Here is a 181,128-nt window from a genome sequence, read left to right as displayed (position 1 = left end):
TGGGGAAGGGAGAGGGGGCTGATAAGCAAAAGCTAAGCGGCATGGACGCCGCTTCGCAGCCCCCAGGGAGGGGTTCACGGCGTTTTTGTGTTCAGCCCCCTCTCCCTGACCTGGCTACATATCCCTCAGACAACGTGCCTTTAAAACAAGCCACATAACTCCCATCAACACGAACCATGCCACCAGTCCATCCAGACAACGTGTCTTTAAAACAAGCTATAGCAAGACCCCATCATCCCGAACCGTGTCGCCACACCTGGCGCCCTCCGCCACTTATTCGCTACCCCATCAAGGGGTCCACGCCAGCCTGACGTAACATTTCGCACAGCGCAATCAGCGGAAGCCCAACCAGCGTATTGGGGTCGCGTCCTGAAAGCCGTTCAAACAGCGTAATGCCCAACCCTTCGCTTTTGAAACTGCCTGCACAATTAAGCGGCTGCTCCTTAGCCACATAATTAACGATCTCTTTCTCAGTAAGCGTTCTGAAATCGACGCTGAAGGGCTCACACACAACCTGTAGTTGGTTCCGTTTACTGTCAAAAAGCGCCAGCCCGGTATAAAAAATAACGCTATGCCCGCTCGCCAGCCTTAACTGCTGGTGGGCGTTCTCTTCAGTGTGCGGTTTTCCGGTTATTTTGCCATCAATCACACAAACCTGATCGGAACCAATAATCAGATGCGCGGGATAGTTTTTCGCCACTGCTTTCGCCTTCTCAGCAGCCAGCCGCATAACAAGATCGGTAGCAGATTCATCAAGTTGCGCTGCTTCATCAACCTGCGGAGCAGCAGTGAAAAAGGGCAGGCCCAGCTTTTCAAGCAGAGACTTCCTGTAGGAAGAGGTTGAAGCAAGTACCAGTTGAGTCATATTTTTTTCCAGAATAGATAGCGAATCACTTCAAGGCATTTTAAACTGTGCGCCGCACCGGATGCGAATATTGGGTGAAAGATGCTGTAAAACGGCCTTTTTCTTTGACTCTATCTCGTTACAAAGTTAATATGCGCGCCCTATGCAAAAGGTAAAATTACCCCTGACTCTCGATCCGGTTCGTACCGCTCAAAAACGCCTTGATTATCAGGGCGTCTACACCCCTGAACAGGTGGAGCGTATTGCCGAATCGGTAGTGAGTGTGGACAGTGATGTAGAATGCTCTATGTCGTTCGCTATCGACAACCAGCGTTTAGCGGTACTTAACGGTACTGCGGCGGTTTCCGTCACGCTTTGTTGTCAGCGCTGCAACCAGACATTCCCGCATCAGGTCCACGTGACGTATTGTTTCAGCCCGGTCGTTACTGACGAACAGGCTGAGGCGTTGCCGGAAGCGTACGAGCCGGTCGAGGTCAACGAGTTTGGCGAAATCGATCTGCTGGCAGTGGTTGAAGATGAAATTATCCTCGCCCTGCCTGTCGTTCCGGTGCATGATTCTGAACACTGTGAAGTGTCCGAGGCGGACATGGTCTTTGGAAAATTGCCTGCAGAGGCAGAAAAACCAAACCCATTTGCCGTATTAGCCAGTTTAAAGCGTAAGTAATAGGAGTAAGGTCCATGGCCGTACAACAGAATAAACCAACCCGTTCCAAACGTGGCATGCGTCGTTCACACGATGCTCTGACCACTGCCTCTCTTTCCGTAGATAAAGTTTCTGGCGAAACGCATCTGCGTCACCACATCACTGCGGATGGTTACTACCGCGGTCGCAAGGTCATCGTTAAGTAATTCTTGCGGATTCGCAAGGCGATACTTTGCCACGTCTGACCCTGGCGATAGATGCCATGGGCGGGGACTTCGGTCCCTGCGTGACAGTGCCTGCTGCAATGCAGGCACTGGCCTCTAACTCGCAACTGCATCTTCTTCTGGTCGGCGATCCCGACAACATCTCGTCATTACTCGCAAAAGCTGATTCAGCGCTGTTGGCACGTCTGCAGATTATTGCTGCCGAGTCGGTTATTGCCAGTGATGCCAAACCCTCCCAGGCGATCCGCCAAAGTCGCGGCTCCTCTATGCGTATGGCGCTTGAGCTGGTTAAAGAGGGGAAAGCGCAGGCTTGTGTCAGTGCCGGCAATACGGGGGCGCTGATGGGGCTGGCAAAACTGCTGCTCAAGCCGCTCGACGGTATTGAGCGCCCCGCGCTGATGACAGTTTTGCCGAATCAGCAGCAGGGGAAAACAGTGATACTGGATCTGGGTGCTAACGTTGATTCAGACAGTACGATGCTGGTGCAGTTTGCGATTATGGGCGCGGTGATGGCAGAGGAAATCCTGTCAGTTCCTCATCCCCGCGTGGCATTATTAAATATTGGTCAGGAAGAGACCAAAGGTTTAAGCAGTATCCGCGATGCCGCAGCTATACTGCGTGCATTGCCAGATATTAATTATATTGGATACCTCGAAGGCAACGACCTTCTTACCGGTGCAACGGATGTGCTTGTCTGTGATGGTTTCGTGGGCAATGTCACCCTGAAAACCATGGAAGGTGTGGTAAGAATGTTTCTTTCGCTGTTGAAATCGCAGGGCGAAGGTAAAAAAAGGGCCTGGTGGATGACGCTGTTGGGACGTGTTCTGAAAAAACGTCTGGCGAAGCGCTTCGGCCACCTCAACCCCGACCAGTACAATGGCGCCTGCCTGTTAGGATTACGCGGTTCCGTGATTAAAAGTCACGGCGGAGCGAATCAACGCGCATTCACTGCGGCGATAGAACAGGCAGAGCAGGCGGTGCGGCGGCAAGTTCCCGAGCGAATTGCTGCGCGCCTTCAGGCTGTATTACCTAAGAGTGACTGACGTACATGTATACGAAAATTATCGGTACGGGCAGCTATTTGCCCGAACAGGTGCGGACTAACGCCGATCTGGAAAAAATGGTGGATACTTCGGACGAGTGGATTGTCACCCGTACCGGTATCCGTGAGCGTCGCATAGCAGCACCTGATGAAACCGTTGCGACAATGGGCTATCAGGCTGCGCTGCGTGCGCTGGAAATGGCCGGTGTTGATAAAAATGACATCGGATTGATTGTGGTTGCAACCACCTCTTCCAGCCACGCCTTCCCAAGTTCAGCCTGCATGATCCAGCAGATGCTGGAAATTGAGGATGCCGCAGCTTTTGACCTTGCAGCAGCCTGCGCTGGCTTTACCTATGCCCTGAGCGTTGCCGATCAGTATATCAAAAACGGCGCGGTGAAAAATGCGCTGGTGATTGGTGCAGACGTGCTGGCTCGCATGCTGGACCCGGCCGATCGCGGCACTATCATTTTGTTTGGCGATGGTGCCGGAGCTGCGGTACTGGGTGCCAGCGAAGAGCAGGGCATTATCTCCACGCATCTGCACGCGGATGGCCGCTACGGGCATCTGTTAACGCTTTCCAACCAGGATCGTGAGCGTCAGGATCAACCTTCTTACGTCACCATGGCGGGTAACGAAGTGTTCAAGGTGGCCGTAACGGAGCTGGCGCACATCGTTGAAGAGACCCTGCAGGCTAATAACCTGGAGCGTGAGTCTATCGACTGGCTGGTGCCGCATCAGGCTAACCTGCGTATTATCAGCGCCACCGCCCGCAAACTCGGCATGGGTATGGAAAAGGTAGTGGTCACGCTTGACCGCCACGGGAATACTTCCGCCGCCTCGGTGCCTTGTGCATTAGACGAGGCCGTGCGTGATGGCCGCATACAGCGCGGTCAGCTTATTCTGCTGGAAGCCTTCGGGGGTGGATTCACCTGGGGCTCGGCGCTGGTTCGCTTTTGATTAACAGGACATAACAATGACGCAATTTGCTATGGTTTTCCCGGGACAGGGATCGCAAACGGTAGGCATGCTGGCTGAACTGGCCGCAGAAAATCCCACCGTTGAACAAACTTTCCGTGAAGCTTCCACGGCTTTGGGCTATGACCTGTGGTCACTCGTCCAGCAGGGTCCTGCTGAAGAGTTGAACAAAACCTGGCAAACTCAGCCGGCACTGCTGGCCGCATCTGTTGCTATTTTCCGCGTTTGGCAGGAAAAAGGCGGTTCAAAGCCCGCAATGCTGGCGGGACACAGCCTGGGCGAGTATAGTGCGCTGGTTTGCGCAGGCGTGATCGATTTTCAACAGGCGATCAAACTGGTTGAATTGCGTGGCAAACTGATGCAGGAAGCGGTTCCGGAAGGCACCGGCGCCATGCAGGCTATTATTGGTCTGGATGATGCGGCTATTGCTAAAGCCTGTGAAGAGTCTGCACAGGGTCAGGTGGTATCACCTGTTAACTTTAACTCGCCTGGTCAGGTTGTTATTGCCGGAAATAAAGAAGCGGTAGAGCGTGCCGGTGCAGCCTGTAAAGCTGCCGGCGCGAAACGTGCTCTGCCGTTGCCTGTGAGCGTACCTTCTCACTGTGCATTGATGAAACCTGCCGCCGACAAACTGGCGGAGGCGCTGGAAAAACTGACCTTCAACGCCCCGGAACTGCCGGTGGTTAACAACGTTGATGTGAAGTGCGAAACCTCGCCTGAGGCCATTCGTAGTGCGCTGGTGCGTCAGTTGTACAATCCTGTCCGCTGGACGGGCTGTGTAGAGTTTATGGCGCAGGAAGGCGTAACGTCATTGCTGGAAGTCGGCCCTGGAAAAGTGCTGACTGGCCTGACGAAACGTATTGTTGACACCCTGACCGCGGCACCGGTGAACGATCCGGCCAGCCTGTCAGCGGCGCTTTAACAGTCAGACGAGGATGAACATGAGCTTTGAAGGAAAAATCGCACTGGTTACCGGTGCAAGTCGCGGTATTGGCCGCGCCATTGCAGAAACACTGGTAGCCCGGGGCGCAAAAGTGGTCGGTACAGCGACCAGCCAAAATGGCGCAGATGCCATCAGTGCCTATCTGGGCAGCAATGGCCGTGGCCTGCTGCTGAATGTGACCGACAGCGCTTCTATCGACAGCGTGTTGGAAAATATTCGTGCTGAATTTGGCGAAGTGGACATTTTAGTCAATAATGCAGGCATTACACGTGATAATCTTCTGATGCGTATGAAGGATGATGAGTGGCAGGATATCCTGGACACCAATCTGACTTCCGTATTCCGCCTGTCAAAAGCGGTAATGCGCGCTATGATGAAAAAACGCGTAGGCCGAATCATTACCATCGGCTCCGTTGTTGGAACGATGGGTAATGCGGGCCAGGCAAACTACGCGGCAGCAAAAGCGGGTTTGATCGGCTTCAGCAAATCACTGGCGCGTGAAATCGCGTCACGTGGTATCACCGTTAACGTTGTGGCTCCCGGTTTCATTGAAACCGACATGACGCGTGCGCTGACTGAAGATCAGCGTGCGGGCATTCTGGCGGAAGTGCCAGCGGGTCGCCTTGGCGACGCGCAGGAAATCGCCAATGCCGTTGCATTTTTAGCTTCTGACGAGGCTGCGTACATCACTGGTGAGACGCTGCACGTCAATGGCGGAATGTATATGGTCTGATAATCACGAAACTATTTGCGTTATTTGCGGTAATGCCCGCAAAATAGCGTAAAATCGTGGTTGGACCAGCCGGGATTTAGTTGCATCTTTTTCAACATTTTATACACTACGAAAACCATCGCGAAAGCGAGTTTTGATAGGAAATTTAATAGTATGAGCACTATCGAAGAACGCGTTAAGAAAATCATTGGCGAGCAGCTTGGCGTTAAGCAGGAAGAAGTTGTTAATACTGCCTCTTTTGTAGAAGATCTGGGCGCTGATTCTCTTGATACCGTTGAGCTGGTAATGGCTCTGGAAGAAGAGTTTGATACCGAGATTCCGGACGAAGAAGCTGAGAAAATCACCACCGTTCAGGCTGCTATTGATTACATCAATGGTCACCAGGCGTAAGTGAGCCTCTCCAGGCGGTCATTCGACCGCCTGAGTTTTTTCTGAAAGTCCCACATAGTGTCATTGTCATTTTTTCCCTCCCTGGAGGACGAACGTGTCTAAGCGTCGTGTAGTTGTGACCGGTCTTGGCATGTTGTCTCCTGTCGGCAATACCGTAGAGTCTACCTGGAATGCTCTTGTTGCCGGTCAGAGTGGCATCAGCCCGATCGACCATTTTGATACTAGTGCCTACGCAACGCGTTTTGCTGGCTTAGTAAAGAATTTTAACTGTGAAGAATTTATCTCGCGCAAAGATCAGCGCAAGATGGATGCCTTCATTCAGTACGGCGTAGTTGCTGGCATTCAGGCCATGCAGGACTCCGGTCTCTCTATTACGGATGAGAATGCCGATCGTATTGGTGCTGCTATCGGCTCCGGTATCGGTGGTCTCGGTCTGATTGAAGAAAATCACGCCTCGCTGGTTAACGGCGGCCCGCGTAAAATTAGTCCTTTCTTCGTTCCCTCCACGATTGTAAACATGATAGCGGGTCATCTGACTATTATGTATGGCATGAAAGGTCCAAGCATCGCTATCTCTACAGCCTGTACTACCGGTGTGCATAACATTGGTCAGGCGGCGCGCATTATTGCTTACAATGATGCCGACGTGATGCTGGCAGGCGGTGCCGAAAAGGGCAGTACCCCGCTGGGTATTGGCGGTTTTGGCGCAGCACGTGCCCTCTCAACTCGTAATGATAGTCCACAGACGGCAAGCCGTCCCTGGGACCGCGATCGTGACGGCTTTGTGCTGGGCGATGGCGCAGGACTGGTGGTGCTGGAAGAGTACGAGCACGCCAAAAAACGTGGCGCAAAAATTTATGCCGAACTGGTTGGTTTTGGCATGAGCAGCGATGCCTACCACATGACCTCGCCACCGGAAGATGGGGCAGGTGCTGCGCTGGCGATGAAAAACGCTCTGAACGATGCGCATTTATCGCCTGAACAGATTGGTTATATCAACGCGCACGGCACCTCGACGCCAGCCGGTGATAAAGCAGAGACACGGGCGGTGAAGACCATCTTTGGCGCCAGTGCAAACACCGTAATGGTCAGCTCAACCAAATCCATGACCGGTCACCTTTTAGGCGCAGCGGGCGCGGTAGAGTCAATCTTCTCTATTCTTGCCCTGCGTGATCAGGTGATCCCGCCAACCATCAATCTGGATAACCCGGATGAAGGTTGCGATCTGGATTTTGTGCCGCACACTGCACGTCAGGTAAAAGGACTGGAGTATGCCCTGTGTAACTCCTTCGGCTTTGGTGGAACCAACGGTTCGTTGATTTTCCGCAAAATCTGATTGCTGCCTTAACCTTCTGAAGGCCCGCTTAGCGGGCCTTTTTTGTGGGTTTTTTCGGCAGCCGCCGCACTTTTTCATCCCGGTACAATTCTCTGGAGACAAGCAGATGAATCTGCCGCCTCATCGGGGTAATCTTTACCGCTGTGAAACGATCGCTCAGGGGAACTTATGGTCTGGATAAACGGAGAGCCGCAGGAGAGGGTAGAGGCTCGCGATCGTGCCGTGCAGTTTGGTGACGGCTGCTTTACTACAGCCAGGATACTGGAGGGAAAAGTTGTCTCGCTAAAAGCGCATCTCTCACGGCTGAAGGCTGGTTGCGAACGGTTAATGATCCGCAACGTGGACTGGGATGCGCTGGCTGCTGAAATGCAGAACGCCGCCGCAACGCGGTCGGACGGGGTGCTGAAAGCGATTGTATCAAGAGGAGCGGGCGGACGCGGATACAGCGCTCTGGGCTGTGAACAGCCCTCGCGGATGATTTTTCTCTCAGACTATCCGGCCCATTACCAGCGGCTTCGGCAGACGGGCGCCAGGCTGGCGCTGAGCACCGTGCGGCTGGGGAAAAATCCGCTGCTGGCCGGGATCAAGCATCTCAACAGGCTTGAGCAGGTGCTGATCCGTACAGAGCTTGACCAGACCGCAGCCGACGAGGCGCTGGTGCTTGACAGTGACGGCAGCCTGGTGGAATGCTGTGCGGCAAATTTATTCTGGCGCAAGGGAGATCAGATTTTTACGCCCGATCTCAGCCAGTGTGGCGTCAACGGCATCCAGCGGCAAAAGGTGATCCAACAGCTGCACAGGCTGGGGATGCCGGTGCAGGAAGTCAGCCTGCCGGTAGAGACGCTGGCAGAGGCAGAAGAGGTGTTTATCACCAATGCGCTGATGCCGGTGCTGCCGGTGAGTCAGATCGATTGCTGGCATTATGCCTCGCGCGCTATTTTTAACCTGCTACGCCTGCATGACGATTAACAGGGAAATTTCATGACTGTTGTAAAAAAAGTAGTAACCGGGATGGTCGTCATTATTGTGGCCCTCCTGGCGTTCAGCTACTGGCAGATCCGCCAGTTCGCTGATTCATCGCTGACCATCAATAAAGAGACGATTTTCACGTTGCCGGCAGGTTCCGGGCGGGTAGTGCTGGAAGCTGAGCTCAATCAGCAGCATATTGTGCCGCAAACGTTGTGGTTTGGCTGGCTGCTGAAGCTGGAGCCGGAGCTGGCTAACTTCAAGGCTGGCACCTATCGCTTTTCGCAGGGTATGACGGTACGCCAGATGCTGGAGCTGCTGAGCAGTGGCAAAGAAGCACAGTTCCTGGTGCGTTTTGTTGAAGGCACCCGTATGCAGGAGTGGCTGGCTGAACTCCGTGCGGCCCCCTATATCAAACACACGCTGAAAGATGACAAGCTGGCAACGGTTGCCACAGCGATGGATCTGCCTGAGCAGGATGTGGAAGGGTGGTTCTATCCTGAGACCTATGCTTATACCGCCAATACCACTGATGTGGCGCTGCTTAAGCGCGCGCATGAGCGGATGGTAAAGCTGGTGGAGGCGCAGTGGCAGGATAAAATCGACGGCCTGCCTTACAAAGATAAAAATGATTTAGTCACCATGGCCTCTATTATCGAAAAAGAGACGGCGGTGAGTGAGGAGCGCAGCAAAGTAGCCTCGGTCTTTATCAATCGTCTGCGCATTGGCATGCGTCTGCAAACCGATCCAACCGTCATTTATGGAATGGGGGAGAACTATACAGGCTCGCTGACGCGTAAAGACCTGGAGACGCCAACGCCTTACAATACCTACACCATTGCCGGGATGCCGCCAGGACCGATTGCGATGCCCGGCAAGGCTTCTCTTGAAGCGGCCGCGCATCCGCTGAAAACGGATTACCTCTATTTTGTTGCTGACGGCAAAGGCGGACATACGTTCACCACCAATCTTGCCAGCCATAATCGTGCGGTTCAGGCGTGGCGTCTTGCCGTGAAGGAAAAAAATGGACAGTAAATTTATCGTTATTGAAGGTCTTGAAGGCGCAGGGAAAACCACGGCCCGTGAGGTTGTGGTGGAGACATTGCGCGAGCAGGGCATCAGCGACATTCTCTTCACACGTGAGCCGGGCGGTACGCCGCTGGCGGAAAAACTCCGCGATCTGATCAAACAGGGCGTTGAGGGCGAACAGGTGACCGATCGTGCAGAGCTGCTGATGCTCTACGCGGCGCGGGTTCAGCTGGTTGAGAATGTTATCAAGCCAGCTCTGGCCAGAGGTGCCTGGGTGGTAGGTGACCGTCACGATCTCTCTTCCCAGGCGTACCAGGGCGGCGGACGTGGCATGGATACGCTGCTGATGGCGCAGCTTAAGCAGAGCGTACTGGGCGATTTTGCGCCGGATTTAACGCTCTATCTTGACGTGACGCCTGAGATTGGGTTGCAGCGTGCGAGAGCGCGTGGCGCGCTTGACCGTATTGAGCAGGAGTCGCTGAATTTTTTCACCCGCACCCGTGAGCGCTATCAGGCGCTGGCGGCGGCCGATGCCAGTATCAGAACCGTCGATGCGACCCAGTCAATTGAGCAGGTCTCCGCTGCCATTCGCCAGACTCTGTTAGCCTGGTTCAGGGAACAGGCATGAACTGGTACCCCTGGCTGAACCAGCCTTACCGACAAATTATCAGCCAGCATCAGGCAGGGCGTGGTCATCATGCGCTGCTGCTGCATTCACTGACCGGGATGGGAGAGGCCTCGCTGGTCTGGGGGATCAGCCGCTGGCTGATGTGCCAACGGCGTGACGGCCTGAAAAGCTGCGGAGCGTGCCACGCCTGCCAGCTGATGCAGGCCAACACCCATCCGGACTGGTACAGGCTGGAGGCGGAAAAGGGTAAAAGCGCGTTGGGGATTGATGCAGTACGCAGCGTGACGGAAAAGCTCTACCACCATGCGCAGCAGGGCGGCGCAAAGGTAGTCTGGATCCCTGATGCGGCTCAACTGACCGAAGCGGCGGCCAATGCGCTGCTTAAAACGCTGGAAGAGCCGCCGAAAAATACCTGGTTTCTGCTTAACAGCCAGCAGCCTGCCCAACTGCTGGCTACGCTTCGCAGCCGCTGCTTTACCTTCCATCTTGCCCCGCCAGATGAGGCGCCAGGCCTGCAATGGCTGCTGAAGCAGCGCCCGATCTCTGAGCAGGATGCGCTGACGGCCTTACGGCTCAGCGGCGGCGCACCCGCAGCGGCCCTGGACTTACTCAGTGAAAAGCGCTGGGCCGCCAGAGAGGCATTGTGTCAGGCGCTGCCTGAGGCGCTCAGGGGAGATATGCTAAGCTTGCTACCCGTTCTGAACCACGATGATGCTGTCCAGCGCACCGGCTGGCTCTGTTCTTTACTGGTTGATGCACTGAAGTGGCAGCAGGGCGGAGGGCAGTTTATCGCTAATGTCGATCGGCAGGCGTTAATTGCTGAGCTGGCGATGCAGCTTCCTGCCAGCGCGCTGGATGAAAGCGTGCGGCAGTGGATGATTGCCCGTGACCGTTTGCTTAACGTGGTCGCCCTGAATCGTGAATTATTGTTGACTGACCAGCTGCTGGGCTGGGAGCAGATGCTCCATCCTGTAGCGGGCCGGTCTGACTAGCCTGAAAAGAGAGTATTTATGTTTTTAGTAGATTCGCATTGTCATCTGGATGGGCTGAATTATGAGACGCTGCATCAGGATGTCAGTGATGTGCTGGCGAAAGCGGCAGCCCGTGACGTAAAGTTTATGCTGGCCGTTGCCACCACGCTGCCCGGCTATAAAGCGATGACCACGCTGATTGGCGATCGTCCCAACGTCGCTTACTCCTGCGGTGTGCATCCGCTGAATCAGGCAGAGCCTTATGACTTTGCTGAACTGCGTCAGCTTGCCGCTGATGAACGTGTTGTGGCGATGGGGGAAACGGGGCTGGATTACCATTATCAGCCTGAAACCCGCGCGCAGCAGCAGCTCTCCTTTCGTGAGCATATCCGCATCGGACGCGATCTTAACAAGCCGGTCATTGTCCATACCCGAGATGCCCGCGACGATACGCTGGCCATTTTGAAAGAAGAGAAGGTGGAAGGGTGCGGCGGCGTGCTGCACTGCTTCACGGAAGATCGTGAAACCGCAGAAAAACTGCTGGATATGGGGTTCTATATCTCCTTCTCCGGGATTGTGACCTTCCGTAACGCGGAAACCATTCGCGAAGCGGCGCGTTATGTGCCGCTGGACAGAATGCTGGTTGAAACGGATTCTCCCTACCTGGCGCCGGTACCTTACCGTGGCAAAGAGAATCAGCCCGCCTATACGCGCGATGTGGCAGAGTACATGGCGGTCGTAAAAGGGGTCACTATTGAGCAGATGGCTGAAGCCACAACGCAAAACTTCTCGGATCTGTTTCACGTTCCGCTTTCCCGTCTCACCGATCGGTAACCAAATCTGGCCTTTCATGGCCTGAGCGGCCCCTCTCTCCGCATCGCCCTCTGGACGGTGCGGTTTTTTATGGCCTCTGACTGGCGCTTTTCCGCGCTATAAGCGGGCAATACGCTCCAGGTTAAGGGAAACGTGATGCTCATCAAACATTAAATTAGCGATTTATTTTACTCTTCGTAATAAATAGCGAGCGCGCACAGACGCTCACTTTAAAACGGGAACCTCCCTCCCGTTAATACGCGTAACACACCCTACTCAGGAGCTTCACATTATGTTTAAGAACGCTTTTGCTAACCTGCAAAAGGTTGGCAAATCGCTGATGCTGCCGGTATCTGTTTTGCCGATAGCCGGGATATTGTTAGGCGTTGGCTCGGCCAACTTTAGCTGGTTGCCTCTCGTGGTGTCCCACGTTATGGCAGAAGCGGGCGGCTCGGTCTTCGCCAATATGCCGCTGATTTTTGCCATTGGCGTGGCGTTGGGTTTTACCAATAACGATGGTGTCTCCGCCCTGGCTGCGGTCGTGGCTTACGGCATTATGGTGAAAACCATGGCGGTGGTCGCGCCGCTGGTCCTGCATTTGCCAGCCGCAGAGATAGAAGCCAAACATCTTGCCGATACCGGCGTGCTGGGCGGGATCATCGCGGGGTCGATTGCAGCCTGGATGTTCAACCGCTTTTACCGCATCAAGCTGCCTGAATATCTGGGCTTCTTTGCCGGTAAACGCTTTGTTCCTATCATCTCTGGCTTTACCGCTATTTTCCTGGGCGTGGTGCTCTCCTTTGTCTGGCCGCCAATTGGTACCGCCATTCAGGATTTCTCCCAGTGGGCAGCCTATCAGAACCCGGTGGTGGCGTTCGGCCTGTATGGTCTGATTGAGCGTACGCTGGTACCGTTCGGCCTGCATCATATCTGGAACGTTCCTTTCCAGATGCAGATTGGCGAGTTTACTAATGCGGCAGGTCAGGTATTCCACGGCGACATTCCGCGTTATATGGCAGGCGATCCAACAGCAGGCAAATTGTCCGGTGGCTTCCTGTTTAAAATGTACGGTCTGCCCGCCGCAGCAATCGCTATCTGGCACTCCGCTAAGCCTGAAAACCGCGCTAAAGTGGGCGGCATCATGATCTCTGCCGCGCTGACATCTTTCCTGACGGGTATCACAGAACCAATTGAGTTCTCCTTTATGTTTGTGGCCCCGGTGCTCTATGGCATCCATATTCTGTTAGCTGGCCTGGCGTTCCCTATCTGTATCCTGTTGGGGATGCGTGACGGTACCAGCTTCTCCCATGGTCTGATCGACTTTGTGGTGCTGAGCGGCAACAGCAGCAACATCTGGCTGTTCCCGGTGGTTGGCGTCATTTACGGCCTGATCTACTACACGGTATTCCGTCTGGTCATCACTAAATTCAACCTGAAAACGCCGGGCCGTGAAGAGACGACCGCTGAGCAGACCGTTGGCACCGCCAATGAGATGGCGGGTAACCTGGTGGCGGCGTTTGGCGGTAAAGAGAACATCACTAATCTGGATGCCTGCATCACTCGTCTGCGCGTCAGCGTAGCGGATGTGGCTAAGGTCGATCAGTTGGGCCTGAAGAAACTGGGCGCGGCTGGCGTGGTGATTGCTGGTTCCGGCGTTCAGGCTATTTTTGGTACTAAATCGGATAACCTTAAAACTGATATGGATGACTTTATCCGTAACAGCTAACAGATTTGCCGCAGAAAAGGGGCGCGAAAGCGCCCCTTTTTTTATGCCAGTTAAGGCCAAATGGTGCAAAGGCAGACGATTAACGTAAGAAAAATCACGGGAAGGTTGAAAGAAAACAAATATCTCGCTCATACTGCCTGAACTCTCCTCATCGTTCAGGGATTTGCTCATGGTCGAAGAAACGATTTTCAGTAAAATTATCCGCCGCGAAATTCCGGCAGACATCGTCTATCAGGATGAGCTGGTAACAGCATTTCGTGATATCTCCCCCAAAGCGCCTACGCACATTCTGGTTGTGCCAAATATTCTTATTCCCACAGCCAATGATGCCGTACCCGGTCATGAAGCGGCACTGGGCCGCATGATCACCATTGCGGCAAAAATTGCCAAACAGGAAGGGATTGCTGAAGATGGCTACCGTCTGATCATGAACTGCAATTCGCATGGCGGACAGGAGGTCTATCATATCCATCTGCATCTGCTTGGCGGCCGGCCTCTCGGGCCGATGCTGGCTAACTAATCGCTTTCTGATGCGGACACACTCTATGATGCGGGCAATGGTCACAGGCTTGACGCTACTGGCACTCCTCAGCGGATGCAGCAGCGATCGCACCACTATCAATACCTCACAGTCGCTGGTGATGGAGTCTTCCGTGCTCTCCGCCGGGATCACTACCGATGAGCCGGTGATGTCTGTGCATGAAGGGCAGCAGCGCGCTTCCTCTGTTCTCTATAACCAGCAGGTCACGCCGGTAACGGTGCATTATCGCTTCTACTGGTATGATGATAAGGGCCTGGAAATCACCCCCTTTGAGCGTCCGCGCACGGCCACCGTGGCCGCCGACGGTAAAGTTGAAATATCATCGCAAACGGGTAACCTGACGGCGAGTAAAGTCAGGCTCTATCTGTATCTTTAGGAGATTATTGCGTGGAAAGGAACATAACTAAACTCTCTGGCGTGATGCTGTTGGCACTGGTTCTGAGTGGCTGTATCAGCCAACAGCAGCAGCCTCAGCAACCCGCGCCAGTTGAACCCGTTCAGCCGACTCAGCCCGCGCCGCCGCCGGTTCAGCCGCCGCCGGTTGAAACTGTGCCCCAGCCACCCAAGTTCCAGTCGATTAACTGGGATGCCAGCGTAACGCCGCTGGTTGCGCAAATGCTGAAGGCCGATGGCGTTACGCCAGGCAGCGTTCTGCTGGTAGATGGCATGAAAAACAGCACCAACGGCAGCCTGCAGACTTCTAAAGCTACTGCGGCGCTGCATTCAGCACTGGAGAATAATACCCAGTTTACGCTGGTCACGCCGCAGCAGCTGACCACTGCCAAACAAACGCTGGGCCTCTCTGCTGAAGACAGCCTGGGCTCGCGCAGCAAAGCTGTCGGGCTGGCACGTTACGTTGGCGCGCAGTATGTGCTCTACAGCAACGCGCAGGGTGACGTGAAATCTCCCGCCTTGCAGATGCAGCTGATGCTGGTGCAAACCGGGGAAATTATCTGGTCAGGCAACGGTGTCGTACAGCATTGATCCGGCGCTCGGCAGAGTCATTACCCAACAGTTTCCGGCGGCAAAGTCCGCCGGTTCTTTTTTTCCGCTCAGCGGCCTGACTGGCCAGACAGGCAAAGTTGTTATCGGCGAGAAAGTGCTGCTGGCACGCCATCAGCATCCAGTAAACGTTATTCCTGGTGTTGATCGCCGCCGTGAATACCATATTCTTCGTAAGCTGTCTGGCAGCGGGCTGGGGCCAGCGGTTTATGGTTTCGCTGACAGATGGTTACTGCTCGGCTGGCAGCCTGGTGAGGTGCTCAGCCCGCAACAGTTTCTGCAGCAGCTGGATGCGCTGGTGCCATTGATAGCCCGGTTGCACAGCCAGTCACTGAGCGGGTATCGCCTCTCTCTGCTGCGGCTGCTGGAGCAGTACTGGCTGCTAAGCCATCCGGCCAGGCGACACTGTGGCTGGCTGCGCGCGCTGAGGCGATTGCAGCAGCAAGGTGAACCGAAACCCCTACGGCTGGCACTGCTGCATATGGATATTCATGCGGGCAATGTTATCAGCAGCCAGCAGCTGAGCGGGCGGGAAACTGCCTGTAAGGGCGACGAAACGCTGACGGATAATGACACTATCACCGGCAGCCAGACGCTGCGGCTGATCGACTGGGAGTATGCCAGTGATGGCGATGTGGCGCTGGAGCTGGCGGCAATCGTGGCGGGTAACGGATTACATGGGCAGCAGCAGGCTCAGCTGACGGCAGCTTACGCCGCCGCTCAGCGGCTCGACCCTGCGGTGCTGGCCCGCCAGATGCAACGCTGGCAGCCGTGGCTGAAGCTGTTGATGGCAAGCTGGTATGAACTGCGCTGGCAACAGACGCAGGAAGAGACGTTTTTCACGCTGGCAGCACAGGCCTGGCAGCGGCTGTTATCAGAGTAAGAGGTGAAGTGTGGGACCGGTAATGTTAGACGTGCTCGGCTACGAGCTGGATGCAGAAGAGCGAGAAATTTTACAGCATCCGCTGGTGGGAGGGCTGATCCTGTTCAGCCGCAATTATCACGACCCGCAGCAGCTTGCGGAACTGGTCCGCCAGATCCGGGCCGCTTCCCGTCATCGGCTGGTGGTGGCCGTCGATCAGGAAGGGGGGCGCGTTCAGCGCTTCCGCGAAGGGTTTACACGCCTTCCCGCCATGCAGGCTTTTGCCGGGCTGAACGGTGAAGAAAAAGCGCTTGAGCTGGCACAGGAAGCGGGCTGGCTGATGGCGTCGGAGATGATAGCGCTGGATATCGATATCAGCTTTGCGCCGGTGCTGGATATTGGCCATGGCAGCGCGGCGATTGGTGAACGTAGCTTCCATGAAGATCCGGTTATTGCGCTCAACATGGCCCGGCAGTTTATTCGCGGCATGCACAGCGCAGGCATGAAAACGACCGGTAAACATTTTCCCGGCCACGGTGCGGTGAGTGCAGATTCCCACAAAGAGACGCCGCGCGATCACCGCAGCGAGCAGGAGATCCGCCAGCACGATATGCAGATCTTCAAACAGCTGATAGAAGAACAGGCGCTGGATGCCATTATGCCTGCGCATGTTATCTATACTCAAATCGATCCGCGTCCTGCCAGCGGCTCCTCACACTGGCTGCAAACGGTGCTGCGTGGCGAGCTGGGATACGACGGCGTGATCTTCTCAGACGACCTCTCGATGGAGGGCGCTGCGATTATGGGCAGCTATGCTGAACGTGGACAAGCTTCTCTGGATGCAGGGTGCGACATGATTTTGGTCTGCAATAATCGCGCAGGAGCGATCAGCGTGCTGGATAATCTGTCACCGATCAATGCTGAGCGCGTCAGCAGGTTGTACCATCGGGGAACATTTACGCGTCAGCAACTGCTGGCTTCGCCTCGCTGGAAAGAGGCGAGTCAGGCGCTCTCCACGCTGCAAACGCGCTGGCTGGAGCAGAAAAACCGCTGACGACCACTCAGGAGGAAGGCGATGATCATCTATCTTCACGGCTTCGATTCCACCAGCCCGGGGAACCATGAAAAAGTTCTTCAGCTGCAGTTTATCGACCCCGACGTTCGTTTACTCAGTTACAGCACGCTGCATCCGAAACATGACATGCAGTATTTGTTAAAGGAGACGGATAAAATAGTGCGCAGCGGTGACGATGAGAGGCCACTGATTTGCGGCGTGGGGTTAGGCGGTTTTTGGGCCGAGCGAATCGGTTTTCTGAGCGATATCCGCCAGGTCATGGTGAATCCGAACCTCTGGCCGCAGGAGAACATGGCGGGGAAAATTAACCGCCCGGAAGAGTACATCGACATCGCCACCAAATGCGTCAGCAATTTCCGTGAAAAGAACCGTGACCGCTGTCTGGTGCTCCTTTCACGTAGCGATGAAGCGCTCGACAGCCAGCGTTCAGCAGAAGAGCTGCATAATTTCTATGAGATTATCTGGGATGAAGTGCAGAGCCACAAATTCAAAAACATCGCCCCTCATTTGCAACGGATAAAGGCGTTTAAAACCCTCGGTTGACCTTTTCCGGGGCCGTGACCAGGTGATGGCCCCGCACTTTGCTTCGTATTAATCTGAGTTTCTCTGGATAAAATTGACCTGCGTCAATTTTAAGAGATCTCATCTTCACGCCCGTGCTATCCTGCCTTCAGATAGCGAATAAACTCGCCAACCCTATGTTAACTAAGGATATTAATTTAACCTTTGGTTAACGATTGGTTCACATTTTTAAGGGGGTCAATTGACTACACCACTCAAGAAAATTGTTATTGTCGGCGGGGGGGCCGGTGGGCTGGAGCTTGCCACTCAGCTGGGTCACAAACTGGGGCGTAAGAAAAAGGCGGAAATTATCCTGGTGGACCGTAATCACAGTCACCTGTGGAAGCCGCTGCTGCATGAAGTGGCCACCGGCTCGCTGGATGAAGGCATTGACGGACTGAGCTACCTGGCGCATGCCCGGAATCATCACTTCCAGTTCCAGTTAGGCACGCTGACCACCATTGAGCGCGAGAGCAAACGTCTGCACCTGGCGGAAATCCGTGACGCCCAGGGCGAACTGCTGGTTCCGGAGCGCGAGCTGGCTTACGACACGCTGGTGATGGCGCTGGGCAGTACCTCCAACGACTTCGGTACGCCAGGCGTTAAGGACTACGCTATCTTCCTTGATAACCCGCATCAGGCGCGCCGTTTCCATAATGAAATGCTGAACCTGTTCCTGAAATTCTCTTCCAGCGAAGCGGTTGAGGAAAAAGTAAATATCGCTATTGTGGGCGGCGGCGCTACGGGCGTGGAGCTTTCCGCAGAGTTGCACAATGCGGTAAAACAGCTGCACAGCTATGGCTATAAAGGGCTGGATAACCAGGCGCTGAACGTGACGCTGGTGGAAGCTGGCGAGCGCATTTTGCCTGCGCTGCCGCCGCGCATCTCCACTGCCGCTCATCAGGAGCTTACCAAGCTGGGCGTACGTGTGCTGACGCAGACCATGGTCACCAGCGCAGATAAGCATGGCCTGAACACCAAATCTGGCGAATTTATTGAAGCGGATTTGATGGTCTGGGCTGCCGGAATCAAAGCGCCGGACTTTATGAAAGAGATTGGCGGTCTGGAAACTAACCGCATCAACCAGCTGGTGGTGAAGCCAACGCTGCAGACTACGCTGGATGAGAATATTTATGCCATTGGCGACTGTGCTTCCTGCGCATTGCCATCAGGCGGTTTTGTGCCGCCACGGGCGCAGTCGGCTCACCAGATGGCTTCGCTGGTGCTGGATAACATCCTGGCGCAGATGAAAGGCAAAGAGCTGAAGAACTATGTCTATAAAGATCATGGTTCGCTGGTGTCGCTCTCCCGCTTCAGTACGGTAGGCAGCCTGATGGGGAACCTGATGCGAGGGTCAATGATGGTGGAAGGGCGCATTGCCCGTTTCGTCTATATTTCTCTCTACCGCATGCACCAGGTCGCCCTGCATGGCTACTTCAAAACTGGCCTGATGATGCTGGTAGGCAGTATTAACCGGGTGATCCGCCCGCGCCTGAAACTGCACTGATCGCACTTTTTGCCAAATAGTACCACTCAGTAAGTCAGTCCGGGGCTTATAGTAACGCCGTTACTATAAGCCTTTCTTCTTCTAAAGCGCCCTCAGCCGCCGTTCGGAACACTCTTAAAAGCTTTCTCTTATAGTAAGCGAGCCTCATTTCGTCCTGTTTTCTTATTGTCACAATTGGTCCTGATGCGCAAAATTTACCTCAAGACTACACGGCGCGTCGCGCACGTCGGGTAACTGTCTCTGCCAGGGAGCAGGCAGGAGGCAAAAATGCGCGGTAACAGTTTCAGGAGGATGTCCTGTGAATAAATCAATGTTGGCGGGTATTGGAATTGGCGTGGCGGCAGCCCTGGGTGTGGCTACTGTTGCTGGCATGAATGTTTTCGATCGTAGCCCGCAGTATGCGCAGGTCCTATCGGCAACGCCTATTAAAGACACCATCAAAAACCCGCGTAAGGAATGTCGCAACGTCACTCTGACGCATCGCCGGGCCGTACAGGATGAACACCGTATTGCCGGTTCGGTACTGGGTGCTGTCGCCGGTGGCGTGCTGGGCCATCAGTTTGGCGGCGGTCGTGGCCGCGATGTGGCAACGGTGGCGGGTGCCGTCGCCGGTGGCTATGGCGGTAACCAGGTGCAGGGCGCAATGCAGGATCGAGATACCTACACCACGACCGAGCAGCGCTGCAAAACGGTTTACGACAAGCAGGAAAAAATGATGGGCTACGACGTTACCTATAAAATTGGTAACGAACAGGGCAAAATCCGTATGGACAACGATCCCGGTACGCGTATTCCGTTAGACAGCAACGGTCAGCTGGTGCTGAATGACCGCGCGTGAGCCACTCCACGAGTGAATGCTGACAGATCGGTATTCGTGCAAAACAATGCTGGTCACCTTAAGTGACCGGCATTAGCTGTACAGGCCCTCTTCTTTATTTATACTCTTTTGGTTTCTCTTCATCTTTCGGTTCCCTCCGCCAGGCATCATCATATTTGATGACCCCCGGAATATAGAACCACTCGATACTATTGTATCTCAGAGCAATAACCTCAAGCATATTAGGTGAACGAGAGCCTTGCACATAGGCATGGGAGAAGTCTGTAGAAGTAATAACAACCCTTCCCATTGTTACTCGATAAACCTCCGTTTCAACCCCAGCCTCCGATATTTCATAATATTTTATAACTGCCTGTTTGAATATTTTTCCAGTACAAACAGCATCATTGAGCAATGGGGAGTTTTTATCTAACTGTTTATGTAATATGTAGGAATGATGTTGACGAGTACCGCTCAAACGTCCCGTTGCGCCATCAGCAGGTTGATATATACCATGCTGGCTACTCATAATTTCAATACCACCCCGGTGACCTTCTAATAACTCACTAACAATTTCTCCAGCTCCATTATTAGCGTTGCTAATTAATATCCCATTTCCATCATACAGAAATAGATATGCGGGCAATGATATCTTTAGCTCCTTTTTTTAGTTTTGGCTATTGTTCCATTTTTATTCACATCAAACTCATATCGATACTTAATGTCATTCATTATATATAAAATCCCGTATTTACTTCCGGGCTTAAGTTTTATTTTGAAGCAATTGTCAGGAAAATAAAGCTTCAACATTACATCCCCTGAGTTAAGTAATGGCTTATTTATCCCCTGCACTATCTCCTCAAGATAGTAGTAGTTCAACGCGTCAGCTTCACCTGATTTACCAATACAAAGAGAATCACTATTAGTAAATACTGTGCCAGTCTCAATAAATACCAATCTGTCAGCATCACTCTGACATGCAGAAAGAACCAGACCAACAATTACAGCAAATGCCAATCTTCTCACGATGGGAAGCCTCTTAATATTCTCTGATATTTAGCCATAAGCTCCTTTACAGGCTCCGATGGATTGTAATTTTTCAGACGATAAAGATTATTATGCCCATAAAATCCATAATGAATTAATAACCTATAATCTGATACGATACAGGCTTGCTATTCCATCGGGTAATCTGAAAGGTTATCCTCATCTAAGGTATAGTGATAATCTACAGCCCATGAAAATGCACCTCTGGTTCTTACCCACATACCTCGTTGATGTTGGTAGACATGCATCATCTCGTGTAAAAATAAATGTTGTGAGTCAATCAGAGCCATTGAGAAATCGTCTTTATAAGTGCCTTCCTGAAAATATAACTCTCCATTAGGGGTCATAGCGTAATTTTCAGCTTGTAGATTAAATGGGAGATAACTTTCTCTGTGTACCCAAACTTCATTATATCGGATGCTGAATCCGTAGACTGCTGTTGCAAGATGAACCTCACCTAAGGTTAAACGCCTTAATCCGCCTCTTTTTATCGGGTTAAATACTGTTACCATACGCAACTCCTTCTGAACGAAAGTTGCATTGTACAACTTTCATACAAGGATTGAAGATCTCTTTATAACTATTCAATAAAAGTTTTAGTTTTAATCTGTCGTATTAATTCTGGAATATCTGACCATTTCTTTCTGATTTAATTTTTCTGTATAGTGTTACCGCGAAGTGAAACAGGGAATGCTGGACAGCCGCTGGACCCTGCGCAGCCGTCTGCCTGAACTGGCTCGGCAGGAGCTGTGGGGGATCCTGATGGCGTATAACCTGGTGAGATATCAGGGGGTGATGATGGCAACGCATCTGAAAGGGGATTATCTGTCGTGTCAGCTGAGCTTTAGTGGGGCAATCAGTGAGATATCGTGCCTTGATGACCTTACAAGGGGCTTCGCCAAAAACGGTACCCGGCGAGTTGAGAACGCAGTATGAAAAGGCGAAATGGCTGATATTACCGGGCCGCAGAGAGTGAAGTTAACCGCGAGAACTGCAGATTAGAACCCGAAAATATCCTGATAAAAAAATGCCGGTCACCTTAAGTGACCAGCATTAGACGTAAGCCGCTTTTTTACTGGGTGCTAACTCAGGCGGCGTTCGCCAGAATCTGCGCCATAAAGTCCCGCACCCATTTCATCCGTACCTTCCGCTCTGCCAGATCCCGGATAAATTTGATTTTGGTCGGCCCATCCAGGCGCCAGTGTTGTGGCTCTTTCTGCAACAACCCAATCAGCCAGCCAGGGTCCGCGGCATTCTTCTCGGCAAACTCAATGAATCCGCCTTTATCGCTTGCCTCGACGCGACGAATACCGATTTTCTTCGCCACCAGACGCAGGGCAGCAATGTCCAGCAGGTTGCGTGCAGCATCTGGCAGATTGCCAAAGCGGTCAATCAGCTCCACCTTCAGGTCGTCCAGCTCACCCTCTTCCTGAGCGCTGGCAATGCGCTTATAGAACGACAACCGCGTGTTGACGTCAGGAATAAAGTCATCGGGCAGCAGGGCAGGCATACGCAGCTCGATATCGGTCTGACTGTTGGTCAGATCTTCCAGCGAAGGCTCGCGTCCCTCTTTCAGCGCATCCACCGCGTTCTCCAGCAGCTCCATATAGAGCGAGAAGCCAATGGTTTCCATCTGTCCGCTCTGATCTTCACCCAGCAGCTCACCGGCGCCACGGATCTCAAGATCGTGTGTTGCCAGAGCAAATCCGGCGCCCAAATCTTCCAGAGAGGCGATCGCTTCCAGACGTTTATGGGCATCGGTGGTCATGGCTTTGGGATGTGGCGTCAGCAGCCAGGCATAGGCCTGATGATGCGAACGACCTACGCGGCCACGTAACTGATGAAGCTGCGCCAGACCAAAGTGGTCTGCCCGCTCAATAATGATGGTATTGGCTGTGGGAATATCGATGCCGGTTTCAATAATCGTAGTGCATACCAGTACGTTAAAGCGCTGATGGTGGAAATCGTTCATCACCCGCTCCAGCTCGCGTTCGCGCATCTGGCCGTGACCCACGGTGACCCGCGCCTCAGGAATGAGTTCAGAAAGGCGGTGAGCCGCTTTCTCAATGTTTTCCACATCATTGTAGAGGTAGTAAACCTGGCCGCCGCGCAGAACTTCACGCAGGATAGCTTCGCGCACCACCAGATTATCGTATTCACGCACAAAGGTTTTTACCGCCAGACGGCGAGCCGGCGGCGTGGCGATAATCGACAGGTCGCGCATGCCGCTCATCGCCATATTCAGCGTACGGGGGATTGGCGTGGCGGTCAGCGTCAGGATATCCACATCGGCGCGCATCGCTTTGATGCGTTCCTTATGGCGTACGCCGAAGCGGTGCTCTTCATCGACAATCAACAAGCCTAAATCACGCCATTTAATCTCCGTGCCCAGCAACTTGTGCGTACCGATAAGAATATCGATTTTGCCTTCGCGAGCCTGCTCAAGGATTTGCGACTGCTCTTTTGCGGTACGGAAGCGGGAGATCATTTCAATGCGTACCGGCCAGTTGGCGAAGCGGTCGCGGAAATTGTCATAATGCTGCTGAGCAAGCAGGGTAGTAGGCACCAGCACCGCCACCTGCTTGTTGTTCTCCACCGCCAGGAACGCGGCACGCATAGCCACTTCAGTTTTACCGAAGCCCACGTCGCCACAAACCAGCCGGTCCATCGCCAGCGGCTGGCACATATCGCTCAGCACTGCATTGATAGCCTGCGCCTGGTCTGGAGTGGTTTCGAACGGGAAACTTTCGCAGAAAAGCTGGTACTGCTCTTTATCATGCTTAAAGGCGAAGCCGGCTTTCGCCTCGCGCTGGGCATAGATATCCAGCAGTTCGGCTGCCACGTCACGCACTTTTTCAGCCGCTTTCTGGCGCGCGCGTGACCAGGCATCGCTGCCTAATTTATGCAGCGGCGCATTATCATCCGCGCCGCCTGCGTAGCGGCTAATCAGATGCAGGGAAGAGACCGGGACATAGAGTTTGGCGTCACCGGCATAGGTCAGCATCAGATATTCGGCGGTGATACCCCCCGTTTCTAATGTGGTCAGGCCCATGTAGCGGCCCACGCCATGCTCCAGGTGCACCACCGGCTGGCCGGGATGCAGTTCCGCCAGGTTGCGGATCAGGACATCAGGATTAATGGTGCGGCGGTTATCCTGGCGGCGACGGCTGACGCGCTCGCCCAGCAGGTCACCTTCACAAATCAACGCGCGCTGACGCAGACCATCCACAAACCCTTTTTCACTGGCACCAATCATCAGATAGTGACCGGCGACCGCGGCGGCGGAGAGAGCATGAACAGATTTGGGCAGAATTTTAATCCGTGCCAACAGCTCCTGTAACGCCTCACGACGGCCTTCACTCTCGACAGAAAATACCACCGGACCCGCGAACTCTTCCAGGAAACGACGCAGTGCATCCAGTGGCGCTTTGGCCTGAGCCTGCACCGCCAGGTCTGGCAGCGTCTGATAATTGAGGTTGGTATTGGCCGCTTTCTCCGGCAGCGCTTCACTTTTCAGCTGCACGCGCGGCCATTTTTTCAGCTCGCTAAACAGCTCGTCGGTGCGTAACCACAACTTTTCCGGCGGCAGAAGGGGACGCATCGGATCAACCCGGCGGCTTTCATAGCGCGAGGTGACGTCCAGCAGGAAACGATCGGCACTGCTTTCCAGCTCGCCGGTATTCACCAACAGGGTGTTGTCTGGCAGATAGCTGAACAGCGCAGGCAGCGGCTGTTCAAAAAAGAGCGGCTGCCAGTATTCGATACCGGTCGGCAGCGTACCTTTACTCACCTGCTGATAGATGTGCTCGGACTCGCGCCTGACGTCGAAATGTTCCCGCCACTGCGTGCGGAATAGCTCAATGGCCGTTTTATCGGTCGGGAACTCATGGGCGGGCAGCAGATTAACGGCTGGTACCTCTTCCAGCGTGCGCTGCGTATCGACGTCAAACAGCCGCAGGCTGTCAATCTCATCATCAAAGAAGTCGATGCGGTAGGGCTGGTCGCTGCCCATCGGATAGAGATCGAGCAGCGCGCCGCGTGTGGCGTATTCACCATGCTCCATCACCTGATCAACGTGACGATAACCGGCCTGTTCGAGCTGCGAGCGAAGCGTGTCGCGGGAGAGCCGCTGGCCTTTTTTCATCACCAGCGCGTGGCCATGCAGGAAACTGTGCGGGCAGACACGCTGCATCAGCGTATTCACCGGCACAATCAGCACGCCGCGTTCCATCATCGGCAATTGATAGAGGGTGGAAAGGCGGGAGGAGATGATATCCTGGTGCGGAGAAAAGCTGTCGAAGGGCAGCGTTTCCCAGTCGGCCAGACTCAGCACCGGCTCATCGGTAAACTGTTTAATTTCATCATGCAGACGGAGCGCGTTTTGCATGTCAGGGGCAATTAGCATCACCGGGCCAGAATGGCGCTCAACGATCTCGGCGCATTCTACCGCGCAGGCGGCACCGGTCAGTTGCCCTAACTGGCGCTGGTCACCTGCTTTGACGGGCAGGGTGTATCGATAGTGTTCAGGCATAATCAGTCAGACGGTCTCTTCGCGAAATGGAGAGCAGGGAACGGCTGTTCCCCTTTAGCTAACAGGAGTATACCTCTATTTCGGCGATTGTTGGGTGTAGTGCATTCTGGGGCGGTCAATGTTTGCCCAAATCAGCTCTTTTTCACCGTGATAACTGTGGTTGCCATCGTCCCATTTCACGTAATACCCTGCCGCGCCATCACCCTGTTCGAACACATTGACAACCATTCCTTTAATGTCGCCCGTTTTATGTCTGACAATGCTGCCTTTGGGATATTTAGACATTTTTACCACTCCTGCGCTTACTCGCTCTGGCACCAACAGTACACCCTCTTTCAAAGAGGGATTAATCTCAGTCTATGCTGATTTGCGTCCAACAATTAAGCAATTAAAGGGTGTTTTTTAAACGATGGCGGCGCGATAAACGCGCTTGTTGCCTTTGCTGACAAAACAAAGCAGCAGAGTCAGCAGCTTAGAGGTTCCATAACGACCGCCTGTCCTTTATTATCTTCGATCACTTTTTGCTAACGCTTTGCCAGAAGACGGATTCTATGTATCAACCTGTCGCGTTATTTATCGGTCTGCGCTATATGCGTGGACGAGCTTCAGACCGCTTCGGCCGGTTTGTTTCCTGGCTCTCTGCTATCGGCATCACGCTCGGAGTGCTGGCGCTGGTCACCGTGCTGTCGGTGATGAATGGTTTTGAGCACGAGCTGGAAAAGAGCACGCTGAGTCTGATGCCTCAGGCGCTGATCGCCAGCCAAAAAGGCTCTTTCAACCCTCAACAGGTCCCGGCCAGTTCACTGGCGCTTACAGGCGTGAAGAAAATCACCCCTTTAACCACTGGTGACGTGGTGCTGCAAAGCGCGCGCAGCGTGGGGGTGGGTGTGATGCTGGGCATCAATCCGGATGAGCCGGACCCGTTGACGCCCTATCTGGTTAATGTGAAGCAGAGCATCCTGCAAGCGGGGCAGTACAACGTTATTATTGGCGAACAGCTTGCCAGCCAGCTTGGCGTTAAGCGGGGCGAGCAGCTGCGCCTGATGGTGCCTTCTGCCAGCCAGTTCACCCCAATGGGACGCTTGCCAAGCCAGCGACTGTTCACGGTAGCCGGTACTTTTGCGGCAAACAGTGAAGTGGACGGTTATCAGATTCTGGTCAATCAGCAGGATGCTTCCCGCCTGATGCGCTATCCGGCAGGCAATATTACCGGCTGGCGTCTGTGGCTCGATAAACCTCTGCAGGTAGACAAGCTAAGCCAACAGAAACTGCCGGACGGGCTGGTGTGGAAAGACTGGCGTGAGCGCAAAGGCGAACTGTTCCAGGCCGTACGCATGGAGAAAAACATGATGGGGCTGCTGCTGAGTCTGATCGTGGCGGTGGCGGCATTCAATATTATTACTTCTCTTGGCCTGCTGATCATGGAAAAGCAGGGGGAAGTGGCGATCCTGCAAACTCAGGGCCTGACCCGCCGACAAATCGTGATGGTATTTATGGTGCAGGGTGCAACCGCCGGTATTGTCGGTTCCCTGGTCGGCGCGCTGCTTGGCGTGTTGCTGGCCAGCCAACTGAATAACCTGATGCCGCTTATCGGCGCCTTCCTGGATGGTGCGGCGCTGCCGGTCGATATTTCAGTTCCACAGGTGATAACTATCGTGGTGACCGCAATGGTTGTGGCGCTGCTTTCCACGCTTTATCCTTCCTGGCGCGCGGCCGCCGTTCAACCCGCAGAGGCTTTACGTTATGAGTAACCCGATTTTGTTGCAGTGCAGTAACCTGTGCAAACGCTATCAGGAAGGCAGCGTCCAGACGGATGTGCTGCGCGATGTCTCTTTCAGCGTAGCGCCGGGCGAGATGATGGCGATTGTGGGCAGCTCCGGCTCCGGCAAAAGTACCCTGATGCATCTGTTGGGCGGGCTGGATACGCCAACATCTGGTGACGTGGTATTCAACGGTAAATCTCTGAACGGCATGAGCTCGGCAGCAAAAGCTGAGCTGCGTAACCGCGAACTGGGCTTTATCTACCAGTTTCACCACCTGCTTCCGGACTTCAGCGCGATGGAAAATGTGGCGATGCCGCTGCTGATTGGCAAAGTCGCCAAAGCAGAAGCTGAAGCAAAAGCGATGCAGATGCTAAGCGCGGTAGGCCTGGATAAACGAGCTAAACATCGTCCCTCAGAACTTTCCGGCGGCGAGCGGCAGCGTGTGGCGATCGCCCGCGCACTGGTTAACAATCCCCGCCTGGTATTAGCCGATGAGCCGACGGGTAATTTGGATGCCCGCAACGCAGACGCCATTTTTGACCTGCTGGGCGAACTAAACGTGCGTCAGGGCACCGCATTTTTGGTGGTAACCCACGATCTGCACCTGGCGAAGCGTCTTAACCGTCAGATGGAGATGCGTGACGGACAGCTCACTGGCGATGTGACGCTGGCAGGGATGGCGTAATGGCAGGCAATCTCTCCCTTCTTTTAGGCCTGCGTTTCAGCCGTGGGCGCCGCCGCAGCGGCATGGTTTCACTGATTTCGGTGATTTCAACCGTGGGCATTGCGCTGGGCGTGGCGGTGCTGATTGTCGGCCTGAGCGCCATGAACGGTTTTGAGCGTGAACTCAACAATCGCATCCTTGCCGTGGTACCCCATGGGGAAATCGAGCCGGTTAATCAGCCTTTTACCGGCTGGCAGGCATTACTGCCGAAGGTGGAACAGGTGAAAGGCATTGCCGCTGCGGCACCTTATATCAACTTCACCGGCCTGATTGAGAGCGGCGCGAAGCTACAGGCGATTCAGGTTAAAGGGGTGGATCCTCAGCAGGAAACCAGGCTCAGTGCTCTGCCAGCTTACGTGCAGAACAATGCCTGGCAGAGCTTTAGCGCCGGTAAACAGCAGATCATCCTGGGAAAAGGGGTGGCTGACAGCCTGAAGCTCAAGCAGGGCGACTGGCTGACTATTATGATCCCCAACAGCGATCCTGAGCATAAGCTGCTGCAACCGAAACGCGTGCGGCTGCAGGTAAGCGGCATCCTGGCGCTGAGCGGCATGCTGGACCACAGTCTGGCGCTGGTTCCCCTGGGTGATGCGCAGAATTATCTGGCAATGGGTGACAACGTCACGGGTATCGCGCTGAAAATGAGTAACCCCTTTGCCGCGCAAAAACTGGTGAGGGATGCGGGCGAAGTAACGCACTCTTATGTCTACATTCGCAGCTGGATCGGCACCTATGGCTATATGTACCGCGATATCCAGATGATCCGTGCCATCATGTATCTGGCGATGGTGCTGGTGATTGGCGTCGCCTGCTTTAACATCGTCTCCACGCTGGTGATGGCGGTGAAGGACAAGAGTGGTGATATCGCCGTATTGCGTACGCTGGGCGCGAAGGATGGGCTGATCCGCGCTATCTTTGTCTGGTACGGCCTGATGGCCGGGCTGGTGGGCAGCGTTAGTGGCGTGGTGGTCGGCGTGCTGGCGGCATTTAATCTCACGCCGATTATTCGCGGCCTTGAAACCTTAACGGGCTACCATTTTCTTTCAGGCGATATCTACTTTATCGATTTTCTGCCTTCGGAAGTGCACTGGCTGGACGTGGTCATTGTGCTTGTCACCTCGCTGGTGCTCAGCCTGATTGCCAGCTGGTATCCAGCCCGACGCGCCAGCCGAATCGACCCGGCTCGCGTTCTTAGCGGACAATAGCATCATGTATTACGGCTTCGACGTCGGCGGCAGCAAAATCGCGCTGGGTATTTACAATCTTCAGCGTCAGCAGCTCTGGAGCAAGCGGGTTGCCACGCCAAAGAACGACTATCCGGCGCTGCTGGATCTGCTGGTTTCGCTCACGGAAGAGGCGGATCGGTTTTGTGGCGAAAGGGGCAGTATCGGCCTCGGCGTACCGGGTATTCCGGTACCGGATAATGGCACTCTTTTCTCAGCTAACCTCCCGGCTGCAACAGGCCGGACGTTAGGAGCCGACCTGACCGCCAGAACCGGTCGTCAGGTACTTATCGATAACGACGCCAACTGTTTTGCGCTCTCCGAGGCCTGGGATGAGGAGTTCCGCGCTTATCCGGTGGTGATGGGACTGATCCTCGGTACCGGTGTCGGCGGTGGGCTGATTGTAGAGGGTAAACCGCTGACCGGGCGCAATTATGTTGTTGGCGAATTTGGCCACATGCGCCTGCCGATAGATGCCCTCGAAGTACTGGGGCAGCAGACAGAACAGCCGCTTTGTGGTTGTGGTAAGAGAGGGTGCATCGATTCCTGGCTCTCCGGCCCCGGCTTCTCCCGCCTCTGGCAGCTGCATTATCAGCAGGCTCTCAGTGCACCTGAGATTATCACCCGCTATTATCAGGGGGATGCGCAGGCTATCGCCCATACGGAGCGTTACCGGGAGCTGTTAGCGGTATGTCTGGGTAATTTGCTGACGCTGGCAGACCCTCACCTGGTGGTTCTGGGTGGTGGACTGTCCAATTTCGACGCGCTTTATCAAGGGTTGAGCGATCGGGTCAGTCACTATTTGCTGCCGGTGGCTAAACCGCCAAGATTTGCAAAAGCGCGTCACGGAGACGCAGGAGGAATGCGCGGTGCCGCATTCCTGCACGTTAAGGAAGAGAGGAATTATGTTGCGTACACCCCGTCGCCGACTTAGGCTGGCACGTTACAAGAAGACCCGACGCCAGGTGCATCAGCGTTTTCGTCAGCGTATTTTTGAGCGTGACCGGAATTTAGAGATTGCCCAACATCCTTTGCCGCGTGTCGTGGTGCTGACAGGCGCGGGGATCTCCGCTGAATCGGGTATACGCACCTTTCGGGCTGCGGATGGGCTGTGGGAAGAGCATAAGGTTGAGGATGTCGCCACGCCTGAAGGGTTTGCGCGCGATCCGCAGAAAGTGCAGGCGTTTTATAATGCCCGCCGCCGACAGCTGCAGCAGCCCGATATTCACCCTAACGCCGCGCATAAGGCGCTGGCCGAGCTGGAAGCGGTGCTTGGCGATCGATTTCTGCTGGTAACGCAAAATATCGATAATCTGCATGAGCGGGCCGGTAACCGTAATGTAATCCATATGCACGGCGAGCTGCTGAAGGTTCGTTGCGCGACGAGTGGTCAGATCCTGCACTGGAGCGACGACGTGAAGCCGGACGATCGTTGTCACTGCTGTCAGTTTCCCTCAGTGCTGCGTCCGCATGTGGTCTGGTTTGGCGAGATGCCGCTGCAAATGGATGAGATCTATGCCGCGCTAAGCGAAGCGGACTATTTTATCTCCATCGGTACCTCCGGGCACGTTTATCCGGCGGCTGGCTTTGTGCACGAAGCGAAACTGCAGGGCGCCCATACTGTGGAGCTGAACCTTGAACCCAGCCAGACTGGCAGTGAGTTTGAAGAGAAAGAGTATGGTCTGGCCAGCGAAGTGGTTCCTTTGTTCGTGCATAACCTGCTGGCGAAGATTGGCAGATAAGCTCCCCTGGTATCTACAGAGCGGGTTGCCTGGATAACCCCGCTCTGATTCAGCTCAATAAAAAGAGATTAGATATCGTGCTGTTTTGCCTAATCTTTTCTGGCTCTTAAGTCGGGTCACTCTTTTTCCCTGACGGCAGAGACAAGATCAGGTGCGCGAGCGCGCCGCCGAGCAGTCCCCAGAAAGCTGCGCCCACGCCAAGTAAACTCACGCCTGAAGCGGTGATCAGAAACGTTATCACCGCCGCCTCCCGCTGTTTCTCCCCGGCTAAGGCGCGTTGCAGGCTGCCTGCAATCGTGCCCAACAGCGCAAGCCCCGCAATAGTGTGGATCAGCGCGGGCGGAAGGGCGCTGAAGAGCTGGCCGATGGCCCCACCAAATATCCCCGCCAGCAGATAGAAAAAGCCTGCACAAGCCGCCGCCCAGTAACGTTTTTTCGGGTCCGGATCGACCTCCGATCCCATACATATCGCCGCTGTTATGGCGGCGATACAGACGGAAAAGCCGCCAAATGGAGAGAGCAGCAGCGAGACAAACCCTGTCCAGCTCATCAGCGGCGAAACCGGTATCTGATAACCTGCTGCCTTTAATGTGGCTATCCCCGGCGCATTCTGCGAAGCCATCGTTACCACAAAAAATGGAATACCAATGCCCATCAGCGTCGAAAGCGTAAAATGCGGAGCGATAAATTGCGGCAGGGTAAAGGTGACGGGTTGCGGGGAAAAATGGATCTCTCCGCACACGCCAGCAACCAGTAATCCTGTTATCAGCGTCAGCACAATCGCGTAGCGGGGCAGATAGCGTTTGGTCAGCAGATAAGCCAGACACATGCTGCCAGCAAGAGGGAAATCAAGTTGTAGTGCGCCAAAGGCATCCAGGCCAAATCGCAACAGGATCCCTGCCAGCATCGCGGCGGAGAGCGCCTGAGGAATGTAGTGCATCAGACGCGCAAACAGCCCGGTCACCCCGCAAAGGAAAATCAGACCCGAGGCGAAAATAAATACGCCAATGGCCTCGGCTATAGGTGTGCCCGGCAGGCTGGTTACCAGCAAAGCTGCGCCAGGGGTGGACCAGGCAGTGAGAATGGGCGCGCGATAATACAACGACAGGCTCAACGAGGTCAGCCCCATCGCTATGCCTAACATGCTGAGCCAGCCGCCGGTTTGCAGTTCAGAAGCGCCTGCCGCATGCGCCGCCTGAAAGATGATCGCGGCTGAGCTGGTATAGCCCACCAGCACCGCCACAAAGCCCGCCGTCAGGGCGGGGAAAGTCAGATGTCGGAAGGAAAACGGTGGGCGCATAATGGCTCCGGGAATGTACGTTATAACGCACAAGCTACCACTGTGCGTTATAACGTACAAGTGGTAGACTGCATTGAGATAAAAGGAGAAGGTCATGATCCCCGATATTGGTGCAGTGTTGAAAGCTCAGCGAAGCTCCCGTGAATGGAGTCTGACGCAGGCCGCAGAAAAAACGGGCGTCAGTAAAGCCATGCTTGGTCAGATCGAGCGCGGCGAGTCCAGCCCTACGGTCGCCACGCTGTGGAAAATTGCCACGGGCTTTAACATCCCTTTTTCACTCTTTCTCTCTGATCCTGCGGCTCCCGCTACCGCTCAGGTACAGAGCAGCAAGGCAGCGCATCCCTGGCAACAGAATCCCAGCATGCAGGTGACGCCGCTCTTTCCCTTTGATGCCGAGCTGGGCTTTGACATGCTGGAGATTGCACTGGCGGCGGGCGCGCGCAGCGACTCCTCTGCTCACGATTCAGGCGTGGTCGAACATGTATTAGTGACGTCAGGCTCACTGCTGCTGACGGTAAAAGAGGAGCTTTACCGCCTCCATAGCGGAGAAGGGCTGCGGTTTCAGGCAGACTGTCCGCACAGCTATTATAACGACACCATATCGCCGGTACGTTTTCAGAGCCTGATCCACTATCCCAAAAGCCGCTAAAGTTAACTCATGTCATCATCTCTACCGGATAACAAGTCACGGTAATGACCTGACGCAATATTTCAACCTGCCGGGTTTACCATACTGGGTATCCGGACTCAGAAGGAACGCAGATGAATAATTTACTCGACCGCTTCTTACGCTATGTCTCACTGGATACGCAGTCTAAGAGCCATGTTCGTCAGGTGCCCAGTACAGAAGGGCAATGGCGACTGGCGCGAGAGTTACAGCAGGAGCTGCATACATTGGGGCTGAGCGATATCACCCTCAGCGACCACGCTATTGTGATGGCAACGCTGCCCTCGAACGTTGACTGGCCGGTACCCACCATCGGCTTTATCTCTCATATGGATACTTCACCCGATTTCACCGCAAAAAATGTCAATCCGCAGATTGTGGAGAATTACCGGGGTGGCGATATCGCGCTGGGCGCGGGTGAGGAGAGCCTCTCACCGGTGATGTTCCCCGTGCTGCACACCCTGACAGGCCATACATTGATTACCACCGATGGAAAGACATTGCTGGGAGCGGATGATAAGGCAGGGATAGCCGAAATAATGACGGCTGTAGCGCAGCTGAAAGCGGACAACACTCCCCATGGCGATATCCGTATAGCCTTCACCCCTGACGAAGAGATAGGCAAAGGCACCAGCTGCTTTGACGTGGCAGCCTTCGGCGCAGAGTGGGCCTATACCGTGGATGGCGGTGGAATGGGGGAGTTCGAATATGAGAACTTCAACGCCGCTTCCGCCACAGTAAAAATTACCGGAAACAACGTCCATCCCGGCACGGCGAAAGGGGTGATGGTCAACGCGCTGGATCTGGCCGTGCGCTTTCATGCGGCGATGCCGGAGAATGAGGTGCCGGAAAAAACCGAGGGTTACGAAGGCTTCTACCATTTGCACAACATCAAGGGCAGCGTGGACAAAGCCGAGCTGCATTACATTATCCGTGATTTTGACTTCGCCAGCTTTACCGACAGAAAACGCAGGCTGGAGGCGCTGGCCGCCGCGCACAGCGAAGGTTTGCAGCCGGGCTGTGCCATTGAGGTCCAAATTGAAGAGAGCTATCTCAATATGCGGGAGAAGGTGGAAGCGCAGCCGCATATTGTTGAACTTGCGTTGCAGGCAATGCGTGAATGCGATATCGAACCCGAGGTGAAGCCCATTCGCGGCGGCACCGATGGCGCGGCCTTATCCTATATGGGGTTGCCTTGTCCGAATTTGTTTACCGGCGGCTATAACTATCACGGCAAGCATGAGTTCGCTTCACTGAATAATATGGAAAAAGCGGTTATGGTCATCAAGCGCATTGCGACGCTGACCGCTGAAAAAGCCAGACGCTAGCCACAAAAAAGGCCGGTTAAACCGGCCTTTTCACCTTTTGCCCGGCCCTGTATATGCCGGGCACAGCACTACTCTTCGTCGCTGAAATACCAGTATCCGCAGTTCACCAGCGCGGCAAGCTGCGCCAGGAAGGAAGGATCGTCCAGCGCTTCCGCCAGATCGTCCGCACCCAGGGAGTGCAGATTAGCCAGCGCCGTCAAAGCAGCATGATGCGGTGATGACATCTGTTCACCGTTAACGAAAACGGCTGGGCCAATCGTCAGCACGCGCAGGCCACCCAGGCGGGTAAGCTTATCGCCCTGTTGCAGCGCGTCGTAGATCTCATCAGGCTGATAAGGCGGCTCCGGCGGCGCCACATCCAGTTCATGGCGTGACTGGGAGATAAATTCGCCAAACCACTGGTTAAACTGCTCCGGCTGATTGATCATCTCAATCATCATGGCGCGTATGCCCTCCAGCTCCTGCGGCAGGATCTCCGCTTTATGCGTGCGTGAAGGAACATCCGGGTCGCTGAAGCGGTAGCTGCCTAATTCCCGGGCAATGGCGAAATCGGCAAAACCGCTGATCAGCTCACGGCCGCTGGGCGCGCGGAAACCAACGGAATAGTTGATGGCACTCTCCAGCGAATAGCCTTCGTGCGGGAATCCTGGCGGAATATAGAGAATATCGCCAGGCTCCATCTCTTCATCGATGATCGCATCAAAAGCTTCAACCTGTAGCAGATCCGGGTGAGGGCAGTGCTGTTTCATTGGCACTTTATCACCCACGCGCCAGCGACGACGGCCGGTGCCCTGAATGATAAACACATCGTACTGATCTAAATGCGGGCCAACGCCGCCGCCAGGCACCGAGAAAGAGATCATTAAATCATCAGTACGCCAGTCAGGCAGGAAGCTGAACGGGCGCATCAGCGCAGCAGAAGGCTCATGCCAGTGATCGACCGCCTGCACCAGCAATGACCAGTTGTTTTCACCCAGGTGATCGTAGCTCTCAAACGGACCGTGGCTGACCTGCCATTTCCCGTCCTGATGGCTGACCAGGCGGCTGTCGACTTCATTTTCCATTGCCAGACCGGCGAGTTCATCGGGCGAAATGGGATCAACAAAATTTTTAAATCCGCGCTTGAGCACTACCGGACGTTTCTGCCAGTAGCGCTGAATAAAGTCGGGCCAGTCGAGGTCGAGCTGATAATCCATGATGAGGTTTCCTGAGACATAATTTCTTTAATTATAACAGTGCCGGGAGGAGTGAGGGTAATGCATTTGGCATGGAGCTGGCGTCCGGCCCTATTCGTCAGCGTGGATCCCCTCCTGATGTTTAAATATCACCTCCATCCGCGCACCGCCCAGTGCGCTGGTGGTGGCGATAATATCTCCGGCGTACTGCTCCAGGATATCTCTGGCCACCGCCAGCCCAAGCCCCTGGCCTGGCCGTAGCGTATCGGCTCGCTGACCTCGAATAAAAATCAGGTCCCGTTTGCTGACCGGGATCCCAGGCCCGTCATCTTCCACAATCAGATGCAGTTCATCCTCGGTCTGGCGGGCGCTGATTTCCACAAACTCCAGGCAATACTTGCAGGCATTGTCCAGCACGTTGCCCATCACTTCCATCAGGTCATTGTGTTCGCCAACAAAGGTCAGCTCCGGGGAGATATCCAGCGTCAGCACCACCCCTTTACGCTGATAAACTTTATTCAGCGCCGAACAGAGGCTGTCGAGCAGGGCAGGAACAGAGTGCAGCTCCCGCTTCAGCACGCTGTGATCGGAACGCATGCTGGCGCGGTGCAGATAATATCCCGTCTGCTGAGAGATGCGGCTGATTTGCTCAAGCATGATCGGCTCCGCCTGTTCAACAGAGAGGTTTTTCCCGCCTCTCAGCGAACGTAACGTGGATTGCAGCACGGCCAGCGGCGTTTTCAGGCTGTGGGTTAAATCGCTCAGTGTGGTGCGGTAGCGGGTATAGCGCTGCCGTTCGTTATCCAGCAGCAGATTCAGGTTGCGTACCAGGCTCTGCAGCTCCTGCGGCGGATGCGGGTCAAGCGTCTCGCGCGCACCGCTCTCCAGTTCCCTGACCTGTGCCGCCAGCGCGCCAATTGGCCGCAGGCTCCAGTGTGCAGCCAGCCACAGCAGCGGAATAACCAGCAGCAGGTTGACCAGCAGCACATAGCTGAACCAGGACCAGACCACATCCGAATGCTGCAATTCCTGCGGAATAGTATCGACCACCACAATCGTCAGCGCGGGCAAGGTAGGCGTGGCTTCATAGCGATTTACCGCCACCGAGTGGGTAAAGGTATCGTTGTTGTCATCATCGTAAGCGGTGAGTTTATTCTGCGCTTCCGGATTGTTCCCTAACGCCTGCCGACTGGTGCTGTTGGAGGTGTCGATCTCATAAAAATCAGAGTGCTTCAGCCATTCTCGTTTAATTTTATTACGAATTTCCGGCACGTCGCGCAGTTGCCACAGTAGTTGGCCCTGTTCGTTATAGATATAAACCAGCGTGGGGAAATTCAGCGAGACCCTCTCGGGTTTGGCGATGGTTAACGTATTGTTTTGCCATTGTGCCAGGGTAAAGAACAGGTTGCTTTCGCCCCGCATCACCCGGTAGGTATTTTTATCAAAGCTGACGACATAACCCACCACGGCAACCATGCCGTAGGAGAGCGACATAATCAGCACTACGGCAGCCGTAGCAAGTAAAAAGCGGGCGCGGAGTGAGAAGGGCGTTTTAGGGCGTAAACCTGGCATAAATTACAGGTCGAACCTGTAGCCCTGACCGCGAACGGTGGTGATCACCTCCTGCGGATGCTCTGCCTGCATTTTTTTACGCAGGCGCCCCATCAGGACGTCAATGGTATGGCTTTCCCGCAGTTCAGCATCCGGATAGAGTTGCAGCATCAGGGAGTCTTTGCTGACCACTTTACCCGCGTTACGGATCAGCGTTTCAATGATGGTGTATTCAAACGCGGTCAGTTTAATCTGCTGCTCGTTGATAGTGAGTTCACGGCGGGAAAGATCAATCTGGAACGGCGGCAAGGAGATGATTTGCGAGGCCAGCCCGCTGTTGCGGCGCATCAGCGCCTGCATGCGTGCCACCACCTCTTCAATATGGAACGGCTTGGTGACATAGTCATCTGCACCAGCTTCAAGCGCTTCAACCTTGGCCTGCCACCCTTCACGGGCAGTCAGCACCAGAATAGGTTGCTTTATATCCTGACCACGCCAGCGGCGGATCAGTGACATACCATCTTCATCCGGCAGCCCCAGATCAACCAGCGTGATATCCGGTGTATGTTCGTTGAGAAAATAGTCAGCTTCCCTGGCATCTTCTGCCGCATCAACCTGATGTCCCATGTCGCGTAGCTGCACGGCGAGATGATGGCGAAGCAATTGATTATCTTCAACAACCAGTACACGCATAATTTATCCTTTCTGTCTTTCAGAATCGTGGCGTTAAGTCTTGCAGAGGTTGAGACAAAGTATAGGTGAAAGCAGATAAACAGCAGGTTAACGCGAGCCGACTTCTGCCGGCCCGCATGACAATATTTACTTCAGATCATCAACCATTTGTACCGCGCGGCCGATGTAGTTTGCCGGGGTCATCAGTTTCAGACGATCTTTCTCTTCTTCAGGCAGCGCCAGGCTGTCGATAAAGGCTTTCATGCCAGCGGCATCCACACGTTTGCCCCTGGTCAGCTCTTTCAGCTTCTCGTAAGGCTTTTCGATGCCGTAGCGACGCATCACGGTCTGAACAGGCTCGGCCAGCACTTCCCAGTTGTGATCCAACTCATCCAGCAAACGGTCACGGTTCACTTCCAGCTTGGAGATGCCTTTCAGCGTGGACTGATAGGCAATCAGGGCATAGCCCACACCCACGCCCAGGTTACGCAGAACCGTCGAGTCGGTCAGATCGCGCTGCCAGCGGGAAACCGGCAGTTTGCTCGCCAGATGCTGCATTACCGCGTTGGCCAGTCCCAGGTTACCTTCTGAGTTTTCGAAGTCGATAGGGTTAACTTTATGCGGCATGGTGGAAGAACCAATTTCGCCCGCAATCGTTTTCTGTTTGAAATGGTTCAGCGCGATATAGCCCCAGACATCGCGATCGAAATCGATCAGGATAGTGTTGAAGCGCGCCATACAGTCAAACAGCTCTGCGATGTAGTCATGCGGCTCGATCTGCGTGGTGTAAGGGTTCCAGGTGATGCCCAGCGAGGTCACAAAGCTTTCGCTCAGCTGGTGCCAGTCCACTTCCGGGTAAGCGGCAATGTGCGCATTGTAGTTGCCGACCGCGCCGTTGATTTTCCCCAGCATCTCGATGCGCTCCAGCTGACGCAGCTGGCGTTCAAAGCGATAGGCCACGTTAGCCATCTCTTTACCCAGCGTCGAGGGTGTTGCGGGCTGACCATGAGTGCGGGAAAGCAGCGGAATATCACGGTACTGAACGGCCAGATCTTTCACTGCGGCGATGATCTTCGTCCAGTAAGGCACGATCACTTCGCGGCGGGCCGTTTCCAGCATCAGCGCGTGTGACAGGTTGTTGATATCTTCAGAGGTACAGGCGAAGTGAATAAATTCAGATACCGCATGCAGCGCGGCATTGGGTTCAACTTTCTCTTTCAGAAAGTACTCAACCGCTTTCACATCGTGGTTAGTAGTGCGTTCAATGGTTTTGATACGGGCCGCATCTTCTTCATTGAAGTTGGCGACAATCGCCTCAAGGAAAGCGTTTGCGTCGGCATCAAATGCAGGAACTTCCTTGATCTCTGCGCAGGCAGCCAGTTTTTGTAACCAGCGAACTTCCACTTCAACGCGGAACTTCAGCAAGCCGTATTCGCTGAAAATGCCACGCAATGGGCTGACTTTGTCGCCATAGCGGCCATCAACGGGTGAGACGGCGGTCAGAGAGGATAATTCCATCAGTGCAACTCCTGGAGAGGTTAACAAATTAGAGTGAAGACTCAGGGATACGGGACAGCATTTGCTTCACCTCACTGGCGAGGCGATTGCGGGAAAACATCAGTTGCAGGCGGCCACCGCCAACCTGCTGCCACAGCACCGCAGAGCGGATACCGGCTAACAGCGTAGCGCGAACCTTGCTCTGGATCTGCGCATTCTGCAATACAGCGGGCGAGCCGGTTACCTGGATACGCGGTCCAAGCGGGCTGATCACATCCACATAGATGGCGGCCATGGCACTCAACAGCGTTTCAGATTCCAGGTCATAATGTGCCAGCTGGCGATCGAGCTGGCTGATACGTTGGGATAATTCATTCAGCGCGCTTTTGTTGGCGCTGAGCTTGCGCTCCAGTACCATCATGCTGAGGGTGTAACGGGTCAGTTCAGCGCCAGCCCCGTGGCGGCTGCTGCTGTTCAGTACGCCCAGCAGTGACTCCAGACCAAAACGCAGGTTAGCTTCATCATTGCCATAAATAGCAAGCGTAGAGGCGGGATTAAGATCCACTACGCTTTGCAACGAAATTTTCAGCGGCTCAGCCGGGCAGTGGCCCTGATGAGCAAGCTGTTGCACCAGGTGCGCAGACTGGCAGATGCCCGCCAGGGCCAGCGTAATATCGTAATAATTCTTCGCCACGGTCGCTCCAGTCATCGCCTGCGCTGACTACAGCAGGCGCTACGAAATTGTCTGTTGTTGCTATCCAGTGCGCGGCAGCGGGCCGCGCGGACACTGCTTAAAGCAGCGGCAGTCGCGCTTCAATAACGCCGCCGCCCAGGCAAACCTCACCAAGATAAAATACCGCAGACTGACCCGGCGTCACGGCAGCTACCGGCTCGTCAAAGCGAACCTCAAGGCGATCTTCGCCCAGCGGCATTACCGTGCAGGGAATATCGGCCTGACGATAACGCGTTTTAACGGCGCAACGCAGCGGAGCCTGCAGAGTTTCCCGGTCAACCCAGTGCAGCTGTTGGGCTATCAGCCCCACGGACATAAGGCGCGGATGGTCATGTCCCTGCGCCACTACCAGTACGTTGTTAGCGACATCTTTATCCACCACGTACCACGGCTCTTCGCTGCCTTCTTTGGTACCGCCAATGCCCAGCCCTTTACGCTGGCCGAGGGTATGATACATCAGCCCCTGGTGTTCACCGACCACCTCGCCTTCAGGATTGAGGATGGCGCCTGGCTGAGCAGGCAGATAGCGGCCAAGGAAATCACGGAATTTACGCTCGCCAATAAAGCAGATACCGGTTGAATCTTTTTTCTTCGCCGTCACCAGCTCCAGCTCTTCCGCAATACGGCGGACCTCTGGTTTCGCCAGTTCTCCCACCGGAAACAGGCTTTGTGCAATTTGCTCATGACCGAGCGTATAGAGGAAGTAGCTCTGATCTTTATTGTCGTCCAGACCACGGAGCAGGCGGCTTTTGCCCGCCAAATCCTGGCGACGAACATAGTGCCCGGTGGCGATGAAATCTGCGCCTAAGTCTTCAGCCGCAAACTCCAGAAACGCTTTGAATTTGATCTCTTTGTTGCACAGGATATCGGGATTGGGGGTGCGGCCCGCTTTGTACTCTTCCAGGAAGTGCTCAAAGACATTGTCCCAGTACTCGGCGGCAAAGTTCACTGTGTGCAGGTGAATGCCTAATTTGTCGCAGACCGCCTGCGCATCGGCCAGATCTTCCGCCGCGGTACAGTATTCTTCACCGTCATCCTCCTCCCAGTTTTTCATAAACAGGCCTTCAACCTGGTAACCTTGCTGCTGGAGCAGCCAGGCGGAAACGGAGGAGTCAACACCGCCGGACATACCGACGATCACTTTTTTCTGGCTGGACATGAGAAGTACCCGACTTTGAGTTGCAGTTAAAGGCTGCACTTTAAAATTGCGGCATATTCTACCACGCGTCCGCGGCGGGCGCATCCTCGCTATAGGGCCATTGAAAGGCACTAAGGACTTCCAGTGGATAACGGGGACCCTGCTGATAAACCCGAATGCTCTCTGCAACCAGCGGAGAACGCAGCTTTTTCGCCGTCATGATCTCTTCCGGCGGCAGCCACCAGCAGCGATCGATATCGCGATCCTGCGGATAAGTGGGCACCACTTTTGCTAAATCCAGCGCAAACAGAAAGCGTAAAAACGGGGTGTTATCCGGCGCTAACCACTGATGCAGCCGTAAAAAAGCCTGCGGGACGCCTTCAATGCCTGTCTCTTCATACAATTCACGCGCTGCCGCCTGAAGTAAGGTTTCATTGGCTTCAAGATGACCGGCTGGCTGATTCCATGTGGCGCGGCCGCGGACCATCTCTTCCACGACTAAAAATTGTCCTTCGGCCTGGACAACGGTTGCGACGGTAACGTGGGGCTTAAACATGGCTGACTCCTTAACTGAAAGGCTTAAAGGGGGAATTCACCGGTAACGTCTCGCCATTCACCTGGCGCTAAATCTTGCAACAGCTGGTTTCCCAGCGCAAAACGGATTAAACGCAGGGTGGGAAAGCCGGCCTGGGCCGTCATGCGTCTTACCTGGCGATTGCGCCCCTCATAGAGGGTGATTTTCAGCCAACTGGTTGGAATCGTTTTACGCTCCCGTACTGGCGGGTTACGGGGCCATAACCACGCCGGTTCAGCGACCCTTTCCACACCAGCGGGCAGGGTAGGACCATCTTTCAGATTAATGCCAGACCGGAGCGGCTGAATATCGCTCTCTTCAGGTTCGCCTTCTACCTGAACATAATAGATTTTACCGGTCCTTTGGCCTGGCTGCGTGAGCTTCGCCTGCAGCGCACCATCGTTGGTAAGCACCATCAATCCTTCGCTGTCGCGGTCCAGCCGACCGGCAGCATACACACCCGCAACCGGAATAAAATCCTTCAGCGTACTGCGTCCCGCTTCGTCGGTGAACTGCGGCAGTACGTCGAATGGTTTGTTAAAAATAATGACACGCCTTGGCTCCTTCTCTGCCCTGACGGCAGCAGCGGGCGGGCTGAATCGTTTAACGCGGTGATTCTTAACGGAAGATTTACGCATAATCTTTGCACTTGAAAACAATAAGCGCATTATACCGCAAACCCGAGATGATTGGCGCGGGGTGAATATTCAAGTAGTATTGACCCGCATCTTACAAATCATTAACAAAAAAAGCGCTCGAAGGAGAGGTTAATGGAAAGCAAAGTAGTTGTTCCGGCGGAAGGTCAGAAAATCACCCTGGATCAGGGAAAACTGAACGTACCAAACAACCCAATCATCCCTTTTATTGAAGGTGACGGGATTGGTGTGGACGTTTCTCCAGTGATGATCAAAGTTGTCGATGCCGCTGTACAGAAAGCTTATAACGGTGAGCGTAAAATTTCCTGGATGGAAATTTACACCGGTGAAAAATCGGTAGAGCTCTACGGCCAGGATGTCTGGCTGCCAGAAGAAACTCTCGACCTGATTAAAGAGTATCGCGTCGCTATCAAAGGCCCGCTGACTACACCAGTTGGCGGCGGTATTCGCTCCCTGAACGTGGCGCTGCGTCAGCAGCTTGATCTCTACATCTGTCTGCGTCCTGTGCGTTATTACACCGGCACGCCAAGCCCGGTTAAACGTCCTGAAGAGACCGATATGGTGATCTTCCGTGAGAACTCCGAAGATATCTATGCTGGTATCGAGTGGAAAGCGGGTTCTGCAGAAGCGGATAAAGTGATCAAGTTCCTGCGTGATGAGATGGGCGTGAAGAAAATTCGCTTCCCTGAGCAGTGCGGTATTGGCGTTAAGCCATGTTCAGAAGCGGGCACCAAACGCCTGGTTCGTGCGGCTGTGGAATACGCTATCACCAACGACCGTGACTCGCTGACTCTGGTTCACAAAGGCAACATCATGAAGTTCACCGAAGGCGCTTTCAAAGACTGGGGATACCAGTTAGTGAAAGAAGAGTTCGGCGGTGAGCTGATCGACGGCGGCCCGTGGATGAAGATCAAGAACCCAAACACCGGTAAAGAGATCGTTGTGAAAGACGTGATTGCCGATGCGTTCCTGCAGCAGATCCTGCTGCGTCCAGCGGAATATGACGTTATCGCTTGTATGAACCTGAACGGTGACTACATCTCCGACGCCCTGGCGGCGCAGGTTGGCGGTATCGGTATCGCCCCTGGCGCAAACATCGGTGATGAATGCGCGCTGTTCGAAGCTACCCACGGTACGGCACCTAAGTATGCTGGTCAGGATAAAGTGAACCCAGGTTCAGTGATCCTTTCCGCAGAAATGATGCTGCGTCATATGGAATGGTTCGAAGCCGCAGACCTGATTGTTAAAGGTATGGAAGGCGCAATTGCTGCCAAAACCGTGACCTATGACTTTGAGCGTCTGATGGATGGCGCTACTCTGCTGAAATCGTCAGAGTTTGGCGACGCTATGATTAAGCACATGTAATCAGCTCTTCGCAACATATAGCCAACATAGATGTAGAATTTATGTTGGCTTTTTTCTTCTCTTATCCTTTCCCCAAAACTCTTCCGCAAAACTGGTTATAAAATATGCTGTTCAAACGGCTACGACCGTCCAGTCTTTCCCCGGTCATCATGGTATTTTGCCGTCTGTTGAGGTGATTTGTGACCGAGTAATTTTTGCGTATCAATACCCTGAGCCTCATACAGTCTTTCTGACAGCGAACGTTGTTCGTGAAATGTCGGAGCCTTTGCTTCAGGCCATGAAAGCCCGGAGCGGTTTCTGGCTTTTTTGAACTTAGTTGTTATCGAACTGGCTGAAACTCTGTCACCCCTCGTTGCCTGTGATGTGCTGTGCCGGAAATGTACCAGGTATTTACTGACTACAGCATCACGGCATTTAGCCACAACTTCACGCAGGGAAATATCCAGCGCCTCACAGCGCAGTGACAGCGGCAACGCTACTTTAGCGCCAGTCTTTTCATGCTCGACGTGGAGCATGTCATCCCAGATGTCGGAGAACTTCATCCAGGAAATATCCCCGATGCGCTGTCCGGTGACGACGGCCAGCAGCATCGCGCACTGAAGGTAGGGTGGATAATGTTCAGCTGCGGCGTAAATCGCTTTCCACTCTTCAAGGGAAAGGCATTCGCGTTTTACCCGGTTACGCGGCTGGCGGGGGGCCAGCGCCGGATTGTAGCTAGGGGGAACATGGCCCACGTGCTGGGCCTCTTTGAAAACGTCGATCAGCCTCGTCCGGACCACTTGCGCCATACGGTTAAAGCCCTGTGCTTTTACCTCATCCACGACTTCAGCTATTTCCAGTGCGGTAATGTCTTTCAGATACATCATCCCTGAGTGCTGGCGCAGCAACTCGACAGGTTTTTTCTTCTGCTTCACCCAGGTTAACTTTATATCACCCGAATCAAGCCGATCCTGCTGGATAGCGAGATAGCGATCCAGCCAGGTGGTAACGGTGATGAACTCTCTGGATTCCCGCATCTGGGCGATTTTTTTCGTTTACGCTGTGGATCTGCCGGGTGCGCTGCTCAGGATGCTTATAGCATCTGGTTATATAGTTACTAAAAAAGATAACCTGTTGGAGTATATCAATTCTCTCTGACATTAAGCCGGGTTTTTGCCGTTCCGCGTGAACACGTTCGATTATGTAACTACTGTTTTACATTCTCCCCGCCCTGAAGGACGGGGTTTTACGGCGCACTGGATAATTTTAGGGGACTATTAACTTTGATTGGAGAGCATAGCTGATGTGGCGTTTTTATTCGTCCGTGATTTTATTTAACTTAGTAAACAAGATAATAATTCGCCTGATTTTAATGGTCGCTGATTCTGAGTCACTTCCTACAATTTCACCTGACATGTTTGACTTGAATGTCACGTCTTCTTGTGATGTGTTATAGTTTATACCAGTAAAAAATTCATTAGCGAAATCTTCTATATCGCTGTAAAGATAACCTACTCCTTGATCTTCATTTTCGCTGCGGCGGATCTCTACGACTTTTTCTTTTTCATCGCATTGCGCGCTCATAACATAGAATGCCCCTGCAGCAGTATGTTCGGTTTCAGAGCCTGGCTGATTGAACTCTAATGTCATAATTTTTTTCGGTGAGGAAAGCGTTTTTGCTGGTAATGATGTTGCATTGATGCTCAGTTCGCCATTATTAACCTCATACTCAAAATCTTCATTAATAGTAATGAACTCTTTCCAGGAATCATCATTAAAAGATATCTCTTTATAAATCGGTGTTTGGTATACTTCAACATTACTAACATAGCTAATTGCGGGTAAGGGCCCCAACGGGTTAGGTAACGTGGATAAATCTAGTTTAAATGGTAAACCTGATGCTGTAATTGGCTTGCAAGGCGTTAAAGTAGTTAAGTTTAAACATTTTCCAGTACCGGAACCAGACCCAGCATAAGGGTAGACTAAGTCAATGCTAATTGTTGGTGTTCTAATAGTTATAGCGAACGTGCTGTCTTCTGAAACTAATAAAACAGGGGATTTAGTTTTTATGAAACAATATTCGTCTGGGGTGTTTTTGAAAACTTTATGAAGCTGACCTTGTTCTGATAGAATGAGCACGTCTACTCCATTATACTCTGTAATCGCTGCAGGAAGGGTCACATTATCCCACTTATCGAGACCTGAACTAAAGTCATCACTGAACAGCAAGGTGCTATCATTGGTTTCAATAATTTTATTTGAACTGTTGGTATTTTCATTTTCCATGTTGCATAACTCCTTTATCTAACATTGAATAATAATTCAGTATATTTTTTCATTTTTTATTAAAAAATGCAGTGATTTATATAAAAAATGACACTCAGATCGCAAATTTTAATATCTATATATTTTTTTGTTTTTATTTGACTTGGGTTTAAGTTTTCACGAGAATGCCAAGCCAGATAAGTTCCATTTTAACGATGATATCTTTTCAAAATTTCAAAAGTGATACCGAAATGTGAATATTCCATGCTGCGATGCTCTATATCATTGGCGAAATTATTTTCTATTTCCCGCAGCCATTGCTAATCACGGTTTCCGGACGACTGTTCCTCACCGTAAAGGGCGAGGTTTTTCCGGAAGGCTCGTAAGCTGGCTAAAGCTTAATTTTGCAGTTCTGCAAAATATCCTTTGAACATTTTAGAGCGACGACTTAAACTAACGCTATCATCAACTGGGTTGTACAATTCAGTTGATATAATCAGTAACAGTTTAAGGAACATCTCATGTTAACTCTGACTTTCTCTGATGTTCGTCAGAAATTTGCCAGTGTATTGGACACTGCAACCAAGCAGCCGGTGATCATTACTCGTCGTTCAGCGCCGGACATGGTGGTCATTACTGCGGAGCAGTTTGCTGACTTACAGCAGGCTAAGTTTGAAGCTTCCCTTGCCAAAGTGATGAGCAAACCAAAAAACCAGGCTCTCTTCAAAGAACTTGCTGGTAAATGATTTTCTTTCTAACTGTTGAGCAAGTTATAGCTATTCATAATAGTCAGCTGGAAGCTTATGGCGGCTTGGCAGGATTTAGAGATATAGGCCTGGTAGAGGGCATGGTAGCCAGAGTTGAGAATTTGCATGTTTACCAGGATGAAGATGATCTGTTCGTGCTTGCTGCCTCACTGCTGCTTTCGATAGCGAGGGGCCATGGCTTTAACGATGCAAATAAAAGAACGTCAGTTGCATCAGCTATGATTTTTCTTGATATCAATGGAAAGCCAATCACTCCTTCAGATGGATTTGCTGACTATGTAGTGGAGGCTGCGCAAGGCCTTCACGATGTACAAAATGTAGCTGAAGAGCTTAAAAAACTTGCAGATTGACTGCTCCCCGCCGTAAAGGGCGAGGTTTACCGCTTCTCAGGCCACAACCGTCGTTGTAACGGATTTACGCTGACTTCGATGGGTGGAAACGACTAGTCCCGCCGCCTGTAATTCCATTATGCCCTTGCGCTGAACACTAACCGCTACGCCTGCTGCTCATAATTTTCCAGAACCCGGTAGACTGATGTCCTCCCTAATCCAGGCTGACGGTTAATGGCCAGCAATCCCATTTTCTCAATTGTATACAGGTGCTAAACTGACCTGCTCTGACCTGCTCTGACCTGCTCTGACCTGCTCTGACCTGCTCTGACCTGCTCTGACCTGCTCTGACCTGCTCTGACCCTGACCTGACCCTGACCCTGACCCGAAATCCTGCTCCATTCAGAAACAGAATTCCGGCATGATAATGACTCCCCTGAACGGAGGATGTGCCGATGAAAAAGTCACGATTCACCGAAGAGCAGATTGTTTTTGCCCTGAAGCAGGCTGAACTGGGTACGTCAGTGCCGGACGTCTGTCGCAAGCTGGGCATTTCGGATGCCACTTTCTATACGTGGCGTAAAAAATACGGCGGCATTTCTCCTTCGGAGCTGAAGCATATGCGGCAACTGGAAGAGGAAAATCTGCGGCTGAAGAGGCTGGTTGCCGATCTGAGCCTCGACAAGGCCATGTTGCAGGACGTGCTGGCAAAAAAGAGCTGACGCTGGCACGCCTGCGCGAATGGGTCAGGGATTTACAGGCCCGGTACGGTGCCAGCGAAAGACAGATCTGTTTTGCGCTGCGACTCAGCCGCAGCTCGTTCAGGTATCGTTCAGTTGCTGCCGATGACAGCGCGCTGCGCCTGCGAATCCGTGAGATCACCGAAACGCGAATTCATTACGGATACCGCCGGGTATACGTGATGCTCCGGCGTGAGGGCTGGCGCGATAATCACAAACGGATCTACCGCCTCTACTGTGAACAGGGTCTGTCGCTGCGCCTCAAACGACCACGCCGCAATAAATCCGCACAGCGCCGGCAACCGCAGCCTCAGGGTCTGTATCCGAATCACGTCTGGGGCATGGATTTTGTCTCTGATGCGTTGTTTGACGGGCGACGACTGCGCCTGCTGACGGTTATCGACCTGTACACCCGCGAATGCCTGGCGATCTGCGTGGGGCAGAATCTGCGTTCAACAGAAGTGGCAGAAATGCTGAACAGCATAGAACTCAGACGTCCTTTACCTCAGTTGCTGAAAACCGATAATGGTTCTGAATTTGCAGGGAAAATGCTGGACAGATGGGTGTACGAAAGAGGCATCAGAATCGACTTCTCACGCCCGGGAACACCGACGGACAATGCGACGGTGGAGTCCTTCAACGGCAGGTTACGGCAGGAATGTCTGAACGAGAACTGGTTTATGTCTCTGGAGGATGCACGGTGCAAAATCGAGGCCTGGCGCATACTCTATAACCAGAGGCGTCCCCATTCTGCGCTGGGCTGGATGACCCCGTCAGAATTTGCTGAGAAGTCTGCCGGTTGCCAGAATACACAACCAACATGAAGCCGGTTATTCCTGATTATGACTGGTTCATATTCGGGGTCAGGGTCAAAGCCGGTTATTCCTGATTATGACTGGATCATATTCGGGGTCAGGGTCATCATTAGCTGCCGGTCATGCCAATTTAAGAAAAGGACTTACCGTAGAGTATTGTTCCATTTTCTTGGCAGCCCCTGAACTGTCTTTAACATGCACTGTATTTAAAAACAGCAGAAAGAGGGGGGATGGGACGATGAGAAGACGTTGCAGCAGCGTTTATGCATCCATTATTTGTGCGAAGATGGATAACTTCCCATCCACTCTTTGTCTCTTTACGGTCATGAGTGGAGCATGGCTGAAGCCAACCGCTGCGTGAAACACTACCAGTCAACGTTCAGGGACGTTTCTGCAGAACCAAGTGAGCCCCGCAAATTTCTGCTTTATAACCCAAACAACGGAGGGCGCTAACATAAGATTTCCCTCACCCGCCACGGATTATGTTGAGAGGTGCCTGTGCCTGAATGAGCTTTTCATCCATCATCCGCTGGCCACATCACTGCTTGAACATGAGGAACAGTCGTATCTGGTAGATGCGGCCATAACGCCGGTCAGTGGTGATTATATTGCCTATGAATTATTTGGTGAGGTCAAGGTAGGTCGAATAATGGTTCGCGCTATTATTACGCCGGATGGTGAGGCCCTGGAGGGCGAGGTGCTGAATCAAACCACTATTCTCGGATGTATCACGCTGACGATCACGACGCTGTACGATTTCACCGGACCGGTAATTTAATAAAATTAAATGGCATCAAAGGGACGTGTATTTTAATTCATCCATGTAGTCATAAACTGGTTATCAAAACTCGACATAAAATCCTGAAAATCAAGTTGTTACAGTGAAGATAAAAGTGGTGAATATAGATGCTAAAAGCCGATTAAATCCCTTAAATACAATCAACTAAATCAAATTAATGAACTACTGCTGAGTCATATGGAATGGTTCGAAGCCGCAGACCTGATTGTTAAAGGAATGGAAGGCGCAATTGCTGCCAAAACCGTGACCTATGACTTTGAGCGTCTGATGGATGGCGCTACTCTGCTGAAAACGTCAGAGTTTGGCGACGCAATGATTAAGCACATGTAATCAGCTCTTCGCAACATATAGCCAACATAGATGTAGAATTTATGTTGGCTTTTTTCTTCTCTTATCCTTTCCCCAAAACTTCCCCAAAACACTGGATAGAAACCGTACAGTTTCAAGCTGCTATTACCATCCATCTCTTCCCCGGTCATCATGCTGTTTATCTGTCTGAACCTGATTTTAATGACCTGATAACTGCTACATATTAATGCCTTGTTCACGACAGAGACTACGGCCAGTGAACGTTGCTCATGAAATGCAGGTGCAGTAGCTTTTCCCATTTCAGGATCTGTTTCTTTCTGGCAATAAAAGCGCCTTCAGATTACCTCTTTTTACGCCTCTTCAGCGCATTTGCGAAAGCGTTTGATGAGATCGAGAGAGAAGGACAAAGGCTCGTACAACCTGGTAGTAAGTAAACAGTAATCTTTGTGTGGCTTATCATCTTGTTACTCACCGGAAATGAGCGGATCATAGGTTTACCCCAGTTGAACACAGCAGGTTCCATGTTAATCAGCACTGAGAATTCTCGTAGTAACATTGCAGATACGCGACTCGCTTGCACTCTTGCTGCCGTTGCGGGAGCCTTGAACACAGCAGCCTTTGAAGCGGTAGGTTTTTTCTCTGCCAACATGACTGGTAACGTCTCTTCACTGTCAGATCATCTTGCCAAGGCTAACCTTGCGCCAGCCATTTTTTTTCTGTCGATTGTGAGCATTTTCATTGCCGGTTCCGCATTCTCGACGATTATTATCAATTCAGGTCGCAGGAGAAACATGCGTACGGTATACGCCATCAATATTATTATTGAGGGGGTGGGGCTTGTGGTGTTGGGTATTGTTGAGAGTTGGCTGACTCCACTTTCGCCAGGCGTATTACTTATCTTGTGCCTGAGCTTTTTAATGGGTTTACAGAATGCCGTGGTGACCCGCATATCTAACGCGCGGGTAAGAACAACACATGTATCAGGAACATCTACGGATATTGGTATTGAGCTGGCCATGCTCTTCGATGTGCTAAGGCGAAAGGAGTCTCCAAAGGATGCTCCGCTTTACCTTGAGAGACTTAGGCTACACTCTTTTACCTTACTCTCATTTCTGGCTGGCGGGATGGCAGGGATATGGCTGTTTCATTTACTTGGATATGCATTCCTGATTTTTATAGGTGTCGGAGTGATTTTTCTGGCATTGCATAACATGCTAAAAAAACATAAAAATTAATAATAATTATCACCGCCTGCGGGCGGTTTTTTATTATAGTGAAGAGAGTCATAATGCTACGCACTTTGATGGCTTGAACAACAGTCGGTAAACTTTCGCTGCTCTCTCAACCGGTTATTGGTAACCAGAATAAAACGTAAATCCCCGCCAACTACGTGTTCATCCATAACGATCCCTATATCAATTCTTTTTCAGTCTGGTACGTTTAACAAACTTTTTATGTTGTATAATTAAAAAAAAACCCACTAAACCTGTTAGTTTGATAATATCAACCCAATTTCTATTTTATCTTTAATTTATATGTTTGTTTTTTTAAATGGAAGTTATTATAGTATCTTTCAATGCGCACGTTTATGGGCAATAGTATGATTGACCTTATAATATTTTACTGATAATTTAAATTTTAAAATTCCAGGGGAAATGCCTTATCATGCAAAATGAAAATTCAAACTTTACTCAGGAAGAAGTAGAGGAAAGAATAGAGCGTGCCAGGCTACTTTATGATTACTCTAAAGAGCAATATGAGCAATACCTGGAGAGGCTCAGGCTGTTAGAAGAAAAAGGACTGAAAGTCTTCGGTTCGATCAGTGTCATCGTCACTGCGTTAGTTCTTATCGCCCGGTTTGGGGCCGACTCAATCTTAAGCTCTATAAAAATTCATCCTTATCCTGGCGTGGCAGCCCTGGTCTGCGGTGCGCTGACATTTATCGGGTTATGCTCAAGTTGGTCATTTGTCTTCAGGGCGGTGGTACTGATCAACAAGCCCACCATGCCCGTTGAAGGAATTGACCGGGTATTTTTTCTGAACACACGAGATGATTCGTTATATAGCATGGCTCAACTCTACATTGATGCATCAAAGAAAATAGAAGAAATACATGATGATAAGGCGTTTCTCATTGGAAAGTCTTTTGAGGATATGGAATTTACTGGTTGGTGCTTCGTGGTTTTTGTTATAATTATTACTTACATCAGGATGGGTTAGGAGAGAAAAGATGGTTCAGAAAAATAACCAGGGTTCTACCCCAACATCGCAGAGTTTTTCAGCGGGAATACGTAAGCCCGTAAACGCTCAGGCATCGGTGGGGATGCCTAAATTAGTGCAAACTCCCTCGTTGGGTGTCTCACTGGAAAGCCTTGAATCGCTGATCGAAAAGCGCAGAATGGCGCAAAATCAGTAACAGCGTTATCACTGAAAAAGAGAAAAGGGAGCTGAACGCTCCTTTTTCTCAACTCAACTCAACTCCATTCAATTCACGCAATCAACCCTGAAGAAACTGAGCAAATCCTGATTGATCTGATCTTTATGGGTGCTGCAAAGTCCGTGCGAAGCACCGTGATAGACTTTCACGGTTGGGTTCGGCAGCAGTTTAATCGCAGCCTCACTCGATGAAGCAGGCGGCACGATCTGATCGTCATCACCATAAATAACCAGCGTTGGAATGGTCATCTTTTTCAGGTCTTCTCGCTGATCCGTTTCCGAGAACGCTTTCACGCAGTCATACAGCGCTTTAATCGATCCCTGCATCCCCTGTAGCCAGAAGCTATCCTTTAATCCTTGTGAAGCCTGAGCCCCTTCCCGGTTAAAACCATAAAACGCCGTAGGCAGGTCTTTGAAGAACGAGGAACGATCTTTCAGTACGCCTTCGCGAATACCATCAAACACCGTTTTAGGCAGTCCATCCGGGTTGAAATCCGTTTTTATCATTATCGGTGGCACAGCGCCAATAAGAGAGGCTTTGGCTACCCGATCAGTGCCATGGCGAGCTATATATCGTGCGACCTCACCGCCACCTGTAGAGTGTCCAACGTGAACGGCATCCCGCAAATCCAGCGCAGCGGTAAGCTCCGCCAAATCGTCAGCATACTGGTCCATATTATGCCCGTCCCAGGGCTGGGAAGAGCGGCCATGTCCACGACGGTCATGAGCAATCACTCTGTATCCATGGGAAGCCAGAAAAAACATTTGATCTTCAAAAGCATCGCCAGACAAAGGCCAGCCGTGGCTAAAGACTACCGGCTGACCCGCACCCCAGTCTTTATAATAAAGAGTTGTCCCATCTTTGAGTTGCAGATAGCTACCTGATGACATTATTAGGTTCCTTACACAATTAACTGATTGATTGGAAATGACATTAGATGTGGCTTAACGGGCAGTTAAAGGCTAGTTCATTGCCGCAGGGTTGTCGCCCGGCGCAGTCTCATAAATATTCTCTTCAGGCAGGGAGGTCTACCATACAGCACCAAAAATAGATCGTTAAAACGCTCACGCGTACGCATTAAACGATCTAAGGTAATAACATCAATAGCAGCAACGACTACAGATATATATGCAAAACCCTGGCTCCGGCCGGGGTTTTTTATTGCTCAAATTTCTTGTAAAGACGCTGTAGCAAAGGGGGCATTATGTTTGAGCATTTACTCGCTGTAAGCGCAGGCGCAGCATCTTCAGCAGAAGCAGTGATGGCTGGTCCTATGGCTGGCATCAATTATAGCGTGCTGTTCGGTGCATTTGCTGGTGCTGTGTACTATGTTGCCAGCGCCGCAGATTTGAGATTAATAGTGCGGGCTGCCTATTTTCTGGTTTCGTGGATAGTGGGTGTATTTGGTTCAGGTTTAGCAGGTTCGAAACTCGAACAGTTATTAGGTTATACGGACAGACCACTCGATGGGCTGGGAGCAGTCCTGCTCTCTGCCCTGGCAATAAAAACCTTAACATTTTTCACCGAGCAGGATCCGGGCGCCTGGCTCGCTCGCCTGAAGGGAGGTTTCCATGGTCACAAATGATCCTATGGTGATAGCGAACGTTATTACCTGTACTGCCATTGCACTTCGGCTGATGTTCTTTCGTAAAGCAGGCGCGCATCACCAACGTTGGGCCTCGTGGCTGGCTTACCTGTTTGTACTGGCTTACGGCTCCATTCCCTTTCGCTATTTTTTCGACCACTACGACCACACCTCCTGGTCGGCCCTGCTGATAAACATGATTTTTTGTGCAGCAATCTACCGGGCTAAAGGGAATGTAGCCCAGGTACTGGCCGTACTGCGACCACAAAAGTAGAGAGACGTCTTATTCTTTTACACCTGATGGCATAACCAGCGCTTTATTTACCCTGCGATTGCTGCCGGTCAGGGCCTGTGTCAGCTGCCGATCGAATTTTTTACAGGCTTCGCGATAGCGTAAAGCTCTGCGTTGACGTGAGTTCATAGACGGCATCCTCTGACGTTTGATGTTAATAAACGTTAGATAAATTTTTAATATGCGTCAAACGCAAATTTTGTTGACACGATCAACCCGCGTCAAGCGGGTTGATCTTTCAACCGTGACGCCCGAACTGCTGCGACTGACTTAACATCACGCGTCCTGCCACGTGCAGCATCGGCATTTCATCAGCCGAAATAGTCCACTCCCGGTAGCGCGGGTTATCAGAGATAACAAACAGCTCTGTTTTAACTTTCTGCAGTCGTTTTACAAACGTATCTCCATTGAAGTCAAAAACATAAATGCCATCTCCGTCGAAGTAGGGCACGCTGACGTCGACAAATATCAGATCGCCGGGTTCAATGGTGCCTTCCATGCTGTCCCCACGCACGTTTATCAACTTAACAATGGCCTCAGGTTTATTGCCAAAGATAACCCCCGCCTCCTTACGGACATATTCAATCGATCTAATAACCTGAACCACTTCTTTTGCCGGTGACCCTTCGTTAGCGCTGGCAGATACGTAAGAAAATCAAGATGCTATACATCATCTTTCCCCATTTCAGTTAACAACTGAATGCTATATGTATCTCCAGTATTGATATGCTCCCCTGATGAGATTAGCGTCGAGATAGGCACCTTGAGTGCATCCGCAATTTTTTAAAGTAGTGTGTCGTTATATTTGTCTTTCCAAAGGTTAACCAGCAATGGACGCTGGAGTTTATCAGCAAACTTTCAACGGCAAATCCTTCCGGCACAGCGACTAACCCCTTACAGGCTGTTTCATCCGGCGTGACCTGGCTCAATTTACAGCGCTGCGTCAGCTCAGTATGGGCCGATATGTTTCATCGGGGACTGACTGCGGTGCTGGACGTTAAGTATCAGCGAAGTTACCAAAATATCGTCGAGGTGTGGGTAAAACTAAAAGCGGGTAGCGGCGATACGATGTTTAATCTCCGCTCAACAGGGCCTACGCGATTCGAGTCGGGGGAGTGTTCCTTGTTTACGCCGGATCTGAGTGAGGTCGTGGATTTGACAACCCTGGGAACGGCTACGCCAAGCGCACGCCTCAGTATTCACAATGGGCTTGCGGGAATAGGAGCGAATGAAAATGGTGTGGTCACCATAGCAACAGCTGAGGCGGCAACGCCCGCTACCAGTGCGCCGGTAGGGTATATCACTCTTAACGTTAACGGTGTGGATCGCAAAATTCCTTACTATGGCTGAAAATTCGCAGATGATTTAAAACCGCCTCCACAGGGCGGTTTTTTTTTAGGTGCAATTTTTTTACTTTTTTATCGGCAAAAGGGCTGGCAGTAGGGTAGAAACGGTGAAATAGTGATGCTGCATCTCCAGGACTAATCTGTTTTTTTCAGCCGATTTTTCCAATGTGGTCAGATAAAACGCCTTTTTGGGCAAAAAAGCAGAAAAACAGGCCAAAAAGCGATCCCGCCAAAAATCAAGACTTGAGATGGCGGAGCGTTGGTCCGTAAAATAGGGCCAAAACTCAAATCAGGAGAATTCTGTGTCAGAAGCTGCCACTTTCAAAGACGATCTCAACCGGCTTGAAGAAGCAAAAAATATCGCGCTCGGCTGGCGTATCGTGGGCCAGATGGAGCCACATACTCTGGAGGATGCTATCCAGATGCTGCGTGACAGTTCTGCCCATGCGGCAAAGGTGTACGAGCTGCTCTATGCAGAAATTGCACACCGCTCTAAATAGTCCGCATTTTCTTCGGCTGTCAGGCCAGCCGTGTATTACCGGCTAAGCGATGATCTCTCCAGGCTTCCCAACATTTTGTGGGATCGATATCCTGGTAGCCACGTAGTGGGTCCATGGAGCGCAAGAGTTCGTCCGGCACTGAAATGCAGGTCGCGCCATCACGAAGCGTTTCAACTTCATGCTGCGTTAACGGGTAGCCTTTTTGCGCTTCTGCCTTTTCCAGCAGGGCAGCCAGGGAAGGGATAAAAAGTATTGCCATGCCTGACGTTCTCATGAGATTTATGCTGTACAGATTTTCGGCATTGCGGGGCAAAACTTTAGCAATTCTCAGATAATAAGGCAGGAATGCGAGGCAGAAAAAGCAGAGGATCAAAAGCTGAAGCGGTGGCAAATCATCAGCAGAGTTAAGATATAAAGAAAAAAATGCCCGCAGAGCGAATCATAACGGGCCAACACCAGGGAAACTTTATACGTTAAGCCTGGCATGTTGTGGCGGGAATGCAACGCGAAAATTGGTCGCAGCGCCCATAACATTAAAATATTTCAACGAATTGTTCTGTTAAGGTTCAAAATTCTTCAGAGATCAGCCACTGGTCCGCTTCATCGAACATTTCTTCAATAATTCTCAACATTACCGACTTATCACTTTTACTGGCATCGGTTTTTACACCGTTGGCCTGCATTGGTTTAACCTTCACTTCTGCGTCAGGAAAAACGCGCTGAATACGTTTGGTCAGCTCAGTCAAAATTAGCTCCTGAGCATTGGGCAGTCCGGCAACGTTGCGCTTATCGTAAATCAGTTCAACAAACATGGCTTCTTCCTGGTTATAAATGCTGTATAAAAATACAGTTATTGTCCGCAATCTTCAATGAAAATTTAGCAAATATTCGTCAACTAAAAGCCATGCAGCCCGCTAAATGGGTGAAATAAAGCCACTTCTCCGCAACTATCATCAAATTCCCAAAATCGCCTGGGTTACACTGCCTCTTCCTGATCAAAATAGTGGAGCAAATGATGAAAAAATTTTCTTATATCGCAGGGATTCTGGCAGGAGGTTTGTTGCTTGCGGGCTGTAGTAGCGATCATATATTACAAATGAAAGATGGCTCTACCGTGGTAGTACAGGGCAAACCCAAAGTAGACAGCGCCACCGGCATGGTGATTTACACCGATGAACAGGGCCAGCAGCAGGCTGTGAACCAGGATCAAATTAAAGAGATGAGCTCGCTGAATAAGTAGATCCCGGCTGGCAATTCGTAACACTTAAGTCAAACATGGGCAGCATCCTGTGGTACGCTTTCTGCTAATTACTGAATTAAATCAGAGAGTACTGTCCGGAGAACCTGCCCATGTTCCGCATTATCGCCGCTGGATGTCTTATTGCCTGTGCCTCCTTTACCGTCGGGGCAACCAGTGATTCGCCCAGGCTGAATACTGAATTTCAAATTACCTGTCCGGGTCGTCCGACCATGACCGTTACCAAAGCGCAATATGGTTTGACCACGCTGATGTGGCCTGGCGATCATTTCCAGATAGCGGCCGGCAACCAGCGTTCAGAAACCGAAAATGGCGATAAAGTGTCGATTGTGCTGTTCCGTAATGGCGATCAGATGGTGGTGAACCAGTCTGATGACAATATTTTCTTCTCCTACGATGGTGCAAACAAGCTGGTTTCCTGTTCGCGCAGCAGCGAAAGGGATAACAGTGCGGTGGAACTCCAACGCACCGACGCTTCTGGTCATCTGGAGTCCTGATCGCATCTCTCACATACTTAGGAAAAGAGCATGGAACTAACCGTTACGCCTACCCCTACGCCAGAAGATTTAGCCGAAATCCGTGCAGCGCTGATCGCCTTTAACGCCGGTCATATCAATATCGATGAGATGAAAGATATTGGGGTATTTATCACTGGCCCCGACGGGAAAAAACTGGGCGGCCTTACGGGAACCACCATTGGAAACTGGCTTCGGATTGATATGCTGTGGGTCAGTGAAGCCCTGCGCGGGCAGGGCGCAGGCACCAGATTAATTCGGGCAGCAGAAGAAGAGGCCCGCCAGCGTGGGTGTCAGTATGCACAGGTAGACACAGCAAGTTTTCAGGCCAGGCCCTTTTATGAAAAAATGGGTTTCACCGTTCAGTTTATGCTTGAGAACTACCCGCGCGTGCATCAACGAATTTACCTGACCAAAATGTTGTAAGCGTTACTCGCTCAGCCGCTGGCGCAGGTCCAGCGGCGAATTTTCTGCCTCATCCAGCAGCGCCAACCACTGCCGCATATTGACTTCCTGCCAGGCAAGGTGTCCTGCGGTAGTGCCCATCAGCACCACATCCGGTCTTAACGCCCGGTAAAACTCTATCGACTTCTTTAAATCGGCCTCGTTGCTTTCAGGAACCAATACCGTTATCCAGCGATCGTGAGAGAGGGTGATGGTGTCGCCTACAAAGAGATAGGTTTTGCCATAAGGGGAAGCGTAAAGGTAGCTGGTGCTGCCAGGCGTGTGTCCGGGCGTGGGAACAACATGAAAGCTGCCGCAGTGAAGCTCAGCCTGATTAAAGGTGTCATCAGGCTCCGCAAAAGGGCTCACCGGCCCCAGCGCGCGCGTATGGCAATAGAGCGCGGAGTTAAAGCGTGCCTGCAAAATGCGCGCGCCCGGACCTGCCTCATGCCAGTGGGTAAGATAGTGGCGGATAATGCCGCCTAAATCCTCAATCGCCTGATGGTCGCTCAGATTTTCCACGCGGGAAATCAGTAAATTGCCACGCATATGCTGCAGCAAAAAACCGTGCATCATCAGTTCCGGTTCGTTTTCACTGGCCGGAAACTCCGGTGTGGAAACCCAGAGATCCTCGTACAACTGCTTCATAGGCGCTCCAGGAGTTAGCGAAGCGTCGGATGCCCTGATATCGTCAGCGTACTGTCTCTACCTTTGACCTGCAAATGACCCTGCGCACCTAAAGGCAGCGTTACGGTATTCCAGTGATGGCCAAATTCAAGACCGGTGACCAGCGGTACGCCTGTCACCTGACGAATCAGCGTCCAGACGCTGTCGAAGTCATAGCCATTGTCATAATCTGTCAGGGTTGCCCCGGTAAAACTCCCCAGCACGATCGCTTTCTGACGTGCCAGAATGCCGCTTTGTGCCAGTTGCAGCAGCATTCTTTCCACGCGGAAAGGGTGCTCGTTGACATCTTCAATCACCAGAATGCCCTCTTCGATCTCAGGCAGCCAGGGCGTTCCTATCAGGGAGGCGATCATCGCCAGATTGCCGCCCCAGATTTTTCCGGTGACGTTGACCTCTTGCGGCTGCGTTTGCCAGCTAAGGATTAATCTAGGCGAAGTCAGAGCGCGCCAGAAGTGCTCCACCGTGAATTCAGATAAAACCGTAGCGCCAAAGTTACCTGCCAGCATCGGGCCGCTGAAAGAGACAGCGCCATGGTCAAGCAGAGCAAGCTGGATCACCGTGAAGTCACTGTGACCACACAGCACTACCGGATTATCCCGCAGCCAGCCAGCCAGAGATGCGCGCGCTAACTGAGGAAGCAGCCTGGTGGCCCCATAGCCGCCACGTACGGCGAGTACAATATCCGGGCATGTTTTCAGATCAGGCAGGCCGTTGAGATCCTGTAAACGGTCGGACTCATTTCCGGCAAAACGCTGGTCACGACGGGCAATCACTTCACTGTTTAAAACCTGATGCCCCTGCGCACGCAAACGCTCAACAGCCAGCTGCGCGGCCTGTTGATTATGACAATAGCCAGAAGGAGCGATCAGATGAAAAGTGCGGGGAGTAATGGACATAATATTCACTTTTATCCTCACTGCGGTTAAAGAGTCATCGCAAATCAACGGCATTACGTTTACTGGCAGCCGGAAAAGTCGCTTTTAAAGGCTAAGCGGGTAATTTTTATGCAGTGAAAAAAGGATTTTTTACGCCACTTAGGGTCCAATACCTCTGATGATGACGAAAAGCGTGAATGAAGTCACTCGCAAGCGTAGAAATTTCAGAGTTTCGGTAATTTTATCCTGTCTGGCGCAGGCTATTATAAAAGCGCGAGGCTAAGGCTCAGAGGATGAATATAGCGTGAGAAATATAAAAACGGTGGCGATAGTGAGCGTGTTATTGCTGGCAGGTTGTGCCAGCAAACCGCATAAACGGGCCATAACGCAGCAGCAAACGCCGTTAACGCAGGCACCGCCTGAAAAAGTTGCTCAGGCTTGGTCGATGTTCACGGAGAGTGCGGCTAACAACTACGGCGTTGACCAGAAGCTGGTTGAGGCGATCATTTCAGTCGAGTCGGGCGGCAATCCAACGGTAGTCAGCAAGTCGAATGCCATTGGATTGATGCAGATTAAAGCCTCCACAGCAGGACGTGAGGTTTACCGGGTTCAGGGACGGCGCGGACAGCCAAGTAGTAAAGAGCTGCGCGATCCGGTAAAGAACATCGATATCGGCACGGCTTATCTGAAGATTTTGCAGGATCAGTCGCTGGCAGGGATCCGCGATCCGAAAACACTGCGCTATGCCACTATCGTCTCCTATGCCAACGGCGCAGGGGCGTTGCTGAGAACCTTCTCACACGATCGCGATCGTGCAATAGCGATGATCAATGCCATGTCGCCGGAAGAGTTTTACCAGCACGTGCAGAATAAACACCCTGCTGCGCAGGCTCCCCGCTATTTATGGAAAGTGACCACCGCTTACCGCACCATCTGATGCCAGCCGGTGTGCTTTTCTAAGCACACCGGAGCTTTTAAACGGTTGCGGAGCAGGGTTGTACCTCTTCGAGTGAGGGGAAAGAGCTTTGCCCACCATACTTTTGAATGGAATGAGCGCTGACCTTTGCCGCAAAAGTCATGGCCTCAGCCAGTGTCATTCCCCTGACGATTTTACAGGCTAGTGCCCCGATAAAAGAGTCTCCGGCTCCGGTAGTATCAACCACCTTAGGGCAGGAAACAGCAGGGAAGTGCTCTGAAAGAGCCGGTGATTTTACGACCGCGCCTTTTTCGCCCAGCGTCACTATTATCGTGGCGTGTGTCTTGTCAAAAAGCTGATCGGCGGCCTGGCGTGCTGAAGCAATATCGGTCACCGGTTTACCCGTCATGTATTGCGCTTCGGTTTCATTGACCACCAGGTAATCAACCTTACGCAGAATATCGGGACGAACCTCCCGAGCAGGCGCATTGTTAAGAAGGATACGGCAACCCAACCCGGCGGCACGCTCGATTACATAATTAACCACGCTTTCAGGAATTTCAGACTGCATCACGACCAGCGGTTTGTCCTGAAAAAGTTTTTCGCTGATATCGTTAATGCTGAGGTGATAATTAGCGCCTTTGATAATGGTGCTGCAATAATCACCTTCACTTAATATTTGCACTATGCCCACGCCGGACGTTCCGCTTCGCTTGATATTGTCCGTCTGGATATTATATTTTTCCAGCGACTGCAAAAGTTCCTGGCCATAAATATCCTGTCCGACGCAACCCACCATGTTTACCTTTAAGCCCAGACGTGCGCACTGAACAGCCTGATTTGCCCCTTTCCCGCCCGGCATCATCATTAATGCGTTACCGGTAAAGGTTTCACCTAAATGAGGTAAACGATCCTGTTGAATAAGGATGTCATAATTCAGGCTACCGATGACTACTACATCATATTTCATCTTCTTTCTCCTGGTTAATTTTTTACTCTTTTAGATAAAACAGAATTGCGTGTTTTTTGCAGACTGGTCTGGCTCACCGAACTACGCTTACTGGCCACTACCGTAAATAGCGCATCCAGGATCGTTAAGTGAACGATACGTGTGGAGGCATTCTCGCCAGTTATAGGGTTGTTTCTCACGCCTGAAACCATAGCAAAATCGGCCAGATGGCTCAGAGGGCTGTTTAAATAATTGGTCAGGCAAATAGTGTGGGCGTGATTTTCCTGAGCGGTTTTTATCATATTAATAATATCGCTGGTTTTTCCGGAGTGGGAGACGCCTAAAAGTATATCGCCCGGCTTCATTAATGAGGCCGCCATTTGCTGTAAATGTGCATCGTGATAGACGTTAGAGAACATCCCAATTTTTAATAGTTTATGATGAAAATCATCGCAGATAGCACCTGACCCCCCGCAACCTGCAAGGATCAGTTTATTATCACCGTTCAGGTTAGCCAGTATCTCTGCGACCTGATTAAAAACTTCCCGATTAACCGTGGATAATGAATCCTGCAACGCCAGGATAGCGCTCAGAAAGGACTCTTCAAGCAATCTTCCATTATTGTCTTCACTGCCTGAAAAAGAGTGAAAGTCATCCTCTTCGCTGTTGAGTTCAATGCCGATATTATTCTTTAATTCATGAAAGCCACTAAACCCTAATTTCTTTGAGACTTTAGTAATGCTGGAAACGCTGACTTTAAGGAAGCGGGACATATCTGAAATACACATTGTAGAGAGCGTATCAGGATTATTCTCAATAAATCTGGCAATCGATCGCTCTTTTTTACCCAGCGAAGGGGCCAGAGTCCGTGCGAGCAACACGATCTCATTTCCCTGCAATTTCTGTTGAATCATGGCACTTTCCCTTTCCCTTACTCTCTTGCACAGGACAGTAGCACAGGCGATACCGGCAAAAGTGTTAACCAGATCACAATGGGAGTGTTAATTTTACTTTCGTATTTTACTCATTTTACTAAGAGTAAAATTTTATTAAGTTTAATCCATCCATAATTAAACTTTCAGTAACCTCTTCATTTTCTTCTTCCTTTTTTTTAGATTCGATTTATAAAATGATGCCATCACCTTAACACTGAGGAAGTATCATGAAGTTTTCATCCCGAATCAATTCATTCAAATCGCGTCCGGACTTATACCAGGGTAAGGAAAAGCTTGATACCATCGATTTGATAAAAAGAATGGCGACCGTTAAAGGCTTAACGCATATTGAACTTAATTACCCTGAGCATTTTATTAATCAGGATGTTGAGGTAATCAAACAAACCATCGAATCACAGGGATTACAGGTTGGGGGCATCGCACTTCGTTATCAGAAAGATTTTAGCGAAGGCGAATTCAGTAATCCCGACGCGGCGATCAGGGAAAAAGCGGTGCAGATTACGCTTGAAGCGGTCAATGTTTGTAAAACATTAGGCGGTAATACTGTAACATTGTGGTTTGCTAATGATGGTTTCGACTATCCTTTCCAGCTGGATTACAACCGTGCTTATAACTACGTTGTGGAAGCATTGCAAAGAGTGACGTCTGAACATCCTGATATGATGTTCAGTTTTGAATATAAACCTTATGAGCCGCGTACCTATTCCCTTATCGGCGACGTTTCTTCAACATTAATGTTAATTGAAGATGTGGGTGCTGCTAATCTGGGGATAACGCTTGATTTTTGCCATATGATAATGAAAAAAGAGAATCCGGCATTTTCTCTTTTCCTCTCTGCGCGTCGAAACAGGCTGGTTGGTTTCCATTTAAACGACGGCTATGGTCATTTTGATGACGGGCTGATGTTAGGATCCGTTCACCTTCTGCAGACGCTTGAGTACATCTATTATGCTAAAAAAGTGAATTTTGATGGCCTGGTTTATTTCGATACTTTCCCAAGCCGGGAAGATCCTGTTGCCGAATGCGAACAGAATATCCGCATGTATCAACTGCTCGCAGGCTTTATTGATAAACTTTCGATCAATGAAATCGAAACGATTATTCAGTCGCAGGATGCTATAAAAGTACAAAAAATGCTGCTGTCACTGATTTCTGGCAATAACGAATAAACTGACCTGCCAGCCACTCTACAAAAACATCTTACCTTTCCAACATCTTTCCGCCGGCGTAACCCAGGGTTACGCGCGAGGAGGCGCAATGTTAGATAAAATTGGATTACCCGCTAATTTGATCTGGGGATATATAGGCCTGACGCTGTTTATGGTTGGGGACGGTGTCGAACAGGCATGGATCTCGATGTATCTGGTGAGTAAGGGAATGAGCGTCTCTTCAGCTTCATTTTTACTCACCTTTTATGGGGTGACGGTCACGCTTGCTGCCTGGTTCACCGGCGTGCTGGTGCAGACGCTGGGGCCAAGAAAAATCATGGCCTGGGGGCTGATAGCATTCTTTATCGGCAGTATTGGCTTTATTGGATATGGCCTGCCCGGGATGAACATAGCCATTATGTTACCTTTCTATGCTATCCGGGGAATTGGTTATCCTCTTTTTGCCTACTCGTTCCTTATCTGGATTAACTACAGCTCTCCCCTCGAAAAAAGAGCGACGGCAGTGGGCTGGTTTTGGTTCACTTTTTCGCTGGGATTAAGCGTTGTGGGTCCGTGGTTCTCCTCGGTAGCGCTGCCGGTAATGGGCGAAATGAAAGTGCTGTGGGCGGGCGTTGTTTTTGTAGTCGCAGGCTCGTTCCTGGCCATCCTGGTTAATCGCGACAGGATCCCGGCAGATGAGATCCATCCTTTCAATCTGCAGGAGCTGTTAAGCGGCATTACTATTCTTCAGCGCCCCCGTATCGCCATCGGGCTGGTGGTAAAATCGATCAATGGCATTGCGCAATATGGGTTAGCCGTCTTCCTGCCGCTCTACCTGATGGATTTTGGCTACAGTAAAACGGAATGGCTGCATATGTGGTCAGCGGTGTTTGTGGTCGCCATCTTTGCTAACCTGTTTTTCGGTTTCTTTGGCGACAAATTTGGCTGGCGCAACACCATTATGTGGGTAGGGGGCGTCTGCTATGCCATTGTGCTGATGCTGGTCTGGCTCGTTCCGCAACTGGCCGGCCATAATTTCTGGCTGATGACTTTTGTCCTCTGTTTGTGCGGCGTCACCATGGCGGGTTACGTCCCACTCTCTGCACTCTTTCCGCTGCTGGCACCCGATAATAAAGGCGCAGCAATGTCCGTGCTGAATCTGGGCGCGGGACTGGGCGCATTTCTGGCACCTGCTATAGCGGGAGGGTTTTATGGCGTGTGGGGAGCGGGGGGCGTGCTCGCTATTTATGCGGGCCTGTATATTCTTAGCGCCATACTCACGCCGTTCCTGAAAACTCCGGAAGAGTTGCAGGGGGAAATGGTACTTAAAAATAAAACTATCTGATCTTCACTGACTCAGAAAGGCCGCAGAGACGGCCTTTCTGTTTTTATTAGCCTTCAGCACCCTGCCAGGCTGGCGTCGTTACTGAAAGCGTGTCGCTTTATCGCGGGCAAGCCGTTCCAGAGAGAAGATTACCTGTTGCAGCGAGCGCTCCTCGCCTGCATTCAGTGAACTGAAGCGAAAGCTGAGGCGAGGCGTCACCACAGTTTCATTTTTATTGCCAACGACGCTGCGCTGGCCGACGTTAATCAACCAGGCGTCTACTTCAAAACGGCCATAGTCGCCAAGCTCCACGCGAAGTTTTTTGAACGCTTCTCCGCCCTGCAAAGAGTCAGGGATCGGCGAGTCACCAAGCACGGCAAAGCCGCCCAGCGAGAGGTCCTGCAGGCGCATCCGGCCTTCACCGCTGCCGTCCGGCCACTGCACATAGCAGTAAAAAATGGGGTCAAGCGGAGCAGAAACGCGGAAAAACTCGCGGCGCTGGATCATCCATAACAGATCGGGCAGAGCTGCGCTAAAAGCAGGCAACCCCTCAAACTTATCTTCCTGCAGGGCACCCAGTACAAATTCAACCTTTGCGCCATGCGTTTCGGCTGTGAAATGCAGCTCTTCTGCGGCAACAGCCCTCTGGTTTTCATAATCATTACTGCCAAGGTCGAGGATCATGCGATCCTGATCGGCATCAAGCAAGCGGGTAATAAACTGGCCGCGACCGTGCGAGACCAGGATAGGCGTCTGATTTTTTAACAGATTCTTAAGTACCCCAAGCACAGCCAGCGGGCCGCGTTTCAGATACTGTTCTTTATCTTCTTCTTTCACATCCCACTCCAGTTGAATGTAAGAAAACGCTCTTTCAGCGGTATACGTCGAATTATCGGCAGTAAAAGATGACGCTTTAGCCCGGTAAGAAAAAAAATTCTGAAAAACTTTAGATTTAAATCACAGAGTTAGAATCCTGTCCTATACTTATCCCGTCTAATCAGTAAGCCACAAGGAGCAGTAAATGGGTATTTTGTCATGGATCATTTTTGGATTGATCGCAGGGATTATCGCTAAATGGATTATGCCGGGTAAAGATGGCGGTGGAATTATCATCACCGTGATCCTCGGTGTTATTGGTGCTGTAGTTGGGGGCTGGATCAGCACCCTGTTTGGCTTCGGCAGAGTAGATGGTTTCAACTTCGGCAGCTTTGTCGTCGCGGTAATTGGTGCGATTGTCGTGCTGTGGATTTACCGCAAAGTGAGAAGCTGACGTACTGGCTGCAAAGAAAAGGGAGACGATTATCGTCTCCCTTTTTTTGTGCGCCCGATCCGGGCCTCAGCTTTATCCGGTGAAAAAAGCCGTGGGTCCCGGTTCAGTATGCACTGATAACCGATTAAAAATCATAGCCTACAGTAGCGACAACGGTACGCTCAGCGCCCCAGTAGCAGTAACCGGTGCCGTAACAGGCAGAAACGTAATCACGGTCGGTCACGTTATTGGCGTTCACCTGTACAAAGGCTCCTTTCAGGCTGCTGTTCCATGCGCCCAGATCGGCGCGTACTGAAGCGTCGAACAAGGTAGTGGAGGGCAGGCGAGTAGTGTTTTCATTGTCAGCCCACTGTTTGCCAATGTAGCGCACGCCAGCGCCCACGCTGATACCCCAGTCGAACTGATATTTCGCCCAGGCCGACGCCATGGAGTTTGGCGTTACGTAAGGCGTGTGCCCGTCGTTACCATCCACTGAGTCTTTGAAGCGAACATGGCTCAGGGTATAGTTAGCGATCGTGCTCAGGCGTGGCGTGATCTGGTTATGCGCTTCCAGCTCAATGCCCTGCGAATGCACTTTTCCTGCCGGTTCATAGTAAGAACCTACCACCACCCGGTTGCCCACATCTTTCTGCGTCAGGTCGTAGAGGGCAACGGAGTAGAGATCGGAAGTACCGTTCGGCTGATATTTTACCCCGGCCTCATACTGCTCTGATGTCGTGGGCTTGAGCAGATTACCATTGGCATCGGAGAGTGACTGCGGCGTAATGGCCTGGCTGTAGCTGGCGTAAGGTGAGATGCCATTATCAAAGGCATACAGCAGGGCGGCACGGCCACTGATGTGATCATCCTGACGACGATGTTTAGTGCTGGTGGAGTAAGTTTCGTTTTCCGACACGATGCGATCGTAGCGGCCAGAGAGATCCAGATGCCATTTCTGCCAGGTCATCTCGTCCTGCAGATAGACGCCGGTCTGGTAATAACGGCGCTGTGAATTAACAAAGTCGTAGTTCTGAAGGCTGCCCACAGCCTCGCCTGTTACCGCATTAAGCTGATTTGCCAGGCCGCTGGCATCGCTTAAATCATTTTTGTACTGATGGTATTCGCCACCCAGCACCACTTTATGTTCCACTTCGCCTGTGGCGAAATCTGCTTCCAGCTGGTTATCGATAGCAAAGGCATCAAGCGATGAACGAGAACCGGAATAGTAGCGGTTTAACAGATCCGGATTGGCGCTGTCCCAGCCAATTTGATAAACCTGATCCAAATCGACGTTAGAGTGGGAATAGCTGGCATTGGAACGGAACGCCCAGGTGTCATTGAAGCGATGCGAGAATTCGTAACTGTAAATCTGTTCATTACGCTTGAACTGATCCAGAGAGCTGTCGCCATCGTAAAAGCCATTACTGAGCTTACGACCATTATGTTCCGTGATGCTGCCGTCGCCCGGCACGGCACTGTGATAGCCGCCTGAGGGATCTTTTTGCAGATAAGCGCGCAACAGCAGCGAGGTATCTTCATCCGGCTGCCAAAGCAGAGAAGGAGAAATAGCATACTTCTCTTCGCGAGTGTGATCGTACTGCGTATCGCTGTTACGGGTGATGCCCGTCAGGCGAAACGCCCACTGATCGTTAATCGCATTGGTGTAATCAAAGGCGGCGCTGTTAGTGGCATTAGTGCCGGTCGAGGCGCGAAAATGGCCTTCCTGAGTAAACTGCGGTCGTTTAGAGGTTTCCATTACCAGGCCGCCGGGCACGGTCTGCCCATAAAGGGCAGAAGAGGGGCCTTTGATCACATCGATACGTTCCAGGAACCACGGGTCCACCTGCAAAACGTTATAGCTGCCCGGGTCGCTCATCAGCCTTAACCCGTCCAGGAAGACGTTATCAACATCGCCGCCGTGGAAGCCACGCAGGGAAACGGTGTCATAGCGAGTCGCGGCGCCCGCGAAGTTGGTAAATGCGCCAGCGGTATAGCTGAGCGCCTGGTTTACGTTCATCGCACCCTGATCTTCCATCTGCTGGCGGGTCACTACGGAAACAGACTGGGCCGTGGTGATCAGTGGACGATCCGTTTTTGTCGCGCCTGTAGAGGTTTTAGCCGTATAACCCTCTGTTGGCGTGGTTGCCGTTTCAGCAGGCTGGGCGGTGACCACCAGCGTTTCTGCAGCAAAGGTAAAAGCTGGTGCAGCCAGCGCGATCGAGCACAGCAGAGCAGAACGCTTTAAGCTAAAAGCCATTCTCATTGTCAATTCCCTTACAAAGTGCGGAATAAGAACCGTCGGCGCAACGCAGAGAGGTAAGGCGCACATAACGGTAATATAAAGATGTATGATAATCTCAATGAGAATTATTATCTTTCCGTTAAAGCGTTTCAAGCATTGATTTTGCTTATATTTTCCCATGCTAAAATCAGGGGAATAGACTTTATACGCAGAGTGGACCTGCCAGAGACTGAGAAATCTACAGGAGAGAAGGTAATCAGCGCTTGAGTATTACTGATGTTGAGCAACGGCCAGGTAAGGCAGCGTGGCGGCCCACGGGAAAATCAGGGCCGCCAGAAGAGAGATTATTGACCGGAAGTAATATCCCCTACGTTGTTACAGGTTTTGTTTTTCGGACAGTAGAGGTCCATCAGCTTGAGGGTAACGCCGTTAGTCCAGCCAAACCCATCCTGTAGCGGATATTCGCCGCCGCCGCCGCCGCCCAGGCCTTTGCCTTCCACGACATATTTCTCAACCAGCTTATGCTCCTTATCATAGGTGTTCTGAACATTTTTCAGGAAGCGCATGCCGATATCTTTTGCCAGCGTCTGCTTACCATAATTGTTCAGCCCCTGCACCGCAGCCCACTGCAGCGGAGCCCAGCCGTTTGGTGCATCCCACTGCTGGCCATTATTGACGTTAGTGGTAACCAGACCCCCTTCCTTAACAAGTTGCGCCTGCACCGCAGAGGCCGTACGGGTCGCTTTCTCTTCGGTAGCGGCCTGCAGGTAAAGAGGGAAGAGCGCAGCTGCCGTCAGCTGAGGGCGGACTGAGGCTTTTTTCCAGTCATAATCGGCATACCATCCCTGTTTATCATCCCAGAGATAACGGTTAATCGCCGCCTGGCGCGTTTCCGCCAGTTGACTGAAGTGTTCAGCCGCCTGGTCGTTTTTCGCTACCTTATTAGCCCTGGCCAGGGTTTTTTCCAGATGGAAAATCAGCGCATTCAGATCGACCGGAATAATACGGGTTGTGTGGATAGTTGACAGGTCATCCGCTTTATCAAACCAGCGAGAACTGAAGTCCCAGCCGGAGGCCGCACCAGAGCGTAAATCACGGTACAGCTCTGCTTTATTACGGTTATCGGCTTTCTCTGCGGTGGCGATATCATCCATATAGGATTCCGTTCTCGGAACGTCACGGGCATCCCAGTAACGGTTCAGCAATGTGCCATCTTTAAGCTTAACCACGCGTTTAGTGGCTTCTCCAGCTTTGACGCTGTCGGCATCGGCCATCCAGTAGTCGTACTCTTTTTGCAGCTGTGGCAGGTATTTACTGTATACGCTGTCGCCCTGATGCTGAGCCAGTAAATCGACCATCATGCTGAAGAAAGGAGGCTGAGAGCGGCTGAGATAATAGCTGCGGTTACCATTCGGGATATGACCGTAGGTATCCAGTTCGTGGGCAAAGTTGTCTGCCATATCCTGCACGCGATCCCAGTGCCCGCTTTCAGCCAGGCCGAGCATGGTGAAATAACTGTCCCAGTAATAGACCTCACGGAAGCGTCCGCCAGGTACAACATAAGGTTTTGGTAGCGGTAGCAATGAATCCCACTGGTTAGCCTGCTGGGCTGAACGGGTCAGCACCGGCCACAGGCCATCTATATGCTCGCGCAGGCTCTGCCCGGCGGGAGGCACATATTTCTCACCTTCAGCCGGAAGCGTGAAGTTGGCGTTCACGAAGCGCTTGAGATCAAAATTGCGCTGGGATTTCTGCATCTGCCAGTCGGCCAGAATCGAGGAGGGATTGCTTTTAGGCACCGCGTCAGCAAAGGTTTTTTGATCGGGGAAAAGTTTGGCCGCCTGGACAGCATGGAACAGCGGCCCCAGGCGGATATCTGGCGGCTGAGGAACCTGACTTAAAAGATGCTGTTCGCTGTCGCTTTGCGCCGCATAACCCGTTTGTGTCAGTGCGGCCACCATAAACGGCAGCACCAGCACCGCTTTCCATTGACGCTTCTCGACTCTTTGCATTGATAGTTCTCCATGTCCGGACGGTAAGTAGTTGAGCCTGAACCAAACTTTAGACGAAATTTTGGTTAACCACCTTGTTGCAACCGGGAAATGTGAACTGGTCTGGATTTTCAGTTAGCTGAAACCGGGAAATTAACGGACTTTACTGGCCCTGGAGACCTGCGGGAACGGCCCTGTACTCACCGAATCTCTGATAATCAGCTCAGAAACAAAGCCATTCTCTTTAACCAGCGTCCCGCCATCCAGCATCGAAATAATCTGGGCAATTACCTCATTCACCATTTCGCTAACCGGATCTTTTACGCTGGCAAGCGCAGGATTCAGCCAGGGAGCGGTGGGGATATTATCAAACCCGATCACCGAAACCTCTTCCGGCACCCGCAGAGCGGCCAGATTAAGGGCTTTTATCGCACCAATCGCCATCTCATCATTACTGGCTAACAGGGCGCTGAAAGAGATACCCGTCTGCAGTAAGGTTTCAACAGCCTGCGCGCCGCTGGCCGGAGACCATTTTCCCTGCACTATCAGCGCCTCCTCTACGGGCAACTTATAGGCTGTCAGCGCTGCTTTGTAGCCGGCAAGGCGTTCAGTGGCGGTTGGAGAATCAAGTGAACCGGTGATAAACGCGATCTGTTGATGGCCCTGATGAATCAGGTATTCCGTGGCGTGAAAACTGGAGCCTTTGTGGTCGCAGAAAATGCAGTGGCTCTGATGCTTGCGCAGTTTCCGGTTTACTACCATCACCGGCTTTTTATCACTGTCGATGATGTTGTCCAGCTCATCGCCTGATAAAAAACGAGGATAGATAATGATGCCATCGCAACGAAGATCCCGCAGAAATTCGATGGCGGCGCGCTCTTCATCAGCGCTGTTTTTGCCATCCACCAGCAACAGCTGGCGGCCACAGGCGTCGAGCTTTTTGGCGGCCTGAGAGATCAGTTCATTGAAATAGGGGCCGTTATAGAGGGTATTGGTGACCACCAGACCGATGCACATCGATTTACTGGTAGCCAGGTTTCTGGCCAGCAGGTTAGGCCGGTAACCCGCCTCTTCAATGGCTTTAAAAACCTGATCTTTAGTCTGCTGGCTGACGTAGCCTTTGCCCGAAAGCACGCGAGAAACCGTGGCTTTAGACACGCCCGCTTTAGTTGCCACTTCCTGCATTGTTGACACAGGCCCCTCCTGGAAGAGTAACGTTGATGCGCCATTCTACACATTCTGCCCGCAATGCGGCGAATTCCCCGTTAACCCGATCGCTATCACAAATTTCAAACGCCATTTTAAGTAACTGTTGAAGTCTGGCGAGGAAATGAACATTCTCGTGTGAAACCGGTTACCTATTGTTTCAGCCTGAACGCTCTTTTGCTCTGCTGGCATCACGAAACTTCACTGAAATTCGCTTAACCTTATGATTCTGGAGTAGTTTGATGGCAAAGAACTTTGCACAACTGGCGGAGTCAATCGTCGATGCGCTGGGCGGTGCTGATAATGTCGCGGCGGTGACACACTGCATGACGCGGCTGCGATTTGTGCTGCATGATGAGTCGATAGTGGATGCTGCGGTCCTGAAGTCACTATCAGGAGTGATGGGCGTGGTGCGCAGTGACACGCAGTGTCAGGTGATCATCGGCAACAATGTCTCCCAGGCCTATGCGGAAGTACAAAAGCTGCTGCCGGAAGGGGTGAGCGCTAAAGAGGCCGCGCCAGGCAAAAGCCGCCTCACGCTGCGGCGCATCGGCGCCGGTATTCTTGATGCGCTGATTGGCACGATGTCCCCGCTGATCCCCGCTATTATCGGCGGCTCGATGGTCAAACTGCTGGCGATGATCCTGGAGATGTCCGGCGTGTTCAGCAAAACCGATCCGACGCTGGTGATCCTCACCGTTATCGGCGATGGCGCCTTCTTCTTCCTGCCAGTGATGGTGGCGGCCTCGGCGGCGGTGAAGTTCAAAACCAATCTGTCGCTGGCCATCGCTATTGCTGGGGTGCTGGTGCATCCGGCGTTTATTGACCTGATGGCCAAAGCGGCGCAGGGGCAGAAAGTGGAGTTCGTGGGCCTTTCGGTCACGGCGGTAAAATATACCTATACGGTAATCCCCGCGCTCTGCATGACCTGGCTGCTCTCTTACATCGAAAAATGGGTAGACCGCATCACGCCTGTGGTTACCAAAAACTTCCTGAAACCGATGCTGATCATGCTGATTGCTGCGCCAATTGCTATCGTGCTGATCGGTCCTCTGGGGATCTGGATCGGCACCGGCATTTCTGCGGTGGTCTACACCGTGCACAGCTATCTTGGCTGGCTTTCGGTAGCGATGATGGGGGCGGCCTGGCCGCTGCTGGTGATGACCGGAATGCACCGCGTCTTCACCCCAACCATTATTCAGACCATCGCGGAAACCGGCAAGGAGGGCATGGTCATGCCGTCTGAAATCGGCGCTAATCTGTCGCTGGGCGGCTCCTCCCTGGCGGTGGCCTGGCGGACCAAAAACCCGGAACTGCGCCAGACCGCGCTGGCTGCGGCCGCTTCTGCCATCATTGCCGGCATATCAGAGCCTGCGTTGTATGGCGTGGCGCTGCGGTTAAAACGGCCATTAATCGCCTGCCTGATCAGCGGATTCATCTGTGGTGCCGTGGCGGGGATTGGCGGACTGGCCAGCCATTCGATGGCCTCACCCGGACTATTCACCAGCGTACAGTTTTTTGATCCTGCCAATCCGATGAGCATTGTCTGGGTGGCAGGGGTAATGCTCCTGGCGGTAGTGATCTCCTTTATCACCACCTTACTGCTCGGTTTTGAAGATATTCCGGTTGAAGCGCCACGCGCTGCCGCGCGCAAAAGCAGTGAGGCTGTACCTTCAGCCGCGCTTACTGCTTCATCCGCAGTAAAAACACATTGATAAAGAGGGCTGATATGCAAGCATCACCATTTCCTGAAGGCTTTTTATGGGGCGGCGCCTTAGCCGCCAACCAGGCTGAAGGGGCAAGTTTTACAGGGGGAAAGGGGCTGACCACGGTAGATGTCATTCCGCATGGCGCTCACCGGCTGGCGGTAAAGGTCGGGCTGGAAAAGCGCTTTACGCTACAGGAAGGGGAATTTTATCCCAGTCACCAGGCCATTGATTTCTATCACCGCTACAAAGAAGATATCGCTCTGATGGCAGAAATGGGCTTCACCGTGTTCAGAACCTCCATCGCCTGGAGCCGGATTTACCCCAATGGCGATGAGTTGGTGCCGAATGAGGCGGGGATCGCCTTTTACCGTGATCTCTTCAACGAGTGCAAAAAGTATAATATTGAGCCGCTGGTCACGCTGTGCCACTTTGACGTGCCGATGCACCTGGTGCGGGAGTATGGCTCCTGGCGCAGCCGGAAAATGGTGGAGTTCTTTACCCGCTATGCCCGCACCTGTTTTGAAGCTTTTGACGGGCTGGTGAAATACTGGCTCACCTTCAACGAGATCAATATCCTGCTGCACAGCCCTTTTTCCGGTGCCGGGCTGGTCTTTGAAAAGGGCGAGGATCAGGCGCAGGTGAAATATCAGGCGGCGCATCATGAGCTGGTGGCCAGCGCGCTGGCGACGAAAATAGCGCATGAAATCAATCCTGAAAATCAGGTCGGTTGTATGCTGGCAGGCGGTAATTTCTACCCAAGAACCTGCAAGCCTGAGGATGTCTGGGCCGCGCTGGAAAAAGACCGCGAAAACCTGTTCTTTATAGATGTTCAGGCGCGTGGCGCTTATCCCTCCTATACCCGCCGCCTGTTTGCAGAAAAGGGCATAACGGTAGAAATGGAGGCGGGCGACGCTGAAATCCTGAGAAATAGCGTCGATTTCGTCTCCTTCAGCTATTACGCTTCGCGCTGCGCCTCGGCAGAAATGAATGAGAGCAACAGCAGCGCCGCCAACGTCGTTAAATCCCTGAAAAACCCACATATCGAACTCAGCGAGTGGGGCTGGGGCATCGATCCGTTAGGGCTGCGGATCACCATGAACATGATGTACGACCGCTATCAGAAACCGCTGTTCCTGGTGGAAAATGGACTGGGTGCCAGGGATGAGATCGACGAGCGGGGGGAAATTGTAGACGATTACCGTATCAGCTATCTGCGTGAGCATATCAGGGCGATGGGCGAAGCGATTGCAGATGGCATTCCGGTGATCGGTTACACCTCCTGGGGCTGCATCGATTTGGTTTCGGCCTCCACCGGCGAAATGAGCAAGCGCTACGGCTTTGTCTATGTGGATCGTGATGACAGCGGGAAAGGGACGCTGGCGCGCAAACGAAAGAAATCCTTCTTCTGGTATCAAAAGGTGATAGCCAGCAACGGCGCAGACCTGAGTTAAAATCGGGGCTTGGCCCAAGTGGTGGCGAGCTGCCGTTTTAGCAGCAACAAAATCCCGGCCTCTGCCGGGATTTTTGCTGCTACTCAGAAGCCTGTCAGGCCATTACTTCACGCATTTAGCGCACTGCTCCTGACTGATTTTCTGGAAGAAATCGTTGCCTTTGTCATCCACCAGAATAAAGGCCGGGAAGTTTTCCACCTCAATTTTCCAGATAGCTTCCATTCCCAGTTCCGGGTACTCCACGCATTCCAGACTCTTGATGCTTTGCTGAGCGAGCACCGCTGCCGGGCCGCCGATGCTGCCAAGGTAGAAGCCACCATGCTTCTGACAGGCATCCGTCACCTGCTGGCTGCGGTTACCCTTCGCCAGCATAATCAGGCTGCCGCCCGCTTCCTGTAGCTGATCGACATAGGAATCCATGCGGCCTGCGGTGGTCGGGCCGAGAGAGCCGGAAGCGTAGCCTTCAGGCGTCTTGGCCGGTCCTGCGTAATAGATGGGGTGATCCTTCACGTACTGCGGCAGACCTTCACCCTTATCCAGGCGCTCTTTCAGCTTCGCATGGGCGATATCACGCGCCACGATGATAGTGCCGCTCAGAGAGAGACGAGTGGAAACCGGATGCTGAGAAAGCTGCTCCAGGATCTCCTTCATCGGGCGATTCAGGTCGATATGCAGCACTTCACCTTCACCCTGCTGGCGCAGCTCAGCCGGAATATAGCGGCCTGGGTTGTCTTCCAGCTTCTCAATCCAGATCCCTTCACGGTTAATCTTCGCCTTGATATTGCGGTCCGCAGAGCAGGAAACACCCATCCCGACCGGACAGGAGGCGCCGTGACGCGGCAGGCGGATTACGCGGATATCGTGCGCAAAGTATTTGCCGCCAAACTGTGCGCCCAGCCCCAACTGTTGTGCCGCCAGCAGCAGCTCCTCTTCCAGCTGCACGTCGCGGAATGCCTGACCATGTTCGTTGCCTTCGGTTGGCAGGCCGTCGTAATAGTGGGTTGATGCCAGCTTCACCGTCTTCAGCGTGCTTTCAGCGGAAGTCCCGCCAATCACAAAGGCGATATGGTAGGGCGGGCAGGCAGCAGTGCCAAGCGTCAGCATTTTGCCAATCAGGTAATCCTTCAGCTTAGCCGGGCTGAGCAGCGCCTTGGTTTCCTGATAAAGATAGGTTTTGTTGGCTGAGCCACCGCCTTTGGCGATGCAGAGGAATTTGTATTCCTCGCCATCCACGCTGTAAAGATCGATCTGTGCCGGCAGGTTGGTGCCGGTATTCACTTCTTTATACATATCCAGCGCAACGGTCTGCGAGTAGCGCAGGTTATCTTCGATATAGGTGTTATAAACGCCCTGTGACAAGGCTGCTTCATCGCCGCCGCCGGTCCAGACGCGCTGGCCTTTTTTACCACTGATAATTGCCGTGCCGGTATCCTGACAGGTCGGCAGCACGCCCCTGGCGGCAATTTCAGAATTCCTGAGGAACTGTAGCGCCACATAGCGATCGTTCTGGCTGGCTTCAGGATCTGCCAGAATTGCCGCAACCTGTTGCTGATGAGCGGGGCGGAGCATAAATGAGGCATCATGGAATGCCTGTTGCGCCAGCAGCGTCAGCGCCTGCGGCTCCACCTTCAGCACTTCCTGCCCGTCGAATTCTGCAACAGAAACATAATCGGAAGTCAGCAGATAATAGTCAGTATCGTCTGGGGCAAGAGGGAAGGGGTTCTGATAATAGAAAGGTTTATTCGACATTGTTTTCTCACTTCATGACGCCCTGAGCCGGAGCGATAGGCCCACGGGCGACTAAGAGTTATGATTTTAATCCGGCCGGCCAGCACCTCTGGCCGGGGGAAGATGATATAACAATATTTCAACATCTGCATGCTTCTGCAGCGGAGCCGGGGGCATCAGAACATCATTACCATCCACGGATAGGCAATCAGCATCATGCCGCCGAGGAAGATGGCTCCAAAGATGGTGCCAAGGCGCCAGTAATCTTTGGTTGGCAGATAACCGCTACCGTAATAGATGGGGCTTGGGCCGGTACCGTAAGGGGTAATGATCCCCATCACGCCCAGAGAGGTCACCATCATCAGGCAGTAGACCGGCATATTTATGCCCGGAATAGCGGCAGCGATGGTCAGCATGGCTGGCAGCAGGGCAGTGGTGTGCGCGGTGGTACTGGCAAACAGGTAGTGCAGCAGGAAGAAGGCGATCAGCAGCATCACTGCCGCAACCTGTGGGTCAAAGCCGTTTAGCAGCTGGCCTCCCTCTTTACCCAGCCAGGCGATAAAGCCGACGCGGGCCAGACCATCCGCCAGAGCAACCAGCGTGGCGAACCAGGCAAAGGTATTCCAGGCTGGCTTGTTGCTGGTGATATCATTCCAGCTTAATACGCCGGTCCACAGCATCAGTACCACCACCAGCAGCGCAGCCATCGCCGGTTCAATCCATGAGGTGGCGAAGATCCACATCAGCAGCGCGCTACAGACAAACACCAGCAGCAGGATTTCATTCCGGGTCAGCTTGCCGAGTTTTTCCAGCTCGCTTTTCGCCCAGCGCGGCACTTCATCATTAATTTTCACTTCCGGCGGGTAGAACCAGTAGGCCAGCAGCGGCATGGTCAGAATCAGCAGCACGCCCAGCGGCAGGAAGGCCAGGAACCAGGTTCCCCAGGAAATTTCAAAACCAACGATGCTTTTAACCAGCGCCAGTGCCAGCAGGTTTGGTGCCAGAGCCGACAGAAACATAGAGCTGGTGATACAAGCGGCGGTGATAGCCACCCACATCAGATAAGAGCCGATCTTACGGGCGCTGGGGTCGTTGGGTTTAGAGCCATATAAAGGAGGAAGGTTGGCGATAATCGGATAGATGGTGCCGCCGCTTCGCGCGGTATTCGAAGGCGTAAACGGTGCCAGCAGCAGATCCGCGAAGGTAATCGCATACCCCAGCGTCAGGCTGCGGCGGCCAAGATACTTCACCAGTATCAGCGCCAGACGACGGCCAAACTGCGTTTTATCGTAGCCAGCGGCAAACATAAAGGCACCGAAAATCAGCCAGACGGTAGAGTTGCCGAAGCCGCTCACCGCCCATTTGAACGATTCGCTGGCCATTTTAAATTTCGGGTTAGCCAGTTCTGCCGGACTGAACAGCAGCCACTGGCTGAACAGGGCTATCACCACCACCCCGGTCAGGCCAATCACCGCACCAGGCAGCGGTTCGAAGATCAACCCTACAATGACACCGACGAAGATGGCAAAGAAGTGCCAGGCATGCGGTTCCAGCCCTTCCGGCACCGGAACCAGCAGCAGGATCACCGCCACCAGTACCGGTAAGAACATCATGATCAGGCGTTTTTTGGTTCCCTGGGCAGCTGGTGCAGCTTTGGGAGGTTCACTGACTGTCGCAAGTGGTTTCATAGTTTTTGTCTGCAAGTTAAGGAGAATGCTTTATAGCGTTGCGGTTAATTGTAGATGTGAATGCTTTTTTTAGTTTAATAATGTTTTTTCATCGGTTAATCGCAACGACCGAAAATAGAATGCGCTGTTTATTACTCTGGTGACAAAGACTTTATTAAGGACTGTGAATATCATGCGATTTGCCTGAAATAAGAATATTGATCTGGATCAATAAATATTTCCGTCAGGTTTCTATTTTTAAAAAATCACAATAATTTCCTTTCCCTCTCTGACTGTTATCTGCAAAAAGTGCTTTCATCCCCTGGGGTTAATTTCCTGAAAACAGAGTTGTAATTTTTAACTCCTTGATTATTATGTGTATATTTTTGGTGTTAATCAGAAGTTGCTTTTTATCAACTATTGGTTAACAATTAAAGGTGGTTTTTATCTCTTTGCCGTTAATTATAAGCTCCATATTATTTAAAAGTTTAAAAACTAAATTTATCGATTATATAAGCAAAGAAACGGGTATATTAATCACATGACATCGGACCACTTAATTATAGGGAAATAATGCGTCCGCGAAAGATTTACAGACTTTTAAATTTTTGGAGTTGTTCATCATGCCAACACTCACCCCGATCCTGAATCCCCTCACATTACCTAACGGCGCAGTCCTGAAAAACCGTCTGCTGATGGCGCCGATGACCACCTGTACCGGTTATTATGATGGTACGGTGACCAGCGAACTGGTGGAGTACTACCGCGAACGTGCCGGCAGCATTGGCACGGTAATCGTCGAATGCTGCTTTATCGACCCAAAAGGGCCCGCTTTTCCCGGCGCTATAGCTATCGACAGCGATAACAAAATTTCCGGCCTGAGCAAAATTGCTGAGGCGATCAAATCTCAGGGCTCGAAAGCTATTCTGCAAATCTATCACGGTGGCAGAATGGTGGAACCAGAGCTGATTGGCGGCAGAACGCCGGTCGCGCCAAGCGCTATTGCCGCTCCGCGTGAAGGAGCCACCACGCCGCAGGCGCTGACGGCGGAGGAAGTGGAGGTGATGATCACCAAATTCGGTGATGCGGTAAACCGGGCCATCAAGGCGGGCTTTGATGGCGTCGAACTCCATGGCGCAAACACCTATCTTATCCAGCAGTTCTATTCGCCTAACTCCAACCAGCGCGACGACAAATGGGGCGGCAGCCGCGACAATCGCGCCCGTTTCCCGCTGGAAGTGCTGGAAATTACCCACAAAATGGTTGAACGTTTTGCCGACGCCTCTTTTATCATCGGCTACCGTTTCTCACCGGAAGAGCTTGAAGTCCCCGGCATCCGTTTTGACGACACAATGTACCTGTTGGAGAAACTCGCCGCGCGCGGGCTGGATTATGTGCATTTCTCCGTGGGTCAGCTGCTACGCCCTTCCATTGTAGACCGGGACGATCCAACCCCGCTGATCACTAAATTTATCGCTATGCGTTCTGAGACGCTGGCGAAGATCCCGGTGATTGGCGTGGGCGGGGTGGTGAACAAATCCGATGCTGAAAAAGCGCTGGAGTACGGTTTCGATCTGGTGGCGATAGGCAAGGCTTGCATCGCCTATCCGGACTGGGCTGATCGCATCATCAATGAAGATCATCTTGAGTTGTATATTGACAGCCAGCGCCGCGAAGAGCTGAAAATCCCGGAGCCGCTCTGGCGCTTCTCGCTGGTGGACGCGATGATCCGCGACACCAGTACCACCGGACGTAAATACAAAGCGGGGGTGTATCAGGAGAAAGTGGAAGCGGAAGCGCTGAAGCTGAAAATTGCCGTTACCCTCGATACTGACCGTATTACCGATATCTCGCTGGTGCCGGACGCCTCTCTGGATGTGGACTTTACCACCACTTTTGAAAGCCTCCGTACCCGTATTCTGGTGGCTAACAGCCCGCACGTAGATGCCATCACCGGCGCGACGACGCAGAGTGAAGCGCTGAAAAAAGCCGTGTCACGCGCGCTGGCGACCTCCAGTAAAGAGCATGTTATTGAAGAGGGCGGTAACCCGCAGGCGCCGCAAAATTATGATGTTGTGGTTGTGGGGAGCGGCGGTGCAGGTCTGGCCGCGGCGATCCAGGCTTGTGATGACGGCGCTCGCGTGGTGATCATTGAGAAGATGCCGACCATTGGCGGTAACACCATCAAAGCCTCTGTGGGCATGAACGCGGCCGAAACCCGCTTCCAGAAGCTGAAAGGTATTGTGGACAGCAAAGAGCTCTTCTATGAAGAGACGCTGAAGGGCGGTAAGTTCAAAAACAACCCGGTGCTGCTGCGTGAGTTCGTCGACCTGGCGCCGGAAGCCATTGAGTGGCTGGCCGCGAAAGAGATTGAGCTGAACGATATTACCATCACCGGCGGCATGAGCATCGACAGGACGCACCGTCCGGCTGACCGCTCAGCGGTAGGGGGGTTCCTGATCAGCGGGCTGGTTAAAAATATCAACAAACGCGATATTGAGGTGCTGCTGGAAACCTCCGTGGCGGAGATCCTGTTTGAAAACGGGGCCGTGGCGGGCGTGAAAGTGGTGGATGAGTATAACGACAGCCGTATTCTCTACGCCAAAAGCGTTATCGTCGCCACCGGCGGCTTCAGCGCCAACCGTGAGATGGTGGTGAAATATCGCCCGGAACTGGACGGCTTTGTGACGACCAACCACAAAGGCGCCACCGGTAGCGGTATCGCCATGTTGCAGAAAATTGGTGCTGATACCGTGGATATGGGTGAAATTCAGATCCACCCAACTGTAGAACAAACCACCTCGTATCTGATTTCTGAAGCGATTCGCGGCGGCGGTGCCATCCTGATCAGTCAGGCGGGTAAACGCTTCTTTAATGAGATGGAAACGCGTGACAAAGTGTCGGCGGAAATTATTGCGCTGCCGGAAAAAAGTGCCTGGGTGCTGTTTGACGAGCAGGTTCGTCTTAACAACAAAGCGGCGGATGAGTATATCGCTAAAGGATTTGTGATCAGTGCGCCATCTCCTCAGGAGCTGGCGGTGAAGCTGAATATGGATCTGCATGCGCTTCTGGCGACGTTAGAGCGCTACAATCTCTTTGTTGAGAAACAGCATGACGAAGATTTTGGCCGCAAAACCGCGCTGCGCCACCCACTGAAACAGGGGCCGTTCTATGCTATCCGTGTCGCGCCTGGCGTACACCACACCATGGGTGGCGTAACGATCAATACCGATACGGCGGTGCTGGATGCGCAGAAACAGGTGATTCAGGGAGCCTGGGCTGCCGGTGAGGTTGTCGGCGGTATCCACGGCGCTAACCGTATTGGCGGCAATGCCGTAGCAGATATCATCATCTTTGGTATTCTGGCCGGTAAAAACGCGGCAGCACTTGCCCGTCACCAGAGCTGAACAGGCGCCGGAGAGATCCGGCGTTTGCCAGTCAGGGAAGTCGCAACGATGCGACAGGAGAGAGAGTATGTCAGTTGAAGAACGGGTTTATGCTTACTCCGCCGTGTTAATGGGTTCCCCGATTCTGTTAAAGCTGTTTGAACATGATGAAGCGCTCGCCGCACGCGTTTTCCGCCTGATCAAACAGTATGAAATCCTGCTCACCGTCAATCGTCCGCAGTCAGAAGTGATGAGTATCAACCATGCGGCGGGGCTGCATCCGGTTAAGGTCAGCCAGCCGGTTTTCGATCTTATTGCCTGCGCTCATGCCGCCAGCCTTTTACCGGAGAGCCTGTTTAATTTCACTATTGGCCCGCTGGTTAAGCGCTGGAAAATCGGCTTCCGGGGCGACAGTATCCCGCCTGCGGAGGAGATCGAGGCGCTTCTTCCACTCATCAATCCCCGTCAGGTGTTGCTGGACAAAGTCGCCTGTACGGTATTTCTGCAGCAAAAGGGCATGGAGATCGACCTGGGCGCCATTGCTAAAGGCTATATTGCCGATCGGGTGCGGGATTATTTGCAGCGGGAAGGCGTTACGCATGCGCTGATCAATCTTGGGGGGAATATCCAGACCCTGAGCGGCTCGCCGGAAGAGGCGGGTTGGGGCATTGGCCTGAAAAAGCCGTTTGCCGCACCAGATGCCATGATTGGCGTGATCAACGTCCGGGGTAAATCAGTGGTGACCTCAGGCATTTATGAGCGCTATTTCGAACTCAACAGCCAGCGCTATCACCACATTCTTGATCCCCGCAGCGGCTATCCGCTGGATAACGAACTGCTCAGCGTCACCGTTATCTCAGAAGATTCCATTGACGGTGACATCGCTACCACCTTGCTGTACGGCATGGGGGTGGAAAAAGGCCTCGCTTATCTTGGTACCCGGCCAGAGCTGGAAGCCATTTTCGTCACCAAAGCAGGTGAGGTCATCTGTTCTTCACAGCGGCTCTCATCTTTCACTTTGCTGGATAGCGAATTTCAGCCTGTGATCCTTACTGACAAAACTGTTTAAGAAGCTGGGCGTGTTCAGCCTGTAAACGGTAACGATAAACCGGTCTTCCGGTCAGCCCATAGTGCAGGTTGGTCGAGAGGATTTTCCGCTGCGCCAGCCAGATCAGATATTTACGGCAGGAGACGCGCGAAATATTCACCGCAGCGGCGAGGTCGTCCGTAGAAAATTCCATATCGGGATGCGCATCAATCCACAGGCAAAGCGTGCGCAAGGTCTGGGGCGTTAAGCCTTTGGGCAGGCGGTGCGCATCAGCCATCTCCGGCAGGTTGCCATGCAGCAGCGCGTCCACATCCTCCTGCTTGTACCAGCTGTGCGTCTCTTTCAGCGTCTTTTTATGCTGCCAGCCGGTCAACGCCTCTTCAAAACGGGCAAACTGAAACGGCTTAATCAGGTAATCTACCACGCCATAGTGCAGAGATTGCTGAATGGTCTGCGCATCCGCCGCTGAAGAGATGACGATCACATCAATGCTGCGCTTCGCAGCGCGAACTTCCGGCAGCAAATCCAGTCCGTTCTCCTGCTGCATGTAGATATCCAGCAGGATCAGATCGATATGCAGATCGCTGTGCAGTACCATCTCTTTGGCCTGTTTCAGTGTGGAGGCCACGCCGCAACAGGAAAATCCCGGGATCTGCCCGATGTAACAGCGGTTGAGTTCGGCCACCATCGCATCATCATCGACCACTAAAACATTTAACATGCGTTCTCTTCTCCTCCATCCCAGGGAAGCTGGACTAAAAATTGGGTATAAACCCCAGGGTCGGACTCTACAATAATTTCGCCGCCAAGGCTCAGGGTTTGCTGCTTACAGAGGAATAAACCCACTCCGCGCTGCTCGCCTTTGGAGGAAAACCCTTTTTCAAAGATGGCGTCAAGCTGTTCGGGCGGAATTCCCGGCCCGTCATCGCTGACCTCACAGGTCAGCCAGCCCTGCTGATAATGCAGCAAAACGCTGACTTCACCCTCCGGCTGCTGGCTCAGGGCATCAAACGCATTCTCAATAAGATTCCCCAGGACGGTGATCAGGACCGAGACCTGCTGCTCGCTGCCTCTGTCCGGCAGGAAACTGTCTTCACTCAGTACCAGCCGCTGCCCCAGATCTGACGCCCTGTTAAGTTTACTTAATAAGAAACCAGCTATCACAGGCGACTTTATTTTTCGCAACAGCGATCCGATTTCAGTCTGATAGTTGTTGGCGGTTTTCAGAATATATGCTTCAAGCTGCCCGTAGCTTTTCATATGCAACAGACCCAGAATGACATGCAGTTTATTCATAAATTCATGGGAATGCTGACGCAGCGTATCGACATAGTTGACCATCCCGCTCAGGCGCTGGGTCAGCCGGGTCACCTCTGTTTTATCCCTGAAGGTACAAATCGCGCCGATGATTTTGTTTTTGCTGCTGACCGGCATGGTGTTGATCAACAGATCGCGTCCCCGGAAGTGGATCTCTTCATCACGCTGGGGCTTGCCACTGCTCAGCACGGCGCGCAGGTTAGCGATCAGCGGGCCGGAAGCTTCCAGGTTCCGGACGATCTCCTTTTCTGAAGCCTGCGGCATGCCGGTTTCACGAAACAGCTTGCGGGCGGCGTGATTAATCAACGTCACCTGCGCGTTGAGATCTACGGCGACTACCCCCTCTTTGATGGCGTACAGCATCGCCTGGCGCTGTTCAAACAGCGCCGAGATTTCATAAGGCTCCAGGCCGAATAAAATTCTGCGGGAAGCTCTGACCAGCCAGAAGGTGCCTGCCGCGCCCACCAGACTTCCGAACAGCGCCGTCCAGAGAATATTCCAGCGGCTCTGATTGATCTGCGCATTCACTTCACTCAGCGAGATACCAATCACCACCACGCCGATCTGGCGGCGTTGCGGGTCGTAAACCGGGGTGAAGACGCGTAGGGCTTTCGCCAGCTGGCCCTGGTTAACAGAGACGTTTTCTTTACCCAGCAGCGCAGGGCGCAGATCCGGGCCGATAAAATGCTGGTTAATGGCTTCCCTGACCGGATGGGAATAGCGAATGCCCGCCATATTGGTAACCACCACATAGAGCAGATCGTTGCTCTTCTGTACCTGAGAGGCGATTGGCTGGATTAGGTTAAGGTTCGCGGGTAAAAGCAGGGCGTGCTGGATATCCGGAGAGTTCGCCAGCGTGCGGGCCACCGCCAGCGCCTTATGCTCAACGCTCTGCCGCGTCACGCTGGAGATCTGCAAAAAATAGAAAAAATGGACCACCACCAGCACCGCCACGATCACTGTACTCACCATCAGGCTGACGGAAGTAGTGAGTTTCATCGGACGTTTCCGTACTGATTGCAGCGGCGTGGGGTTGCTCATGGCGGCTCCTTAACGATAAAAAGGAGTCCTGAATGCTGTTCCAGCCTGACTCCGTGGCGCTAATATAACGTGAAGCATCAGCTTTGGTGATGATTTTCCACCAATTCCTTTCTCTGCTGCGCAACCTTTTGCAGGTTACTGGCGTAGCCCTTCCGCCATCAGGCTGAAAGCCTCAATCGCTTTCGGTAATGTTGCCTGAGGATCTTCGCTGGCGGCCACCCACAGGGCGGCATTCAGCGCCGCGCCGTTAAGCAGGCGTGCAGCTGCCTCAATATCCACGGGTTTCAGAACCCGATCTTTAACCAACTCGCTTACCGCATTGCGTGTTGCATCAAGACAGGCGTTCTGGCTGGGCCAGTGCGAAGGGTCACCCAGAAAGGCGGGGCCATCCAGCAGCACAATGCGCTGAATTTCCGGGTCGAGCGCCATCTCTATATAGGCGCTGCCTTCCGCCAGCAACTGGTTCCAGCCATCCTCAGCCGCACCTGCAATCTCTTTCGCCCGCCGGGCCATTTCGCCATCCAGCTGCGCCACGACGGCTGCCAGCAAACCCCGCTTATCGCCAAAGTTATGATAAAGCGCACCCCGGGTCAGCCCAACCTGCGCAGTCAGTTCATCCATAGAGGCTGCGGCAAAGCCGTTTTCCGCGAAGGCCTTACGCGCAGCGGCAATCAATTTTTCGCGGTTCTGTTCCATTGTTTCTGCACGGCGTCTGGCTGCCATAGTTTCTCCTTTCGCATACGCTTCGTATATTAATTGACATACGAGGCGTATCTGTGTTTAATTTTATATACGCAGCGTATGTTAAAGCAAGCAGGCGCTTTATGCACTTCGTACCCACTATAAATATGAGAGGTTACCATGATCGCACGTGAACCCATTTTCCCCGCTAAACGTCAGCATTTGTACCAGAAATTCGGTTACTCTGCGGCGATTCGCTCCGGCGATCTGCTGTTTGTCTCCGGGCAGGTTGGCAGCCTTGAAGAGGGTACCCCGGAACCTGAATTTGAGGCCCAGGTAAGATTGGCTTTTGATAACCTGAAAGCCACGCTGATTGCCGCTGGCTGCACCCTTGATGATTTAATCGATGTCACAACCTTTCATACCGATCCCGAAAACCAGTTTCCCACTATCATGGCCGTCAAGCAGGAGATGTTTCCTCAGGCTCCCTATCCAAGCTGGACCGCTGTAGGCGTGAACTGGCTGGCCGGTTTTGATTTTGAAATTAAGGTGATTGCGCGTATTCCTGAGAAAGCGCAGTAAAACCTTAAAGGCTACCTGCCTGTAATCTTTCCCCGTGCTGACAAGACCAGACGGGGCAAGTTCTTCTCTGTTATACCTTTACATGCCGCAGGGGAGTGACTAAATTACCGCAAACTGGCTTAAGGTAACCGCAACATGGCAGAAAAAAACGCGCGAGGCAGGCCCGCTGCTGCTGAGGAAGAGGTCCGCGAAAAAGTGCTTAACGCCGCTTTCCTCATCATCGTTGAGCAGGATATCTCCTTTCTGACCATTGATGAGGTTGCCCGACGAGCGGCGCTGGCAAAAAAAACCATTTACCGGTTTTTCAGCAATAAAGAAGCGATTATTGAAAGCATGATTGCCAGATGGACCTCCACCACGGAGGTCCCTCAGCCTCCCGCACCGACCTCCTCTCAGCAGGTATTAGCCTCCCTGAATACGTTTTTCACCACGCTGGCGGCTCGCGTACTGTCGCTGGAATCCGTGGTGATCTACCAGTTTCTGCAGAGCGATCTCAGCAAAAAGTCGGAGTATCTGAAGCTTTATCGCGAAAATGGTTTCGATAACGCTGCCCGCTTGCTGGATAAGTGGCTGAATCAGGTAAAAGCGTCTGGCCTGATGCACCCTCTCTGGCCCGCCGATTCTGCCCACTATCTTCAGGCTTTGATCATTACCCCCTTGCTGCGCGATATTTCACTTGGGCTAATTCCGCCCGTACCTGCTTTTGACCCTCAGCCCACCATTAGCCGCGTCCTGAATGATTTCAGCCCGTTGATGCTGGCAAAGCCGCATTAAAAACACATCTCCTTTCCGCCAATTACAATTTAAAACAGTAAGGCCAGCGCTTTTATTGCATACGGAAGATATGCTGTTTTGGAAACGATATTCGTTTCCTTAATATTTCCCGGAGAGTGATATGGCCAACCGTCGTGAATTTTTAAAGAATGCCACCGCCGTGGTCGCAGGCAGCGGTTTACTTGCCGGCACCAGCAGCTTCGCTTCTGCGGCTGAAGCCTTAAGTCCCGTCTCAACCGGCAAAGCGCCAGCGCGGATCGTCGCTCTGGAAGAGCATTTTATGCTGCCGGAATTTGTTGGTTACCTGCATGAAACGCAGCAGAACCTCAGAAATGGGCTGGTGGATAAAGTGGTGACGCCACTGTCAGATTTCGGTCGCGGCAGACTGGAGATCATGGATAAAAACGGCGTGGACTTTGCTGTGCTCTCCTTATCAGGGCCTGGGGTGCAAATCGAACCCGATCGGCAAAAGGCGGTACGCCTGGCCCGCTACGCGAATGACAGGTTAGCCACGGAAATGCAGAAGAATCCAACCCGCTACGGTGGGTTTGCGCATCTTGCCATGCAGGACCCTCAGGCTGCTGCCGCCGAGCTGGAGCGCTGCATCAGGGATCTGAAAATGCAGGGCGGCATGATCAACGGCGAAACGGATGGCCTCTATCTGGACGACCGTCGCTATGACATCTTCTGGGAACGCGTAGAAGCTTTAGGCGTGCCCATTTATATCCATCCCGGCAACCCTGCAGATCAGCCTCATATGTATGCCGGGCATCCTGAAATGTGGGGACCAGTATGGAGCTGGGCGGTGGAAACCTGTTCGCACGCATTAAGACTGATTTTCAGCGGCACCTTCGATCGTTATCCCGGCGCGCGGGTAATACTGGGACATATGGGGGAAACTTTACCGATCCAGCTCTGGCGTCTGGACAGCCGTTACCAGATCGCTAATCAAAAGTTTGAGATCCAACATCCGCCCTCATGGTATGCCAAAAAGAATATCACTATTACCACCTCAGGCGTCTGTAACGATGCCGCCTTACGTTGCGCACTGGATTCAATGGGCAGTGAAAACGTCATGTTCTCTGTCGACTATCCGTTTGAGAGCACGGCAATTGCGGTGAAGTGGCTGCATAAAGCGCAGATCTCAGATCGGGAAAGGGAAGCGGTAGCCTGGGAAAATGCGAAGCGTATTCTTAAGCTTTAAACAGTCTCCTCCGCTTCAAAAAAGAAGCGGAGGAGCAGCGGTTAACCTCTGCGACGCCATCCCCAGTAAATCAGAGCGAGGATCGCCAGAATAACGCCGCCTGCCATGCCAACGCGGGCGAGCATTAATAACGGCGAGGGTTCGCCCCCCTGGCGTAGCGCTTTCACCCGTTCAGCGGTGATGCTGACGTTGCTGTTACCGATATCCTTCATCACGTAGCGGGTGACGCTGGCGATCTGCTCGTCGTTAAGCTCAGCGGCAAAGCCCGGCATCGACTGCGCTTTCTCCGGCCATACCCCCTGCAAAACAGCCATAGCCACATTATCCGCCGTGGGTTTTTTCAGTACCGGATGGTTTTTCAGCGCCGGTAGACCCCGTAAACCTTCTCCCTGCAGATTGTGGCAAGCCGCGCAGTTATTGCGGTAAATGCGCTCACCTTCCGGCTGTGTTGATAACGTTTCGGGCAAATCGTCGCCAGTGACCGGGGTTAGATCTGCGCTGGCAGCCGGGACATTATCCTTTCCCTCTTCTGGCAGAAGATAGGTAGCCATGGCCAGACGATCTGCCGGTGACAGGCGAGAGAAGCTTTTATCAATGGCTTCCAGCATCGGGCCGCCTGCCGTCGCGCCCGTTGCGCTATGGCCTGTGGCAAGGTAGTCCGCCAGCATCTGGCGCGTCCAGTGCTGATCCTTAAGCGTTGAGGCAGTAATGTCTGGCGCAAACCAGGTACCCAGTGAAGCGCCCTGAAGATTTTTTTGCTGCTGCTCGGCCATCAGGAAGCTGCGTGGCGTATGGCAGGTGCTGCAGTGCGTCAGCCCCTCCACCAGATAGGCACCGCGATTCCACTGTGCCGTTTTAGCGGAGTCCGGCGTAAACGGCTTGTTATCGAGATACAGCCAGTTCCACGCCATCATGCTAAAGCGAAGGTTAAAGGGGAAGGGCAGCGCCGTTTTTTCCGGCTGTGTATCAACCGGCTTAACACCATGCATAAAGTAAGCGTACAGCGCCGCCATATCCTCGTCGTTGATTTTGCCGTAAGCGGTATAAGGCATGGCAGGATAGAGCTGGCTGCCGTCCGCACGTTTACCCTTTCTCAACGCCTCAGCAAACTGCGCTTCGCTGTAATGACCAATTCCGGCAACGTCCGACGGCGTGATATTGGTGCTGAAAATCGTGCCTATCGGGCTGGAAATGGCATGCCCGCCGCTGAAGGGCGCTTTGCCTTCTTCGGTATGACAGGCGCCACAGTCCCCGGCAATCGCCAGATATTCGCCACGTTTGATCAGATCAGATTGTTCTGCCGCCTGCGGCTGGCCCAGCGTCAGCAGCAGAATACTGGCTGGCAGCAGTGTCTTCAGAAGATTAGCCACGTTGCGTCTCCTGCAAAATTCGGTCTGCAGTACGCAGCGCAAGCGCCATAGCTGTCAGCGTGACGTTACAGGTGCCCACAGTGGGCATTACGCCGGTGCCGACCATAAACAGATTTTCATGGTCGTGCGCGCGGCCCCAGACGTCGGTCACCGAGGTGGCCGGGTCAAGCCCCATCGAGAGCGTTCCGGTAATATGCTGACGGTTGGAGAACTTGCCGCTTTTACTGTGTTTAATATTGGTCGCCCCCAGTTTTGCGGCAATGGCGTCATAGCATTCGCGGGTTTTCATCGTGCCTTTCTTCACATAGTCATCCACGTCCCAGAACAGGGCGGGCGTGGGCAGACCCAGCGGGTCCTTGTTAGTGCTGAGCGTGACGCGGTTGTTGGGATCGGGTAACTGCTCCAGCGCGTTTTTGATACTCAGGCGGCGCGAGGCACGGAAGCGGATCTGCTCCTGTAATTTTTTACCAAACCAGCCTTCAGCCAGCAGCTCTTTGGTCACAGAGGCGACCTGCGAAGCGTTGGAGATATCGATACGGAACGGAGCGTGTTCACGGCGGAACTCGCCGTCGCGGAACTGTCCGACAGAACAGGGGCTGACCGGGCCGCGCCCTGGCCAGATCTCTTCATCCACGTCGAACGTCACGCCTGTTGCCGGGTGATCGCAAAGATTACGGCCAACGTTGTCACGCGCATTGGCCAGGCCCTGCGGGAATTTATCGCTGGTGGACATCAACAACAGTTTGGGCGTTTCTATCGCATTGGCTGCCAGCACAAAAGTTTCTGCGGTGACGCGGTGCGCGATCTTGTTCCAGTCATAATAACTGGCCGCTACAATCTTGCCCTGCTCGTTATGCTCAAGCTGATAAACCACCGCCTCCGTGATGATTTTCACGCCGCTCATTTCTGCCTGCTGCGCCGCTATTCCACCGTGATATTGCGCATCAATGGGGCAAACCGGCATGCAGTTGTTGTTGCCGCAGCAGGCAGGACGTCCATCGTAACTGCGGCTGTTGCGGCCCGTGCTGTCATCCAGCACGGTAAACTCCGGCTGAAGACGGGCGGTTACGCGCTGCTGCAACCAGGAAGCAGGCACGCGCTCCATCGGGTAAGGTTTACTGCGCGGAGAACCGCTATCGGGCGACCCGCCTACGCCAGCTATCACCTCGGCCTGGTAGTAAAACTCTTCCAGATCTTCATAACCTATCGGCCAGTCTTTACCCACGCCATACTGCGTCTGCTGCCGAAAATCATTGGGTACAAAGCGCCACAGCTGTGCCGCCCAGTGCCAACTGGTGCCGCCAAACATGCGAATATATTGTGCATTGAAGGGGTGCGGGCCTTTCTGCTGCAGATAGTCGTTTGGCTCCGGCGTGTAGCGCGGGTGGGGCGCCAGCGGGGAAAATGGGTAGGGTGACATAAAGTCAGATTTGAAGGCGGAATTTCTGTAACGCTCTACCAGCTCGTCGCGACCCATTTTAGGCCCCGATTCCAGTAATAATACGGATTTACCCGCCTTTGCCAGACGTGTTGCCAGCAGCGAGCCGTTAACGCCCGCGCCAATTACCACCACATCGGCGGAATTCTTGTTATTCATTTCAACATTACTCTTTAATCAATCAGGGCTGCTGCGCCCAGCTGCCGCATTTACCGTATGAGAAACTTTGTGGAACCAGTTTGTCTTTCACCAGCTGGCTGGCCAGCGTATTGACATAGGTGACATAAAGCGCAGCGTTACCCTTACCCACAACACCGTTGTACCAGCCGCCCAGGATGATTTTCGCCAGCTTCTCCTCAGCCGCCTGACTTTCAGCAAAAGCCAGGCGCTCCTGCTGTAAAAGAGCAGGCTGGCTGGTTAACAGGGCGCTTAACTGAGTCAGTGCCATGGTGAAGTTTTTCTGCGTGAGGGTCAGGGCATGAAACAGTGCCGTACCGACCGCGCTGTTCAAATCATCCTGCTGCGTCAGTTTTTGTGAAACCTGAATAAATTCAGCCAGTGCAGGTGCAGGTGCCGCAGCCTGTGCAGCCTTCAGCGCTGGCAGCGGCAGAAGCGTGCCGGCAGCGCTGGTGAGTGCCGCCAGTCCTGCCATCTTCAACACTCGGCGTCTTGTAAAATGCTTCATTGCTATTTCCAGTAAAAAACGCCGCCGCTGGCTGGAGCCAGGGCGACAGGGTCAAAGAGTATTTAAGTTTTTCCTGCGTTTGCGGCGGTAGAGGAATAAGACGATCAGCGCAATAATCACTACGCCTCCCGCCGCAACCCCAGCCTGGGCCATCATCACCAGCGGTGAAGCGGGACCGCCGCGACGGATTTCTGCGACCTGGCTGGCGCTGACCGTGACCTCCGCATTGCCATAGTGGTGCAGGATCCAGTTTGATAACGTTGCTACCTGATCGTCGTTCAGATGATTGAGTGCGTTGGGCTGTTCGCCAAACGGCGGCATAAAGACGTTGCCCTGGGCCGTATCGCGCTCAACGCCATACAGGATGGTGGCCACCAGGTTTGCAGGATTGCGTCCAGCCGTTGCGCTGTTGTTAAACAGGCTGGGATAGAAACCATCCTCCGTACCCTGACCGCTGCTGCCGTGGCAGGAAGCGCAGTTGCCGGAAAACAGCCTTGCTCCCTCATCTTTAACCGGCGCACTAAAGGCATCACCCCGGAACGCCACCAGATTGTTAGCTGCCGTGCCCTGCTGGAAGCGTGATTTACCCGCTGCCGGAGCCTGAGCGTCGGGTACGGTAGCCAGATACTCAGCAATGGCGGTTAAATCCGTCGGGAAGAGATACTGGAAGCTGTGGGTAATCGCTTCTGCCATGCTCCCCGCTGCCTGCGCTTTGCCTGCCAGACGTCCCGTTTGCAGATAGGTCACCAGATCCTGCTGTGACCAACTGCCGATACCGCTTACTTTATTATGGGTGATGTTCGGTGCAAACCAGGGGCCGACCTGGGCGCCGGTAAAGGCTTCCTCCTCTTTCTCCTGCATCAGAAAACCGCGCGGCGTATGGCAGGTGCTGCAATGAGTCGCGCCTTCTACCAGGTATCGTCCCCGGTTCCAGCTCTCACTCTGCGAGCTGTCCGGCGTATATCCTGGTGATTTCAGGAACAGGGCGTTCCAGAACAGCATTGAGAACCGCAGGTTAAGCGGGAAGGGCAGATGCGTTTGCCGGGTTGGCTCATCCACCGGCGGGACACCCGACATAAAATAGCTGTAGAGAGCGTGGATATCTTCATCGGTCAGCGTGGCGTAAGCGGTGTAAGGCATGGCCGGATAGAGATGCGCGCCATCCCCCCGTATGCCTTTACGCACCGCATCAGCAAATTGCTGCTCGGTGTAATTGCCAATACCAGCGGTTTTTGACGGCGTGATATTGGTGGCGACGATCTCGCCCACGGGTGATTCAATCGCTTTGCCACCAGCAAAAGGTTTTGTGCCGGTATGACAGGCGGTACAGTCTGAAGCGACAGCCAGATATTCTCCTTTCTTAAGCAGGCGTGCACCACTCTCTGCCAGCTCTTGATTATCAGACGATCCACTGTTTGTCTGATCCGCACTGCTCTTAAGTACGTATGCGCTATTTTCCGCCCAGGCTGCGCCAGTGGTTAAAGAGAGAATTGCCGCCAGCGCGGTGAGTTTCAACCTCCTCATATTCAAACCTCCCTGGCCTGTTTCACAATCGCTTCCGCAGCTTTAAACGCCAGCGCCACCATGGTCAGCGTGCTGTTGCCGCAGGCGGTGCTTACCATCGCCCCTCCACCCGGTAAAAACAGGTTAGGGTGATCGTGCGCGCGACAGACATCATCCACCACTGAGGTCGCTGCGTCATTGCCCATCCGGGTACCGCCCATGATGTGTTTGCTCTGGTTAAACTGTTTAGAGAACTTCTTCTCAGTCGCCCCCATGGCGTCGGCAATCTGATGGGCAATCGGCAGGGAGTAGACGCTGAGCGAGCGGCGTACATAGTTGCCGACGTCGTAGTGAATGGCGGGTTTGGGCAGGCCCAGCCAGTCTTTTTTATCTGAAAGCGTCAGGCGGTTATTCTCATCCGGCAGAATTTCATGCGCCAGCACGATATCGGCAGTGCAGGCGGTTTTGCGACGGATCTCTTCATCCAGCGCCTTGCCGACCAGGCCACTCTTCAGCGCGTCAAAGGTGACGAAACGGTTGCGGGCAAAGTTATTGAAGCGGAAATAGGCACCTGCATGCTCAGAGCGGAAATCGCCCTGCGAGGTCTCCATAATACCGCTGTTCACTACCGGGCCTACGCCAGCCCAGTAAGGCTCTTCCAGCGTGACGGTCATGGTGATTTGCGGATGATCCATCATATTGCGACCCACCTGATCTGAACTGTTGGCAATGCCCTGTGGATTACGCGAGTCTGCGGACATCAGCAGCAGTTTGGGGGTTTCCAGACCGTTGCAGGCGATGATAAACAGCTTGCCGTTCACCCGCGTGCTTTGCCTGTGCTGGTCGTAGTAGTGCACCGCTTCGATATGGTTGCTGGCATTGGTTTCAATTTTCCAGACCACCGCATTATCAATAATTCTGGCGCCTTTAGCTTCCAGACGGGCCAGCGCCGTGGAGGCATCATATTTCGCCCCGACCGGGCAAACCGGCACGCAGTTGTTATTCGCGCAGCAGGCAGGGCGATCGTCATACGCCATGCCGCTGTTACGCGCCTGCGCGGTTGGGATGTTATTCAGCCCCAGCTTCTCTTTCACCACCTGCGTAAAGCGGGCTTCTCCAGGCCCGAAAGGCAGGGCAGGCATGGGATAGGGTTTAGAGCGCAGCGGAGGCCACTGCAGGGCCGGATCGTCTGGGCCACAGATGCCGAGTTTGTATTCGGCCATCGCGTAATAAGGTTCCAGCGTGGCGTAATCAAATGCCCAGTCCCGCCCGACGCCGTATCGCGTGTGCAGCTGCATATCAGCAGGCGTGAGGCGCCAGCAGGTTCCCGCCCAGTGCCAGGTCGAACCGCCTGCATAGCGCACATAACTCTGTGCGTAAGAATCCGCTCCGCTGAGCTGCAGATAGCCTTTGCCCGGCCCCGCTGGTTCCGGGTGGGGCGCCCATTCGCGCGACGGATAGCACTCAATCGGATTGCCTTTGGCGGCCAGCGGCAGGTTTCTGTAATTTTCAACGATTTCAGCACGTGAAACGCGGGGGCCTGCTTCCAGCATCAGTACCGGGATACCTGCATCAAGCAGTTGCTCAGCGATCACCACGCCGACCACGCCAGTACCAACAATCACTACGGGAGAAGGAGTTGTCTTCATTTTATGTTGTTATCATCTTCAGAATTGGGGCAGGGGAAGAACCGGTTTATTGCTGCGCTGCCAGTTATTCGGCCCGCTAAAACCATAGGAAGGGATGGCAATGGCATCCTGCGTGGTGTGCCAGGTTAACGCCTGCTCGAAGGCGAAAGTTTTCGCTGAGCGTGTGGGTTCCAGGCTTCCTGTGTACCAGCCGAAGATGATTTTGTGGGCGAGATCCTGCAACTTGCCTGCCGGGATTGCCGGGAAAAACTCCTCAACAATAGTGGCGTCAGCCGTGCGGGCAATAGCCAGCAGCTGATTGATTTTCTCCAGCAGATCGGCTTCCTCAGATGCCAGCAGCGCCAACATACGCTGGCCGACGGCTTCATCCAGCTGGTGATTGACCAGCAAACGGGAGATCTGCATGAATGGCGTGAAACTGTTGGTCGTACCAGCCAATGCGAAAGGCGGGAGTGCGGAGGTCATCAATCCTCCAGCCACGATAATCGCGCCAGCAACTAAAACCTGCCGACGTGAAAACCGGGCCTTTCCTGCGGACAGGTCATCTGAGTGATGCATGGTATGCCCCTGAATGCTTATACTGTAAAACCCTTACCTGTGGCGAGGGTGAATGCGCTTGAATTGTTTCGAATTTATTTTAGCTTCACGGCTAATTAACAGTAAGCTAACATAAAATTGATGACGACGCTTATAGTTTAATAGGTTACTAATATATTAAATGCACTCTAAACAAAGTTGATACGAGTGGCAGGTTTTGCGATGACGGGGTAGAAGCGGGCGGGCAGAAAAAATCCACGCGAACGTGGATTTCAGGGCCGATTATGGCTTTATCCATGCCGCAATACACTCCTTCATCACACGGAGACGCTCTTCAAGCGCCGCTTTCTCGCTGAGGTCTTTCTGATACAGAATCGACAGGGTTGCCTGGTTGATCAGGTAAAAGAAACCGAGTGCAGAGATATTGATATTTAGCTGCATCACATCAATGCCAGGCCTGATATTGCCTTCAGCGACACCACGTTCCAGCAGGCTTTTGGTGATGCCTATCCAGCTTTGATTGATAGTGACGGTGATGGGGGAATCTTTCAGATGCCTTGCCTTGAGCTGATTTTCGCTGTTTAACAGACGAATGAACTCCGGATTTTTCAGATAGTAGTTCCAGGTGAACTCCACCAGCTTAAGGATCCCCTGATTAGCAGGGAACTCGTCAAGCGACAGCGCCGCTTCCTGCTCACGAATGTGCCGGTAAGCATCTTCCAGCACCCTGGTAAAGAGCACATCTTTATTAGTGAAGTAGTAATAAATGAGCTGTTTATTCGCCTGGGCACGCCTGGCGATGCTGTCTACACGAGCACCATCAAAACCCTTCTCTGCAAACTCCGCCCGGGCAGCCTCAAGAATTCGCTGCTGTTTATCAGCGGAATCATTTTTATCTTTAATACTCCTGTTAGCCAAACGTCTCTCCCGGTTTTTCGCTGCGCTTGTCAGCATTATAACGCCTTAATTCATTCGAAAAACAGGCAAAGAGATTTTTTCAACCAACTAGTTGGTTATGTGAAATTGATCACCATCACCAGGCTTTCTTGCTCCTATAGTGAAACTCTCAACCGGTTAGTTGAAACACTATTAACCTGGTTGCCTGATGATTGCCACTGCTTCGGGGCGTTATATCGTGCCGATCGCAAAGTGGCTGACAACGATATTCAACATTGAGGTGAATGAATGGCTCAGATTCCAGTTGGCATCATCATGCATGGCGTAACCGGGCGCATGGGGAAAAATCAGCACCTGATTCGGTCAATAGTGCAAATCCGCGAACAGGGTGGGGTGCTGCTGGCTAACGGCGATCGTTTAATGCCTGACCCGATTTTAATTGGCCGGAGCGCTGAAAAGATAGCTGCTCTGGCGCGGGAGTATGGCATCACGCGCTGGGGTACCGATCTTGAGGAGGCGCTGAACAATGTTGACGACATCATTTTCTTTGATGCGGCGACCACTCAGGCACGCCCGGCGCTGCTGAAAAAAGCCATCAGCAAAGGTAAACACGTTTACAGCGAAAAACCGGTAGCCATGGGCCTGGATGATGCGCTGGATCTTTACCACTTCGCCCGGGAAAAAGGCGTTTGCCATGGTGTGGTACAGGACAAACTCTGGTTACCCGGTTTGCAAAAACTCAAGCTGCTGAACGATTCAGGCTTTTTTGGCAGGGTGTTATCCGTACGCGGCGAATTTGGTTACTGGGTATTTGAGGGCAACCTGCAACCCACGCAGCGCCCTTCCTGGAATTACCGCAGCGAAGATGGCGGCGGCATTATCCTGGATATGATTTGCCACTGGCGCTATGTGATCGACAACCTCTTTGGCGAGATTAAAAGTCTCAGCTGTCTGGGCGCTACGCATATCCCCGAGCGCTGGGATGAGCAACATCAACCTTATCAGGCGACCGCAGACGATGCCGTTTACGCCACTTTTGAACTGCACAATGGAGCCATTGTGCAAATCAACAGCTCCTGGTGCGTTCGCGTTCGCCGCGATGATTTGGTGACGTTTCAGGTTGATGGTGTAAACGGCTCGGCGGTGGCCGGGCTGACCGACTGTTTCACTCAGGCCAGCGTTAATACGCCGAAGCCGGTGTGGAATCCTGATGTACGGCAGACGCACGATTTTTTTAACGACTGGGCTGAAGTGCCGGATACCCAGACTTATGACAACGCCTTCAAAGTTCAGTGGGAACTGTTTCTGCGCCACGTCTGGGGCGAAGGCGATTATCGCTGGGGCCTGCTGGAAGGGGCGAAAGGCTTGCAACTGGTTGATCTGGCGCTTAAAAGCTGGAAAGAGCGCCGCTGGGTCGATGTGCCTTCATTAGAGCGTTGAGGATAAAGTCATGCAGATACCTGACCCACATAAACTTTCTCTCAATACGGCAACGGTTCGCCAGCAGTGGGATCTCCGACAGATTATTGAAGGCTGTGCCCGTCACGACATTCGCGGCATTTCTCCCTGGCGCGATCAGGTCGCCGCACTGGGGCTGAAAGAAACGGCACGGTTGTTAAAACTTCACCAGCTCAGCGTCAGCGGATATTGCCGGGGCGGTATGTTTCCGGCTGCTACTGCCGCGCAACGTCACGCCAGTCTCACCGACAATTATCGTGCCGTAGATGAAGCCCTGGCGTTAAACGCTGCCTGTCTGGTGCTGGTGGTAGGGGGATTACCTGCTGGTTCCAGAGATTTAGCCGGGGCGCGCCAGCAGGTTCATGACGGGCTGAACGCTCTGCTGGAATATGCCAGACCACAAGGAATGCCGCTGGCGATTGAACCGCTGCATCCGATGTATGCCGCCGATCGGGCCTGCATCAACAGCTTAAAACAGGCTAACGACCTGATAGATGTGCTGGGAGAAGAGGGGTTGGGGCTCGCCGTCGACCTCTATCACACCTGGTGGGATGCTGACTTTCATCATGAAATCAGGCGCGCGGGGCAGAAACGTCTGCTGGCTTTTCATATTTGCGACTGGCTTAACCCGACGCAGGATCTGCTGGAGGATCGCGGCATGATGGGCGATGGCGTCATCGATATTCGCGGCTTCCGCATGGCGGTTGAAGCGCTGGGATATCAGGGCTTTCATGAAGTCGAAATTTTTTCCCGTCTTAACTGGTGGACTAAAGATCCTGACGAAGTGCTGAGGACCTGCAAATTACGCCATCAGGAACAGGGTTAACCTTCATTTGTATCTGACAGAGCTTACAAGCTGTTTTCGTCGGTCAACAGAGATGTCGAGGAAAATATGAATACAGATACCCGAAAAATGATTCTGGTTACCGTCCTGTGCGGGCTGGGATACATGATGTACTCGGTTGATCGCATGACGGTGTCGTCGGCGATTGGCCTTATTGCCTCCGAGTTTGGTCTGGGTAAAGGCGAAAGCGGCATCCTGCTCTCCTTCTTCTTTTTTGGCTTTATTCTTTTCCTGTTCATTGCTGGCATCATCGCCGACAAGCTCAGCGGTAAGCCGGTGTTAATTCTGGGGCTAATGATGTTTTCGCTCGCCACGCTGATGACTGGCGTGGCAGGCAGCTTATCGAGCCTGATTTTTTATCGGGTGATGACCGGGATCGGCGAAGGCATCTTCTGGCCTGCTGCCTCGCTGGAAGTGGCGAACGTCACCAGTGAAAAGCAGCGCACCACGGTGATGTCTCTCTACTGGATGGGCTATCCGATAGGCGGCTTTCTTGGCACCTGGATGGGGGCAGTATTAGGCCCTGTGCTTGGCTGGCGCGTGGTGTTTTATGTCGCCGGGGCGATGGGCATTCTGGTCTCGATACTCTACGCTACGCTGGTCAAAAACGATCGCAAGCCTGCCGATCTCATCGCCCGTCAGGCCGCGGAGAAAGTGCCGCTGCGTACGTTGTTCCGGCATGCGCCGGTGATGATGATGGCCGCCTATTACTTTGTCTTGCTGGCGGGCTGGTGGATTGTGCTGCTGTGGGCGCCGAGTTACCTGATGCAGGATAAAAACCTGACCATCGGCACTGCCGGAACCATAGCGAGCCTGCTGGGGCTGACCGGCGCGCTGGGCGGATTTCTGCTTGGCCGTTACTGCGATAAAGGTGACTTCATCCGCCGTCGCAACATCCTGATGGCTGTGACGATTGCCAGCGGATTTTTGATGGCAGCGATGGTTATCACCTCCTCCGTGACGCTGGTGATTTTGCTGGTGCTGCTGCTCGGCTTTTTAGGCTACCCCATTACGCCCATTGTGTTGTCTGTTACCGCCGAACTGGTTCCCGCCTCTCTGCGTGGCTCCGCCATTGGATTTGTTATGAATACGGGGATGGCTGCAGGCGGTATCTCCCCCATTGTTGCAGGCTACTTTGCGCAAACCTACACGCTTCAGCCTGTCTGGCTGGTAGCCGCCGCCGTGATCCTGTGCAGCAGCTTTGTATTACTGGGCGTACGCAAACAACCGCTGATCTCAGGTAGCGCAGCAGAAGCGCTGCCGCCTGGGCAGTTGCTAAAGCCTTAAACATGAGGAATGAAAAATGACGATCAACAATAAGGTACGTTTACTGGACAGCAAAGGTCAGCCCTACAGTTATATTCTGCAAGGGCAGCGAAACTGGAGCGTACCCCAGAAGCCGCTATTCAACCGACAGGTCTATGCGGCGGCACACGTGGTTGCGGATCCTGTCGCTATGCAAAATCCCACGCGTGACAGGGCAATCGACTGGGATGCGACGCTCGAGTACAGACGTCACCTGATGTCACTGGGTTTTGGCGTGGCGGAAGCGATGGATACCGCACAGCGCGGCATGGGGCTGGACTGGCCAACCAGCCTGGAACTGATCCAGAGAAGTGTGGCGCAGGCGAAAGATTTTCCCCAGGTAATGATTGCCAGCGGCGCAGGTACCGATCATCTGAGCGACTTCACAGGCTTGACGTTGCAGGATGTCATTAACGCTTATGAACAGCAGATTGCCGATATCGAAGCCTGCGGAGGTCGTATCATCCTGATGGCCAGCCGGGCGCTGGCTGCTATTGCTAAAGGCCCGGAAGATTATATTCAGGTTTATGACGCAGTGCTGAAGCAGGTCCGTGAACCGGTGATCCTGCACTGGCTTGGCGACATGTTTGATCCGGCGCTGCGGGGTTATTGGGGGAGAGAACAGGTTCACGACGCAATGGAAATTTGTCTGTCAGTGATACGCAACAACACGGCTAAAGTCGACGGTATCAAGATTTCTTTGCTGGATAAAGATCGTGAAATCGGGATGCGCCGCCAGCTTCCCGCCTCCGTTAAAATGTATACGGGGGATGACTTCAATTACCCCGAACTGATTGCCGGTGACAGTCAGGGCTATTCGCATGCCCTGTTGGGGATTCTTGATGCGATTGCCCCGGCGGCTTCTGGCGCGCTGCATGCGCTGGCACAGGGCGATCGGCAGACATATGAGCAGATCCTTACTCCAACCCTGCCGCTGGCGCGGCATATTTTCTCTGCGCCAACGCAGTACTACAAAGCGGGCATTGTGTTTCTCGCCTGGCTTAATGGTCATCAGCGCCATTTTACCCTGCTGGCGGGAATGCAGAGCGCGCGCAGCCTGACGCATTACTGTGAACTGTTCCGTCTTGCTGACCAGGCGGGATTGCTTGATAACCCCGATATCGCTTCGGAAAGGATGTGGCTACTGGCTAAGCTGCATGGGATTTGATTGGGTCACTCCGCTATCCCTGATATCGATGAGATGCAGGAACTTGTTCATATCATTGCACGATATTACTCCGCGGCGCTCAGGCAGGATAATAGTGATGAATCAGGATCACTCTCTGCTTGATGAAATGGCAGAATAATTTTTGCTAATATGACTAGCACGCTTATACTTTCACATCACCCGTTCAGATCAATGAATTGCATAAAGCAAAGTAAAGAGCGTAAAGAATACAAAATTTGTTATGCAAGCATTGCTATTATCTGAACGCACGCTAGGATTAATCTTAACATTAATTAGCAAATGAGAATATTCTTTCATATTCTTACTTAATAGCGAGGAGATTTAATGTCTACCATCAATACTTTCTGCTCACAAAATTCTATTACAAGGAAATAGTAATAATTGGAAATTATGCTTCAGCTTATTATTAAACATTTTGATTCCAGAAAAGAGTAATAGAAGGTTTTTTCAGGCACTGTTTATCCTTTTACAAAGGATTGTATTCCTGAACTGTGGGCTAAGGTAAAAGTGAATTTGAAAATGCCTGGCATAATATAAGGACTTATGTGGTTGATAAAAAGAACATAAGGAGACTGAAATGAAGTGGGTGATTGAAAAAAATTTAGTCTGTCCTTCAACAGGTGTCTGCTTTGCCCTGCTGTCGGGTTTAAAAAATCTGCGTTTAGTTTTATTTTATCAGGGAGAGTATTTCCTCAGGGCAGGAAGTACGCTTAAAACGAGTGAGTTCGGCTACGTGGTAAATGGTATGTTACGCAATATCAAAGTGATTCATTTCCTCCCATTTAACCAGTCGCTTTGGCAGACGCTGGAAGAAAAGTTGGACTGCCCCGGCAACAAAGTGGCTCTACTGAATGAATGTGATAAAAAAAGAAAGTGCGTTTTAAAATTGTGTCCTTATGGCGCCATTTAGAGGCTATGTTTTACAAAACATAGGGTTAAAATCTCGCGCTGTTTTTATCCGTTTCTGTTTAATGAGCATCCGAAATCCCTGTTGCCAGTTTGCAGGCAGAATTTTGCTCTGGCTCAGGGTTCATTTGAGATGATTTCAATACGTAAGATTTTTATTTGCTGTATCAGGCCCGGAAAGTGAAAACTGCTCCATGGGCAGATGCTTTCATTACTCTCTGAAATGGTAGTCTTCACAGAAATAAATATGCCCGGAAAATCCGGTCTGTTATCCCAGTTTTTTTCTGCGCTTCTCAGAATACATTACAGCATCGCTCTCTTTGACCATATCGAGTAACGAACTATATTGACCTGAATGGCTGTTAAGTATCCCGTAGGAATAGTTGATGCTGTAAGGTTTTTCACCGTGCTGATTATACGCATCCAGACCTTCACGAAGCTTATTCAAAAAAGGCTGGGGATCGTTTTCGGTTGTCAGTAACACTGCGAACTCGTCACCACCCAGCCGACCAACGATCTCTTTGGTACTCAAATGTTTTTTCAGCTGCGCCGAGAATATTTTCAACAGCTCATCGCCTTCACCATGACCCCAGAGGTCATTCACAGATTTGAATTTATCAAGGTCAAAATAGATGATATTGAACGGCTCTGCATTACGGTTCAGTTCCTTAAAAAGCTTTTCCCCGCTACGGTAAAAACCGCGTCGATTAAGAATTCCTGTCAGGCTATCGGTCATAGCCATGTTTATCACCTGAAATTCATCTTCCACGATAAATGCCAAGTCCTTTAGCGAGGCGACATCATCCTCACTAAAATCGCGCGGTGTGGAGTTAATCAGACACAGGGTTCCAGCCACCGTACCATCCGGCAGATGCACTGGATAACCAGCATAGAAACGGATAAAGGGTTCACCAGTCACCAGTGGGTTATCATGAAAACGTTCATCAAGACGGGCATCGTTTACGATAAACGGCCCTTCCTGCATAATAGTGTGTCCGCAGAACGAGACATCACGCGTGGTTTCACGCGTATTAAGTCCCTGGCAGGCCAGAAGCCACTGGCGGTCACGATCGAGCAGGCTAATCAGCGCTATCGATACATTGAACAGCTTCTTCCCAATCCTGGTTAAACGTTCGAAGCGCTCATCATCTACGGTATCAAGTAGATCAATCATATAAAGCGACTTCAGCCGCTCTTCTTCATTTTCCGGAGTCCCAGGAAATTTCATTTTCTTTCTCCATGTTAATCACGGGAAATCCGTCAGCTATTCAGAAAAGTCATTCCAGCAAAAGGCGTATCCCTTACAGCGAGGGAGGGTAATAACGCTGTCTGGCATCAATTTTTACCAGCTAACTACAAAGTTCGGACTGTGATTAATTATAACATGCCAGACTTCACTCTGACCCGCAGAGTCCGTTTTATGCTCATAGCCGATCTCAGCCCGTTGCTGTTAGCGGCTCGGTGGTAAAAGGAGAGGCTGAGAGGCAGAAGCATCACTCCCTGTTCCTTCCCCTGTAGCGGTTTGAATTCTTATGGCGCGGATAATCACATGGCGCAAACATGCCGGATCTGTGGTTGAGTTTACAGCGACAGCGCCATGATCTTTTATCGCTGGGTTTTACCCGAGGGAAGAGTCTGTTGAAGTCAGTGAGAGGGAAAGCTTTGCTTCGGGTTTTGCGGAAGGGCGCTGAGCCTCAGGCTCAGCGCTATCTCAGAAGCGATTCGATAATCGCACTGAAAGTAATGTCGCCAGTGAAATTTTTAAGGGATTTATTATTTTTTTCAAGATGCGTTTTAAGCTTCAGCTGTGCTTCCTGCTTGTCACTGGCTTCTGTTTCAAAATCAATTTTTTCAGTTCCCGGAGACGCTAACAGCTGAGCAGCATACGCTGAGCCGCTGACAACCGTTTTGATATCTGCGCCACAGATAAAAAACATATAACCTGGCATAGATTTTCCTTAAACCTGCAACTGCAGGCGAGTAGCTTTGATTTTGCGTATGGCTTTTGGTATCTGTCCAGCAGTGTTCCCCGGACATGTGAGAGCAATACGTGATGAAGCCAAAAAACTGGCTGAGGGTAAGGACACCTGCCGGAGAGGCTTATTATACGAAATTTACTTTTGATTACACCCGGTGGGTGCCTTGCCTGAATAAAAACGGCCTTAATTACAAAAGCCGTTATTCCTGATCGGTTAAACCCGTTGCTGCTTAGAAGTCATATTCTAACGCCAGACGATTCTGCCAGAAGTTCTTGTCTGACGTGGAGTTGGTCTGCACGCCGACAAAGTCAGTCAGGCTCAGCCCTTTCAGCACGCCATCGAAGCTGTAGGTGCCGTAAATCAGGTATTCAGATTGATTACTGCTGGAGGCGCCCGCGCTGGCGGTCAAATCCATAAAGGAGTAACGGCTGCCAAGGGAAATATTGTCGTTAGCGGTCCAGTTCAGGTCGGTAGACCAGGCGTTGCCGCTTCCCAGATCCTGAGTACTGGTGAAGAAAGGTTGCGCAAAGTACGCACCTGAAGAGGTGTTATGCGCATAAGGCGTGACCAGCGCGCCATTGCCATAAGCATTCTCACTGGCGGCGATGCGATCGTAGTTAAGCGACCATCGCAGCGAAGGAATGAAGTTCATCGCGTATTGCGCGCCGTAACTGGTGCTGTTCACTTCGCCTGCCAGCGCATCGCCCTGACTCAAGCCGCGAATAAACTGCACACCGATTTTTGGCTGCATCGGATTTTCTGACCACGACAGGAAGCTGTCGCCGTACACCATCCTGGTGTAGTTGTTATATTCCTCGTACCACAGCTGACCGGTCAGCTTTTTATCATTAAGCTTTATGGCTCGTCCTCCGCCAATACCCCACATGCCGTTAGTGTGACCATCTGCATCGGTGTAGGCGGTGGTGTCCAGAAACTGGTCGTCGCCCCAGGGTTTATAGCGGGTGATTTTGGTGGCATGCAGGAAGTTCTCGCTGTCGCCGTAGTTAGCATCAACCCCGCGGAAAAGAATCGGCGTGATGCGCCAGTCGTAATCGCCAACGAACGGGATAGCGATCTTTTGGTCACCAGCGGTGATACGGAAGTCCTGATAGTGCCAGCTCAGATAGGCTTCACCCACGCCGGTCTCATTTGGACCCAGTTCACCGATCAGATGGTCATCGTTATGCGAAATACCACGTTGCAAAATACCACTGACACCCAGGCTCAGGCCGTAATATTCTGCTGTGGCATATTTAACGCTGCCACCGTAGCTGACGGTATCCTGAGAATAACCCGGCGAGAAATACGCATTGTGGGTAGAATAGTAAAGGCTACGCAGGCTGCCATGGACTGAGCCGCAGGTAAACATTTCGGTCAGTGAATCCGCTACATGAGCATCACAATCCGTAACGGCTGGCGTAGCTGCAAAAACGTTACCCATTAATAAAGCCTGAAAGACGACGAGTGCGCTCAACTTTAAGGCGAAGTTGACCTTTTTTGTTTTCATTAATAGCTTCCTGTCAAAAAATAAATGTGATCTGCCGGCAGCAAAGTTGCCGATAATTTTATATTTCTGGGTATCCCGTCATACTTCCGGCGGCAAGGGCGTTGATTTTAGCAACGCACCTTACAGGTTTACTTCAGTAAAATCATTTGGCTACAGTTACTTTTTCAGTAAAAGCGGGTCGCTCTGTAATGCCAGTGTGTCGCGAACTTCCCAGCCCTGCAGCTTGCCAGGGTTAAGTAATCCAGCAGGATCCAGCGAATTTTTAACAGAAACTACCTCGGCTTTAATCTCCCCTTGTTTACCTTCTTCAATTGTGAACACGTGCGGGTTGTTTATTTTTACGTCATGGTCACGGAATATCTGCATTATTTCGTTCAATCTTTCTTCAGTGGAATAACGAATTAATTGCAATCCGCTGGCGGTAACGTTGCCATCGTTGTCACGCAGGAATTCGATATGTGAAATAACCTCATCGCCGAACAGGTCAGCCATTTCGATAATTTGCTGGTGGTAAGTTGAATAATTAAACGCCGTCTGTAAATAGGTGAGGGTATTGTCCACTTTCAACGCGTGCAGCGTAGTGTGGTTCCAGCAGTATTCCATCAGCGAAGAATGGGTTTCACGCGCTTCATCGGCAGTCTGGCGTACGGCACCTTGACCATAATGTTTCGCTAACAGACCGGCACACAAACCTTCGCTTTGCCCGGCGATCACGCTGATAACGGCATGTTGAGTGGCCTGGTAATTGCCGTTCAAATGGCTGAAGTAACTCGGGATCGGCGCAGCGAACAGCGCAAGCTGGCGTTTCACCAGCCCCGGCGAACGCGCGAAGGCATTGACATAGTCGAGTGCATCGGTGAAGTCATCAAACACATCCAGACGTTCAATCCACTGATGCACCGGAGCCAGCGCCAACTCAACTTCCAGCACGATGCCGTTGCTGCCGTAGGCATGATGCAACAGCAGTGCCTGTGGAGCAGGAACGGTCAGAATGCGTGGCTCCGCTTCCATGGTCATCACTTTAACGCTCAGCACGTTGCCTGGTGCACCAAGGGGACCATAGTTGATCGAGCCAATGCCGCCAAATCCACCGCCATACAGCCCGCCAAGCGTAGCCAGACGATAGGTTGACGGCATACAGCGCAGTTCCCAACCCGCTGGACGAGTTACGGTCTCAATCTCTGCCAGACGGATCCCTGCCTGGGCACGCACGGTGCCTTCGCCGAGTTCAACAACCTGATTGAACGCCGTCATATCGACCAGAATGCCACCCTGAAGCGGTACCAGTTGCCCGTAGTTGCCCGTGGCACCGCCACGTAAAATCAGCGGCAGGTTGTGCTGCACGCAGGCTTTAACCAGCAAACACAGCTCTTCTTCATTACGCGGGCGTACTACCGCATCAGCCTGCTTGTTTTCCAGTTGCTGCTTCAGCACCGGGCTGAACCAGTGAAAATCGCGCGAAAGACGTTTGACCCTGGCTGCCTGAAGCGTCCACTCCAGGTCGGGAAGCGCCAGCAGGATCTGCTCTACTTCACTCTTACGTTGTTCACTGTCCATACTCTTCCTGTCGGCAAATTGAGGATCAAATTAGTGGGACTGCACGGCTTCGCTTTCATGCCAGGCACTCAGTGCGCGGCGGGAAATCCACGACATCACGCCAAACAGGACGATCCCGGCCAGCGAAATCAACAGCAAGGCAGCAAACATCAGCGGAATATCGAGCTGATAACCTGCCTGTAATATCTGGTAAGCCAGCCCGGTGTTGTTACCGCCAGCGCCCGCTACGAACTCGGCTACCACCGCCCCAATCAGTGACAGCCCACTGGAAATGCGCAGCGCGCCAAAGAAGTAAGGCAGGGCAGAAGGAATACGCAGGCGGATTAGAATTTGCAGACGACTGGCGTGGCTCAGCTGGAAGTAGCTCAGCAGGCCCGGAGAGACGCTGCGTAGTCCCTGCGTGGTGTTGGAGATAATCGGAAACACCGCCATCAGCGTAGAGCAGACCACCAAAGAGAGCGTGGTGTCTTTCACCCAGATGATAATCAGCGGGGCGATCGCCACAATCGGCGTCACCTGCAAGAACACGATGTAAGGGAACAGCGCCGTTTCAACAAAGCGGTTCTGTACCAGCACAAACGCCACCGCTGAGCCGATAATGATCGACAGCACAAACGAGATAAGGGTGATTTTCAGCGTGAACAGCAGCGCCATCATCAGCGAGCCGAAATTGGTCCACAGGCTTTGCAACATTACAACCGGCGAAGGCACCAGGAACTGAGGGATTTTGAAATAGCTGACCCAGCCCTGCCACAGCAAAATCACCCCTACGGCCACCAACGCCGGGTAAAGGATCTTGCGGAAAGTCGGGTTGCTGGCCCAGGGAGTCGATTTTTGAGTCTGCATGGTGTTATTCCTTTCCTGACTGGCTGGCTTGCAGGAGGCTGTCCTGTAAGCGCTTCGCATAAACAGAAAATGCCGGGCTGACGCGGAACTCTTCATGGCGGGGGAAAGGTTCGGCGATGGCGATATCTTCCACCACTCGTCCTGGCCTGGCCGCCATCATGATTACCCGCTGCGAGAGAAAGACGGCTTCGTGAATTGAGTGGGTGACGAACACTACCGTTAACCCTTGTTCACGCCACAGACGCAGCAGATCGCTGTCCAGCTTGTTGCGCGTGATCTCGTCGAGGGCACCAAAAGGTTCATCCATCAGCAGCAGTTTTGGTCGTGTTACCAGCCCGCGAGCGATGGAAACACGCATTTGCATCCCGCCTGACAGCTCACGCGGCAGGACTTTGGCAAACTTGCCCAGACCAACCAGTTCCAGTGCTTCGCTTACTCGCGTATTGGCTTCTGCTCGCGGAACACCCCCCAGATCCAGCGGCAGGCGAACGTTGTTGTGCACATTGCACCATGGCATCAGCGTGGCTTCCTGGAATACAAAGGAAAGCGGTTCCTGCGCCTTTTCACGGCTGTCACGACGCCACAACATCAGCTTGCCGTCGGTAGGTTCGATCAGACCTGCCACCATCTTCAACAGCGTACTTTTACCGCAGCCTGAGGGGCCAAGCAGGGTGATAAATTCACCCTGATTGATGGTCAGATTAACCGGTAACAACGCACGTGTGCCGTTGCTGTAAATCTTCTCCGCAGACAGCACCTCAATGGCTGACTGTGGAGGAGCGCTGGTGGATCGCACCTCGCTCATAACCGTCAGTTTAGGGGCGGAATTCATGGCATAACCCTTGCGTCTTTGATCATGTCGAGGGTATAAGTCTGCTCAAACGGCACTTTTTCGGCAGCGATCAGTTTGTTTTTCACCAACATATCCCAGGTCTCTTTCAGACGAGGCTCGGTGATTATGCCAATGCCGCCGGTTTGCGCGTCGCCGCCGGTGACCAACTGGTATTTTTTCATCTGGGCAATGCCGAAGGCGATCTGGTCAGCGCCCATGCGCGGATTAGCTTTATTGATCAGCACGTTGCCAGCGGTGGGATCCTGCAGATACTGTTTCCAGCCTTCCATCGAGGCTTTGACAAAAGCAGCTACCGCTGTTGGATGGTTTTTAACTGTGTCGGCCATACAGATGATTGAGTTGCCGTACGGAGGGTAACCCCAGTCGCTGAGCGGATAGACGTAGAACGGCTTGCCACCTTTTTGTACCGAGAAAGGCTCGGAGGTGACATAGCCCTGCTGCACCAGATTATTGTCCGCAAGGAAAGGCTGCACGCTGAAGGTGTAAGGGCGGATTTTGGCATTAGCCAGGCCCAGTTCGCTTTTGGCCCATGGCCAGAACGAGGTATAGGCTTCTGTGGCAAGAAGGAAAGTTTTGTCTTTTAGTTCCTCACCCTCAGTGACCTTGTAATGGCTGATAAACACGGTTGGCGAATGCTGGAACACCGTGGCTACCGTCATCGCGTGGACGCCAGCCTGCCAGGTTTCCAGCGCCTGACCATTATCACCCAACGTACAGTCAGCCTGGCCTGCGGCCATCAACTGCATCACGTTAACCTGTGGGCCGCCCATCTTGATGCTGACGTCCAGTCCGGCATTTTTATACAGTCCTTTGGCCTGCGCTTCATAAAAGCCGCCGTGTTCCGCCTGAGCGTACCAGTTGGTCAGGAAGGTGAATTTTTCTTCTGCCAGAGTGGAGAAAGAGGTTCCGGCCAGCATCAGGGCGGTCAGGGTATAGCCTGGTGCGCGCATGGTATTCATCAGAGTTATTCCTTTATTCAGAGACAAAAGAAGATGAAGGAGGAGTAAAAGATGTCTGCACAAAGCCGTTCCAGTGGTGTTTGCCCCAGGTGGGTTCGCTGCGTACCTTCCATTTCATTTGGTGGATCTCGGTAATAGCTTGTGCCCAACTGGCAGCCAGCGAGTCGAGGATCGCGTGGCCTTGTTCAACGGTGGCCTGAGTAGGGTCGCCAATCACGCCGCTTGGGCCGAAATCGTAAGAAGCCCAGGCTGCGGCCGGACGGCTGCTGGAGAGCGTCGGGCAAGGGAATTCTGGTGGATAGTTGGCTACCGCATGCTCCATATGCACGCACTCAGGAGCCAGCGCCAGCATCACGGCGGTTTCACTATGACCGGCGTGCATCGCCATTTTTTGTTCTTGCGCGCTCAGATACTGGTTTTCAACGTTTGGTACACGGAACACGTCATGAGGGATCATGATCATATCGCCGTGGCGCAGACGCATCTCGCGTGAGGCCATCTGTAATACCTGCGGCTGACCGCCGTGACCGTTAATCAGCAGCAGTTTGCGGAATCCGGCGCGATATACCGATTCGGCAATCTCCAGGAGGGTCTGCAACAGCGTGTCGCCGGTTAAGGTCAACGTGCCGGGAAAATTCAGATGCTCGTCAGACTTGCCATAAGTCACCGGAGGAATGGCATAGGCTGGGATCTCTTTTGGCAAACGCGCCAGCGCGTGGCCAGCCACGCCAGAAGAGATCACGCTGTCCACTGAACAAGGCAGATGCGGGCCGTGCTGTTCGATGGCGCCAGTCGGCAATACGATAACGGTATTGGCTTTGTCTGGCAGGGCAGCAATCGCCGTCCAACTCAGGAAGGGGAGGAAACGAGCTGCGGGAATATAACCGTTAATCATACTGGCCTCGTTGTCAGACATTATTTTGTTAAGCGGGATGGCGGGAGCCAGGCCGTGGCTTCAACTTCAATCAATACCTCAGCAGCTGGCAGCATTTCACTGACCTGCACCACCGTAGAAACTGGCGGCTGCCCGGGATAAAACAGTTTTCTCACCCGGCTGTAATACGGGAAGTGATCGAGGTTGCGGAAGTACTGCACCAGTTTGATCACGTCGCTCATCTCGCCACCCGCTTCTTCAATGGTGCGGCGGATGCTTTCCAGCACATACCAACTCTGTGCAAGAATGGGGCCTTGTTTGGCATCGGTAGAGAATTCCCCGGTTTCACCCAGCAGCACACGAGCTTCGACAGGAATATCCTGAAAACCCCGCACGATAGTCGCGCTCTGAGGATTGACGGGGATAATGCCGGAGAGAAAGATGAAATCCCCGGCGCGGCGCCAGGCGGCATATTTAGCGAGCGGTTTGCCCGCTCCGGCTTCAAGACTCATATCAAAACTCCGCTTGCCATAGACGTTGATAACTCAGCTTGCCGTGGTGGATAACCACACGAGCTGCGCTGTTTAAAGGCCAGGTAACGCTGTCGCTTCCAGGGAAAATAACCAGGCTGGCGGCGGTGCCCACTGCCAGCGGCAACTCCGGCTGCGCTGTGTTTGTCAGCGGAGCGGGATTGCAAATGAGGTGTGAGTGCTGGTCAAACACGGTGTCCAGCTGAAGAGCAAATAGTCCGCAGCTCAGCGTATCCAGCGGGTCATAGCTGCCTGCCGGGCAGAAAGCATCCTGCACGTTGTCGCAACCCAACAGCACAGGAACGCCTGCCGCTTGAGCTTCTTTCAACAAGGTGATCCCTCGCTGGCGCGGCGTTTGCCCCATAACAGCGTCCTGCAACAGCAAATTGGTCATCGGCAGGGCGATCAGCGTGACGCGATGCTGAGCCAACACACTCAGCACTTCCCGTTGCTGTTGTTCAGTGCCGGAAGCCAGCGCGCAGCCGTGGCTGCAACAGATGTGGCCGCTGAACTCATTTTCACTGAGGTAATTGGCAAGCCAGACCAGGCCGTTAGCCTTATCGCTAAGCTCTTCGTCGATATGTAAATCCAGATCAAGATCCCAACGTGTGGCGCTGTGCATCAGGTTAGCCATCGCGGCTGGATCCCAGTTGGAGGAGTGGATAAACCCGCCTAACAGGCAGTGTTCACCGCTTTGCGCCACCGCACGGGCGATGCTGTTTGCTGCTTCCGCATCAGCAAAAAAGCCAAGCGGGGCCAGAGCCACTTGCTGCAGAGTGACGCCTGGTTGTTGAAGGTTGGCCATTTCATACCAGGCTACCGGCGGAGTAAGTTCGAACCAGTCGATATGCGTCCGTAAATGGGTTACGCCGTTAGCCGCAGCCCATGCCAGTGCTTGTGCCGCACGCTGGTGGATATCCTCAGCGCTCCAGTGCTGACGATCCTTGTGCAGGGTTTCAATTGCAGCTAATAAACCAGGCCTTGAAGGACGGCTGCGGCGAATCGTGAAGGTTTTATCCAGATGCGTATGCGGCTCAACCAGGCCTGGCAAAGCTAAAGCGCCCTGAACATCCCACAACTCATCCTGTTCAAGCTGAGAAGGCACCAGCGATGAAATCTTACCCTCTGCAAAGCGGATATCTGCTGCGACGGGTTCTCCGTGCTGCTGCGGCCATTCAGCCGGAAGCAGCCACGCCGGAAGACGGACGTTGGCAAGACCTGTTAATGGCGAAGTTGGTTTGGTCAGGCTCATCCCGGGAGTAGGCGTCATCATCACAGGTCAAGGACCAGAAGAGAGGATTTAGCGCGTGAACAGCACACCGTTATTTGCGTGTTCCCGGCTTTTTCTTCGTCAGTCAGCACACAATCCCTGTGATCGGGAATACCGCTGACGATATCAGTAATACAGGAGCCACAAATACCTTGTTCACAGGAGAGCATAATATCGACTTTGGCGCTCAGTAAGACTTCAGCAATCGTCTGATCCGGACTCACCAGAAAACGCTGTCCGGTTGAACTCAGCTCAATATGAAATTCGCTATTGCCGGTTTGGTTGGTTAATTCAGGGTTGCTGAAACGCTCAAAATGTAATTGATCGGGCTGCCAGTTATGCTGATGCATAATGTCCTGTAGTCGCTGAATAAAACCGTCTGGCCCGCAGGCAATTACCTTGGTTTGTGGGTCTGCCTGAGTCAGGCTGTGCGGCGTTTTCTTGCGCAGGGAATCGTTTGCTTCGCTGTAATGAAGAAACACTCGATTAGCCAGTGCCGCTGCGCGCAAACGTGGCAGGAAAGCGGCCTGCAAAGCATTTGAGACGTAGTAGTGCAGTTCAAACTCACCGCCAACAGTGGCGATTTCTTCAGCCATTGCCAGTAAAGGCGTAATACCGATCCCGCCGGCCAGCAGCAGATAACGCTTAGCACCAGGTAACGGAAAATGATTGCGGGGAGCCGAGATAGTCAGGCTGTCGCCAGGTTTAAAATGGTGGTGAATATGATGCGAGCCGCCGGAAGACTTTTCAGCGAGTTTTACGCAGACTTCGTAGTAATCCCCGTGACTTTCTTTGCTACAGAGAGAATATTGGCGGGGGCCAATCTCAGGAATATAAACGTCAATGTGCGCGCCAGCTAAATATTTCGGCAAGGAATAATTCTGCTGTGCAATTAACTGCAATAACAGGTTTCCGCAACCATTTTCAGTCATCGATTTAATCGTGACAGGAATTATTTCGGCGTCTTTCATTATGTTTTACCGTAGCGAGGTTAGACTCTTTTTTGAGTGATGAAACGATTGTTCCCGTTGCAATGAAAGCTACGTTATTGCTATAAAAGTGTTGCGTCCAGAGCTTTGATTCGCACATCCCATTGCATAAAAGAGAGCACCTACCCCATGTTTGCCTTCTCAAAGTTTCTGTTCTATTTCACTGAAGTTGCCCGTCAGGGGTCGTTCCGCAAGGCTTCTGATATCCTGCATGTGGCCGCTTCCTCCATTGACCGGCAGATCCTGAGGGTGGAAAAAGAGCTGGCGATGCCGCTGTTTGAACGGCATCCAACCGGGCTGCGGCTGACGGCGGCGGGTGAGTTATTGCTGCATGCCGCCAATAACTGGAAGAAGGATTTTTCTCGGGTGCGTGAACAGCTTGATGACCTGCGTGGGCTGCGGCGAGGCCACGTGCGCATCGCAACTATTGATGCCATCAACCGGCACTTCTTCTCGTCGATGCTCAAGAAAGTGCATCAGGACTATCCGAACATCTCGTTCACGCTGACCACCATGAATAACATCGATATCCAGCAGGCGTTGATCTCCGGCGATGCGGACTTTGGCATTATGCTTAACCCACAAAGTTCGAAAGAATTGCAGGTGCAGGCTTTCGCTGAAATCAATCTGGGGATTGTCGTGCCGAAAGGGCATCCGCTGGAGAGAAGTAACGGCGTGCGCTTTAACCAATGCCTTGAATATCCTTTTATTATCCCCTCGGCACCGCTGATGCTTTCCGGGCCAGTTGAGGCGCTGCTGAACATTAACGGCGGCATGGTCAATGAAGTGGCGGTCTCCAATAACATCCATATGATCCGCTCGCTGATCAAAGAGAAAATCGGCATTGGTATTCTGTGCTGGCTGGACATCATGGATGAAGTTTACGACGAGGAACTGGTGTTTATCCCGCTTACTGACCCGCAGCTGAAATCCTTCACGCTGTCACTTTGCGTTGCGCCTTCCAGGCAGCTGTCGCTTGCGGCTTCAATGATGCTGAAACAGCTGGAAGTGCTGTTCAGTCAGATTGACGCACCGGGCCTTTAACGACTCCTTCTGCACTAAATTGGTGCGGTTGCTCTCCTTTGAATCAAATGTTGCAGACCGCTGGCTGACGAATTCAGCGACAAACCCTGTTGAATGGCGATGGGTGAAGTTGGCATGGTTTTTGTACTACTGTAAGTGAGTAGAAGCGGTCAGTGCAGCAGAGTGCGCGGGACATTGCTCAGCAACCATTTTGCGGTTCATTTTGCGCCGGATTGGGAGGCTGAGCTGCATCTGCTTGTCCTCTCTCCGGCAACGATAAGGAGAGAAGCAATGAAATTACCATCCCGCATTTGCCTGTCTTACTGCGTGCTGAGCACGATGATGTTGGGGGCTGTTTCCTCGTCTGCCAGCGCTGAAGAGAAAATCGCTTTGTTGACTTCCTGGTACGCGCAGGCGGAGCAGGGCGGCTATTACCAGGCGCTGGCAACCGGCCTCTATAAACGTTACGGCCTGGATGTCAGCATTCAGTCTGGCGGTCCGCAGGTTAACGGTATGCAGTTACTATTAGCGAAGCGCGCAGACGTCATCATCGGCTATGATCTTCAGCTGCTTGAGGCGGTCCAGCGCGGTTTTCAGGCTAAAGCCATCGCCGCACCTTTCCAGTTTGATCCTCAGGGCTTGCTGACTCACGCTTCGGTGACTTCACTTGAAGGCCTGCAGGATAAAACCATTCTGGTGTCCAGTTCTGGTCAGGCAACCTGGTGGCCATGGCTGAAAGAACGTTACCACCTGAAAGATTCTCAGGTGCGTCCTTATACCTTCAACATCCAACCTTTTGTTGCCGACGGCAATGTTGCGCAGCAGGCTTATGTCAGCTCTGAAGTTTTTCAGGCGCAACAAGCCGGGGTGAAATCTAATTTCTTCCTGTTCTCCGAACACGGTTACCCACCTTATGGCGGCATCTTAATCACCCGTCCTGATCAGATCAGTGCCCGTAAAGAGGCGATGGCTAAGTTCGTGCAGGCCTCCATGGAAGGCTGGGTGAGCTACCTGAAAAACCCGGCCCCGGGCAATGCGCTGATCAAAAAAGAGAACCCCAAAATGACTGACGACCTGTTGGCGTGGGCGGTTCAGCAAATCAGCCAGCATCATCTGATTGATGGCGGTGATGCTGCGACCAAAGGCTGGGGCACAATGACCGAAGCCCGCTGGCAGAAAACCCGTGATTTTATGGTTAACGCTAAATTGCTGAAAGCCGACACCGACTGGAAGCAGGCCTGGACCACCGAGTTTGTCGAACATATGCAGGTCAAACCCTGAGGAGCGTTGCGATGGTTTCTGACTCATTACTGATTAAAAACGCGCACGCGATTCTGACTGGCTTACCTGGTGAAGCAGCCCGACACAGCGGGCCGGATATTCGGGTTCGCAACGGGGTTATCGAGGCGATGGGCGCGTTAACGGCTGAAGCTGAAGAGCGGCAGATCGATGCCCGAGACTGCGTGGTGTATCCGGCGTGGGTAAATACCCATCATCATCTGTTCCAGTCCTTGCTGAAAGGTGAGCCTCAAGGGCTGAACAAAAGCCTGACTGGCTGGTTAAGCGCCACGCCTTACCGTTTTCGCTCAACGTTTGATGAGCAGACTTTTCGTCTGGCGGTGCGCATCGGCCTGATCGAACTTCTGCGTTCCGGCTGCGCGACCGTTGCCGACCACAACTATCTCTACTGGCCGGACATGCCGTTCGATACCTCGGAAATTATCTTCAGAGAGGGCAAAGCGCTGGGGATGCGTATTGTGTTGTGTCGTGGCGGAGCAACGCAGGGAAGGTCGATTGAGAAAGAGTTACCCAAAGCGCTCCGCCCGGAAAACTATGACGCTTATATGGCAGACATGGAACGACTGGTTGGCCGTTATCACGACCCAAGGCCGGAATCTTTGCGCCGGGTGGTGATGGCACCGACGACGCTGTTGCATTCGGCACCGGGTTCTCAGTTGCGTGAAATGGCTAAACTGGCTCGTCGTCTGGGCATCCGTTTGCACAGCCATCTTTCAGAGACGGTAGATTATCTGGATGTGGCACGCGACAAGTTTGCGATGACGCCGGTGCAGTTCTGCGCCGCGCATGACTGGCTGGGTGACGATGTATGGTTTGCGCATCTGGTGAAGTTGCTGCCGGAAGAGATCGCCATGCTGGGGAATACCCGCACCGGGATTGCGCATTGTCCGCAAAGTAACGGGCGGTTGGGCAGCGGCATTGCCGATCTGTTGGCGCTGGAAAAAGCGGGCGTGCCCATCTCGCTGGGTGTTGACGGCGCCGCCTCGAATGAAGCGGCTGATATGCAGAGCGAAACCCACGCCGCCTGGTTGTTACAGCGTGCCCGTAAAGGGATGGAAGCCAGGCCACGTTATGACGGCGGCACTTTTGAAGGCGGCGGCGACGCGGCGACCATCGAAGATGTGGTGCGTTGGGGAACGGCTGGCGGGGCTCAGATCCTGGGTCTGCAAAAAAGTGGTTCATTGCAGCCAGGCATGCTGGCTGACATTGCCATTTACCGGCTCGACGACCCGCGCTACTTCGGACTGCATGATATGGCGATTGGTCCTGTTGCCTGCGGCGGCCGCGCCTCACTCAAAGCCTTAATGATTAACGGTAAGGTGATCGTTGAAGACGATGTGGTGCCCGGTCTCGACCTTGAAGAGATGCGCCATCAGGCGATGTCTGCGGTTCGTACCCTACAACAGCGTGCAGCTGGTTAACCCTATCCAATAAAGAGGAAAATGAACATGTCACAGTCAAACCACTCTCAAAGCTACGGGCTGCAGGAACTGGAAAAAGAGGCGCTGATGGGCGCTATGGGTGAAGAGACTTTTGCCCGCGAAGTTCGCTGTATTGACCTCTCTGACTTCGATCAACGCAAAAGCGAGATCGCCGACCAGCTCTGGCAGGCCGCTGTTGAAATTGGCTTCTTCCAGGTGAGCAACCACGGCATTGAGCTGAACGATATTCGTCACGCCTTCAGCATCACAGAATCATTCTTCTCTCTGCCGGATGAAGTAAAAGCGCAGTATCCGCTGGCGAGAAACGCCGGGTGGGAAAATAAGTCTCAGGTGCGTCCTTCAACCAAAACCCCTGATCAGAAAGAGTCTTATCAGATAACCCGTCCGTTGATGGAAGGCTTATGGCCGAGCGATCAAGAGTTGCCTGCATTCAAAGAGACGATGCTGGCCTTTGAGTCGCAGTGTTGGGCGCTGGGGATGAAGTTATTGTCCTGCTTCGCTCTGAAGCTCGGTTTCCCTGAGCACTTTTTCGAGCAGGCACACAATCCTGATGAGCAAACCTATCAGAGCACACTGCGCATGCTGCATTACTATGCGACAGAGCAGTCTGAACAAGGGATGTGGCGTGCCGGAGCGCATACCGACTTCGATTGTCTGACGCTGTTGTTCCAGCGTCCTGGTCAGGGCGGATTGCAAGTGTGCCCGGGCAAAGATCACGAAAGCCAGCAGTGGACCAGCATCGAACCAAAAGAAGAGGTGATCACCTGTAATATCGGCGACATGCTGATGCGCTGGAGCGACGACCAACTGCCTTCGAATTTCCATCGGGTAAGAAGTCCGCTGCCGGGTGAGTATCAGGGCCCGCGCTACAGTCTGGCATTTTTCTGCCAGGCCAATAAAGAAGTCGAGATCCTGGGGCCGCAAAAAAAATATCCGGCGATTGCTGCCGCAGACTATCTGCAACAGCGTATTCAGGCGAACTTCGCTAAAGGCCAGGAAAGCGGAAGGAGTTAAGGCAAGCTCAGCCGCCAGCATATTTCCTCATTACTGAGGAAGACGTGTGCGCCAACTTACCCTTACTTACCCTAAACATATCCTCTCCACAGACCACTACAGGCTGAGCAGAGCAAAAAAAACCCACGCAATTGCGTGGATTTTATGTTTTTTGTGGCTTTCATGAGATTCAATGAAACCTCATGAGACAACAGAAGCGACTTAGACGTTAAACAGGAAGTTCATCACATCGCCATCTTTAACTACATACTCTTTACCTTCAGAGCGCATTTTGCCGGCTTCTTTCGCGCCTTGCTCGCCCTTGTAGGTGATGAAGTCTTCATAGCTGATGGTCTGGGCGCGGATAAAGCCTTTCTCGAAGTCAGTATGGATTTTACCGGCTGCCTGCGGGGCAGTGGCGCCAACCGGAATGGTCCAGGCACGCACTTCTTTCACGCCAGCGGTGAAGTAAGTCTGCAGGTTCAGCAGCGAGTAACCCGCGCGGATAACGCGGTTCAGGCCAGGCTCTTCAATACCCAGCTCAGCCATAAACTCTTCGCGATCGGCATCTTCCAGCTCGGCAATATCAGATTCAACCGCAGCGCAGACGGGTACCACGACGGAACCCTCTTTGGCAGCGATCTCACGGACTTTGTCCAGATAGGGATTGTTCTCGAAGCCATCTTCATTAACGTTGGCGATATACATGGTTGGCTTAAGGGTCAGGAAGCTCAGGTAACGAATAGCCGCTTTCTCATCGTCACTCAGATCCAGCGAACGCAGCATTCCGGCCTCGGAGAGGTGCGGCAGGCACTTCTCCAGCGCAGCCTGTTCAGCTTTAGCATCTTTGTCGCCGCCTTTGGCACGCTTCTGCACGCGCTGCAATGCACGTTCACAGGTATCCAGATCGGAGAGCGCCAGCTCGGTGTTGATGACCTCAATATCATCAGCCGGATCCACTTTATTATTCACGTGGATGATGTTGTCGTTTTCAAAGCAGCGGACCACGTGACCAATAGCTTCGGTTTCACGGATGTTGGTCAGGAACTGATTACCCAGGCCTTCGCCTTTGGATGCCCCTTTAACCAGGCCCGCGATATCCACGAACTCCATAGTGGTTGGCAGGATGCGCTGTGGTTTCACGATTTCCGCCAGCTTGTCCAGACGGGAATCAGGCATTGGCACCACGCCGGTATTAGGCTCAATGGTACAGAACGGGAAGTTAGCTGCTTCGATGCCCGCTTTGGTTAACGCATTGAACAGAGTCGATTTCCCGACGTTTGGCAGGCCCACAATACCGCATTTGAATCCCATGTTTGAATCACCTTAATTGCTTGATAATCAGGAAGAAGAGTCACTTCCCAACCGGTCTGAGTTGGTTGTTACTGACAGTTACCGCGCATTATACACGGAATTATGCTGCGATTGGCGCTGATTTCTGTGAGAGAAGGCAGGATTAAGGTTGAGATCTGCCTCACAATTCCCGATACTGACTTAACTTTACAGCTGACGGAGACCGCCGCAGATGCATCGCTTCCTGCTTACGCCACCTTAAGACTCCTGCCAGCAACCTCTGTTGCGCCCCTCGTCTTTCTGACGAGTCTCTTTGCGCCCTTTTTTTAGCGGTGCAGGATTTCACCTGTATAACAATAACTGGAAATATCTATGTTTAATCTGCGCAACCTCAGGGCTGCCGACGTCAAAAACGACGTGCTGGCTGGCGCTGTTGTTTCTGTGGCCCTGATCCCGGAAGCCACTGCCTTCTCTCTGCTGGCGGGACTCTCGCCCACTATTGGGCTGCACACGGCGTTTATGCTGGGTCTGGTCACAGCACTGTTTGGCGGTAAGCCAGGCATGATCTCCGGCGCGGCCGGTTCTATCGTAGTGGTGCTGGTCAGCTTAATTCAGACGCACGGCTATGAATACGTTCTGCTGGCAACCATTTTTGCCGGGCTGATCCAACTGGCGATTGGCGTGTTCCGACTGGGTAAATTTATCCGTCTGGTGCCGCAACCGGCCATTTATGGCTTTGTTAACGGCCTGGCTATTGTTATTGCGCTGGCACAAATTCCGATGATTAAAAACCAGGGGCCGGTGATGTATGGGCTGGTAGCTCTGGCGATGCTGATTGTCTGGCTGTTCCCTAAATTGACCAAAGCGATCCCCGGCTCGCTGGCAGCGTTAATTGCTATCAGCGCCATCGCTATCGGTTTTGGGCTGGATACCAAACGCGTGGGCGACCTGGCGGATATCTCCGGTACGCTGCCGATGTTCCACCTTCCCGCCGCGCCGTTAAGCTGGGAAACGCTGAAAGTCGTGCTGCCTTACTCGGTGATTATCGCGCTGGTGGGTTTGATAGAATCCCTGCTAACGCTGGCCGTGCTTGATGAGATGGGCAGCAAGAAGGGCGATGGCAATAAAGAGTGTGTGGCGCAGGGGATTGGTAACACCATCTGCGGTTTCTTTGGCAGCTTTGCGGGCTGTGCGATGATTGGTCAGTCGATCATCAACTTCACCTCTGGCGGCAGAGGACGCATCTCGAATCTGGTCGGTGCCGTGCTGCTGATCCTGTTTGTGGTCAGCCTTTCCAAATATATCGCTCTGCTGCCGGTCGCAGCGCTGGCGGGTATTATGTTTGTGGTCTGCATTAACACCTTTGAATGGAGCTCCATCAGGCGGTTGAAGCGGATGCCGAAACCGGATGCAGTCATCATGGTGGCCGTCACCATCGTCACTATCTATACCGATCTGGCGATGGCGGTGATTTTCGGGGTGATCATTTCGGCGCTGGTCTTTGCCTGGCAGCACGCACGTATCAGTATCCTTTCCCAGCAGGAAGAGGAGGGGGAGAAAACGATCCGTCTGGAAGGGCCGTTGTTCTTCGGCTCAGCGGCCAGTTTCCAGGAGCTGTTTCACCCGGAGAATGACCCGCAAAATGTGGTGATCGACTTTGCCCGGACGCGAGTGATGGACTCCAGCGGCGTCGAGGCCATTGATAAGCTCACTGCCCGTTACCTGGCGGCTGAAAAAAGCGTGCGGTTACGCCACCTCAGCGAAGATTGCATCAGCCTGTTAAAGCAGGCCGGTCCGTTCTGTAGCCATGAGCTGGATGACCCGGATTATAAAGTTGCTGCCGACAAGGGTTGATGCATAAAGCTGCCGTCAGATTGGCCGATAGATATAAAAATCGTCGTATTGATTCGCATTTTTACAGAATGAACGGCTAAAGTTTATCTGTACGACGATTTTTACCACTGGCAGGACGCCCGCACCTTGGCAAGATGGCATGATACATAATTATAATTGCGTTCCTATTCATACAATTAACGGCGAGCTTATTGCGCTGGATCTCAAGCCGGGTGAACCAGATCGCGCCCGCGAAACATTACAGTCAATAAAACAGGACCCGGAAGCGCATCTGCTCAATCAGCTTTTGACGATTGAGCATTACGCGGACTATTTTCAGCAGCATGGCCTGTTGTGCTGCCTGACGATCAATTTTCAGCTGGCGAAAGTGGTTACACAGTCCACTTTTATTCAGCAAATTCTCAGCCATTTGCCCTTTGTTCGTCTGAAACTCTCCGAGGATTTCCCTAACCTTCACGACGGCCTTAATAATCCGCTGTTGCGCACGCTGATTGAACAGCTGAACATTCTGTGGCTGGATGATCTTGGGGCTGGCGACGCCAACCTCAACGCACTGCAATCAAAGATGTTTGAAGCGGTGAAGCTGGACCGCCAGTTTTTCCTGGATAACGTCGCCAAACCCTGGTTCAGCATTTTGATCGCCAATATCCGGCAGTACACCAACCGGGTCATTGTCGAAGGGGTGGAGAGTGAAATGCAGCTGAAAAAACTGGCCGACAGCAAAATCTGGGGCGTGCAGGGCTACTTCCTGCCGGTGCTGACGCTGAAAGAGCTGGAAGATCCCGACCGATAACCGAAGCTGTTTTAGCTGGCAGGGCGGGGCTAGACCACCTTAACCTGGTTGCTAATATAAGAATTAAAAGCGCCTGTCATCACTTTATAGATGCAGGCGCCTGTTAGCCTGGCCTTAATTAATTATTCTATTCCGTATTTCTTTTGTGCTAGAATTGAGGTTTCTGCCAGTTATATCTTCTGATTATGTGGCCTTTTTCATTTTTTTTTGCGAGCTTACATTCTTTTAAAAGTTTTTCAGTCGTTCGCAACAGTAAACCATTAGCGATAACCTCAAATTTATAGCGTACAAACCAGCGGTCAACATGTTGGTAAGAAAACGCTGGCATCAGATAAACGACAATATCTTGCACACTTTCATTTTCAAATATTTTTTGTATTCAATCATTTATTATTCCTCCCGGCCCGGACGTCGTCCGCAACTTCAGCCTCTGGTGTATATAAAGGTTGGGTTTTATTTTTATTCAAGGAGGTTTTTACTTATATTTTTATTCGACTTAAACGCGTTGTTTTGGATGGAAGGCTCTCATTTTTTTCTTAGTAATGCCCGTAGATCGTAAGCATACGGGCACGTTCTTTAATTAAATTTATCGTTATTTAATACCGTATTTTTTATCCTTAACGAACTGAGGTGGTTGCCAGTTGGGACCCTGGAAAACCTCGCCTTTCTCATCTTTATAAAGTTTGCCTTCATTTAATAATTTTTCAAAAGTACGTATAAGCAAGCCATTTTGAATGACCTCGAATCGGTTTTGCACATACCAGCTATCAATACGTGAATAGTCCAGCTTGGGAGCAAGAACCATAATAACATCTTCTACACTTTCGTTTTCAACCATGCTCTTTATATCAATCATTGAAGCTCCCTCATATCCTGTTCGTCTTGTGCAGTCTTAGCTTCTGGTGTGTATAAAGGCTGCGTTTTTTCATTTAACTTATAGTCTTCCAGCGTGGCTGAATGAGCGTTGTTCCAAATTTTCTCATCTTTGACACCATCCGGCACTTTCAGAGCTCGATACCTTTCAAGTTCCCGAATTTCATGTGTATAGAATCGTTTGTCGATATCCGTGGCCTCAAGCTCACCATTAAGGATCTTCTCCAATCGGTCAATCATCACTTTATTGCCATCAGAGGGAGGGAATCTTCCTGTATGTAATTTAACTTTGTTTACACCTTCCAGCTCAATTTCAGCATCTTTCCAGTTAAGATCCTGAATGGGTCCGCCTGCCTTATCAGAATCATATGCACGACCACTATACTTGCCTTTTGCATTGGTTTTTCCATAAGGTTCACTTAGCATAACATATACAGGTTCCACAGCCGTGGCGCTGGCATCCAGTTGCCAGTATATAAAGTCTCTTACTTCCTCTTCGGCCACAGGAGTTATGGTTATCTGTATATTATCGACTGCTTTAATTTCAGTGCCGGTATGAGTCGGCGTCGCAGGTACTGGTTGCGAAAGGGGAGGCACAGCATAATCAGCAGGATTGACAGGGTCGCCCCCAGGGAGGAAATGTGGAATTTCCATTACATCTGCTGCTTTTATTGTGTCCTCCAAATAGGGATTAACAATTATTGTTCTGGAGGGATAATATTTGGTCGGCGGAAGTGTAATAATATCTAAACCAGTTTGTCTGTCACGCTCCGCCTTCACTATGTGTACATTTCTAGAAATGCCATTTTCACCTGTTTTTAATAGTTTTAATGCCAGATGACCATTCTCTTCGACCAGTGCACCACGCACCGGCATTTCTACCGTGTTCATTTCAGGCTGGATAGCGCCTTGCCCTGCCAACATCTCAGCTTGTACCGTGAAGAGAGCAGCAGCATCAAGACCTACCTTATCGCTATCCTTTCCGGCTTCCGCAGGCCAGAAACCCGCTACAATAACGCCCGCGATACTGCTTTTTGCCAGCAAACTTACGCCAGACTCTATAGCTTTTTTTAAAGCAGCGGTGGCGGCAGTATCGGTTATGAGCGTACCTGCTCCTTCGGCAGCCAGTTGCATTCCGCCACAGGCGGCACGATTGAATGCCAGCGTAGTTGCTGCGCTCATTACTTTGGCAATATTTGTTAAATAAGGAGACGACTCAGAATATGATGGTTCCAGCCCTACGGCCGCTAAGGCGTTGGTGCGGGTGTGCTCCTCAGCTTTAAGCCGTTCTGTCTCAACTAAACTGGCGCCGGTAGCGGCTTGAACGGATTTCAGGAACCGATCTCTTTCCTCTGTTCTGGCTTTGGCCGCGGCTTCCGCTTTAGCTTTTTCTTCTGCCCTGGCTCGCGCCTCAGCTTCTGCTCTGGCTCGCGCCTCAGCTTCCGCTCTGGCTCGCGCCTCAGCTTCTGCTCTGGCTCGCGCCTCAGCTTCCGCTCTGGCTCGCGCCTCAGCTTCTGCTCTGGCTCGCGCCTCAGCTTCTGCTCTGGCTCGCGCCTCAGCTTCTGCTCTGGCTCGCGCTTCAGCTTCTGCTCTGGCTTGAGCCCTGGCGGTTGCTTCTGCATGGGCTATAACGGCATCAAGCTGGGCTTTCTCCTGGCGAACCAGGTTTATCATTGCAATTTCTCTTTCTGCCAGTTGAGTCTGCTGCCGCGCCTTAGTGATCCTGCGGCCAGATTGCGTGCTGCTCGCCCATTTTGCATTGTCAGCAATGATTTTTTTTAGCTCAGTGATTCGGGCGTCAGAGAGGTCACCTTTATATTGTGCACCGAGGCTATATTCTCCGTTGTAGATACTATTGACCCTGTTTTCACCGCTGTTGCCAAAATCATGGAGCAGATGGGCGGGAGCAGGGCCAAAATTAGAGCGGGCCGGATAATAACTCGTATATTTATCGCCAAGCGCTGTTATCGATAACGATATAAAAGAAGTATTCGATACACCGATAATCTCGCCATCTTCATTAATGTAATAGTAACCAAATTCAGTAGGTACTTTACCTTTTGCTCGGGCAAGGGCATCGCCAGCCGCACGGAGTTCATCTGTCGCTTGAGATTTTCCGCTATTTGAAGATCCCCCATTGTCTCGATCGCCGCCATGTCCCTGGCTGCCGCCGCCCGGGCTGGGTTCACTTCCTCTTTCTGAACTCCAGTTGGTGCCATCGCCCGGGCCACCGCCATAATTGAATCCCGCCATAAAATTCTCCTTTTTATATAAATAGTCCTTTAAAATGATTAACGAATTTATAGTGCTTTCGCGCGTGGAAGGAGAATATATATATTCATCGTGGGATAATGTGATCTGGATAATATTTTTCATAAACAAGGCTATGAACAAAGCAGCGGAGCGTGGAGCTTAGGGGGTTGATAATTTTACGATACGCCTGTTTTTCTGATATATTGTAAATGTGATGAACTTGTTACTTAAATCAATTAAGGTGATTTTTTAATAAACATCTGGAAAGAAAAGGAAGTCTTTATTTAAAGGAGGAGGGGGGGGGATTTATACAGGTTAAGCGGGAGTAGGGATTTCTCTTTCTGGAAAGATTATCATACAACAGACAAATTTATTCAGAAGACCCGTTAAATTTATAAATTATGCACGATATTTTTTCGTCAATTATTTAACTTTCATGAGCAATCTGCCAAGCCTTGTTGCAGCCTTTATAAAAAATCTGTGAAATTGCAATCGTATCAATTCTACGTGCAGGCTGGCTGAAGAATACTCTTCAGCCGCTCTTAAATAACCCTAACCAGTTGCTCTTAATAACCCTAACCTTTAAAGCTGTGCAGCCGGTTCATCGCTTTTAAACGGTCTTCTTTCAGCCATACTTCCGTGCAGCGTGCAGCTTCGTCAATGGCGCTGTCAATCAGCGTTTGTTCCGCCGCCTGAGGTTTACCCAGCACAAAGCCTACCACTTTATTGCGATCGCCAGGATGACCAATGCCGATACGCAACCGATGGAAGTTAAGATTGTTACCCAACTTACTGATGATATCTTTCAGGCCGTTATGGCCGCCATGTCCGCCGCCCTGCTTAAATTTCGCCACGCCCGGCGGCAGATCCAGCTCATCGTGCGCCACAAGGATCTCCTCCGGTGCAATGCGATAAAATGTCGCCATCGCGCCTACTGCTTTCCCGCTCAGATTCATAAACGTGGTCGGCACCAGTACCCTGACATCTTCGCCAGCAATATTCAGCCGCGCGGTATAGCCATAAAATTTACTCTCTTCCTTTAACGCCTGATTGTAGCGCTGTGCCAGTAAATCAACGTACCAGGCGCCTGCATTATGGCGGGTGGCGGCGTATTCAGCGCCGGGATTGGCAAGGCCTACAATCAGTTTAATGCTGCTCACTTGTCTGTTTTCCTGAGGAGTGCGAGGGATCAGGCGCTAGTGTACTTTGCTGCGCCGGAGAACTCAAAATTGTGGATGATAATCTCTCTGGAAAACAATAGTTGAGGACAGTGATAATATGAATTCTATTAAAAAGCAGGCGCTTACGCGTAAAGTTTTGTCAAACTTTGTGCAGCAAATGTGATCTGACCCGCACCGTACTGCTCAGCTATTGCATAAACTTATGACATCTGAACAAGGCTGGTAACGGGAGGGAAACAATGAAACGTAAACATGCCAATCTGACCGGAAACGCACTGATGGTGCTGGGGCTAGTGGTAATGGTAGCGGGAGTAGGTTATTCCGTACTGAATCAGCTTCCTCAATTGCAGTTACCGCAGTTTATGGTACACGGTGCTATTTTCAGCATCTTTATTGGCGCACTGTTATGGCTGGTGGGCGCGCGCGTAAGCGGACGTGAAAAAGTGTGTGACCGTTACTACTGGGTTCGTCATTATGGTGATGAGCGCTGCAGAAAATCGAACGGACACAGCCACCACTAACCTTAATGTCACTGACCAACGCCTCTTTAATAAGAGGCGTTTTGCTTTTGAACGACAGTAACTTCTTTACAGGTAAATTTCAGCTCAGGCGCCCGTTGCGTTCAGTGCTTTATCCCTCTCCGGCTCGCCAGCTTCGTCCGGCTGAAAGCGTATCACCCGGTTCCGCCCCAGCGCTTTTGCCTGATACAGCGCTTCATCCGCAGCCACCATCAGCGGCGCAACAGAATGATAACTCTCGTTACAGCTCGCTACGCCAATGCTTACGGTATAATGCACCCCTTCCGGCTGGGAGCGTTCAACGGCATAGCGAATTTTCTCTGCGCAAAGCACGCCTTCTTCTTCGCTGAGCATGACAATGGCGGCAAATTCTTCCCCGCCCAGTCGGGCAAAGATGCCTCTGACGGGTATCAGTTGCTTTACCCGTTCACAAAAATCAATTAATACCCGGTCGCCCTGATTATGGCCAAACCGGTCATTGATGCTTTTGAAATAGTCGAGGTCGAACAGCATGATGGTCAGCGGCTGCAATGTTTTGTCGCACTGACGACCCATCGCTTCGCCCTGTTCAAACAGCGCTCTGCGGTTCCAGATGCCGGTGAGAGGATCGAGCAGGGAAGCATTTTTATACTGGATCTGCGTTCGCTCGTTCACCATCGCCAGCATGGCGAAGGTCAGCCCAATCACCATCAGGATGGACTCCATAATCACGTAAACCGAGAAGGTGGAGCCGCCAATCGCACCATGCAGCGGGCTGATAATACCGGCGTCCATCACGCCTCTGACAACATGAAACAGCAGATGGATCCAGAGCAGTAATTGCGCAGGCCAGTAGGTGACGGGCAGGGCGGCTCGTGAACGGTGCAGCTCCACTATCATCCAGCCGGTATAAATCACGCAGAACACGCAAACGGCCAGGATACGATACCGCATGGAGTGATAAAACGCCGGAGAGAGGCAAAGCAGAACCCAGACCAATGGGCCCAGCGTCCAGAGCCATCCACAGGAGGCGCCCCGAAAAGAGCGGAAGGCCATGACCAGCAGGCTGTAAGCCAGCATCACCAGCAGATTCCCTACGGCAACGGGCAGGAATAATTGCCCTTCGCTGCGCAGGCTGCTTAAAAATACTGCGACGATAGTGACGCTTAGCGACAGGCACTGAAAGCCTAATACGCGGCTGTACTGCGACCCTTTCCAGGCGAATACCATAATGATGCAGAGGAAGAATAATACATAGAGCTCGCAAACGAAGAGAGTATAGACGTCAAGCGTCATGGTAAAAATATTCCTGGCGGGTCGGTTCAGGCAAAATATCACTAATGATTACAAGCAAAAAGGGCTGGCAGGGTGCTTTGTGAAAATAAAAAGGGCTGGTGATAATTAAGTCAAATGGTGCAATAGCAAAGGGGGAAAGTAAACGGCGTGGGTTTTAAAGAAGGTTATCGACAGGCGATGGTGACAGAGTGGATAGCCGTAAAACTAAAAGCGGGACGGGCGAACCCGTCCCCCCTGGCTATCAATGCTCGAACATTGCAGAGATAGACTCTTCATTGCTGATGCGACGAATCGCTTCAGCCAGCATGCCTGACAGCGTCAACGTACGGACGTTTGGCAGGGCTTTGATCTCTTCCGGCAGCGGAATGGTGTCGCAAACCACCACTTCGTCGATCACGGAATGACGCAGGTTCTCTACGGCATTGCCAGAGAAAATCGGGTGAGTAGCGTAAGCGAATACACGCTTAGCGCCACGCTCCTTCAGCGCCTCAGCGGCTTTGCACAGGGTACCACCGGTGTCGATCATATCATCAACCAGCACACAGTCACGGCCAGCGACGTCACCAATGATATGCATCACCTGAGAGACGTTAGCACGTGGGCGGCGTTTATCGATGATCGCCATATCGGTGTCGTTCAACAGCTTGGCGATAGCGCGGGCGCGCACCACGCCGCCGATGTCCGGAGAGACCACAATCGGGTTCTCTAAACCAATCTGCAGCATATCTTCCAGCAGGATCGGGCTACCAAATACGTTATCAACCGGGACGTCAAAGAAGCCCTGAATCTGTTCAGCATGCAGATCCACAGTCAGTACGCGATCGACACCTACGCTGGAAAGGAAGTCAGCAACTACTTTGGCCGTAATAGGTACACGAGCGGAACGTACGCGACGATCCTGACGGGCATAGCCAAAATAGGGGATGACGGCAGTAATACGGCCAGCGGATGCACGGCGCAGGGCATCTACCATCACAACCAGTTCCATCAGGTTGTCATTGGTAGGGGCACAGGTGGACTGGATGATGAAAATATCACCACCGCGTACATTTTCATTAATTTGTACGCTTACTTCGCCATCACTAAAACGGCCGACGGCGGCATCGCCCAGGCTGGTGTAAAGGCGGTTGGCAATACGTTGTGCTAGTTCGGGTGTGGCGTTACCAGCAAAAAGCTTCATATCAGGCACGAGAAGAACCTCAGGCTTTGCGTCCAGAGAATGAACATCATCGTTAGCGGCACTGGGCGGAATACCGTAACGACTGTTTCATACGGGTATAGTCATCTACGTGCAACATCAGGAACGGGGCGATGCTGTCACGGTCACTCTAATAGCTCTGCAAGGCGGCGGTGCAGCGGCGAAACGTTAACGCCTCGCGCAACAAAGCTCTGCCACTCTTTTGGAGCCAGCTCAAACACCTTACGGGCAGCAGACTCAGTGTCGAATTCAGCAAACACACAAGCGCCGGTCCCGGTCAGGCGCGACGGCGCGTATTCTAGCAGCCAGGAAACAAGCTGTTCAACCTCGCGAAAACGTTTTCTTACTACTGGCTCACAATCATTGCGGAATTCAGTGCTTAATAACTCACTGATTTCACGAGCTGGTGTGTGCCGAATCAGCTCAGGATCGTTAAATACAGCCGGCGTGGAAATGTTAACGCCGGGGTGGACAACAAGATACCATTTTTCTTCCGGCGACACCGGAGTCAATTTTTCACCCACCCCCTGCGCGAAGGCGGCGAAGCCCTCGACGAATACAGGCACATCCGCACCCAACGCCAGCCCCCATGCGGCCAGCTCGCGCAGCGAGAAGCCCGTTTGCCACTGGTGATTAAGCGCAACCAGCACGGTGGCAGCGTCTGACGAGCCGCCGCCCAGGCCGCCGCCCATGGGTAAACGCTTCTCAATAGCCAGGGCTGCACCAGCATTGCAAGGCAGCGTGCCGCGAGCCTGGGCATGCTGATGCAGGAGTTTTGCCGCGCGGACAATTAAATTTTCTTCTTCAGGCACACCCTCAACCGGCGTCAGCAGGCTGATTTTACCGCTGGCGTTGGTTTCAATATTCAGCGTGTCGCCATAATCAACAAACTGAAACAGCGTCTGCAAATTGTGGTAGCCGTCAGAACGACGGCCGGTGATGTAGAGAAATAAATTGAGTTTTGCTGGCGCAGGCCAGGCCAGTCGGCTGCTTACAGCGGTCAGGGTCTTACCTTCACTCATTTAACGATCCAGCTATCCATTTTCAGTTTGATGCGCTGGTTGCCCTGTTTCAGTTCCAGATTTGAAGGCAGCGTGGGGGTCTGTTTACTGTCGTAACCCTGGTAAGTAACCTGCCACTGCTGTCCGTCACGGCTGTAGTTGACGGAACGCAGGCGGTACTGGTCATCCAGCGCGTAATCGGTGGAGTCGCCCGGCAGGCCAACCATCCACTGGCGCAGGCTGTTAAGCGGGATATCCATACCGGTGAGCTGCGAAATCATCTTCTCGGCATCGTTGCTGGTATAGCGCTTACCTTTATTGTCCACTAACTGTACAACGCTGCCCTGCGCGTCCAGCTGCAGTTCGGTGCTGCCCAGCGGATTAGTCAGGATCAACCGATAGCGATCCGGCGCGGTCTGCTGCCAGTTAAAACGCGCATAGACTTTCTGGCTATCAGAAAGATAGGCAAAAGCGCCGCGAGTTTGATACTGCGTGATTTTTTCAACAGCCTGCTGGTGTTGTTGCCATTGTGGGGAGGTCAGGCTCTGCCCTGGGCCCTGGGGTTTATTGAGGGTACAGGCGGTCAGCAGCAGGCCAGCAAGCGGGAGAAGCCGCATCAGGCGGCGATTCTGCATAAACATTAGGGGTCAACTCCTCAGACTCCGAAAGGGCTTTCATGCCCAAAGTAACCGTTCAAGCTAACCAGCCACAACGGCGGCGTCAATGCTCAATTTGTCTTATTTGATGCATAATAGCTATATCTTGTTACAGCGAACGGTGAACGATGGCTTTTCTTGATCTCGCGCATCTTGTAGAATGCGCCTCACAAAACCCTATCAACAGTGGGATAACCCCGACCTAATCACCATGACCCTGCTTGCACTCGGAATTAATCATAAAACAGCACCAGTGGCACTGCGTGAACGCGTGACGTTCTCACCAGACACGCTGGATCAGGCCCTGAACAGCCTGCTGGCTCAGCCCCTGGTCCAGGGCGGCGTCGTGTTGTCTACGTGTAACCGAACCGAGCTTTATCTCAGCGTCGAGCAGCAGGAGAACCTGCAGGAAGAGCTGGTGAGGTGGTTGTGTGATTACCATCATCTCAGTGCTGATGAGGTGCGTAAAAGCCTCTACTGGCACCACGATAATGAAGCGGTAAGCCACCTGATGCGCGTGGCAAGCGGGCTGGACTCACTGGTGTTAGGGGAACCGCAGATTCTGGGACAGGTCAAGAAAGCCTTTGCGGATTCACATCGTGGGCAGCCCATCGCCAGCGAACTGGAGCGGATGTTCCAGAAATCCTTCTCTGTTGCCAAGCGCGTACGCACGGAAACCGAGATCGGCGCCAGCGCCGTCTCCGTGGCCTTCGCGGCCTGTACGCTGGCACGGCAAATCTTTGAATCTCTGGCAGATGTCACCGTACTGCTGGTCGGCGCCGGGGAAACTATCGAGCTGGCTGCGCGTCACCTGCGCGAGCACAGCGTCAAAAAATTGATTATCGCTAACCGTACCCGTGAACGTGCCCAGACGCTGGCCGATGAAGTGGGTGCGGAAGTGATTAGCCTGGCGGATATCGACGCCCGCCTGGCTGAAGCCGACATTATTATCAGCTCCACCGCCAGCCCGCTGCCGATTATCGGCAAGGGGATGATGGAACGCGCGCTGAAAAAGCGCCGTAACCAGCCGATGCTGCTGGTGGATATCGCCGTTCCCCGTGACGTAGAGCCGGAAGTAGGCAAGCTCGCCAACGCCTATCTCTATAGCGTGGACGACCTGCAGGCCATTATCGAAAGCAACATGGCGCAGCGTAAAGCCGCCGCCGTTCAGGCTGAAACCATTGTCCTGCAGGAAAGCAGCGAATTTATGTCCTGGCTCCGTGCGCAAAGCGCGGTCGAGACCATTCGCGATTACCGCTCCCAGGCGGAGCAGGTTCGTGCGGAACTGGAAGCGCGTGCCGCTCTGGCTTTGCAGCAGGGTGCCGATCCGCTGGAAGTGATGCGCGATCTCGCCCATAAACTGACCAACAGGTTGATCCACGCTCCAACCAAATCTCTTCAGCAGGCTGCCCGTGACGGGGATGATGAACGCCTGCAGATTTTACGCGACAGCCTTGGGCTGGATTAGCGTTTCGCCAAATGATTACAAGGTAAAACAAAACCAATGAAGCCTTCTATTGTCGCCAAACTGGAAGCCTTGCAGGAACGCCATGAAGAAGTTGAGGCGATGCTGGGTGATGCTGGCGTCATTGCCGATCAGGATCGTTTCCGTGCGCTCTCCCGTGAATATGCTCAGCTGACCGATGTCAGCCAGTGCTTTGGTAAATGGCAGCAGACTCAGGAAGATATCGCCGCTGCAGAAGAGATGCTGGACGATCCGGAAATGCGCGACATGGCGCAGGAAGAGTTGAAAGAGGCTCGTGCCGCCAGTGAAGCTCTGGAGCAGGAGCTGCAGGTTCTGCTGCTGCCGAAAGATCCGGATGATGAACGTAACTGTTACCTGGAAGTGCGTGCCGGAACCGGCGGGGATGAAGCGGCAATTTTTGCGGGTGACCTGTTCCGCATGTACAGCCGTTACGCAGAAATGCGCCGCTGGAAAGTGGAGATCATGAGCGCTAACGAAGGCGAACATGGCGGCTATAAAGAAGTGATTGCCAAAGTGATCGGTGAGGGCGCCTATGGTCGCCTGAAGTTTGAGTCGGGCGGCCATCGCGTGCAGCGCGTGCCGGAAACGGAATCTCAGGGCCGGATTCACACTTCCGCCTGTACCGTCGCCGTGATGCCGGAGCTGCCTGAAGCAGAGATGCCGGAAATTAACGCAGGCGATCTGAAAATTGATACCTTCCGCTCATCGGGAGCGGGCGGTCAGCACGTCAACACCACCGACTCGGCAATCCGTATTACCCACTTGCCAACCGGAATTGTGGTGGAGTGCCAGGACGAGCGCTCACAACATAAAAACAAAGCGAAGGCGTTAGCCGTGCTTGGGGCGCGTATCCGTGCTGCAGAAACGGCCAGGCAGCATCAGGAAGAGGCTTCCACAAGGCGTAACCTGCTGGGAACGGGCGACCGGTCTGACCGCAACCGCACCTACAACTACCCGCAGGGCCGTATTACCGATCACCGCATTAACCTGACGCTTTACCGGCTGGACGAAGCGATGCAGGGCAAGCTGGATATGCTGATTGAGCCAATTGTGCAGGAATATCAGGCGGATCAGCTGGCCGCGCTCTCTGGTCAGGAATAATGATTGTCCGCCAGTGGCTGCGGGCGGCCATTGCCCAACTGCCCGAAAGCGAAAGCCCGAAACGGGATGCCGAAATCCTGCTGAGCTATGTCACGGGCCGCTCCCGCAGCTGGATCATCGCCTTTGATGACAGCGAGCTTGAGTCTGAGCAGCTTAGCCGCCTGGCTGCGCTGCTGGCTCGCCGGGCCGAGGGCGAGCCGATAGCTTATCTGACCGGTGAACGAGAGTTCTGGTCATTATCCCTCAGCGTTTCGCCTGATACGCTGATCCCCCGTCCCGATACCGAACTGCTGGTTGAGCAGGCGCTGGCCCATCTTCCGCAGCACGCCGTAGAGATCCTCGATCTGGGCACCGGCACCGGAGCCATTGCGTTAGCGCTCGCCAGCGAGCGGCCAGAGTGCCGGGTGACGGGTGTGGACCGGATTGCCGCAGCGATAACGCTGGCAGAAAGCAACGCGCGGCGGCTGGCGATCAACAATGTGCAGTTTCGCCTCAGTAACTGGTTCAGCGCCCTGTCAGGCGCACAATTCTCGCTGATAGCCAGTAATCCACCCTATATCGACCACGCCGATGAGCATCTCCGGCAGGGCGATGTACGGTTTGAACCAGAGAGTGCGCTGGTGGCGAGCGATTGCGGCCTGGCGGATATTAAATGGATTGCGGAAAATGCCGGAGCACATCTGCTTCCCGGCGGCTGGCTGCTGTTTGAACATGGCTGGCAACAGGCGGAACAGGTGCGGACTATCCTGCGCGAAAACAAGTTTACCGCGATTGAAACCTGTCAGGATTATGGCGGCAACGATCGCGTGACGCTGGCGCAGAAACCGTAAACAAGGAAAAAAAGCATGGCTGAGTGGTACAGTTCCATTAAAACCCTTCATCTCATCACTATTGCAGTCACGGCGGTGCTGTTCCTGACCCGATTTTACTGGCTACAGACCGGGTCATTGATGCTGCAACAGCGGTGGGTGCGAATTTTGCCGCATCTCAATGACACACTGCTGCTGGTTTCCGGTATCCTGCTGGTTACGATAACCCACTTTTATCCTTTCAGCCCGCAAGGTGCCTGGCTGACTGAGAAGCTTTTTGGCGTTATTATCTATATCGTGCTCGGGGCGATTGCGCTCGGGCGCAGGCCACGCGCACAAAAAGTGCGCTGGATAGCATTTATCGTGGCGGTGGTCGCCCTGGTGCTTATCTGTCAACTGGCCACATCGAAAATGCCATTGTTGGGGAGTTTATGACGTCGATAGCAAATGTTGATCTCACAGCGTTACCGCTGTGCGAGGCAGTGATAGCCGCTACCCAGGCTATCCGCCCCGATTTTCCTGCTGAAGACGTGAAAAAGCAGTTAGCGGTGCTGGTAGAAGAGGCCCGCTCAGTTATTCCACAGCAGTTGCAGCAGGAAACGCAGCTTGAAAAGTTGATCGAGCTGTTCTGGAAAAAGTGGGGCTTTGGCGGCGCAAGCGGCGTTTATCGCCTTTCAGACACGCTGTGGCTGGATAACGTGCTCAGAACCCGTCAGGGCACGGCTGTTTCGCTGGGCATCCTGTTCCTGCATATTGCCGAACAACTTTCTCTTCCGCTGATGCCCGTTATCTTTCCTACACAGCTGATCCTGCGCGCTGACTGGATTGACGAAGAGATGTGGCTAATCAATCCGTTCAATGGCGACACGCTTGATGAACACACGCTGGAAGTGTGGCTGAAGGGCAACATCGGGCCGGTAGCGGAGCTGTATGATGACGATCTGCAGGAAGCGGAACCTCAGCTGGTGCTGAACAAAATGCTGGATACGCTGAAATCAGCGCTGATGGAAGAGAAGCAGATGGAGCTGGCGCTTCAGGTCAGCCAGGTGCTGGTGCAGATGGACCCGGAAGATCCCTATGAGATCCGCGATCGGGGGCTGATTTTCGCCCAGCTGGATTGTGAACATGTGGCGCTTAGCGATCTGACCTATTTCGTCGAACAGTGCCCGGAAGATCCGGTCAGCGAGATGATTAAATTGCAGATCCATTCCATTGAGCAAAAACAGTTCACGCTGCATTAATTTATACGCTGTAGCATCCGGCAGGGCAGGCGAAAGGCCCCCTGCGGAAAGAGACTGCTCTCTAAATCCCCTTAATGAATAAGGCGAAGACATGAAACAAAAAGTGGTTAGCATTGGCGATATCAACGTCGCAAACGATCTGCCTTTCGTGCTGTTTGGCGGCATGAATGTGCTGGAATCACGCGACCTGGCTATGCGCATCTGTGAGCATTACGTTACCGTTACGCAGAAGCTGGGTATCCCTTACGTGTTTAAAGCCTCTTTTGATAAAGCCAACCGTTCCTCTATTCACTCTTACCGTGGTCCTGGCCTGGAAGAGGGAATGCGTATGTTCCAGGACATTAAAGCGGCGTTCGGCGTGAAAATTATCACAGATGTGCACGAAGCCAGCCAGGCGCAGACCGTGGCCGACGTGGTTGATGTGATCCAGCTTCCGGCATTTCTTGCCCGTCAGACTGACCTGGTGGAAGCGATGGCGAAAACCGGTGCGGTGATCAACGTCAAGAAGCCACAGTTCGTCAGCCCTGGCCAGATGGGCAACATCGTTGAGAAGTTTGCCGAAGGCGGTAACGAAAAAGTGATCCTGTGCGATCGTGGCGCAAACTTCGGTTACGACAACCTTGTAGTCGATATGCTGGGCTTTAACGTAATGAAGCAGGTTTCCAACGGCAGCCCGGTTATTTTCGACGTGACCCATGCGCTTCAGTGCCGTGACCCGTTCGGCTCCGCTTCCAGCGGACGTCGTGGCCAGGTGACCGAACTGGCTCGCGCCGGTATGGCTGTGGGTCTGGCGGGGCTGTTTATCGAAGCGCATCCGGACCCGGCAAATGCAAAATGCGACGGCCCATCCGCGCTGCCGCTGGATAAGCTTGAGCCGTTCCTGGCACAGATCAAAGCAATTGACGATCTGGTGAAGAACTTCCCGGAACTCGATACCAGCAACTGATATCCTTACCGGGAATTTTTGCGACATGGAGTGGATGATGAAAAACAGGTCCCTGATTCTGATAGGCGCGATGCTGTTGGCAGGCTGTACTACTGCTTCTCAGCCAAATGAAAAGGAGCTTGCTCGCAGCTTCCAGCTCAGTTCTGTAGATGGCCAGGCCATCACGGCACCGCAGGGCATGAAGCCCGGCATCAATTTTAGCCGGGAAATGCACGTCACTGGCGTGATGTGCAACCGTTTCTTTGGCCAGGGGACGCTGGAAAAAGGCGTGCTCAGCGTGCCACAGATGGCTTCCACGCGTATGATGTGCAGCGATCAAAAGCTGAATCAGTGGGAAATGACCCTGAACAAGATGCTGACAACGGGTGCGAAGCTGAAGCTGGAACAGAATACCCTGACGCTTGAAGGGGCGGGCCACACGCTGGTTTACGTGGCTCAGTAACTTTTCTCCATTTCTCTGTGAAAACGGGGCGAACACTGTTCGCCCCGTTTTTTTATGCCTTAGCTTCAGCGGCCTGCTGGCCGGGAGAAGTTACAGCATAATGGTCATCAGATAGCCCACAAACAGCGCCAGATGCGCCGCCCCGTTCAGTACGTTGGTTCTGCCGGTGGAGAAGGAGATCTGACAAAGCAGCAGCGCAGCAATCATCATTACCATCTGCGGCGGCTCCAGGCCAAATATCAGCTGCTGACCGGTCAGGGTTGCAATAATGGTCACCGCCGGGACGGTGAGCGAGATGGTCGCCAGCACGGAACCAAAGAAGAGATTCATGGCACGCTGCACCTGATTCGCCAGCACCGCTTTAATTGCGCCCAGTCCTTCAGGTGAAAGGATCAGCAGCGCCACCAGGAAGCCGGTGAACTGCTCCGGCGCGTTAAGCTCTGTCAGCAGCGACTCCAGCGGCGTGGCGTTCATTTTGGTAACCGCAATCACCGCAATAAGATGAACAATCAGCCAGAGGGAGTGCCAGACGTTGGAATGGGCAGAGGGCTTGCCGTGATGCGGATCGTCATCATCACCCTCATCTTCATGCTCATACACAAACAGGCTCTGGTGCGTTTTGGTCTGGATCAGCAGGAAAACGCCATACATAGCGGCTGAAATAGCGGAGATCAGCAGAGCCTGACCTACGGAGAAGTTGCCGCCGGGCAGGGCGTTGGGGAACACCAACACCAGGATCCCAAGCGGAAAAATAGCTATCAGATACTGCTTAACGCCCGCCAGATTGACATACTGGGTGGCAAATTTGCGTCCCCCCAGCAGCAGCGCAGCGCCAACCAGCCCACAGGTGACAATCATAATGATCGAATAGAGCGTATCGCGCATCAGCGCTGGGGCCGCGTCACCCGTTGCCATTAATGCCGAGATCAGGCTGACTTCCAGGATAACCACCGACAGGCTGAGGATCAGCGAGCCATAGGGTTCACCCAGACGGTGAGCGAGCACATCCGCATGGCGCACCACGCTGAATGCGCTGCTGAGTATGGCAATCAGTGCCAGCAGGTTGATAGTGATAACAACAGAAATTGTGGCTGAGGCGCCCCAGAACCATAAAATAACCAGCGCGGCGAGAGGGAGGAGAAGAGAGGTTTCTTTGTGGCGTGTCTTCACGCCTTCATGTGCACTCATAGGCCGAATTTCCTTTTTATCTGTCGTCTGCCCGAAATCAGATGATGCCTGCAGGCATAAAGAGTAGCAGTGAACCTAAGTGGTTATATTACAAACAGTGAAGAGTGTAACGGCATAGTCTCTTTATGCCTGTAATATTTACGATAATTTACAGCTTTGACGGGATAATCATTTAAGATTGCCATAAGTGACTATTATTGATTTTATCATTATGTTTTATAAGTAAATTAATTGAAATTAATTCAAGGTAAATTATGATTTATACCGCTTAATTCTGGCACTATCGCAGGGAAAAAATAATTAATAACCTCTTTGTTATGAAGGGCCCCTGAACGGCGAGTTGGAAAAATTTGCTGTTCCAGGCCAGACTGAAAGGGTGTCTTCATAAAGGAGAAAGCAGATGCCTTATCAATCCCGTACTGCGCTGCCGGACAGCGTAAAAAACGTGCTGCCAGCCCATGCGCAGGATATCTATAAAGAGGCGTTTAACCACGCCTGGGATGAGTATAAAGAGAAGAAAGATCGTCAGGGTGACGAATCCCGTGAAGAAGTAGCCCATAAAGTAGCCTGGTCTGCGGTGAAGCATAGCTACGAAAAAGGCGATGATGACAAATGGCATAAAAAGCATTAAGCCAACAGGGCGGCTGCGGTCGCCCGTTAACTGAGGTTCCCGCTCCGCTCTTCCTTTTCCCAGGCATTGAATTCCCCCTCCTTGCACTCTCGCTATAAAGCACTCAGCCTGACCCGTCAGCCACTCAGGCCTTTACCTGGCACCCAGCGCAAGCTATCCCCGGAAAGTGGATGGTTTTTATTCGCTAATCCTGGCTTTACCGCCTGAAGTTTTCCCCTAAAATGCCGATGATGAATTAAGTGAAATTTTTTCTTTTGTGACGCGCTTCAAACTTGATTGCGCGGGACGAATGACATAGGGTCATTGTTAGCGTTGAAACGATGAGTTTTTTAATTATTCAATTTCAGGGATGAAAATAAGTGTGGGCAGGGAGTAAGCAGTGGCAGGAGGAGGGTCTGTGTTAACAAGAGAATTCTTATTAAAAGCGGATTGCAAGACGGCTTTTGGTGCTATTGAGGACTCGTTGTTATGGACCTGTGAGCAACGGGCCGCTTCCCTGGCGGCGACGCTGGCCTGTCGGCCCGATCACAGTCCGGTGTGGATTTTTGGCTACGGATCGCTGATGTGGAACCCAATCTTCGAATCTGACGAAGTGGCCGAAGGCACGCTGTCAGGCTGGCATCGCGCCTTTTGCCTGCGGCTGACTGCCGGACGGGGCACAGCGAATCAGCCAGGACGTATGCTGGCCCTGAAAGAGGGCGGGGAGACCACCGGGCTGGCCTTTCGCCTGCCGGAAGAGAAACTGCACGAGGAGCTGGAGCTGCTGTGGAAGCGGGAGATGGTGACTGGCTGCTACCTGCCCACCTGGTGCGAGCTGAAGCTTGCCGATGGTCGCAGAGTCACGGCGATGGCGTTTGTTATGGACCCCCGTCATCCCCTGTATGAATCTGACTCCTGTCCAAAAACGATTGCGCCTTTAATAGCCCAGGCGAGTGGACCGCTGGGCACCAACGCACAGTATCTTTTCTCGCTTGAACAGGAGCTGAAGACGCGGGGATTATACGATGATTGTCTAACCGACCTGGTGCAGCGCGTTCGCGATCTTCAGCAGTGTCATAATCATCTGGTGGGGTAACCCACCGCTATAAGCCGGGATTGATAAGCCAGGTGCCTCCCTTGTTGATCTCCAGTTGCTGAGTGCGTATGGCTGTTCCTGACTGTACTTCAATTTTATAACTTCCTGCCGCCAGGTTCAGTGAGGCGTAACCGCTGTTGTTCGGTTTTACTACTATCGGCGTACCGTTCAGCAATACGGTTTCGCCAGCGGTGAGCTTGAGGTAAACCGTGGCCATCATCGGTGCGTTGGCAGGCGGCGTGGCAGGCGCTTCGCTGGCGACAGGTGCCGCTGATTCTCCGCCCCCGGCTCCGGCAGGCTGTTCAACCTCATTCTTACCGCTGCGGTTAAGCTCTATAACCAGTGCCACTACCGCTATCACGGCCAGAGCACTGAGCAACATCAGCGGTTTTGACAGCTTGCGTGCCACCTGCGGGCTGACCATTTCCGCCGCACCCGCTGCGGGATTCACTGCCACCACCACCTGCTGCTCCTGCGGCGCTTCTGCTTCCGCCACCGGCTCGGGTGAAGGTTCAGATATACGGGTCACCGTAGTCACCAGCTCTTCTACCGTACTCACCGGTAACTCAATCAAGGCAGCCAGTTCGTCAATGGACTGAGGGCGATCTTGGGGCTTCATCGCCAGCGAACGGTCAATGGCATTCAGCAGCGGCAGTGAAAAGCCTTCCGGTCGTAGCTGAGTAAGAGGCTGATAACGATCCTCAATGCAACGCACCACGCTGACCGGCGGAGGATTGCCGGTGACCAGCGTATGCAGTACGGCACCCAGCGCATAGATATCGGTCCAGGGGCCCTGTTCGTTATCGCTCTGCTCGCTGTACTGCTCAATAGGGGCGTAACCGGGCTTCAGCATGATCTCAGTTTCATCGGAGAGGTTGCCAATCTCTTTCCGCGCTGAGCCAAAGTCGAGCAGAACAGGGAGCTGGCTCTCCTGAATCTGAATATTATCGAGCGAGATATCGCGGTGCAGGTAACCCCCGCGATGGATGGTATCTATTGCGCCAAACAGCGGCGGCAGCAGTTGACGTATCCACTCATCGGTGATGCTCTCCGGGCTGCCCTGTTGCCACTCTTTCAGCGTCATGCCGCTGTAGTAAAGCGTCCCCATATAGGCGGTGCCGTTCTCTTCCCAGAAGCGTAATACGTGCAGCAAGCCGGGATGATTGAAGCGGGCCAGCAGGCGGGCTTCCTGGATAAAGCTGTTCAGGCCGGCGTTAAACAGCTTCTGATAGCGTTCCCCACGCAGCACGATGGTGAGATCATCCTCGCGGGAAGCCAGAGAGATGGGCAGATATTCTTTGATCGCAATAGTACGCTCAAGCAGATGATCCCAGGCCCGGTAAACGATACCGAAGCCGCCGCCGCCAATCACTTCCTTGATCTCAAACTCATTGAAACGGTGTCCAGCCGGAAGGGCATTGGGCACATTTTTCGTATTATCGCTTGCCGACATAGTATCCATCCGCAGTTAGTTAACGGTGCGCCAGGCGCCAATAGCCGGATCGGCCAGATCGGCATGCAGGTCATCCACCAGCAGCACGGTAATTTTTGTTTGCGGATTGACTACCGCAGCCCAGGATTTGCGCAAGGCGTCTACCCGGGTTTTCAGGGCTTCCGGGTCGGCAGCCTGCGCTTTATCCATTTTCACCAGCAGCACGCCGTCAAATGACCAGACATGCAGGGTTGAATTAAAGGGCAGCAGCAGCCAGCTGTCAGGCGCATCTTCTTTTGCCGCTACCAGCCGCTGGTTATTGGCGGCAACGATATCGAGCACGCCCGCCGCAGGATGAACATTTTTCAGCGGATAGCCTTCATAGAACTGCACCGGCACCGGTACTGTTTTGCCGTTGCTGGAGAGCGTCAGTTCACTGCTGCCCTCCAGCCAGCCTTCTGTTGAGCAGCGCAGCGTTTTCCCATCGGGAATAAACAGCGACTGACCCTTTTCATCCCACCAGGTGCGGAAATGACAGCCCGCAGGCAGGTCAAAATGCTGCAGCGGCGCGCTGTTAGCCGGCTGGGAAAGATCCAGCGGAGCCGCGTTACTGGCGGTGGCGGCGGCTGTTGCATCAGCAATCACAATGGGTCGCCAGCTTTGCTCTTTCGCTGCGGTGCCGGTAGCCAGCACCGAGCCGCTGTCGTTGGTCATCTGCCAGGGCAGCTCCACCAGCTTGCCGCACTGGTTCTGCAACAGGTTGCCGACGCGGGGCAGGAAGGTGGTCAGAATGCTGGACTCTTTGGTTTTGCCGGAGACGATACGTAAATGAATATTTTCCTGGCACCAGGCCTGTGGAGCATTGCTCTCAACGTTATCAATAAACACCTCCAGCGCCAGGCTGGGGGAGTAAACGACACGGTAATCTTCAGCCTGTACGGCAGTTGCTATCAACAGAGTGGCAGTCACTGGCAACCAGTATTTCATAGCGTTCCTTGGTGTTAATCGCGCGGCGGTAAAAAACGAGCGGAATCCGCCATAGATTGTAAAAGGGTGGTTTCCTGTGGCGATCCTACCCAAACGGCCACAGCACTCAGATTGTCTTTTTTCTCACTGCGATTAATCGCTTTTTGCATCAGCGCCAACCACTCTTCCGGGGAGTTGACCATGCGCAAAGCCTGCTCCATCTCCTGCGGCGTCAGGCTGCACCAGAAGCCATCCGTGCAGACCAGGAAAGCATCGCCATCTTCCAGCGGCAGCACCTCACTGTAGCTGACCGGCAGCGCGCCATCCGCGCCGAGCGCATTATAGAGTAAATTACTGTTAATACCGGAATTATCAACACCCGCTTCCTTCATCTGCTGGGCGAGACTGTGGTCCCGGGTTACCGCATGAATGAACCCTCTGCGGAAGTGATAAACGCGGCTGTCGCCAGCGTGGGCCCACCATGAGCGTTGCTCTACGCGGTCAATAAACAGCGCCGCCAGCGTGGTGCTCATCTGCTGAAAATTCAGATTATTCCTCTGCGCCTGGCGGATCACCTGGTCTGCATTCATCACCCACTCTTTGGTTTCTGCAGGATTAATGGTGCGATCTTCCTGCAGTTCAGCCAGCAACGTATCTCGGGCAAGCTTTGCCGCCGTTTCGCCGCCGGGCGTTCCGGCAACCCCATCACAGACCAAAAAGCAGGCGGAGTGTTGGCCAGCCAGCGCACCTGTTTCGTCCTGATTGCTCTCTCTTGCGCCAATTTCTGACGTTGAAGCGAAGTTAATATTCATTCATCGTCCGGTCGGTTTTGTGAATCTTTATACTGGTTTACTTCCATGTCGTAAGCCTGCAGGAAGGCATCGCCAAACAGGGTATGGAAATCATCTTCTATTTCGCCCGAGGTATTCTGATAATGACGCAAAAAAGCGTCCCACATCGCCGCTTTTTTGCTGCCGGGCAGGCCGAATTTGGGCACCACGCCATCGCGTCGGGCATTATCTTCCAGACGTTGAGGATTAAACGACTGCAGCATGGCGGCGATAATCGCCCGGATGCCGGCAATCATCCCCAGCTGATGCGCCTGCAGATCGACCAGCGCGTCACGCACGGCCTGCTCTGGCGGCATAAAACCGGGCATCTGGCTCTGATAGATTTGCATCAGTACCGTTTTGCCCGAGGGCAGGATCTTGAACGGGTTGTTAGCTTCGTTCAGGATCATCGTCATCTCTGCTTTAACGCCTCGCTTCAGAATAGAGCGGGAGGAGAGCAGCGCAACGGTTCCCTGGGAAAAGAGGCTGAGCATTCTGCCGGTGACCCGTAACTGATCTTCCGTTAACGGAGGTTTGCCTGGCCCCTGCTCAAGCCCCATGCCTTCCATCAGTGCCGCCAGTAAACGGTCTGAATGTCCCTCTTTGTCTGCTCTTTCCGGATAGGGCGTATCGTGACTCAACGGCTCAATTCCCAGACGGGCATCGTTCTGGCGAGCCGTGCGGGCCGCTAACTGCTCAGGGGTTTGTATTTCTGTTGCCGGGTGAAAATGAAGAGCAGCGCTTTCATGCTGCATTCCCAGCGGATCGGCAGAGAGCGAGGCATCCTCACTGAACAGGGCGAGCGGATCGACATCGCTGAACAACGTGTCGTTTACGCGGGTGGGATCGCTGACCTGAATTTTGTAGTCGCCAATACCAATCAGATCGCCATGCTGCAGTACGATCTGGCTGCCACGCGGTAACGGCGTCTGGTTATGCACTACCGCAATCACGCTACCGTGACTGGTGAGCCGACACTCTCCTCCGCTGGCCACATGAACCACTGCCTGTAACCGGGAAATAGCCCGCTCTTCATCAGGCAGGATCAGATCGTTATCCACGCTGCGGCCAATGGTGCCGCCTGGCGCCACAAAGTCACAGGCGGTGACGGGCGCCTCAGTTCTGCTCTCAACAATGGTAAATCGCATGCGCTTTTCCTGAAGCCAGGGCCAGAGGCCAAATAACTCTATTCAAACATGGGTGGATAGAGTCCATGTCGACCCGGTTGCGCAACGGCGGCCGGATCGAATAATTGTGAAAATAGCTGAGCGGTGAGGTTACCGCTGTGTTTGTGACTGGCCAGAGGGTAGCCATCACTCTGATTTGTCCACCAGTAGCTGGTGTACTGGCTGGGATTGAACCGGGTCGCCACTTCATGCCAGGCAAGCGTGCAGGGCAGATCCTGATAACCGATAACGTCCATGATATCTGACCGGCCCGTATCCGGGACAGAGAGCGGCGGTAACGCCAGCAGCGAAGCGGCAAGCTGTTCCGGGGTAAAGATGTTACTGACAGCCTGATGAAGCGTCTTACCTAATTGCTGAAACCACTCTCCGGAGACCGCCAGCTGCGCCGGATGCCAGTGGCTGACGGCAACGCTATGCAGCGCCATCAGTGGCCAGGCGCGTCCCACTCTGTCCCTGGAGGGAAGCAGGCAGCCAATCTGCACCCGTTGAACGCCCAGCGTTGCGGGCAGAACAAAATTCCAGACGGGCGCCCGGCTGAACAGCGCGCCGTCTCGGTGATGATGCCAGTGGGTCAGCCCCAGTTGAAACCAGTTTGACCAGCTGGTCACAATATTTTCCGGCAGGCGGCGCTGAAGAAAATCGCCGGTACCGGGCAGCTTTCCATACCATCCGAGCACTGTTTTTTCTGGCATTGTCATGACCTTTTGCTCAGTGAACGTTTGATGCAAACCGCACCGGCGCAGCAATAATTGCCGGGGTGTTATCAGGCTGCCGGCCAGAATTTTCCAGATTAACCGCTAATTTCCTCATCATCAGCACATTGTCCCGTACAAAGGGTGAGCTTTGAATTTGTCGGTCCAGCAACTGGCTCAGATGCCAGTCCAACTGCTGAAGCTGCCGGGTAGTGACATTTGCCGGCAGGGTGCGCTGCAGATTTTGCATTACCCAGCCGCGCAAAAATTCACCGTCATAGCTGCGTGGCTGATAGAGCATCTGATAAGCGCGTAACGCATTGCGGCTGAACTCGCTGTCTTCCCCTTTATCATTTCTCAGGGTCAGCGTGATATTTTGCGCCACGCGCGGCAACAACAGTGATTTCAGCGCGTTTTGGTAGAATCCCCAGGCTGCATCGCTTACCTGATCGCCGCGGTAAAGTCCGCCCCGCATACTCAGCGGCGGTGCTTCCAGCGAGAACTGGCTGCTCTGCGGCAGCGCCACCAGGCTGTTTAAGAAGGGTAGCAGATCCAGGATATCCCCGGTGTTATTGTCCGTCAGTACTCTGGCCTGCTGGTGAACGGCGTCTACCCGGCTCTCTACCTGATGCAGATACTGCTTGTTTTTATAATAGCTGGTGGACCAGAGCAGGGTGGCAATCAGCAGGGCGATCCCCAGTGAGGCGTAGCCCGCCCAGTGAAGCAGCCGGTTACGGTGCTCCCATGAGCGGTCACTCCCGGCAAGGCCGCTTTCCGCAAATATCATTTCGCTCATCAACGAGCGGATAAAATAGCTCTGTCCCTTGTTAGCCGGTATCGGCGCGTGGCGATTGACCGAGTCCCAACTGGCAATAGAGTGGCCTGAAGCCAGCGGCAGCTGAAGTTTGCGCGTCAGCTCACCCATGATGCGGTCAAACGGCAAACCTTCCTGCGTGCCGCTGGTGAAGAACACGCCGCGTACCGTCCAGGGCATCTCGCCCCCTTCAGGCGTAAAGACAATATCCAGATATTCCGCCAGCAAAGGACGCAGAGAGGCAAACTCCTGCGGAAAGAGGAAACAGTCGGCCCGTAGCGTTAAATCACTCTCTTTCGCCATATTGCTGGCCAGGTCTTGCTGCAACCTGAGCGTCAGCTCGCGAAACTGGCTGTCAAACAGCGCGTTAATGACAGATTCGCTCTGCCGGTTATTTTCCCAGGGGAAGCTGAATCCCCAGATGCGATCGCGCTGCGCTTTATCCAGCGAACCGAAGTAACTCATAAAGCCCTTGAGTAAGTCGGTTTTAGTTACCATGACATAGACCGGGAAATGGATCCCGGTTTGCTGGTGCAGCTCAGACATGCGCTGGCGCAAAGAGGTGGCCTGATTAAAGCGGGCTTCAGCAGAATCGCTCAGCAGATCGGCCACGCTGACCGTCATAATAACGCCATTGACCGGCTGACGGGTGCGGTAACGTTTGAGCAGGGTGATAAAGGTTTGCCACTCGCTGGCATCGCGCGCGCGCTGGCTTTCCTGCAATGTGTAACGACCCGCCGTATCCAGCAGCACCGCTTCATCGGTAAACCACCAGTCACAATGCCGGGTGCCGCCCACGCCACGCAGGGCCGTTTTGCCATGCGTGTCGCTAAGAGGGAATTCAAGTCCTGAATTCACCAGTGCCGTGGTCTTACCCGCGCCCGGTGCGCCCACAATCATGTACCACGGCAGCTGGTAGAGATACTGGGCGTTGAAGCGCTGGAACCACCCCTGTTTTTGACTTTTTTGCTGAGAACGTTTGGTAAACTGCGTCTTCTTCAGCATCATTGCCGCCTCGCTGAAACGCGTGTTCAGCAGCTCTTCCGTCATCGCCTGGTCGGCAGCGTCGATATTGGCGGTTTGCAGATTAGTCAGCAGTTTATTATTGAACCAGGCGCGATAAAGCTGCGGGATCAACTGGAAAATGATCCACAGGAAAAAACAGAGGCCGATGGCGACCTGCCGATTAAGGGCGGGTTCAAGCCAGTGAGTGCCCTTCAGGGCCAGCTGTGGCCCCAGGACCCAAATCAGCGCGGAAAGCGCGGTAATACCCAAAAAGCCCCACAACAGGCGGCTGGAAAAGAGGGAGAACAGGCGAGATGGCATCAGGGAGTCCCCGCTGGAGGTGTGCTGCTGGCCTGAGTGGCAGGCGAAGGGAAAAGCAGGATCTCTACCCGGCGATTCTGCGCCCGGTTTTCCTGGCTGTCGTTTGGCAGCAGCGCATTGCTGTCGCCACGGCCTTCACCGCGGATCGTATGTCCTGGCTGGATCATTAACTGCTGCAGGATCTTCATCAGCGTGTGCGCCTGCGCCTGCGAATATTCATAATTAGAGGAGAAACGGCCAGATTGCACCGGCTGGTTATCGGTATAGGCGCTGACCTGAATGGTGCCTTTGATGGTATCCATGGCGGCGGCAACCCGCGTCATGATCGCCCGACCGGCGGGCGAGAGATCGGTTCCGGCAGTGTTGAAGAGCTTGTCGGAGGCAATAATAATCTTGCTGCCGTTGGTGCCGTCTGCCACATCAAGCGTTCTGGCCGCAATCAAATCGTCCAGACGTTGATGCAAATCGAGCATCGCCTGCGTGGTAGCGCTGCGCCTGACGGGTTCAGTTTTGGGTAGCGGCATTTGCCAGATTGCCCGCAGTACCGGCTCAGCCGCGTTGCCTAACCGCCAGTTGAGGCCGGACCAGATCAGGGAAGCAATAAAGGCGGTAAGGGTGATGCAGACCCAGAGCGGAACCGGTGGGCGCCAGAAAGTATTCTGGCTGGCGGGGATGACTGGCGCAGGTTCAGGCCTGGCCGGCTGCTGTCCACGGGTATCCTGGATCAGCTGGGCCAGACGGCTGCGCAGGGCATCACGTTGGATCCGGCCCTGCTCAATGCCACGATAGCGGCCTTCATAGCCCAGCAGCAGGCAATAATGAATCACCTCAAGCAGCGGCAGGTGCTGAACGGGGTTTTGCGACACGCGTGAAAGCAGCTGGAACACTTTTTCGCCGCCCCAGCTTTCATTATGAAACGTGACCAGCAGACCGTTGCCCGACCAGACGCCCCGGGTTCCCCACGGCGTTTGGGCGGCAGCCTCGTCCAGCACGCTGCACAGACAGTAACGGGTACCGATAATCATATCGAACGGTAAACCCGCCTGCTTACAGCGCGTCTCAAATAGGCGGATCTCGTCGACCAACTGCTGCCGCAATCCGGCCGGATCGTCATGCGTTGCTGCCAGACGGATCTGCACAATGGCGTTCAGCAAAGGCGCCGCTGCGGCCAGTAACGGGTTTTCCTGGCTGACGGGATAAGAAGCGTCAGCAGCACTGTCCGGGGTCATCAGGCTTACTCTAAAATCCAGGTAGCCGTATCGTTGTTGCGACAGGCTTTGCTCTTGCCTCCAACGTCAACGCACACCTTTTTTGCATTTTTACGCGGGCGGGGACGATCGCTCTTAAGCGTGGCATCATAAAGATCGGCTTTCACCCCAGCTTTGAAGGGTACATAACCTATTAATTGCTCCTGATCCGGGTCAGCTATCGCCAGCCAGTGATTTTCCACTTCACCCAGTACGGTGAACGGCTTGCCGTTTTCGAGGTAGCGAACAACTTTGCCGCTAAAGTCGGGGCTGGTCATTACCGAGGCGTTATAGAGCGCACGGTAGGTTTCGTTGACCGGAGTAAAGGATTGAGGAGCCTGGACCGCATGGCGATGGGTGAATTTGACACCATCTACTTCACTGGTTACCAGCGTGTCGTCCGTCATCGGCGGAGGAGGAGCTTTGCATCCGGACAGAGAGAGCACTGCCAACAGGGTAAACGCGATGCTTATTTTCACATTGTTCCTCATGAATTTCATCAGTGTGACTTAACGTCCACAGGCAAAACCCCAACATTTTTTGTGCGCTTTCTGCGCTGTTTCGCCGCAGAGAGCATTAAAAATTATTCAGGTTTACAGAAAGATATCTACGGCAACAGTTTACATTAGGCTTTTGAGAATGGGAACCATTGCAGAGCGCCTCTTTACATGTTATCTGGCCGGAGATAGGTGACAATCTTTGCCTGAAAGGTGACAACAAGTCAATTTGATTAGTAGGAATAATCTGTATTCATGCCGCCTGCAGCAGGGTTTTGCGCAGGGCCAGAGTTTAATTTTTCTGGCAACAATAGAAATATCAGATTTACTTAACCATTTTTCCTTCTGTTTCGTTGAACGCTGCGCGCCTTTTTCAGCGAAAAGCCAGAGCGAAACGCTTAAGGCACAGAAATTGCTTCTTCCTGAAAAGCCCAAATATTATGGAGATGCAAAATGAGTGGAACCCTTTCTGCGGCTCACTCCTGGCTGCTCGCTTCGCAACAGTGTGAACGGGCCGGACTGCAAAATTTGCTGCAGACTGGTCGTCTGACCGACGTAATAAGCCAGCTTATCCATGAGCTGCAGCGTGAACGTGGGGCCAGTAACATCTGGCTATGTTCTCAGGGGCAGCTGTTTGGGGAAGAGTTGCCGCTCAGAGCGCAGCAGGTAAGCCAGGCAATAAACAGCCTGATGCGCCATCTGCCGCCGCTGCCTTCTGCGGAGCACGCGTGGCCGGGTAATCGCCGTTTGTTCTGCAGAATAGCCACTGCGCTGCATGCCATCAGCGAGCTGGCAGCGCTGCGGGAAGGCGTCAGGCTTTTCCGGTTCACTCATTCCGGTGCGATGGATCGGTTCAGCTACATCATTCGTCAACTGCTTAACCTGGTTTTTGAAACGATCGACACAGCCACCGATCGCGATGTTTCCAGAGCGCAAATCGCCATGTTCACTTTTATGCAGGGGAAGGAGCTGGCGGGTCAGGAGAGGGCGATCGGTTCGGCAGGCTTTGCCGCAGGCCTCTTCAGCCCAGAGCAGAGTGAGAAAATAGTCAGCCTGATAGCGTCTCAGGAGCGCTGCTTTGCCAGCTTTGTCCAGTTTGCTGATGCCCAAAGCCTGCAAAAATGGCGGCAGGTCAGCAGCGATGAAAATGATGTGGAGCGGTTAAGGCGCATCGCCTGCACCCGCAGCCAGCCAGAGGCAGAGGGGAATGAGATGGCACTGCGCTGGTTTCAGTTAATGTCCCGACGTATCGACGGACTGAAGAGCATTGAAGATGGCCTGGCTCAGCAGCTGTTGCTGCGCTGCCGCGACAGTCTGCGGGGGACTGCAGACGCCAGCAGTGGCGAAGCCGCTTTACAGCAGAAGGTGGATCAGCTGAAAAATGAACCCGCTTATACGGTCTTTGTCGCCAGTAATGAGGGAATGGCCAGTGGCGGACCGCTGGAAACGGACGGGCTGATGCCTGAACTCGGGCGCTCCGTGCTTGGGCTGGTTCAGGAGCAGTCGCAGCGATTGCAGGCGCAGGATGATGAGCTGGCCGCAATGCGGACAACTCTTAACGAGCGCAAGGTAATCGATCGCGCTAAGGCAATGCTGATGCAGCACCACGCCTACAGCGAAGAGCAGGCCTGGCAGATCCTGAGAAAAATGGCGATGGATCAGAACCGTCGCATGGTGGATATCGCCAGCGCGCTGCTCTCGGTTGCCGCTGTTTTCCCCACTACCTCCAAATGAGTAGTTGCACAAAGGGTGTGCGAATTCTGCCTCATGCTGGGGCATATCTGGCGTCGCGGTCAGCGACGTTGAGAGCTTCCATCCCCGTAGCGCAAGGATTCAGGCACCCTACAACGCCTGAAGAGAATCTGGCACAGCCTTTGCAATAACTTTTATCACAATGATGCATTTGTTTCGCCAATGGCGGTGGAGCGAGTGCTTTGGATAAAGGCGTCCTGCCGCATGCTTTCAGCATGCTGGTCGGACGCCTTTTTTTATGCATTTTTTTCAGGAAGCCCAAGATGAGTAAACCGAGATTTCCGCTCTCCAGACGACGATTTCTTGCCGGAAGCGCCCTGCTTGGCGGCGGTTACCTGATCCCCGGCCTGATGAACAGCGTCTGGGCTGCCGGCTCCGATGCGCCGGAGAAAACCACCGTCAGAGTGGGCTTTATTCCCCTGACAGACTGTGCGCCGGTAGTGATGGCTTCTCTTAAGGGCTTCGATAAAAAATATGGTATCACGCTGCAACCCAGTAAAGAGGCGAGCTGGGCGGCGGTGCGTGACAAGCTCACTTCCGGGGAGCTTGATGCGGCACATGTTCTCTACGGCATGATTTATGGCCTGCAACTGGGCGTAGCCGGACCGCAGCATGAGATGGCGAACCTGATGACCCTGAATCAGAATGGCCAGGCCATCTCTTTGTCGAATCAGCTGAAAGAGGCCGGAGTCACGGAGGTAACCGGCTTGCAGAAAGCAATAAAAGGGCAACCTGCTGGCACCTATACCTTTGCACACACCTTTCCAACCAGCACCCATGCGATGTGGCTTTACTACTGGCTGGCCAATGGCGGTATCGATCCCTTCCGGGACGTGAGAACCGTGATCGTCCCGCCGCCGCAAATGGTGATGAACATGAAAATTGGCAACCTGAGCGGTTTCTGCGTGGGCGAACCCTGGAACGAGCGCGCCATCAGCGACAACATCGGTTTTACCGCCGCAACCTCCCAAAATATCTGGCCGGATCATCCTGAAAAGATCCTGGGTACCCGCGCGCAGTGGGTAAAAGAGAATCCTCATACCGCCCGGGCATTGACCGCCGCCGTGCTGGAAGCTGCACGCTGGATTGATGCTTCCGACGCAAACCGCAAAGAGACCGCGCTGGCGATTGCCGGACGGGCTTACATCAATACCAAACCGGAAACGATCGAGGGCCGGATGCTGGGGCAATACAGAAACGGGCTGGGGAAAAGCTGGCAGGACGCCCATGCTATGCGCTTTTTCAACGACGGTGCGGTCAGCTTTCCCTGGCTCTCTGACGGCATGTGGTTCCTGACCCAGCAGAAGCGTTGGGGGCTGCTTAAGCAGCATCCCGACTATCTGGCGGTGGCTAAACAGATCAACCAAATCGATATCTACAAGCAGGCAGCCAGCGCGGTGGGCAATATTTCCCTTCCTGCCAGCGCGATGCGCAGCAGCACGCTGGCAGACGGCAAGGTTTGGGATGGCAGCCAGCCCGCTGAGTATGCCGACAGCTTTGCAATTCACTCTGGAGGTCAGAAATGAAAAATCAGGCTCGCGTAGTGCCGTTAATCGTAAACACCCCAACGGCAGAAGCCAGTGTTATCCCGTTAAAAACCCGTGCTGAGCAGCCAGAGCCGGTCAGACGGCAGTGGTTACGTCCGGCTATCCAGCGTCTTCTTCCCGGTTTTTGTGGCATGGGTTTGCTGCTGGCGGTATGGCAACTGGCCGCCCTCTACAGCAGGGGGTTTCCTGACCCGGCATCGACCTGGCAGGCTGCGGTTACGCTGTTTGCCGATCCTTTCTATAACGCAGGGCCGAATGATCAGGGGATTGGCTGGAACGTCCTGGCCTCGCTGGAGCGTGTGGCGACAGGCTTCGGCCTGGCGGCGCTGGTGGGCATTCCCGGAGGATTTTTACTGGGCCGCTTTACTTTTCTCGGGCGGATGTTCAGTCCGGTAGTGGCCCTGCTGCGCCCGGTCAGCCCGCTCGCCTGGTTACCGATAGGGCTGCTGCTGTTCCAGCGTGCGGAGCCAGCTTCCAGCTGGACCATCTTTATCTGCTCTATCTGGCCGATGATTATCAACACCGCCGAAGGGGTAAAGCGTATCCCCGAGGACTATCTCAACGTGGCCCGCGTGTTGCAGCTCACGGAGTTAACCATCCTGCGTAAAATTCTTTTTCCCGCCGTATTGCCGTCGGTACTGACCGGCGTGCGTCTCTCCATCGGCATTGCCTGGCTGGTGATTGTGGCAGCCGAAATGCTGACGGGCGGGCTGGGGATCGGCTTCTGGATCTGGAATGAGTGGAACAACCTGAACGTGCAAAACATTCTGGTGGCAATCGGCATTATCGGGGTGGTGGGGCTGCTGTTAGAGCAGGGACTGATGCTGCTGGCGCGCCGTTTCTCATGGCAGGAAGGAGGCAAATGATGCAACCCATTATTCAGGTACAACAGGTCACCCAGCGTTTTAACACCGCCAGAGGAGAATTCCTGGCGCTGGATAACGTCAGCTTCGATATTCACCAAGGCGAAACCCTGAGCCTTATCGGCCACTCAGGCTGCGGTAAATCAACGTTACTGAATCTTATTGCCGGTCTGACTCAACCAGGTGAAGGCGTGTTGTTGTGTGATAACCGTGAAATTGCCGGTCCCGGTCCGGAGCGCGCGGTGGTGTTTCAGAACCATTCGCTGCTGCCCTGGCTGACCACCTATGACAACGTAGCGCTGGCGGTGAATCAGGTGTGCAAAGGGCAGAGTAAAGCTGAAAAGCACGCCTGGATACTGCACAACCTGGAGCTGGTACAGATGAGCCACGCGCTGACCAAACGTCCCGGCGAGCTGTCAGGGGGCATGAAGCAGCGGGTCGGGATTGCCCGTGCGCTGGCGATGAAACCAAAGGTGCTGCTAATGGACGAACCCTTCGGCGCACTGGATGCCCTGACGCGGGCACGCCTGCAGGACGCGGTGATGGAGATCCAGCAGAGACTTAACACCACCATTGTGCTGATCACCCATGATGTGGATGAAGCGGTACTGCTTTCAGACCGGGTGGTGATGATGACCAATGGGCCGGCGGCAACGGTGGGAGAAATCCTGACGGTCGATCTGCCTCGTCCCCGCAGCAGGGTGGCGCTGGCCGATGAGCCGCGTTACCAGCATCTTCGTCAGCAGATACTGCATTTTCTCTATGAAAAGCAGTCAGCGGCGTAAGGAGAGGATGATGGCGGAGCATCTGGTGGTGATAGGGAACGGCATGGCGGCAATGCGCATGGTTGAAACCCTGTGGACGCTGGCGCCTGAACGTTACCGCATTACGGTAGCAGGGCGTGAGCCTTACGGGAATTACAACCGTATCCAGCTCTCGCCTGTACTGAGCGGGGAAAAGTCTTTTGCTGAAACCCTGTTGCACACGCCCGAATGGTACCAGCAACGCGGCATCACGCTGCTCAGCGGTGAAGAGGTGCTGTCACTCGATCTACCCAGCAAAACCGCAAGCACAGCGTGCCGCACGCTGCACTGGGACCAGTTGGTGCTGGCTACCGGATCTGAACCGGCAATGCCTTTTATTGCGGGCATTGAGCAGCCGCATGTCAGCGGCTTTCGCAAGCTGGCTGACGTAGAGCAGATGCTGGCGGACGACGGCCCGGTGGTGGTGCTGGGCGGGGGGCTGCTGGGGGTGGAAGCGGCGGCGGCGCTTCGCCTGCGCGGCAGAAGCGTCACTCTGCTGCACCGTAACGGCTGGCTGATGGATCGTCAGCTGGATGCTAAAGCTGGAGAACTGCTGGCGGAAACCCTGACGGCACGAGGGATTGTCTGCCGGATGAACAGCGGCATTCAGCATATTGGCAGCAGAACCGTCACTCTGACCGATGGCAGCCAGCTTGCCGCTGCCAGGGTCATTGTGGCGGCGGGCGTTATGCCAGCGCTAAGCCTGGCGCAGCAGGCGGGGCTTGCCTGCAACCGTGGCGTCGTAGTGGATCGCCAGTTTCGCACTTCGGTGCCAGAGGTCAGTGCCATAGGGGAGTGCTGTGAGATTGAAGGCGAAACCTTCGGGCTGGTGGCGCCATGTCTTGCTCAGGCTGTTCTGCTGGCGCAACGGCTTGCAGGCGCACCGGTAAAGGATTTTTACACCGAGGATAATGGCACCCGGCTCAAAGTCACCGGCATTGAAATATTCAGCGCCGGGGAGATTACCCAGAGTCCGGGCACCCTCTGCGCCACCGCTTTTGACCCCACAGATCGCCACTATCGCCGCCTGTTTTTCCGCCAGAACCGGCTGACAGGGATACTGCTTTACGGCGATATAAGTGACGCTGTCACTTTACTGCCCCTGATGCAAAACAGCACCCCGACCCACACCAGCGTGCTGTTCGATCCCACTAACCCAGCGCAGCCTCAGGCTGCAGGAAGCATAAAGATGAGCAAACCTACACTCGTTGTAATCGGCCACGGTATGGTTGGCCACCATTTTCTGGAGCAGCTTGTTGCCCGACAGCTTCACCAGCAGTATCACATTGTGGTGTACGGTGAAGAGCGTCATGTGGCTTATGATCGGGTGCATCTTTCCGACTATTTTGCGGGTAAAGGGCACGCTGAGCTGTCGTTAGTGGCCGGAAACTTCTTCGCTGATCACGGTATTGAGCTGCGTACCCATCGGCCCGTGGTGGCTGTTGATCGTGAGCGTCGCTGCGTGCGCGAGGCCAGTGGTCATGAAATGAGCTGGGACAAACTGGTGCTGGCGACCGGTTCTTATGCTTTTGTTCCTCCCATTGCTGGTAATGACAGCCCTGGCTGCTTTGTCTACCGCACGCTGGACGATCTGGATGCTATCGCAGCGAAAGCGCAGCACTCACGCAGAGGCGTGGTGATAGGCGGAGGCCTGCTGGGGCTGGAAGCGGCCAACGCGCTGAAACAGCTGGGGCTGGAAACTGAAGTTGTTGAGTTTGCACCGCGCCTGATGGCGGTCCAGCTGGATGAGGGCGGCGCTGGCATGCTGCGGCGTAAAATCGCTGCGCTGGGCGTGCGGGTGCATACCAGCAAAGCTACCCAGTCAATTGAAACTCTGGAAGAGGGCAAGTTGCGGCTGAACTTTGCCGATGGCAGCACGCTGGAGAGCGATCTGGTGCTGTTCTCCGCAGGAATTCGTCCCCGCGATCGGCTCGCCGCAGAAGCCGGGCTGGCGCTGGGCGCACGCGGCGGCATCATCATCGACACCAGCTGCGCCACCTCTGACGAAGACATTTTTGCCATTGGCGAGTGCGCGTTGTGGCAGGAACAGATTTTTGGACTTGTTGCGCCCGGCTATCAGATGGCCAGGGTGGTTGCCGACACGCTGGCTGGCGAAGCGTCACAGTTCAGCGGCGCAGACATGAGCACCAAACTCAAACTGCTGGGTGTGGAAGTCGCCTCTTTTGGCGATGCGCATGGGCGCACGCCGCACAGCCAGAGCTACAGCTGGCACAACGAACCGCAGGAGATCTACAAAAAAATTGTGCTCTCCGCAGATGGCAAAAGATTACTGGGCGGCGTGCTGGTGGGCGACAGCAGCGACTACAACACGCTGTTACAGTTGATGCTCAACAGCCTGCCGCTGCCATCCCAGCCAGAAACGCTGATCCTGCCTGCCATGGAAGGCGCGCCGGTCAGAGCGCTGGGCGTGGCGGCGTTGCCGGAGAGCGCTCAGGTCTGTTCCTGCCACAATGTCTCGAAAGGCGATCTCTGTGCGGCGGTCTCAGGCGGCTGCGGCGATATGGCCTCGCTGAAAAGCTGCACCAGGGCGGCCACCGGCTGCGGCGGCTGCGCTGCGCTGGTTAAACAGGTAATGGAGCATCAGCTCTCCACCCTGGGCGTTGAGGTGAAGAAGGATATCTGTGAGCACTTCGCCTTTTCGCGCCAGCAGCTACATCATCTTATCCGCGTGGAGGAGATCAAAACTTTTGACGCGCTGCTGGAAAAACATGGTCACGGGCTGGGCTGTGAAGTGTGTAAACCGCTGGTCGGCTCTCTGCTCGCCTCCACCTGGAATGAGTACCTGCTGAAACCGCAGCATCTGCCGCTACAGGATACTAACGACCGCTATTTTGCCAATATTCAGAAAGACGGCACCTATTCAGTGGTCCCAAGGATCCCGGCGGGGGAAATTACTCCTCAGGGATTGATTGCTATCGGCGAAATTGCCCAGCGTTACAACCTCTACAGCAAAATTACTGGCGGCCAGCGCATCGACTTATTTGGCGCTACCCTGGATCAGCTGCCGGAGATCTGGCAGCAGCTGCTGGCCGCAGGGTTTGAAACGGGCCACGCCTACGGCAAATCACTGCGTACGGTGAAATCGTGCGTGGGTTCTACCTGGTGCCGCTACGGCGTACAGGACTCTACCCGCTTCGCCATCGATTTGGAGAACCGCTATAAGGGCTTACGTGCCCCGCATAAAATCAAAATGGCGGTGTCAGGCTGTACCCGCGAGTGTGCTGAAGCGCAAAGCAAAGATATTGGCGTGATTGCCACCGAGAAAGGGTGGAACCTCTATGTTTGCGGCAACGGCGGGATGAAACCGCGTCACGCCGATCTCTTTGCCAGCGATTTGGATGACGCCACGCTGATCCGCTATGTCGATCGCCTGCTGATGTTCTATATCCGCACCGCTGACCGCCTGCAACGAACCAGCGTCTGGATGGATAACATGGAAGGGGGTCTGGCCTATCTGCGCGAAGTGGTTATCGGCGACTCGCTGGGCATTGCGGCCGAACTGGAGCAGGAGATGGCGAGGGTGGTGGCGTCCTGGCAGTGCGAATGGCAGACCACGCTGGCTGACCCCGAACGTCTGGCGCTGTTCCACGCCACGGTCAACAGCACCAAACCTGATGAGTCCGTACGCTGGTCGCAGCAGCGCGGCCAGATCCGTCCGGCGAGCGATCCGCTTCCTCACTTTGTTTCAGGAGAAGTTCTGCCCTGGACCGAAGTGTGCAGGCTGGATGAGATCCCGCCTCAGGCCGGGATTGGCGCCCGCTTTGGCGGCGAGCGTATTGCGCTGTTCCGGCTGAATAATGAGGTCTTTGCGCTGGAGGATAAAGAGCCGGGCACCGGGGCCAGCGTGCTGTCGCGCGGTATTCTTGGTGACAGCGCGGGCGAAGCGATGGTTGTCTCTCCGCTCTATAAACAGAGATTCCGCCTGCGCGATGGCCTGGCGCTGGATAACAGCGGAACAGCGGTACGCTGCTGGCCGGTGAAAGTCGAAGGCGGAAGGGTATTAATTGCCACGCCTGAGTATATTGCGCTACAGGCGGAGGCATCATGAAAACCACCTGTCCCTATTGTGGCGTAGGGTGCGGGGTGGAGGTGTTGCCGCAGCCTGACGGCAGTTTCCTGGTCAGCGGTGATACTGAGCATCCCGCTAACTTCGGCAGGCTCTGTGTAAAAGGATCGGCCCTGGGCGATACCTCAGGGCAGGCGGGCAGATTATTACATCCGCAGATAGCGGGTCAGCAGGCCAGCTGGTCTCAGGCGCTGGATGAGGTAGCGCAAAGGCTGCAACAGGTTATTGATCAGCACGGCCCGCAGGCGGTGGCCTTTTATGCTTCTGGTCAGCTGCTCACTGAAGATTACTACGTTGCCAACAAGCTGATGAAAGGCTTTCTGGGCGTAGCCAATATCGATACCAATTCACGCCTGTGCATGGCTTCGGCGGTGGTGGGTTACAAAAGAGCGCTGGGTGCTGATGCGGTTCCCTGCTGTTACGACGATTTCGACGCTGCCGATATGGTGATCCTGGCGGGGTCGAACACCGCATGGGCGCACCCGGTCGCCTGGCAGCGGCTGGTGCAGGCGAAGAAGGCCAGGCCAGAGATAAAAGTGGTGGTGATCGATCCGCGCCGGACCGCTACCTGCGATCTGGCCGACTTACATCTGGCCCTGAAACCCGGCAGCGATGCGGCCCTGTTTAACGGCCTGCTGCACTGGCTGGAAGAGAATCAGCAGAGGGATGAAAGCCTGGCGGAGCATCTTCTGGGGCTGGAGGAAGCTTTAGCCACAGCTGCGGAGTGGAATGTTGATGCCGTAGCGGAATATTGTGAGCTCAAGGTCACGGAGGTACGGGAATTCTACCGGCTGTTCAGCGCTTCTGCGGCCACGCTGACGCTCTATTGTATGGGAATCAACCAGTCCGGCAGCGGCAGCGACAAATGCAATGCCATTATCAATGTCCATCTGGCGAGTGGCAAAATCGGTCGGGCAGGCTCTGGCCCCTTCTCTTTAACCGGTCAGCCCAATGCGATGGGGGGCCGTGAAGTGGGTGGCCTGGCAAATCAGCTGGCGGCCCATATGGGTTTCTCTGCGGCAGAGGTGGAGCTGGTACAACGCTTCTGGCAAAGCCCGAGGATTGCCAGCCAGCCGGGCCTGCAAGCGGTCGAACTGTTTCAGGCAGTCGGACGCGGTGAGGTGAAAGCGATCTGGATAATGGGAACCAATCCCGCCGTTTCACTACCGGATGGCAGCGCCGTACTGACCGCGCTGAAGAGGTGCCCGTTAGTTATCGTGTCGGATGTCTGCGCTGCAACCGATACCACCGCACTGGCCCATATTCTGCTACCTGCTCAGGGATGGGGGGAGAAAAATGGCACGGTCACCAATTCCGAGCGTCGTATCTCCAGACAGCGGGGGTTTACTGCACCTGCGGGTGAAGCGATGCCTGACTGGTGGATCTTGTCACAGGTTGCACAGCGGTTAGGATTTTCCGGGGCGTTCGACTGGCAGCACCCTGCGGAGATCTTTCGTGAGCATGCCGCTTTGTCAGGTTTCGGGAATAATGGCCAGCGGGCTTTTGATATCAGCGGGCTGGCGAAAATCGATAATCAGCAGTGGGAGAGGTTGCAGCCCATTCAGTGGCCGGTTAATCAGCAACATCCTGCTGGCTGCGCCAGATTATTTACTGACCTTCGCTTCTTTCATCCCGATGGCAAAGCACGCCTGATCGCCGTTATTCCACGCCTGCCGGTAGCGCAGGCCGATCGCCACTATCCCCTGATTGCCAACACCGGCCGCATCCGTGACCAGTGGCATACCATGACCCGCACCGGCACGGTTCCGCGCCTGATGCAGCATTATGCGGAACCTTTTTGCGAACTGCATCGGGACGATGCGCGGCACTATGGTCTGCGGGAGGACGATCTGGTGAGGGTCCAGTCCGACCGTGGCTGGATGGTGTGTCGGGCGAAAATCAGCGAAGGCGCGCTGCGTGGCAATCTGTTTCTCCCCATGCACTGGAACCGTCAGTTTTGTAGCCAGGGCAGCGTGGATGCGCTGATTGCGCCGACCCTCTGTCCCGAGTCCGGGCAGCCGGAAAGCAAGCAAACCGCCGTACGCGTGCGCCGCTGGAAAAGTGACTGGCAGGGCATTTTATATCTGCGTGAGGCAGCCTCGCTGGGAGAAAGTGCCTGGTGGGCCAAAATTCCGCAGGTGGGAGCAATCCGTTACCACCTTGCGGGAGAGGGAACGGCGCTGGCCTGGCTGACTGCTCAGGGGCTGCTCAGCGGACTTCAGCTACAGACCGCGCAGGCTGATAAGGGCTATTTCCATCTGCTTGGCTGGAAAAAGGGGTGCATTGAGCTGGCCTTCTACAGCGATCGCGAGAGGCTACCCGATATTGATAACGAGAGCGTAACCGGCGCCTTTACTCAAGCCCCGGTTACGCCTCAAGGTCGTTTTGCGCTGCTGGCTGGTCAGGCTCGCGCTGGCAGCAGCCAGGGCAGAACGATTTGCAGCTGTTTCGGCGTCGGCGAACAGCGGATTGCAGCAGCGATTGCCAGCGGATGCGACACCACCGAAGCGCTGGGCGTGGCGCTGAAATGTGGTACCAACTGCGGCTCCTGCTTACCAGAACTTAAACAGCTGATTGCCTGCGCGCAGTCGCCAGTCTGAAAGAGGTTAACTATGACAACACATATTGCAGGTCTGGATAAGCTGCTTGCCAGCGAGAGCCAGCGCCATCAGGTTGGCTCGATATGGCTGGTAGGTGCCGGGCCTGGCGACCCAGAGCTGTTGACGGTGAAAGCGCTGCGGTTAATTCAGCAGGCAGAGGTTGTGGTCTTTGACCGGCTGGTGAGCGAGGCGATTCTGGCGCTTGTTCCACCAGGGGCGCTCAGTATTGATGTGGGTAAAACGCCTGGCTTCCACGGAATGAAACAGTCGCAGATCAATCAGCTGCTGGTGGAGCTGGCCGCCGCCGGACAGAAAGTTATCCGCCTGAAAGGGGGCGATCCTTTTATCTTTGGTCGCGGCGGTGAGGAGATGGCCTCGGCTCAGCAGGCCGGAATTGCCTGCCATATTGTCCCTGGCATCACAGCGGCGGTAGGCTGTGCGGCCGCCACCGGCATCCCTTTGACGCACCGTGATATGGCGCAGTCGGTTCGCTTTATTACCGGGCATGGCAAAGAGGGGAAACCGAGGCTGGACTGGTACAGCCTGAAAGATCCCTGCCAGACGCTGGTGTTTTATATGGGGCTGACCTGGTGCGAAGCATTAAGCGAACGGCTGATCGCTTTCGGGCGTGATGCGCAAACCCCGGTGGCGATTGTGGAGCGGGGCACGCGTGCCGATCAGCGCGTCACGCTGACCAGTCTGCAGCAGCTTGCTGAAACTGTCCGCAGGGAAAAGCCGCAGTCGCCCGCTTTACTGATTGTGGGGGAGGTCGTGCAGTTCTACCGGGCTGACCTGGCGGGCGTCACGGAAACCGCACTGAACGAAGCGCCGTTTATTCTGAACAGGGTCTGAAGGCTGTTTCAGGCGGGAGGTGAACTCACAAGGCATCAGCGGCTGTAAAAGCCGCTGGTTTGCCTTCAGCTAAGGCGTGGCGATCAGCACCTTTACGCCCAGTGCTTCAAAAGCCTCGACCGAGGCTTTGGCAATGCCCTTATCGGTGATCAGATACTGAATATTGCTCCAGTCACAGGGCAGCGCAAACATCGAAACCTTGTCGATTTTACTGGAATCCGCCACCACATAAACAGTGCTGGCGGAGTGGATCATAGCGCTTTTCACCTTGATATCCGTTTCGCTGGGAAAGCTCAGCCCCAGCTTCGGTGAAATACAGGCGGTGGCGAGAAAGAGCTTTTCTGCCAGCACGTTCTCAAAAAAGCTGGCCGCTTTCTCGCCGGAGGTAGAGAGCGTGGGAAACTTAAAGGTGCCACCGGTAAGCAAAATATTGACGCCGGGTTCGCCACCCAGCATTAACGCAATATTCACCGCTGTGGTAACCACTGAAAGCTTGTTGATATGGCCCAGGTGCTGCGCTATTGCGGTGGTGGTGGTGCCGGAATCGAAAATCACCGTATCGCCATTTTCGATATGCTGGGCAGCCAGTCGCCCGATAGCATCTTTCTCATCTAGATGCGTCTGACGTTCCAGCATCAGCGCGCCGGTATTCTGTTTGCCGGTCATTAACGTGGCACCGCCATGATAACGCTGTACAAAGCCCTCTTTCTGTAACACGCGCAGATCGGTACGGATCGTGGCCTCTGTCAGGCCAAAGGCCTCGGTGAGCATCCTGACGGTGACCGTGCCATCTTCCCTGATCATCTCCAGGATCTTCTCTCGCCGCTGTTGCATATCGGCTAATTGTTCGTTTTTGCTTTTCAACCGAAATTCTCCCTTTACTACGAAGAACAGGCCCGAATCCGCAGCAGGCCTGTTGTTATGGCAAATATTAACCCTGCTAACGCATCAATGCGAGTCCTGTCAAAAAACTCTTTCCATTTTCGAACGAAAGCTGCAGAGATATAACTACCTTGATTTATCACATGTTTTTAGCATTATCGTCCCTCTGCATTAAGGCGGTAAATGCTTATATCGCTTTAAATCAATCGGTTAACTATTTAGCAGGCTTTTGATTGAAATTTGATCTGCCCCACAATATGCTTAAAAACGATAGCGTATATTTTTATTCGAAAACGAATGAGCCGCAGGCGTTCGCTATCTGGTCAGCGGCGCGACAGACGAAGAGGTAATGATGGACTTTCAGGCAATCAAACAGACTGCGCGTCAGGCCCGGCGCTACGTCCTGCAAATGAATCATCGGGCAGGTAAAGGGCACACCGGCGCCGATCTCTCCGAGGTAGACATCATCTGTACGCTCTTTATGGGCGTGATGGATCGCTCCGCGGCACGTCCCGACCAGGACCGCTTCATTTTGTCGAAAGGGCACGGCGCAGGCGGACTCTACTGTAGCGCGGCCGCTATGGGGATGCTTGACCCGACGGTGCTCGATCAATTTATGGGTGACGACACGCTGCTGGCCGGTCATCCGGTGCGGCAAAAATTGCCTGACCTGGTGGAGATTAACTCAGGCGGTCTGGGTCATGGTTTGCCGATCGGCGTCGGCCTGGCGCTGGGCAACAAGCTCTCCGGCATGGGCCATCGTCGCGCCTTTGTCCTGTTGGGTGATGGTGAGCTGGCGGAGGGATCAAACTGGGAAGCGGCCATGTCCGCCAGCAAATTCAAGCTCGATAACCTGATCGCTATCGTCGACCGCAACCGCCTGCAGCTGGCGGGCAAAACGGAAGAGATTATGCCGCTGGAGCCGCTGGCTGATAAGTGGCTGGCGTTCGGTTTCGAGGTGCTGGAGTGCGACGGGCACGATCCGCAGGCTATCGCCAATGCGGTGAACCAGCCCTCTGTCGGCAAACCGCGAGTGATCCTCGCTAATACCGAAAAGGGCCACGGCATCTCCTTTATGGCCAACGTGCCGGCCTGGCACCACTCGGTCCCCAATGATGAGCAGCTGGCCCTGGGGCTGGCAGAGCTGGAGGAAGAATAATGCAAGACTTACGCGACGCGGTCATCGCCACGCTGGTGGATGAACAAAATAATGGGGCGAACCTCAGCGTGATGGTCGCTGACTCTACCTCAACATCGAAAATTGCTCCGTTCGAGAAAGCCTTTCCGGATCGGGTAATCAATGTCGGTATTGCCGAACAAAACATGATTGGTATGGCGGCAGGGATGGCGCTGAGCGGCCGTACCGTGTTTACCGCTAATGCCGCACCTTTCCTGTTTGCCCGCTCCAATGAGCAGGTGAAAAACGACATCTGCTACACCGAAACCAACGTCAAAATGCTGGGGCTGAATGCTGGCTTTGCCTACGGCCCGCTGGGAGCAACGCACCACTGTACCAACGATATCGCCATTGCCCGCACCTTCGGCAACCTACAGGTGTTCGCGCCTGCCGACGCCGTTCAGGCCAGCGCCATCGCCCGCTATGCCATTCAACATAACGGGCCGGTTTATATCCGTATGGACAGCGATAAAGTGCCAGTGCTGCACAGTGCAGAGTATGAGTTTGTGCCCGGTAAGCCTGAGGTATTGCAGCAGGGAGAGGAAACCGTGGTGTTCTGTCTGGGAACCCTGGCCCATGAAGCGCTGGCTGCCAAAGATGAAAGCATCACTATAGTCTCGCTACCTTCGCTCTGGCCGCTGGATGAAGCTGCGGTGGTGAAGCTGATTAGCGCTCATCAGCAGGTGATCACCATGGAGGAGCACTCGTTAAGCGGCGGACTGAGCAGCATCATCGGTGAAATCCTGCACAGGCACAGCCTGCGTCAGCGTTTTACCGCACTGGGTATCCCGCCTTATGAGTTTACCCACAGCAGCAGCCGCGCCGCGCTGCGCAGCCAGTTCCGTATTGATGCACAGGGATTACGTACCACCTTACAGCACGTTGTGGCTGCGGCCTGAGGAGAGCGCTGATGAGTAATGAATATGATGTCAATCTGCGCTACGGCGTGGATATCAACATGGATTTGAGCGGCAAAGTGGCGGTGGTCACAGGCGGGCTGGGCGGGATCGCCATGGCCAGCAACCAGATGCTGCTGGAAAAGGGCGCGAGCCTGGCGCTGCTTTACCCGGCGTTTGAGCAGGAGAAAGTCAGCGATGTGTCCGGGCAGTTTGATCTGGCACGCGTGCAGTTTGTGCAGTGCGACGTTACCGATCCCGCCTCAGTTGAGCAGGCGATTGAGCAGGTTGAGGCGCATTATGGCCATATTGATATCCTGGTGAACTGCGCCGGCTACGTGATGCTGCAACCGGTGCTGGAAACTGAATTCGCCGAGTGGCAGAAACAGGTGGCGGTAAATCTTACCGGCCCGTTCCTCTGCTCGCAGGCGGTGGCGAAACGGATGGTGAAAGCGGGAAAAGGCGGAAAAATTATTAATATCGCCTCTCAGGCTGCCTCCATCGCTATCGATAACCATGTGGCCTACACCTCCGCCAAGGCGGGACTGCTGGGCATGACTAAGGTGATGGCCAAAGAGTTCGCGCCGCACAAAATCAACGTAAATACCCTCTCTCCGACCGTGGTGCTGACGCCGATGGGCGAAAAAGCCTGGCGGGGAGAAAAGGGCGAGGCGATGAAGCAGCTGATCCCGATGGGGCGCTTCGCCTACACCGATGAAATTGCCGCTGCCGTACTGTTTTTCGCCAGCAATGGCAGCGACATGATCACCGGCGCCGATCTGATGATCGATGGTGGTTTTACCATCTGGTAATCCTTCGCCAGCACCAGAGCCGTAACAAACGCAATACCCTACGCGCTGTACCTACAATAATGAGAGAACATCACTATGAACATGCGTTTAACCGTATTAGCCGTTGCCACCGCCTGCACCTTCTCCCACGCAGCGCTGGCAGCTGATAAAGGCACCATCATGATTATGGTCAACTCGCTCGATAACCCTTATTACGCCTCAGAAGCGAAGGGAGCCAATATGAAGGCTCAGGAGTTGGGGTACAAAACGTCCGTGCTGTCCCACGGCGAAGACGTTAAAAAACAGAGCGAGTTGATTGATGCCGCCATTGGCAAAAAAGTGCAGGGTATTATTCTCGACAACGCCGACTCTACCGCCAGCGTCGCCGCTATTCAGAAAGCCAAAGATGCCGGCATTCCGGTGGTGCTGATCAACCGTGAAATACCGGTCGATAACGTTGCGCTGGAGCAGATCACCCACAACAACTTCCAGGCGGGATCTGATGTCGCCAACGTCTTTGTAGAGAAGATGGGTGAGAAGGGCAAATATGCCGAACTGACCTGTAACCTCGCCGATAATAACTGTGTCACCCGTTCAAAATCCTTCCACCAGGTCCTTGACCAGTATACCGACATGCAGAGCGTGGCGAGACAGGACGCCAAAGGTACCCTGATCGACGGCAAACGCATTATGGACAGCATTCTGCAGGCGCATCCTGATGTTAAAGGGGTCATTTGCGGTAACGGCCCGGTGGCGCTGGGCGCTATTGCGGCGCTGAAAGCGGCAGGCCGTAACGATGTAATTGTCGTGGGCATTGATGGCAGCAACGACGAGCGCGATGCGGTGAAAGCAGGCACGCTGAAAGCCACCGTCATGCTGCAGGCGCAGGCTATCGCCGCGCAGGGTGTGACCGATCTGGACAACTTTATTCAGAAAGGCACTAAACCGGAGAAACAGCGCATCATGTTCCGCGGCATTCTGATCTCCCCGGAAAACGCCGCTAAGGTTCAGGATTTCAACTTCAAATCTTAAGTCGTCGATACTGCTGCGCCCTTGCGGGGGCGCAAAGGAGAGTACCTATGTCAGGGCGAGTCTGGCTGGCAATGAGCGTGTTAGTCCTTGGCGGCTGCCGCATTGTGTCGCAACAGGAATTAGCCGACCTGAAAAATCCCCCCAATCCGCAGATGGCGAACATCACCAGCACTTACCAACAGAAAATTGTGCCGCAGGTGCTGAAGGAGGCCAAACCGCTGGGTGAGGTGATGAAAGAGCTGGCTGCGGCAAAAACCTTTGACGACGCCTGTAAGCAGTTTGGTTATCGCAGCCAGGAAGAGAACCCTTGTGTCTTCACCGTGAAGGTGAACGGCACCGTTTCAGCCGTTAATACCACCTCGCGCAGCGGCAAAATGACGGTAAAAGATGTCAGCGGCCAGCAGGTGGTGGTGCAAATCGGGCCGATCATCCGTGGCACCGCGCTGCGCGATGTTTACAGAGGCGCCAGCTACCAGGATTTCAATGACCAGGTCATGTTTGGCGACTATGGCAAGGCGATCAACACGCTCGCTTCCAATGAGGTGAAAAAGCTACAGCCGAAAGTGGGCGACAGCGTGGAAGTGGATGGCGTGTTCAGCAGTTGGGATGTGCCGCAAACTCCGCCGGATATTACCCCAGCCCGTGTCGTTCGTCAGCAGGAGTCAGATCATGGCGCACAGTGAAGCAGATGTTCTGACCACCGCTGCCGGGCAGTCAGAAGTGATTATTGAAACCCGCAACGTGTCACGTATCTACCCTGGCGTGACCGCGCTGGACCAGGTGGACTACCGCGTCTACCGCAACAAGGTCAACGTGCTGATTGGCGAGAACGGCGCGGGAAAATCGACCATGATGAAAATGCTGGCTGGCGTGGAGGTCCCCTCCACAGGGCAGATCCTGCTGGATGGCCAACCCGTTTCGCTGCACTCCACGCAGCAGGCGGAAAAACATGGGATCAGCATCATTTTCCAGGAGCTGAACCTGTTCCCCAACATGAACGTGATGGACAACATCTTTATCGGCAATGAGTTCTTTCAGCGCGGCGTGATCAACGAGAAATATCAGTATCAGCTGGCGAAAGCGCTGCTGGAAAGGCTGGAGCTGGATGTCGATCCTTACGCCTCGCTGGGTGAGCTGGGGATAGGTCACCAGCAGCTGGTGGAGATCGCCCGCGCGCTGTCAAAAGATACCCGCGTGCTGATTATGGATGAACCTACCTCGGCGCTCAGTCAGTCTGAAGTCAAGGTGCTGTTTAACGTCATCGCCGCCCTCAAGCGCCGTGGCGTCACCATTATCTATATCTCCCACCGGCTGGAAGAGCTGATGGAAATTGGTGATCACATCACTATTTTTCGCGACGGGCGCTTTATCAGCGAGCGCGAAGTGCGGGACGCCAGCGTGCCGTGGATCATTGAGCAGATGGTGGGCGACAAGAAAAAACATTTCGATTATCAGGCCGCAGACCAGGGCGAAACGGTACTCAACGTCACCGGCCTGACGGCGCTGGCGCAAAACGGCGGCTACAAGCTGAACGACGTCACCTTCTCGCTGCGTAAAGGCGAAGTAGTGGGCATTTATGGCCTGCTGGGCGCCGGGCGCACCGAGCTGTTTAAAGGGCTGATTGGCCTGATGGCGTGCCAGAGCGGCAGCGTGACCCTGAACGGCGAGTGCCTGGACAAACGCAACTTTCAGCACCGGCTGAAGAGAGGCATCGCGCTGGTGCCGGAAGATCGCAAGGGGGAAGGGGTGGTCGAACTGATGTCGATCAAAACCAATATGACGCTGAGCGACCTGAGCCTGCGCGGGTTTCGCCGCGCCCTGAATCTGCTGCATCCGCGCCGGGAAGAGATCCGCGTCAACGAGATGATCGAGCGGCTGGCGATCAAAGTCAGCGATGCCGAACTGCCGATCACCTCGCTCAGCGGCGGCAATCAGCAGAAAGTGGTGCTGGGCAAAGCGCTGATGACCGGCCCGGAAGTGGTACTGCTGGATGAACCCACGCGCGGCATTGACGTTGGTGCCAAAACGGACGTTTACCACCTGATAGTGTCGATGGCCCGTCAGGGACTGGCAGTGATGTTTTCCTCCTCTGAGCTGGATGAAGTGATGGCGCTGGCCGATCGCATCCTGGTGATGGCGGACGGAAAAATCACCGCTGATTTACCCCGGGCTGAAGCCACCCGTGAGCGGCTTATCACGGCTTCCACCCCACACGATTAGCTAGCGCCCCGGGCGTTAAGGAACACCTTATGAACCAGAAATACCTGCTTTATATGTACCTGCTGAAGGCGCGGACGTTTATCGCACTGCTGATCGTAATCGGTTTTTTCAGCGTGATGGTGCCGAACTTTTTAACGCCTTCTAACCTGCTGATCATGACCCAGCACGTGGCCATTACTGGCTTACTCGCCATCGGCATGACCCTGGTGATCCTGACCGGCGGCATCGACCTTTCCGTCGGGGCCGTGGCGGGGATTTGCGGCATGGTCGCGGGCGCGCTGCTGACCAACGGCGTGCCGGTTTGGGGCGGCGAAGTGCTGTTCCTGAACGTGCCGGAAGTGATCCTGGTGGTGGCGGTTTTTGGCGTCATCGTCGGGTTGATCAATGGCGCGGTCATTACCCGCCTGGGCGTAGCTCCTTTTATCTGTACGCTGGGGATGATGTACGTCGCACGCGGCGCGGCGCTGCTCTGGAACGATGGCAGCACCTATGCCAACCTGGTCGGCATGCCGCAGCTGGGTAATACCGGCTTTGCCATTCTGGGTTCCGGCACCGTGCTCGGCGTCTATCTGCCTATCTGGCTGATGGTCGGTTTCCTGCTGCTGGGTCTCTATATCACGCGTAAAACGCCGTTAGGGCGCTATATCTATGCCAGCGGCGGTAATGAGTCGGCGGCACGCCTGGCCGGTGTGCCTGTCGTCAAGGTGAAGGTCTTTGTTTACGCCTTCTCCGGACTTTGCGCGGCGCTGGTGGGGCTGATTGTGGCTTCCCAACTGCAAACGGCTCACCCCATGACCGGCAACATGTTCGAAATGGATGCCATCGGGGCGACCGTGCTTGGCGGAACCGCGCTGGCAGGCGGACGCGGGCGCGTGTCAGGTTCCATTATCGGGGCGTTCGTGATCGTTTTCCTTGCCGATGGCATGGTTATGATGGGGGTCAGCGACTTCTGGCAGATGGTGATCAAAGGTCTGGTTATCGTCACCGCCGTGGTTATCGACCAGTTCCAGCAGCGTCTGCAGAGCAAAGTGGTGTTGATGCGTCGCCATGAAAAAAAGCAGGCGGCCGCGCCGCTCTCTGAGGTCAGCCATGGCTAGAGATTTGATCGTCGCGCTGGATGAAGGCACCAGCAATGTAAAAGCGGTAGTTATTGATGTGCGCGGGCAGGTGGTGACGAAAGCTTCACGTCCGCTGACGGTGGAGACGCCGCACGCTGGCTGGGTGGAGCAGGATGGTATGACGCTGCTGGAAACCTCGCTGACTGTGATCAGAGAGGTGATCCAGACGGTGGGCGAGAACCGTGTTGCGGCGCTCGCTATCAGCAATCAACGCGAAACGGCGATGGGCTGGGAGCGCGAGACGGGGAAACCCATTGCGCCCGCCATCACCTGGCAGTGCTCACGTTCGGCGGCATTTTGCGATCGGCTGAGAGTGGATCATCAGGATGAGAAGATCCGCTCGATTACCGGTTTGCCGGTTGCAACCCTCTTTTCCGCATCGAAAATGCGGTGGCTGCTGGACAATACGGCTCAGGGTGCCGAGCGGGCGGCGAAGGGCGAAATCTGTCTTGGCACCCTTGATGCCTGGCTGCTGTGGCATTTCACCGGCGGCAAGCAGTTCCGCTGCGACACCTCTAATGCTGCCCGTACGCAACTGCTCAATCTGCAAACCGGGCAATGGGACGAGAGCATGCTGGCACTGTTTGGCCTGCCGCGAATAGCGCTGCCGGAGATCTCTCCTTCCAGCGGTCTGTTTGGCACCACGCGCGGGCTGAGCGGCATTCCCGATGGCCTGCCCATTCTGGCGATGATTGGCGACTCTCATGCCGCGCTCTATGGTCACGGCCTGGGGATGGCTGGCGGGGTGAAAGCCACTTATGGCACCGGATCGTCCGTGATGGCGCCGTTGCTCACGCCAGATACCAGCATTACTGAGCTGGCTACCACCGTAGCCTGGCATGATGGCGAGCGTATTGTTTATGGCCTGGAGGGCAATATCCCCCATACCGGCGACGGCGTGGCGTGGATGGCACAGGCCACCGGGCTGACGGATGGTAAAGGAGAGGTGCTGAGCAGGGCGCTGCATGAGCTGCCGGCCAGTATCGACTCCACGCTGGGCGTCTATTTTGTCCCGGCACTGACCGGGATGGGCGCGCCCTGGTGGGACAATCAGGCGCGAGGGATGATCAGTGGCCTGAGTCGGGGCGTCACGCCCGCGCATCTGATCCGCGCCTCGCTGGAGGCGATCGCTTATCAGATAGCCGACGTCATTGCCGCCATGCGTCAGCATCCCGATTTCCATCTGGAGACGCTGATGGTGGATGGCGGGCCGACGCAAAATCCGTGGCTGATGCAGTTTCAGGCCGATCTGCTCGGCTGTCCGGTTGCCCGCAGCAGCACGCCAGAGCTTTCAGCACTGGGGGCAGGCTTACTGGCAAGGCGTGCGCTGGAACAGCTTGATGAGCGGCAGCTGAGCGCGTTGCTGCCTGAACACGAACAGTGGCTGCCTGACGAAGCGCGTCACCAGCAGCTGGCCGAATCCTGGCAGGGCTGGCGTGACGCAGTGCAGCGTACGCTCTGGCAGCCTGCTGCACCTATTCCTTAAGGAGAACAGAATGAAACGTAATTTTCAGGGTAAAACCGTGGTGATCACCGGCGCCTGTCGGGGCATTGGCGCGGGTATCGCAGAGCGCTTTGCCAGCGAGGGTGCTAACCTGGTAATGGTCTCTAACGCAGAGCGCGTCTTTGAAACCGCAGAACAGTTAAAGGCGGCGCACGGCGGTGAAATCCTGGCTTTGCAGGCCGATATTACCGATGAAGACCAGGTGCAGCATCTCTATCAGGAGGCTGCCGCGCGCTTTGGCACTATTGACGTATCGATTCAGAATGCTGGCGTCATTACCATCGATTACTTCGACAAAATGCCGAAATCTGATTTTGAAAGAATTCTGGCGGTCAACACCACGGGCGTCTGGTTATGCTGCCGTGAAGCGGCAAAATATATGGTGAAACAGCACGCCGGCAGCCTGATCAACACCTCTTCCGGGCAGGGGCGTCAGGGCTTTATCTATACGCCTCATTATGCCGCCAGCAAAATGGGGGTCATCGGCATTACGCAAAGCTTGTCGCAGGAGCTGGCTCCCTGGAACATCACGGTGAATGCTTTCTGCCCCGGCATTATTGAAAGCGAAATGTGGGATTACAACGACCGGGTGTGGGGGGAAATCCTCAGCACGGCTGAAAAAAGCTATGGCAAAGGTGAGCTGATGGCTGAATGGGTGCAAAACATTCCGCTGAAGCGGGCAGGTCAGCCGCAGGATGTGGCGGGGCTGGTGGCCTTCCTGGCGTCCGATGATGCGCGTTACATCACCGGACAAACCATCAACGTTGATGGCGGCTTAATCATGTCCTGAAGGGCGTTTAGTCGTTGCCATAACGTCCAATCAGACCGGCCGCACCCAGCGTGTGGCCTTTTAATTTACTCAGTAACTCTTCCCGGGTTAATCCCTGATCCAGCCCGTTTGCCGGTAAGTCGGTGGCGATCAGCGTGAAATTGTAGTGATGCTGACCGGTTCCCGCTGGCGGGCAGGGGCCGTAGTAGCGCATTGTGCCGGGACTGTTTTTCCCGCCGGTATAACCTTTCCCTTCACTCAGCTCACCGCGGGCAAAACTGGTGCGCTGAAAAGGAATGTTGTAAGCCACCATATGGTTTACTCCCAGCCCTTTCGCGCCAACCGGATCAACCAGAGTCAGTGCAAAACTTTTGGTACCTTCCGGTGGGTTAGCCCAGCTCAGCGCGGGGGAAATCCCTTCGCCAGTGCAGCTGGCATTACCTTTAGCGTTCCCGGCAAAGGTTTTAGCCATCACATCATTGTCGTTAAAATCTGGTGAGCTGAGGGTGAACAGGGGGGCCGCGCTCACCGCAGTAGCGCAGGCCAGCAGGGAAACAGAGAGCAACGTTCTTTTCATCGGACAATTCCTTTTTTAAACAGATCAGGAGAAAGCCTGGTGGATAAACCGCTGTTATGCCAGCGAGTTAACCTTTTACCTTGCTGAAATCAATCTGCCACGGCGGTGCCGTCAGGGGGGCACCTGTGTTAAGCTAACCTTTCACTCATTTTGTGAGCTATCTTACATTTTCGCTTATAAAACAGTGTTGCCAGACGGCAATTAATGAGGTTATGAGAAAATTTTACCCCCTCCGCTCCCTGAGTGGCGCGCTGGTGCTGTTAATGGCTGGCGGTGCTGACTCACATTACGCGCAGGCGCTGACCACGGATACCCGTGTCGCCGATGCGCCCTTCGACGATCCCGCTCGTTTCAGCCAGCAGCTGCCAGAACTGGCAAGCGGTGCCGGTGACAACAGCGCGCTGGAAAAACGCCTGGCCCAGGCGATAAAAACTATCGGTGAAGCCAGCATGAACAGCGATGAAGATCAGTCACTGGGCAGTGAGGCGGGGCAGTGGGCGTTTAATCATTTTCGTGATGAAGCCGTAAAACGCGCCGAAACCGAAGGGCAAAACCTGCTCTCTCCTTACGGCAGGGCCAGCCTGTCGCTGATGGTGGACATGGAAGGCAGCTTTGACGGCACCTCGGCCCAGTTGGTGACGCCCTGGGCGGACAATTACCGCTATCTCACCTTCAGCCAGGTGGGCGTGCAGCAGACAGATTATGGTCTGGTAGGGAATGCGGGGTTGGGGCAGCGTTGGGTGGCGGGTAACTGGCGGCTGGGCTATAACGCTTTTATTGATGATATGCTGGAGTCCAGCCAGCAGCGTGGCTCGCTGGGTGCTGAAGCCTGGGGAGATTATCTGCGCTTCTCGGCAAATTACTATCAGCCGCTCTCCGGCTGGCGCGATCAAACGCATCTGACCACCATGCGTATGGCCAGGGGATATGACATTACCACCCAGGGCTATCTGCCGTTCTATCGTCAGCTCGGCGTCTCGTTAAGTTATGAACAGTATCTGGGCAATAACGTTGATCTCTTTAACAGCGGTACGCTGGGCAGCAATCCTGCAGCTATTGAACTGGGCGTCAGCTACACGCCAGTGCCGTTGTTCACCGTGACAGCTTCCCATAAAACCGCCGATACGGGCGAGACGCAGGATCAGTTCGGCCTGAAGATGAACTATCAGATTGGCGTGGCGCTCAGCAAACAGCTCTCGGCGGACAATGTGGCTGCCGCCCGTTCGCTGAGCGGCAGCCGCTACGATACGGTTAACCGTAATAACACGCCGGTGATGGAATTCCGTCAGCGTAAAACGCTTTCGGTTTTCCTGGCGACGCCGCCGTGGCAGGTTCAGCCAGGTGAAACGCTGCCGCTTAAGCTGCAAATCCGCAATACCAATCCAATCCGGGCCATCAGCTGGCAGGGTGATACACAGGCGCTAAGCCTGACGCCCCCTGCCAATAATGTCTCTCCGCAGGGGTGGAGCATTATTATTCCGGCGTGGGACAGTACGCCGGGTGCGGGCAATGAGTATCGTCTGTCGGTGACGCTGGAGGACAGCAAACAGCAGCGTGTAACCTCTAACTGGATCACCCTGAAGCTGGTGCCACCCGTTACGCTGCAAAACGGTGAGGCAAACTCGTTCGATTTAATGACGCCTTAATTCAGGGAGTCATTGGCGCTAACCTCTGCTTACAGATATCTGCGCTGCCGATGTCTTCAGTGTGCTTGCGTCGGGAAATGGCCTGGCTTTGCCAGGTTTCAGCCCCGTATCTGGCGGGTCTGAATCTCATCTTGCCTGCTGGTTTCTGCATTTTTAGCCTTCTGTTACTCCTCCAGCCCTGAGTCATGCTGAAGCTTAGCGGCTCCCTGATGGTGCAGATGCGCCTTTTCAGGGCATTAACTGCCTCATTTTAAGGCCTGATCCCGCCTTTGATCACAAAAGCGATATTTTATTTCGCCATTGCATAATTCTTCTCTTTTTTATGCGGCAAAGCCGCCCCGCTCAGAATATTATTCACTTTATATGCATTTTATCTGCATAGCGAAGCCGCGTAACTTGTTGATATTGCGTCTGTGAAAAGCATTTATGCATTTTTATCGCTGGCTGGCACGAAGCGTGCAATTTACATTACAGATGCAATGAATCATTTCATTAACATTTTTAAAACTTTTAAGTTACCTGCCAGCGGGCAGTAAACAGAGGCCGTTATGACACCGTCAGTATCTCGCGAAAATTTTGATCAATGGATTGTTCCTACCTACGCACCTGCAAGTTTTATCCCAGTACGTGCCGAAGGTTCCACACTTTGGGATCAGCAGGGAAAATCTTATATCGATTTTGCTGGCGGCATCGCGGTAAACGCCTTAGGTCATGCTCATCCCGATTTACAGCAGGTATTGCAGCAGCAGGCTGCGCTGCTGTGGCATACCGGCAACGGCTACACCAATGAACCGATCCTTCGTCTGGCTAAGCAGCTGATTGATGCCACCTTTGCAGACCGGGTATTTTTCTGTAACTCAGGGGCAGAAGCGAACGAAGCGGCCCTGAAGCTGGCAAGGAAAGTGGCCCACGATCGGCTGGGCGAGCAGAAAAGTGGCATTGTGGCGTTCAAAAACGCCTTTCATGGCCGTACGCTGTTCACCGTTTCTGCCGGAGGTCAGCCCGCCTACTCCAAAGATTTCGCACCGCTGCCGGGGGGAATTGAACATGCGGTCTATAACGATCTCGCCTCTGCCGCCGCATTGATCAATGACCAGACCTGTGCGGTGATTGTCGAACCGATTCAGGGAGAGGGCGGCGTAGTGCCGGCGGACCCTGCTTTCCTGCGTGGCCTGCGCGAACTTTGCGACCAGCACCAGGCGCTGCTGATCTTTGATGAAGTACAAAGCGGCGTAGGCCGTACCGGGTCGCTCTATGCCTACATGCACTACGGCGTGACGCCGGACGTCCTGACCACCGCTAAAGCGCTGGGCGGCGGCTTCCCGATGGGCGCGATGCTGACCACAGAAACCCTGGCAGCGGTAATGGGCGTTGGCACCCACGGCACAACTTATGGCGGTAACCCGCTGGCTGGGGCCGTGGGCGGTAAGGTCATGGAGCTGATTAATCGTCCCGAGGTGTTAGCAGGCGTTGCGCTACGTCATCAATGGTTTGTAGACGGATTAAATCAAATTAACCAGCGGCTGCATCTGTTCAGCGAGATCAGGGGCCTGGGGCTGCTGATCGGCTGCGTGCTGAACCAGGATTACAGCGGACAGGCGAAACTGATCAATCAGGCGGCAGCGAAAGAGGGGTTAATGGTGCTGATTGCCGGTGCCAGCGTGGTGCGCTTCGCACCGTCGCTGATCATCTCTGAGCAGGAGGTCAAAGAGGGGCTGAGCCGCTTCGAAACGGCGTGCCGCGCGGTTATTGCCGGTGCAGCATCATGATGGTCATCCGTCCTGTTGAACGCGACGACCTCGCACAACTGATGGCGCTCGCCGGCAAAACCGGTGGCGGACTGACCTCTTTGCCCGCTGACAGCGCAACGCTGTCAGCCCGTATCGATCGCTCTATTCTTACCTGGCAGAACCAGCTGCCCCGCGCCGAACAGGGCTATGTATTTGTGCTGGAAGAGAGCGAGACCGGCAGAGCCGTGGGGATTTGCGCCATTGAGGTGGCGGTGGGCATGCAGGACCCCTGGTACAACTTTCGCGTGGGTACCCAGGTTCACGCTTCTAAAGAGCTGAATGTCTATAACATGCTGCCCACGCTCTCGCTCAGCAATGACCATACCGGCAGCAGCGAACTCTGTACGCTGTTCCTGGACCCCGATTACCGTAACGGAAAAAACGGCTATCTGCTCTCAAAATCACGCTTTCTCTTTATGGCCGCATTCCGCGATCGTTTTATGCAGAAAGTGGTGGCAGAAATGCGTGGCGTTATCGACGAAGTGGGCCATTCCCCTTTCTGGGAAAGCGTCGGCAGCCGCTTTTTTTCCATGTCTTTCAGCGAGGCAGACTACCTGTGCGGCACCGGACAGAAGGCGTTTATCGCCGAGCTGATGCCCAAGCATCCGCTCTATATTGACTATCTTACCGCAGAGGCGAAGGAAGTTATCGGGCAAACCCATCCCCAGACTGCCCCGGCACGCGCCGTGCTGGAAGCGGAAGGTTTCCACTATCAAAACTATGTCGACATCTTTGACGGTGGCCCCACGCTGGAGTGTGATATTGACCGCGTACGCGCCATCCGTAAAAGCCGCCTCTTAACCGCTGTTATCGGGCAAGCGGGCGATGAGTCACTGCCGCTCTGTCTGGTGGCCAACGAGCGGTACGAGGATTTCCGCGTAATGCTGCTGAATGCTGACCCCGGCAGCGATACCCTCAGCATCAGCAAAGCACAGGCAGACATATTACGCTGCGCCGCGGGCGATCCCCTCCGCGTAGTGACATTATCAGCTTCGGAGAAGAGAGCATGACCCATTTTATTGACGGCCAGTGGCTCACTGGCGCAGGGAATAATTTCAGCAAGTCCGACCCGGTGAGCGGTGAACTGCTGTGGCAGGGAAAGGCCGCCAGCGCAGCGCAGGTTACTTCTGCCGTTACGGCTGCCCGCAGCGCTTTTTCTGCCTGGGCGCGCCGTCCTTTTGCAGAGCGTCAGGCTGTTGCAGAAAAATTTGCTGCTCTGCTGGATAAACACAGAGATGATTTGACGGTGACCATTGCTAAGGAGACCGGCAAACCCCGCTGGGAAGCGGCCACGGAAATTCAGGCAATGATCAATAAAATCGCCATCTCCGTGAAGGCTTATCACACCCGCACCGGCGTAACGGTGGAGGCGGAAGGTTCCCTTCGCCACCGTCCTCATGGCGTGATGGCGGTGTTTGGGCCATACAATTTCCCCGGTCATTTACCGAATGGTCATATCGTACCCGCTTTGCTGGCAGGCAATACCCTGGTCTTCAAGCCGAGTGAACTGACGCCGGGCATCGCTGAGAAAACGGCACGCCTGTGGCAGAGTGCCGGCCTGCCGGATGGCGTGCTGAATATGGTGCAGGGCGGCAGGGAAACCGGTCAGGCGCTCGCCAACGAGCCGCAGATTGACGGCCTGCTGTTCACCGGCAGCGCAGCAACCGGTTATCAGCTTCACGCCCAGTTTGCCGGACGACCGGACAAGATGCTGGCGCTGGAGATGGGCGGCAATAATGCGCTGATTGTGGAAGATCCTGCCGATATTGATGCGGCAGTGAATCTTGCCATTCAGTCCGCTTTTATCACGGCGGGGCAGCGCTGTACCTGTGCGCGACGTATGCTGGTGAAACGCGGCGCGGCGGGAGAGGCTTTCCTGGCTCGCCTCACCGAAGTGGCGGGGAAAATCGAGCCTGCCAGCTGGGACGCCCAACCGCAGCCGTTTATGGGCAGCGTGATATCAGTGCAGGCCGCAGAGCGTATTTACGCCGAGTGGCAGGCGCGTATTGCTGCCGGGGGCAAAGTGTTGCTGCCAATGCGCTGGCCAGATCGTAGCAGCGCGATCCTCACGCCAGGTATCATTGATATTACCGGCCTGAAAAATATCCCTGATGAAGAGGTCTTTGGGCCGCTACTGACCGTGATCCGTTACGACGACTTTGACCAGGCGATCGGGATAGCGAACCAGACCCGTTATGGACTTTCCTGCGGGCTGATTTCACCCAGCCGCGAGCAGTTCGACCAGCTGCTGATTGAGTGTCGCGCAGGCATTGTGAACTGGAACAAGCCGCTGACCGGCGCAGCCAGCAGCGCGCCTTTTGGCGGCATTGGCGCTTCGGGTAACCATCGTGCCAGCGCTTTCTATGCGGCTGACTATTGCGCCTGGCCAATGGCCTCGCTGGAGAGCGCAGAGCTGACGCTGCCCGTGACGTTGTCACCAGGCCTGGACTTTACTCCGGCAGGAGAGAAGCGATGAGCGCATGGGAAGCGAACTTTGACGGCCTGCCGGGTCTGACGCACCACTACGCCGGGTTGTCTTTTGGTAATGAGGCTTCCACCCGCCATCAGCACCGCGTATCAAACCCGAAGCTGGCGGCGCAGCAGGGGCTGATGAAAATGAAAGCGCTGGCGGATATGGGGTATCTTCAGGGCGTGATCCCGCCCCACGAGCGGCCCAACGTGGCAGCGCTGCGTTTGCTTGGCTTCAGCGGCAGCGACGCTCAGGTGGTGGCTAAGGCCGCCGCCCAGGCTCCGCAGCTGCTGTCTGCTGCCAGCTCGGCTTCAGCGATGTGGGTAGCCAATGCGGCCACCGTTTCGCCCTCCGCTGACAGCGCAGACGGCAAGGTGCATTTTACCGTGGCCAACCTGAACAATAAATTTCACCGGGCGATGGAAGCGCCTGGTACCGCTGCGCTGCTGCGTGCTATTTTCCGCGATCCGCACCATTTCAGCGTGCATGATGCGCTGCCCCAGGTGGGCATGTTTGGCGACGAGGGCGCAGCAAACCATAATCGCTTCAGCGTCTCTCACGGCGAGGCGGGTGTGCAGCTCTTTGTCTACGGGCGGGAGGAGGCCAACGGGGGGCTGGTGCCCGCGCGCTATCCTGCCCGACAAACGCGGGAAGCCAGCGAAGCCGTTGCCCGCCTGCATCAGCTCGATCCTCAGCGCACGGTTTTTGCCCAGCAGAATCCTGCGGTGATAGACCAGGGCGTCTTTCATAATGATGTTATTGCCGTCAGTAATCAGCAGGTGCTGTTCTGTCATCAACTCGCTTTTCTGCATCAGCCAGACTTACTGGCCGAACTTCAGGAAAAAATGCCGGGCTTTACCGCCGTGGTGGTGCTGGAGAGCCAGGTGAGCGTGGCAGATGCGGTGGCTACTTACCTGTTTAACAGCCAGTTACTGAGCAAGGCAAACGGTAAAATGATGCTGGTGCTGCCGGAAGAGGCTCGTCAGCATCCGGGCGTCTGGCGTTATTTGTGTGAGCTGGTAGAAAACGGCGGCCCGATTGATGAGCTGAAAATCTTTGACCTGCGCGAAAGCATGAATAACGGCGGGGGGCCTGCCTGTCTGCGGTTGCGTGTGGTGCTCAACGAGCAGCAACGTGCTGCGGTGAATCCTGCGGTGATGATGAACGACACGCTATTTGCCACCCTTAATGATTGGGTGGCGCGCCACTATCGTGATTGTCTGACGCAGCATGACCTGGCGGACCCGCAATTGCTGGTGGAGGGACGCACGGCACTGGACGAACTGACGAAGCTGCTAAACTTAGGCAATGTTTACGACTTTCAGCAGTAATCACGGATGAAGCGAGGCGCGTCATGGTACCTTGTGACGCGCCTTATCTTGATGAAGGAGCAGAAACCCATAACAAGGAGAACGCATGCAGGACTTTCTGAAACAGACCCTCAGCGGAGAGCCACCTGAACACTCTTCAGGCCGGAATGACCAGCTCAGCTGGCAATGGCTTGATGAAGGGATCCTTGAAATGACCCCGATTAACGCCTCAACCCAGGCGATGGTAATTTCCGCTGGCGTACACGGTAATGAGACCGCGCCGGTAGAGATCCTCAACGAACTCATTGCTCAGCTACTTCGAGGTGAGAAACCGCTTCTCCCCAGACTGCTGCTTATTTTCGGTAATCCCGCCGCGATGCGTGCTGACAAGCGTTATCTGCGCTGTGATATTAACCGCATGTTCGGGGGACGCTGGCAGCAGTATGAAGATTGTCCGGAGGCGCGCAGGGCCTGGCGACTTGAGCAGGCGATGGAAAATTTCTGGCAGGCCGGCAGCAGTGAAGAGATCCGCTGGCACCTGGATTTGCACACCGCAATCCGTGGCTCCTACCATTCACGCTTCGGCGTTATGCCGCTGCGCGAAACGCCCTGGCCGGAAGATTTCCTTCACTGGCTTGCAGCGGCAGGGCTGGAGGCGCTGGTGTTCCACCGTGCCGCAGGCGGCACCTTCACCAATTACAGTTCAAGGCATTTCAGCGCGGCGAGCTGCACCCTGGAGTTAGGGAAAGCGCTGCCGTTTGGCAGCAATGACTTAACACAGTTCAGTGCGGCACAGCAGGCGCTGGCTGGCCTGCTCTGTGGTGAGGCGCTGCCTGAAGTAGCAGAACCGCCGCGGCGTTACCGCGTTTCGCAGCAGATTACGCGCCATACCGAAGCGTTTAGCATGCATATGGGCGAAGAGACGCTTAACTTTACCGCTTTTCCTCAGGGCACGCTGCTGGCAGAAGATGGTGAGAAAAGGTTTTACGTTCAGCAGGCGCGCGAATATGTGCTGTTCCCCAATCCCAACGTGGCGCTGGGACAGCGGGCAGGGCTGATGCTGGTGGAAGATAACAAGCATAACGAGGCGTTAAGCTCGTAACCTTCAGGCGTGCCTGACTAATTAGCAAGGTGAGGACGAAACCCTTGGTTATCAGGCGTGTAATTCCTGTTCTGTAGCTGGTTGCGGGTCATCAGAAGTTAATTTCCTTGCCTCCGGGCTGAACGCCGGGGGCGATCGTAAAACCGGTCGCCTTAACCAAGGGTCAGTTTGGATATAGAAAATTATTGTACGTTAAAGCTGTTTTTTGACCCTTTCGACTTTAGCTGGCCTCAGGCGACGAAACTCACTGGAAGCCGGTATCCGGTGTTTTTCCAGATATAATCACCTGTCATATTGATGTGCTCCCAGCCTGACGGCGACAAATGCGACAGCAGTAGCTCTTTAATCTTCAGCCCTTTACGTTTAAAGGCATCGACCGCTCTTTCCATATAGACCTGATGGCCGCAATGTCCCATATGAACTGGCTGAGTCGCAGCCAGCGCCAGTAAAAGGGAATTGAATGGGCGCATACGCTGGGTAAATATCGGGGAAAAAAGGCCGATCAGGAGCGGCATCATAAAATCTTGTACTACCGGCAGCTAAAAACTCAACATCCGCAAAACCGCAGACGCGACGCGTTACTGTCCTTCGTCAATCTGCCGTATCCAGCGTTATACCGGCAGTCAGAAACTGAAGATTTTGGTTAAGTCATGAATAAGGTATCATGCACTGATTTTATAACCACTTTATTCATGAGGGATTATGGCTAAAGGATTTTTTCTCTATCACCTGGATAAAACCACCTGCGGGGGGCGCATTCTTTCCGGTGCGTCTGATGATACCT

At 53.5% G+C, this 181,128-nt stretch carries 169 protein-coding genes and 7 pseudogenes; 101 read left to right on the top strand and 75 right to left on the bottom strand.

All coding sequences use genetic code 11. The features are described from left to right. Positions 1 to 280: 280 nt before the first annotated feature. Positions 281 to 865 carry a nucleoside triphosphate pyrophosphatase gene (locus SD961_RS16830; protein ID WP_318791489.1) on the bottom strand — a complete coding sequence of 195 codons (585 nt, stop codon included), beginning with the start codon at positions 863 to 865 and terminating at the stop codon, positions 281 to 283. A 142-nt stretch (positions 866 to 1,007) separates the two neighbouring features. Between SD961_RS16830 and yceD the strand changes: the two genes are divergently transcribed. The 22 genes from yceD to SD961_RS16720 all read left to right on the top strand — a co-directional run bounded on the left by yceD (position 1,008) and on the right by SD961_RS16720 (position 19,673). Next, on the top strand, positions 1,008 to 1,529 hold the full coding sequence (gene yceD / locus SD961_RS16825; RefSeq protein ID WP_306212146.1) for a 23S rRNA accumulation protein YceD: 522 nt from the start codon (positions 1,008 to 1,010) through the stop codon (positions 1,527 to 1,529). 14 nt (positions 1,530 to 1,543) lie between these two features. Next, positions 1,544 to 1,714: a 50S ribosomal protein L32 gene (gene rpmF, locus SD961_RS16820; protein WP_013201675.1), complete on the top strand. Its 171-nt coding sequence runs from the start codon at positions 1,544 to 1,546 to the stop codon at positions 1,712 to 1,714. Between the two features lie 26 nt (positions 1,715 to 1,740). Next, positions 1,741 to 2,775, top strand: a complete 1,035-nt coding sequence (plsX, locus tag SD961_RS16815; protein ID WP_318791488.1) for a phosphate acyltransferase PlsX — start codon at positions 1,741 to 1,743, stop codon at positions 2,773 to 2,775. Between the two features lie 5 nt (positions 2,776 to 2,780). Then, positions 2,781 to 3,734, top strand: coding sequence for a beta-ketoacyl-ACP synthase III (locus tag SD961_RS16810; protein ID WP_318791487.1), 954 nt, complete (start codon positions 2,781 to 2,783; stop codon positions 3,732 to 3,734). A 16-nt stretch (positions 3,735 to 3,750) separates the two neighbouring features. Then, positions 3,751 to 4,674, top strand: coding sequence for an ACP S-malonyltransferase (fabD, locus tag SD961_RS16805; RefSeq protein ID WP_318791486.1), 924 nt, complete (start codon positions 3,751 to 3,753; stop codon positions 4,672 to 4,674). Between the two features lie 19 nt (positions 4,675 to 4,693). Next, positions 4,694 to 5,428: a 3-oxoacyl-ACP reductase FabG gene (gene fabG / locus SD961_RS16800; protein ID WP_318791485.1), complete on the top strand. Its 735-nt coding sequence runs from the start codon at positions 4,694 to 4,696 to the stop codon at positions 5,426 to 5,428. Between the two features lie 153 nt (positions 5,429 to 5,581). Further along, positions 5,582 to 5,818, top strand: a complete 237-nt coding sequence (gene acpP / locus SD961_RS16795; RefSeq protein WP_004157115.1) for an acyl carrier protein — start codon at positions 5,582 to 5,584, stop codon at positions 5,816 to 5,818. A 94-nt stretch (positions 5,819 to 5,912) separates the two neighbouring features. Beyond that, the gene (gene fabF, locus SD961_RS16790) at positions 5,913 to 7,154 is read left to right on the top strand and encodes a beta-ketoacyl-ACP synthase II (protein ID WP_318791484.1); all 1,242 of its coding nucleotides are present in this window, start codon (positions 5,913 to 5,915) and stop codon (positions 7,152 to 7,154) included. Between the two features lie 168 nt (positions 7,155 to 7,322). After that, positions 7,323 to 8,123: an aminodeoxychorismate lyase gene (gene pabC, locus SD961_RS16785; protein ID WP_318791483.1), complete on the top strand. Its 801-nt coding sequence runs from the start codon at positions 7,323 to 7,325 to the stop codon at positions 8,121 to 8,123. A gap of 12 nt (positions 8,124 to 8,135) precedes the next feature. Beyond that, a complete protein-coding gene (gene yceG, locus SD961_RS16780) occupies positions 8,136 to 9,155 on the top strand; it encodes a cell division protein YceG (protein ID WP_318791482.1) in 1,020 nt (339 codons plus the stop codon). Further along, on the top strand, positions 9,145 to 9,777 hold the full coding sequence (tmk, locus tag SD961_RS16775) for a dTMP kinase (RefSeq protein ID WP_318791481.1): 633 nt from the start codon (positions 9,145 to 9,147) through the stop codon (positions 9,775 to 9,777). Before yceG ends, tmk begins: the two co-directional genes overlap by 11 nt. Then, entirely contained in the window at positions 9,774 to 10,769 is a 996-nt protein-coding gene (holB, locus tag SD961_RS16770) for a DNA polymerase III subunit delta' (RefSeq protein WP_318791480.1), read from the top strand. The genes tmk and holB overlap by 4 nt, the downstream gene beginning before the upstream one ends. Positions 10,770 to 10,787: 18 nt before the next feature. Next, positions 10,788 to 11,582 carry a metal-dependent hydrolase gene (locus tag SD961_RS16765; protein ID WP_318791479.1) on the top strand — a complete coding sequence of 265 codons (795 nt, stop codon included), beginning with the start codon at positions 10,788 to 10,790 and terminating at the stop codon, positions 11,580 to 11,582. 271 nt (positions 11,583 to 11,853) lie between these two features. After that, positions 11,854 to 13,287 carry a PTS glucose transporter subunit IIBC gene (gene ptsG / locus SD961_RS16760; RefSeq protein ID WP_318791478.1) on the top strand — a complete coding sequence of 478 codons (1,434 nt, stop codon included), beginning with the start codon at positions 11,854 to 11,856 and terminating at the stop codon, positions 13,285 to 13,287. 169 nt (positions 13,288 to 13,456) lie between these two features. Further along, positions 13,457 to 13,807: a purine nucleoside phosphoramidase gene (hinT, locus tag SD961_RS16755; protein WP_318791477.1), complete on the top strand. Its 351-nt coding sequence runs from the start codon at positions 13,457 to 13,459 to the stop codon at positions 13,805 to 13,807. Positions 13,808 to 13,835: 28 nt separating this feature from the next. Continuing rightward, a complete protein-coding gene (locus tag SD961_RS16750) occupies positions 13,836 to 14,204 on the top strand; it encodes a YcfL family protein (protein ID WP_318791500.1) in 369 nt (122 codons plus the stop codon). Between the two features lie 44 nt (positions 14,205 to 14,248). Then, positions 14,249 to 14,812 (top strand): penicillin-binding protein activator LpoB, encoded by a 564-nt coding sequence (gene lpoB, locus SD961_RS16745; protein ID WP_412916696.1) that lies wholly within the window; start codon positions 14,249 to 14,251, stop codon positions 14,810 to 14,812. Continuing rightward, positions 14,796 to 15,713, top strand: coding sequence for a phosphotransferase (locus SD961_RS16740; RefSeq protein WP_318791475.1), 918 nt, complete (start codon positions 14,796 to 14,798; stop codon positions 15,711 to 15,713). Before lpoB ends, SD961_RS16740 begins: the two co-directional genes overlap by 17 nt. Positions 15,714 to 15,735: 22 nt before the next feature. Continuing rightward, positions 15,736 to 16,746 (top strand): beta-N-acetylhexosaminidase, encoded by a 1,011-nt coding sequence (gene nagZ, locus SD961_RS16735; RefSeq protein ID WP_318791474.1) that lies wholly within the window; start codon positions 15,736 to 15,738, stop codon positions 16,744 to 16,746. A gap of 21 nt (positions 16,747 to 16,767) precedes the next feature. Further along, positions 16,768 to 17,310, top strand: coding sequence for an alpha/beta hydrolase YcfP (gene ycfP / locus SD961_RS16730; protein ID WP_318791473.1), 543 nt, complete (start codon positions 16,768 to 16,770; stop codon positions 17,308 to 17,310). A gap of 220 nt (positions 17,311 to 17,530) precedes the next feature. Continuing rightward, positions 17,531 to 18,835, top strand: a complete 1,305-nt coding sequence (locus tag SD961_RS16725) for an NAD(P)/FAD-dependent oxidoreductase (protein ID WP_318791472.1) — start codon at positions 17,531 to 17,533, stop codon at positions 18,833 to 18,835. Positions 18,836 to 19,133: 298 nt separating this feature from the next. Continuing rightward, entirely contained in the window at positions 19,134 to 19,673 is a 540-nt protein-coding gene (locus SD961_RS16720; protein ID WP_318791471.1) for a glycine zipper 2TM domain-containing protein, read from the top strand. 94 nt (positions 19,674 to 19,767) lie between these two features. On the opposite strand, the gene SD961_RS16715 is transcribed toward SD961_RS16720, so the two are convergent. The 3 genes from SD961_RS16715 to SD961_RS16705 all read right to left on the bottom strand — a co-directional run bounded on the left by SD961_RS16715 (position 19,768) and on the right by SD961_RS16705 (position 21,211). Beyond that, positions 19,768 to 20,298 (bottom strand): Hcp family type VI secretion system effector, encoded by a 531-nt coding sequence (locus SD961_RS16715; protein WP_318791470.1) that lies wholly within the window; start codon positions 20,296 to 20,298, stop codon positions 19,768 to 19,770. Between the two features lie 8 nt (positions 20,299 to 20,306). Further along, positions 20,307 to 20,669 carry a hypothetical protein gene (locus SD961_RS16710; RefSeq protein WP_318791469.1) on the bottom strand — a complete coding sequence of 121 codons (363 nt, stop codon included), beginning with the start codon at positions 20,667 to 20,669 and terminating at the stop codon, positions 20,307 to 20,309. Between the two features lie 158 nt (positions 20,670 to 20,827). After that, the gene (locus tag SD961_RS16705) at positions 20,828 to 21,211 is read right to left on the bottom strand and encodes a hypothetical protein (protein WP_318791468.1); all 384 of its coding nucleotides are present in this window, start codon (positions 21,209 to 21,211) and stop codon (positions 20,828 to 20,830) included. A gap of 157 nt (positions 21,212 to 21,368) precedes the next feature. Here SD961_RS16705 and SD961_RS16700 point away from each other — a divergent pair. Further along, positions 21,369 to 21,552: pseudogene (locus SD961_RS16700) on the top strand (IS4 family transposase); the annotation flags it as partial. Positions 21,553 to 21,786: 234 nt separating this feature from the next. Here SD961_RS16700 and mfd read toward each other — a convergent pair. Together mfd and SD961_RS16690 are read right to left on the bottom strand one after the other, a co-directional pair. Next, positions 21,787 to 25,230 carry a transcription-repair coupling factor gene (gene mfd / locus SD961_RS16695; RefSeq protein ID WP_318791467.1) on the bottom strand — a complete coding sequence of 1,148 codons (3,444 nt, stop codon included), beginning with the start codon at positions 25,228 to 25,230 and terminating at the stop codon, positions 21,787 to 21,789. Between the two features lie 75 nt (positions 25,231 to 25,305). Beyond that, positions 25,306 to 25,515, bottom strand: coding sequence for a hypothetical protein (locus tag SD961_RS16690; protein WP_306212221.1), 210 nt, complete (start codon positions 25,513 to 25,515; stop codon positions 25,306 to 25,308). Between the two features lie 266 nt (positions 25,516 to 25,781). Here SD961_RS16690 and lolC point away from each other — a divergent pair, with 266 nt between their 5' ends. Genes lolC through cobB form a run of 5 tightly spaced genes read left to right on the top strand, consistent with a single transcriptional unit; the run spans position 25,782 to position 30,682 of the window. Then, positions 25,782 to 26,981, top strand: coding sequence for a lipoprotein-releasing ABC transporter permease subunit LolC (lolC, locus tag SD961_RS16685; RefSeq protein WP_318791465.1), 1,200 nt, complete (start codon positions 25,782 to 25,784; stop codon positions 26,979 to 26,981). Then, positions 26,974 to 27,678, top strand: a complete 705-nt coding sequence (gene lolD, locus SD961_RS16680; RefSeq protein ID WP_318791464.1) for a lipoprotein-releasing ABC transporter ATP-binding protein LolD — start codon at positions 26,974 to 26,976, stop codon at positions 27,676 to 27,678. The genes lolC and lolD overlap by 8 nt, the downstream gene beginning before the upstream one ends. Continuing rightward, positions 27,678 to 28,922: a lipoprotein-releasing ABC transporter permease subunit LolE gene (gene lolE, locus SD961_RS16675; protein WP_318791463.1), complete on the top strand. Its 1,245-nt coding sequence runs from the start codon at positions 27,678 to 27,680 to the stop codon at positions 28,920 to 28,922. Before lolD ends, lolE begins: the two co-directional genes overlap by 1 nt. Positions 28,923 to 28,926: 4 nt before the next feature. Then, a complete protein-coding gene (gene nagK / locus SD961_RS16670) occupies positions 28,927 to 29,874 on the top strand; it encodes an N-acetylglucosamine kinase (RefSeq protein WP_318791462.1) in 948 nt (315 codons plus the stop codon). Further along, positions 29,846 to 30,682: a Sir2 family NAD+-dependent deacetylase gene (gene cobB, locus SD961_RS16665; protein WP_318791460.1), complete on the top strand. Its 837-nt coding sequence runs from the start codon at positions 29,846 to 29,848 to the stop codon at positions 30,680 to 30,682. The genes nagK and cobB overlap by 29 nt, the downstream gene beginning before the upstream one ends. A gap of 106 nt (positions 30,683 to 30,788) precedes the next feature. Here the strand turns inward: cobB and SD961_RS16660 are convergent, their stop codons facing one another. Beyond that, complete coding sequence (locus SD961_RS16660) at positions 30,789 to 31,982, bottom strand: benzoate/H(+) symporter BenE family transporter (protein ID WP_318791459.1); 1,194 nt, start codon at positions 31,980 to 31,982, stop codon at positions 30,789 to 30,791. A gap of 94 nt (positions 31,983 to 32,076) precedes the next feature. Here SD961_RS16660 and SD961_RS16655 point away from each other — a divergent pair, with 94 nt between their 5' ends. Both SD961_RS16655 and pepT read left to right on the top strand, forming a co-directional pair. After that, complete coding sequence (locus SD961_RS16655; protein WP_318791458.1) at positions 32,077 to 32,631, top strand: XRE family transcriptional regulator; 555 nt, start codon at positions 32,077 to 32,079, stop codon at positions 32,629 to 32,631. Positions 32,632 to 32,744: 113 nt separating this feature from the next. Next, positions 32,745 to 33,977, top strand: coding sequence for a peptidase T (pepT, locus tag SD961_RS16650; protein ID WP_318791457.1), 1,233 nt, complete (start codon positions 32,745 to 32,747; stop codon positions 33,975 to 33,977). A 68-nt stretch (positions 33,978 to 34,045) separates the two neighbouring features. Here the strand turns inward: pepT and SD961_RS16645 are convergent, their stop codons facing one another. The 8 genes from SD961_RS16645 to rluE form a co-directional block, all read right to left on the bottom strand. Beyond that, positions 34,046 to 35,173, bottom strand: coding sequence for a cupin domain-containing protein (locus tag SD961_RS16645; RefSeq protein WP_318791456.1), 1,128 nt, complete (start codon positions 35,171 to 35,173; stop codon positions 34,046 to 34,048). Positions 35,174 to 35,263: 90 nt separating this feature from the next. Continuing rightward, entirely contained in the window at positions 35,264 to 36,724 is a 1,461-nt protein-coding gene (gene phoQ / locus SD961_RS16640) for a two-component system sensor histidine kinase PhoQ (protein ID WP_318791455.1), read from the bottom strand. 3 nt (positions 36,725 to 36,727) lie between these two features. Next, on the bottom strand, positions 36,728 to 37,396 hold the full coding sequence (phoP, locus tag SD961_RS16635) for a two-component system response regulator PhoP (protein ID WP_318791454.1): 669 nt from the start codon (positions 37,394 to 37,396) through the stop codon (positions 36,728 to 36,730). Positions 37,397 to 37,522: 126 nt separating this feature from the next. Next, positions 37,523 to 38,893, bottom strand: coding sequence for an adenylosuccinate lyase (purB, locus tag SD961_RS16630; protein ID WP_318791453.1), 1,371 nt, complete (start codon positions 38,891 to 38,893; stop codon positions 37,523 to 37,525). Positions 38,894 to 38,921: 28 nt separating this feature from the next. Continuing rightward, the gene (gene hflD, locus SD961_RS16625; protein WP_318791452.1) at positions 38,922 to 39,566 is read right to left on the bottom strand and encodes a high frequency lysogenization protein HflD; all 645 of its coding nucleotides are present in this window, start codon (positions 39,564 to 39,566) and stop codon (positions 38,922 to 38,924) included. A gap of 97 nt (positions 39,567 to 39,663) precedes the next feature. Next, the gene (gene mnmA / locus SD961_RS16620) at positions 39,664 to 40,764 is read right to left on the bottom strand and encodes a tRNA 2-thiouridine(34) synthase MnmA (RefSeq protein ID WP_318791451.1); all 1,101 of its coding nucleotides are present in this window, start codon (positions 40,762 to 40,764) and stop codon (positions 39,664 to 39,666) included. Positions 40,765 to 40,822: 58 nt separating this feature from the next. Then, positions 40,823 to 41,299 (bottom strand): NUDIX hydrolase, encoded by a 477-nt coding sequence (locus SD961_RS16615; protein ID WP_318791450.1) that lies wholly within the window; start codon positions 41,297 to 41,299, stop codon positions 40,823 to 40,825. Positions 41,300 to 41,322: 23 nt separating this feature from the next. Then, positions 41,323 to 41,985: a 23S rRNA pseudouridine(2457) synthase RluE gene (gene rluE, locus SD961_RS16610; protein WP_318791449.1), complete on the bottom strand. Its 663-nt coding sequence runs from the start codon at positions 41,983 to 41,985 to the stop codon at positions 41,323 to 41,325. A gap of 102 nt (positions 41,986 to 42,087) precedes the next feature. On the opposite strand from rluE, the gene icd reads away from it, so the two are divergent. Continuing rightward, positions 42,088 to 43,338 carry an NADP-dependent isocitrate dehydrogenase gene (icd, locus tag SD961_RS16605; protein ID WP_318791448.1) on the top strand — a complete coding sequence of 417 codons (1,251 nt, stop codon included), beginning with the start codon at positions 42,088 to 42,090 and terminating at the stop codon, positions 43,336 to 43,338. Between the two features lie 111 nt (positions 43,339 to 43,449). Here icd and SD961_RS16600 read toward each other — a convergent pair. Together SD961_RS16600 and SD961_RS16595 are read right to left on the bottom strand one after the other, a co-directional pair. Beyond that, positions 43,450 to 44,403, bottom strand: a pseudogene (locus tag SD961_RS16600) (tyrosine-type recombinase/integrase); the annotation flags it as partial. A gap of 228 nt (positions 44,404 to 44,631) precedes the next feature. Next, positions 44,632 to 45,603 carry a hypothetical protein gene (locus tag SD961_RS16595; protein ID WP_318791447.1) on the bottom strand — a complete coding sequence of 324 codons (972 nt, stop codon included), beginning with the start codon at positions 45,601 to 45,603 and terminating at the stop codon, positions 44,632 to 44,634. Between the two features lie 500 nt (positions 45,604 to 46,103). On the opposite strand from SD961_RS16595, the gene SD961_RS16590 reads away from it, so the two are divergent. Then, a complete protein-coding gene (locus SD961_RS16590; RefSeq protein ID WP_318791446.1) occupies positions 46,104 to 46,328 on the top strand; it encodes a type II toxin-antitoxin system Phd/YefM family antitoxin in 225 nt (74 codons plus the stop codon). Continuing rightward, positions 46,325 to 46,699: a type II toxin-antitoxin system death-on-curing family toxin gene (locus tag SD961_RS16585; protein ID WP_318791445.1), complete on the top strand. Its 375-nt coding sequence runs from the start codon at positions 46,325 to 46,327 to the stop codon at positions 46,697 to 46,699. Before SD961_RS16590 ends, SD961_RS16585 begins: the two co-directional genes overlap by 4 nt. 36 nt (positions 46,700 to 46,735) lie before the next feature. On the opposite strand, the pseudogene SD961_RS16580 reads toward SD961_RS16585, so the two are convergent. Together SD961_RS16580 and SD961_RS16575 are read right to left on the bottom strand one after the other, a co-directional pair. Then, positions 46,736 to 46,843 (bottom strand): annotated as a pseudogene (locus SD961_RS16580) (transposase); the annotation flags it as partial. Further along, positions 46,843 to 46,947: pseudogene (locus tag SD961_RS16575) on the bottom strand (recombinase family protein); the annotation flags it as partial. The pseudogenes SD961_RS16580 and SD961_RS16575, both read right to left, overlap by 1 nt. A gap of 186 nt (positions 46,948 to 47,133) precedes the next feature. Between SD961_RS16575 and SD961_RS16570 the strand changes: the two are divergent. The 6 genes and pseudogenes from SD961_RS16570 to SD961_RS16545 all read left to right on the top strand — a co-directional run bounded on the left by SD961_RS16570 (position 47,134) and on the right by SD961_RS16545 (position 51,757). Beyond that, a protein-coding gene (locus SD961_RS16570; RefSeq protein ID WP_412916695.1) for an IS3 family transposase occupies positions 47,134 to 48,242 on the top strand; the annotation gives its coding sequence in 2 pieces (ribosomal slippage) (positions 47,134 to 47,395 and positions 47,395 to 48,242; 1,110 coding nt in all). Positions 48,243 to 48,636: 394 nt separating this feature from the next. Next, positions 48,637 to 49,011: a hypothetical protein gene (locus SD961_RS16565; RefSeq protein WP_318791444.1), complete on the top strand. Its 375-nt coding sequence runs from the start codon at positions 48,637 to 48,639 to the stop codon at positions 49,009 to 49,011. 180 nt (positions 49,012 to 49,191) lie between these two features. After that, positions 49,192 to 49,362: pseudogene (locus SD961_RS16560) on the top strand (NADP-dependent isocitrate dehydrogenase); the annotation flags it as partial. A 500-nt stretch (positions 49,363 to 49,862) separates the two neighbouring features. Continuing rightward, positions 49,863 to 50,576 (top strand): YoaK family protein, encoded by a 714-nt coding sequence (locus SD961_RS16555; RefSeq protein WP_318791443.1) that lies wholly within the window; start codon positions 49,863 to 49,865, stop codon positions 50,574 to 50,576. A 430-nt stretch (positions 50,577 to 51,006) separates the two neighbouring features. Next, positions 51,007 to 51,561, top strand: coding sequence for a hypothetical protein (locus SD961_RS16550; protein ID WP_318791442.1), 555 nt, complete (start codon positions 51,007 to 51,009; stop codon positions 51,559 to 51,561). A gap of 10 nt (positions 51,562 to 51,571) precedes the next feature. Beyond that, a complete protein-coding gene (locus tag SD961_RS16545) occupies positions 51,572 to 51,757 on the top strand; it encodes a hypothetical protein (protein WP_318791441.1) in 186 nt (61 codons plus the stop codon). 68 nt (positions 51,758 to 51,825) lie between these two features. Here the strand turns inward: SD961_RS16545 and SD961_RS16540 are convergent, their stop codons facing one another. Further along, entirely contained in the window at positions 51,826 to 52,668 is an 843-nt protein-coding gene (locus SD961_RS16540; RefSeq protein WP_318791440.1) for an alpha/beta hydrolase, read from the bottom strand. 314 nt (positions 52,669 to 52,982) lie between these two features. Between SD961_RS16540 and SD961_RS16535 the strand changes: the two genes are divergently transcribed. Both SD961_RS16535 and SD961_RS16530 read left to right on the top strand, forming a co-directional pair. Further along, complete coding sequence (locus SD961_RS16535) at positions 52,983 to 53,363, top strand: putative holin (protein ID WP_318791439.1); 381 nt, start codon at positions 52,983 to 52,985, stop codon at positions 53,361 to 53,363. Continuing rightward, positions 53,350 to 53,637 carry a phage holin family protein gene (locus tag SD961_RS16530; RefSeq protein ID WP_318791438.1) on the top strand — a complete coding sequence of 96 codons (288 nt, stop codon included), beginning with the start codon at positions 53,350 to 53,352 and terminating at the stop codon, positions 53,635 to 53,637. The genes SD961_RS16535 and SD961_RS16530 overlap by 14 nt, the downstream gene beginning before the upstream one ends. Before the next feature lie 9 nt (positions 53,638 to 53,646). Here SD961_RS16530 and SD961_RS16525 read toward each other — a convergent pair whose 3' ends face one another. Together SD961_RS16525 and SD961_RS16520 are read right to left on the bottom strand one after the other, a co-directional pair. Next, a complete protein-coding gene (locus SD961_RS16525; protein WP_318791437.1) occupies positions 53,647 to 53,784 on the bottom strand; it encodes a hypothetical protein in 138 nt (45 codons plus the stop codon). A 109-nt stretch (positions 53,785 to 53,893) separates the two neighbouring features. After that, complete coding sequence (locus tag SD961_RS16520; protein WP_318791436.1) at positions 53,894 to 54,262, bottom strand: helix-turn-helix transcriptional regulator; 369 nt, start codon at positions 54,260 to 54,262, stop codon at positions 53,894 to 53,896. Positions 54,263 to 54,570: 308 nt separating this feature from the next. On the opposite strand from SD961_RS16520, the gene SD961_RS16515 reads away from it, so the two are divergent. Further along, positions 54,571 to 55,005 carry a hypothetical protein gene (locus SD961_RS16515; RefSeq protein WP_318791435.1) on the top strand — a complete coding sequence of 145 codons (435 nt, stop codon included), beginning with the start codon at positions 54,571 to 54,573 and terminating at the stop codon, positions 55,003 to 55,005. Positions 55,006 to 55,303: 298 nt separating this feature from the next. Then, positions 55,304 to 55,501, top strand: coding sequence for a hypothetical protein (locus SD961_RS16510; protein ID WP_318791434.1), 198 nt, complete (start codon positions 55,304 to 55,306; stop codon positions 55,499 to 55,501). Positions 55,502 to 55,520: 19 nt separating this feature from the next. On the opposite strand, the gene SD961_RS16505 is transcribed toward SD961_RS16510, so the two are convergent. Then, positions 55,521 to 55,760 carry a hypothetical protein gene (locus SD961_RS16505; protein ID WP_318791433.1) on the bottom strand — a complete coding sequence of 80 codons (240 nt, stop codon included), beginning with the start codon at positions 55,758 to 55,760 and terminating at the stop codon, positions 55,521 to 55,523. Between the two features lie 307 nt (positions 55,761 to 56,067). Continuing rightward, entirely contained in the window at positions 56,068 to 56,313 is a 246-nt protein-coding gene (locus SD961_RS16500) for a DinI-like family protein (protein WP_318791432.1), read from the bottom strand. Positions 56,314 to 56,513: 200 nt separating this feature from the next. Here SD961_RS16500 and SD961_RS16495 point away from each other — a divergent pair, with 200 nt between their 5' ends. The 3 genes from SD961_RS16495 (at position 56,514) to SD961_RS16485 (ending at position 57,700) form a co-directional block, all read left to right on the top strand. Then, entirely contained in the window at positions 56,514 to 56,741 is a 228-nt protein-coding gene (locus SD961_RS16495) for a YgdI/YgdR family lipoprotein (RefSeq protein ID WP_412916694.1), read from the top strand. 110 nt (positions 56,742 to 56,851) lie between these two features. Beyond that, on the top strand, positions 56,852 to 57,256 hold the full coding sequence (locus SD961_RS16490) for a hypothetical protein (protein ID WP_318791431.1): 405 nt from the start codon (positions 56,852 to 56,854) through the stop codon (positions 57,254 to 57,256). Positions 57,257 to 57,286: 30 nt separating this feature from the next. Continuing rightward, positions 57,287 to 57,700, top strand: coding sequence for a GNAT family N-acetyltransferase (locus tag SD961_RS16485; RefSeq protein ID WP_318791430.1), 414 nt, complete (start codon positions 57,287 to 57,289; stop codon positions 57,698 to 57,700). A 3-nt stretch (positions 57,701 to 57,703) separates the two neighbouring features. Here the strand turns inward: SD961_RS16485 and SD961_RS16480 are convergent, their stop codons facing one another. Both SD961_RS16480 and ldcA read right to left on the bottom strand, forming a co-directional pair. Then, positions 57,704 to 58,366 carry an MBL fold metallo-hydrolase gene (locus SD961_RS16480; protein WP_318791429.1) on the bottom strand — a complete coding sequence of 221 codons (663 nt, stop codon included), beginning with the start codon at positions 58,364 to 58,366 and terminating at the stop codon, positions 57,704 to 57,706. A 14-nt stretch (positions 58,367 to 58,380) separates the two neighbouring features. Further along, positions 58,381 to 59,301 (bottom strand): muramoyltetrapeptide carboxypeptidase, encoded by a 921-nt coding sequence (gene ldcA, locus SD961_RS16475; protein ID WP_318791498.1) that lies wholly within the window; start codon positions 59,299 to 59,301, stop codon positions 58,381 to 58,383. 292 nt (positions 59,302 to 59,593) lie between these two features. Between ldcA and emtA the strand changes: the two genes are divergently transcribed. Then, positions 59,594 to 60,217 (top strand): membrane-bound lytic murein transglycosylase EmtA, encoded by a 624-nt coding sequence (gene emtA, locus SD961_RS16470; RefSeq protein ID WP_318791497.1) that lies wholly within the window; start codon positions 59,594 to 59,596, stop codon positions 60,215 to 60,217. 37 nt (positions 60,218 to 60,254) lie between these two features. Here emtA and SD961_RS16465 read toward each other — a convergent pair whose 3' ends face one another. Together SD961_RS16465 and SD961_RS16460 are read right to left on the bottom strand one after the other, a co-directional pair. Then, a complete protein-coding gene (locus SD961_RS16465; RefSeq protein ID WP_318791428.1) occupies positions 60,255 to 61,166 on the bottom strand; it encodes a ribokinase in 912 nt (303 codons plus the stop codon). A 14-nt stretch (positions 61,167 to 61,180) separates the two neighbouring features. Beyond that, positions 61,181 to 62,059 (bottom strand): SIS domain-containing protein, encoded by an 879-nt coding sequence (locus tag SD961_RS16460; RefSeq protein ID WP_318791427.1) that lies wholly within the window; start codon positions 62,057 to 62,059, stop codon positions 61,181 to 61,183. Positions 62,060 to 62,307: 248 nt separating this feature from the next. On the opposite strand from SD961_RS16460, the gene SD961_RS16455 reads away from it, so the two are divergent. Together SD961_RS16455 and SD961_RS16450 are read left to right on the top strand one after the other, a co-directional pair. Then, positions 62,308 to 63,270: a sugar phosphate isomerase/epimerase family protein gene (locus SD961_RS16455; RefSeq protein ID WP_318791426.1), complete on the top strand. Its 963-nt coding sequence runs from the start codon at positions 62,308 to 62,310 to the stop codon at positions 63,268 to 63,270. An 88-nt stretch (positions 63,271 to 63,358) separates the two neighbouring features. Further along, entirely contained in the window at positions 63,359 to 64,594 is a 1,236-nt protein-coding gene (locus tag SD961_RS16450; protein WP_318791425.1) for an MFS transporter, read from the top strand. Positions 64,595 to 64,672: 78 nt separating this feature from the next. On the opposite strand, the gene SD961_RS16445 is transcribed toward SD961_RS16450, so the two are convergent. After that, positions 64,673 to 65,410 (bottom strand): flagellar brake protein, encoded by a 738-nt coding sequence (locus SD961_RS16445; RefSeq protein ID WP_318791424.1) that lies wholly within the window; start codon positions 65,408 to 65,410, stop codon positions 64,673 to 64,675. A gap of 184 nt (positions 65,411 to 65,594) precedes the next feature. On the opposite strand from SD961_RS16445, the gene SD961_RS16440 reads away from it, so the two are divergent. Further along, positions 65,595 to 65,843, top strand: coding sequence for a GlsB/YeaQ/YmgE family stress response membrane protein (locus SD961_RS16440; protein ID WP_318791423.1), 249 nt, complete (start codon positions 65,595 to 65,597; stop codon positions 65,841 to 65,843). A 124-nt stretch (positions 65,844 to 65,967) separates the two neighbouring features. On the opposite strand, the gene SD961_RS16435 is transcribed toward SD961_RS16440, so the two are convergent. From SD961_RS16435 to SD961_RS16425, 3 genes are all read right to left on the bottom strand, one after another. After that, the gene (locus tag SD961_RS16435; RefSeq protein WP_318791422.1) at positions 65,968 to 68,085 is read right to left on the bottom strand and encodes a TonB-dependent siderophore receptor; all 2,118 of its coding nucleotides are present in this window, start codon (positions 68,083 to 68,085) and stop codon (positions 65,968 to 65,970) included. A gap of 323 nt (positions 68,086 to 68,408) precedes the next feature. After that, the gene (gene treA, locus SD961_RS16430) at positions 68,409 to 70,025 is read right to left on the bottom strand and encodes an alpha,alpha-trehalase TreA (protein ID WP_318791496.1); all 1,617 of its coding nucleotides are present in this window, start codon (positions 70,023 to 70,025) and stop codon (positions 68,409 to 68,411) included. Between the two features lie 183 nt (positions 70,026 to 70,208). Continuing rightward, positions 70,209 to 71,249 carry a LacI family DNA-binding transcriptional regulator gene (locus SD961_RS16425; RefSeq protein WP_318791421.1) on the bottom strand — a complete coding sequence of 347 codons (1,041 nt, stop codon included), beginning with the start codon at positions 71,247 to 71,249 and terminating at the stop codon, positions 70,209 to 70,211. A gap of 254 nt (positions 71,250 to 71,503) precedes the next feature. Here SD961_RS16425 and ascF point away from each other — a divergent pair, with 254 nt between their 5' ends. Next, the gene (gene ascF / locus SD961_RS16420; protein ID WP_318791420.1) at positions 71,504 to 72,976 is read left to right on the top strand and encodes a PTS cellobiose/arbutin/salicin transporter subunit IIBC; all 1,473 of its coding nucleotides are present in this window, start codon (positions 71,504 to 71,506) and stop codon (positions 72,974 to 72,976) included. A gap of 14 nt (positions 72,977 to 72,990) precedes the next feature. Continuing rightward, a complete protein-coding gene (locus tag SD961_RS16415) occupies positions 72,991 to 74,421 on the top strand; it encodes a 6-phospho-beta-glucosidase (RefSeq protein WP_318791419.1) in 1,431 nt (476 codons plus the stop codon). A 102-nt stretch (positions 74,422 to 74,523) separates the two neighbouring features. On the opposite strand, the gene fumA is transcribed toward SD961_RS16415, so the two are convergent. Continuing rightward, positions 74,524 to 76,170, bottom strand: a complete 1,647-nt coding sequence (gene fumA, locus SD961_RS16410) for a class I fumarate hydratase FumA (protein ID WP_318791418.1) — start codon at positions 76,168 to 76,170, stop codon at positions 74,524 to 74,526. 155 nt (positions 76,171 to 76,325) lie between these two features. Next, positions 76,326 to 77,837, bottom strand: a complete 1,512-nt coding sequence (locus tag SD961_RS16405; protein ID WP_318791417.1) for an anion permease — start codon at positions 77,835 to 77,837, stop codon at positions 76,326 to 76,328. A gap of 602 nt (positions 77,838 to 78,439) precedes the next feature. Between SD961_RS16405 and SD961_RS16400 the strand changes: the two genes are divergently transcribed. Together SD961_RS16400 and SD961_RS16395 are read left to right on the top strand one after the other, a co-directional pair. Further along, the gene (locus SD961_RS16400; protein WP_318791416.1) at positions 78,440 to 81,223 is read left to right on the top strand and encodes a flavocytochrome c; all 2,784 of its coding nucleotides are present in this window, start codon (positions 78,440 to 78,442) and stop codon (positions 81,221 to 81,223) included. A gap of 67 nt (positions 81,224 to 81,290) precedes the next feature. Then, the gene (locus SD961_RS16395; RefSeq protein WP_318791414.1) at positions 81,291 to 82,271 is read left to right on the top strand and encodes an FAD:protein FMN transferase; all 981 of its coding nucleotides are present in this window, start codon (positions 81,291 to 81,293) and stop codon (positions 82,269 to 82,271) included. On the opposite strand, the gene dcuR is transcribed toward SD961_RS16395, so the two are convergent. From dcuR to SD961_RS16380, 3 genes are all read right to left on the bottom strand, one after another. Further along, the gene (dcuR, locus tag SD961_RS16390; protein WP_318791413.1) at positions 82,252 to 82,971 is read right to left on the bottom strand and encodes a two-component system response regulator DcuR; all 720 of its coding nucleotides are present in this window, start codon (positions 82,969 to 82,971) and stop codon (positions 82,252 to 82,254) included. The genes SD961_RS16395 and dcuR overlap by 20 nt on opposite strands. Further along, positions 82,965 to 84,608: a sensor histidine kinase gene (locus tag SD961_RS16385; protein ID WP_318791412.1), complete on the bottom strand. Its 1,644-nt coding sequence runs from the start codon at positions 84,606 to 84,608 to the stop codon at positions 82,965 to 82,967. Before SD961_RS16385 ends, dcuR begins: the two co-directional genes overlap by 7 nt. Positions 84,609 to 84,743: 135 nt before the next feature. Further along, positions 84,744 to 85,331: a TetR/AcrR family transcriptional regulator gene (locus tag SD961_RS16380; RefSeq protein WP_318791411.1), complete on the bottom strand. Its 588-nt coding sequence runs from the start codon at positions 85,329 to 85,331 to the stop codon at positions 84,744 to 84,746. 138 nt (positions 85,332 to 85,469) lie between these two features. On the opposite strand from SD961_RS16380, the gene SD961_RS16375 reads away from it, so the two are divergent. The 3 genes from SD961_RS16375 to SD961_RS16365 all read left to right on the top strand — a co-directional run bounded on the left by SD961_RS16375 (position 85,470) and on the right by SD961_RS16365 (position 87,849). After that, complete coding sequence (locus tag SD961_RS16375) at positions 85,470 to 85,871, top strand: RidA family protein (RefSeq protein WP_318791410.1); 402 nt, start codon at positions 85,470 to 85,472, stop codon at positions 85,869 to 85,871. 135 nt (positions 85,872 to 86,006) lie between these two features. Beyond that, on the top strand, positions 86,007 to 86,645 hold the full coding sequence (locus SD961_RS16370) for a TetR/AcrR family transcriptional regulator (protein ID WP_318791409.1): 639 nt from the start codon (positions 86,007 to 86,009) through the stop codon (positions 86,643 to 86,645). A 121-nt stretch (positions 86,646 to 86,766) separates the two neighbouring features. Beyond that, on the top strand, positions 86,767 to 87,849 hold the full coding sequence (locus tag SD961_RS16365) for an amidohydrolase family protein (protein ID WP_318791408.1): 1,083 nt from the start codon (positions 86,767 to 86,769) through the stop codon (positions 87,847 to 87,849). A 41-nt stretch (positions 87,850 to 87,890) separates the two neighbouring features. On the opposite strand, the gene SD961_RS16360 is transcribed toward SD961_RS16365, so the two are convergent. From SD961_RS16360 to SD961_RS16330, 7 genes are all read right to left on the bottom strand, one after another. Further along, positions 87,891 to 89,219, bottom strand: a complete 1,329-nt coding sequence (locus SD961_RS16360) for a cytochrome c (RefSeq protein WP_318791407.1) — start codon at positions 89,217 to 89,219, stop codon at positions 87,891 to 87,893. Further along, entirely contained in the window at positions 89,212 to 90,816 is a 1,605-nt protein-coding gene (locus SD961_RS16355) for a GMC family oxidoreductase (protein WP_318791406.1), read from the bottom strand. Before SD961_RS16355 ends, SD961_RS16360 begins: the two co-directional genes overlap by 8 nt. A 22-nt stretch (positions 90,817 to 90,838) precedes the next feature. Then, complete coding sequence (locus SD961_RS16350) at positions 90,839 to 91,318, bottom strand: sugar dehydrogenase complex small subunit (RefSeq protein WP_318791405.1); 480 nt, start codon at positions 91,316 to 91,318, stop codon at positions 90,839 to 90,841. Positions 91,319 to 91,393: 75 nt separating this feature from the next. Continuing rightward, positions 91,394 to 92,866 (bottom strand): cytochrome c, encoded by a 1,473-nt coding sequence (locus tag SD961_RS16345; protein WP_318791404.1) that lies wholly within the window; start codon positions 92,864 to 92,866, stop codon positions 91,394 to 91,396. Between the two features lie 2 nt (positions 92,867 to 92,868). After that, positions 92,869 to 94,494, bottom strand: coding sequence for a GMC family oxidoreductase (locus SD961_RS16340; RefSeq protein ID WP_318791403.1), 1,626 nt, complete (start codon positions 94,492 to 94,494; stop codon positions 92,869 to 92,871). Between the two features lie 18 nt (positions 94,495 to 94,512). Next, entirely contained in the window at positions 94,513 to 95,052 is a 540-nt protein-coding gene (locus SD961_RS16335; protein WP_318791402.1) for a sugar dehydrogenase complex small subunit, read from the bottom strand. Positions 95,053 to 95,313: 261 nt separating this feature from the next. After that, on the bottom strand, positions 95,314 to 95,949 hold the full coding sequence (locus SD961_RS16330; protein ID WP_318791401.1) for a TetR/AcrR family transcriptional regulator: 636 nt from the start codon (positions 95,947 to 95,949) through the stop codon (positions 95,314 to 95,316). A 267-nt stretch (positions 95,950 to 96,216) separates the two neighbouring features. Here SD961_RS16330 and SD961_RS16325 point away from each other — a divergent pair, with 267 nt between their 5' ends. The 5 genes from SD961_RS16325 (at position 96,217) to iraM (ending at position 101,634) form a co-directional block, all read left to right on the top strand. Continuing rightward, a complete protein-coding gene (locus SD961_RS16325; protein WP_318791400.1) occupies positions 96,217 to 97,368 on the top strand; it encodes a Gfo/Idh/MocA family oxidoreductase in 1,152 nt (383 codons plus the stop codon). A 10-nt stretch (positions 97,369 to 97,378) separates the two neighbouring features. After that, positions 97,379 to 98,212, top strand: a complete 834-nt coding sequence (locus SD961_RS16320; protein WP_318791399.1) for a sugar phosphate isomerase/epimerase family protein — start codon at positions 97,379 to 97,381, stop codon at positions 98,210 to 98,212. A gap of 66 nt (positions 98,213 to 98,278) precedes the next feature. Continuing rightward, complete coding sequence (locus tag SD961_RS16315) at positions 98,279 to 99,517, top strand: MFS transporter (RefSeq protein WP_318791398.1); 1,239 nt, start codon at positions 98,279 to 98,281, stop codon at positions 99,515 to 99,517. 16 nt (positions 99,518 to 99,533) lie between these two features. After that, a complete protein-coding gene (locus tag SD961_RS16310) occupies positions 99,534 to 100,703 on the top strand; it encodes a dihydrodipicolinate synthase family protein (RefSeq protein ID WP_318791397.1) in 1,170 nt (389 codons plus the stop codon). A gap of 598 nt (positions 100,704 to 101,301) precedes the next feature. Next, on the top strand, positions 101,302 to 101,634 hold the full coding sequence (gene iraM, locus SD961_RS16305; RefSeq protein WP_318791396.1) for an anti-adapter protein IraM: 333 nt from the start codon (positions 101,302 to 101,304) through the stop codon (positions 101,632 to 101,634). A gap of 264 nt (positions 101,635 to 101,898) precedes the next feature. Here iraM and SD961_RS16300 read toward each other — a convergent pair whose 3' ends face one another. From SD961_RS16300 to SD961_RS16250, 11 genes are all read right to left on the bottom strand, one after another. Next, complete coding sequence (locus SD961_RS16300; protein WP_318791395.1) at positions 101,899 to 102,858, bottom strand: sensor domain-containing diguanylate cyclase; 960 nt, start codon at positions 102,856 to 102,858, stop codon at positions 101,899 to 101,901. Positions 102,859 to 103,336: 478 nt separating this feature from the next. Then, the gene (locus tag SD961_RS16295) at positions 103,337 to 103,579 is read right to left on the bottom strand and encodes a hypothetical protein (protein ID WP_318791394.1); all 243 of its coding nucleotides are present in this window, start codon (positions 103,577 to 103,579) and stop codon (positions 103,337 to 103,339) included. Between the two features lie 259 nt (positions 103,580 to 103,838). Then, positions 103,839 to 105,116 carry a TonB-dependent receptor gene (locus SD961_RS16290; RefSeq protein ID WP_318791393.1) on the bottom strand — a complete coding sequence of 426 codons (1,278 nt, stop codon included), beginning with the start codon at positions 105,114 to 105,116 and terminating at the stop codon, positions 103,839 to 103,841. Between the two features lie 156 nt (positions 105,117 to 105,272). Further along, on the bottom strand, positions 105,273 to 106,673 hold the full coding sequence (locus tag SD961_RS16285; protein WP_318791392.1) for an FAD-binding oxidoreductase: 1,401 nt from the start codon (positions 106,671 to 106,673) through the stop codon (positions 105,273 to 105,275). A 30-nt stretch (positions 106,674 to 106,703) separates the two neighbouring features. Next, positions 106,704 to 107,519 (bottom strand): ABC transporter permease, encoded by an 816-nt coding sequence (locus SD961_RS16280; protein WP_318791391.1) that lies wholly within the window; start codon positions 107,517 to 107,519, stop codon positions 106,704 to 106,706. A gap of 4 nt (positions 107,520 to 107,523) precedes the next feature. After that, complete coding sequence (locus tag SD961_RS16275; protein WP_318791390.1) at positions 107,524 to 108,351, bottom strand: ABC transporter ATP-binding protein; 828 nt, start codon at positions 108,349 to 108,351, stop codon at positions 107,524 to 107,526. Beyond that, positions 108,348 to 109,331 carry an ABC transporter substrate-binding protein gene (locus SD961_RS16270; RefSeq protein ID WP_318791389.1) on the bottom strand — a complete coding sequence of 328 codons (984 nt, stop codon included), beginning with the start codon at positions 109,329 to 109,331 and terminating at the stop codon, positions 108,348 to 108,350. Before SD961_RS16270 ends, SD961_RS16275 begins: the two co-directional genes overlap by 4 nt. A gap of 13 nt (positions 109,332 to 109,344) precedes the next feature. Further along, positions 109,345 to 110,226 (bottom strand): creatininase family protein, encoded by an 882-nt coding sequence (locus tag SD961_RS16265; RefSeq protein WP_318791388.1) that lies wholly within the window; start codon positions 110,224 to 110,226, stop codon positions 109,345 to 109,347. Positions 110,227 to 110,246: 20 nt separating this feature from the next. Beyond that, positions 110,247 to 110,717: a RidA family protein gene (locus SD961_RS16260; protein ID WP_318791387.1), complete on the bottom strand. Its 471-nt coding sequence runs from the start codon at positions 110,715 to 110,717 to the stop codon at positions 110,247 to 110,249. 1 nt (position 110,718) lies between these two features. Beyond that, the gene (locus SD961_RS16255; RefSeq protein ID WP_318791495.1) at positions 110,719 to 111,987 is read right to left on the bottom strand and encodes an amidohydrolase family protein; all 1,269 of its coding nucleotides are present in this window, start codon (positions 111,985 to 111,987) and stop codon (positions 110,719 to 110,721) included. Between the two features lie 20 nt (positions 111,988 to 112,007). After that, positions 112,008 to 112,976 (bottom strand): PDR/VanB family oxidoreductase, encoded by a 969-nt coding sequence (locus tag SD961_RS16250; RefSeq protein WP_318791386.1) that lies wholly within the window; start codon positions 112,974 to 112,976, stop codon positions 112,008 to 112,010. A 147-nt stretch (positions 112,977 to 113,123) separates the two neighbouring features. On the opposite strand from SD961_RS16250, the gene SD961_RS16245 reads away from it, so the two are divergent. The 4 genes from SD961_RS16245 (at position 113,124) to SD961_RS16230 (ending at position 117,772) form a co-directional block, all read left to right on the top strand. Then, entirely contained in the window at positions 113,124 to 114,038 is a 915-nt protein-coding gene (locus SD961_RS16245; RefSeq protein WP_318791385.1) for a LysR family transcriptional regulator, read from the top strand. Between the two features lie 270 nt (positions 114,039 to 114,308). Next, entirely contained in the window at positions 114,309 to 115,298 is a 990-nt protein-coding gene (locus SD961_RS16240; RefSeq protein ID WP_318791384.1) for an ABC transporter substrate-binding protein, read from the top strand. A gap of 11 nt (positions 115,299 to 115,309) precedes the next feature. Continuing rightward, positions 115,310 to 116,737: an amidohydrolase family protein gene (locus SD961_RS16235; protein WP_318791383.1), complete on the top strand. Its 1,428-nt coding sequence runs from the start codon at positions 115,310 to 115,312 to the stop codon at positions 116,735 to 116,737. Positions 116,738 to 116,764: 27 nt separating this feature from the next. Beyond that, on the top strand, positions 116,765 to 117,772 hold the full coding sequence (locus tag SD961_RS16230; protein WP_318791382.1) for an isopenicillin N synthase family dioxygenase: 1,008 nt from the start codon (positions 116,765 to 116,767) through the stop codon (positions 117,770 to 117,772). A 201-nt stretch (positions 117,773 to 117,973) separates the two neighbouring features. Here SD961_RS16230 and ychF read toward each other — a convergent pair whose 3' ends face one another. Further along, positions 117,974 to 119,065, bottom strand: coding sequence for a redox-regulated ATPase YchF (gene ychF, locus SD961_RS16225; protein ID WP_318791381.1), 1,092 nt, complete (start codon positions 119,063 to 119,065; stop codon positions 117,974 to 117,976). 351 nt (positions 119,066 to 119,416) lie between these two features. On the opposite strand from ychF, the gene SD961_RS16220 reads away from it, so the two are divergent. Together SD961_RS16220 and SD961_RS16215 are read left to right on the top strand one after the other, a co-directional pair. Beyond that, positions 119,417 to 120,898, top strand: coding sequence for a SulP family inorganic anion transporter (locus tag SD961_RS16220; RefSeq protein WP_318791380.1), 1,482 nt, complete (start codon positions 119,417 to 119,419; stop codon positions 120,896 to 120,898). Positions 120,899 to 121,037: 139 nt separating this feature from the next. Then, entirely contained in the window at positions 121,038 to 121,691 is a 654-nt protein-coding gene (locus SD961_RS16215; protein ID WP_318791379.1) for an EAL domain-containing protein, read from the top strand. A gap of 592 nt (positions 121,692 to 122,283) precedes the next feature. Here the strand turns inward: SD961_RS16215 and SD961_RS16210 are convergent. From SD961_RS16210 to pth, 3 genes are all read right to left on the bottom strand, one after another. Beyond that, positions 122,284 to 122,547 carry an immunity protein gene (locus SD961_RS16210; RefSeq protein ID WP_318791378.1) on the bottom strand — a complete coding sequence of 88 codons (264 nt, stop codon included), beginning with the start codon at positions 122,545 to 122,547 and terminating at the stop codon, positions 122,284 to 122,286. Continuing rightward, a complete protein-coding gene (locus SD961_RS16205; protein WP_318791377.1) occupies positions 122,544 to 124,958 on the bottom strand; it encodes an S-type pyocin domain-containing protein in 2,415 nt (804 codons plus the stop codon). The genes SD961_RS16210 and SD961_RS16205 overlap by 4 nt, the downstream gene beginning before the upstream one ends. 434 nt (positions 124,959 to 125,392) lie before the next feature. Next, a complete protein-coding gene (pth, locus tag SD961_RS16200) occupies positions 125,393 to 125,977 on the bottom strand; it encodes an aminoacyl-tRNA hydrolase (protein WP_318791376.1) in 585 nt (194 codons plus the stop codon). A gap of 260 nt (positions 125,978 to 126,237) precedes the next feature. Between pth and ychH the strand changes: the two genes are divergently transcribed. Then, positions 126,238 to 126,519, top strand: coding sequence for a stress-induced protein YchH (gene ychH, locus SD961_RS16195; RefSeq protein WP_318791375.1), 282 nt, complete (start codon positions 126,238 to 126,240; stop codon positions 126,517 to 126,519). An 84-nt stretch (positions 126,520 to 126,603) separates the two neighbouring features. On the opposite strand, the gene SD961_RS16190 is transcribed toward ychH, so the two are convergent. From SD961_RS16190 to lolB, 4 genes are all read right to left on the bottom strand, one after another. Next, complete coding sequence (locus SD961_RS16190; protein WP_318791374.1) at positions 126,604 to 127,791, bottom strand: GGDEF domain-containing protein; 1,188 nt, start codon at positions 127,789 to 127,791, stop codon at positions 126,604 to 126,606. Between the two features lie 241 nt (positions 127,792 to 128,032). Next, on the bottom strand, positions 128,033 to 128,980 hold the full coding sequence (gene prs, locus SD961_RS16185; RefSeq protein WP_124232585.1) for a ribose-phosphate diphosphokinase: 948 nt from the start codon (positions 128,978 to 128,980) through the stop codon (positions 128,033 to 128,035). A gap of 134 nt (positions 128,981 to 129,114) precedes the next feature. Beyond that, the gene (gene ispE, locus SD961_RS16180) at positions 129,115 to 130,011 is read right to left on the bottom strand and encodes a 4-(cytidine 5'-diphospho)-2-C-methyl-D-erythritol kinase (protein WP_318791373.1); all 897 of its coding nucleotides are present in this window, start codon (positions 130,009 to 130,011) and stop codon (positions 129,115 to 129,117) included. Next, on the bottom strand, positions 130,008 to 130,631 hold the full coding sequence (gene lolB, locus SD961_RS16175) for a lipoprotein insertase outer membrane protein LolB (protein WP_318791372.1): 624 nt from the start codon (positions 130,629 to 130,631) through the stop codon (positions 130,008 to 130,010). The genes ispE and lolB overlap by 4 nt, the downstream gene beginning before the upstream one ends. Positions 130,632 to 130,857: 226 nt before the next feature. On the opposite strand from lolB, the gene hemA reads away from it, so the two are divergent. From hemA to SD961_RS16140, 7 genes are all read left to right on the top strand, one after another. Further along, positions 130,858 to 132,114, top strand: a complete 1,257-nt coding sequence (gene hemA / locus SD961_RS16170; protein ID WP_318791494.1) for a glutamyl-tRNA reductase — start codon at positions 130,858 to 130,860, stop codon at positions 132,112 to 132,114. 36 nt (positions 132,115 to 132,150) lie between these two features. Beyond that, on the top strand, positions 132,151 to 133,233 hold the full coding sequence (prfA, locus tag SD961_RS16165) for a peptide chain release factor 1 (RefSeq protein ID WP_318791371.1): 1,083 nt from the start codon (positions 132,151 to 132,153) through the stop codon (positions 133,231 to 133,233). Continuing rightward, entirely contained in the window at positions 133,233 to 134,063 is an 831-nt protein-coding gene (prmC, locus tag SD961_RS16160; protein ID WP_318791370.1) for a peptide chain release factor N(5)-glutamine methyltransferase, read from the top strand. Before prfA ends, prmC begins: the two co-directional genes overlap by 1 nt. Positions 134,064 to 134,078: 15 nt before the next feature. Then, positions 134,079 to 134,477, top strand: a complete 399-nt coding sequence (locus SD961_RS16155; RefSeq protein WP_318791369.1) for a SirB2 family protein — start codon at positions 134,079 to 134,081, stop codon at positions 134,475 to 134,477. Then, positions 134,474 to 135,283, top strand: a complete 810-nt coding sequence (gene sirB1, locus SD961_RS16150) for an invasion regulator SirB1 (RefSeq protein ID WP_318791368.1) — start codon at positions 134,474 to 134,476, stop codon at positions 135,281 to 135,283. The genes SD961_RS16155 and sirB1 overlap by 4 nt, the downstream gene beginning before the upstream one ends. Positions 135,284 to 135,374: 91 nt before the next feature. After that, positions 135,375 to 136,229, top strand: coding sequence for a 3-deoxy-8-phosphooctulonate synthase (gene kdsA / locus SD961_RS16145; RefSeq protein WP_318791367.1), 855 nt, complete (start codon positions 135,375 to 135,377; stop codon positions 136,227 to 136,229). 34 nt (positions 136,230 to 136,263) lie between these two features. Next, a complete protein-coding gene (locus SD961_RS16140; protein WP_318791366.1) occupies positions 136,264 to 136,671 on the top strand; it encodes an META domain-containing protein in 408 nt (135 codons plus the stop codon). Positions 136,672 to 136,761: 90 nt separating this feature from the next. On the opposite strand, the gene chaA is transcribed toward SD961_RS16140, so the two are convergent. Beyond that, positions 136,762 to 137,859, bottom strand: a complete 1,098-nt coding sequence (gene chaA / locus SD961_RS16135; RefSeq protein WP_318791365.1) for a sodium-potassium/proton antiporter ChaA — start codon at positions 137,857 to 137,859, stop codon at positions 136,762 to 136,764. Between the two features lie 400 nt (positions 137,860 to 138,259). On the opposite strand from chaA, the gene chaB reads away from it, so the two are divergent. Further along, entirely contained in the window at positions 138,260 to 138,490 is a 231-nt protein-coding gene (chaB, locus tag SD961_RS16130) for a putative cation transport regulator ChaB (protein ID WP_318791364.1), read from the top strand. Positions 138,491 to 138,887: 397 nt separating this feature from the next. Continuing rightward, positions 138,888 to 139,565, top strand: coding sequence for a gamma-glutamylcyclotransferase (locus tag SD961_RS16125; RefSeq protein WP_318791363.1), 678 nt, complete (start codon positions 138,888 to 138,890; stop codon positions 139,563 to 139,565). Positions 139,566 to 139,572: 7 nt separating this feature from the next. On the opposite strand, the gene SD961_RS16120 is transcribed toward SD961_RS16125, so the two are convergent. Genes SD961_RS16120 through SD961_RS16085 form a run of 8 tightly spaced genes read right to left on the bottom strand, consistent with a single transcriptional unit; the run spans position 139,573 to position 148,559 of the window. Continuing rightward, the gene (locus SD961_RS16120; protein ID WP_318791362.1) at positions 139,573 to 141,018 is read right to left on the bottom strand and encodes a serine/threonine-protein kinase; all 1,446 of its coding nucleotides are present in this window, start codon (positions 141,016 to 141,018) and stop codon (positions 139,573 to 139,575) included. 15 nt (positions 141,019 to 141,033) lie between these two features. Continuing rightward, entirely contained in the window at positions 141,034 to 141,984 is a 951-nt protein-coding gene (locus SD961_RS16115; protein WP_318791361.1) for a hypothetical protein, read from the bottom strand. Between the two features lie 14 nt (positions 141,985 to 141,998). Then, the gene (locus SD961_RS16110; RefSeq protein ID WP_318791360.1) at positions 141,999 to 142,775 is read right to left on the bottom strand and encodes a PP2C family serine/threonine-protein phosphatase; all 777 of its coding nucleotides are present in this window, start codon (positions 142,773 to 142,775) and stop codon (positions 141,999 to 142,001) included. Beyond that, positions 142,772 to 143,941, bottom strand: a complete 1,170-nt coding sequence (tagH, locus tag SD961_RS16105; RefSeq protein WP_318791359.1) for a type VI secretion system-associated FHA domain protein TagH — start codon at positions 143,939 to 143,941, stop codon at positions 142,772 to 142,774. Before tagH ends, SD961_RS16110 begins: the two co-directional genes overlap by 4 nt. Positions 143,942 to 143,979: 38 nt before the next feature. After that, positions 143,980 to 144,672: a type VI secretion system-associated protein TagF gene (tagF, locus tag SD961_RS16100; protein ID WP_318791358.1), complete on the bottom strand. Its 693-nt coding sequence runs from the start codon at positions 144,670 to 144,672 to the stop codon at positions 143,980 to 143,982. A 16-nt stretch (positions 144,673 to 144,688) separates the two neighbouring features. Beyond that, positions 144,689 to 146,812, bottom strand: coding sequence for a type VI secretion system membrane subunit TssM (tssM, locus tag SD961_RS16095; protein WP_318791357.1), 2,124 nt, complete (start codon positions 146,810 to 146,812; stop codon positions 144,689 to 144,691). Continuing rightward, positions 146,812 to 148,041: a type IVB secretion system protein IcmH/DotU gene (icmH, locus tag SD961_RS16090; protein WP_318791356.1), complete on the bottom strand. Its 1,230-nt coding sequence runs from the start codon at positions 148,039 to 148,041 to the stop codon at positions 146,812 to 146,814. Before icmH ends, tssM begins: the two co-directional genes overlap by 1 nt. Positions 148,042 to 148,046: 5 nt before the next feature. Further along, on the bottom strand, positions 148,047 to 148,559 hold the full coding sequence (locus SD961_RS16085) for an SH3 domain-containing protein (RefSeq protein WP_318791355.1): 513 nt from the start codon (positions 148,557 to 148,559) through the stop codon (positions 148,047 to 148,049). Positions 148,560 to 149,009: 450 nt separating this feature from the next. Between SD961_RS16085 and SD961_RS16080 the strand changes: the two genes are divergently transcribed. The 7 genes from SD961_RS16080 to cobA all read left to right on the top strand — a co-directional run bounded on the left by SD961_RS16080 (position 149,010) and on the right by cobA (position 161,060). Beyond that, positions 149,010 to 150,290: a nitrate- and nitrite sensing domain-containing protein gene (locus SD961_RS16080; RefSeq protein ID WP_318791354.1), complete on the top strand. Its 1,281-nt coding sequence runs from the start codon at positions 149,010 to 149,012 to the stop codon at positions 150,288 to 150,290. Positions 150,291 to 150,571: 281 nt separating this feature from the next. Then, positions 150,572 to 151,834: a CmpA/NrtA family ABC transporter substrate-binding protein gene (locus SD961_RS16075; RefSeq protein ID WP_318791353.1), complete on the top strand. Its 1,263-nt coding sequence runs from the start codon at positions 150,572 to 150,574 to the stop codon at positions 151,832 to 151,834. Beyond that, a complete protein-coding gene (gene ntrB, locus SD961_RS16070; RefSeq protein ID WP_318791352.1) occupies positions 151,831 to 152,721 on the top strand; it encodes a nitrate ABC transporter permease in 891 nt (296 codons plus the stop codon). Before SD961_RS16075 ends, ntrB begins: the two co-directional genes overlap by 4 nt. Then, the gene (locus SD961_RS16065) at positions 152,721 to 153,503 is read left to right on the top strand and encodes an ABC transporter ATP-binding protein (protein WP_318791493.1); all 783 of its coding nucleotides are present in this window, start codon (positions 152,721 to 152,723) and stop codon (positions 153,501 to 153,503) included. Before ntrB ends, SD961_RS16065 begins: the two co-directional genes overlap by 1 nt. Positions 153,504 to 153,513: 10 nt before the next feature. Next, positions 153,514 to 157,590: a nitrite reductase large subunit NirB gene (gene nirB / locus SD961_RS16060; RefSeq protein WP_318791492.1), complete on the top strand. Its 4,077-nt coding sequence runs from the start codon at positions 153,514 to 153,516 to the stop codon at positions 157,588 to 157,590. Further along, complete coding sequence (locus tag SD961_RS16055) at positions 157,587 to 160,208, top strand: nitrate reductase (protein ID WP_318791351.1); 2,622 nt, start codon at positions 157,587 to 157,589, stop codon at positions 160,206 to 160,208. The genes nirB and SD961_RS16055 overlap by 4 nt, the downstream gene beginning before the upstream one ends. A 12-nt stretch (positions 160,209 to 160,220) precedes the next feature. Continuing rightward, positions 160,221 to 161,060 (top strand): uroporphyrinogen-III C-methyltransferase, encoded by an 840-nt coding sequence (cobA, locus tag SD961_RS16050; RefSeq protein ID WP_318791350.1) that lies wholly within the window; start codon positions 160,221 to 160,223, stop codon positions 161,058 to 161,060. 69 nt (positions 161,061 to 161,129) lie between these two features. On the opposite strand, the gene SD961_RS16045 is transcribed toward cobA, so the two are convergent. Continuing rightward, a complete protein-coding gene (locus SD961_RS16045; protein ID WP_318791349.1) occupies positions 161,130 to 161,924 on the bottom strand; it encodes a DeoR/GlpR family DNA-binding transcription regulator in 795 nt (264 codons plus the stop codon). Between the two features lie 370 nt (positions 161,925 to 162,294). On the opposite strand from SD961_RS16045, the gene SD961_RS16040 reads away from it, so the two are divergent. The 9 genes from SD961_RS16040 to SD961_RS16000 all read left to right on the top strand — a co-directional run bounded on the left by SD961_RS16040 (position 162,295) and on the right by SD961_RS16000 (position 171,470). Beyond that, positions 162,295 to 163,101, top strand: a complete 807-nt coding sequence (locus tag SD961_RS16040; protein ID WP_318791491.1) for a transketolase — start codon at positions 162,295 to 162,297, stop codon at positions 163,099 to 163,101. Continuing rightward, the gene (locus SD961_RS16035; RefSeq protein ID WP_318791348.1) at positions 163,101 to 164,018 is read left to right on the top strand and encodes a transketolase family protein; all 918 of its coding nucleotides are present in this window, start codon (positions 163,101 to 163,103) and stop codon (positions 164,016 to 164,018) included. The genes SD961_RS16040 and SD961_RS16035 overlap by 1 nt, the downstream gene beginning before the upstream one ends. An 11-nt stretch (positions 164,019 to 164,029) precedes the next feature. After that, a complete protein-coding gene (locus tag SD961_RS16030; RefSeq protein WP_318791347.1) occupies positions 164,030 to 164,827 on the top strand; it encodes a GolD/DthD family dehydrogenase in 798 nt (265 codons plus the stop codon). A gap of 75 nt (positions 164,828 to 164,902) precedes the next feature. Next, positions 164,903 to 165,838, top strand: coding sequence for a D-ribose ABC transporter substrate-binding protein (locus SD961_RS16025; RefSeq protein WP_318791346.1), 936 nt, complete (start codon positions 164,903 to 164,905; stop codon positions 165,836 to 165,838). 47 nt (positions 165,839 to 165,885) lie between these two features. After that, a complete protein-coding gene (locus SD961_RS16020) occupies positions 165,886 to 166,521 on the top strand; it encodes a DUF2291 domain-containing protein (RefSeq protein WP_318791345.1) in 636 nt (211 codons plus the stop codon). Further along, complete coding sequence (locus SD961_RS16015) at positions 166,508 to 168,058, top strand: sugar ABC transporter ATP-binding protein (protein ID WP_318791344.1); 1,551 nt, start codon at positions 166,508 to 166,510, stop codon at positions 168,056 to 168,058. Before SD961_RS16020 ends, SD961_RS16015 begins: the two co-directional genes overlap by 14 nt. 29 nt (positions 168,059 to 168,087) lie before the next feature. Continuing rightward, positions 168,088 to 169,155 (top strand): ABC transporter permease, encoded by a 1,068-nt coding sequence (locus SD961_RS16010; RefSeq protein WP_318791343.1) that lies wholly within the window; start codon positions 168,088 to 168,090, stop codon positions 169,153 to 169,155. Beyond that, on the top strand, positions 169,148 to 170,662 hold the full coding sequence (locus SD961_RS16005; protein ID WP_318791342.1) for an FGGY-family carbohydrate kinase: 1,515 nt from the start codon (positions 169,148 to 169,150) through the stop codon (positions 170,660 to 170,662). Before SD961_RS16010 ends, SD961_RS16005 begins: the two co-directional genes overlap by 8 nt. A 10-nt stretch (positions 170,663 to 170,672) precedes the next feature. Next, complete coding sequence (locus SD961_RS16000) at positions 170,673 to 171,470, top strand: glucose 1-dehydrogenase (protein ID WP_318791341.1); 798 nt, start codon at positions 170,673 to 170,675, stop codon at positions 171,468 to 171,470. A gap of 7 nt (positions 171,471 to 171,477) precedes the next feature. On the opposite strand, the gene SD961_RS15995 is transcribed toward SD961_RS16000, so the two are convergent. After that, on the bottom strand, positions 171,478 to 172,026 hold the full coding sequence (locus SD961_RS15995; RefSeq protein WP_318791340.1) for a YbhB/YbcL family Raf kinase inhibitor-like protein: 549 nt from the start codon (positions 172,024 to 172,026) through the stop codon (positions 171,478 to 171,480). Between the two features lie 212 nt (positions 172,027 to 172,238). Here SD961_RS15995 and SD961_RS15990 point away from each other — a divergent pair, with 212 nt between their 5' ends. The 6 genes from SD961_RS15990 (at position 172,239) to astE (ending at position 180,344) form a co-directional block, all read left to right on the top strand. Continuing rightward, a complete protein-coding gene (locus SD961_RS15990) occupies positions 172,239 to 173,672 on the top strand; it encodes a YchO/YchP family invasin (RefSeq protein ID WP_318791339.1) in 1,434 nt (477 codons plus the stop codon). A 548-nt stretch (positions 173,673 to 174,220) separates the two neighbouring features. Next, a complete protein-coding gene (locus SD961_RS15985; RefSeq protein ID WP_318791338.1) occupies positions 174,221 to 175,441 on the top strand; it encodes an aspartate aminotransferase family protein in 1,221 nt (406 codons plus the stop codon). After that, complete coding sequence (gene astA / locus SD961_RS15980) at positions 175,438 to 176,472, top strand: arginine N-succinyltransferase (protein ID WP_318791337.1); 1,035 nt, start codon at positions 175,438 to 175,440, stop codon at positions 176,470 to 176,472. The genes SD961_RS15985 and astA overlap by 4 nt, the downstream gene beginning before the upstream one ends. Then, complete coding sequence (gene astD / locus SD961_RS15975) at positions 176,469 to 177,938, top strand: succinylglutamate-semialdehyde dehydrogenase (protein ID WP_318791336.1); 1,470 nt, start codon at positions 176,469 to 176,471, stop codon at positions 177,936 to 177,938. Before astA ends, astD begins: the two co-directional genes overlap by 4 nt. Then, positions 177,935 to 179,263 carry an N-succinylarginine dihydrolase gene (gene astB, locus SD961_RS15970; RefSeq protein ID WP_318791335.1) on the top strand — a complete coding sequence of 443 codons (1,329 nt, stop codon included), beginning with the start codon at positions 177,935 to 177,937 and terminating at the stop codon, positions 179,261 to 179,263. The genes astD and astB overlap by 4 nt, the downstream gene beginning before the upstream one ends. A gap of 85 nt (positions 179,264 to 179,348) precedes the next feature. After that, positions 179,349 to 180,344, top strand: coding sequence for a succinylglutamate desuccinylase (astE, locus tag SD961_RS15965; protein ID WP_318791334.1), 996 nt, complete (start codon positions 179,349 to 179,351; stop codon positions 180,342 to 180,344). Positions 180,345 to 180,536: 192 nt separating this feature from the next. Here the strand turns inward: astE and SD961_RS15960 are convergent. Further along, positions 180,537 to 180,739: pseudogene (locus SD961_RS15960) on the bottom strand (Tn3 family transposase); the annotation flags it as partial. Between SD961_RS15960 and SD961_RS15955 the strand changes: the two are divergent. Continuing rightward, positions 180,734 to 180,991, top strand: a pseudogene (locus tag SD961_RS15955) (resolvase); the annotation flags it as partial. The pseudogenes SD961_RS15960 and SD961_RS15955 sit on opposite strands and share 6 nt — an antisense overlap. Positions 180,992 to 181,128: the final 137 nt, after the last annotated feature.

It is taken from the genome of Erwinia sp. MMLR14_017, from assembly GCF_033657285.1.
GTDB lineage: Bacteria > Pseudomonadota > Gammaproteobacteria > Enterobacterales > Enterobacteriaceae > Erwinia.
This window is presented reverse-complemented; position numbering and strand designations above follow the sequence as displayed.

Bases quoted from the DNA above. Each gene is read 5' to 3' on its own strand.
- SD961_RS16235 (WP_318791383.1), top strand. From the start codon at position 115,310: ATGGTTTCTGACTCATTACTGATTAAAAACGCGCACGCGATTCTGACT.
- astE (WP_318791334.1), top strand. From the start codon at position 179,349: ATGCAGGACTTTCTGAAACAGACCCTCAGCGGAGAGCCACCTGAACAC.
- SD961_RS16255 (WP_318791495.1), bottom strand. From the start codon at position 111,987: ATGAGCCTGACCAAACCAACTTCGCCATTAACAGGTCTTGCCAACGTC.
- SD961_RS16055 (WP_318791351.1), top strand. From the start codon at position 157,587: ATGAAAACCACCTGTCCCTATTGTGGCGTAGGGTGCGGGGTGGAGGTG.
- ispE (WP_318791373.1), bottom strand. From the start codon at position 130,011: ATGAGTGAAGGTAAGACCCTGACCGCTGTAAGCAGCCGACTGGCCTGG.
- SD961_RS16325 (WP_318791400.1), top strand. From the start codon at position 96,217: ATGGCTCAGATTCCAGTTGGCATCATCATGCATGGCGTAACCGGGCGC.
- icmH (WP_318791356.1), bottom strand. From the start codon at position 148,041: ATGACCCCGGACAGTGCTGCTGACGCTTCTTATCCCGTCAGCCAGGAA.
- purB (WP_318791453.1), bottom strand. From the start codon at position 38,893: ATGGAATTATCCTCTCTGACCGCCGTCTCACCCGTTGATGGCCGCTAT.
- nagZ (WP_318791474.1), top strand. From the start codon at position 15,736: ATGTTAGACGTGCTCGGCTACGAGCTGGATGCAGAAGAGCGAGAAATT.
- astD (WP_318791336.1), top strand. From the start codon at position 176,469: ATGACCCATTTTATTGACGGCCAGTGGCTCACTGGCGCAGGGAATAAT.
- lolC (WP_318791465.1), top strand. From the start codon at position 25,782: ATGTATCAACCTGTCGCGTTATTTATCGGTCTGCGCTATATGCGTGGA.
- lolD (WP_318791464.1), top strand. From the start codon at position 26,974: ATGAGTAACCCGATTTTGTTGCAGTGCAGTAACCTGTGCAAACGCTAT.
- lpoB (WP_412916696.1), top strand. From the start codon at position 14,249: ATGCTGTTGGCACTGGTTCTGAGTGGCTGTATCAGCCAACAGCAGCAG.
- SD961_RS16115 (WP_318791361.1), bottom strand. From the start codon at position 141,984: ATGAAATACTGGTTGCCAGTGACTGCCACTCTGTTGATAGCAACTGCC.
- ychF (WP_318791381.1), bottom strand. From the start codon at position 119,065: ATGGGATTCAAATGCGGTATTGTGGGCCTGCCAAACGTCGGGAAATCG.
- SD961_RS16830 (WP_318791489.1), bottom strand. From the start codon at position 865: ATGACTCAACTGGTACTTGCTTCAACCTCTTCCTACAGGAAGTCTCTG.
- SD961_RS16035 (WP_318791348.1), top strand. From the start codon at position 163,101: ATGCAAGACTTACGCGACGCGGTCATCGCCACGCTGGTGGATGAACAA.
- dcuR (WP_318791413.1), bottom strand. From the start codon at position 82,971: ATGTTAAATGTTTTAGTGGTCGATGATGATGCGATGGTGGCCGAACTC.
- SD961_RS16275 (WP_318791390.1), bottom strand. From the start codon at position 108,351: ATGAATTCCGCCCCTAAACTGACGGTTATGAGCGAGGTGCGATCCACC.
- SD961_RS16555 (WP_318791443.1), top strand. From the start codon at position 49,863: ATGTTAATCAGCACTGAGAATTCTCGTAGTAACATTGCAGATACGCGA.
- treA (WP_318791496.1), bottom strand. From the start codon at position 70,025: ATGGTGGCCGCACTGACACAAACGGGTTATGCGGCGCAAAGCGACAGC.
- ycfP (WP_318791473.1), top strand. From the start codon at position 16,768: ATGATCATCTATCTTCACGGCTTCGATTCCACCAGCCCGGGGAACCAT.
- SD961_RS16500 (WP_318791432.1), bottom strand. From the start codon at position 56,313: ATGTTTGTTGAACTGATTTACGATAAGCGCAACGTTGCCGGACTGCCC.
- SD961_RS16540 (WP_318791440.1), bottom strand. From the start codon at position 52,668: ATGTCATCAGGTAGCTATCTGCAACTCAAAGATGGGACAACTCTTTAT.
- phoQ (WP_318791455.1), bottom strand. From the start codon at position 36,724: ATGCCAGGTTTACGCCCTAAAACGCCCTTCTCACTCCGCGCCCGCTTT.
- SD961_RS16355 (WP_318791406.1), bottom strand. From the start codon at position 90,816: ATGAATAACAAGAATTCCGCCGATGTGGTGGTAATTGGCGCGGGCGTT.
- SD961_RS16530 (WP_318791438.1), top strand. From the start codon at position 53,350: ATGGTCACAAATGATCCTATGGTGATAGCGAACGTTATTACCTGTACT.
- SD961_RS16365 (WP_318791408.1), top strand. From the start codon at position 86,767: ATGGCCAACCGTCGTGAATTTTTAAAGAATGCCACCGCCGTGGTCGCA.
- SD961_RS16810 (WP_318791487.1), top strand. From the start codon at position 2,781: ATGTATACGAAAATTATCGGTACGGGCAGCTATTTGCCCGAACAGGTG.
- pabC (WP_318791483.1), top strand. From the start codon at position 7,323: ATGGTCTGGATAAACGGAGAGCCGCAGGAGAGGGTAGAGGCTCGCGAT.
- SD961_RS16335 (WP_318791402.1), bottom strand. From the start codon at position 95,052: ATGCATCACTCAGATGACCTGTCCGCAGGAAAGGCCCGGTTTTCACGT.
- SD961_RS16765 (WP_318791479.1), top strand. From the start codon at position 10,788: ATGTTTTTAGTAGATTCGCATTGTCATCTGGATGGGCTGAATTATGAG.
- acpP (WP_004157115.1), top strand. From the start codon at position 5,582: ATGAGCACTATCGAAGAACGCGTTAAGAAAATCATTGGCGAGCAGCTT.
- SD961_RS16485 (WP_318791430.1), top strand. From the start codon at position 57,287: ATGGAACTAACCGTTACGCCTACCCCTACGCCAGAAGATTTAGCCGAA.
- SD961_RS16750 (WP_318791500.1), top strand. From the start codon at position 13,836: ATGCGGGCAATGGTCACAGGCTTGACGCTACTGGCACTCCTCAGCGGA.
- ascF (WP_318791420.1), top strand. From the start codon at position 71,504: ATGGCAAAGAACTTTGCACAACTGGCGGAGTCAATCGTCGATGCGCTG.
- chaB (WP_318791364.1), top strand. From the start codon at position 138,260: ATGCCTTATCAATCCCGTACTGCGCTGCCGGACAGCGTAAAAAACGTG.
- SD961_RS16655 (WP_318791458.1), top strand. From the start codon at position 32,077: ATGATCCCCGATATTGGTGCAGTGTTGAAAGCTCAGCGAAGCTCCCGT.
- SD961_RS16210 (WP_318791378.1), bottom strand. From the start codon at position 122,547: ATGATTGATATAAAGAGCATGGTTGAAAACGAAAGTGTAGAAGATGTT.
- SD961_RS16320 (WP_318791399.1), top strand. From the start codon at position 97,379: ATGCAGATACCTGACCCACATAAACTTTCTCTCAATACGGCAACGGTT.
- SD961_RS16230 (WP_318791382.1), top strand. From the start codon at position 116,765: ATGTCACAGTCAAACCACTCTCAAAGCTACGGGCTGCAGGAACTGGAA.
- SD961_RS16370 (WP_318791409.1), top strand. From the start codon at position 86,007: ATGGCAGAAAAAAACGCGCGAGGCAGGCCCGCTGCTGCTGAGGAAGAG.
- SD961_RS16585 (WP_318791445.1), top strand. From the start codon at position 46,325: ATGATTTTCTTTCTAACTGTTGAGCAAGTTATAGCTATTCATAATAGT.
- SD961_RS16220 (WP_318791380.1), top strand. From the start codon at position 119,417: ATGTTTAATCTGCGCAACCTCAGGGCTGCCGACGTCAAAAACGACGTG.
- astA (WP_318791337.1), top strand. From the start codon at position 175,438: ATGATGGTCATCCGTCCTGTTGAACGCGACGACCTCGCACAACTGATG.
- SD961_RS15995 (WP_318791340.1), bottom strand. From the start codon at position 172,026: ATGAAAAGAACGTTGCTCTCTGTTTCCCTGCTGGCCTGCGCTACTGCG.
- SD961_RS16440 (WP_318791423.1), top strand. From the start codon at position 65,595: ATGGGTATTTTGTCATGGATCATTTTTGGATTGATCGCAGGGATTATC.
- cobB (WP_318791460.1), top strand. From the start codon at position 29,846: ATGTTGCGTACACCCCGTCGCCGACTTAGGCTGGCACGTTACAAGAAG.
- SD961_RS16190 (WP_318791374.1), bottom strand. From the start codon at position 127,791: ATGACGCTTGACGTCTATACTCTCTTCGTTTGCGAGCTCTATGTATTA.
- yceD (WP_306212146.1), top strand. From the start codon at position 1,008: ATGCAAAAGGTAAAATTACCCCTGACTCTCGATCCGGTTCGTACCGCT.
- SD961_RS16505 (WP_318791433.1), bottom strand. From the start codon at position 55,760: ATGGCAATACTTTTTATCCCTTCCCTGGCTGCCCTGCTGGAAAAGGCA.
- SD961_RS16110 (WP_318791360.1), bottom strand. From the start codon at position 142,775: ATGAATATTAACTTCGCTTCAACGTCAGAAATTGGCGCAAGAGAGAGC.
- SD961_RS16615 (WP_318791450.1), bottom strand. From the start codon at position 41,299: ATGTTTAAGCCCCACGTTACCGTCGCAACCGTTGTCCAGGCCGAAGGA.
- SD961_RS16215 (WP_318791379.1), top strand. From the start codon at position 121,038: ATGATACATAATTATAATTGCGTTCCTATTCATACAATTAACGGCGAG.
- SD961_RS16080 (WP_318791354.1), top strand. From the start codon at position 149,010: ATGAGTGGAACCCTTTCTGCGGCTCACTCCTGGCTGCTCGCTTCGCAA.
- SD961_RS16645 (WP_318791456.1), bottom strand. From the start codon at position 35,173: ATGGATTATCAGCTCGACCTCGACTGGCCCGACTTTATTCAGCGCTAC.
- SD961_RS16400 (WP_318791416.1), top strand. From the start codon at position 78,440: ATGCCAACACTCACCCCGATCCTGAATCCCCTCACATTACCTAACGGC.
- SD961_RS16030 (WP_318791347.1), top strand. From the start codon at position 164,030: ATGAGTAATGAATATGATGTCAATCTGCGCTACGGCGTGGATATCAAC.
- SD961_RS16590 (WP_318791446.1), top strand. From the start codon at position 46,104: ATGTTAACTCTGACTTTCTCTGATGTTCGTCAGAAATTTGCCAGTGTA.
- tssM (WP_318791357.1), bottom strand. From the start codon at position 146,812: ATGCCATCTCGCCTGTTCTCCCTCTTTTCCAGCCGCCTGTTGTGGGGC.
- SD961_RS16240 (WP_318791384.1), top strand. From the start codon at position 114,309: ATGAAATTACCATCCCGCATTTGCCTGTCTTACTGCGTGCTGAGCACG.
- SD961_RS16525 (WP_318791437.1), bottom strand. From the start codon at position 53,784: ATGAACTCACGTCAACGCAGAGCTTTACGCTATCGCGAAGCCTGTAAA.
- tagF (WP_318791358.1), bottom strand. From the start codon at position 144,672: ATGCCAGAAAAAACAGTGCTCGGATGGTATGGAAAGCTGCCCGGTACC.
- phoP (WP_318791454.1), bottom strand. From the start codon at position 37,396: ATGCGTGTACTGGTTGTTGAAGATAATCAATTGCTTCGCCATCATCTC.
- SD961_RS16380 (WP_318791411.1), bottom strand. From the start codon at position 85,331: ATGGCAGCCAGACGCCGTGCAGAAACAATGGAACAGAACCGCGAAAAA.
- SD961_RS16460 (WP_318791427.1), bottom strand. From the start codon at position 62,059: ATGATTCAACAGAAATTGCAGGGAAATGAGATCGTGTTGCTCGCACGG.
- ldcA (WP_318791498.1), bottom strand. From the start codon at position 59,301: ATGTCCATTACTCCCCGCACTTTTCATCTGATCGCTCCTTCTGGCTAT.
- prfA (WP_318791371.1), top strand. From the start codon at position 132,151: ATGAAGCCTTCTATTGTCGCCAAACTGGAAGCCTTGCAGGAACGCCAT.
- SD961_RS16120 (WP_318791362.1), bottom strand. From the start codon at position 141,018: ATGTCGGCAAGCGATAATACGAAAAATGTGCCCAATGCCCTTCCGGCT.
- cobA (WP_318791350.1), top strand. From the start codon at position 160,221: ATGACAACACATATTGCAGGTCTGGATAAGCTGCTTGCCAGCGAGAGC.
- SD961_RS16465 (WP_318791428.1), bottom strand. From the start codon at position 61,166: ATGAAATATGATGTAGTAGTCATCGGTAGCCTGAATTATGACATCCTT.
- icd (WP_318791448.1), top strand. From the start codon at position 42,088: ATGGAAAGCAAAGTAGTTGTTCCGGCGGAAGGTCAGAAAATCACCCTG.
- ntrB (WP_318791352.1), top strand. From the start codon at position 151,831: ATGAAAAATCAGGCTCGCGTAGTGCCGTTAATCGTAAACACCCCAACG.
- SD961_RS16415 (WP_318791419.1), top strand. From the start codon at position 72,991: ATGCAAGCATCACCATTTCCTGAAGGCTTTTTATGGGGCGGCGCCTTA.
- SD961_RS16405 (WP_318791417.1), bottom strand. From the start codon at position 77,837: ATGAAACCACTTGCGACAGTCAGTGAACCTCCCAAAGCTGCACCAGCT.
- SD961_RS16290 (WP_318791393.1), bottom strand. From the start codon at position 105,116: ATGAAAACAAAAAAGGTCAACTTCGCCTTAAAGTTGAGCGCACTCGTC.
- prmC (WP_318791370.1), top strand. From the start codon at position 133,233: ATGATTGTCCGCCAGTGGCTGCGGGCGGCCATTGCCCAACTGCCCGAA.
- SD961_RS16085 (WP_318791355.1), bottom strand. From the start codon at position 148,559: ATGAAATTCATGAGGAACAATGTGAAAATAAGCATCGCGTTTACCCTG.
- mnmA (WP_318791451.1), bottom strand. From the start codon at position 40,764: ATGTCCAGCCAGAAAAAAGTGATCGTCGGTATGTCCGGCGGTGTTGAC.
- SD961_RS16315 (WP_318791398.1), top strand. From the start codon at position 98,279: ATGAATACAGATACCCGAAAAATGATTCTGGTTACCGTCCTGTGCGGG.
- SD961_RS16065 (WP_318791493.1), top strand. From the start codon at position 152,721: ATGCAACCCATTATTCAGGTACAACAGGTCACCCAGCGTTTTAACACC.
- hinT (WP_318791477.1), top strand. From the start codon at position 13,457: ATGGTCGAAGAAACGATTTTCAGTAAAATTATCCGCCGCGAAATTCCG.
- SD961_RS16495 (WP_412916694.1), top strand. From the start codon at position 56,514: ATGATGAAAAAATTTTCTTATATCGCAGGGATTCTGGCAGGAGGTTTG.
- SD961_RS16005 (WP_318791342.1), top strand. From the start codon at position 169,148: ATGGCTAGAGATTTGATCGTCGCGCTGGATGAAGGCACCAGCAATGTA.
- tagH (WP_318791359.1), bottom strand. From the start codon at position 143,941: ATGCGATTTACCATTGTTGAGAGCAGAACTGAGGCGCCCGTCACCGCC.
- tmk (WP_318791481.1), top strand. From the start codon at position 9,145: ATGGACAGTAAATTTATCGTTATTGAAGGTCTTGAAGGCGCAGGGAAA.
- SD961_RS16690 (WP_306212221.1), bottom strand. From the start codon at position 25,515: ATGTCTAAATATCCCAAAGGCAGCATTGTCAGACATAAAACGGGCGAC.
- iraM (WP_318791396.1), top strand. From the start codon at position 101,302: ATGAAGTGGGTGATTGAAAAAAATTTAGTCTGTCCTTCAACAGGTGTC.
- SD961_RS16140 (WP_318791366.1), top strand. From the start codon at position 136,264: ATGATGAAAAACAGGTCCCTGATTCTGATAGGCGCGATGCTGTTGGCA.
- SD961_RS16450 (WP_318791425.1), top strand. From the start codon at position 63,359: ATGTTAGATAAAATTGGATTACCCGCTAATTTGATCTGGGGATATATA.
- fabG (WP_318791485.1), top strand. From the start codon at position 4,694: ATGAGCTTTGAAGGAAAAATCGCACTGGTTACCGGTGCAAGTCGCGGT.
- SD961_RS16705 (WP_318791468.1), bottom strand. From the start codon at position 21,211: ATGGTAACAGTATTTAACCCGATAAAAAGAGGCGGATTAAGGCGTTTA.
- holB (WP_318791480.1), top strand. From the start codon at position 9,774: ATGAACTGGTACCCCTGGCTGAACCAGCCTTACCGACAAATTATCAGC.
- hemA (WP_318791494.1), top strand. From the start codon at position 130,858: ATGACCCTGCTTGCACTCGGAATTAATCATAAAACAGCACCAGTGGCA.
- rpmF (WP_013201675.1), top strand. From the start codon at position 1,544: ATGGCCGTACAACAGAATAAACCAACCCGTTCCAAACGTGGCATGCGT.
- SD961_RS16435 (WP_318791422.1), bottom strand. From the start codon at position 68,085: ATGAGAATGGCTTTTAGCTTAAAGCGTTCTGCTCTGCTGTGCTCGATC.
- ptsG (WP_318791478.1), top strand. From the start codon at position 11,854: ATGTTTAAGAACGCTTTTGCTAACCTGCAAAAGGTTGGCAAATCGCTG.
- SD961_RS16245 (WP_318791385.1), top strand. From the start codon at position 113,124: ATGTTTGCCTTCTCAAAGTTTCTGTTCTATTTCACTGAAGTTGCCCGT.
- SD961_RS16385 (WP_318791412.1), bottom strand. From the start codon at position 84,608: ATGAGCAACCCCACGCCGCTGCAATCAGTACGGAAACGTCCGATGAAA.
- SD961_RS16285 (WP_318791392.1), bottom strand. From the start codon at position 106,673: ATGGACAGTGAACAACGTAAGAGTGAAGTAGAGCAGATCCTGCTGGCG.
- SD961_RS16000 (WP_318791341.1), top strand. From the start codon at position 170,673: ATGAAACGTAATTTTCAGGGTAAAACCGTGGTGATCACCGGCGCCTGT.
- SD961_RS15985 (WP_318791338.1), top strand. From the start codon at position 174,221: ATGACACCGTCAGTATCTCGCGAAAATTTTGATCAATGGATTGTTCCT.
- SD961_RS16300 (WP_318791395.1), bottom strand. From the start codon at position 102,858: ATGAAATTTCCTGGGACTCCGGAAAATGAAGAAGAGCGGCTGAAGTCG.
- SD961_RS16535 (WP_318791439.1), top strand. From the start codon at position 52,983: ATGTTTGAGCATTTACTCGCTGTAAGCGCAGGCGCAGCATCTTCAGCA.
- SD961_RS16340 (WP_318791403.1), bottom strand. From the start codon at position 94,494: ATGAAGACAACTCCTTCTCCCGTAGTGATTGTTGGTACTGGCGTGGTC.
- SD961_RS16660 (WP_318791459.1), bottom strand. From the start codon at position 31,982: ATGCGCCCACCGTTTTCCTTCCGACATCTGACTTTCCCCGCCCTGACG.
- SD961_RS16025 (WP_318791346.1), top strand. From the start codon at position 164,903: ATGAACATGCGTTTAACCGTATTAGCCGTTGCCACCGCCTGCACCTTC.
- SD961_RS16310 (WP_318791397.1), top strand. From the start codon at position 99,534: ATGACGATCAACAATAAGGTACGTTTACTGGACAGCAAAGGTCAGCCC.
- fabD (WP_318791486.1), top strand. From the start codon at position 3,751: ATGACGCAATTTGCTATGGTTTTCCCGGGACAGGGATCGCAAACGGTA.
- SD961_RS16265 (WP_318791388.1), bottom strand. From the start codon at position 110,226: ATGATTAACGGTTATATTCCCGCAGCTCGTTTCCTCCCCTTCCTGAGT.
- SD961_RS16270 (WP_318791389.1), bottom strand. From the start codon at position 109,331: ATGAATACCATGCGCGCACCAGGCTATACCCTGACCGCCCTGATGCTG.
- SD961_RS16375 (WP_318791410.1), top strand. From the start codon at position 85,470: ATGATCGCACGTGAACCCATTTTCCCCGCTAAACGTCAGCATTTGTAC.
- SD961_RS16345 (WP_318791404.1), bottom strand. From the start codon at position 92,866: ATGAGGAGGTTGAAACTCACCGCGCTGGCGGCAATTCTCTCTTTAACC.
- rluE (WP_318791449.1), bottom strand. From the start codon at position 41,985: ATGCGCTTATTGTTTTCAAGTGCAAAGATTATGCGTAAATCTTCCGTT.
- sirB1 (WP_318791368.1), top strand. From the start codon at position 134,474: ATGACGTCGATAGCAAATGTTGATCTCACAGCGTTACCGCTGTGCGAG.
- SD961_RS16480 (WP_318791429.1), bottom strand. From the start codon at position 58,366: ATGAAGCAGTTGTACGAGGATCTCTGGGTTTCCACACCGGAGTTTCCG.
- SD961_RS16015 (WP_318791344.1), top strand. From the start codon at position 166,508: ATGGCGCACAGTGAAGCAGATGTTCTGACCACCGCTGCCGGGCAGTCA.
- SD961_RS16395 (WP_318791414.1), top strand. From the start codon at position 81,291: ATGTCAGTTGAAGAACGGGTTTATGCTTACTCCGCCGTGTTAATGGGT.
- SD961_RS16545 (WP_318791441.1), top strand. From the start codon at position 51,572: ATGGTTCAGAAAAATAACCAGGGTTCTACCCCAACATCGCAGAGTTTT.
- SD961_RS16040 (WP_318791491.1), top strand. From the start codon at position 162,295: ATGGACTTTCAGGCAATCAAACAGACTGCGCGTCAGGCCCGGCGCTAC.
- SD961_RS16490 (WP_318791431.1), top strand. From the start codon at position 56,852: ATGTTCCGCATTATCGCCGCTGGATGTCTTATTGCCTGTGCCTCCTTT.
- nagK (WP_318791462.1), top strand. From the start codon at position 28,927: ATGTATTACGGCTTCGACGTCGGCGGCAGCAAAATCGCGCTGGGTATT.
- SD961_RS16280 (WP_318791391.1), bottom strand. From the start codon at position 107,519: ATGCAGACTCAAAAATCGACTCCCTGGGCCAGCAACCCGACTTTCCGC.
- SD961_RS16595 (WP_318791447.1), bottom strand. From the start codon at position 45,603: ATGGAAAATGAAAATACCAACAGTTCAAATAAAATTATTGAAACCAAT.
- chaA (WP_318791365.1), bottom strand. From the start codon at position 137,859: ATGAGTGCACATGAAGGCGTGAAGACACGCCACAAAGAAACCTCTCTT.
- lolB (WP_318791372.1), bottom strand. From the start codon at position 130,631: ATGTTTATGCAGAATCGCCGCCTGATGCGGCTTCTCCCGCTTGCTGGC.
- nirB (WP_318791492.1), top strand. From the start codon at position 153,514: ATGGCGGAGCATCTGGTGGTGATAGGGAACGGCATGGCGGCAATGCGC.
- yceG (WP_318791482.1), top strand. From the start codon at position 8,136: ATGACTGTTGTAAAAAAAGTAGTAACCGGGATGGTCGTCATTATTGTG.
- fumA (WP_318791418.1), bottom strand. From the start codon at position 76,170: ATGTCGAATAAACCTTTCTATTATCAGAACCCCTTCCCTCTTGCCCCA.
- SD961_RS16075 (WP_318791353.1), top strand. From the start codon at position 150,572: ATGAGTAAACCGAGATTTCCGCTCTCCAGACGACGATTTCTTGCCGGA.
- SD961_RS15990 (WP_318791339.1), top strand. From the start codon at position 172,239: ATGAGAAAATTTTACCCCCTCCGCTCCCTGAGTGGCGCGCTGGTGCTG.
- SD961_RS16010 (WP_318791343.1), top strand. From the start codon at position 168,088: ATGAACCAGAAATACCTGCTTTATATGTACCTGCTGAAGGCGCGGACG.
- ychH (WP_318791375.1), top strand. From the start codon at position 126,238: ATGAAACGTAAACATGCCAATCTGACCGGAAACGCACTGATGGTGCTG.
- SD961_RS16020 (WP_318791345.1), top strand. From the start codon at position 165,886: ATGTCAGGGCGAGTCTGGCTGGCAATGAGCGTGTTAGTCCTTGGCGGC.
- SD961_RS16250 (WP_318791386.1), bottom strand. From the start codon at position 112,976: ATGAAAGACGCCGAAATAATTCCTGTCACGATTAAATCGATGACTGAA.
- mfd (WP_318791467.1), bottom strand. From the start codon at position 25,230: ATGCCTGAACACTATCGATACACCCTGCCCGTCAAAGCAGGTGACCAG.
- kdsA (WP_318791367.1), top strand. From the start codon at position 135,375: ATGAAACAAAAAGTGGTTAGCATTGGCGATATCAACGTCGCAAACGAT.
- pepT (WP_318791457.1), top strand. From the start codon at position 32,745: ATGAATAATTTACTCGACCGCTTCTTACGCTATGTCTCACTGGATACG.
- astB (WP_318791335.1), top strand. From the start codon at position 177,935: ATGAGCGCATGGGAAGCGAACTTTGACGGCCTGCCGGGTCTGACGCAC.
- SD961_RS16455 (WP_318791426.1), top strand. From the start codon at position 62,308: ATGAAGTTTTCATCCCGAATCAATTCATTCAAATCGCGTCCGGACTTA.
- SD961_RS16260 (WP_318791387.1), bottom strand. From the start codon at position 110,717: ATGAGTCTTGAAGCCGGAGCGGGCAAACCGCTCGCTAAATATGCCGCC.
- SD961_RS16550 (WP_318791442.1), top strand. From the start codon at position 51,007: ATGCAAAATGAAAATTCAAACTTTACTCAGGAAGAAGTAGAGGAAAGA.
- lolE (WP_318791463.1), top strand. From the start codon at position 27,678: ATGGCAGGCAATCTCTCCCTTCTTTTAGGCCTGCGTTTCAGCCGTGGG.
- SD961_RS16155 (WP_318791369.1), top strand. From the start codon at position 134,079: ATGGCTGAGTGGTACAGTTCCATTAAAACCCTTCATCTCATCACTATT.
- SD961_RS16295 (WP_318791394.1), bottom strand. From the start codon at position 103,579: ATGCCAGGTTATATGTTTTTTATCTGTGGCGCAGATATCAAAACGGTT.